Source organism: Prosthecobacter vanneervenii (genome assembly GCF_014203095.1).
Classification (GTDB): domain Bacteria; phylum Verrucomicrobiota; class Verrucomicrobiia; order Verrucomicrobiales; family Verrucomicrobiaceae; genus Prosthecobacter; species Prosthecobacter vanneervenii.
In genome coordinates this window covers 115,343-346,028 of sequence record NZ_JACHIG010000003.1, presented here as the reverse complement: position 1 = coordinate 346,028, position 230,686 = coordinate 115,343, and the positions used below count along the sequence as shown (strand labels likewise).

The following is a 230,686-nucleotide window of genomic DNA, read 5'->3' as shown; positions in this document are numbered from 1 at the left end:
AGCAGTTCGTCCAGTTGCTCGGACAGCAGCGCCTTATGGATCGGCAGGTAGCCAAAGCTGCGTGCCTTGTCCGCCTGTAGATCATCGATGATGGCTTGGACCAGATTCTGCACATCCGGGCGCTGAAGCCTGCTCAGAACAGCTCGGCGTTGATCGGTTGTAAGCGGCACCTGATCGCGAATGAGGGCGGCCAGTTCTCTCTCGTCCAGAGAGCCAAGGCTGCGATCATGCTGCATGGCATCACGCAGGAATATCTCACGTTGGATCCTGGCCTGATCCAGTTCTGTGGGCAGATCAGGTTTGGGGTCACGCATCTGCTGTCGGTGATCATGGCGAATGTGCAGACGCTCAACCAGGTACTTCAGCGTGGCCTGTGGGTCACGCTCATAATTCAAAATCGCTTCACGGTTAAGGATGATGCGCCGGGACTCGTTCTCATCGGGCATGCGCTCCCTCCACTGGCTGAGAAGCTGCTCTAGCTTCGCAGTATCTCGGGTGTTTTGATAATGCAGTGCATGAAAAAAGTAATACTCCTGCGAGCCCGGCACCAGCTCACCGAGGGCTTTTTCTCGATCGGTAGCAAGGGCAAAGCGTTCGATGAATCCGATTTCATTTTCTGCCAGCAAGGAAGCCGGCAGCAGGAGGGCGAAAGCGAGTGTTTTCATGGTTGGATACCAGTTTCAGTGGATGATGCGGCCAGCATCACGCTTGAGGCCAGCTTTTATTGTAAAGACTCCGTCAATTGAGAAGACAAAGCGGGAAGGGGAGGGGGCAAAAAACCGTTTGAAAGCCGGGGCTCGGGAACTAATGTCACTTCCCCCCTCACTTCCCAGATTCCCATGGCAGACGCTGCAAACAAATACGCCCAGAACGTTCCCGGTCCTTACTATGTTGATGACCAGTGCATTGACTGTGACCTGTGCCGCGAAACGGCTCCTGCCAACTTCAAGCGCGACGACGATGGCGGTCATTCCTACCTCTTCAAGCAGCCTGAGTCTGATGAAGAGCGCGCTCTTTGCGAAGAGGCTCTGACCGGCTGCCCTGTTGAGGCTATCGGCCGTGACGGCGAGTAATCTTAGGCCGTTACTTCTTCGCTAGCCCCCGGCTTGAGATTTCTTATGGAAGCTTGAGCCATCGCTGGGCTACGACCTGTTCCAGTTTTACGCATTGATTTGACTGCGCACTTGGCGGGAAAGACAGCTTCATAAGATAGCCTTTGAAGCCCGTTGGCCCTGTGGTGGCTAGGTCAGATTCTAGCCATCGGGACAGTTTGGTTCCACGCTCGCAGTAGGCATAGATGGAGCTATCTCCGCTCTCCGATATCAGCTTGATGCAAATGTAACGCTTGGCGTCGGAGAATTCAAAATTGTAATAGTCAAAAAGCCTCACGTAGGCACGCATGGTCACAGGCTTGGACGGTCGCTGAGAGCGGAATTCGTGGAAAGAGAGTTCGCCGTAGCCTGTCAGGCTTTCCCAGTCGATCAGGAACTTCCCATCCGGGCCATGCAGCATGGCAATTTCTAAAGATCCGGTCGGACGGCTGCTGCCATAGCTGAAATACAGAATTTCCGTCCCGTCGATCTCATAGCGTGCTTTGCCCAGCAGGTTGCCTGGCACCGGGTCTTTGCCTCCCTGCACCTCATAGTAGTCCTTCATCATGGCGGCGACCTTGTCTGAATTGGCTACCAGGGAGACGCGATCTTTCCATGACGGGGTTTTCCAGTAAGTTTCCAGCAGTTCCAGGGCTCGAGTGAATTCTTCGCTCGATTCCTTCAAAGGTAGTTCCTTAATGACTGAGTTTGCGGGATGCGCAGAAGTCGGCTGGGGGGATGAAGGGGATTGGCTGCTGGTGATGGCTGCCGGTGATCCAGGGCTCTCAGCGCTACCTGTCATAATTTTGAGCGGTGTGGCGGCGCTAAGATCAGCATGCGGCGGCTCGACGTTGATCCCTAGATTTTCCAGATCCTGAACGCGTTTTTCAGCCTTCTTGGCCAGTTCTATCAGTGTTGTCCTGCTAACCAAGCTGTCAAAATACCATTTCCAACCCACATAGAGAGTCAGCGATAGGATGACGCACAGCGTGATGCTTACACCCATGAAGGCGCGATGAGAGCCGATGGAACCTGAGGGCATGGAATGAAGATCAATTCAGAGGAATCTGCCTTCACCATGGCCGGGAAACGTGCCACACTCAAGCACTTGGTTGCTGCATCTGACTCCCCGCCTAATGTTTAGGGTCCATGAGTTACCCCGAAAAAGCCCGCCGAGTCATCCAGCTGGAAATTGAAGAGCTCCAGCGGCTGCACGCGCGTATCGACGAGACCTTTGCCCAGGCCATTGAGCGGCTGCTTTCAACTGTCCGCCAAAAAGGCAAGGTGATCGTCTGCGGTGTTGGCAAAAGCGGCAGCATCGGGCACAAACTGGCCGCCACGCTCAACAGCACCGGAGCCACTACGGTCCTGCTCAATGTGGGTGACGCCCTGCACGGCGACCTCGGGGTCGTGGATCCGGGGGATCTGGCCGTCATGCTCAGCTACAGCGGGGAGACCTCAGAGCTGCTGGACCTCCTGCCTCACCTCAAGCGCTTCGGCATTCCGATCATCGCCATCACCGGCGGTGCTCAGTCCACCTTGGCTAAAAATGCAGACGTGGTGCTGGATGTGCACGTCACCCAGGAGGCCTGCCCGCTAAACCTGGCCCCCACCTCCAGCACCACCACCATGCTGGTGCTGTGCGATGCCCTGGCCATGGCCCTGCTCGAGGCGCGAGGCTTCCAGTCCGAGGACTTTGCCCGCCTGCATCCCGGTGGCTCGCTGGGGCGTGCGCTGCTCACACGTGTCAGCGATGTCATGCGCAGTGGCGATCAACTCGCCGTTATCCAGCCGGAAACGGCTGTGCGGGAGGCCCTCCAGGCCATGACGCGCGCCCGCAGCGGCGCTGCCATCGTGGCGAATTCTGACGGCGGCTTGGCTGGGGTTTTTACGCATGGAGACTTTGTTCGCGCCTTCCAGAAAAACAACGCCATTGCAGACCTGCCTGTGCGTGAGTTCATGACCCCGCGCCCGGTCAGTATTCAGGCAGACCGGCTCGCCGCCGAGGTGCTGGCCACGCTCGAAAAAAACCGTGTGGACGACATCGTCGTGGTGGATGAGTCCGGCAAACCCGTTGGCATGGTGGACACCCAGGACCTCACCCGCCTGCGGCTGGTGTGAGGGGCAGGGTTTAAAAATCGGTCACTTCCCGGTAGTGGCGCACCCGGTAGCCGCGCTTGCGCAGCAGCTCGATCAGGCCGCTGTCAGAGGTGAAGTGCCCCGTGCCTACCAGTACCATCACTTTCTCTCCGTTTTTGAGCATCTGTTCCAGATGGTCCATCCAGGCCAGATTGCGGGAGATGAGAAAGATGTCCATCAGGTCCGGATACTTCTCCGCCTCACGGAAGAGCATTTGTTTCAGATCATCCAGCTGGCCGTATTTCCATGCCCGGATCATCTTTTCATATTCTTCTTCCACTGAGCTGACCTCTCCCAGCGTTTGCTCCAGCAGTTCGCGCTGCTGCTTTTCATCCAGGGCGGCAAAGAGCTGGATCTGAAACTCCACGGTTTCCAGCCCTTCGGCCGGTTTGCCGTCTTTGCGGGCGCGTTCTTCAAAGTAGCTGTCCACCCCCTTGTCAGACTTTGCCCCCAGGGCCGCGTATTCGATGGAGGTGATCATCAGCGCCAGAAACCACGGGCGGAAGCGGTTCAGGGTGGCGGTGTCCATGCTGTGCTTGGCGGCCCATTTTTTCACGGCGTCCCAGGTTTCCTTGCTCACATTGCCTTCCAGCGTGGTGTTGGCAGGATAGAGACCCAGTTGGGACATGCGGCTGGTCAGCTCCGCGCTGGAGGCTGCGCCAGGGGGCAGTTCCAGCACCAGCTTGTTGGAGTACATGTAGGCCGCTTCGTAGCCAGGTGCCAGAGGGTAGTCCTTCTCCCGCAGGATGTGGATCGTTCCGCACAGATAGAGGCGGCCGCCACTGGGCCCGTCCACCACCCACACGCTGCCGTCGCCGCCGCCATCGGCTACAAACGCCGCCGCATCCTTCTTCGCAGCTGTCGCAGGCTTGGGCTCCTCTCGTTTGCACGCAGCCACACTGACGCAGAGCGCGAGGGCAAGGAGGAAACGGGTAAACGGCATTGCGCCGACTCAAACACTCTGCGGCAGCGCGATGCAACCGGGATGTGCTTTAATCCCGCTTGGCGGACTTCGGGCTCAATGCCGCGCCTCTTTCAGGTATGCATCAAGCGCACGGGCCAGCTGAGCGCCCACGACCATGTAATTTTCCGCCGTGCTGTGCGGCGTGTTCCAGGCGGTTTCCAGCGTGATGGAGATGGTTCCTTCTCCACCATGCGCCCGCGCCCAGCCGCTGCTCATGCGTGCACGCTCCTCTTCTGTCTTTACATAGGTGGCATAGCGGTACTTCGGCTCCACTTTCAGCGGTCCGGAGATGTGGGCTGCCGCCAGGTCCATCCAGCGCTGATAGTTTTCCCGTTGCAGGCCGGTCATCCGTTCAAAGCCGAACGGCCCAAAGAAAAAGGGCGCACGGTCGCCAGCGCTGGGATTGTGCAGATCCATGAAAACATCCAGCCCATGTGCGGCTTGGATCTGCGCGATGCGCTTCTGCGCCGCTGCCACTTCGGGATGATATGGCGCCTCCGACCAGTCCCGGTTGTGATCCTGGGGCAGCGACTCCTTCCCTCCGGCTCCTAAAGTCACGTTATCCACGTCCATGATAGGAATGAAATGCACGCAGCAGCGCTTGCGAAAGTCTTGCGCCTCCGCGCTCGCGATCCATTCCACAAAACCGCGCCCCACCCATGCGCCACCTGCCTCCCAGGCGTGCTGACGTGCATTGACCCACACCTGGCGTGGCGCGTCGGCCTTGCCGATGCGGATGCCATTGACCGGTCGGCCATCGCGTGTTTTCGCCAGTTCAAACCGCTCTGCCTCATCTCCCAGCTTTTCCTTTACTTCGGCAAGCACGGTCTCCGCAGTGCTCGGCACAAACGGCGGTCCCCATGCCAGCCACAGGCTCGGCCCTTCTGCCTGCACTTGATACACGGCCACTTTGTCTGCGCTGCGCTCTGCTTTAGCCGTCTGCTTCCAGGTCTTGCCGTCATGGCTCAGCACCGCCTGATCCGGCTGGCACCACGCAGCCGCAAGCACCGTTTCCGGACGGTAGGGCTTGGTCTGTGCCTGTACCTCCAGATTGATCTTTTGTCCTGCCGAGGTGCCGTCCAGCCGCAAAAACCACCAGCAAGGCCAGCCGCGCCCTCCACGCAGCGCGGGCATGATGCGCAGCCTGCCTGCCGCTTGATCCAGCACCACCACCTCCGCATTGCCGCCCTCAAAGTCAGTGACCACTCGCAGCTCTGCATGGATGAAGGTGCTGCTTAGAAGCAGGAGAAAAAAGCTTTTAATCATGGGCTCAGACTACGTTATCTACATCCCCACCTGCGCATGAATTCTTTGAATCATCTCCTCCTGGCACTGCTCGTCGCCACTGCCTGTCTGCACGCCGCCGAACCCATCGAGCTCAAGCTCTGGCCCGAAGGCGCACCCGGCCAGATGCTGCCTCATTCCAAGGCCACGGAGGATTTCATCCGCACCAAGGCGGGCAAAAGCACCATCACCGACATTCACAATCCCACCATCACTGTCTATCGTCCGGAAAAGCCCAATGGCACCAGCGTTATCGTCGCCCCCGGCGGCGGCTTCGTCTTCCTCTCCGCCATCCACGAGGGCTCCCAGGTCTGTGAATGGCTCAACAGCATCGGCGTCACCGGCATCCTGCTCAAATACCGCACGCCCACCCGCGACGAGGCCGCACCGCACGAAAAGCCCGTGGCCGATGCCGCCAAGGCCATCACGCTTGTCCGCGAGCACGCCAAGGAGTGGAGCCTGGACCCCAAGCGCGTCGGTCTGCTCGGCTTCAGCGCGGGGGGAAATCTGCTCGCCCACATCGCCTGCGACCGCGCCACCAAGACCGAGCTGCCGGACTTCGGCATCATGATCTACGGCGGCGGTTTCTTGGACTCCAAAGATCCCACCAAACTCAAGGAAGGCTTCACCGTGCCCAAGGATGCTCCCCCCATGTTCCTCGCATGCGCTCACGACGACGGCCAGAACCCCATCGCCGCCACCGTGCTTTATCTCGAATACAAAAAGCTCGGCATCCCCTGCGAACTCCACCTCTTCACCAAAGGCGGCCATGGCTTCGGCATGCGCGACAACAAGCAGCCCATCAACGCATGGCCTATGCGCTGCGCGGAGTGGATGAGCGCCGTGGGATGGGTGCCCAAGCAACCTTGATCCTTGCAAGACTCCCCGATTGTCGGCTTACTCATTCCCATGAAGCCGCTTTTTTTGTCTCTGCTGGTCACTTCATCTCTCGCTGCTGCGGATCTCCCCTCAGTGGTGAAACAGGAACTGCCCTCGCTCGTCTCTCTCTACAAAGAGCTGCACGGCAACCCGGAACTCTCGCTGCACGAAACTGAAACATCCGCGCGCATTGCCAAAGAACTGTGCGCTGCCGGGCTGGAGGTCACCGAAAACTTCGGCGGCCACGGCGTCGTCGGCGTTTTGAAAAATGGTGTAGGCCCTGTGATCCTGGTGCGCACAGATCTCGATGCCCTGCCCGTGAAGGAGCAGACCGGTGCACCCTACGCCAGCACCAAGGTGGTGAAAGATGACCTCGGCCGCGAGGTGAATGTCATGCACGCCTGCGGCCACGATGTGCACATGACGAGCTTCGTCGGCACGGCTCGTGCCTTGGCTGCACTCAAGGACCAGTGGCACGGCACTCTGGTCATGATCGGCCAGCCTGCCGAGGAGCGCGTGCTTGGTGCGCGCTTCATGCTGCGGGACGGGCTGTTCTCCAAGTTCCCCAAGCCCGACAAGGCCATTGCCCTGCATTGCGCGTCGGACATGGCGCACGGCACCATCGGCATTGTGGAGGGCTTTGCGCTGGCGAACGTGGACTCCGTGGAGATCGTGGTCAAAGGCGTGGGGGGCCACGGCTCTATGCCCCATCTTTGCAAAGACCCCATCGTGCTCTCCTCGCAGATCGTACTGGCCTTGCAGACCATCGTCAGCCGTGAGGTCAAGCCGGGCGATCCCGCTGTGGTCACCGTGGGCAGCATCCACGGCGGCACCAAGAGCAACATCATCTCCGATGAAGTGCGCTTGCAGCTCACTCTGCGCAGCTATCGAAAAGAGACGCGCACGCACCTCGTGGATTCCATCAAACGCATCGTCAAAGCCCAGGCCGAGGCGGCTGGCATGCCCGCAGACAAAATGCCGGAGGTGCTCCTTTCCGACGACAGCGCCACTGCACTCTACAACCAGCCCGAGCTCTGCCAGGAGGTGCGCGGCTACATCGGCGCCGCCATAGGTGCTGACAATGTGCTCACTCGCGAGCCCGTCATGGGAGCCGAGGATTTCTCCGAATACGGTATGACGAAAGACAAGGTGCCCCTGTGCATGTTCTGGCTCGGCACTCAGCCCCCTGCACTGGTCGCTGCCGCCAAAGCCAAGGGCACCACACTGCCGTCTCTGCATTCGCCTTACTTCAAGCCCGTCCCCGAGCCCAGCATCGAGACCGGTGTCTCGGCCATGACCTCCGCTGTCATCGGCTTGATGAAAAAGTGAGGCAGTCTATTTGCGGCTGAGCTTGTAGAAAAGCCAGCCGCCCATGCCAAGAAAGATCACATTCGGCAGCCACATGATCAGGTGCGGCATCGCTGCCGGTTTGTCATTCAGCGTGTCCGCCAGAATGATGAAAACGATATAAACCGTGGCCGTGATCAGGCTCAGGGCAAAGCCCGACGAAGTTTCACGTCGCTGCGCCGTCACTCCCAGTGGGATGCCCACCAGTGCAAAGGTAAAGCAGGCCAGTGAGAAGCTGTAGCGCTTGTTCAGCTCGGTCAGGGAGAGGGAGCGTGTCACTGGCGTCAGCGCTTCTCCCGTCACGGTATCCTTCCAGCTCCGCACTTCTTCATGCAGTGCGCTGGTGGTTTTCATGCTGGCATTCACTCGCACGGCGTCCTTCTGCATTTCAGACAGCGGCAGCGTCAGCCACGGCTGCTGAAAGGCCACCGGGTTCACCTGGCCCTCCGCTGGAGTGCTCTCCGCTGTCATTCCTTCCATCTCCAGCTGCAGGTCCACCGATCCGGGAACCGTGTGCAGCGTGGCCTTCTTGGCGTGGATGTAGGTGCCGGCGTGGGAGTCCTTCAGCATGATGATATGCATGTCTGAAAGCGTTTTGTCCTGGCGCTTGCTGGTGTAGATGCGGTAGCCGGGCACGCGCTCCAGCACCTGTCCTTCTTGGAAGAGGGTTTCCGGGTTCTTCACCGCCACCTGGTAAAACAGCCGCTTCATGCGGTCCTTGGCCGCCGGTGCCAGGCTCACATTCACCCAAAGGCACACACCGCTCAGAAACACCGCCAGCACAAAGACGGAGGCGCAGATACGCGGCATCGACATCCCCGTCATGCGCAGAGACACCAGCTCATTGTCTGCCGAGAGTCGTCCAAAAACGAGCAGGATCCCCGTCAGGAAAGCCCAGGGGATGGTGAAGATGAGTGAAAACGGAATCACCAGCATCACAAACTCCGCGATCACTGAGATAGGCAGCTCCGTGTTTCCCAGCAGCTGATCCAGCTTCTTGTACACATTTCCCAGAACCATCACACCGCTGAGCAGCGCCACTCCGATCAGCGTGGCTGATGCGATCTGGCGGCCAAGGTAGCGGTCAAAAATGCGTGGAAACATTGGGTGGGAGGAAATGCTAGCGAGCCTTAATCATCAGGCAAGTAGCACGCCATGCCGGTCATGAAAGAACGCGCCGCTGCTCCACCTGGATCGAAGCTTTTAGAGGGAGGCTTTTTTCACCTTGCCAAAGTCGGTGCCTAGGAAGCGCTTGGCCAGGTTCTCAGCCTGCTCGGAGTGGTCCGTCAGGTAGATGTCCAGCTGGGGTTTGCCCTTGGTTGTTCGCAGCATGCCATTTTGCTCCAGGCTGGCCTTCACATGGGCGGCACAGGTGCTGGCGGAGTCCACCAGCCGTACCTTCTGCCCCAGCATGCGCTTCAGCAAAGGCACCAGCAGCGGGTAGTGGGTGCAGCCCAGCACCAAGGTGTCGATCCCCTTGTCCAGCATCGGTTTCAAATACTCGCGCAGCACGGACTTCAGCGCCGGGTGGTCGGTCCAGCCCTCCTCCACAAACGGCACCAGCAGCGGCGTGGCACGCGCCTCGATCAGGATATCCGGCCGCCGCATGGCGATCTCATGCTGGTACGCATGGCTGCGGATCGTCCCTGCCGTGCCGATGATGCCCACGCGCTCGCAGCTCGGGTCCGCCAGCGTGGCCTCTACCCCAGGGCCCAGCACTCCGATCACCGGCACGCGAAAAGTGGCCTGCAGCACCGGCAGTGCATGCGCCGTGGCCGTGTTGCACGCCACAACCACCGCCTTCACACCATGCGAGACGAGGAACTGCGTGTCCTCCATCGAGAAGCGCCGGATCGTGTCCGGAGATTTCGAGCCATACGGCACCCGCGCCGTGTCACCGAGATACACGATCGACTCATTCGGCAGCAGATCCCTCAGCGCCCTCACCACCGTCAGCCCGCCAACTCCGGAGTCAAAAACACCGAGGGGGCTGCTGGCTGTGACGGGCGTGCTCATGGCTGCTTAACTTTTCCTCGTGATCTCCACAATGATCGCCTTCTGCGCGTGCAGGCGGTTTTCAGCCTGTTCAAAGATCACATCTGCGTGCGCCTCCATGACTTCGTCCGTGATCTCCTTGCCGCGGTAGGCAGGCAGGCAGTGCATCACGATGGCTCCCTGATTGGCGTGCTTGAGCAGTTCGCTGTTGATCTGCCAGGGCTTCAGGGTCTCGATGCGGTCCGCGCTCTCCGCTTCCTTGCCCATGCTGACCCACACGTCGGTGTACACCACGTCGCAGCCGCGCACAGCTTCGGCAGGATCATCCACAATCCGGATGGTCCCGCTCGGGACACGCTGCATAAAACTCTCCTGCGGCTGGAAGGCCTTGGGGGCGCCGATCACCAGCTCAAAGCCCAGATGCACCGAGGCCCAGATCCACGAGCGCGCCATGTTGCAGTCGCCATCGCCCAGGAAGCAGAGGCGTTTGCCCTGCCAGCCGCCGAGGCGTTCCTTGATCGTCTGCAGGTCGGCGATCACCTGGCAGGGATGCTCGTCATCCGTCAGCGCATTGATGGTGGGGATGCCGCTGTATTGCGCAAAGTCCACCACGTCCTGCTGCGCAAACGTGCGGATCACCGCGCCATGAATCATGCGGCCCATCACTCGCGCGGTGTCCTTGATCGGCTCGCCACGGCCCAGCTGGATGTCGGCGCTGGAGAGAAACATCACCGAGCCGCCCAGCTCGCGGATGCCCACCTCAAAGCTCACGCGGGTGCGGGTGGAAGATTTGCTGAAAATCAGCGCCCACTGCTGGCCGGTCAGCACCTGCGGGGAGGCTTTGCGGTCCTTTTTCAGCTCGCAGCCCAGATCGACGATCTTTTCGATCTGTTCACGGGACAGTTCTTCGATGGAAAGCAGGTGGTTCATGACGTGGCAGTTTTCTATGCGAGCTGGTCGAGCACGCTCTTAAAGAGGGTCAGCCCTTCGTTTGCTTGGGCTTCAGTGATGTTTAGCGGTGAGAGCCAGCGCACCACATTGGGGCCGGCGGGAGTCACCATCATCCCAGCATCCAGCAGTTGCTGGGCCAGGAAGATGGACGGCAGCTTGCCGCCAGATTTGGCGGAGAGAGCCTCGGCATTCAGTTCAAAGCCGATGAAAAGGCCAAGCTGTCGCACCTCCTTGATCAGCACATGGTTCCAGCCACAGGCTGCAGCTGCGATGGCGGCGCCACGGGCCTTTGCATTCGCGCAGAGGTTTTCGTCCAGAATCGTCCGCAGCGTGGCGATGCCCACGGCACACGCCAGCGGAGAGCCGCCGTACGTCGTGCCATGCGTTCCGGGCCCAAGCGTCTTGCTCAGATCCCGCCGGTCATTGACCCAGAAAGAGCCCAGTGGGAAACCGCTGCCGATCGCCTTGGCCCAGCTGATGCCGTCTGGCTGGATCTCATCTCCAGGAATGATGCTGCGCCATCCGGCCATCTCACCAGCACGGCCAAAGCCGCACTGCACTTCATCCAGCAGCAGCAGGAGGTCTTTCTCACGGCACAGTTTCTGCGCCGCGCGCAGAAAGGCGGGAGTCACGGCGTTCACACCACTCTCTCCCTGGATCGGCTCCATCAGAATGGCCACCGTCTTGTCCGTGATGGCCGCCTCCAGCGCGGCGACGTCATTGAAGGGCACATACACAAATCCAGGCGGCAGCGGGCCAAAGCCCCCGTGAATCTTCTCCTGCGCCGTGGCCGTCATCGCTCCAAACGTGCGTCCATGAAACGACCCTGTAAAGGTGATGATCTCATACCGCCCGCCGGTCTGCTGGCCGTATTTCCGCGCCAGCTTCAGCAGGCCCTCATTGGCCTCCGCACCGCTGTTGCAGAAAAAGCACTTTCCTGGGATGCCCACGCACTCCTCCACGAGGATGCGCGCCAGCTCCGCCTGCTTGTCGATGCAGTACCAGTTCGACACATGGATCAGCGTGTTCGCCTGCTCCGTCAGGGCCTTCACCACTGGCGGTGGGCAGTGCCCCAGCGGGCACACGGCCACGCCTCCGGCAAAATCCAGATACTTCTTCCCATCACGATCCCACACATACGGGCCTTCACCACGCACAGGCCAGACGTTGTAACGACCGTAGTTTGGCAGGAGATACTCCTGCATCAGTTGATCACTCGTGCTCATCTCAGGATTACAAATGGATTTCAGTACCGATCCCGCCGTCGGTGAAGATTTCGAGAATCAGCGCATGCGGCAGGCGTCCGTCGATGAGATGCACCTTGCCCACGCCGCCGCGCAGGGAGTCCAGAGACGAGTCCACTTTGGGAATCATGCCACCGCTGATGATGCCTTCCGCTTTCAGTTTGGCGATCGAGGCCTCGTCCAGGCTGGGAATCAGCGTGGCGTCATCTTTCGGGTCGCGCATCACACCGCGCACATCACTCAGAAAGATCAGCTTCGTGGCCTTCAGGCGCTTGGCCAGTGCACAGGCGGCCAGGTCGGCGTTTACATTCAGCGTCTTGCCGGAGGCCAGCTCACGAGCCACAGGGGACACCACAGGCACAAACTCACCCGCCACAGCCGCCTGGATCAGGCCCAGCTTGCAGTCGTTCACCTCGCCCACCCAGCCGAGATCTCCCTTCATCTTTTCGCCCAGAAACACTTCCGTCCCAGGAATGCCCACAGCCTTGCCGCCAAAGGCATTGATCTTGTTCACGATCTCCGGGTTGATCACACGTGCCAGCGTCTCTTCGACGATCTTGATCGTCTCGTCGTCGGTGACGCGCATGCCGTTGATAAACTTGGCCTGCAGTCCGGATTCGGTCATCGCCTTGGAGATTGCCTTGCCGCCGCCATGCACGATCACGGGATTGATGCCCACGGCTTCGAGGAAAACGACATCGCGCAGAAAGGAGTCCACCTGCACGGGGTCTTCCATCGCACTGCCACCCACCTTGATCAGAAACGTGCAGCCTCGGAAGCTCTGCATGTAAGGCAGGGCTTCCAGGAGTACGGCGGATTTGGAGGTCTGGTTCTCGGGGGCGGACATGGGTGAAAATTTGGGGAAGACGCAAAGGAGCGGATTTGATCGTCCCGTCAAGCACCGCACGCGTGGCATTTTTCCTTTTTACAGGCCGCATTTTCACTTGCAGCTCATGCCGGAGCGGATGGCCGGGTATTGAAAAAATGCCGATGAAGCCAGGGTGTACTTCATAGAATACGAAAGTATCACACCGCGTGATTTCAGGCTCATGAGGGTGGCACGACGCATGCTATTCCAGAAAGCACCCCCCTGTCACATCACTCTTCATTCACGCACACCATAGGCAGTCCGCTGGCTGCGGGGATTGAAGAGCATCAGTTAAAAAAGCCCTCACCCTGATGAATATCACCGCCTTGGTGCGATGCAGCTGCATCGTGCTCGTGCTTCTCCATGCCTCTGTGCTACGCGCTCAGCTCAGCTGGGATCTCTCATCCTCCGCCGGCATTCAGGTGACCGGCGACGCCACCTGGGACACCACCACGACCAATTGGAACAACGGCACCAGCAACGTCGCGTGGAACAACGCCGCCAACGCCACCACCATAGCCGTGTTTGGAGTGCCCAGCAGTCCCACAGCCACCACGGGTGGCACGATCACCGTTTCTGGAACCATCAATCTGGGAGGCATGAAGTTTTTGCCCTTTTCCGGTTTGCCTTCCCCCTTCTCATTCACCTTCTCGGGCAGCGGCACACTGGCCTTTGCCAACGATGCTGTGATCGAACTGGGAGACTCGGTTTCCTCAGGCAGTACGGGCAATCAGTTTGTAAATCTCAGCACTGCCGTCACCGGCAACAACATTACCATCCAGCGTGCCACAGGCGCCTCCAGCGGCAGCTTCCAGTATCTCCGCTTCAGCGGCACCAATACCGGCCTCACCGGAATACTCACCATCAAGGCCACCTCCACCACTCTCGGAAATTTTATTCTCACCAGCAGTGCCGCCGCCCAGTCCGCGCTCAGCAGGGTCGTCATTGAGTCTGGCAGTGTTTACGCCATCAATGGCACCTCCAGCAATTACGCCGTGCCCATCACACTCGGAGGCACAGGGCAGGGAAATGGTGCCATTCGCATCGATGCCAGCAGCATCACCATCAGCGGGGCTATGACACTGACCAGCACGGCGCTGCTCAACAGCAACTCCGGCGTCACAGGCACGATTGTCAGTGGTGCCATCGGCGAGACCGGTGGTTCTCAGGGGCTTCAACGTTCAGCGGTGCTCAGCTCGTCCACCATGACTTTCACTGGCGCCAGCAACTTCACTGGCACCACCACCCTCGGCCGCAGCGGCGGCGTGGGCGCTGTCACCATTCTGGACTTCACCGCTTCCGGTGCTCCCACGACGGACATCTTCTACAACGGTGTCACGGCCGGCGGGCTTAGCTTTGTAGGCAGCAGCAACGCAGCCACCTTCCTGAACATCACCGGCAAGTCAGCCACCGCCAATTCGCAGCGCTTTGGTGCTGTCACCACGTCAGCGGGGACTTTGGGCGTGGTCACGCTGACTTCCGGTGCCGGTGGCAGCATGGATTTGAGCCTTGGCACGATCACTCGTAGCGGCACAGGTTTGCTCGCCTTCATCGCTCCGTCATCAGGTTCCATCACCACCACCAGCACGGGCTTTCTTGGCCCTTGGGTCACTTATAAAGACGCCACCGGCATCACCTCTTGGGCCCAGGTGGTGGGTGGTGCCATGGTTGGCGGTTACACGGGCGATCTCACCTACAGCACTGGCAAGGCTCTCTCAGCAGTCAGTGGCTATGTCGCCACGAAAAATCTCACGGTTTCAAATGCTTCGGGCGGCAGCGTGACTCTCACTGGCGCTACCACCGACATCAGCACCATCAGCATGGCAGACCCATGGCTGGCACGCACGATCACCCTTGGTTCCAATATCTTGCGCCTCGGTGCCACGGGCGGCATCCAGCTGGCGGCGGGCGCGCAAAACCTCACCATCTCCGGCGGCACGCTGACTGCAGGAGGTGCCAGCAACACAGCAGGGCAGGTTATCCTCACGAACAACTCCACCTCCTCCGTGCTGCAGGTGGATGCCAACATCCTGGCCAACGGCTCTGGCGCGACCACGTTGATCGTCAACGGCGTGAGCGGTTCCAAAACCGTTCTCACGGGTGCCAACGTGCTGGGCGGCGGCGCGCTTATCGCATCAGGAGCGCTCGAGCTCCGCAGCTCAGGCGCTCTCGGCACCACGGGCACGGTTTCGGTCCTGGATGGCGCGGCGCTTCAGCTCTCGGGCGGCATCACCCTGGCACGCACTCTCAGTGTCGGTGGCACAGGCGTGGCTTCTGATGGCGTGATCCGCAACCTCAGTGGCAACAACACGATCAGCGGTATTGTGACGACTACACAGCCGGTGCTGATCCAGTCAGATGCCGGCACGCTCACGTTCTTCAACACCAACGCCACCACCAATTCCATTTCCGTGGGCAGTGGGTTCGCCCTCACCTTCGCTGGTTCGGGAGACATCGTGGTCAACAGCCGCATTAACTCCACCACTCAGACCATCACCAAGTCAGGCACAGGCAGGCTGACTTTGGGCGGGGACAATTCCGTCATCACAGGCACGATCGCGGTGACTGCGGGCATTCTGCGCGTCACCAATGTCAATGCTCTCGGAACCACGGCGGGAAGCACCACCATCACCGCAGGTGCTTCCCTTGAGCTGGCCTACGCCTCCGACACCGTCCTCGCGGAGCCGATCACTTTTGACGGCGCGGGCTACAACAGCACTGGCGCTATCCGCAATGTGTCTGGAAACAACACACTGTCCGGCATCCTCAGCATCGGCACCACGGCACTCACCACCATCATCGCAGATTCCGGCACCACGCTCACCATATCCGGCACCCTGCGCTCCGGAGCCACAGCCGCTGGCACACGCACAGTTACGCTCGGCGGGGCAGGCACGATCAACATCACCGGCGCCATCACCAATGGCACTACCCCTGCTACCTACATGACGGGCATCGCCAAAGCCGACAGCGGCACGGTGAATCTCCGCGTGGCCAGCACCTTCGCTCCGGCCACTACCAGTGCCACCACGCTGGCGACGATTCTCGCCACCATACGCGGAGGTGTCTTGAACTTCGATTTTGCCAATGCCGCGGCCACCTCCAATCTCATCGTCAGCAGCAACAATCTCTCGCTCAACGGCGGCACTCTTCAGCTCACAGGAAAAGATGGAACGACCAATCTCCAGGAGGTCATCTCCACCACCCTCACCGCAGGACGCAGCCCCATCGTGGTCACTTCTGGTGTGGGCGGCACGATGAATCTGGCACTCGGCACCATCCTGCGCGCCTCCAGCTCAGGCAGTGCCACCAATATCACGCTGCCCACCAGCGGCAGCGTCACCACCACCACGCTGAATACCAACGGCATTTTGAATGGCGGCCTCGTGGTGGGAGGCACTAGCTGGGCCACCTCCGCTGCCACCCAGACCACCTCAGTGGCTTGGGTTAATTCCAGTGATACCATTTCCATTGGCAATCTGGCCAACGGCACTCAGGTGGCCTTCACGGGCACCGCTCCAGGTGGTCTCACGGCGGGAGTGACATACTACGTGGTGAATTCTACCGCCAGCTCCTTCCAGGTTTCCCTTAGCGACGGCGGCTCCGCCTTGGCTCTCAGCAATGACGGCACGGCTGGCACGATGAATACCGCCGGAGCCATCACAGGCCTTGCCTCCTACTCATCTACCTTCACCGCCAATTCGAATGTGGACTTGGCAGCTGGCGCCACCACCCAGGGGGCGGTCACCATCAACTCCCTTCGTTTTAATGCCACCTCCGGCAGCACCCTCACACTGACGGGAAACATCACCAACTCCAGCGGTGGCCTGCTCGTCACCTCCGGGGTCTCGGGGAATGTGTTGATCCAGAGCGACAGCAGCACGGCGCGCACCATCACCAATTCCTCCAACGATTTTAACATCTACAATTACGGCTCCGGAAATCTCACACTCGCATCCACCATCACAGTCACCGGCACGGCCTTCACCACCGCAGGCCCGGGCCTCATCACCTTCGCTGGCATTGCCAGCAGCAGTGCCACGCAGGTGCGTGTCACGGAGGGCACTCTGAGCATCCAAGGGACCAATCGCTTCACCGGCGCCACAGATCCCACCTTCACCATCGGTTCGGTGGGAGTCGCGGCCAAGCTCATCTTTGGCAACGGGGCCAGCACAGGCGCTGAAAGCTTCACCGTCATCAATGTTCTTGGCACCACCAGCTCCCTCGTGGGCGGCGGTTCTGCGCTCTACACCATCAGCATGCAAAACACCGGCACGAACGACTGGCGCAATCTCATGATCGGCGGCGCTGGCACCAATGAGAACAACCTGTCATTGGAGGCATTCTCAGCCGGCACCATTCAGCTGGGCTCCGCCAACACGTATGCCGGGCGCAACAATATCGGCCGCTCCACCTTTGAGGTCAGTGTGCTGGCCAATGCCGGCACCGCCAGCTCCTTGGGTACGGGCTCCCTGGTGCCCACCATCGACATGAATGACACCAATTCTGTCAACGCCACAGTCTCCACGCTGCGCTATGTGGGCACCGCAGATGCGGTCACAGACCGCGCCATCCGCATGTACACCGATGGCCAGACCATGCCGTCCCTGACCGGTGTGGTGGAAAACAACGGCACAGGCTCAGTGAAGTTTACCTCCGCTTTCACCGCAGCAGGAAACACCACGCTGGCACGCACCTTCCGCCTTTCCGGAACAAACACGGGGGCCAATGAGATCGTGAGCATGACGGACGGCCCCAGCAGCGTCGTCACGCTGGACAAGGCCGGAGCCGGTCGCTGGACGTTGACTGGCAATAGCACTTATACCGGCGGCACGACGGTGTCCGCAGGCACGCTTCAGCTCGGCAATGGTGGCACGGCCGGCATGGTGGGCAGTGGAGATGTGGCCATCTCCTCCGGTGCCACGCTGGTTACTAATCGCAGCGACAGCTTTACCATCAGCAACAACATCACCGGAGCGGGCTCGCTCGGCATAAGCAATACCCCAGGCGGCTCCACCACGCTCGCCTCCAGTTCCAATACCTACAGCGGCGGCACCACCGTGAGCTCGGGCACGCTGGTGTTTACCAATGTGTCTGGTTCAGCCACAGGCAGCGGCACTGTGACGGTGGCTGCCTCTGCCACGCTGGCGGGCACCGGCAGCATCGCTCCTGCTGCGGGAAATCCCGTTTTGGTGCAGGGCACTTTGAGCATCGGGCTGGTTTCCGGAAATGCGGCAGACGTGGCCATCACGACCTCAGGCGCTGGCACCTTGCTCATGGACACCACCAGCGTATTGCTGATGGATCTCGTCAGCGGCGCTGGCTCGGGTGTGCTCAATGACTCCACAGCGGCGGACATGCTGATCATCGGCGGCACGATGACGCTCAATACGGGAAGCACTCTGCGTGTTCAGAATCTCAATAGCCTCTCAGGCTGGACCGCCGGGGACGCCTGGAAACTCATCGACTGGAATACCCTCTCCGGCTCTGCTGTCGGCACCTTCACCACTCTCGATCTGCCCACGCTCGGCGCCGGGCTGCAGTGGGACACCAGCGCGCTTTATTCCACGGGCGTGGTCAGCGTTGTCGTTGCGGTTCCGGAGCCTGGCCGCCTGTGGCTCCTGCCTCTTGGGGCATGGGCCATCATGATGCGGCGCAGGCGCTAGCTGGCGGCTTTTTTACGCAAAGCCCTTTTGGCGCTTCGCGTGAATGGCGGCGGAATACTCCGCGCTGTTAAAGTCCACGTATTCCTCGGACAGGTCGCTGGTGTAAACGGTGTAGCCGCTCGTGCCGAGATTAAGATCAATCGTGACGGTAAATTTCGGCTCCTGCACGATCTTCTCCATCTCCGCCACTGGTGTCTTGGTCGCCAGGCCGCCCTTGCAGGCCTGCAGCCCGCCAAAGTAGATGTCGATCAGCTCTTCACGGATCCGTGCGCCGGAGTAACCGACTGCGTGAATGATTCGGCCCCAGTTCGGGTCGCAGCCGTGGAAGGAGCACTTCACCAGCAGGGACTTGGCCACCGTCTCGGCCACTTTGCGGGCATCGGCCAGCGTCCGTGCATTGCGCACGCGGATCTCGACAAATTTGGTCACGCGCTCGCCGTCGCAGACGATCATCTTGGCCAGTTCCAGCATCACCTTGTGCAGCGCGCAGCGGAAGAGCTCGGCTTCCGGCGAGTTCTTTTTGATCGTGGGGGCGTCGGCCTGGCCGTTGCTCATCACGATCACGGTGTCGTTCGTGCTCGTGTCTCCGTCGATGGTGATGCAGTTGAAGCTCTTCTCCACTGCATAGCGCATGGAGCGGTGCAGTTCATCCTTGCCGATCTTGGCGTCGGTCGTGATGAAGCACAGCATCGTCGCCATGTTTGGGCAGATCATCCCCGCACCCTTGGCGATTCCGCCAATGCGGAAGCTGCCTTTGCCGCACGGCACATCCACCGCAAAGGTCTTTGGCCGTGTGTCGCTCGTCATGATGGCGCGCATCGCATCCTCAGAGCCTTCGGGGTTCAGCTTCGCCACGGCATCCGGCACTTTCACGATGACTCGCTCAATCGGCATGGGCATGCCAATGATCCCGGTGGAGCACACGAGCACCTGGCGCATCTTCACGCCCAGTTCCTCCGCCACGGCCTTGGTCATCGCCTTCGCATCCTGGATGCCCTGCACGCCGGTGCAGGCGTTGGCATTGCCGCTGTTGGCGATGATGGCGCGGGTGTCGCTCTCCTTGATATGCTGCTGGCTCACGCGCACGCAGGCGGCGCGCACCTTGTTCGTGGTAAAGACCGCATCCGTCGTGGTGGGGCCGTCAGAAACGATGAGCGCCAGATCCAGTCGGGTGGCCTCCGGGTTCTTGATGCCGCAGGTCACAGCGCTCGCGCGGAAGCCTTTCGCGGCGGTCACACCGCCTTCGATGACTTTGAATGGTACGCGGCACTCGCGCTCTTCGGTGGGTTTGGCAGCCATATCAGATGTTCAGCAGGCCTGCGGTGGCCTCGAAACCGCAGATGAGGTTCATGTTTTGCACGGCCTGGCCGGAGGCGCCTTTGCCGATGTTGTCTTCCGTGCTCATCAGGATGAGCTGTCCCGCGCGGGCATCGTAGGACCAGCCGATGTCCACGAAGTTGGTGCCGGTGACGTTTTTGGTGTCGGGAGACTGATTCACTCCGAGCAAACGAACGAAGGGGGCCTTGTCATAGGCCGAATGTAGCGCCGCGCTGATTTGCTCCAGGGTTACCCCAGTTTTCAGCTGGGCAAAGGTGGTGGTGCAGATGCCGGAATGCGTGGGCATCAGGTGCGGCACAAAGGAGAGTTTCACCTCGCGGCCGGCCGCCAGGGCCAGCTCCTGCCCGATCTCGCTCAGGTGGCGGTGCACCGGCACGCTGTAGCTGCGCACGCTGTTCTGCACTTCACAGAAGAGCAGGGGGATGCTCTCCTTCCGGCCCGCACCGCTGGCTCCGCTCATGCTGGCCACAGCCAGGGGCGTGTCAGCAAGCAGTCCGGCTTTGAGCAGCGGGATCAGCGGCAGCAGAATGCTCGTGGGGTAGCAGCCGGGGCAGGCGATCAGCCGCGCGGTCTTGATCTGCTCCGCACGCACTTCCGGCAGGGCATACACAGCTTCATCCAGCAGCTCAGGCGCTGGATGCGCATGACCATAAAATTCTTCATACAGCGCCGGGCTCCGCAGGCGGAAGTCCGCGCTGAGGTCGATCACCTTCAGCCCCAGCTCCAGCAGCGGCTTGGCATACTCGGCCGCCACGCCATGTGGCACTGCCAGAAAGGCGATTTCGGCTCCGGCGGCTTTCAGCGCGGCGGCATCCGGGGCGGTGAAGGTCAGGGAATCCGCCACACCCACGCCACGGAAGCGCGGAAACTCTTTGGACAGGGCTTTGCCTGCCAGCGAGCGTGAGGTCACTGCCACCAGCTCCACATTCGGGTGTCTCAGCAGCAGACGCAGGAGCTCTGCTCCTGAATAACCACTGGCTCCAACGACGGCGACTTTGACGGGTGCGGACATAATACGGGGGGCGGAGTATGAGGGGTCAGAAGGTCCGTGCAACCCTGAAAAAGAGCATTTCTCGACCCGCTCAGAGCATGCATCGTGCCGCTTGTCAGCGGGCTTCGCCTCGCGCACTGTCAGTTCCCCTCATGAGCGATCATCCGCCAGAATTTCCAGAGATAGAAAAAGAAAAACCCAAAACACCCGGAAGTCCGGAGGAGATCACGCGTAAGCTGGAGGACTTCATCAAAAACACCCTCGGCGGCCAGGTTCTCTTTACTCGCGTCGAAGGCCCGGGCGCGCGCGCCATGCCCCACAATGAGGAAAAGCCCGTGGAGGAAGCCAGGCCTGACAACGCCAAAGCCTTCGAGTTCACCTTCCGTCCTGCAGACATCAAGGCGCACCTCGACCGCTTCGTCATCCGGCAGGACGAGGCCAAAAAGGTGCTCGCCACCGCCGTCTGTGACCACTACCATCACGCCCGCATGCTGCGTGATGACCGGGCTGCGGAGTCCGGTGGCCCCCGGCTCGAATTCTCCAAGCAGAACGTCATCATTATCGGTCCCACCGGCGTCGGAAAGACCTACCTCGTTAAACACATCGCCGATCTCATCGGCGTGCCGTTCGTGAAGGCGGACGCCACCAAGTTCAGCGAAACCGGCTACGTCGGTGCAGATGTGGATGACCTCGTGCGCGATCTCGTGGCCAAGGCCAATGGCGACATCGAGCTTGCCGAGCACGGCATTATTTACCTCGACGAAATCGACAAGCTCAGCAGCGGTCCCGAGCGCCTCGGGCGCGATGTCAGCGGACGCGGTGTGCAGACCGCCCTGCTCAAGCTCATGGAGGAGACCGAGGTCTCACTCTACGCCCCCAATGACATTCGCAGCCAGATGCAGATGATGTTCGACACCCGCAAAGGCCGCACCGGCCGCGAGGTCGTAAACACACGCAACATCCTCTTCATTGTCAGCGGTGCTTTCAGCGGACTGGAGAAGATCATCGAAAAGCGCACCAACCGCAAATCCATCGGCTTCATCTCGGCGGATGCCAAAGCCTCCACCGCCGAGCACCTCTTCCGCGAGGCGCGCACCAGGGACTTCATCGACTACGGTTTCGAGGCCGAGTTCATCGGCCGCCTTCCCGTGCGCGTGGTCTGCGATCCCCTCAGCGCGGACGACATGTTCCAGATCATGAAAAACTCCGAAGGCAGCCTCATCCGCCAGTATGAGCGCGAGTTCGCCGCCTACGGGGTCAAGGCCGTCTTCAAAGATGATGCCCTGCGCGAGATCGCCAGCCGGGCGGAAGATGAAAAAACCGGCGCACGTGGCCTTGTCACCGCCTGGGAGCGTGTCCTCCGGGACTTTAAATTTGAAATGCCCAGCCTCGGACTTCCAGAGCTGGTCGTGGACGGCGCGCTTGTGAAGGAGCCTGAGCAGACGCTCATCCGCTGTCGTGCCGAGTCCGCCAGCCAGCTCCGCGAACTGGGCGCCGCTCATGCCGACGAGGTCCGCGCTTTTGCCGAGCGCTTCCAGCGCGAGCATGGCTTGACCCTCGATTTTGAAAGCGATGCCATCTCCGCCCTCGCTGCCCGCGCTCAGCGCGAAGGCATGCACGTGGAGGCCCTCTGCACCAGGCTCTTCAAAGACTATCCCTTCGGTCTCAAGCTCGTCACCCGAAACACCGGTGAGACGCGTTTTACCATCACCCCGGATGCCGTGGCCAGCCCTGACAGGTATGTGAGCGATCTCGTCGTGAATGCCTGCCGTCCTCAATCCCAGCGGCCCTTCCCTCCCACCATCGACATCACACCCGACTCAGCCCCGACCCATGACTCGTAATCACGCCACCGCCATGTTCATCGGTGTGCTCGTCTGCATCCCGATGCTGGCCTTGTACAAGCTTGGCTATTTCAATAGCACCGCTGACTGGTTTGCCGCTCTCTATGCCCGCGGCTTCATTCTTCCCGCCGGCGGTCTCAAAAAAGCCCTTCTGCTGCAGTATGGCTACTACACGGTCATGGCCTTCATCAGCGCCTGGGTTTGCATCGAGATGCCTTCGCAATGGCGCCGCTATGCATTCCTTCTCGGCGGCACCTTCCTCACCGTCACCTTCGCGTGCATCATGGCCATGTCCGGCATCCTCTTTGAGCCTGTGTCCGGCTCGGTGGCTCTTTGGCTGGCTGGCATTGCAGGCATCGCCGTCGGCGGTTCGGTCAATGCCTATCGCAGCCATGTCATGCGCGACTACTTTGTAGGCCGCCTGTCCTCGCACCTCTTTGAGCAACTCGTGGACTTGAACAATCCCGCCAAGATGACGGAACGCCGCGAGATCACGGTGCTTACCTGTCGCATGCTGAATCACGCGGAGCTCTCCACCGGCATCGAGGCTCCGCAGTTTGAAGTGCTGGCCACACACTTTCAGCGCAGCATCACGGAGTTTCTCGTCTCGCGCGGCGCTTATCTCGACGACTGCGACGCCCGTCAGGTGCGCGTGTTTTTCGGCTTTCCGCTCACAGACGAGCACCACGCTCTGCATGCCCTCCAGGTGGCTGCGGCGTTGCGGCTGCATCTTGCTGTGCTGGCGGTTGAAATCGAGCAGCGCTTCGGCAAGAAAGCGCAGATCGGCGTGGCCTTCAGCTCCGGCCCCGCCGTTTGCGGCCTGTTCGGCATCAATCACTTCGAAAGCTTCAGCGCTGTCGGGGAGGTGATCGACTTCGCCTCTCAGCTTTGCCTGCTGAATGCCGACTACGGCAGCCGTGTCCTGTTGAGCGCTAAAACCTACGCCTTGGTGAAAGACAGCGCCGAGGTTCGCCCCATGGATATGGTCAGCACCTCCGGCTCCGCCACTCAGATGAGCGAGGTGTATGAACTCCTCGGCGAGAAGGGCTCCCTCTCCGAAGCAGAAGCACGCGCTCGCGATGCCTTCTGGCAGGGCGTGGTGCAGTACCGCAAAGGAGAGCTCAAGCCAGCTCAGGAAAGCTTCGCCAGCGCCGCCATTGAGGGGCGCGAGGATCTGCCGCTCAAACACTTCACTGAACGCGTCGCTCAGGCCCTGAAGGACAAGCCCTCCTCTGGCAAGGAAACTCCCAAACACGCGCGCAAACTCGCCGCGACCTGACACCCACCACCGTGCGCATCGACTACCCACCCGCGATTCAGCGCCTCGTGGCCCAGCTCAAAGCACTGCCTGGCCTCGGCCCACGTAGTGCGGAGCGCCTCATGCTCTGGCTGCTGCAGATGCGGGACGAGCGCATCACTGCGTTGTCGAACACCCTTCTCGATGCCCGTGAACGCATCGTCGCCTGTGCCGACTGTGGTTTCTTCATCGAGAGCGACTCCACCTGCCAGCTCTGTCACGACCCACGCCGCCAGCAGCGCCAGCTCTGCGTGGTGGAGCAGGCGGCGGATGTGCTGCGCATGGAGCGCTCCGGTGCATTCCAAGGGCTCTACCATGTCCTGGGCGGCCGTCTCTCACCGCTCGATAACGTGACTCCGGAAGATCTGCGCATGGAGGCTCTGGTAAACCGCGTGCGCGATCTGCATACAGAGGAGGTCATCCTCGCGCTCGGTTCCGATGTCGAAGGCGAGGCCACCGCCAGCTACATCGCCGATCTGCTGCGCCCTGCCGGCATCGCCATCACCCGCCTAGCCCAAGGCATGCCTGCCGGCGGCGGCTTGGACCACGTGGATGAGCTGACTCTGTATCAGGCTCTGCATGGACGTAGGAAGATGGGTTAGTATAAAAAAGATTGGGTTTGAAAAATCCTTCGCTGGACTTTTCAGCGTCATTTTTAACAATCATGCGTTATGAGCCAATATCATATCGCACGCAATGGTCAGCAGCTTGGGGTTTACGCAGAGCAGGATGTTCAGTCAGGTCTCGCTTCAGGCAGCATTCTGCCGACGGATCTTCTCTGGGCAGAGGGAATGGCTGACTGGCAGCCGGTGGGTGGCCGCTTCGGAAGTTCCGCGCAGGTCACGGCATCACAGCCTGCGTTCAATCCCTATGCGGCTCCGCAGTCCAATGTAATTTCCTCCGCCATGTCTCCCGTCAGGGAGCTGGCCTCTCTCGGGCAGCGTCTCGGCGCTGCGCTGCTGGATTTTTTGGTGGGAGGGGTTGTGGTAGGGGTGCCGTACGCCATTGCCATGGCCAGCATGGGAATGGCTGAGGGCAGCCATCAGGAAGGACTGACGACTGGGGCCAAGATCGGCTTTGCTGTGGCCGGCATCGGTTTTCTGGCGCTGATCATTTACAATCTGGTGCTCCTCAGCACGAAAGGGCAGACCATCGGAAAAAAATGGCTGGGCATCCGCATCGTCACTCACCCTGACTGCCAGAAGGCAGGTTTCGTCAAAGCGGTGCTTCTCCGAGGCTTCGTGAACGGCATCATCGGCGCCATCCCTCTGCTCGGCGCGCTTTATTCGCTCATCGACATCTGCTGCATCTTCCGCGCAGACCGCCGCTGCATTCATGACATGATCGCCGGCACTCAGGTCATCAAGTGTTAGTTCACGCCAGCCCCAGCGCCGCTACCTCATCCTCATCCAGGCCGAGGTAGTGGCCCAGCTCATGGAGGAAAGTGATTCGCACTTCATGTCGATAGACTGCGAGATCCCCACCGCATTCGTCCCACAGGTTGTCCAGGAAAAGCAGGATGCGCGGCATTTCATCCGGTGATTCCGGCAGGGGATCACAGCGCGCATTCCCTTCAAATAGGCCGAGAAGATCAGGATCCAGATCCTCATCGGTATCCATCAGGGAATCCATCTCCACAAACTCGATGCGGCAGTCTGCGGCCTCGTTGCGGATGTCTGCAGGCAGTGATTGCAGCGCGTCTTTGACCACTCGCGTGGCGATGTTCAGAAGTCGGGGGAAGCGCATGGGGATTACTTGCCCGCCTTTTTCACCGGAGCGGCCGCCTGTCCTTTTTTCTGCAGCGTCTCGATCTCCTTCTGCTGTTCTTCAGCCTGCTTTTGCAGCTGCTGCACACGATCCCACAGTTTCTTCAAATCAGCAGGGCTTTCCAGGCTGGCGCGGATGTCCTGCACCGATTTGGCTGCGGCCTCGCGCAGGGGATCAATGGAGTCATCATCGCCTCCACGGGTCAGTGGTTCCAGCACCGCGAGCGCCTTCGGATCGCGCAGCGTGCCCAGGGCCTTCGCCGCGCCGACTCGCCAGGAGCTGCGCGGGTCGCTGAGCTTTGAGCTCAGGAAGACGCGCACGTCATCGCGCTTCGGGTTCGTGGGCCTTCGTGCTAGAAAAGCAATGGCGTCAAAAGCGCTCCCCACGTCCCAGCCACGCAGGTCGTTCAGAGTTTGCAGCTTCGCCAGCACGTCAGCCACGGCGGATTCATCATCCTGGGCACGCAGTGCGCGGATGGCGGCGAGCTCCAGGGTATGATGGTAGCTGCTGCCATGCAGCTCTTTGCGGAGAGCTTCGCCCACGAGTTTGTCCGCAGGCTGTGCGCCCCAGGAAGTGATAATGCTGGCCAGGATGTCCGGGTTTTTTTCGCTCTGCGCCATCTTCCACAGGGCGCTCTGAGATTCCGGCGTGTTCAGTGCAGCCAGCGCCTGTGCCACGGCTTTGCGTGCGCGCGCATCGGTCTGGTTGCTGCTGCCGGCGATGAGCGCCGTGCGTGCTTCCGGCACGGAGATTTTCGCCAGGGCTCTGGCCGCTTCCGCCCGCACTGCATGGAAGGCATCCTCGCGCAGCGCCTTCCCGAGTTTGTCGATATTTCTCTCATCCAGCATGCCTATGGCCAGCAGCCGCCCAATGACATCTGATTGCAGCATCCGGTCCAGCAGCGGCCCCGGCGGACTGAAGCTGATTTTTGCCAGCACGGTGTAGTCCGGATCAATGCGCACCAGCTCCGGCTGGGAGGGCAGGGGAAAGTAAAAATCCTCCACCTCCTTGCTCACATCTGCCTTGAAGCGCAGCAGCTCTTTCTGCCCTGCCACCGCAAATCCCACCGGCAGCGGCACCCTGAAAAGCCGCACCTGCTCGCTCAGCTTCTGCGTCTGCCTCACGGTGATCTTCGCCAGCTTGGTTCCAGCATCCCATGAGTAGTCAACCTTCAGCTCCGGCACGCCCCCGTGGAACAGCCACTGGTCAAAGAACTGGTCAAACGACAGTCCGCTGACTTCCTCCACAACATCCTGCAGGTCCTCCGTGCGCACGATGCTGCTGCGATGCCGCTCCAGATATTTTGTGATGCACTTCCGGTAAAGGTCTGGTCCAAGCTGGCTGCGCAGCATGTGCAGCACCCACGCGCCTTTCGGGTACGCGCGCGAGTCAAACTGCTGCATCGGGTCGTCATAGTCACGCCACACGATGGGCCGCGTATCGTTTGCTTGGAACACCTGCTGCGCCTCTTTCCAGAGCGCGTACTTCATCGCGTCAGCACCCAGCTTCTGCTCCTCGTAGAGGATCGTGTAGTAGCTGGCAAATCCCTCGTTCAGCCACAGGTGCGCCCAGTCTCGGCAGGTCACCAGATCGCCAAACCACTGATGCGCCGTCTCATGCGCATCCAGTTCATGCAGGCTGCGCAGTTGCTCGGTGTCTGAGTTGAAGAGCAGGTCCGCTGCTTCAAAGGTGCAGCTCGTGTTTTCCATCCCGCCGGCAATGAAGTCCAGGCAGTACACCTGGTAGTATTTGTCCCACGCAAATGGCACGCCGGTCTCCTTCTGGTAAAACTCAATGATCTTGCGCGTGTCCGTAAAGGCGTTGGCCGCCTGGTCCTTGTAGGAGGGCGGCACCAGCAGCGCCAGCGGCAGCGTCCCCGCCTTGTCCTCCAGCTTGTAGAAATAGCCCGCTGCCAGGGCGATCAGGTAGTTCACATGCGGCTTGTCTTGCAGCCAGTGAAACACCACACGTCCTTCTCCTTCTCCTTCATCCTTCTCGCTCTGCAGCGTGCCGTTGGAGATGACCTGCATGCCTTTCGGCACATGACAGATCACTTCGCTGGTAAAGCGCTCGTTGGGGTAGTCATGGCTGGGGAACCAGAAGCGGTGCTCTTCGGCCTCTCCCTGGCTCCACACCTGCGTGTCCTCTTTCTTGTAGCCCATCTCCGGCGTGCGGAAGTACAAGCCATGATTCGGCATCGCATCGTAGGTGATGCTCACGCTCGCTTCCGCATCCGGCGCGATCGGCTTGGCAAACGTCAGGATCAGCTTGTTCTCCGTGATCTGATGCTCCGCCACCTGAGCTCCCGTCGCGGTGATCGCGTGCACATTCAGGTCCACCGCATCCAGCTCCAGCTTCTCCAGCGGCAGCGCGATCGGTTTGAAGCGCAGCGTCGCTGTGCCGGACACCGTGCGTTTGGCAAAATTCGGCGTCACATCCAGTTTCACATGCAGGATGTCAGCTCTTCGGTCCCTGGCATACTTTCTTCCCGGGATGAGCTTCAGCGGCTGTGGCATCAGCTGCTTGTTGCAGTGCAGGCACTCAGTTGAATCGGCGGCGGCTCCGAGGGTCAGCAATCCGAGGGCAAGAAGGAAACGATGGATGCGCATGATGCTGCGACCATCCCGAACACCCCCGCAGGAGGCAAGCACAATCCGGAAGGAGCGCGCTCCCGCCGCCGTATAAAGCGGGTCATGCTCACCTTTTCCGACCACAGCCTGGGTTCCTCGCGCCTGCAGCGGCGCGATTTCCTGCGCATCGGCGGGCTGGGGCTCGGCGGCATGGCGCTCGGAGATCTCATGGCGCTCAAGTCTCTGGCGGCTTCGAAAAAATCTCTCCTCAAGGACAAATCTGTCATCTTCCTCTTCATGCACGGCGGGCCGTCTCAGTTCGAGACTTTTGACCCCAAGATGGATGCACCCTCCGAGATTCGCAGCGTCACGGGCGAGATCAAAACCTCTCTGCCCGGCGTGACATTCGGCAGCACCTTTCAGCGCCTGGCCAAACTGGCGGATAAATTCAGCATCGTCCGCTCCTTCGTCACCGGCGATGCCATTCACGATATCAAGACCATCGTCGGCAAGGACACGCTCAAGGCAAACTTGGGCTCTCTCTACTCACGCATGGCTGGGCCTCTCCGCCAGGGCAGCGCCATGCCGACCAATGTGGCGCTCTTTCCCCAGGCTGTTGCACCTGCAGCCAGGCCCGTCATCAAAACATTCGGCGACTTCACTTCCAGCGGAGAGCTTGGCTCCACCTACCAGCCCTTTGTTCCCGGTGCGGGCAGTGGCGCTCAGGCAGACATGACACTGAGCATGCCGCAGAGCCGCTTGGACGACCGCCGCGCGCTTCTGACCTCTCTGGACCAATGGAAACGCACCATGGACGCCAGCCACGCCCTGGGCGGCATGTCAGAGTTTCAGTCACTTGCCTTTGATGTCCTCCGGCGTGGTGTTTCAGACGCCTTTGATCTTTCCAGGGAAGACCCGCGCCTCATTGCTCGCTATGACACCGCTCCTCTTTTGCCAAAAGATCGCATCAGCACCGAATGGAACAATCGCGACCATTACGCCGACAACGCCGCCTCTCTCGGCAAGTTGCTCCTCTTAGCCCGGCGCCTTTGCGAGCGCGGCTGCGGCTTTGTCACCGTCACCACCAGCTTTGTCTGGGACATGCATGCGGATAATAACAATGCACCCTGCCGCACCGGCATGGACTATGTCGGCCGTCCGTTTGATCACGCTGTCTCCGCCTTGATCGAAGACATCGAGTCTCGTGGTCTGAGGGACAAGATCATGCTCGTTTGCTGCGGCGAGATGGGCCGCTCTCCCAAGATCAATGTCAAAGGCGGTCGCGACCATTGGGGTGGCCTCGCCCCGCTCATGATCTATGGCGGCGGCCTCAAAATGGGCCAGGTCATCGGCCAGAGCTCACGTAACGGTGGCGAGCCCGCCTCCCAGCCCGTCACCATCCCTGACCTCATCAGCACGATCATGCACACACTTGTGGATGTCGGCGAAGCACGCGTCACCGATGGCCTTCCTCAGGGGCTTCTTAATGTCCTCTCACGTGGCGAACCGATTCGTGGTCTGGTTTGATTCTGTCTCATGCGCTCCCTTCTCTCGTTTTTCCTTCTCCTCTCCGCACTTGAAGCTGCCGAGCCCGTCACTCGCACGTTCTATGTCTCCGGCATGGAGTGCGGCAGCTGCGTTTACATGGTGCAGCAGTCCATCACGGAGACAAAAGGTGTGACAGATGTCAATGTGGCTCAAATCCTCGACAGCTACGCCAATGTGACCTTTGACCCCGCTGTCGTCACCGAGCAGCAGATCGCACAGGCCGTGCGCGAGGCCTATCCTCTGCATGGCACGCCATACCTCGCCACGCTCAAGCTGAGCGTCACCGATTACTCGAAAAACGAAGCCAAGGTGGAGAGCCTCTTCGCAGAATGGAAAAAATGCCTGAAGCTGGAGGTGGTGGACAGGGCCAGTGGCTCCCTCGTGGTTCATTTCCTGCCGATCGAGCTCGACAAGAAAAAGCCCAGCCCGCAGGGCTGGAGTGTCGCTCAATGGATGCAGGCCGCACAAAAGCACGGCCTCAAGTTCAAACTGGAGCAGGAAGGGTAGGAGAGATCATTTCGCCTTGTTCTTCTTCTTGGCCTTTTTGCCTGCGCCTTTCTCCTTTTTGCTTTCCTGGGCGGTAGCCGGCACTTCCTCCTTCGGCAGCACGGCCCCCAGACGGGCCTTGATGTCGCTCATGCCCACCTCACCCGCCAGATTGGTCCACTCATAAGGATCCTTGTCATGGTCGTACAGTTCTTCTGTTCCATCCGCATAGCGGATGTAGCGCCAGCGCGCATCGCGCACCGCATGGTTCCCCTTGCCATGGGTGCACACGGCCACGCCTTCCCACTTTGCAGTCGGGTCTTTCAGCAGAGGCATCAGGCTCGCTCCTTTCACATGTTCAGGCACCGGCAGGCCGGTCAATTGGCACAGTGTGGGATACAGGTTGGTGTAGTCGATTGGCGCGCTGCAGGTGCTTCCCGGCTTGGTCACACCAGGGGCCACGATCGCCATGGACGTGCGTGTGGTCTCTTCCCACAGCGCAAACTTCCGCCAGTGCTGCTTCTCGCCCAGATTCCAGCCGTGGTCCGTCCACCACACGATGATGGTCTTGTCCTTGCGCGGGCTCTGATCCAGCCCGTCCAGCAGTCGGCCCACCTGGTCATCCAGAAATGAGATCGTGGCCAGATAAGCCTGCACCGCCTTCTTCCACTGGTCTCCTTTGATCACCGCAGCATGGTCGCCTTCCGGGCCAGCCATCTTCACGCCTGCCTTGGGGATGTCTTTGAGGTCGTCGTCCTTCGTCACCGGCAGCTTGATCTCCGCCAGCGGAAAGCGGTCATAGTACTCCTTCGGCACATACCATGGCAGGTGCGGTTTGATATATCCCAGCGCAAGGAAGAGCGGCTTGTCCGTCGGCGCTGTTTTCAGATGGTTGATCGCCCAGTCGGTGGCCTTGTAGTCGCCCATCTCGGCCGTTTTGGCATTCACCGGGCCCCAGTCAAAATGACCGCGGTCGAGACCGTTCAGGTTTTCCTCATGCTCTTGGATGGATGGAAAAAGCCCCGCCCATTCCGTCCAGGTGTCGGTGCGGCCCTCGCTGCCATAGCCGTGGTAGATCTTCCCGCCGCCCAGTGTGTTGTAGCCGTTCGCCAGAAAGTGCCGGTTGATCGTGTTCACATCCTTCAGCACCCCCTGCGCAGGATCGCCGTTGGTGTAGATCCCTGTCTGCCACGGCCTCAGCCCGCTCATCAGCGCCGCACGCGAGGGATTGCACGCAGGCGCGGCGCAGTGCGAGTTGGTAAACGCCGTTCCTCGCGCCACCAGCCGGTCAATGTTCGGTGTCTTCGTCTGTGGGTGCCCGCCGAGGTAGCTCGTCCAGTCGTTCAGATCATCCACCGCGATGAACAGCACATCGGGCTTGGACTGAGCAAGCGAAGCCGCATTCAGCAGCAGGACAACCAGGGCGGTAAGACAGATCTTCATGGCCCGCCTTGAACGTGGCCATGCTCCCCGTCTTGCACCAAAGCTCCGCTCAGTCCTCGTCTTTTTCCAGCCGGTACAGCGAGCCTTCTTGAGAAAGCAGCACTGGCTCCCCGTCCACATCCACCGTCACCAGCGTGGGGTTAAATTTGTGCTCGGGCTCTTTACGGTGCACCACATGGCGCTTCACAGCTTGGCCGCTGGTGGGATCCATCCCCAAGGCCCAGACGGTGCCATAGCCCCAGTCAGCAAACACAAACTCACCATAGAGCTGCGGCAGCTTCTGCCCGCGGTACAGCAGCCCGCCCACGATGCAGATGCCTTCGCCACGCATTCTTGTGTAGGCATGTACAGGGTCGGTCGTGTTCGTTTCAGGCAGGAAACTGTGAGTGTGAAAGCTGCTCTTCGTCGGCCCGTCCCGTTCACTCCATCCGTAGTTGGCGCCGCTTTCCACGCGGTTGATCTCCTCCCACAGGTCCTGCCCCACATCCGCGCACCAGAGCTGCCCGGTCCTTGCATCAAAGGAAAGCCCCCACGGATTCCGGAATCCGAGCGCATAGATCTCCTGCCTCACCGTCTGCACCTGGGTAAAGGGGTTGTCCGCTGGAATGGCATACGGCAGCGCTCCACTGCGCCCGTCCACATCGATCCGCAGGATCTTTCCATGCAGCCCCCACGGGTTCTGCGCCTGTCGATAAGGATCGTTCCGCAGTCCTCCATCCCCCAGCGCGATGTAGAGACATCCATCCGGCCCAAACAGGATGTGGCCGCCCCAGTGGTCTGCCAGCGGCTGCGGGATCTCCAGCAGCACGCGCTCCGTGTGCGGCAGCGCGTCTGGCGTGGAATCCTTGGCGTTGGAGGCTCTCATCTCACTGATAACCGTCCGGCGCGGATTGTTCTGCGAATAGCTCAGGTAGAAAAGCCGGTTTTCAGCGAAGCGCGGATGAAAGGCGATGCCATGCACCCCTTCTTCAAAGAGCACCACCCCCTTCATCTTTTCCCGAAAGTCGAGAAACGGTCGCCACTGCCCGCTGCCGTCCAGCCGCACCGCGCAAAATTCCCCGCGCTGCATCGCGATCACCTGCTCCCCGCTTGCATCCGGCACGGAGGCCAGCGCCACCGGCGAGTCAAATTCACGATCAAACGCCAGCTTCCTCAGCAGGATGCCACCCAGCGGCTCCTCAGGGATCTGCGGCGGGGGGATTTCCGGCTGCTCGGGCACCGGCAGCGTGCTGCCTATTTCTGGAATGGCCGCATAAATCGACGGTTGGGCCAGCAGGGCCGCCAGCGTCAGCACGGGCAGCCAGAAAAGTGCGGTGGGGGGAGTTTTCATGGGGGTTAAGGGTGCCAGCTGCATGGAGCATGCCATCCTGACAGCCCGGCTGCCTGGTCTGCTCGAAACAGATTCGTTGAGTGACTAAAATAAATGCTCAGATGGCTTGGGGTTCGACTTTTTGTCCTTTGATCGCAATCACCCAATGCTAGGAAGATCTTAAAGCGACACCATTAAGTATTAATCGCAATTAAGTGAGGGGCTGCCCTTGAGGCGCGAGCCACTGCCAGCGGTTCGTTTGAACGCAAGAAGCTAAATTACGTGTTGAAAGTCAGTCCAGACACCTCTCACAGAAACTTTTTCCACGTCTTGCACTCCTCACGCCACATGGCAAAGATAGGCGCTCCTTAACGATGAGCGACCCAATCAGTCATGAGTGCGGAATAGCGGTGGTGCGGCTGAAAAAGCCGCTGGGCTACTTCTATCAAAAATACGGCAACGCCCTCTACGGCTTCGATGCCCTCCAGGCCATCATGACAAAGCAGCGCAACCGTGGTCAGGACGGCATGGGCATCGGCTGCTGCAAGCTCGACATGCCCCCCGGCCTCCCCTACATGTTCCGCATGCGCAGCACCGAGAGCGTCGAGCGCATCGGCCAGGTCTTTGATGACGAGCGCAAGGAGTTCAAGCGCATCGCCCGCCGCATCGACAAGCAGCGCAAGGACGAGCGCGACCAGGAAGGCAAGGAATTCGTCTCTTTCGAGGACGATCCGGAGGCCATTAAACGCGAATTCGAGATGGCCGGGGAGATCTACATCGGCCACCTCCGCTACGGTACCAGTGGCGACTTCGGCAAAGGCGCCCTCCATCCCTACATGCGCCGCACCACCTGGCCCACGCGAACACTGATGGTGATGGGCAATTTCAACCTCACCAACACCCGCGAACTCAATGAGATCATGATGAAGCGCGGGCAGCACCCCGTCTTCGGTACAGACACTCAGAGCGTTCTTGAAGAGATCGGCTTCCAGCTCGATGAGGCCCACACCCAGCTCTACCATGAGCTGCGCGACTCCGGCATCCCCGGTGTGGACATCCCCCACCACATCAGCGAGCGCCTCGATGTGACTTCCGTGGTCAAGGAATCTGCCAAGCGTTGGGACGGCGGCTACAGCATCGTCGGCGTCATCGGCAATGGCGACCTCTTCGCCATGCGCGATCCCAGTGGCATCCGCCCCTGCCACTACTACGAGAACGACGAAATCTTTGCCATCGCTTCCGAGCGCGTTGCCCTCATGTCCGTCTTTGGCGTCTCCGAGGAGGACATCCATGAGCTCCCTCCGGCCCACGTGGCTGTGATCAAGGCGGCTGGTGGCATGACCATTGAAAAATTCACTGAGCCGCGCGACTTCAAGCCCTGCTCCTTTGAGTGCATCTACTTCTCCCGTGGCAACGACTCCGCCATCTACCATCAGCGCAAGGCGCTCGGAGAGCAGCTCGTTCCGCAGGTGGTCAAAGCCATCGACAATGACTTTGAGCACACCGTGCTCAGCTTCATCCCCAACACCGCCGAGACCGCCTACTTCGGCTTCCTCGATGGCCTGCGCAAAAGTCGCCGCGTCGTCGTCAAGGAGGCGCTCATGGACATGCTCAAGCGTGGCGAATTCGACGAGGCCAAGCTCGACGACCTCGTTCTGCGCAACTGGCCGCGCGGAGAAAAAATCGCGCTCAAGGATATCAAGATGCGCACCTTCATCGCCCAGGAAACGGGACGCGATGCGCTCGTCTCCGGCAGCTACGACATCACCTACGGCGTCGTCACGTCCAAGGACAATCTCGTCGTCATCGACGACTCCATCGTCCGCGGCACCACGCTCAAAAAGAGCCTCCTGCGCATCCTCGCCCGCACCAATCCCAAGCGCATCATCGTCTGCTCCACCGCTCCGCAGATTCGCTACCCCGATTGCTACGGCATCGACATGGCCGAGCTCGGCAAATTCATCGCCTTCCAGGCCGCTGTCTCACTCCTGCGGGAGCGAGGCATGGCGCACATTGTTCGCGAGACCTACCTCGCCTGTAAGGAGGAGCTTCGCAAACCCAAGGAGGAGATGCGCAATGCCGTGAAGGCCATCTACGCGCCCTTCACCGACGAGGAAATCTCCGCCCGCATCGCCCAGATGATCAGCCCCGAGGATACTCCGTGGCATGGTACCGTCGAGGTCATCTACCAGACCATCCCGGACCTCCACTCCGCCCTCGGCGCCGAATACGGCGACTGGTACTTCACCGGCGACTACCCCACTCCTGGCGGCTTCTCCGTGGTCAACCAGTCCTTCATCCTCTACTTCGAGGCCAAAGACGGCCGCGCCCACGAGGCACTGCTGTAATCGAGGTTGTCACTCCACTCACATCCCGCGTCAGCGTCCCCGGACTGCGGTGCTTCAGCACCGCTTCCTCCTCGCCCTGCAGAGACAAAAACCAGAAGGGAAAGTTTTCTCCCCCCTCACGCCACCCCAAACGCGCACACCTCGTTCTTGTTCGCGCACAGCCGCGTCAGGTGAAACTCCGCGCACAGCGCCGGAGCCTCGCGCTTCAGAATGTCCAGCAGCGCGTACTCATCCTGTCCCTTGAACTTGATCGTCACCACAAACTGCCGCATCCGCTTCTCCCTCAGCCACTCCAGCAGCAGGTCGATGCTCCTCTGAGGTGCGGCGATCACGTCACACACCAGCCAGTCCACGGTCTGCGGCGGCTTGTACTTGAAGGCATCAGCCGTTTCAAATTGCAGCCTCGGATTTCGCATCAGATCCTCACGCAACTCCGACCGGTCGATCGCGATCACACGCGCTCCACGCTGGATGCCCACATAGCTCCAGCTCCCCGGAGACGCACCCAGGTCCACGCACGTCTGCCCGCGCTCGATCCTACGCCCCAGCCGCTGCTCAGACTCCACCAGCTTCGTAAAGGCGCGCGATGGCGCGCTCTTGTCATCCGCCAGCGGCACCTCGCCACGTGGAAAGCTTGAGATCAAACAGCGCAGCGCATGCGCTCGCGGTGCCGCCACGGCAGAAATCCATCCCGCCTCTGGCCCGGTCAAAAGGCACTGCACCAGCGATGTCTGCGCATCAAACACTTCATCCGTATCAATCATGGCGCGCAGCAGATGCCGCCGCTTCTTCTTCAGCCGTTCCACCAGCGCTGCGCGGATCAGCTCACAGCGGTGCAGCCCTGCCTTGCCCTCCCCATACTGCGGCCACAGGTGCAGCCGCCACGGCTGGTCATCGGGAAACACGCCCGCCACTGCATCAATGATCCGGTCCGCCCATCCGTTGATCGAGGCCGCAGTCACCTCGCTCGCATCCGGCAGCGTCTGCCGTGCAAATGCCAGCAGCAGTCCTTCCAGCGGCAGCTCAGCCGCAAGACCCAGCCCCGCCATCTCATGCTGCACCGCATCCGGCGCGGCGCGGCGCAGCTCGTCCGCTAGAAAGGGGACCGTATCAGGATCAGAGAGAAAAAGATGCACGCCAGTCGGTGTTGGTCACGGTTTGGCAGGTGCGGACTTCGCCGGCGCATTCTCCTTGAAGGGAGACACCACGCCAAGCGTGGACGGCAGAAAGTCATCCGTGCGGAAGCACGAGGCAGGCAGTCCTTCTGCATTCATGAGATTGGCACCCTCCGGCCAGCTCGCCCACGCGTAGCGCACACCCACCGGCTGCGGCACGCTCTCACTCCATACCACGACCTCATTGCCTTCGATCTTGGCCTTGGCCCACACCCATTTCTGATCCGCTCCGCTGATCTGAAAGCTCTTCGGCTCCCCGCCATCGCGGGTCTTCAGGCCCGAGCCCGTGTGCGTAAACTGCACGCGCACTTTGTCTCCCTGCACCACGGAGGAAAGGTAAAGCGGACCGCAGTATTCCGCGCCCGACTTGCCATAGTCCTTCGCCAGTGCCCACAGCGCCAGGCGGCGTCCCACCTCTTGTTTGTTCTTCGGATGAATGTCATTTTGCTCGCCGATGTCGTTGATGATGGCGATCCCGCACTTGTCCAGCGTCTGCGCCGTCAGCGTTTGCGCCTCCTGCAGTTCCGCCCAGGTGTCCGGCACCCCAGGGTCCGTGGCTACAGGCTTGCCGTTTCCAAAATTCGCCAGCTGCACGATGTAGAAGGAGAAGGCGTCCACCCATTGCTTGCGCCAGTCATTGATCATTGTTGGCAGCAGCTCTTGATACTGGAAGGCGCGCTTCTGATTCGACTCTCCCTGGTACCAGATCGCACCCTTCACCGCGTAGGGGATCAGCGGAGCCACCATGCCATTGAAGAGCACGCTGGGGCGGTGCTGGGTCTTGTTCGGATCATCCGGCGGGCGCGGGGCAGGGGGGCGCGGCTTCTTTTTGTCCGCTGGCAGCTTGGCATTTTCGGCATCGATCTTCTGCACCAGCGTCTGCCACTCAGCTTTGCGTTGATCAAAAGCTGCCTGCTCCTTCGGCCCGTCCCACTTCGCAGCGGCATCCTTCCAGTCCGCCAGCATCTCGGCCGCACACGGGCGTTCTTGCAGTGCCTCACCGCTGGTCCAGGCTTCGATGCGTGTGCCACCCCACGAGGTGTTGATCAGCCCCACCGGCACCTTCAGCACCTGGTGCAGATGACGGCCAAAGAAATACCCCACGGCGGAAAATTCTCCCACATTTGTACTGTTGGCCTCTTTCCACGCTCCCTTGCAGTCGCTCTCCGGCGTCAGGCTCGGCCGCCGCTCTACATTAAACATGCGGATCTGCGGAAAATTTGCCGCGGCGATCTCCTCCTGCGCCTTGCCAGCCTGCTGCACCGTCCACTGCATGTTCGACTGCCCGGAGCAGATCCACACCTCGCCCACCAGCACGTTCTTGACTGTCACCGTATTTTTCCCCGCCACCACCAGGTCGGCGGGCTGGGCGTTCGCATTCATCGGATTCAGCGTGATCGACCACTTGCCTGACGGATCCGTGAGAGAGCTGTGCGTCTGGTCACCAAAGGACACTTTCACATCCTCGCCCACATCAGCAGTACCCCAGATGCGCACCAGCTGGGTCTGTTGCAGCACCATGCCATCCGAAAAAAGGGCAGGCAGTTTTACTTCGGCCTGCAGGCTGGTCGCGAGCAGGAGAAGACAGAGCGTGGCGTGTTTCATGGCAGGAAGGGTCGTGTGGATCAGGAGGACGGGCAAGTAAGCCAAATGTCAGAGCAGGGTGCTGTCATCGGTGCGCTCCAGGCGCCCGATCTTCTTCTTAATCGTCTCCAGCAGCACCGTCATTTCATGCACGCTGCGCAGGCATTCCTTCTGCGTCTCCTCATCCGCCAGTCCTGGCACGGCGGGATGAATTTTCATGAACTGCAGCGCGATGTTTTTGCAGGCTTCACGGATCTGGGCGATGGCGGCGGGTCTCTCCATCCGCCCAGCGTAGAGCGCCCGCACGCCTGCGCAAGATGCGGATCATTTCTCATCCCGCCCGCGGATGCGCAGGGAGTCCTTCAGGCTCACAAAGTCCGAGAGCAGAAAGATCACTGTGAAGAAGGCCAGCACCACCTCCATCATCGTCACCAGCTTGGCCGGGATCGTCTGCGGCGTCACATCCCCAAAGCCGAAGAAGGAAAAATTCAGCACGCTGAAAAAGAAAAACTCAAACAGCTGCTCCCCCTGGCTCCACGCCGCATTGATCGCGCTGAAGCTCTCCGCCTCCGCCGTCTCCAGGCACCAGAAATCCAGCGCATAAGAGAGCGTGATCTGCGCCATGTTCACCCCCATCAGTCCCAGCACCCGGTGGTAGGGCACGTTGTCCTGCACCGCCAGCAGGATCTGCTGCAGGTTTTCCACAAAGAAAAACACCGTCTTGGCCAGCGCCACCGCCACTACAGCCAGGCAGAATGCGTGGCCCGTCAGCCAATGCGCACCCCACAGCATTTGCAGCCCCAACGCCACCAGCAGGATCACCACCACCTCACCTCCCTGGCGGATGACTTGCAATGCGATTCCTGGTTCCTGTTTCATCCCGCAAATTTGACGCTTTCTGGGTCGCCTCGTCGAGCGTATTCTCACCCGTCATTCGCTATCTGGCTCTCGCTGCATTATCTCCGCTCATGAATCTCGTCTCCTCCGCCATCCGCTACTCCACCTACCTTCTCGCCATCGCGGGCGTGATCGCCATGGGGATCGTGCTGCAGACCATCCGCAGCCAGGAGACCGCCATGCCCCCGCCTCCCGTCGTGCCGCCCATGAAGCAGACTGCCGATGACATCGCCGCCACCGGCATCCTGGAGGCCAAGGACGAAAACGTCGCCATCGGAGTGCCCATCCCCGGTCTGGTGGAGGCCGTCAAAGTGGCCGTCAATCAGACCGTCAAGGAAGGCGATCCCCTCCTCATCCTCGATGATCGCGAGCTCCGAGCCTCCCTTCTCAAGCAGCAGGCCGCCATCGCCATCGCAGAGGCCAATCTCGTCGTCGCCCGTGCCCAGCTCGCCAAAGTCCAGGACATGCTCGACCGCATGAAGTCCGTCACCGACATGCGCGCCATCAGCCAGGATGATCTCCGCAACCGCACCAACGACGTCCTCGTCGCCAAGGCCCAGCTCCAGGCCGCCGAGGCCCAGCTGGCCTCTGCCAAGGCCGAGGTCCAGCAGACCGAGTTGCTCATCGAGCGCCTCACCGTCAAGGCCCCCCGTGCCGGCACCATCCTCCAGGTCAACATCCGCGCCGGCGAATACGCCTCCCCCTCCAACAAACAGCCCGTCCTCGTCCTCGGAGAGATCTCCACCCTTCATGTCCGCGCAGACGTCGACGAGCAAAACGCCATGGAGGTCGCCCCCGGCAAAGACGCCACCTTCTCCCTCAAGAGCGACTCCACCCGCAAGTTCAAAGCCCAGTTCGTCCGCATTGAGCCCTACGTCATCCCCAAAGTCTCCCTCACCGGCGCCAGCACCGAGCGCGTGGACACCCGCGTCCTCCAGGTCATCTACAAGCTCGAAAAACCCAAAGACCAGGCCCTTTACGTCGGCCAGCAGGTGGATATCTTCATCCCTCGGGGGAAGTGAGGGGCATCAGAAGCGGACTGGGCAGGGCCTTCAAGAGACTCGTTGAGTCCTCCCAAATCCCACGCAACAATGCATCCCCCCCTCGATTCGCATGCACTACCTCTCCACCCGCGGCCAGACGAAGCCGCACACTTTCTCTGAAGCCGTTGAAGCTGGTCTAGCTCCCGATGGCGGCCTCTTCCTGCCTGAAAAGCTTCCCTCCATCGCCGACAAGCTGCCTGCGTGGTCAAAGCTCACCTACCCCCAGCTCGCGGCCGAGTTCTTCACCCTCTTCGCTCCCGAGATCAGCACCGAGGAGTGGCACCAGCTCACCGCCGAGGCCTATCGCCGCTTTGATTCGCCGGACGTCGCCCCGCTGAAAAAGATCACCGACAAGACCTACATCCTCGAGCTCTTCCACGGCCCCACCCTCGCCTTCAAAGACTTCGCCCTGCAGCTTCTCGGCCTGCTCTACAAGCGCCAGGTCGCGCACAGCGGCAAGCGCCTCTCCGTGCTCGGTGCCACTTCGGGGGATACCGGCTCCGCCGCCATCCACGGCTGCCTCGGTCGCGAGGGCATCACCATCTTCATTCTCTATCCAAACGGCCGCGTCGCTCCCCTGCAGGAGCGTCAGATGGCCTGCACCGGCGCCGAGAATGTCTTCGCCATCCCCGTGCCCGGCACCTTCGACGACGCCCAGCGCGTGGTGAAGGACGCCTTTGGCGACACCGCCTTCGCAAACTCGGTCAATCTCTCTGCCGTCAATTCCATCAACATCGCCCGCGTGCTCGCACAGTGCGTTTACTACATCTGGGCCTGCCTCAGACTGCCCGAAGAAGCTCGCGCTACAGCCGAGTATGTCGTGCCCACTGGCAATTTTGGCAACGTCCTCGCCGGATGGCTTGCACAGCAGATGGGCATGCCCGCTGGCAGCTTCCGCGTGGCCACCAATCAAAACGACATCCTGCATCGCTTCTTCTCCAATGGCGAATACCGCCAGACCGACGTGCACCCCAGCCACGCCCCCAGCATGGACATCCAGGCCGCGTCCAATTTCGAGCGCTTCCTCTACTACATCCTCGGCCAGGACTCCGCTCGCGTGCGCGAGGTCATGTCCCAGATCAAATCTGGTGCCCCCTTCAGCATCCAGCTCCCGCAGACCTCCCTCCGCTCCACTCGCATGGACGACGAGCAGATCGTCCGCGTCATTGCTCAGATGTGGAAGGACTGGCACTACGTGCTCGATCCCCACACCGCCTGCGCCTTCACCGACATGGCTCAGGATCGCGTCAGCGTCGTCCTCGCCACCGCCAGCCCGGCCAAGTTCCCGGACGTCGTGCAGCAGGCCACCGGTACCGAGCCCACTCACCCCACCCTTGAGGCCCTGAAGTCAAAGCCCCTCAAGACTTGGCCCATGGCCGCGGACGTCGCGACAGTCCAGGACTTCATCCGGCAACAAACAAGTCACTGAAGCAGGGCTTGACCTGAAGGGCGGCGGACGAGTTTAATCGCATCACCTCGATTTCATGAATCCGCTGTCCTTTCTTCTCGATCTCCCCCATGCGGTGGATTTTTCGCCCTATCTCACCAAGGGCGTTGATGTCGGCAATGGCATCAAGCTCATGGTCGGCTACCAGTACACCTACCCGCTCCTGATCGGCGGGCCGCTGCTGCTTATCGCAGCATGGGTCTTGGTAAAAACCATGTACGCACGCACCAAATTCTTCGCCATGGAGTTCGGCAATGCTGGATTCTTCGGCCGCATCAAGGTCATCGCCCCTAGCCTTGCCCTCGGCGGCTTCCTTCTGGTGCTTGGCGCGGCTCTTGGCTGGTTGGGCTGGCAGTCTCAGGGCTACTCAGTCACACTCACCGCTCAGGGCGTGCATCAGGTGTCGCGCAGCGGCTCCGCGCTTTATGCCTGGGCAGACGCCACCAGCGCCTCAAAGCGCATCAAATCCACCGAGTTCTGGGTGGTTTTTGCCCAGGGCAGCCTCAAATGCCGCGTCGAATTCCAGCAGCGCTACATCGGCGAAAAGCTTCAAGATAAAGCCATCGCCATCACCGAAAACGCCCTCGCCTATTCCCAGGCGCAGCGCGTCGATTAGAGATCAGCTCACGAAGAAGGGGGATTTCGTTCCACCCAGCGCTCTGGAGGAGGGGGATCGTCCCGATCCCTCACGCATCCACATCGCCCAGCGTTTTCAACAAGGTATTCAGACCAGGTCTGAAACCCGCACTACTTCAGCGCCTTCACCAGCACCTTCGAGTTCCGCCCGCTCTTGTCATACTTCTCACGCCGGCTCAGCGGCAGTGCATCAGGTCCGGACACGGTGTAGCCCATCTTTTCCTCAAAGAAGCGGAACGCCTGGGTGCTCAGCGCAAAGAGCACCTCGCACCCTCTCTGCCGCGCCTGCTCCTCGGCAAAGGCCACCAGCTTGCGCCCGTGATTCTTGTTCTTGTGTGACCGCCGCACAAACAGGCACGCCAGCTCCGCGATCTTTCGGCCATCCTCCTCGTAGGTATGCACCGCCACAGAGCCGACCGGATTGCCGTCGAGCTCAAACACAAAGAAGTCTTTGATCCGGGACTGGATCTCATCGCGGCTTCTCGGCACCAGCGCCGCATCGTCCACGCTCTGCTGCATCATCGAGAGCAGCGCAGGCACATCCGAGGCACGTGCCTTCCGGATCTGTTGGTAGTCGTCGGCATGGATCATCGTGCCCACGCCTTCATTGGAGAAGAGTTCCGCCAGCAGCGCCTCGTCCTGCGTGCCATCCACGATGTGCACACGCGGCACGCCTTCCTGGCAGGCCAGGGCGGCATACTTCAGCTTCGAGAGCATGCTCACGTCATGCCTTGCCTCCTTGCGCTTGTGGATCTCACGGGCCTCCGCCACAGAGAGCTGCTCCAGCCGCGTGCCATCCGTCGCCGTGATGCCGGACTCCGCCACAAAGATCACCTTCGCCGCCTTCAGCGCTATCGCCACTTCCACCGCCACCGCGTCGGAGTTCAGCCGCAGCGTGGCACCGCGTCCGTCATAGCCCAGCGGCGGCACGATTGGGATGATGTCCGCCTTCAGCAGCGCACGCAGAGACTCCTCATCCACGCGCTCAATGCGGCCCGTGTACTCCAGGTCGATGCCGTCGATCACTCCCGCAGGATGCACCGCCAGCGCATTGGAAATCGCCACCGGCATTTCCAGCGCGGTCAGGTCGGCCATCAGGTCGCTGCACTGCCGCATCACGGCTTCTTTGGCTATTTCCAGTCCGGCGGCATCCGTGCGGCCCATGCCGTCGTCATTGCTCAGGGGCACGCCCCGTTTCTCCGCCAGCGTCCGGATCTGCGCCCGTGCACCAAACACCAGCACCACCTCGATGTTCAGGGACTGCAGCACCGCCACGTCCTGCAGCAGGCTCGCAAATCCCGGCTGCGTCATCAGCGCACCGTCAAAGGCGATCACGAAGACACGCTGCCTGAACTGCGGCACATAGCGCAGGATGCCGCGCAGGTCTTCGAAACGCTGGAGGGGTTTGGCGGGGTCGTTGTTGGTATTCACTGCCTGGCCGTCAAGATAGCACAACACCGGCGATTTCGTCCCAAAGTTTGTCAATCTCCTTCGGTCCGTGAGAGGGCTTCCCGGCTTTCGCAAACCAGTAGTCCGCATTCCATTGGTCCCCTTCGATCACATGCAGCAGCGCATGAATCCACGAGCCCATCTTCGTATGAATGTCCTGCGCGATGTTGTGCGCGGCATCCCAGTTACCCTGCTTGGCATGCCACAGCGCCAGCGCCTCCGGCGAAATCGCCTCCGCTGCAGCCTGCGTGGTGGTCTTGAGTTCGGCAGCGGTCATTTCAGTCGTCCTCAGGCAACGGTTTGCCCTTGGTTTCAGGTGCAAATGGCAGGATGAAAATGCCCAGCAGGAAGATCACGCACATCGTCATGGCTGCGTAGCGCAGAGGCAGCGCAGGGTCCTGGGCAGCAAATTTGCCATAGACTCCCGAAGTCAGCGTCGCGGAGAAGAAGCTGCCACCAGCAGCGGCAAAGCGGCCCAGGTTGTAGCAGAAGCTCGTGCCCGTGCTGCGCAGCTTGCTCGGGAAGAGCTCAGGCAGGTAGATGGCAAAACCGGCAAACACGCTCAGCTGCGCCGTGCCCATCAGGAACATCATCCAGCGGGCGGAGATCGGATCGCTCATCTTCCAGTAAACCAGGAAGGTCGCGGTCAGCGCGGCGCTGAATCCCAGGAAGAAGGCCAGTCGGCGCCCCAGCTTGGCCACGTTCGTGAAAAGCGTCATCCCCACCGCCGCACCCATCATGTTCCAGAGATACGCCACGGAGATCGCGTTGTTCACTTCCGCCGCGATCTTGTCAGGGGCCGTTCCCGCCTTTTCAAAGTACTGCTTAAAGGCCACCTTCTGCAGGTCCACCGCATACTCGCCGATGGCCCAGAGTCCCACCACGCCCGTGCTCGCGATCACCGCGCCCACGAGCAGGTTCTTGCGCCACCGCGCGCTGGCCAGCAGGCTCGCATATGGGGCCAGAATGCTGCCCTTGGGCAGTTGATTCGTGTCCTTCAGGTGCTGCCAGGAGGCAGGCTCTTTCAGGTAGCCGCGGGTGAAGATGATCATCAGCGCAGGTGCCGCTCCGATCAGGAACATCCAGCGCCAGCCGGACCCGGCGGTGATGGTGTGGCTCGCTTCCAGGGAGTCGATGCCGATCTTGGCAAAGCCGGCCGTGATGTTGCCGATCGTGGACAGGATTTGCAGCAGCCCCAGGCACTGCGTGCGTGCACCATTGGGCACCGTTTCAGCGATCAAGGCCACCGCCAGGCCAAAAACACCACCCACGCCGATCCCCGTCAGGAAGCGGAAGATGGTGAAGTCGAGCTTGGTCTTGCTGAAGTAGCTCAGGCCGGTGAAGGCGGAGTAGATCAGAATCGTCAGCGTCAGCATCCGGGCGCGTCCATACTTGTCTCCCAGCGCTCCAAAGATCAGTCCCCCCACACCCCAGCCGATCAGAAAGCAGGCCGTGACCACCTTGCCAAAGGCCTGCAGATCAGGATTCGTCGGCGGCAGCTTCATCAGCTCCACCAGCGCGGGAACACGGGCCAGTGAGAACAGGCGCTGGTCCAGGCAGTCAAAGAACCATGCGGCTGAGGCCACAATCAGGACAAACCAGTGGTAGCCGGTCAGCTGCTTGTACCAGGGAGCGGTGGAATCGGGAATGGACGGGGTGCTCATGAAGCGCGGATGTTGAATGACGTGCGGCGGGATGACAATCCCGAATTCACACGATTCATGCCGCCGCAGGGAGTCAGATTCTTTCACGGATCTCGGCTTCAGTGGCTGAACTTTCAGCCTTTTAAATTCCGGGTTGCTTCAACATGCGCGTTGAATTTTGAGCTTCGGCCCACTACAAAGTCTCATGCGCAGATACGTCGCACTTCTCCTTCCACTGGCCCTCGCTTGCATCGTCGTTGCCTGCGCCACATATGACGGCTCGCGCGTCGCGCGCTGGGAGTCGCGATTCGCCCCCGTGCCTCATGGCGTGCTGACTCCAGACCAGCTGCTCGCCGAGACACACGTCAAGCTCGACATCATCCCCGCTGGCACCGTGGGCCGCCGCTACTACCGGCCCATGAAGCCGCGCTACATCACCATCCACAGTACTCAAAACTACACCGGCAATGCCTACCAGCACGCCCTCGCGCTCAAGCGTGGCGCGCTCCGCGCCCCCAAGCGCAAAGGTGGCAACCGCATCGGCTTCCTCACCTGGCACTTCACCGTCCAGGACGATGTAGCCATCCAGCACCTCCCCTGCCGTGAGCAGGGAGAGCACGCTGACTTCGACGGCGTCGGAAACAACTACAGCATCGGCATCGAGATGTGCGAACACAACGGCAACGACATCGCTCTCACCATCGACCGCACCGCCCGCCTCGCCGCTTACCTCATGCGCGCCTACGACATCCCCCTCAGCAATGTCGTCCCGCATTACCACTGGCCGCGCTATGGCGTTTCTCCGCTGCACAAAGACTGCCCGCATTTCCTGCTCGAGCGCGGCAGGCCCGGGCAGACCTGGCGCTGGTTCCAGGGCCGCGTGCAGTTCCACTACAACCGCATGCTGGCAGGTCCTGCCACCCCCTTGGGCTGACCTGCCATGAAAGCCGCCCTGCTCCAGCTTGTGCTCCTTCTCGCGGGCCTTTCCGCCTCTCGGGTGCAGAGCTCGGAGCCATGGCCTGAGAAGTCCGTTCCCAGCAAAAGCACGCAGGTCGCCATCCTTGAGGACAAGCGCATCAACGAAAGCTCCGGGCTCGCTCTCGGCATTCGCGATCCCTCGGTCTTCTGGACCATGAACGACTCCGGCGGAGAGCCCTGTGTCTTCGCCATCGACCGCAGCGGAAAAACCCGCGCCAAAGTGCGTGTGCGCGATGCCGCCAACTTTGACTGGGAGGACATCGCCTCCGGCCAGGACTCGGACGGCACCCCCACGCTCTTCATCGGCGACATTGGCGACAACTTCTTCATCCGCTCCACCATCCAGGTCTATCAGATCCCCGAGCCCGCCATCCGCGCTCCCGGCCAGTCCGTCGAAGAAACCGAGACCGCAGAGCCGGTCATCTGGCGTGCCAATTATCCCGACGGCCATCAGAACGCCGAAAGCCTCCTCGTCCACCCACAGACCCGCCGCCTCTACGTCCTCACCAAGAGCGACGACGGCAAATGCGCCCTCTACGCCTTCCCGCAGCCACTGCAGCCCAAGGTCAGCATGACCTTGGAAAAGGTCGTCGACCTGACCTTCCCTCAGCTCATCCGCGCAGGAAAGCGCCCGCATGACAACTGCATGACCACCGCCGCCTGCTTTTCTCCAGATGGTACCCGCATGGTCGTCGCCACCTACAGCAGCCTCTACGAATGGCAGCTCCCCAAGGGCAAGCCGCTCTCTGAGGCCCTGTCGCAGCCCCCCATCCGTATCGAGCCCGACATGCTCCGCCAGCTCGAAGGCGTCTGCTACGACACCGACAGCCGCACCCTCTGGCTGACCAGCGAGCATCTGCCCACACCGCTGCTCCGCGTCACACGTTGAGTTCGGGTCACTTCACCCACTCAAAGAACCCCATGGCCTCCAGCTCGCCATGCAGCTTGTCTTTCTGTGCAGGTGTCAGCGTGTTGTTCGGCAGTCGTGCAGGTCCCACATCTACGCCCAGCATGCTCATCACCGCCTTGGCCGCACCCATGTAGCCATAGCTCGCCAGCGCACTGATGATCTGCACCCCGCGGAACTGCTCCACCCGCGCCGCTGCAAAATCATTCTGCGCAAACGCCGCCAGCAGCCGCGAGTAAATCGGCGCCGCAAAGTTGAATCCGCTTCCCACCGCTCCCTTCGCGCCCATCGCCAGCGCACCCAGCATGTGCTCATCGCAGCCAAACGGCACATCCCACGCTCCACCATCAGCTCGCAGGCAGTACTGGTACGCCATCAGGTCCGGGTTCGTAAATTTCACTCCCGCCAGGTTCGGAATGCGCTCACGCGCCTGACGCAGAAATTCGGGCACCGGCAGGTTCACTCCCGTCATCGAAGGAATGTCATAGTAGTAGAAAGGCGTTTCCGGCGCCGCCGCCGCGATCTGCCCCATCGTCTCCACCAGCATCTCCACATTCTTCGGTTTGAAATACATCGGTGTCAGCGCCGCGATCGCCGCCGCCCCCAGTTCCTCCGCCTGCTCCGCCAGGGTCTTCGCATCCGCGACACAGTTCGCTCCCACATGCACCACCACCCGCATCTCGCTGCCCTTCGTCACCGCCATCCAGCATTTCGCCAGCAGCAGCCTTTCCTCCAGCGTCAGCGAATGGCTCTCTCCCGTGCTGCCGCCGATGAACACAAGGTTCACCCCCTTGCTCTGTAGAAAAGCAGCCTGCTTCTCCACCACATCAAGATTGAGTGCACCATCGGGATGAAAGGGCGTGTGCGTGGCCGTCACGAGACCGTGCAGGCGTTGGGGGGCGGGCAGGTTCAGCATAATGCACCAAACCTGCGGGCTGCCAGATTCTCTGCAACATGAATCCGGGTGGTGAGTTTGTTTGTCCATGCGCACCTTCAGCCTGTTCCTTCTCCTGTTCACCGCAGCACTTCATGCCGACGACTGGCCCCAGTGGCTCGGCCCTCAGCGGGACTCCGTCTGGCGCGAATCCGGCATCATCGACACCTTTCCAGCCGGCGGCCCTCCCGTCCTCTGGCGCGCAAAAATCGGCGGCGGCTACACCGGCCCGGCCGTGGCCGATGGCAAAGTCTATCTCATGGACCGCCAGGTCGCGGACAAAGCCAGCGTCCCCGGCAATGCCTTCGCCCGCGGCCTCATTCCCGGCACCGAGCGCGTCCTCTGCCTCGATGCCAAATCAGGTTCCGTCATCTGGGAGCATCGCTACGACTGCACCTACACCATGAGCTACTCCACCGGTCCGCGCTGCACCCCGCTCGTCAGCGGCGGCAAAGTGTGGACCCTTGGCGCGGAGGGGAACCTCCTCTGCCTCGATGCCGCCACCGGCAAAGTCCTCTGGTCGCACGACTTCAAATCCGAATACGGCGCCAAGACTCCCATGTGGGGCTTCTCCGGTCATCCGCTGCTCGACGGCCAGCGTTTGCTCTGCCTCTGCGGCGGACCCGGCAGCGTCGCCGTTGCCTTCGACAAAGACACCGGCAAGGAGCTCTGGCGCGCCCTCGACGCACGCGAGCCCGGCTACGGCTCACCCATCATCATCGAGGCCGGCGGCACCAGGCAGCTCATCCTCTGGCATCCGCAGGCCGTGAACTCCCTCGATCCCGCTACCGGCAAAGTCTTCTGGTCCCATCCCTGGGAGGTGCGCTTCGGCCTCACCGTTCCGACCCCACGCCTCGCTGGCGATCTCCTCTTCTTCACCTCCTTCTACACCAGCTCCAAATGCTTCAAGCTCGACGCCTCCAAGCCCGAGGCCACGCTGCTGTGGGAAGGCAAAAGCTTCAGCGAAAAAAACACCGACACCCTCCACAGCCTCATCAGCACCCCCTTCATTCAGGACGGCCACATCTACGGCGTCTGCAGCTACGGCCAGCTCCGCTGCCTCAAGCTCGAAACTGGAGAGCGCCTCTGGGAGAGCATGGCTGCCACCACCGGCGGCCCGCTCGTCCGCTGGGCCAATGCCTTCATCATCAAAAACGCCGACCGCTTCTTCCTCGCCAATGAACAGGGCGACCTCATCATCGCAAAGCTCTCCCCCAAAGGTTACGAGGAGATCGGTCGCGCCCATCTCCTCAAACCCACCACCACCGATCCCCGCCGCCCCGTCGTCTGGTCCCACCCCGCTTTCGCAAACAAGTGCGTCTTCATGCGCAACGACGAAGAAATCATCTGCGCCTCCCTGGCGAAGTGATCAGCTGCCGATTGGCTAATCACCCACAGCCTCCGCAAAGGGCGCCAGCATAGTGGTCCGCACAGTCCTCTGTGCGGCTCGCGCCATCCATCGCCCGCTCTCCTCCCAATCCCTCCGCGCAACCCATCGAAACAGGCCATTCGCACATGCAGTTCACCCTCCCACCTCACATCCCCTTCGGTGCCCACATCTACCTTTTGCCAGTCAATGCATATTCATACGCAATGACGCAGAGATTGTATGTGCGGCGTTGGCCAAGTGATGTTTGATTCGCTCGCATGCCTCAATTTGTACATCTCGCCGATGATCGTGAAATCAGCATGATCAAAAAGGGTAGAATCAAAGCTGCCGAGATTTTTGGCAGGAGCAAAAAAGCCGTATTCGCCACACCCGTGCTTCAGAATTATTATCAGTCGCATCAATGGCTTCGTGAGCTGAAACGCAGGGGTATCCGAACCATATCCGCTGTGCAATTCCGTGTGGATGACGACATGCCGGTATCCGTTGGGCGCTATAACGAAGAACACATCGAAACGACTGCTGGGGAGTCAGTGCGTATATTCATGGAGCACACCACGGGACTTGGGCTCGAAGTCATTTTTTCAGCTTCTATTCCCGCGAAAAACATCACGCGGATATACACGCCTGACCAGGTGACTGGCTGGCGTTATTATCCTGAGTCACATTCCGACGGAAGGAAGCCCTGTGGCTGCCCCTATTGCCAGAAGGGGCAGATCAAAAACCGCAAATTGAGAGAGGCCTATGAGGCTGATTTGCGAGACTGTTAGACCTCACAGTCCCTTCGGCATCCACACCTCCATCTTCGCCACCTCCGCCTTCGCCGCTGAACTCACCGGAATCCCCCATGCCTCAAAAAACGGCCCCAGGTTCTTGTTCGCGATCTTCGAGTAGCGCACCAGAAACTGGTCACGCCTTTCATCGTCCCCCTTCGGCGCAGGGCCAAACTTCGGATCGTCAAAGCTGTACAAATACTTGCGCCAGCTCTCCCACCCAAACTCCTGCACCAGCTGAATGTAGGTCGTCAGCGCCGTGAAGGGATCGCTCTTCCACACCTGCCATTTGTTCGAGGCCTTCTTGATCTTCTGGATATGCTCCTTGCGCGCCTCTTCGGAGATGGCCCCATGCCCGATCAGCCAGTCCTTTTTCAAAACCGCCTCATAGCAGTACATCCCGATGACGTTGTTCGTCACTTCGCCCGTGCCATCAAAGGTGAAATCCCCACGCTGATGATTGTGGCCGATCTCATGGTAAAAGCCCCAGCCCGGAAACTTCAGCTTGCCAAAGGTCGTCATCTCCGGTGCGGCGCTCGTCGGGATCATGATCGGGTACCCGCTGTGCATGTAGCCCGCGCTGATCTGCACATCCGCCACGATTCTCTCAGGCCGCTTGCGTTCGGCAGTCTGGTTCGTGATGTCATCCTGCGCCTCCACCACCTTCTTCCAGAACTCCATCAGCTGCGTCGGGTTGTTGATCGCACGCGCCACCTCCGTGGGGCAGCTCAGGATCAGCTTGTCACACGCCAGTTCCGCCCACGGGGCAGGGCGCTTCTTGATCTCGTTCCACTTCGCATCGTCATCCTGACCCAGCACAAACAGCGGCGCGGGCACCGCGTTTTGGATCGCTGCCGTGAAAGGCTCGTCATCCTTCGCCCGTCCCGGCACCTCGATGTAGATCAGCCCGCCAAACGCGCTCGCCGTCTTCGTCGTCGCCGTGGCCAGCGGCACGCTGCGCGTGATGTCCGGCGCACGCTCCCACTTGTCCAGATGGTAAAGCGTGTCGCTGTGGCAGCCGATCCTCACCGCATATCCTTTGTCCGCCAGCTTCTCCGGCAGCGTCACCGTGATCGTCTCTCCCGCCGCCGCATACAGTCCGGTGCTGGTCCAGCCCGGGATGCTTGGTGTCACCTTCACCTCGCTGGACACACGCGGTGAATCCGCAGGCACCTTGCCTGGAAAGGCCACATGCGCAGGATGCGCCGCCACGCCTTCACCCGAGGCCAGCCTCAGCACCCGCGTCTCCATTCCCAGCCGCAGCCTCTGCGCAGCATGCTTCTCGGCAGTCAGCGGAGCCTGTGCTGTGGGTATCGCAGCATCAGCACCCGCGTTGCCCAGCGCCGCCAGCACAGCCGTCTTGAGATTGCTGCGGTCTGGCGGTTGCGCTGCCATGGCGATCTGGATCGCATTCGTGCCCTGCTTCATCTGTTCCGCCGTCAGTGCCGGTCCGCCATCGCGCTGCTTCTTGATCGCCGCGATCGCTTCAGACGCATTCATCATCGCCGGCAGTTCCGTGCGCGCTTCAAAGCCCCGCAGCTGGTCAAAGGCGCTCATGTCCGTGATCGCGATCCCCGCAGGCATCAGCGCCTGATTCAGTCCATGGGACACCGCCAGGTCTTTCCCGCCGCTCGTCTGCCCAAAGGCCCACCCCGTCATCCCGCCGATGAACCCACCTCCTCCCTTCACATACTCCGCCACCGCCGCGCCCTCTTCATCGCTGATCACGCTCTGCATGTTCACGATCACCACATCGTAGTCGTTGAGGCTTTTTTTATCCACGGTGTTGAACGTCTCCGCCTTGATGCCGTTCAGCTTGTTCACTCCTTTGACGCCCACGCGTGGCTTCTCCTTGTTGCCCGCCCACTTCACGCAGTTCTCCACCAGCTTCGCATGATCCCCGCCCTCATTGCCTGCGAGGTAGCTGTTGTGGCCAAAGAGAATGATGCGCCCCTTGCCATACCCTGCCGCCGCCGCCACAGCGATCTCCACTCCCTCCTTGTCCGGAGCCGCCAAAATCGGAAACGCCATGTTCCCCCAGATTCCAATCGGCCCCGGCGCTCCCGCCTTTGGCACCGATTTGACTCCCTCCAGGATTTTACCGCGCTCGGCATTCACGAGCGCCGGAGGCATCTGAGCATGGAGAACCCCGGCAAATGCCAGGAGGACAAGAAGAGTGGCTGATTTCATGGTTGGATTGGAAAAAAGTAAATGGGTTGAGAAAGCGGTTACCGGTAAATCACCACCAGAAACACCAGCGCATCTCCCTTGCCGGTGTTCACGATCGCATGCGGCACATCCGCGCGGTAGGTCCCGGAGTCCCCCTTCGCCAGCTCCTCGCTGTTCACGTCAGACTCGATCCGCACACTGCCCTCCTCCACAGTCAGAAACTCACGCGTGCCCTCAAAGTGTGGCTGGCTGCGCAGCGTCCCACCTGGCCTTAGCGTCAGCTCATAAAACTCCACATCCTTCTCCAGGTTGATCGGCGAGAGCGTGCGGATCTCGCACTGCTTGTCGCTGCGGTACACCTGCGCCCGGTCATTCGCCCGGATCACCTGGATCTTCGACGCACTGGCCTCCGCGCTCTCGATCAGTTCCTGCAGTGTCAGCCCAAACGCCCGCGCGATCCGAAAGGTCACCGTCAGCGTCGGGTTCGCCTTCTCCCGCTCGATCTCGCTCAGCATGGATCGGCTCACCCCGCTCGCCGTCGCCAGCTCCTCCAGCGACCACCCACGGTCCCCCCGCAGTTTCTTCACGCGCTTCCCCAGATTCTCATTGATGGCCTCAGGGCTGGATTCGATGGGGGAGGGGGCTTTAGGTTTGGCGGGCATGCGTGCCGGTATAACGGATAACCGTCTTATAAGTTAGAAATAAAGTCACATGCTCAAATCATGATGCGTTCATATGATGGTTGACCCGTCCATCTCTGGCGCTAGTTTCTACCATGCCTTCACGTCCCAATGTCCGCCCCGAACTCGAAGCCGCCATGCGCCAGAGAATCCTGGTCATCGATGGTGCCATGGGCACGACCATCCGCGGCTACGGGCTCAAGGAAGCCGACGCCCGCGGCACCCGCTTCCTCTCCAACGAAAAAGACCTCCTCAATAACGGCGATATCCTCAGCATCACCCGCCCGGACATCATCGAGGACATCCACCGCCGCTTCCTGGAAGCCGGTGCCGACATCATCGAGACAAACACCTTCAGCGGCACCAGCATCGCCCAGGCCGAGTTCTTCAAAGAGGTGCCGGAAGGGAAGCGCAAAGACCCCGAGTTCTTCCAGTCCGTGCTGGAGGACAAGTTCCTCAACGACCTCGCTTGGGAGATCAATTTCGAGTCCGCCAAGCAGTGCCGCAAATGGGCCGACATCGTCGGCGAAAAAACCGGTCGCAAACGCTACGTCGCCGGTGCCATCGGTCCGCTCACCGTCTCCCTCTCCCAGTTCCCGGATCTTGCCGACCTCAGCTTCCGCTACGTCACCTTCGATCAGGTAAAGCAGGCCTACAAACACCAGATCCGCGCCCTCATCGCCGGTGGCGTGGACACCCTTCTCGTCGAGACCATTTTCGACTCCCTCAATGCCAAGACCGCACTCGTCGCCATCCGCGAGGTCTTTGAGGAGGACAAAGTCGAGCTCCCCGTCCAGATCAGCGCCGCCGTCGGCCCGGGCGGCGAGACCATGATCTCCGGTCAGGTCACCGAGGCCTACCTCAATGCCATGCGGCATGTGAAGCCGCTCTCCATCGGCCTCAATTGCTCCCTCGGCCCCGACAAGATGCGTCCTTTCTTGGAGGAGCTGTCCACCAAGGCCGACTGCTTCGTCTCCGCCTATCCAAATGCCGGCATGCCCAATCCGCTGGCACCCACCGGCTTCGATCTCCTTCCGCCGGACATGGCCAATTTCGCCAAGGACTTCGGCGGCAGCGGCTTCGTCAATATCATGGGCGGCTGCTGCGGCAATACTCCCGAACACATCGCCGCCATCGCCAAGGCTCTCGAAGGCCTGCCGCCGCGTCAGGTGCCGCAGGACCCGCACACCATGCGCCTCAGCGGCTCCCAGCCCTTCGTGCTCAAGGGGCCTTCACCGGAAGAGCGCCCGCCCTACCTCATGATCGGCGAGCGCACCAACGTCGCTGGTTCTCCCAAGTTCGCCAAGCTCATCAAGGAGGGCAAGCTCGAGGAGGCCGTCGCCATCGCCCGCCAGCAGGTCGAGAGCGGTGCCAATGTCATCGACGTCTGCATGGACGAAGGCCTCATCGATGGCGTCGCCATGATGACCAAGTTCCTCATCCTGCTCCAGACCGAGCCCGAGGTGAACAAAGTCCCCATCATGGTGGACTCCTCCAAGTGGGAGATCATCGAGGCCGGTTTGAAGTGCCTGCAGGGCAAAGGCATCGTCAACTCCATCTCCCTCAAGGAGGGCGAGGAAAAGTTCAAGGAATACGCCCGCAAGATCAAACAATACGGCGCCGCCACCGTCGTCATGGCCTTCGATGAGCAGGGCCAGGCCGCTACTTACGACGACAAGATCCGCATCTGCGAGCGCGCCTACCGCATCCTCGTCGATGAAGTCGGCTTCCCGCCCGAAGACATCATCTTCGACCCCAACATCCTCACCGTCGCCACCGGCATCGAGGAGCATAACAACTACGCCCTCGACTTCATCAACGCCACGCGCTGGATCAAGCACCACCTTCCCCATGCCAAGGTCAGCGGCGGCGTCAGCAATGTCAGCTTCAGCTTCCGTGGCAACAACAAGGTCCGCGAGGCCATGCACAGCGTCTTCCTCTACCACGCCATCAAGGCGGGCATGGACATGGGCATCGTCAATGCCGGCATGCTTGAGGTCTATGAGGAGATCCCCCAGGAGATGCTCGTCAAGGTGGAGGACGTCATCCTCAATCGCCGCCCCGATGCCACGGAAATTCTTGTCGATTACGCCGAGCAGTTCAAAGGCCAGGCCGGCGGTGCCAAGAAGGCAGAGATAGACCTCAGTTGGCGCGAGGCCGGCGTGGAAAAGCGCCTGGAGCACGCCCTGCTCAAAGGCATCACCGACTTCATCAATGAAGACACCGCCGAGGCTCTTGCCAAGCTCGGCAAGCCCCTCTCCGTCATCGAAGGCCCTCTCATGGATGGCATGAGCGTCGTTGGCGACCTCTTCGGCGCGGGCAAAATGTTCCTGCCGCAGGTCGTCAAAAGCGCCCGCGTCATGAAGCAGAGCGTGGCCTACTTGCAGCCCTACATGGAGGCTGAAAAAGCCGCCAACCCCGGCCAGCGCAGCGCTGGCAAGGTCGTCCTAGCCACCGTGAAGGGAGACGTGCACGACATCGGCAAAAACATCGTCGGCATCGTGCTCGCCTGCAATGGCTTCGAAGTCACCGACATGGGCGTCATGGTCCCTTGCGACAAGATCCTCGAAAAAGCCCTCGAACTCGGCGCAGACGTCATCGGCCTCAGCGGCCTCATCACTCCCTCGCTCGATGAAATGGTCCACGTCGCCAGCGAGATGGAGCGCCGCGGCTTCAAGCAGCCTCTGCTCATCGGCGGTGCCACCACCAGCGCTGCTCACACCGCCATCAAGATCGCTCCCAAATACAGCGGTAGCATCGTTCACGTGCTGGATGCCTCCCGCAGCGTGCCCGTCACCACCGCGCTTCTCAGCGCCGATCAGCGCGAAGGCTTCGTGAAGAGCAACGAGGAGCGCCACGCCAAACTCCGCGAGGAATACGGTCGCAAAAAAGACCGCGCCCTCCTCAGCCTTGCCGAGGCACGCGAAAAGAGCACTCAGTTTGACTGGGCCGCTCAGGAGATCGCCACGCCCTCGTTCCTCGGCACCAAAACCTACGAAGGCCCCGAGCTCGTCGCCACCCTGCGCGAGTTCATCGACTGGTCCCCCTTCTTCCACTCCTGGGAGCTTCGCGGCCGCTGGCTCGCCGCCGAGCAGCGTTTCTCCTCATCGCAGGAAGACCCCGAGATGAAGTCCAAGGCCGAAGCCGAGGCCCTCAAGCTCTACAAAGAAGCCAACGACCTTCTCGACCGCATCATCGCCGAAAAGCGCTTCACCCCGCGCGGCATCATCGGCTTCTTCCCCGCCAACAGCACCGGCGACGACATCGAGGTTTACACCGACGAATCACGCGCCGCCGTGCAGACTACCTTCCACACCCTGCGTCAGCAGGTCGTCAAAAAGGACACGCCCAACTACGCCCTGAGCGACTACATCGCTCCGAAAGGCAGCGGCCGTGCCGACTACATCGGCGGCTTCGCCGTCGGCATCCACGGTGCCGACGACTTCGCGCACGAGTTTGAAAAGGCGCACGACCCCTACAGCGCCATCGTCGTCAAGGCCGTCGCAGACCGCCTCGCCGAAGCCTTCGCCGAATACCTCCACAAGCAGGCTCGTCTGGCCTGGGGCTATGAAAAGGAAGGGGACTTCGCCAACGAGGACCTGATCAAGGAGCGCTATCGCGGCATCCGCCCCGCACCTGGTTATCCCTCCCAGCCCGACCATACCGAGAAACCCATCCTCTTCAGCCTGCTCGATGCCACCGCCAGGACCGGCGTCGAGCTCACCGAAAGCATGGCCATGCATCCCGGCAGCGCCGTCAGCGGCCTCTACTTCAGCCACCCCGAGGCCCACTACTTCGGCATCAGCGTCCTGGGCAAAGACCAGGTCGAAGACTACGCCGCCCGCAAAGGCATGACCCTCGAAGAAGCCGAAAAATGGCTCGGCCCCTGGCTCGGCTACTAAGCATCTGAGTACGATGGGCACTCCTGCCCGTCGATCAGCGCATGCATCCTCCCAGGACGCTCGCGCGAGCGCCAGCATAGTGGTCCGCACAGTCCCCCTGTGCGGCTCGGGCCACCCATCACCCCCTTTCTCCCAGCTCCTCCGCGCACTGCCCTCTGGAGGAGAGGGATCGTCCCGATCCCTCACGCCCCCGCATCGCCCAGCACTCCCGCGTATCCTCCCCCTCACTGAAACCAGCTCCGAATCCTGTCAAACAACCCGCGCCCCTGTCCAGGCGGCGGCCCCCTTCGCTGCGGCGCATGGTATCCCTGATGCTCCGCACAAAAATTCTGCGGCACCAGGTCATACGGCAGCGCGTCCTCATACGCCGTTCCAGCCTGCGCGCAGCCATCCGTCGCCAGTTGGCTGCTCACGCGGCACAAAGACACCCGTGACAGCGGCAGAGACACCTTCGGCACCTCCGTCTTGTACCCCAGCGCCACCGCCTTCTTCATCACATCCGCCCAGATCGGCAGCGCCAGCGTGCCGCCATAGCCGCCCTCCACAATCGTCTGCGGCTTGTCCAGCCCCACCCAGATCCCGCAGCTCACGCGGTCCGTATAGCCTGCAAACCACGCGTCCTTGTAATCATTCGTGGTCCCCGTCTTGCCACCGCCCGGTTCTTTAAATCCATACTCATTGCGCAGAGACGACGCCGTCCCTCGGTCCAGCACCTGCGCCAGAATGTTGCGCATCAGAAACGCCACGCTCGGCGTCATCACCTCAGACTCCAGCACCGGCGTCTGATAAATAATGTTCCCCGTTTTATCGATAATGCGGTCGATCAGAAACGGCCGCCGCCGCAGCCCCTGATTCGGAAACACGCTGATCGCGCTCGTCAGCTGACGCGGATTCCCGCCAATGTTGCCGATGAAAATCTGCGGCGTCCTTTCCGAAGGCTTCGCAAAGCCCGCGTTAGTCAGCAGGTCGATCACCCGGTCCACTCCCGCATAGTTCCCCAGTCGCAGCGTCATCGTGTTGCGGCTCTTCACGATCCCATCCGTCAGTGTCGTCGGCCCGAGAAACTTGCCATCCGAGTTCTGCGGATTCCATCCTGGCGATGCCCCGTCGATCTCCCCCGGCTGGATCGGCGCATCATTGATCAGCGTCCCCGGCATGAAGCCGGAAGCGATCGCCGCCGCATAGACAAACGGCTTTACCGTTGATCCGATCTGCCTCTCCCCCATCGTGGCGCGGTTGTACTTGCTGTGCCGGTAGTCTCGCCCGCCCACCAGCGCCAGGATCCCGCCCGTGGTGTTGTCCTGCACCATCAGCGCCGCCTGCAGGTACGGCGTCGAGGCCACCTCCTGGGTGCCGTCCCACGTCTTGTCAAAATCCGCCTTCTTCGGGTGCGCATAGCCTCCCTGCTTCTCCACCGCTGCCAGTCGTTTCTCCACCGCGTCATCAGCCGCGTCCTGCAGCTCCTTGTTGATCGTCGTGTACACCTGCAGCCCGCCATCCTCGATCTCCTGCTGCTCCAGGATCAGGTCCAGGTCCCGCCGCACCGCATCCAGCGCATAGCCGCCCTGGCTCTGAAACAAAGGCTGCGCATGCAGCGCGATGTCCGCATACTTCGCCGCGATCTCCTCCTCCGGCGTGATCATCTTCAGCTCCAGCATCCGCTTCAAAACCGTGTCCCGCTCCTTCAGCGCTCCCTCATAGTTTCGGAAAGGCGAAAACCGTGCCGGACTGCGGATGATCCCCGCGATCATCGCCGCCTCGCTCAGGTTCAGCTGGCTTGCATGCTTGCCAAAGTACACCTGGCTCGCCCGCTGCACCCCGTAGATGCCCGGCCCGTAAAAGATGCGGTTCACGTAGTGCTCGATGATCTGATCCTTCGTGCACGCCTTCTCGATCCGCCGCGCCAGCATGATCTCCACCAGCTTGCGGTTCAGGCTGCGGTCATCCAGATCCGGGAAGCTGTTGCGCGCCAGCTGCATCGTCAGCGTGCTCGCCCCCTGCACCACGCGCAGCTCCTTCAAATTCCGCAGCGTTGCGCGCAGAACCCCCAGATAGTCCACCCCGCCATGCTTGTAAAAGCGCGCATCCTCCCGCGCCAGCAGCGCCTTCACAAACCACGGCGAAACCTCGCTCAGCGGCACGATGATCCGGTTCTCCCCGTGCATTCTCCCCAGCACCACGCCCTTCACATCCATCACGATCGTGCGCTCCGGCATGTCTCCCAGCTTCGTCAGGTCATACGCCTTCGCCCGCTCGCTGTAATACGCCACAAGCACCGCCGCCCCCAGCGTGCACACCAGGGACCCCCCCAGGGCAAAAATGATGCAAAACCGCTTCAACGACTGCCAGCGCGACAGCGAGGATTTCGTCGGCTTGCGTTCTTCAGAGGTCTTTTTTTTCATGGGCGCGTCGTATCGGGTCGTTGTTTTCGACCAAAGATCAAGCCTCAGACGATGAACTCGCCGTGAACTTCAATTTCACATTTGAGCACACGCGTCCCTCATTCTGAAGACCTCACGCGCACCAAATCATAGAACTCCCTCAGCTGAGATGCTTCTCTGTCGGGCTGCTGCCCCCCTCAAGAAATCGCCGCATACGCCGCCGCATTCGGGCTCTGCCTGGGCGGTCCGCCAATCCCCGCCAGCAGACTCGTGGTCGGCGGCGTTGGCGGGCATTCTCCCTCCGGCGGCGGCAGGATCTCCAGATTCGCATTCCGTTCCTGCCACGCGTGGCTCAGCTTGTGCACCAGCGTGTCGATCTGCGTGATCTCATCCGCATGCACCTGCAAAATCGGGATTCCGAGCGTGGAAAAAAGGTCGTGCACCAGATGCCGGTCACGCGCCTTACGTTCCTTCTTGCCGGGGCTGTCGTCCTCAAATTCTATCGCCACCATCGGCAGCCAGTCCCCCTTGCGATAAACCATGAAGTCGATATGCCGCTGGCAGATCTTCACAAATCCAGCCACCGTCTCGTGGTGAAGCACCTCATAAAGACGTGGCTTGCACTGAATGTGGCAGCGCTGGGCGGTGATGTTTTCTAGGCAGGAGCAAAAAAGGGCTTCGGCGGCGGAGAGAAGAGGGTAGGGGGCTACAGTGGCTTCAGAGGGGGAAAGTGGGGCTATTGCAGGCGCGGACTGCATATTTACGGTTATCTATGGAAATTATGACTGGATCAATCCATGATTAGTAAGAACGATGTAAGAAAGTGTGTTTTCTGCATTCTGAGTCCTTCTTTATATGTTCAATTGAACAATTAAAATCTCAGGCGAAACTACAGGCCTGCCCATGCCTGCCCCTGTTTCCAGCTCTGACCACTCCCCCTGCGTTGACTGGCTGTTCCTCGACCTCAACAGCTACTTCGCCAGCGTCGAGCAGCAGCTCAACCCCGCCCTCCGCGGCAAGCCCGTCGCCGTCGTCCCCGTGGACTCAGACGCCACCTGCGCCATCGCCGCCAGCCACGAGGCCAAAAAATACGGCATCAAGACCGGCACCAATATCGGCGAGGCCCGCCGCCGCTGCCCGGACCTCATCACCGTCATGGCAGAGCACGACATGTACGTCGAGTTCCATCACAGGATCATCGAGGAGGTGGAGCGCCACTTTCCCGTTCACGTCATCTGCTCCATCGATGAAATGGCCTGCAAGCTCGATGCCCCCCGCCGCCCTCTCGAAGCCGCCACCGCCCTCGCAAAACGCATCAAGCAAGGCCTGCGCGACCGCATGGGCGAATGCATCACCTGCTCCATCGGCCTCGCCCCCAATCGCTTCCTCGCCAAGATCGCCAGCGACCTCCAAAAGCCCGACGGCCTCGTCGCCCTCCTCCAGGAGGAGCTGCCGGGCCGCCTTCTCGACCTTGAGCTGAGCGATCTCTGCGGCATCGGCCGCCGCATGGAGCCACGCCTCCACGCCTGCGGCATCCGCACCGTGGCAGACCTCTGGGCCGCAGACCGTGAGACCCTCCATCGCGCCTGGGGCGGTGTTGTGGGAGACCGCTTCTGGCACGGCCTCCACGGCGGCCCCACGGAGGAGGATGCCCCGCCCATCCGCCGCACCATCGGCCACAGCCACGTCCTCGCTCCAGAGCTGCGCACCCCGCCTGCTGCAGGCACGGTGGCTCGTCGCCTGTTGCTCAAGGCCGCCAGCCGCCTCCGCCGCATGCACTACCGCGCCGGCCACATGCACCTCAGCGTACGCGTCGAGCAGGGGCCCCGCTGCGAGGCCCAGGCCAAGTTCGAGCCCGTGGCTGATAGCATCCTCCTCTCCCGCGTGCTGGCAGATCTCTGGCTCCGCGTCATGCGCCAGGCTCGCTGGCAGCGCGTCAAAAAAGTCTCCGTCACCCTCTTCGATCTCGTGGCCGACTCCTCACCCCGGCAGCTCGAGCTCTTCGCCTCCGCAGACGAGCTTGCCGCCAAGGAGCAGCGCGAAAACCTCAGCCACGTCCTGGATCAGATCAATCAAAAGCACGGCCGCGACTCCGTCGTCATCGGCTTCACCCCAGATACCGTCCGCACCTTCTCCGGCACCAAAATCGCCTTCACCCGCATCCCGGACCGGGAAGAGTTCAAAGAGTAGGATCTCGCAGGCACAAAAAAGCCGTGGCAGCATTCACGCTCCCACGGCTTCAAATCAGTCGCGGCCCTTCCTACTTCGCGGAAAACAGGTCGCGGCAGCTCCGGCGGCGGGTGATGATCAGCGTGCCCAGCCCCGCCGTCAGGATCAGGAAGGCCGAACCCGGCTCCGGAACCATGGCGCAGTCGCCGCCGTTCACAGCCACAAAATAATACGGATTGCTAGGCACCACCATCGGGCAGCCGTTGGCGTTGTGCGTGTCTGCTCCCAGCGTAAAGCCCGAGATAAAGGTGTTGCCGCCTACCAAGGCATCCAGATTCAGCCTCCACAGGTCCGTCTGCGCGATCGGGTCATGGCTTGTCAGTAGTTGCACCGCATGGCCGACAATGATGTCGGCCGTGGAAAAATTCCCCAGCAGCGAGCCGCCGTTCCCATAGATGGAGATCGTCGGGGCCACTCTGTCTGGTGCCGCGTCGGTGGAAAACTCATTCAGGCCAAAGCCCCCCACGGTGGCAGACAGCCCTCGGCTGTACACCAAATGATCAAACGTGATGTTCAGCCCTGTGGACGCAGTCTGGATCCCCGGCGCGCAGCTCGCATCATACAGGCCGATGCCAAAATCCGTCAGTGAGCCATAGCTGTTCGTGTAGCGGACTCCAAAGCCCCCCTGAAAGCCCAGATTCACATTCGGGTTCGCGCCCACGGAGGTGCCTCCGTCCAGAGTCAGGGGAGTCAGATTCTGCAGTGCCGTGATGGAGTAGTTCTCTCCAGTCGGGGTGTAGGGCTGGCCCAGCTCGATCGGCGTCGCCGCAGAGAGGCTGGTCATGGCCAGCAGCACGGCGGCTGCCGCAGCGGGCAAGGGCAGGCGCTGGGGCTTGTGAGCAGGAGATGAGGTTTTCATGGTTGCAAGCGTTAGCAATTCCGCCACCCGCAATCGATTCAGGAAATCCAAAAGAGTGGCTTGAGATATACTATAATTGAAAAAATTCTCTGTAAAGCGAATCAGCTATGAAAATTTCAATTAAATTGACCTAAATACTCCAGTGTCTGAATAACATATTACCATTATTGCATTTCAATTACAATAATTTACTCAGTTATGACATCTCTGACGCTCGTCTGACATTTTGCCTGACGCCCCCATTCCCTCACTCCGGGGGAGGTTGTGCGGCAGTCCTGCCTGGCCGCCATTTTTCTGAACTCTTCCCCCCGAGTGGAAACACTTGGTCAGCCCCTTTGTCCCCCCGTTCAGGGGCCCTTTACCCCATCCCCTGAGGGCTCAAAACCGCCACGTCACCGACACGCGGACCATCCGTGGCTCGATCGGGTGCACATGCACATCATTCACCGGAGCCGCATCCGTTTTCAGCTGGGAGGCATAATAGTACGCCACATCGTAGTCGCTGCGGTTCAGCAGGTTCAGGCAATCCAGCGCGATCTCCATGTTTTTGCGCCGGTAGCCGATGCGCCCGTTCACCTGGATGGACTCTCGCGAGTACACATCCAGCACCTGATCCAGCGGCCTCGGTGCCATGTAGCGCACTCGCAGGGAACCAAAGAACCCCTGCGCTCCCCCCAGCGTCACCCCGGCATTCAGCGTGTAGGGGATGGAGTTCGGTACATTTTGGTGGGACGGATCTTGGGTGAGCAGATAGGCCCGCGTACAGGTCGCCTCCACATCCACCATCGTCCAGTCATTGGGGCGCCAGTAGCTCGCCAGCTCTACGCCAAATCGCTGCGAGGACGGCCCCGGGCTGGAGGAGCCCGTGTCCCCCTCATAGATCAGTTCCGATCCACTGTGCAGCGTCCAGAAAGACAGTGTGTTCACTAGCTTGGGGATCGATTCATTGCGGATGCCCACCTCCGCCCCGTACGTGCGCACCAGAGGCGTGGCACGCTGAGACGCCAGCCCCGTCGCCGGGTCTATCCCTGCCACCACGCCGCGCGTGTCGTTGCTGTGAAAGCCGGTGCCCGCATTCAGGTAAAACTCCGTCTTCGCCCATGGCCCAAACACCACATTCAGCTTGGGGCTGAGGATTCCGCTGACGATCGAGCCTGTATTCCCCGCGATGTTGCTGTTCGTCACATCAAACTGCACCACATCCCCGCGCAGTCCCGGGATCACCCGCAGCCATTTAGTCGGCTTCAGTTCCGCCTCGGCATACAGTCCCCACGTGTCCTGGATGATGTCGTTCTGGCTCACCGTGTTCCACCGCTGCCGCTGCGTTGTGTTGTACAGCCCCAGCCCGTTGATGAAATCCGTGCGCATCTGCGCTCCCAGCGTCACGCGCTGCTCCTGCCCCCAGGCATTCCAGCGCCAGTCATTGGAGACTTGCCCGCCCACAAACCACCGCCGGTCCTTCTGCTCAAACTGGTCCCCCTCCACCGGGTGGTCCATGAAGTAGGTAAAGTTCGAAAACAGGTCCAGGTCATAGTAACCCGCGTACAGGTTTGTCTTCGTCGTCGTGTGGTCCCCTTCATGCACCCAGTCAAAGGACAGGCTGTGCCGCTGGGAGTTGCCGCCATCCGTCGGATCGATGTTGCCGTACCGGTCCAGCAGGCTGCCCATCAGTCTCGATGGCACCTGGTCCGTCGAATCCCATTTCCCCCGGTACCCCATCAGCGTCACGTTCACCTTGTCCGTCGCATCCTCCCAGTGCCACCGCACAAAGCCGTTGAGGCGCGTGGCCGCCGCAGGCAGCGACCACGGTCCGTCATAGTATTGATGCTCCAGCGCCACCGTCAGCTGGCCAGCTCCAGCCTGGATCGTGTCCGCCACCAGCGTCCGCTCGTAGCGGTACTGCCCCAGCGTCGTGCTCAGGATCCCCTGCGGCAGCGAGTCCACCAGGTTAAACCGCGCCGCCCCTGTCGAGCTCAGGTCTCCATGCTGGGCAAAATAGGTGCCCTTCCAGTAGTCCAGCTGCCCCACCAGTTCAGGGATGAGAAAGTTCATGTCTGCATACCCCTGCCCGTGCGCGTGGTTGCGCAGGTTCACCTGCATCCCGTCCACAAAGATCGAGAAGTCGTTCCCGTGGTCCAGGTTCGTCCCTCGCAGGTAGTACTGGTTCGCCTTGCCGTCTCCGCTGTGCTGCGTCGCAATGAAGCCCGGGATGCTCTCCAGCAGCTCCCCTCGTCTCGAAAACGGCCGCGCCAGCAGCTCCTTCGCACTCGTCTGTCCCTTCGAGGCCGAGCTCGCTATCCCGATCAGGCTCTCCGCCTTCCCCTCGATCACGATCTCCGGCATCTCCATCACCTGCTCCTCGGCCTGCGCCGCTTTCACCACCGTCTGGGCATGCCCCGGCTCCGGCATCAAGGCAAGGCTGAGACAGAGGATGGCAAAACGGAAAACAGGCATGAAATGGCAGTGGTCGGCGTTTCTAGGACGACTCCCCGACCCCCTGCCCACAAAAAGCCCGCACTTTTTGCTCTTTGCCGCAGACTGACTATCGTATCTCCCACACATGTCCGCCAAACAGACCCGCATCCTCCTTGCCGATGACCACGCCGTCGTCCGCAACGGCTTCCGCATGATCCTCGCCGCTCAGTGGGACATGGAGGTCGTCGGAGAAGCCTCCAATGGCCGCGAGGCTGTGGACAAGGCCATCGACCTCCAGCCAGACGTCGTCGTCCTCGACGTCACCATGCCCGAGCTCAACGGCATCGAAGCCGCTCGCCAGATCTCCAAGGCCGTCCCCAAGGCTCGCATCCTCGCCCTCTCCATGCAAAAGGACTCCGTTTACGTGCGCGAAATGCTCCGCGCCGGCGCCAATGGCTACCTGCTTAAGGACAGCAATGAGAGCGACCTCCTCGCCGCTGTGCGCGCCGTCGCCAATGGCAAAGGCTTCCTCAGCCCCGAGGTCAGCGACGCCGTGCTGGACGACTACCGCAAGCACGTCACCAATCCCATCGACCTCCTCTCCCCCCGCGAGCGCGAAGTCCTCCAGATGATCTCCGAGAGCAAGACCAACAAGGAGATCGCCTCCGTCCTCAATCTCAGCGTTTACACGGTCGAGGCTCACCGCGGCCGCATCATGGAAAAGCTCAACCTCCACTCCATCGGCGAGCTCGTCCGCTTCTCCATCCGCAACGGTCTCATCGACTGAGCATCGCAGGGCTGCCTGGCCTGGTGCCTCTCATGAATTGAGCCCTGCATCCTCCCCATATGTCCTTCACCTTCCTGCGGATCACTGAGCGCTACGTCCTGCGTGTCCTGGCGCTCGGCTTCCTGCTGGTCATGGTCCTTCTCGGCACCGCCGGTCTCGTCGCCGTTCGCCAGAGCCAGGGCATTCGTCGCGGCGTCGAGCAGCTTGCTCGCGATCAGTTTCTCATCGCCCGTCTGCGCCAGGACGTCCAGTCCGAGGAAAACACCATGACCGCCGTGCTCCATCAGTTCACGCAGATCAATCAGAAGCGCGATGATCTCGTCAGGCTTTTGGCGGAACTCGATGAGAGCGACCGCCAGGTCTCCCGCCTCAGCGGCGAAGCCCGCTCTCTCGCAGACGCCGAGCTATGGGCCGACCTCGACAAGCGCGTCAAATCCTTCTCCCGCGAGTCCCACCGCCTCCTCGAAAGCAACGAGCCCGTGCCTCGGGACAAGATGGAGATCCTCTTCCGGCATCACGCACGCGTTGTGGAGCTCGTGGACAAGCTCATCAAAATCAGCTCCGACCACCTCGCCAAAACCGAGCACCTGCTGGAGCAGCAGTCCCAGGAGTTGAGCGATGATTCCACCCTCCTCCTCGGCTCCAGCACCATCCTCGCCGCCATCTGCGCCATGCTCACCATCGCCTTCGCCCGCAAAAGCATTCAGCGCATCCGCTGGCAGTCCGAGGAGCTCAGCCGCGTCTCCTGGCACATGCTCCAGACCCAGGAGCAGGCCGCCCGCCGCTTCTCCCATGAGCTGCACGATGAGCTCGGCCAGTCCCTCGCCGCCGTGCGCGCCAATCTCACCAAAGGCTCCACCCAAGACCTCCCCTCCCTGCGCGCCGACTGCCTCCATCTCGTGGACGAATCCATCGCCAACGTGCGCGAGCTCTCCCAGCTCCTCCGCCCTGTCATTCTCGACGACTTCGGCCTCGATGCCGGTCTCCGCTGGCTCGCGGAAAAATTCGGTCAGCGCACCCGCTTGAAAGTGGACTACGACTCCGACTTCACCGGCCGCCTTCCAGATGAGACCGAGACCCACCTCTTCCGCATCGCCCAGGAGGCTTTCACCAACATCGCCCGCCATGCCGAGGCCACCCAAGTGAAAATATCCCTGACGTGGCGGGATCAGAGCATCTGCCTCACCATCGAGGACAATGGCAAAGGCCTGCCCAATCACAGCGGAGACATCATTCACAGCCCGAGTCTTGGCATGGTGGGCATGCGCGCACGGGCGCGCCAGTCCGGCGGTGAACTGACGGCCACCAGTGTGTTGCCTCAGGGACTTCGCATCGAGGTGGTGATTCCTCTCCAGACACCCGCTGTCTGACCATGAGGCCGGGGCCGGCTCGCTCCGTTGCTTGCCACCCAGGACGCTTGGTCAATCGGTCTGACGGCGGTACCGTGCTGCCTGCGGATGGGGGGAAACTGGAACGTGGTTTTCGAGTCCGGCAATGATGAGTTCGCGGTTTTCGATCTTCCAGTCCTGCACCATTTCCTCGAGTTTCTTGATGACCGTATGATCGACCAGATCGGTGCCTGAGAGATCGACTTTCACCTTGGCATGCTCATTGAGTGAGAAGAGATGGTTGCGGAGGCCCAGCCAGTTGCTGAAAATGGCTGTTTTTTTCACGTGGATGATGGGGTGGTCCCCATCTTCCATGATCTCGGCATGTGGAATGAAGAGGTTGCCGAAGGACGTGCCGTTGATGACATGCTGCAAAAGTTTGACAACGATGCCCATTGCAATGCCAATCAGTAGATCGGTGGCGAGGGTTGCAATCAAAGTAACCACGAAAACGATCAGCTGGCCTTTGCCCACCTTCCACATGTGATGGAACTCTTTTGGAGATGCGAGATTATAGCCGGTGAAGACAAGCATGCCTGCCAGCGCGGCAAGCGGAATGTGGTTCAGCAGCCAGGGCACACTGGCCACTAGAATGAGCAGGAAGGTGCCATGCCAGAAGTTGGCCCAGCGGGTGCGGGCGCCGTTGTTCCGGTTGGCGGAGGAGCGGACGATTTCTGAAATCATCGGCAGGCCGCCGATGAAGGAAACCAAAGTGTTCGCGATGCCTACGGCGAGCAGATCGCGGTTCAAATTCGTGCGGCGCTGCCAGGGATCAAGCAGATCGACGGCCTTGGCGCTCAGCAGTGACTCCAGGCTTCCGATGAGGCAGAACATGACGATCCATTTGATGCTTGCACCGGATGTGATGGCGGAAAAATCCGGGAATTTGATGCCATCAAGAATGTTGAGCGGCAGGTTGACCAGCTTGTCCGGACCCACTTCAAAGGCGTGGCTTTGGAACTGGTAGATGTGCTTGTGGCCTATGTCGAAATAGAACGAAAGCGGAACGGCGATCAGGAGGACAATCAGTGGTCCCGGCACGGTTTGAACAAATTTGTTTTTGATCAGCATTCGCCCGAACAAAATCACCAGGGCTGTGCCACCGATCAGGGCAATCACAGGGTTCATGTGCATGAGGCTGTTTGGGATTTCTGCCAGCAATTCCAACGGCTCTTTCGCGTGGACGGCAACTCCCAATGCAATGTGAATCTGCTTCGAAATGATGATGATGCCGATGGCCGCCAGCATGCCATGCACCGCCGCCACAGGGAAAAATTCACCCAGAGTTCCAAGCTTGAAAGAGCCAAAGATGATTTGAAGACACCCCGCAACCACGCCGACCGCTAGCATCTTTTCATAGCCAAGCTCGCTGACCGCTCCCAGCACAATCGCTATCATGCCAGCCGCTGGCCCTTTGATGGTCAGCTCAGAGTTGCTCAGGAAGGGGGTCAGCATGCCGCCGATCACGGCTGTAAAAATTCCCGCGATGGCCGGGCAGCCGCTGGCTTTGGCAATTCCAAGGCACAGTGGAAGAGCAATTAAGAAGACCAGAAAGCCAGAGAGGATGTCTTTGCCGAAATAAGCTTTGAAGCCGGCGAAGTTGCCGGCTGGCACGGGGCCTTCGGGTTTTGAAGCGGTGGCGGGTGTGGACATGCGGTCGTTTGAATGACGGAAGGAAATGGATGCAGTGCGTGATGGGGAAAATCTGTTCTATCAAAAGCTCTGGCCTTGCAACGCACGTGCTCTGGCGGGAGATAGGCCTGTGTGGTGTGTGTCGGGGGCGCAGCCACAATAACGAGCCTGACCTTCGCGACACCGTTTTGCAACTTCTTACTACTCAAGGCTTCCCGAAACTCGCCGAATGCTTCTGCTCGCTGTTCCCGGCACGCGGAGGCCCCTGGAGTGAAGATCAGCCTCGAACACCTTGATTAAAGCATCTGGCTCAGCATTGAGAATAATGGCAAAGGTCTGCCCAACCACACCGGAGAAATCATTGACAGCCCCAGCCTCGGGAGAGTGGGCATGCGTGCACGCGCACGCCAACCGGGTGGCTGGCTGACCGCCAACAGTCATGCCATGATCTGTTGAAAAAACGTCTGTCTTCTCTAGTCCCAAACGCTCCTCATGGCACCAGCCCCAAAGGGGCTGCGTATTTAAGCCCAGGGTCAGCCGAGCCTCGGCGAGGCGACCCTGGGTTATGCCCGCCCGCCCGGGAAGCAAACCCATCGCCTTCTTTGCACACCGCGCCCTCCAGCAGCGTTTCCCCGCTATTCCGCCTCGATTTCAACAGGATCAGCGTTGGGCAGGTGTGCAGGTCACGGACGCAACGGCATGGAGAAACCAGGCGCTGAGTGAGTGGAAACGTCAGGCATTAGCGCCCCCACGCTCCGGCGCGGAATACCCCTTGATCAAGGGATGGCGCTTCAACCCCGTCTGCTCTTATATATAGGCTTTTGATCTGCAATGAGCACCCGCACCCATGCCAGCATCTGTGGCTGTCACGACTCCAGGCAGGAGACTCAGCCGGCAGAGGGGCGGCTTGAGCACCTCCGCCGGGTGGTGGATCATGCGGCTCACTTCCTGCCCATTCAGGGCCCCCTGGGGGTGTTCATTCATTACAACACCCTCCTCTCGCTCCAGCACCGCAAATTTGAAGAGGCGGTCATCGAGGGCGGAAACCTCTTCAAAGCCGAGCCCTTTCTCTCCGAGGAAACCTATCAGACAGATCGCGCCAGAGGCCGCATCCTCGACGAAGACATCGACGCCGTCCTCTCACGCGAGCCCGATGCCGAGATTCTCCCCGGCAGGCTCACTCGGCGGCAGCTCCGCCGCTTCATGCTCACCCCCGGCGTGCGCCGCGTCAATGGCATCAATATCTCCTGGCAGATGGAGGAGGGTGGCTGGCTGGACGCCTTCCGTGCCGATCTTCCCCCGGCTTCCGCCTCCGCGCTGCACGGGGATTCCCCCCAGGCGCTCTGGTCGGCATGCCTCGCACGGGTCACTCCCCAGCCTGCTCCACCTCCTGCGCCGCCAAAACGTCCGCGAGATGTCGTGCTCTCACAGCAGGGCATCGACTTGGACGCGCTCATTCACCCGCCGCTCATCCGCCTCACCGCCGCCTATCTCGATCAAGGCATCGCCTACTGGCCCATGCCGCATCGCGACAAAGGCCTGCTCCGCGCCGCGCGCTTGATCATGCCTCAGGCCTTTGCCATCTTCCCGGCTCATCTCAGTGGCGTGCACGCCGAGTTTCTGCGCCAGGAAGCGGCCGGTATGGACGCAGATGCCGTCGTGCTGGAGGCCCTCACCCGGCTCGATGTGCCCTTCTCACAGTGGCAGGACTTCGTCACCGAGGAGCTCCTCGCTCTGCGTGGTTGGGCGGCCATGATCCGCATGCTCGAGCAGGATCCCTCGCTGGCTCCGCATGATCGCGTGCGCTGCTCCGTCATGGAGTTTCTCGCGCTCCGCCTCACCTACACCATCGCGGCTCTCACCCACGTCGCCGGAGACACCGCCGCATGGCGTTCCACCCTCGTTCCGGTGCCGCGCTTTGATCCTCTGACCCATACGGCTCGTGTGTTTGATGTGGCCCAGCTCCTCGGCATCAGCAGTCGTGACTTGGCGGCTCTAAGCGAGGACGAAATGTCCCGTCTCACTCAGGAGATCCTCGCCTGCCATGAGATCGAGCGTCGGCGATTGCTTCACCTCGCCTATGAGCGTCGCCACGAGCGCCGCGTGCTCATTCCGCTCGCCAGGCATCGCAACATGCCCTGCGTCTTTCCGCACAGCAGTCGGCTCGTCGCCCAGGTCATCTTCTGCATGGACGACCGTGAAGAGTCCATGCGTCGCGCACTGGAGGAGGTGGATCCCGGCATCGAGACCGTCGGCGTCGCCGGTTTCTTCGGCGTGGCCATCCATTATGCGGGCATCGATGACCCATGCGGCGTCTCTTACTGCCCCGTGGTCATTGACCCCGCGCATTCTGTCCGCGAGGTCCCCGTGCAGGACCAGGCTCATGTGCACAGGCAGCGCCAGGGCCTGCGTCGTGCCTGGGCTGGCGTGGTGCGTCATGGCTTCATCTCCTCGCGCACCCTTGTGCGCGGCTGGGTCAGCACGGCTTGCCTCGGCTTCCTCAGCCTCTTCCCGCTGGCGCTGCGCGTGCTCACCCCGCTCTCCTACGGTCGTTTCATCAAATGGCTCAACCGCGCCTTCCTCCCGGAGCCCCGGACAGAGTTCGCCTTCATGAGCGACGACGTTGCCTCGCGCGCCACCACCACAGGCCTCATGACCGGCATCACCGTGAAGCAGCAGGCAGACTGTGTGTATGCGGTGCTCGGGCCCGCAGGGCTTCACAAAGGACACGCCAGACTGGTCGTCATTCTCGGCCATGGCTCTACCAGCCTCAACAACCCCTACGAGTCCGCCTACTGCTGTCAGGCCTGCGGCGGCCACAGCGGCGCGCCCAATGCACGCCTCTTTGCCATCATGGCCAACCGCCCCGCCGTTCGTGAGGCCCTGCGCGCCAGAGGCGTCGTCATTCCCGAGGATACCTGGTTTCTGGGTGGTTATCACGACACCTGCAGCGAGGACATCCACTTCTTCGACCTCGATCTTCTGCCAGAGACCCATCACGGCGATCTCGTGCGCGTCCATCAGTCGCTGGACAAGGCGCGCACGCTCAATGCCCATGAACGCTCCCGCCGTTTCGAGGCTGCCGGCCATGCCATCTCTCCAGACTCCAGCCTTCGCCATGTCCAGGAGCGCGCGGAGCACATCGGCGAGCCCCGCCCTGAGTACGGCCACTGCACCAATGCCGTGGCCTTCGTCGGCCGCCGGGAGATCACCAAAGGCCTCTTCATGGACCGCCGGTCCTTCCTGGTCTCCTATGACGCCACCAAAGACCCCGGCGATGAAGGGCTCGCGCATGCGGTCGGTGCGGCCCTCCCTGTCTGCTGCAGCATCAATCTCGATTACTACTTCTCCACGGTGGACAATGATGTTTACGGCAGCGGCACCAAGCTCCCTCACAATATCAACGGCCTCCTCGGCGTGATGAACGGTTATCAGAGCGATCTCCGCACAGGCCTGCCCGCGCAGGCCGTCGAGATTCACGAGCCGGTGCGCATGCTCTTCATCGTTGAAACCACGCCAAAGCGTCTCATGAAAGTCATCCGCGCTTCTCATGAGCTCAACGAAATCGTCAGCAACCAGTGGATCCGACTCGCCACCATGGACCCGGATGACGGTCACGTGGAAGTCTGTCGCGACGGTGTCTTCAAGAAGCTCGAAGGAGATGATGAACCTCTTCCCGTGGCTTCCAGCTCACAGGCCTGGTATCGCGGTAAACGGGATCATCTCCCCTTGGCTCGCATCGACCCCCGCGCTGCGTAATTCTCTTTGTAACATCCAGTCCTTGTTCATGCCTGTTCAAACCCTGATCCCGCTTCTCATCGCCACGCCCGGTGCGCTCTTTCTCGGGCTGAGCCTTGTCTGGCTGCTGGGCGGCGCTGTCACAGAGCGCGCCATGGCATGGATCACCAGGATGGCTTACTCGCTTCTCGTCCTCCTGGCGTTCATCATCGGCTGGCGCATGAGTGCCCAGGGGTTCCATCCCGTGCGTGTGTTGCTGGGAGATTGGTTCACCGTGGGGCACTACGGCTATCCCCTCTCACTGCTGGTGGACGGGCTGTCCCTGCCGCTCGTCGGCTTGACCGTGGTGCTGGTCAGCATTGTCGCCTACTTCTCTGTGCGCTACCTGCATCGGGATCCGGGTTTCCTCCGCTTCTTCCTGCTGCTGCACCTCTTCACCTTTGGCGCCCTCCTCGTCTTCACCGCCGACTCGCTGGATCTCCTCATCGTCGGCTGGGAAACAATAGCCATAACCTCGGTGCTCCTCGTCGGCTTCTTCCAGTATCGGCCTGAGCCGGTGCGCAATGCCCTCTGGGTCTTTGCCTCCTATCGTGTAGCGGACTTGTTCATGCTGCTCGCCATCTTTCTGGCCCATCACTGGTTCGGCACCACCTCATGGAAGGGCCTGCTCGGCGCAGAGGGAGCCCCCGGCATCCATGGCGCGGTCGTCGCCGTGCTGCTGGTGATCGCCGCCGCCGGGAAATCTTCCCAAGGTCCTTTCTGGGGCTGGCTGCCTCGTGCCATGGAGGGTCCCACCCCTTCCAGCGCCGTTTTCTATGGGGCTATCTCCATCCACACCGGTGCTTATCTGCTGCTGCGTATCGAGCCGCTCATTCGCCATTCATGGATCGCCACCGGCCTCATCATCATCACCGGTCTGGCCACCGCCTTCCTCGGCACCCTCGTCCATCGCACCTGTGCCGATGCCAAGACCTCCCTTGCCTATGCAGCCCAGACTCAGATCGGCCTCATCTTTGTCGAGATCGGCCTCGGCTGGTCCACCTTCGCTCTCATCCATCTCGTCAGCCACGCCATGCTGCGCACATTGCAGTTCCTGCGCACGCCCTCCATGCTTCGCGACTACCATCGCGTGCACGCCGCTGCTGGCGGCAGGTTCAGCCCCACCGGCAGCCACTATGAATCCCTGCTGCCTCAATCTGTGCAGGTCTGGCTCTACCGTCTGGCTCTTGGGCGCGGTTTCTATGATGCCGTCGTCGAGCGCTGGATCGTCGCCCCTGTTCAGGCTGTCGCACACTGGCTCGCCCTTTTCGAACCCAAAGCTTCTGCGAAGAAGTCGTCAGATCACTGATCAAATTCATGCCCTACCTTTCACTGCCATACCTCACCGTCGCCCTGGCTTTATTGCTCGGTGGCGTGCTGGCATCCTGGAAGGCATCCCATCCACGCCGCGTCGCAGCGGTGGCCGCAGCACTCGCTTTCATAGCCTTCCTGGCTGCCGCGTGTGAGTCACGCGCCGCAGGGCAGGGGAGTCTGTACGACCCTTGGCTGCCCTTCTTCCAGGCCGATGGCCTCAATGCCGTCCCCATGGCCTTCTACGCCGCCCTGACCCTCGCCGTCATGGTGCTCGCTCCCAGGCGTGACGCGGCCGGGCAGGCCCCCGCTGGCATGCTGCTCATCTCCCTCTCCGTGCAGACCGCCTACGCCGCCGCCTCCTGGGTTCCCATGGTCGCTGGCTGGTGGCTTTCTTGCCTGCCATTTGCATTAGGCATGTTCGGCAGTCAGCGGGAGACCCGCCTCACCATCGGCATTCGTCTCGCCAGTTGCATCGCCCTGACCGCCGCTGTGCTGCTTTTGAGCGCCTCATCGACCACCGGTTTTGCGAAATATGGTACACTTTGGAGCCTTTTTTTCATCATCGCAGTGGTCTGTCGCAAGGGTCTTTTCCCCCTCCATGCAGGCGTGGTCCATGCCTTCGAGCACGGCCCCCTCCTGCCCAAGGCCCTCCTTTTCAATGGCCACCTCGGGGTCGTGCTCGTCGCCCGCGCGCAGCTCGCCTCGCCTCCAGAAACCGCACATCATGCGTTTGAATTCCTCAGCATGGCGGCCGTTGCCACCGTAGGCATCGCCAGTCTGCGTGCCTTCGCGGAAAGCAAGCCCCGTCGTCTCCTTGCGTTCCTGTGCATCAGTCAGGCCAGCTTCATGCTTGCAGGCATCACCAGCACCAATATCGAAGGTGTCACCGGTGCGCTCACACACTGGCTGTTGGTGGCTGCTGCCTCCACAGGCCTCATTTGCATCGTTCGTGCGCTGGAAGTGCGGGTAAGTTCCACTGAAGACCCTCTCATGCATCTGGGCCTTGCCGCCAAAGCGCCCCGTCTTGCCACCTTTTTCCTCATTTGCGGCCTCGCTCTCGTCGGTCTTCCCGGCACGCTGGGTTATTGCGCCGAGGAGCTCATCTTCCATGGCATGCTGCAAAGCCACCTCAGCGCCGGCATCGTGCTCCTCGTTGCCACGGTCTTCAATGCCATCAACCTCCTGCGTCTCTACAACACTCTGTTCCTTGGCGTGCTGCCAAAACACGTCATCAACATCCCCGACGCCCTGCCTCGCGAACGCTGGCCGCTGACCGCCTGCATCCTCTTTCTGGTCTTGGGTGGCCTCATGCCACGCGTGGTCATCGGCTGGCGCTCAGATGCTGCAAACAGCATTGAAAAAGCACTTTCTGCCGCTGGCGGCAGCGGTCATCACTGAGATTCCTCATTCCACCATTGCAGCAGCATCTGCCGTGCTCGGTAGATGCGCCCTTCAGTGCCGCGGATGGAACAGTTCAGCACCTTGGCGCATTCCTCATGGCTCAGTCCTTCCATGGCGCTCAGCATCAGGGCCGTGCGCAGTTTTTCCGGCAGCAGCGCCAGCCCGCGCTCCAGTTTCTGCATCTCGCTCTGCCATTCCGCATTCGCATCCGGAGACCCCTGCGGGCATGGCAGCGGCTGTTCCAGATCATGAATCGTCGTCGTGTTCTCACGCTGCCGTGAAGAACGCGATTTGGCGCGGTCACGGCAGAGATTGAGCGCGATTTGGTAGAGCCATGTGGAAAGTCGCGCACGTCCTTCAAATTCCGGCAGCGCCTGCCACGCACGCACAAACGCATCCTGGCACACCTCGCGCGCATCTTCTACACAGCGCAGCCAGCGGCAGCAGAAACCGAACAGCCGTTCCTCATGCTGCCTCACAATCCACTCAAACGCCGCCATGTCACCAGCCTGCGCGGCACGCAGGTGCTGCTGCTCCGCCGCTTCTTCAGCGGAGCTTTCGGCAGCCTGCGGCATCAGCAGCGCTTCAATGGCGGGTGAGGCTGTCATGAGTCCATTCCAGCAGTTTGTTCGCCTGCGCTGGACGCAGGTAGCGCTTCATCTCAAAAAAATGCTCCAGAGTGGCACGTTGCAGCGCCCCCTGCGCTTCGTTCAGCCGCTCCAGCGCGGCATCCATCGCCGCCGGAGTCATCTTCGGGTCACGAATGGTCTTCGCCAGTTCCAGATCTGCCAGACGAATCTCCTCCTGAAGTTTGATTCGCGTTTTTTCAAACGCCTCCTCCAGAGGTTCCAGTTTGCCATGCTGTTCCGGCGTGATGCTCAGATGCTCATGCATCCACGCGTGCAGATCCGGCTTCACATGATCATGGGCATGGCCTTCTCCATGGCGGTGCAGCGTCCAGTCAGTGACCACCCAGGCCGTGCCTCCGGCCAGAATGGCAGAGCATAGAGTGGAAAGAAGCAGCCATTTCAGCCGGGAGTTCATCGTGTCAGCCCCTCCTGGAAGATCTCCATGGCCGGCGGGGTGGTGTGCGTGGTGTCTTTGGAGGCCAGGCTCCAGCCCACCATGCCGGCAATCGCCACGGCGGACACGACTGCCAGGATCAGCAGCCATTGCACAAACGAGCGCCAGCGCTTGGCCCTTCCGTCATCCACCCGCACCCGGGCCATGATCGTCTCCAGGGCGCGTGGCCCCGCAGCAGGCGTGGCGGCGGCATGTTTCAGCATGCGGTTGAGGTCGGTTTCGTTCATGGCGGTGTCTATTTATGCACAAAGATTCCCTTTTTTTGAATGTTTTTCTCAAGCGCTGGGTCTAATTGCATAACAACCCTCACAGGTCATGAACACCCAGCTCCAGCTTCCCTTCAGGGGATGGAGCCGTGCCGAAGAAAGCTCCAAGCACGGCTCAGGGGGAGGTAAAACACCTCGCATTGGCCTGGTTCTCTCCAGCGGTGGCGCCCGCGGGCTGGCACACGCCGGAGTCATCCAGGTTCTGGAAGAAGAAGGCATCCCCATCGCCGCCATCGCAGGATGCAGCATGGGATCGTATGTGGGCGCACTTTGGGCCGCTGGCCTCAATGGCAGGCAGCTTGAGGAACGCGCCCGCGAGATCAAAGACCGCGCCACTTTGAGGTCGCTGATGGATTACATCATCCCACCCTCCGAAGGCCTGATCCGTGGCGACAAGCTGCGCAGGCATCTGGAGCGTGATCTGGGAGACAAAACCTTCTCTGACTTGGACCGCCCGTTCATCGTCATTGCCACCGACCTCGACCGCCTGTCGCCGCATGTCTTTGACTCCGGCGTCGTTTCGCATGCCGTGCACGCCAGTTCCGCTATTCCCGCCATTTGCGCTCCGGTGAAGCTGAATGGCCGGCGCTACACGGACGGCGGTGCCTCCGAGCCTCTGCCCGTGACGCTGCTGAAGAAGCGTTTCCAGCTGGATGCCGTCATCGCCGTGAATGTCATGCCTCCTCCAGGTGAAGACGAGGCCAGATCGGAACAGGCGCTCATGGTGGACGATAAATCCACCTTTCATGTCCTTTCCCGCGTCTTCCATACCTTCTGGCACAAGGTGAACCTGCTGGCCTATGGCAACGTGCTGGACACCTTCCGCCGCGCATTGATGGCCGCGCAGCTGCACCTCATCGCCAAGGAGGAAGCTGCCGCCGATGTGGTCATCCATCCGCGTTTTGCCGCCTCGACGTGGCACGACTTTGAACATTTCGAGCAATACCTGAAAGCCGGGCGTGGCGCCGCAACCGCCGCCCTCCCGGCCATCCGGGAGCTGCTTCAGAACACCCCAACCAACCTCAACCTGGAGACAATTAGCCATGAAATTGCTCCGTCACATACCCGAATGGAGTACCTCGCCGCATGAAGCCTGGAGAGACTGGCAGCTTCAGCAGCTGCGCAGCTACCTAAGCCGCAGGGTCATCCCCTTCAGCGCGCATTACCGCCGCCTGTTTGCCGAGCACGGCATTCACCCGCTGGACATCAAGTCCTTCGAAGACTGGGACCACGTGCCTTTCACCTCCAAGAAGGATCTTGCCACTCCGCGCGACTTTGTGCTCGTTCCTGACGAGTCGAAGCTGCGCCTGGAGCCGGGCATGATCGGCACCGCTCTAATGCACGGCCGCGCTGCGGCCAGGGAAAAGGCCGAGGCGGAATTCCGCCCCATCCTGCTCACCAGCACCACGGGCCGCTCGTCGGACCCCGTACCCTTCCTCTATACCAAGCACGATCTGCACAATCTCGACATCAGTGGCATCCGGCTGATGCTCGCAGGCCGTTCTCAGAAAGAGTATCGGCACATCAACCTCTTTCCCTATGCGCCGCATCTCGCCTTCTGGCTGGCACATCATGCCGGGCTGGGCTTTGGCACCTTCATGCTGAGCACTGGCGGCGGCAAGACGCTCGGCACAGAGGGAAACATCAACCTCATTGAGAAGATCCAGCCGGACATCATCATCGGCATGCCCACGTTCATTTACCATGTGCTGCGCGAAGCGTACGAAACGGGCAGGCAGTGGCCCAGCCTGAAGCTTCTCGTGCTGGGCGGTGAAAAAGTGGCCGATGGCCTGCGCGCGCGGCTGCTGGATCTGGCCGGTCTGCTCGGCAGTCCCAACACGCATGTGATGGCAACCTATGGCTTCACAGAGGCTAAAATGGCTTTTCCGGAATGCGTGGGCCAGACGCATGAGTCCAGCGGCTACCACCTCAGCCCTGACCTGGGCTTGGTGGAACTGATCGATCCCGCCACCGGCCAGCTCGTGCCGGATGGCCAGCCGGGCGAGATCGTATTCACGCCCCTGGATGCACGTGGTACCGTGGTGCTGCGCTACCGCACCGGCGACATCGCTGAAGGCGGCCTGACCTGGGAAAAATGCCCGCTCTGCGGCCGCACCTGCCCGCGTCTGCTGGGGCCCATCTCACGGGTCAGCGAGGTGCGCGAGCTGCACATGGACAAGCTCAAGGGCACGCTGGTGAACTTCAATCTGCTGGAGCATCTGCTCGATGACCAGAAAGGCATCGCCGCCTGGCAGATCGAGCTGCGCAAACGCCACGATGACCCGCTGGAAATGGACGAGGTGCATCTGCACCTCACGGCGGAACCGGGCGTGCGTGAATCCGAACTCGAGCTCGCCGTTTCCCGTCGCTTCCATGAAGCCACGGAGATTACCCCGAACGGGCTGCATTTTCACTCCCTTGCCGAACTCCGGGAACAGCTCGGAGTGGGCCGCCTCCTGAAGGAGGAAAAACTCGTCGATCACCGCCCCAAAGCCAAACCCGCCACAGCCACTGTGGCACTCAGCTCCTAACGCCATGAAAACTCCCTCTCTTGTCATTGTGGACGCCGTGCGCACGCCCTTCTCCCGCACCGGCACGGATCTCGCGCATCTCGATGCGGTCGAGCTCGGCCGTCACGCCGTCTCATCCTTGCTCACCCGCACCGGCATCGACCCCATGCTGGTGGATGAAACCATCATCGGCTGCGTCGGCCAGCCGCCCGAGGCCATGAACATCGCCCGCGTGATCGCGCTGCGCGCAGGGCTTCCTGAGGCAAAGCCGGCCATGACGGTGCATCGCAACTGCGCCTCCGGCCTGGAGGCCATCACTCTGGCACATGCCAAGATGTGCGCGGGTCAGGGCGAGGTCTTTGTGGTGGGTGGCACGGAGAGCATGAGCAACATGCCCTTCTATTTTTCCCGTCCTGCCGTGGAAAAGTTCACCGCGCTCAATCGTGCGCGGGATTTCACCGGACGTGCCAAAGCTGCGCTGCATTTCCGCCCGGCGGACTTTGCGCCCGTCATCGGGCTGAAGGTGGGCCTGACAGATCCGGTTTCCAGCCTGAACATGGGCCAGACCGCCGAGGTGCTGGCGCGTGAGTTTGCCATCTCGCGCGAGATGCAGGACGCCTTTGCCATGCGCAGTCATCTCTGCGCCACTCGTGCCAATCATCTGCTGAGCCAGGAGATCGCACCGGTGCTGGGCAAGCATGTGGTGGAGGCTGACAACGGCATCCGCTCAGACTCCAGCCTGGAAAAGCTGGCCAAACTGAAACCACTCTTCGACACCGTGACCGGCAGCGTCACGGCGGGGAATTCCAGCCAGATCACTGACGGCGCCGTGGCTCTGCTGGTGGCGACTGAGGAGGCCGCCGCTGCACACAACTGGAAACCGCTGGGCCGTCTCGTCAGCTATGCCGCCACCGGCTGTGATCCTGCGCGCATGGGGCTGGGCCCGGTGCGGGCGCTGGATGTGGCACTGCATCGCAGCGGATGGAAGCTGGATGACGCAGATGTCTTTGAAATCAACGAAGCCTTTGCCGCCCAGGTGCTGGCTGTCATGAAATGCATGGCAGATCCAGTCTGCGCCCGTCGTGCCGGGCTGGAGGCTCCGCTCGGCGAGGTTGACCCAGCGAAGATCAATGCCTGCGGCGGTGCCATCGCCCTGGGGCATCCGGTCGGGGCCACGGGTGCGCGCCTCGTGCAGACCGCCCTCAACCAGCTGCATGCCAATGATGCCAAACGTGCCGTCGTAAGCCTGTGCGTGGGCGGTGGCCAGGGCATGGCCGCCTGCCTCGAAGCCTTGTGAATTTATGTCAGTGAAATCTCATCCAACCAAGAGCCATGAAAACTCTCCTTCTCAACCGCCCCGCAGTCATCCACGATCCCCCCCATGTGCTGGAGGACATCATCCACGGCCACCCCGTAACACCGAAGCATTTCCGGCTGGAAGTGGATCATGACGGCATCGCCTGGATCACCTTCGATTCTCCCAAATCTTCCGCCAACGTGTGGAACGAGGAGACGCTGAGAGAATTTAATCACGTTCTGGAAAACATCGAGCACGACACGCGCGCCAAAGCGCTGGTGCTCCGCAGCGCCAAGGAGCGCATCTTCATCGCCGGTGCAGACATCAAGGCCATCCGCAGCCTGCCGCATGCGCGGGTGAATGACCTCATCTGGCTCGGGCAGGCCGTGTTTGACCGGCTGGCCCGGCTGAAGATTCCGAAGGTAGCCGCGATCCACGGGGCCTGCATGGGCGGCGGCTTTGAAGTCACCCTCTGCTGCGACTGGCGCATCGCCAGCGATCACGACAGCACCAAGATCGGTCTGCCAGAAACACAGCTCGGCATCCTGCCTGCATGGGGTGGATCTACGAGGCTCTCGCGCCTTGTCGGGCTGCGCAAGGCGCTGGACCTCATCACCACCGGCAAGCTGCTGAATGCTGGGGCTGCCAAAAAAGCCGGCCTTGTCAGCCATGTGGTGCCCATGGAGCGAATGGAGGTGCTGGCACGTCGTCTGGTGCGCGGCAAGCGCCCGGCCAGCAGGTTCCATTTTGAAAACTTCTTGGCGCCGGTCATTGGCCGAATGGCAAGGCGCAAGGTGCTCCAGAAGACCCGTGGTCTTTACCCCTCGGTGACCAAGGCCGTCGAGGTCGTCTGCCATGCCGTGCGTGGTGAGATCGAAAACGGTCTGCTGCTGGAGCGAAATGCCGTGGATGAGCTGCTCAGGAGCCCTGATGCCGCACGGTTGATCGATCTTTTCTTCAAGCGCGAAGAAGCCGGCAAACGTCCTGTTTCTGACGGGACGGTGCTGCCCATTCTCGATGCCACCGTCATCGGTGCGGGAGTGATGGGTTCCGGCATCGCGCACACACTCGCTTCGCGTGGCGTCCGTGTTCTCATGACGGACGTCTCCAACGACAGCCTCGCGCGTGGACTGGAACGGATTCATGGCCTCGTTTCAGACGCCACGCGCCGCAGGCTGGTGACTCAGGTGCAAGGTCGTGACACGCTGGACCGCATCAGCGCCACGCACGTCAAGGTGCCGCTTTGCAGGCATCACCTCATCATCGAGGCGGCCACGGAAAACATGGAGCTGAAGAAGAAGATCTTTGCCGATCTGGCAATGCGTGTCCCTGTTGACACGATTTTGGCCACAAACACCAGCGCGCTGTCGATTGCGGAACTGGCGCGCAGCGTGCCGCATCCGGAGCGTGTGATCGGCCTGCACTTCTTCAATCCGGTGCATCGCATGCCGCTGGTGGAAATCATCACACTGCCGGAAACTTCCGCAGACGTGCTGGCCACGGCGGTCAGCTTTGTGCAGAAGATCGGCAAGACGCCGGTGGTCGTGAAAGACAGCCCTGGCTTCTTGGTGAACCGCATTTTGGTGCCCTACCTGATGGAGGCCGTGAGGCTGCATCAGAACGGTGTGCCGGTGAAGGACATCGACGACGCGATGCTGGAATTTGGCATGCCGATGGGGCCGATGCGTCTGCTGGACGAAATTGGTCTCGATGTGGCGGCGCATGTAGCGAGGACGCTCGCGACGGCCTTCCCTGACCGTTTTCCGAACAGCGATGCGCTCGACAAAATGGTCAGCGCCGGACACCTCGGCAGGAAAAGTGGTGAAGGCTTCTACAAGTATGAGAACGGCAAGGAAATCACGCCTGCAAGGCACGCGGACCTGCCGAAGCATGAAAGCATCCAGACCAAGCTGGCGCTGCTGATCAGCCAGGAGGCGATGCGCTGCCTGAAGGAGGGCATCGCCCGCAGTGCTGACGACATCGATCTGGCCATGGTGCTGGGCACTGGCTACCCGCCCTTCCGCGGCGGCCCCGTCACTTTCGCCCGGGATACGGGCATCATTGATTATTGATCAACCTCAACTGGAGAACTAAAGCCATGAAAACGACTCTGGAAGACAACAAACCCGAAGCCAGGACTCTCATCGACACCTCACGCATGAATGCGGGGCAGCGAGCCGCACTCGAAATGGCGGAAGCCGCACGAGATGAACGCCGCAACACCGGAATCGCCGCGGGGATCTTCTTTGGCGAGCCGGACTTCAAGCAGATGCTGCCCTTCCCGCAGCAGAGCATGGAAGATCATGATCAAGGAGACGCTTTCCTGCACCGGCTGGAAGCCGTTCTGGACAAATATGCCGATCCTGACGAAATCGACGCCACCGGCGAAGTCCCGGAAGAACTGCTGAACGAGCTGGCAAAGATCGGCGCTTTTGGCATCAAGATTCCCACACGCTACGGCGGGCTGGGGCTCTCGCAGACGAACTACTCACGCGCCGCCATGCTGCTGGGCAGCCGCTGTGGAAACCTGGCTGCGCTGCTCTCTGCGCACCAGTCCATCGGTGCGCCGCAGCCGCTCATCCTGTTTGGCACGGAAGAGCAAAAGGCGAAATACCTGCCACGCTGCGCCGGTGGTGAGATCAGCGCCTTTGCGCTGACGGAAAACGACGTGGGTTCCGACCCCGCGCGCATGAAGACCGAGGCCCGGCTGGATGAAGATGGAGAGCATTATATCCTGAACGGCGAGAAGCTCTGGTGCACAAACGGCACCAAGGCCGGGCTGATCGTAGTGATGGCCAAGACGCCGACGGCGGAAAAGCCGCATGCGACCACCGCCTTCATCGTCGAGACCAGCTGGCCGGGTGTTGAGATCATGCACCGCTGTCGTTTCATGGGCCTGAAGGCGCTGTACAATGGTGTCATTCATTTCGACAACGTGCGCGTTCCTGCAGCCAATGTGCTGGGTGGTGTGGGACGCGGCCTGAAGGTAGCGCTGACCACTCTGAACACGGGCCGTATCACCCTGCCTGCCGCCTGCACCGGACTGGCGCAGCGCTGCCTGGACATCAGCAAACGCTGGGCCCGCTCGCGTGAGCAGTGGGGCCAGCCGATCGGCCGCCATGCCGCCGTGGCTGACAAGCTCAGCCGCATGGCCGCAGACACCTTCGCGATGGAAAGCGTCGTGCGCTATGTCTCGGCGCTGGTGGACCGCGACAAGCATGCTGACGTGCGGCTTGAAGCTGCGATCGGCAAGCTCTGGGGCAGCGAGAAGTCCTGGCGCATCATGGACGACACGATGCAGATGCGCGGCGGGCGTGGCTTTGAAACGGCGGCCTCCCTGAAGGCGCGCGGTGAAACGCCTGAGCCTGTGGAGCGCCTTTTCCGCGATTCGCGCATCAACACGATCTTTGAGGGCAGCAGCGAGATCATGCGGCTTTTCATTGCCCGTGAGGCATTGGAGCCCCATCTGCGTCTTGGGGCTGATGCGGTAAACAGCACCCTGCCGTGGAAGGTGCGCGCAAAAGCCGCCCTGCGTGCGGCACGTTTTTATGCCACGTGGTATCCGCTGAAGTGGCTGCCGTTTGGGGCAGGGGATGTGAAAGAGCTGCTGCATCCGTCTCTGCAGTTTGAGCTGGATGCGATAGCCCGGCAGAGCCGCAGGCTGGCGCGCCGCCTGTTCCTGGCCATGGCGCTAAACGGACCCAAGCTGGAGAAACGCCAGGTGGTGCTGGGACACTTTGTGGACATCGGCGCCGAACTCTTTGTCTGGGGCTGCACACTGGCCCATGCCCAGAGCCGTGTGAACGACTCCAGCATGCCCGATGATGAGATCGACAAGCTGGTCCGGCTGGTGCGCTTCTTTGGCAGGATGGCGCGCGAGCGTATTTCCAGCAGTTATAGACATCTCAGTGAAAACATGGATGCCGAAAGCTGGCGGATCGCCCAGGAGGTGTGAACGCTTGATTTTAGGCTGGCCTGAAGCGTGCTGATGGAGTTACAACGTGGCTGGTTCCAACAACCGGCCACGTTCAAAATCCATCACCACCACGCAGCCATGCTCAAAGAATTCAAAGCATTCATCCTTAAAGGCAACGTTGTCGATCTTTCCACCGGTGTCATCATCGGCGCCGCCTTCAGCAGCATTGTGTCCGCTTTTACCAAAGGCATCATCGAGCCTCTGCTCAAAGCAGTTGGCGGCAATCCGAATGTATCCCTGGGCATCAAGATCGGTGAGTTCACGAACGAGAAAGGCGAGAAGCTGGCCAACATGCTGGACATCGGCATGGTAATCAATGCGGTCATCGGCTTCCTGATCACTGCTGCGGTCATCTTCTTCGTCATCGTCAAACCTGTGAATGCGCTGCTGGCCAGGCTGAAAACGGAAGAAGCCGTGGCTCCGCCGCCTGCTCCTGCCGAAGATGTGCTGCTGCTGCGCGAAATCCGCGATCTGCTCAAAAAGTAAGCATCAGGGCGACTCTGGCTCCTCGGTTCGTTCGACGAAGCGCATGGCGTGGTCGATGAATCGAAGGAGCACGTCGTCTGTGGGGCCGTTTCGGTTTTTGGCCAGGATGAGCATGGCCTCGCCTTTTTTCTTTTCCTCGGCCTCGGGGTCTTCGACCTCCATTTTACCGCCGGCGTAGTCCGAGCGGGTGAGGAGGCCCACCATGTCGGCGTCCTGCTCGATGGAGCCGGACTCACGGAGGTCGGAGAGGACGGGGCGCTGGCCTTTACGGGACTCCACCGCACGGTTGAGCTGGGCCAGAACGATGATGGGGATGTTCAGCTCTTTGGCGAGACCCTTGATGCCGGCGGAGATTTCCGCGATTTCGATCTGACGGTTGTCCTTGGCGCGGCGGCTCTTGGAGGTGACGAGCTGGAGATAGTCGATCATGACCATCTTGATGCCGTACTGCTTTTTGAGCCGGCGGGCCTTGGCGCGCATTTCCATGATGTCCAGGCCGGGGGTCTCATCGATGAAGATCTGCGCCTTCTGCAGATCGCGTGTGGCCTTGGCCAGCGCGTCCTGCTGGGCGCGGGAGAGCAGGCCGCGGGAGAGGTCCTGCATGCTAAGGCGTGCACGGGAGACGAGAAGACGGCGAACCAGCATGGTGGCGCTCATTTCCAGGCTGAACACGACGCAGGGAGTATTGCACTCCACGGCGATGTGCTCGACGATGTTCATGGCGAAGGAGGTCTTACCCATCGAAGGACGGGCGGCGATGACGAACATTTCACCGCCCTGCAGGCCGGAGGTCATGACATCGAGCTTGCTGTAGCCGGTGGAGAGACCGCGCAGCTGGCCGGGGTGCTCCAGCATGTACTGGATGCTGTCGATGGCATCCATGACGTGGGCGGAGAGGGATTTGATGCCTTCTTTTGCGCCGACAGACTCGCGCACGGCGAGGATGCGCTGCTCTGCGTGGTCGATGAGCGTGTCGATGTTTTCATCCATCTGCTCTTTTCCATGCTCGTAGGCATGGTGGATGTTCAGCGAGCTGGCGTGGATGAGCTCCCGCAGGATGTGCTTCTCCAGTACAATCTGCTTGTAGTAGGGGAAGTGGGAGGGGATGGGGACGAAGGCGAAGAGCTCTGAAATGGCTGCAGCGCCACCTACTTTATCGAGCAGGTTTTGCTCCCGCAGGGCGTGGGTGAGGGTGACCGGATCGACGGGGAGATTCCGGTCATAAAACTCCAGCAGCTTCTCGTAGATGGTGCGGTTGGCGTCGTGGTAGAAGGCCAGAGAGGGCAGGTTGACGCGGCAGTCGCTGAGGCGCTCCATGGGATCCTGCAGCAGGCAGGAAAGCACGCCTTTTTCCGCTTCATCACTGAAAGGAAGAGCGCGGTTAAAAGAAGCCAGAAGCTCCTCGGCGGTGGGGATTTCGTTGCGCTTTTTAAATTTGTCGCGGCCAGGTGCAGAGGCTGCTCCGTCTTTTGACGGAGCGGCTGCGGTTGCGGGGGAAGTGGGGTTTTCGGCCATGAAAGGGCCCTCAGGATGGCAGGGCGGAAGAATCGCGTCAACGCCGCACGCTTTGAACTTTGTGTGTAAGTTTTTGAAAGGGGCGAAATTAAACTTTGAGCAAGTGCTTGATTTGCACGGGGTTTTTTCAGATGAGTAAAAAGCACCCGATCATCCGGGACAAAACGCCCCTATCACAAACAACCACTATGTTACTCACAGCACTTAAACTGAAACTTGCGGCACTGGTCGCAGTGGCCGGCATCGACACGGCTGAAATGCCCGGAGCATCCAAAGAATTCGTTGATATCCTGACGTCTCTCGAAGCCGAGCAGAAGAAGGTCCAGCAGAATCCCGGAGCTGGAAACACGGACGTGAACAAGTCCTTCAATGACGCTGTGGCCAAGATCCGCGAACTGGCCCAGAAGGAAGACAAGGACGCCATCTACGCCCTGGCTCACTGGGGAGTGCTGAGCGGCGCCAACATCAATGAAGTGGCCGCCCTCTACCGCAAAGCCGCCGACAAGGGCCAGGTGCTGGCCAAGTCCGAGCTGGCCCAGGTGCTGATGCAGGCTGGCGCGCAGAATCCTGACGCCGTCAAGGAAGCGATCAAGCTGATCAAGGAAGCTGAAGGCGCTGACAACAAGGTGGCCCGCCGCATGCTGGCCCAGCTGCACCTGCAGGGTGTGACCGAAGGTGAAAAGGGCCAGGTGGTGGTGGAGCGCAGCCCCGCGAAGGCGAAGGAACTGCTGGAAAAGGGCAACAAAGCCGGTGACGGCGAAGCCACCCTCGGTCTGGCCCAGATGTACGCCGCCGGAGTGGAAGGCGTGCCCGCTGATCAGTCCAAGGCTCTCGAATACCTCATCGAAGCAGGCAAGCAGGGCAGCGCAGTGGCTCTGAGCACCTACGGCACCCGTCTTCTGAACGGCGATCCTGACACCAAGGAAAGCCCGAAGCTGGTGAAGAAGGACGTGGCAGCCGCGCTCAAGCTCTTCAACGAAGCTGCTGAAAAGGGTCTTGCCGCTGCAAACCGCATCCTTGGCCAGATCTATGAAAACGGCGTGGGCCAGGACGGCGCTGATGTGAAGCAGGACGTGGTCAAGGCTTTTGACTACTATACCAAGGCTGCCAATGGCAACGACGCCCAGGCTCTCTTCCGCCTCGGCAACGCCTTCGAAACCGGCATCATCAAAGACCCCAAGGGCAAGCGTGACGACAAGGACAACATCCTCGTCCAGCCGAACCCCAAGAGCGCCCTCGACCTCTACCGCCTGGCCGCCCAGAACAACCTGGCTGAAGCCTTCTACAACGTCGGCGTGTATTATGAAACCGGCACTGTGGTGGACAAGGATCCGACCAAGGCATTTGCCTTCCTGATGAAAGCCTCCACCGCTGGCATCGTGCAGGCCATGAACCGCCTGGCAGGTCTCTATGCCAACGGCACTGGTGTGACCCAGGACGTGGTGGCCGCCGCCGGCTGGTACCAGCGTGCAGCTGACATGGGCTTTGCCCCTGCCCAGATCGCTCTCGGCATCCTCTATGAGCAGGGTGCAGGCGTGCGCCAGAACCGCACTGTGGCCGCCGGCCTCTATTCTGATGCCGCCCAGCAGGGTGTGGCTCTTGCCATGCTGCGTCTGGCCAACCTGTATGCCGTGGGCGTCGTTCCCGGCACTCCTGAGCTTCCCCGCGCCTGGGCTTATGCCAAGCAGGCTGACGATCTGGCTCAGAAGAGCGGCAGCAAGGCTGACATCGACATCACCACCAACGTGCTGAAGCAGCTCGAAGGCAAGATGAAGGCTGAAGAAGTCACCGAAGCCAAGAAGATCTACGACAAGCTTCCGAAGCCCCAGGCTGGCGCTGCTGCCGCCGCACCTGCCTCCGAGCCTGCTGCGACCAAGAGCGGCGACGCCAAGAAAAAGAAATAATCCTCTTGTCAAAGCAGAGGTCTTTGCTAGTCTCCGGCTCCCCAAAACCAAGGGGAGCCGGTTTTTTTTAACCCGGGGCATTAGCTCAGTTGGTAGAGCGCCTGCATGGCATGCAGGAGGTCAGCGGTTCGAACCCGCTATGCTCCACCAAATCTTATCAAAGATTGGTGGTGAGCAATGCGATGCGGATAATTGCGTCAATTGCTTTGCAGGTCGTAACGCAGCAACAAGCGCGGCTTGCTGCCAGAAGCTGCCAACTTTTATTTACGGGCTGCCGTGTGGCCGAGGGAGGCCGCCCAGCGGGGATGGCAAGAAAGAAAATGAGCGCAGATTGCAGTTAGACACCTGGATTTTTCCGCTCAATATCCTTGCCGTTTCATCGGGGTTTGTTAACAAATCGACCCATAGCAGGCATTTCATATGAAGTTTAACATCAGCAAAGAATCCTTTCTGGACGCCATCAATCAGGTCCAGCACGTGGTCAGCTCGCGCACCACGCTCGCCATTCTCTCCAATGTTCTGCTCAAGGCCAAGGATGGTGTGCTCGAACTCACCACCACTGACCTCGACGTGGGTGTGACATGCTCTGTGCCCGCAGAGGTGGAAGAGCCCGGTGCCACCACGCTGCCGGCGCGCCGTCTGGCCACCATTGTCCGTGAGCTTCCTGCCCAGGAAGTCGAGGTCAAGGTGGACGAGAAAAACGTGGCCTCCATCCGCAGCGGTCCGAGCTATTTCAAGGTGCTGGGACTTACCAGCGAGGAGTTCCCGGCGCTGCCGCGCTTTGATGAAGCGCGTGAGTTCCGCATCGAGCAGCAGGTGCTGCGCGACTGCCTGCGCAAGACCAGCTATGCCATCTCCACGGATGAAACACGCTATGTGCTGAACGGCATTTTATTCTCCTTCAAGGACAACGCCCTGACGATGGTGGCCACGGACGGACGCCGTCTGGCCATGGTGGAGCAGGAGCTGGAGTTCCCACAGAGCCAGGAGATCGACATCATTGTGCCGACCAAGGCTGTGAACGAACTTTCCCGACTGCTGGGCGATTCCGGCGAGGTTTCCCTCCGCGTCACCGGTTCGCAGATCGGCTTTGATCTGGGCGAGAGCCTGCTGGTGAGCAAGCTGATCGACGGCAACTATCCGAACTATCGTCAGGTGATTCCAGGGGAGTCCAAGGAGCGCATTCCGCTGGAGCGTGAGGCCTTCCTGCGGGCCATTTCCCGCGTGTCCCTGCTGGTCACAGAAAAGTCGAACTCGATCAAATTCATTTTCAGCCCTGGCAGCGTGGAAATCGTGGCCACATCCCCGGATGTGGGCGAGGCGCGCGAAACAGTAGCCATCAACTACAAGGGGGCGTCCATCACCATCGCCTTCAACCCCGAGTTTGCGATGGCACCGCTGCGCAATCTGAGCGCCGATGAAGTGCATCTGCACCTGATTGATGAAATCAGCCCAGGAGTGCTGCGCAGCGGCACGAATTTCCTGTATGTGCTGATGCCCATGCGCGTGAACGCCTGATCTCCCCTTTTCCATCCAAATCCGCCATGAAAAAACTCCTTCAGGCATTTCTTCTGACCGCGTCGGCAGCCAGTTTCACCGCCTGCACGGACCCCGCTCCGCCGATCCCTGGCGGAGGGCGTGGACGTTCCTTGGATGTTCCCCCAAGGTACGGTGTGTCTGAGGAGCAAAACCAGTATCTGGACCAGAACGGTCTGACCGACCCGAACGCAGCTGCCGTTCAGCCTCCCAATCCCAATGCACCTGTCACGGGAGATAATGTGACTCCGCCGCCAGCGACGAACAATCCAGGGGCGCCTGCTCCGATCACTGTGACGCCGCCAGGGACGACACCTGCGACTCCTTCGGCACCACAGCCGCCAGCTGCTCCCGCCGAGATTCCTTATGCCACCCGTATCGATGGCAAACCGGGATTTGTGAAGAGCCCGTTTGATCCCAACGGACAGGCGATTGATGTGCGTGATTTCCAGTCCGGTCAGAAAGCGCGCTGCCCCTACACGGGCAAAATCTTCCGGGTGCCCTGATTTTTGTCTGCCCAAGGGCTGCCCTCCGACTGCCCATTTCATCAGCCTGGTCCTGCCGGGCTGATGTATTCATGACTCAAGAGCCCGCGCTTTTACTCCACCGTGTCTGTTGAACGATCTATTGCTATTTTCAGTCCCGGCCTGCTAGGCGGTTCGCTGGTCAAAACCATCCAGCAACGCATGCCGGGTGTGGAAGTGCGAGTGTGGGCCAGGCGCGACGAAGCCGTGGAGGAGGTGAAAAATCTGTTTCCCAATGTGGTGGCCAGTACGGACCTGGCAGCCGTCATCCAAGGGGCCTCGCTGGCGCTTTTATGCATGCCTATCCAATACATGCCGGGTATTGCCAGGCAGATGGTGGCCTGCGATCTCGCGGATGACCTGATTGTCACCGATGTCGGCAGTGTGAAGGGGCAGGTCGTCGCAGAGCTGGAGCCGATTTTCCAGCCATCCAAGGCGGGCTTTCTGGGCAGCCACCCGATGGCGGGCTCACAGCATACCGGGCTGGCTCATTCCCGAGGGGATCTTTTTCATCAGGCCGCGTGCATTCTGACCCCCACCGGGCAGACCAAGACCGGGCATCTTGGCAGGCTGCGCACCTTTTGGCAGAAACTTGGCTGCCGTATCCAGGAAATGACGCCCCAGCAGCACGACCACTGCGTTGCACGCATTTCCCACCTGCCGCATTGCATGGCAGTGCTGACGACGCTGGCGGCCCTGAAGCAGGACAAACGGGTACTGGATAGCTCCGCTGGAGGGTTCCGGGACACCACGCGCGTAGCGGGGGGGGATCCCGACATGTGGGCGGGCATTCTCATGCAAAACCGCGCAGAGGTTGTTTCCTCCCTGCAAGATGCCGCTTCTGTCCTGCTAGAGCTTGTTGAAATGCTCCAGACCATGGACGAAGAAGCTCTCCGCCGTTTTCTCGCCCAGGCCAAAGCCCTGCGCGATCTCCTTCCGGCGGTCTGAAGATCATGGCCAGCCTCAAGTCGAAGAAACTCAAAAGCATTCCCGCCGAAATCACCGTCCCCGGTGACAAAAGCATTTCCCACCGTTCTGCGATGTTTGCCGGACTCGCGAAGGGCACCACCGTCATCGACGGCTTCCTTCCCAGCGAGGACTGCCTGTGCACCGTGCATGCCATGGTGGCGCTCGGTGCCACGATGGAGCCTTTGGAAGAGGTGGAAGGCGTGGGCCTCGTGAAACTGGCCATCACTGGCAACGGCATGAAGCTGAAGGCCCCGGAAAAGCCTGTGGACTGCGGCAATTCTGGCACGACCATCCGCCTTATCTCAGGCATACTTGCCGGGCAGGATTTCAAAACGGAGCTGTTTGGAGATGCCTCGCTCTCGAAGCGCCCGATGAAGCGTGTCGCTGATCCACTTTCGCAGATGGGTGCAAAGATCTCCGGCCAGGGGGAGAAAATCTGCGCGCCTCTCACCATCGAGGGCGGTCCGCTCAAATCCATCTACTACAAGCTGCCTGTGGCCAGTGCCCAGGTGAAAAGCGCCATCCTACTGGCCGGTCTGCAAGCCCCTGGCAAGACGACTGTGGTGGAACCAGTGGCCACGAGAAACCATACGGAGCGCCTTTTTACTCATTTCGGCATCAAATGGCTGCGTGAGGATGACTGCGTCAGCGTTTACGGAGGCCAGGAGCCTAAGGCCAATGATATCGTGGTGCCCGGAGACATCTCCAGTGCTGCTTTCTGGATGGTGGCCGCTGCGGCGACGCCGGGAGCGCAGATCACCATCAAAAATGTGGGGCTGAACCCCACGCGCACAGGCATCATCACCGTGCTGCTGCGCATGGGTGCCTTGGTCACCAGTTCTGAAACGCATACCGAAGGTGAGCCCCGTGGAAACATCACGGTGCGTGGGGGGGATCTCAATGCCACTGTGATTGGCGGGGCTGAGATCCCGAACGTGATCGATGAACTGCCGATTCTCGCCGTGGCGGCTGCGCTGGCCCGCGGCAAGACACTGATCAGGGATGCCTCGGAGCTGCGCGTCAAGGAGACGGACCGCATCGCGGCCGTGGTCTCCAACCTGCGCCTCATGGGTGTCACTGTGACCGAGCATCCAGACGGCATGGAAATCGAAGGCGGAGCCAAGCTGCAAGGAGCCACGCTGCCGTGCTATGGGGACCATCGCATCGCCATGGCCTTCCTGGTGGCAGGTCTCTTTGCGGAAGGAACCACGACGCTGGAGGGCACGGAGTGCATTTCGACTTCCTATCCTGGTTTTGAGCGTCATCTGGACCTCTTTTTGAATGGTGATGCCGGTGCGCGACCGATTCCGGTGATGTCCACCGTCCCCCAGCCGCTGGTGGATAAAATGAATCGTGACAAAGCATGAGTGCAGCGCATTCAGTGATCACGATTGACGGCCCTGCAGCGTCAGGGAAGAGCAGCATCGCACGTCTTGTGGCGCAGCGACTGGGGCGCACGTATGTCAACACCGGCAACATGTACCGTGCCGTAACGTGGGCCGTGCTCCAGGCGGGTGTGGACCCGCAGGATGCCGATGCCGTGCGCGCCTTTGCCACAGGGATGGTTCTCGAATCTCCTGTGGTGGATGGCAAAACCCAGGTCTGTATTTCCGGACGCACGCCTACTGACGCCGATCTCAACAGCGACCCGGTCAACCGTGCGGTTTCGTTTGTGGCCAGAGTGGATGAGGTGCGCAACCGGCTGGTGGCGGATCAACGTGCTCTGGCAGCCACAGGGCCGCTGGTCATGGAAGGGCGAGACATCGGGTCCGTGGTGTTTCCGGACAGTCCAAACAAAATCTACATTGATGCCAGTGAAGAGGTGCGTGCCAGCAGGCGTGGAGCCCAGGGACACGCAGACCAGATAGCCGAGAGGGACCGGATCGACAAACAGCGCAAGAACAGCCCGCTTGTGATTCCGGCCGGCGCCACTGTCATCGACAACTCACACATCACCCTTGATCAAGCGGTCGAGCAGGTGATCGCAGCACTCCATCTGGCATAATCCCGAACGGAAAATGAACCTCTCCTACTTGCTCGGTCGGATCGTCTTCAGCGAACTCGCTCGTGGATTGTTTGACTATCGAGTGGTGGGTGCGGAGAAGCTGAAGTTCACCGGTCCTGCCATCATTGCCTGCAATCATGTCAGTTTTCTGGACCCACCCTTTGTGAACATTGCGTTTGATGAAGTGGTGCACTCGTTTGCGCGGAAGACGCTTTTTGACAACCCGATTGCGGGCATGATCCTGCGCAGCTGGGAAGTGCAGGGGGTGGACCGAGACAAGCCGGATGCGGCCTCTCTCAAGGCCACGATTCGCCTGCTGCGTGACGGCAAAAAAGTGCTGATGTTTCCGGAGGGAACTCGAAGCCATGATGGGGAGACACAATCCGCCGAGGCGGGTGTGGGACTCTTCATTGCCAAAAGCAAGGCTCCTGTGCTGCCGGTGCGGCTCTTTGGCACCTACGAAGCCTATCCACGTGGTGCCAAGACACTCAGGCCCGCCAAGATCACGCTTGTGGTGGGAGACCTATGGCAGCCTGATCTGAAAAACTATTCCGACAGCGGCAGAGAGCTCTATCAGTCCCTCGCAGATGAAGTCATGCGACGCATCATGGAGCTCAGTGTGTGAGAAGAACGCCGCCAGACATCAAGCAGGCTGGCATTGACGGGCTGCTGATGCCGACCATAAGGAATGATTCACTGCAATGCAGGTGATCGTCTGCGTTTTCGAGAATTTCCCGCAGATTTTGTTACAGAAGTATCTTCTTCCGTTTAATCTTGTTCGTGTAATGGAATAGCCTTTGCTTCAATATTTCAAAATTATCCCACGACTTCTTCGCAATGTCTCAGCTTCGATCTTTGATCGTGAAATCCATACTTCCGGTCAAATCGCAACCATCAACCACTAACAGCACAGGTCTTGGGTGTGAAGAATTCAGCCCTGCTGGTGGTCCATGGCTGGTGAAGCAGACGTTCATGCGTGCGGAGACGGTGTGGCTTTCCTCTTTGCTGGGAGCGTATTTTCCTTCGCTGCCCAGGGTGTTGGACATTTTGAATGAGGGGACGCAGACCAATGTCATGCTGGGTACGGCACCGGGAGAATCGGTGAAGCAGTACTGCAGCCGAGTGGGGCCGCTGCCAATCGGCATCGCCTGCATCATGGTATGGCGTCTGGCAGCGGAGCTGGAGGCGCTGGAGTCCTTTCTGCCCGAAGCCGTTTCATTTGTGGACCCGCTGAACTGCAAGGTGGGCCTCTGGCAGCAGGATTTTCTCCAGCTGTTTGTGGACCGCTTTGAGGCTCGTCCGATAGGGAGTGCCGAAATGGCATCCAGGGTGATGCACGTTTGTGCGATGCTGATCAAGGGCCACCCTACTGAGCCGATCAGTGCTGCCGTGGCAGCCAAGGTGCCGTCCTCTCTGCTGACACACCTGCGTGAGTGGCAGATCGCGGGCAGCACGATGCTGACCCTGGGGCAGATCAAGGGGCTGATGCTAATGGCCACGGCTGCGGTGACGCGCGGGCTGCGCGGCTCGAACATGATGGCGCAGCTTTTTGCCAACGAGCGCTGGCACCCGCTGCTGCCGTCCCAGCGCTCCTCACCCAAGGTTTATGGCCGGGCTGAGGGATCGCGGATGCCCGTGATTTCTGTGCGTCTTTCACGCCTGCTGGCACACCGGAACCGGCTGACCGAGATCGAGGTGCTGATGCTGCACAACCGCCTGAGAGAGCAGGCTGCGGCGGTGCCGGTGCTTGGGCTGGCCTTGGACCCGGAGCACATTCTGCTGCGTCTGCCCGGCCTGAGGGAAAGCGCGAATGACTCCAAGATGCTGGACATCCGGCTGGACAGCCTGCCTGAGTTTACCGTGGCCCTGGAGTCTGCCAGCGACTGCCTGACGCTGGGGCGCTCTCCGGTGGTCATCCGTGAGGCTTCTGAGCCTGGAAAGCCCTTTTCCGACCTGCGCGGAGATGTGGATGAGCAGCTGAGCCGCCTCTGGCAGACCCTGCAGGACGGCACCTTCAGCCTGTCTGGCTACAACATGGAAGCGGTGGTGAACCGGGAGCTGCCTGGACAGTTTTTCTGCTATCTGGGGGCTTCATTCCAGCGCGCCAGCCGTGTGGCTGCGCCGAAGCCTGCCTCCGAAAGTCCCAAGCCAGCCAGCCCTGACGAGGCTGCTGCGCCAGCCAAGCCCATGACGGCTGTCATTCGTGAGGTGCCGCGTGCAGAGGCCTCAGAAAGCAAACAAGAGTCCGCGCTTTTTCCATTGAACCAACCGACCGATAAGCTACCGCAACACCCTATGAAGATGATCCTTATCACCGCTGGCAGCGGAGGCACCGGCAAGAGCACGATTGCCCGCCTGATCTACGAGCTTGCCAATTTTGAAACGCGGGATGACGTAGCGATGTTTGACTGCGATGCCCTGGGCAATCGCGATTTTCAGAAAATCTCCCCCAAGAGGATTGAGTCCATGCCCATCGATAATGTGGACTCCATGCGTCGAATCGTGGAGACGGCCATGGACGGCAAGCTGGTGCTGGCTGACCTGCCTGCCAGCTGCCAGGACATCCTGAGCCGTGACCTGAACCCTGAGATCATCCAGAGCCTGCGCGAGGATGACGGACTGCACTGGCTGCCGATCCACCCTGTGACGGCCAAAGCCGCCACGCTGCCTGCCATCAAGCAGTGGCGCACCTCCATTTTTGGCGAGGCTCCTTCTATTGTGGTCGTGAGCCTCAAAGACGGCCCGGTGTCCACCGATCTGCTGGACGAGATCATCCGCCCGCAAGACCTGGTGCTGCGCATGCCGGTTCTTGATCAGAGCCTGGCGGCCGCTCTGGATGCCTCGAACGCCACTTGGACGGACATTCTGGAAGGTCGGGTGCAGGACAGCCACCGCATGTTTGGCAACCCGCTGGTGAAGCGTCAGCTGCGCTTTAAGCGCAAGGAGTGCGAGGATGCGCTCTTCCCGCTGCTGCGCCGTATCATCAAAGATCCGAGCACTGCCAGCTAATCGGTGGGACCCCTTTGAGCTACATTGCGATCAGCCCGGTCTCAAGCCGGGCTTTTCTTTTGCCTACTCATCCCGGCACTTCACGTCCTGCAGGTGCAGGTCCAGCGCCGTGCCGGACATCTGGATTTCCACCAGGGCCAGCACGAGGGAGGCCAGCATGAGCAGCAGGCTGATGCCAAAAGTGATCTGGCCGCCTGGCTGATGGCTGAAGAAAAGCAACGTCATGCTGACCACGCAGAAAATCATGCTCAGCACGCCCATGGACTGCATGTGCTTGATGATACGGATACGCTTCCGCAAGCTCTGAATCTGTGCCAGGAGCATGGGCTCCTGAGTGGCCTGCCAGTTGGCGTGCAGGCCACGGACGACACTGGCCAATCCGAGAAAGCGGTTGGTGTGTGCCAGGAGCAGAAGCGAGATGGCCGGGAAGAGAAGGGATGGAGTGGAAAGGGGAAGTTCTGGCAGTGTCATAGCTTGCCCCTTTCGGAGGTTAGATTACCCGGTCATTTCCGCCGTCCACCGGGATCTGGGCGCCGGTGACTTTGGCGAAGAGGGGGGAGGCCATGGCGGAGACCATGTTGCCGATGTCCTTGGATTTGATCTCCACCTTCATGAGGTTCTTGGTCTTGTATTCCTCGACGGTCATGCCGTAGCGGCTGGCGCTCTTGAGCAGGGCCTCGGGGGTCCAGAGCTTGGTGTCGAAGACGGCATCCGGGTGGACGATGTTGACGCGGATCTTGTGCGGAGCGAGCTCCAGCGCAGCCACGCGGCAGAGCTGGGTGAGGGCGGCCTTGGAGCAGGAGTAGGCGCTGGCGCCGGGGCCAGGGGCTTTGAAGTTGCGGCTGCCGACGAAGATGATGCTAGCGTCGATACCCTGCTTCACATAGGGGATGACCTTGTTCATCAGCTTCTGATGGCTGGTGAGGTTGATCATGATCGTGCGGTCCCAGTCGCCCTGAGCCATGGTGTCGAGCGGGTCGTTTTTGGGGAAGATGCCCGCATTGCTGACGACGATGTCGATGCCACCGTACTCACGCACGGCGAAGTCGATGGCGTCCTGCACGGGCTGATCTTCGGTGAGGTTTACCACGATGCCCACGGCACCGATCTTCTTCATGATTTCAGGGATCTCCTTATCGATATCCAGACCGACGACCTGAGCGCCCTGCTCGGCGAGGGATTCGGCGATGGCGAAGCCGATGCCGGCGGCGCAGCCGGTGACGAGGGCGACCTTGCCCTGATGCACTTTGCGGGCGGGGCCTTTGCGCAGCTTGGCCTGCTCCAGGTCCCAGTATTCGATCTCGAAGATGTCTTTTTCAGGCAGGGGTTCCCAGCCGCCAACGGATTCGCCTAGTTGCACGGTGGCAGCGGTGGACTCGGCAATGTCGGCCACGATTTTGGCGTCCTTCAGGGTATCGCCAAAGCTGACGATGCCCTGACCGGGCCAGATGGCGAAACGCGGGGCCGGATCGAGCATGGTCTGGCCGCTGGCGTGACGGTTGAAATAGGCCGCGTATTCATCCGCGTAGCTCTGCACGCTGGCATCGAGATCTTCGCCGATGAAGGCGGGGGCGCGCTTGGTGCGGATGCTGTGGTCGGGGGTCAGGGGGCCGCGGGTGCCAAAGGTGGCAACGTTGGCCAGATTGGCATAGCCAACGGCCTCGGGGGAGGCGTTGAGACGTGCGATCTGCGGGAAGCCGCGGCGCTTGGAGACAGCCTGGCGTAGTTTGGCGAGGGCCATGAGGTCCGTCGTGGAAGCTGCGGTGGCGGGTTTGGCTCCTTTTTTGGCCAGGTAGTCTTCCGCCATGGTGACCATCTCGATGTGCAGCTCGTAGCTCTTGCGGGCATCGTCATCGAAGGTGAAGAGGCCGTGCTTAAGCAGGACCATGCCCTGGATGCCTTCTTTGCGCAGGTCACGGCCAGCGATGAGCTCGGCAACGGTCTTGGCCAAGATGAATCCAGGCATCACGTAGGGGACGATGATGACGCGGCTGCCGTAGATCTCCTTCACGCGGGCTTCGCCGTCTGCATTGCAGGTGAGGGCGGAGATGGCGTTGGCGTGACTGTGATCGACGAACTTGAAGGGCAGGATGGCATGCAGGATGGCCTCAATGCTGGCTGTGGGCGCATTGGGATTGGTCATGGCCGCGCGCTGCTGCAACACCATGTCCTCGTCGCTCATGGTGGCGAGCTTGGACATCTTGATGAGGGCGTCCATGCGCACAGGGGAGAAGCCGGCTCGCTCGATGGTGGCCAGATCCCAGCCGCTGCCTTTGACGTAGCAAAGCTCGACGTCATCGCCGAAATAGTCCTTTTCCGTGACCTTGACCGAGGTGTTGCCACCGCCGTGGAGGACTAGGGCGGGGTTCCGGCCGAGCAGGCGTGAGGTGTAGACGCGTTGTCCGAGCAGATCGGTTCCGAAAGTGGCGGCTTCTTGGTCGTTCCAGAGGGATTGCATGTTGGGAAAAGGGGAGTCCAGACTTGGGGGCTGGAAGAGGGGATGTCAAGGGGGCAGGGGTCAAGAAGTCGCCATGTAGAGCAGCCATAGGCAGCCTACCCATGACATGGCTAATGATCAGGATGATTTGATCGTCAGATTTCGACTAGCCATTTCGGCCAGCGTCCACTCGTACTCGCGAACGAGCTGATCCACGACATCTCCGCTGCGCATCTCCTGCGGCAGGACTTCCCAGGTGTAGGTCTCCATCTCGATATGCTGGCACTTGGTGGGGTTTTGAGCCAGCCAGTCCATGGCTCCGATCAAGTGATCTCGTGTGCTGTCAAAACCACCGCCGGGCTGGGCATGGATGGGGATGTGGAAATGCACGCGCCATTCCTCGCCCAGACTGCCGGGGCTGGTGGCGGCAAACTGCAGAGCGTCTGGCAGATCTTTGAAGCGGCGCAGGGGCTCTTCCTTGCCATAGCTGGCGATGACCTGATGGAAGTACACCGGCTCGTCAAAGGCGTGCAGCTTGGCCACGTTTTCGGGGGTGGGCTTGAGCTTGAGCGCGGAGCTGAAGTGCAGCTTGCTGAGGCGGATGCCGTTTTCGGTGATGCGCTTGAGGGCGGTCTGCGCGTCTTCAAACTCGATGGCCAGGTGGCAGGTGTCGTAGTTCAGACCCACGAATTTGAGGAAGTCCCGGTCCTGCGGATTGCGGTCGAAATAGAGGCCGAAAAACTTCAGCGTTTCGCCGCTGGTCTCAAACAAGCCGAGGGGCTCGGGCTCCAGTCCGAGGTGGAGGTCGTGTCCGCTTTTTGAGGCTACTTTCTCGATGTGTTCGCGGCATTGGCGAAGATTGGAAAAGATGGCCTGCAACTCATCGCCGCCCACATTGAAAGTCTTGTGGGAGCCGGGCAGGGTGCTGACGCTGCCGCTGACGCCGGGGGGGAGCAGTTGCGCCAGGATATCAAAAAGGAGATTGGTGTATTCGAGCCGCTCCGGAGTGCTCCAGTCCGGCTTGAAGACGTGCTCCTTGACGCGGGTGCCGTGGAAGGAGCCGTAGGGGAAGCCATTGATGGTGAAAACGTAGCAGCCATTGGCTTCCAGCCAGGCTTTGAACTCGTCAATTTTTCCCGGTGCACTGAGCTCCTGGGCGGCCTGATGGCTGAGGCGCAGGCCGATGCCGTAGGGCTTGCCGCCGCTGACGCGATCCTTCACACGCAGGGTGTAGTTTTTGAGGCCGTTCCAAGTCTCCTCCCACGTTTCGCCGCGGTGGATGTTGGTGCAGTAGCCGAGATGGATGCCGTGGTTGAGGAGCATGGTGCTAGGTGCTCAGAACGAAGCCCCGCGTCAAATGAATCGTCAGGCAAGTTGGCCCGCCGAATGAGCACAAAAAAGCGGGCGTCCTGTCCAGACGCCCGCTGCGGTTAGATAAGTTTGAGTGTCAGCTAATCAGGGAAGCACCTTGACGGCGATTTCCTTGTAGTAGGTGGTGCTCTTGGGGTCGTGGCCCTGGATGGCAAAGGTGCCCTCGCTCAGCTTGCGGCCGGGCATGTTTTTCAGCTCCTTGGCGGGGTCCCAGCCTTCGGGCTCGATGAACTCGACGGTGGTGACGCCATTGACGGAAAGGGTGATTTTCTTGCCTTCCACCTTGATGATGTAGTCAAACCATTCGTCGTCCTTGCTGGGGGCGAGGGGGACCTTGATGTGTTTGCCACCTTCGGGTTCCTTCTGGCCTTCCAGAAGGGCGAGGATGTTGATGACACCGTAGAGGCTACCGGTTTTTTTGGGGTCGGTGTGGGTGCTGTTCACCTGGCACTCATAGCCTTTGTCCGGCCAGCCCTTGTCCTGATACTGGGTGTGGAAGTAAACGCCGCTGTTGGAGCCGGGGGTGGTCTTAACCTTGAGTTTGAGCTCGAAATTCTTGAACTTGGCGTCTCCGTTTGGGCCGACGTAGAAAAGATGGGCGCGACCGCCGCTGACTTTGAGTTCGCCGTTTTCCACGGTGAAGACGCCGGGGACTTCCTCATTGGACTTCCAGCCGGAAAGGTCTTTGCCATTGAAGAGCGTCGTCCAGCCATCTTCGGCCTGAGCGGAGGTGAATGCGATGGCCGCGAGTGCGGCAAGCGTGAGTTGTTTGAGCATAGGAATGCGAGTTACGTCGGGTTGGTTGTGTGTCTAACGAATGAAATGTCCCTGGTTTTCGGGGACAAAACAGAAGGGGGTGATCCTAGCTTGCCTTTTTGGCCTTTTTGGCGGCAGGTGGAGTGCTAAGCTGAGAATCGACGGCTGCCTTCTTCACCGCGGGTGCGCTGAGATGACTCTGCAGAGCCTCGGTATTGACACCGAGGAACTTGGCAGTGCGGTCTGCGTCTTCGCCAAAATGGCGGTAGGCCAGGCGTGAGAGCTCGCGCTCCACCCAGGGGAGCAGCTCGATATCCGGCGTTTTTTCCGCCACACTGACGAGCATGCTGAGGGCATCGCGCATGCGGGTGACGGTGCTGGAGGGGTCCATGTGGCGGGCACCCTTGCTGCCGAGGGGGATGTCGGAGGGGAGCAGCACGTCCGAATTGCACAGGGCGCAGGCGCGCTGGATGGTGTTTTCGAGTTCGCGGACGTTGCCGGGCCAGTCGTAGGCGTCGAGCATGTCGAGCGCATCGTCGGTGAAGCGCATCTGCGGGCCGCGACGGCGGGAGGAAAGGCGGTGGAGGAAGAACTCGGCCAGGAGGCGCACGTCTTCGCGGCGCTCGCGAAGCGGCGGGATGTGGATGCGCACCACATTGAGGCGGTAGAAGAGGTCCTCGCGGAAATTGCCCTTGGCGACTTCCTCTTCGAGATTTTTGTTGGTGGCAGCGAGCACGCGGACGTCGGTTTTGAGCGTCTGATTGCTGCCGACACGGGAGTACTGGCCTTCCTGAAGAACGCGCAGGAGCTTGCTCTGCACGGCGAGGGGCATGTCGCCGATTTCGTCCAGGAAAAGGGTGCCGCCATCGCACTGCTCGAAACGTCCGACGCGCTGATTTACAGCGCCGGTGAAGGAGCCTTTTTCATGGCCAAAGATTTCACTCTCAAGAAGATTGTCAGGGATGGCCGTGATGTTGATGGCCACGAACTCCTTCTGAGCACGGGGGCTGAACTTGTGGATGGCCCCAGCGACGAGCTCTTTGCCGCAGCCGCTTTCGCCCGTGATCATCACTGGCGCATCGGAGCGGGAAACGCGGCCGATGAGCTTGAACACCTCCTGCATGGGGGGCGAGCGGCCAATGATGGTCTCCTGGATGGACTCAGTGGGCACCTCGGCGTTTTGTGCGCGGGTGACCTTGCGAGCCTCAATGGAGGAAAGGGCGCTTTCGACGACGGTACGCAGTTCGTATGGCAGGCGCTCCTTCGCCAGCACGTCGTAGGCGCCGAGACGCATGGCTTCGATGACGTGGCTGGTGGTGGCGGTGCCGCTGAAGAGGATTACCATCGACTGCGGATCGGTCTGGCGCAGACGTTTGAGAAGCTCGATGCCATTGGAACCGTTGAGGCGGACCTCTGAGAGGAGGAGGTCCGCCCGCTTTTTGACGTAGGATGCCAGGGCGTCTTCTCCCCGCTCGAAAGTGCTGATGGAAACGCCCGGTGCTTTCAGATGGGCCGCAGCCCAAGCAAGAAAGTCGGTGTCAGGATCCACGATGATCAGGTGGGTGTCCGGGTTGTCTGGCATTCGGGCGGGATGGTTGGTTGGTTGGCGTTATCGCAGCAATTGGGGGACAGGTCAACAATCGTCATACACCACCGAACCGGCGGTGACGCTGGTGGAAGGCTCGGATGGCGGTTTTCAGGTCCTCTTTTGAGAAGTCCGGCCAGAGTTTTTCCGTGATGTAGAACTCAGTGTAGCTGACCTGCCAGAGGAGGAAATTGGACAACCGCATTTCACCCGAGGTTCGGATGAGCAGGTCAGGATCCGGATAGTAGCGCGTGTAGAGGTGCTTGCTGAAGACCTCGGCGTCGATCATGGCCTTGTCCAGGTGGCCGCTCTCGACGCTGCGGAGCAGGCTTTTGACGCCGTCCACAATCTCCTCCCGCCCGCCGTAGCTGAGAGCCAGGATGAGGGTGAGGCCGGTGTTTTGGGAGGTGGTCTCGATGCAGCGGTGCAGTTCGTCCTGGCAGGACTGAGGCAGGTCGTGCAGGCGGCCGATGGCCTGAAGGCGGACGTTTTGCTTCATCATCAGCTCCAGTTCGCCGCGCAGAAAGATTTCCAGCAGTTTCATGAGCGCCTCGACCTCGCGCTTGGGCCGCTTCCAGTTTTCGGAGGAAAAGGCGTAAAGGGTGAGGAATTCGACGCCGATTTCGCTGCAGCATTCCACGACGCGGCGCACGGTTTCAGCCCCCATGCGATGGCCCTCAGTGCGCGGGAGGCCGCGCTCCTTCGCCCAGCGGCCATTGCCGTCCATAATCATGGCGATATGGCGGGGGACGGGCTTCAAATCATCGTTAGGGCGACTCATGCGAATGGAAAATTTACCGCATGACGCTGTCTGCGCCAGAGATTCTGTGATCGTACCGCAGATGTGGCGGAATGCAGCAATCTGCTCGCGCAAGTCACCCCGCATGAGTTAAGTTTTTTGCGCACGATGAATTCCGGCACCACAACAAGTCTGATCTGTCCTGCCTGCGGGCAGGCATTTCTCTCCATGCAGCAAAGCATGGAGGGGCCGGTGCAGTGCCCGCACTGTGCGCATCATGCGCCACGGAATTATTTTGGCACGTACGCGCAGGTGGCTGCCGTGGCACAGGTGAAGAGACGGACAGCGCAGCCGTACCAGCTTCAGCCCGAATATCAGCCGCCGCCTGAGGCGCAGCCGTTTCCGCCAGATTCTAGCGTCCATGGCCCCCCGGGCGCGTGGCAGGCACAGGTGCCACCAGCAAGCATAGCGCGCCAGATGCTGCAGCCTTCGCAGGCGCTGCAGCCGGTGGGCGCGCCGCCCCCGGCTCTGGAAGAGTTTGCACCGCCAGCGCATCTGCGCTCTTCGTCCTGGCGAAACGCCTTGATCATGCTGGCCTTCACTGCGGTGTGTGGCATAACCTTATGGTTTTGGTGGGACAGAGTGAATGCTCCTGCGGAGCAGCCTGGGGGCATTTCGGCGGCCAAAGCTGAGGTGCCGAGTCTGCCGGTCCCTGTGCAGCCGCAGGTGGCGCGTGCCCAGTTTCCTCCGCCGGACACCGCTGCGATTGCCGCCGATGCAAAGGCTCTGGTGACGGAGCTGTTTGCCGCAGACTCGGCCGTGCGTCGTGCTGCGTGCATTCACGAGGCCGAAAAGTTTGGTGCTGAAATTGAAGCACTCTTTGGTGGGGGCGGGGCGCAAAAAACGGAATTGAGACTGCTCGCGCGCATCAACGGAATGCCGCTGCTGCTGCCCAGCGGCCAGCCAGTTCCCCTATTCCGCCTGGTGACCTCCACCTGTGCCAATGGCGCTCTGATCCGCCTCGAAGCGGGTGCGGATGGCAAGCGCCGCATTTTCTGGCCGCTGCTGTATGAAACGCACATGGCCAAACTGGAGGCCTTTTCAAGGCAGGCGGCGGATGAGCCGGGTTGGTTTCATGTGGGCATACGGCCCAGTCATGGGCTGGACATTCCAGCGGAGCTGCGGCCCAAGTACCTCACGTTTGATGTGCAGGTCGCGGCGGGCGGCGAACCCCATTTTGTGGCCTGTGTCGAGCGCGAGACTCCGCTGGGGCGGTTCCTGGATCGTGAAACGGACTGGGGCAGGGCGTATCTGACGCGTCTGCTGATGCGCAAACTGGACATTCAGGCTGATGCCCCAAGCTTTCTGGTGATCGACTGCGAGGGAGCTCCCGAACGCTGAAGAGGCACGGGTTTTTGACCCGTGCCTCCATGAAGTTTACCATTACGACTGCTGCTGCTTACGGCTGGTGCGGCTGATCACTGGCGCCTGAGTTTTTCTCGTCCTCACGGGCGAGCTCTTCCAGAGTCTTTTCGCGGGCCGGACTGTCTGACGGATTTTCATCCTCCTCCGGCATCTTGGAGCTTTGGTCTTCCCCGAGGTATTCGGAGTCAGCGTGCTCGACTTCAGGCGGTGGCGCGGAAGGCTTGGCGGATGGGGACTGGTAATCGTCCTTTTCATCCTCGTCATCGTCTGCCGTGGACCACGGATTGTAGTTTTCGTTGTCCCAGTCGTCGTTGGAGGATTGCTCCAGTTCCTTCGCGTCCTTGTCGATTTCGGCGTAGTACTCCGGATAGGCGGCGCGGTCTTTCTTCTCCATGAAGTAGGCCAGCCAGATGCAGGTCTCGTAGAGCACATACAGCGGGCCCGCCAGCACCAGCATGGTGAAGGGATCCGGCGTGGGTGTCACGATCGCGGCAAAGATGGCGATGGCCACGATGGCGTAGGAGCGCGTGGTGCTCATCAGGCGGTAATTCAGGAAGTCCAGCTTGACCAGCACCATGACGATGACCGGCAGCTCAAAGGCCACGCCGAAGAGGAGGATGAAGCGTGTGGCGAACTTGACGTAGCCATCGAGCCGCCAGCCGTTGCTCATGCCCAGGCTTTCATTGAAGGTGTAGAAGAACTCCAGCGCCTTGGGCAGCACCACATAGAAGGCAAAGCTGGAGCCTAGCAAAAAAAGACCAGCACCAATGCCGATGGCAGGAAAAAGGGCCTTTTTCTCCGACTGCTTCAGCCCCGGCAGGATGAACTGCAGCAGAAAGAACAGCAGCAGCGGGAAGGCGAAAATGACCGCTGCGATCAGGGCCAGATTCATCACCATGAGGAAGCCTTCCTGAGGGGTGAGGATCTGCAGCATGTTTTTGAGATCCTGCTCCGTCTTGATGACGCCAGTGGCCCAGAGCGGGTGCTTGATGATGGCGAAAAGCTGCTCGTAGAAGCAGAAGGTGATGATGGTGGTGACGAGGAGTGTCATCGCCATGCGCACGATCATGGTGCGCAGATCCTCGAGGTGATCGAGGAAGGGCTTTTCCTCATCGTTTTCGCCGCCCAGATTCAGGGCGACTTTTTCGCGAACTTTGAAGACTTTTTGGAGAATGCCGGACCACATGGGAGTTGGATGGGGTGAGGGGATTGCGGGTGCATAGGACTACGGCAGTCCTTGGGCCGCGATCCGTGCGTAGAGTGCCAGCGTCAAGGCGTTGGTGATCGCATTGGCAGCAATCATCCCACGCAGTTCTCCCGCGCTGACAAACCGCACGTCGCTGATGTGCTCGCTTCCATCCGGTTCCGGACGGCTGACGACACACACGGGCTTCGCCGTAAAGAGATAAACGATTTCATCGGTGAAACCTTGCGAAGGAAAAAACCAGCCGAGGGACTGCAGTGTGCCCAGGTCGGGATGGAGAGCGCAGCCGCACTCCTCACGCAGTTCATTCTGAATGGTGTGGATGATGGACTCGCGTGTCACTTCGCTGTCGATCTGGCCGGCGGGAAATTCCCAGAGGGTCTGCATCACGGGCAGGCGCTCCTGATGTACCATGACCAAGCGGCCGTCCTCCAGAACAGGGGCAATGGCTACGGCGGCTTTGCGCTTCACGACCATCCAGGGGACTTCGGTCTGGCGGTTGGGGGTCTTGAAAAACGCCTTTTCGACTCCGACGTGGCGGTTGTCGAAAAGCACCTCGCTGCGGGTCTTGTGCCAGCCGGCTTCGGCACCGGGCTTGTAGATTTCAAATTCCGGGATCTGCATGCCGTTACTCGGTGGTGAGGGCTTTGCGCCAGCGGGCCAGCTGCGATTTTACATTCTGTGGCGATGGTGCGCCGATGCCCTTGCGTGCCGTCATGGCGGTTTCCAGGTTCAGGCAGGCGGTCACATCGGCGGCAAAGGCCGGTGAGAAGCGCTGGAATTCCTCCAGGGACATTTCGCCAAAGGCGCGCTGCTGCTCGATAGAGTAGGCCACGAGCTTGCCGATGACTTCATGGGCCTGTCGGAAGGGGACACCGTGGTTGACGAGGTAGTCGGCCAGGTCCGTGGCCAGCAGCATGGGGTCGCTGGCTGCGGCGGTCGTTTTGGCGGCGTTGACATCCATGCCGGTGATCATCTCGGTGAAGACTTCCAGCGCTAGAGAGATGGTGTCGATGGAGTCAAAAAGCGGCTCCTTGTCCTCCTGCAGGTCGCGATTGTAGGTCATGGGTAGGCCCTTGATCAGGGTGAGGATGCTCATGAGGTTGCCGATGAGGCGCGCAGATTTGCCACGGGTGAGCTCGGCCACATCCGGGTTCTTTTTCTGCGGCATCAGGGAGGAGCCTGTGGTGTGGGCATCGCTCAGAGTCACGAAGCCAAATTCGGCGCTGGCCCAGAGGATGACGTCCTCGCTCAGGCGAGAGAGATGCACGCCCAGCATGGAGATGGAGAAGAGCAGTTCTGCGACGAAATCGCGGTCGCTAACGGCGTCCATGGAGTTCTGAGTCACGGAATCGAAGCCGAGGTGCTGGGCCACAAACTCGCGGTCCAGAATGATCGTGCTGCCGGCCAGAGCGCCGGAGCCTAGAGGCATGACATTGAGCCTTTTGCGACAGTCTGCCAGGCGGTCTGAGTCTCGATTGAGCATCTCCACATAGGCGAGCAGATGGTGGGCAAAGAGCACCGGCTGCCCGCGCTGAAGGTGGGTGTAGCCGGGCATGACGGTTTCGCCGCCACGCTCGGCGCATTCGACGAGGGCTGCCTGCATGGCGGAGACGAGGCTGCGGATACGGTCGATCTCGGCGCGGCAGTAGAGGCGCACATCCGTGGCCACCTGGTCATTGCGGCTGCGGGCGGTGTGGAGCTTGGCACCGGCGGGGCCGATGCGCTTGGTCAGCTCGGATTCGATGTTCATGTGGACATCTTCCAGCGACTCCTTGAACTCAAAATTTCCGGCTTCGATCTCCTGGCGGATGGCCAGCAGGCCGGTTTCGATCTGCTGCTGCTCATCGGCCGTCAGGATGCCCGCTTTAACCAAGCCCTTGGAATGAGCGATGGATCCGGCGATGTCATGGGCATAGAGGCGCCAGTCGAAGGACACTGATTCTCCATAGCGCTGAACGAGAGCGCTGGTTTCCTGAGCAAAACGGCCTTTCCACATAGATTTTTTTAGAGGGCGCGCAGACTAGCGGCTTTCAGACCCCGTGCAACCACCACAGCAAAGAGGAGAGCCCTGCCCGGCAGGTCGGGAAAGGCGCAAAATCTGCGCAAAGTCCGCATTTGCCAGGTCTTCAGTTCTTGTTAATCTCGTATCAAAATCTGCGACAGAGTCTCAATTGCAGAACCGTTTCCCATTCATGCACGCCACCACCCTTGCTGACTTACCCGTTGGCTCAGACGCCATCGTCAAGGAAATGCCTACTGGGCGCTCCTGCCTCACACGACTGCGCGAGATGGGCATCGTGCCAGGCACCCGAGTGCGGGTGACCCGCCGTGCGCCGCTGGGCGAGCCGATTGAAATCTGCGTTCGCGGCTCCCACCTTTCCATGCGCAACCATGAGGCGGCTTTCATCGCCATCGCTCCCGCCGCCGCATGAGCCAGGCCAAGTCTGAACCACCTCTGATCGCCATCGTGGGAAACCCGAACTCCGGGAAAACCACGCTTTTCAACCTGCTGACCGGGCTGAAGCAAAAAGTGGCCAACTACCCTGGCGTGACCGTCGAAAGAAAGATCGGCGAGTGCTACAGCCAGCACGGCAAAAAGCTGCGCCTGATCGACCTGCCGGGCGCTTATAGCCTGAACGCCCGCTCCCCAGACGAGGCGGTGCTGCGTGACGTGCTGCTGGGCCGCCGGGAGGACACTCCGAGGCCTGACCGCGTGGTGTGTGTGGTGGACTCCGCCAATCTGGAGCGCAATCTCTACCTCGTGAGCCAGGTGCTGGAGCTCGGACTGCCGACGATTCTGGTGCTCAACATGATGGATGTGGCCGCACAGCGGGAGTGGCGCATCGATGCCGCCAAATTGTCCGAACTGCTCGGCGTGGTGGTGGTGCAGACCCAGGCGGTGTCCGGCAAGGGGCTGATCGAGCTCAAGCTGGCTCTGAGTCGCGAAGACCTGTCCCTGCCAAAGTGGCAAAGCGCCAGCCTGCCAGATGGCGTGCGTGCGGCGCTGGAGCAGAGCCGTGGGCCGCTGTGCCAGACCGGAGCCATTCATAGCCGTGCCTCGTTGCTGGAACCGCTTTACCTGCTCTCTGATCAGGACCCGACGCATTATGGCATCGCCGATACCCAGATTCGAAGGATTCAAGAACTGCGTAGCCAGATGGAGAGCAGCTTTCCGGGCTGGGAAGACGAGCTGGTGGCCGAGCGCTACCGCAGCATCGAGCAGCTTTGCGCCCAGGTGCTGAAGAGACCAGATCAGGAGATCGAGACGATCACCACGAAAATCGACCGTGTTTTGCTGCATCCAGTGCTCGGGTTCGTGAATTTGATGCTCGTGCTGGGGCTGCTTTTCTTTCTCATTTTCAAGGTGGCCGAGGGGCCGATGGGGTGGATCGAGGCCGGATTTGGTTGGCTGGGGACCTACGTGGAAGGGCTGATGTCCGCCGGTGATCTGCGGGATCTCATTGTCAACGGAGTCGTGCCCGGAGTGGGCGGCGTGGTCATCTTCCTGCCGCAGATTTTGATTCTGTTTTTCTTCATCGGAATCATGGAAGACACGGGCTACATGTCGCGCCTAGCCTTCATCATGGACTGGGCCATGAGCAAGGTGGGGCTCAACGGCAAATCCTTCCTGCCCTTCCTCAGCTCCTATGCCTGTGCGATTCCTGGAGTCATGGCGGCGCGTACCATCGACAGTCCCAAGGACCGGCTGATTACCATCCTCATCGCGCCGCTGGCATCGTGCTCGGCGCGTCTGCCAGTTTACTCGCTGCTCATTGGGGTGCTTTTCCCAGTGGGCAAGGTGGGGGCTCTGACGCAGGCGGGAATCATGCTGGGGCTGTATGCTCTTGGCACTCTCGGGGCCTTCTTCTTTGCGTGGGTGTTCAACAAGTGTGTCATGAAAGGAGTGGCCAGCCCCATGATTCTGGAGATGCCCTCCTACAAGATGCCTGCGCTGAAATCCATCCTGCTGCAGGTATGGCAGCGGGCGCGCATGTTCCTGGTGCGTGCCGGCACGATCATCATGGGCATTTCCATTTTGATCTGGGCGGCCTCCACCTATCCGAAAAGCGCCAGCGAGGACAAGGCGCTGCAGCTGGAAAACAGCTTTGCAGGCCGGGCTGGCAAGCTGATCGAGCCCGCCATCGCGCCGCTTGGCTACGACTGGAAGATCGGCATCGGGCTCATCGGCAGCTTTGCCGCACGCGAGGTGTTCAATTCCACCATGGGCGTGGTTTATGCCGTGGAAAGTGAGGATGATGACAACCTGGCCCCGCTGCGCGACAAGCTGGCCGCTGAGCGCCGGCCCGATGGCAGGGCGGTTTACACACCGCTCGTGTGCATCAGCCTGCTGGTGTTTTATGTCTTTGCCATGCAGTGCGTCAGCACCATCGCCATCGTGAAAAGGGAAACCGGCAGCTGGAAATGGGCTCTTTTTCTGCTCGGATACATGACCGGAACGGCGTATGTACTGAGTCTGCTGATCTTCCAGATCGGGACCGCACTAGGCTACTAAACGCATCCATATCATGAACCAGGACTGGCAATCTATCGCCGCGATCGCTGTCGTTCTTGTCACGGCCGTGCTTTTCATCGCGCGCTCCGCCAAACGCCGGAAAAAGCCGGGATGCGGCGGGAGTTGCGGCTGCGGAAAATGAGGCGCAATGTGGCGCACAGCCATGTTAGAAATAGACCTTTGCACGTTTGATCCCGGTGTGGCCGCCAGTTCGCCTGCGGCTTTTGCTGCTGCGGTGGCGGATTGTGTGGAAGCCTCTTGGGATACCGGGGCGGATCTGGTGCTGCTGCCGGAGTTTACCTGGGTGGGGCTGGAGCCGCTGGTGGAGCCGCAGACGCTCAAGCGTGTGTCCGATGTCTTTTGGGGTGAGGTGCTGCCTGCGCTCAAATCTCTGCTGATGCGCCCGGGCAAGGCGGTGGTGCTTGGCACGGTGCCCTTCTGGGACGAGGAACGGAAGGAACTGCGTAACAGGGCCCCGATTCTAGTGGAAGACCGCCTGCTGCATCAGGACAAGCTGCATCTGACTCCTTGGGAGTCGGATTTCGCTCCTGGGACAGAGCTGCGCTTGTGGGAGTTTGCGGGATTGCGTTTTGCTGTGGTGATCTGCCTGGACATCGAGATCCCGGAGATCAGCGTCAAGCTGCGTGGTGCAGGAGTGGATGTGGTGCTGGTGCCGAGCGCTACAGAAACGGTGCTGGGAGTGGAGCGGGTGGACCGCTGTGCCTCAGCTCGTGCCGTCGAGCTGGGCTGCGTGGTGGGGGTGTGCCATCTCACAGGCAGGGCAGAGGCCGGCCTCATCGATGAAAATGTGGGACGCACCGCCGTGTACCGGCCCTCGCAGGCTTCATTCCGCGATGCACCGCGCTGGGAGGAGAGCGAGATCTACGAAAACGGCATTCACAAGCAGCGGTTGGTGCTTGATCCTAGGCAGCTCCAGATCATGCGGCGTATGCCACAGGAGACCAATCCGTCCATGCTCAAAACTCTGCCGACTTTCTCGCTGGTGGATGTGGGAGCTTAAGCCTTGGCCTTGGTCTTGTGGGATGAGCGGCCAGCCACTTTGGTGTCCGCCTTGGACTTGGATGACTTGGCCTTAGAGGCAGGCTTTGTGGAGTCCGTTTCCGTCTTCGCTTTAGAGCGGGCTTCATTTTCTTCGGCACGCTTCTTTTCAGCATCACTCGCCATGACGCGTCCCACCTCAAGTGGTTGGGAGGAGGTGGTGGAAGGAGCGTTTAGGGAAGGAGAACCATCGTCGGCGATCAATTCAGAGGACACCGGCTTTTCCTTCTCGCCTGGAGGGAGTGAACCTTTGGTGATGACGACCTTGGCTCCTACGTTCACCGTATCGAAAAGGTCTACCACATCTTTCATGCCCATGCGCACGCAGCCGTAGCTGGCGGGCTTGCCAAGGCGGTTTTCCTCGGTGGTGCCGTGGATGTAGATGTAGCGGTTAAAAGCGTTGCGATTGGTCTCCTCCATGCCGCGCAACCAGAGGATGCGCGAGACGATCGGGTCACGGCCTGGGGCATTTGGCTTGAGGACTTCGCCATTCCAGCGGCGGCTTTTCAGAACTGCGCCTGCGGGGAGGCCTTTGCCGATTTTGGCGATGATCTCGTGCTCGCCCAGCGGGGTGCGGTTGCTGCCTTGTTGGTCACCGAGTCCGAATTTGGAAGTCGAGATGACATACTGCTTCGTCAGCTTGCCATGGTCGTAGATGCCGAGCTTTTGGTCTTTGACGCTGACGACGACATCTCCCTTGGGAGGGACGGAGGTGCACTGGCTGAGAATTCCTGCCAGTAGCAATGCCCCTGCAGCCTTGATCAGGCAGCTGTAGGATTTACTAGAACTCTGGCTAAAAAGCAGCATGGGCCAGAAGAATGATATAAGCTAAGATGTTCGCAACTCTGAATTAATAATAGAGATCAACGCCAATCTCCACGCATCTATTTCGCAAGACGCGTGCCATTTGGACGATTGATGCTTGTCCGACGAGGCAAAATGCCACTCTTTTTCCCATCTTCAACCCCCACAAACATGGACGAAGCCCCCCTTATTATCCGCCCTTATCAGGATCAAGACCTGCAGCAACTGCGCCAGATCACCGTGGCATCCTTTGGCAGCGTGGCTCTGGAGCAGATGCTGGAGCACAAATTTGGGCTCTGGAACAGCCGGGACTGGAAAGTCCGCAAAGCCAGCCATATCGACGATGACGTGGGCCTCTGCCCGGAAGGGTGCTTTGTGGCCGAGCGTGGGGGAGAGATCCTGGGCTACATCACCACCCGGCTGGACCGGGTCAATGAGCGGGGGCGGATTCCCAACATCGCCGTGGTGGAAAGTGCGCGCGGGCTGGGTCTGGGGCGGCGGCTGATCCAGCATGCGCTGGACTACATGAGGGAGGAGGGCATGAAGATAGCCCAGATCGAGACCATGGCCTCCAATGCCATCGGGCAGCACCTGTACCCGAGCTGTGGCTTTGAGGAGGTGGCCCGCCAGGTGCACTATGCGATGAAACTCTGACCACCCGCCTAGGCTGTCTGCGGGTTTGCATTGTCCCCCAAACTGGCCGATAGACTGCCTTTTACCTCCCAAAAAGATTGTGACCACCCCACGCAGAACCGAACACGCCCCGAAGAAACCCTCCCTTTTCAGCCGCATCAAGGAAGGCCTGAAACGCGTCATTGGCCGGGGTAAGAAGAAGGATGCTCCCGCGAGTGCCAAGGGGCACTCCCATGCCAAAGATCACCATCCCGCCACCATTCACGCGCACAAGCGCCCACATGACGACAAGCCCCGGGAGCACTCACCGCGCCCGCCGCGTGAAGGACGTCCGCCGCGCGACCGTGGGGAACGCCCTGAGCGTGATGGACGCCGCAGCTCCTCTCGTGGCCGGGATGACAAGCGCCCTGCGCGTGGTCCCCGCGAGGACAAGCCTGTGCGTGAAAATCACGCGCCAGTGCCCCCACCGCCCGCTCCGCCTGTGCCCGAAGGCCCCTATCCAGAGGCATTTGAGGTGCTGGGTCTATCTCCGGCCGTGCTGGCCGCCATCCGCGAATCGGGGTATGAAAAACCCACGACCATTCAGGAGAAATCCATCCCGATTATTCTCACCGGCAAGGATCTGGTGGGAGCTTCCCAGACCGGAACTGGCAAGACCGCTGCCTTTGCCCTGCCCACGCTCACTCGAATGGGTGCGCCAGGCAAGTTCCGCGTACTCGTGCTGGAACCCGTGCGCGAGCTGGCCGCCCAGGTGGTGGAGCAGTTTGAAAAATACGGCAAGCACACCGGCCTGCGAGTGCTCCTCGTCCATGGTGGCGTAGGCTACGAAAAGCAGCGCAAGGGACTCCAGCAGGGAGTGGACATCGTCGTGGCCACTCCAGGACGTCTGCTCGACTTTATGCAGGAAGGTGTGGCCGATCTACGCGATGTGGAGGTGCTGATCCTCGACGAGGTGGATCGCATGCTGGACATGGGCTTCCTGCCTGATGTGCGCCGTATCGTGGAAAAGACGCCGACGGCCCGCCAGACGCTGTTTTTCTCCGCCACGATGCCTCCGCAGATCAAGAACCTGGCGGATTTTGCCCTCAAGGATCCGGAGAGTGTGGAAGTGGGCATTCGTGCCTCCACCGCGGAAACCGTGAGCCACTACATGTACCCCGTGGCCAGCGACCAGCGCATGGAGCTGCTGATCGCCATCCTGAAGCAGACCCATTTCGAGAGCGTGATGATCTTCACCCGCACCAAGGTGCAGGCGGACCAGATCTATGGCGAACTGAAGCAGCTGGGAGAATACAAGGTGGCGGTGATGCACTCAGACATCGGGCAGCGTGACCGCGAGCGCGCCCTGCAGGGCTTCCGAAGCGGTGAGTTTGAAATCATCGTCGCAACTGACCTGGCAGCACGTGGTCTGGATGTCAGCAGCGTGACCCACGTGATCAACTACATGGTGCCAGAGCATTCCGAGGACTATGTGCACCGTATTGGACGCACCGGCCGTGCGCAGAAGGAAGGGGATGCCTTTACGCTCTTCGCCGCCGACGAGCTTATGAATGTGGCCTCCATCGAGCGTCTCATCAGTCAGAAGATCGAGCGTCGGAAGCTCGAAGGCTTCAACTACAAATACACCACCGCTCTAGACGACGAAGACCGCGCCCGCGCGATCCTCACCGGCCGGAAAAAGAAGAAGCGGCGGTAAAGCGCATCAGGGCCCAGGCCTTGAGGCGGTCATAGTGCAAAGCCGGCGGGGAGGACTCCCGCCGGTGAAACAACAGTGAGGAAAGCAGCTGCTGGATGCTGCCCCGCACTCCGAGCCATGCCACGCGAAGCTGATATCTGCGCGCAAACAGGAACACGAGGCGTGCAAAGTCATACGTGCGGTCATGGCCGCTGCGTTCGTAGCCGAAGCGCAGCTTAAGACGCCTGCAGACATGCCCGCGGCGCAGCTGCTCAATGGCCCAGCCGTAGTCTTCCGCTGTGATTAATGTTTCATCAAACGGCACGGACTCCCAGGCGCTGCGGCGGATCATGCCCATGCTGTTGCTGTAGATGGAGCCGAACTTGAGACCCTTGGCACGTAGTTCATCCCATGTGATGGAGTCGCTGTAAAAGGGATCGTCGTCCCACTTGGCGCTGATGCAGGCGACGCGAGGGTCAGCGAAAGCTTCGAGCATGCGCTCGACGGCATTGTCCTCATCCAGCGTGGTGTGTGAGCTGAGCACGAGGACGAGATCTGTGTGGATGTTTTTCAGCCCATAGTTAAGCACACGTGCATGATGATAAGGCTCCGTCCATGAAATGACCCTGCCTCCTGCCTGCTCGATCAATGCCGCCGAGCCATCAGTGCCGCCCGTGTCCACGCCGAGGATGAAGAGAGGCTGGACGGTCTGAGCGTGGAGCCGCTGCAAAACTCGGGGCAGTGTGGCGGCGGAATTTTTGAAGCGGATGAGAACACCGATGGTAGGACGGCTCATAGAGTGCTTAGCGGAGATGGTGGATTGAGCCAAGCCTGCCAGTCCAGCTGACCGGCCCGAACCGGCTGCAGCAGAACCAGAAGCGGCTCTTCAGTCGAGGTACCATAAGTCAGTCTGCGCATGGAGAACGGTAAGAAATACCTTATAGCTGAGGAATGCCTCACTGCAGGCGTGGGTCACCACCATACACTTTCCAGCTCCGTGTTGCAGGCTCAAAAGTCCCACAGTTGAGGGGGGTGAAAGAGCCTGTGGTGGAACCACATTTCCTGTGTTGAAAGACCTGATCAAAATCATCTTTGCGCTCCTGCTATATGGAGGGCTGGCACCGCTGCTTGGAGTGGTGCTGGCATCTCGACGTACCTGGCAGCGGGGACTCTTCGGGCTGATGATTTTCATGCCGACGCTGCAACCTGGAAGATTCACGCTGATGATCGACAGCATTGAAAAATACCGGGGGCATGCCAAGGGCTATGAAATCTCCCTGATCGAAGTGTTCGCGATCGCATTGATCATCGCTGTGGCGCGAAGTCCGCGTGATCCTTTGGTACCTGTGAGAAAAGGGCTGCCTCCTGGCTCGTGCCTTTATGCCATGTGGGCGGTGGCTGGGCTGATGTCTGTTTTTAATGCCTGGGACGCCTCGCTGGCTTTCATGGCTTTTTCCAGATTTGGCAAAGCCACGCTGATCTTTGTGGCCGCCGCCATGTATCTGCGGGATGAAAAGGATCTGCGTGCGGCACTTACAGGACTGGCGCTCAGTCTGGTGGTGCAGGGTTGGATCTGCATGAAGATGCGCTACCTGGAGGGCTATTTTCAGATCAAGGGGTGGTTTGAGCATCAGAATCCCATGTCCATGTGGGCCTACATGACAGCGTGCGTGGTATTTGCCGCCGCCTTGCACAAGGAGGTGAAAGGACGCCTGCTCTGGCTGTGCCTGGCGGCTTTTGGTGCAGCGGGGCTGTGCGTGCTGCTGTCTGTGTCCCGTGCGGCACTGGCAGCCTATGCGGCAGGCGCGGGTATCGTGCTGGGCATGGCGTGGCTGCGTGGTCCCGGGCTGCGAACAGCTCTGTTTTCCGTGATGGGAATGATCGGGGCTGTGCTGGTGATGATGTTTGCCATGGACTCGCTCAACTCACGCCTCAAGGAGGTCAAAGAGAGCAAGGAGAAGAACGCCGAGGACCTGCGTCCGGTGCTGAACCGCCAGTGCAAGGCCATGCTCAATGACTACCCGCTGCTGGGCATTGGCTGGAACAATTACGGCATCGCCAACAGCCGTCCGCGTGGAGCAAAATACAGTGCTGTGCTGGAGGAGTGGGATGAGAGCCGCGGCTTTGCCATCGTGGATGAGCTTTACTGGGCAAACCCTCTGACGGAGAGCTTGTACTGGCTGCTTCTGGCTGAGAACGGCTGGACGGGCTGGACACTCTTTCTGCTATTTGAAGCAGCCACGCTGTGGTGCGCTTTTCGAGCGTGGCGCTACTATGATCAAAGCCTGATGGGATATGTGGCCTTTGGCATTCTGGTGGCGCTCTCCATCTGCTATCTGCATGGCACGGTGGAACGCATCCTGACGCAAACAAAGAATCTCTCTCACTGGCTCATGCTTGCCGGCATGGTGTCCGGGATGGAGATGAACCGGCGGGCGGCAGTCCGAGTTCGCAAACAACCGCGTGCGAGGTGATCAGAAAGCGAGCACGGGGCCCTGCTGATTTTTGACGTATTTAAGCACCGCCTCTGTGCGAGACCTCACCTTGAGCTTTTGGTAGATCGTCTTGAGATAGTCCCGGACGGTTTCATAGCTGATGCCCATCTCATAGGCGGCTTCCTTGGCGCTGAGGCCTTTGACGAACAGACTCAGGAGTTCATTCTCACGATGGGTGATGCCGGGAATACGCGGGGGCTGGGCGGACAGCTTGGTTTGGAAGGCCGAGATGACGACACGAGAGATGGTGGGGCTCAGCGGGCTGCCACCTACTGCGGCCGTGCGAACCGCCTCCAGCAGATGATCAAGAGGAGCAGTCTTCAAGACGTAACCGCAGGCTCCTGCCTTGAGCGCGGCGAACACCTGCTGCGGAGTGTCATCCCCAGTGAGCATGACAAAGGCGGTCGCGGGCATATGAGACTCGACCATGTGCAGGAAGTCGATGCCTGTCTTTCCTGGAAGCTTGAGATCAAGAAGCACGACGTCCGGTCGTGTCTCCATGATAGTAGCCAATGCTTGTTCAGCATTGTTAAATACATTCACCAGATCAAAGCCCTTCTGAGGAACCAGCACTTTTTTTAACAACGCCTGAAACAAGGGGTCATCTTCGACGCAAGCGACACGAATGAAAGGGCGTGAGGTATTCATGACTGAGAGAGGATCAAAAGACACACGGAAAGTGTGGTACTTCTGAAAGTTCCGAATGAATCAACGAAACCGCAAGCTGAGGTGACGCCAAACGGGCTTTTAGCTCAAGAATGAATCGAGGTTTAGTATTCTCTAAGCGTGATTCAAAGCCAATCCTGATGATTGCTTATGTTGAACTGTCGGCGCAGCGCCACCGAGACGTCGTCTCAACCGCAGGAAGGGGCGTTCGACCCCATGATGAATGATCCATGAAGAGGCCAGGCTAAGTGCAAAGGCCGCCATGCCGCGGAGCATCATCAGCTGAAGATGGCTGAGATGCATGGAGTCTGGCAGGCATTCTTCCATCAAAGCCAGCAGCAGTGAATGCGTGAGATAGAATGCATACGAGAACACACCCAGCCTGCTGACCCAGCTCCAGTTTAAAAACCGCAGGAGCGGGCTGTCATGGAAGCGAATAACGCAGATGAACACAGGCATGAGAGCCAGCCCCTGGACCGTGTAGCGCCAAGTCTCACGGAAGGGGACGCTGCGGATGAGGAAGGAAGCCAGCAGCAGGGCCACGCATGCCGGCAGCAAAACAAAGAGCCAGTGACTGCGGCGGATACGTGTGCTGTCGAGCGCCGGGTTTCCCCACACCGCCAGCGCACAGCCAAAGAGCAGGCCATCGAGACGGGTATCGGTGCCATGGCAGGTGCGGGGGTGGTGCGCTGAGCCTGAGTGAAGGTCGATGGCAGAAAACTGATGCACGAGCAGCATTCGCCAGACGAGCACTGCGGCGCAGAGTGTCAGCAGCAGGGCAAACTGGTGGCTCCGATCTGGAAGGACACGCCGCATACCGAGATAGAAAAAAGGAAAGACAAGGTAGAAGTGCTCCTCCACTGCCAGGGACCACAGCACCTCTGTGCCAGGCGGCTGGAAACCGCCATGAATCTCCCAGTAGTTAGCGGCGAAAAGAGCCTGGGCCGTGAAGGCCTGAATGTGAGATCCTCCGGGCAAGACTCCTGATGCACAGAGCAATGCTATGAGGAAGAGCACGAGATAAAAGGGCGGCAGGATGCGCAGAGTGCGCCGGAGAAAAAACTGACGAAGATTGACGCCCCCCGTGCGCTCGCATTCCATCCGCAGCAGCGTGGTGATAAGGTAGCCGCTGAGAAAGAAGAAAATGGTCACCCCAAACAAACCAGGCACTACATGAGACAGGCCGGCATGACTGAGAAAGACGATAAGGATGGCCACAGATCGTAGACCATCCAAAGAAGGGATGTGAAATGAAACCGGACCAGTTGCTTTAGAATCCATGACCAGGAACAAGTAGAGATTCGGGAATGGTGTCGACGGCTTGAACGACGGAGTCCTGGGTGTGAACAAAGCCCATGGGAGTGCCCCAGTCTGGCTTGGTGCTGCGAAGGCCCAGCACCCAGCGGTAAACTTCGAGGATCTGCGTGGCCTTGGCCTCCCAGGTGTAGTATTTGCGCACGTGAGCCTGGGCCAGTTCACCGGCACTTTTCAGCTGGGCTGGATCATTCTTCAGCTCTGTGAGCAGCTGACGAATACGGCTCACGATGTCTTCGCGTGTAGTCATCGGAAGGACGTAGCCTGTTCCAGGAGGCACGAGTTCCGGAGGGCCTCCGTGATCCAGCACCACGGCCGGGATTCCGAGCGCCATGGCTTCGAGCACCACACCGCCTCCAAATTCACGGATGCTGGGGAAGACGAAGAGATCGCTCTTGCGAAGACGAGAACCAAGCTGGGCATGAGGCACCCAGCCGTCCATGCTGACTCCAGCAGCGATGCCCTCGTCGGCCACCATTTTCTGCAGGCGTTCGCGCTCAGGTCCGTCGCCGATGATATCCAGGTGCAGGCTGCCGCTGCGAACCAGCGGTGCAGCTGCGGTTAGAAGCATGTCCACGCCTTTTAGTGCGACCAGCCTGCCTACAAATGAGATACGCAGCGGGCGGGACGTTTCACTGTGCGTGGTTTTCGGATTCAGCGGGAATTTTTCGAGATCTACCGCATTCTCGGGCATAAAAACCACGCGTTGCATCAACTGCGAGGGAATCTCGCGCAGAGTAGTGCGGGATGCGGCGAGGATAGCGCTGGCCGATTCCCGGGTTTTGCTCAAGCCACGAGAGAAACGGTGCAGTGTGCGCAGTCGGCCTGCACCATCCCGCTCTTGCTTGCGCAGATCGTCGAAGCCCTTGGGCCACGGGACCCCGCCGTTCAAGGGACCCAGAACAAACGGCACCCCTATCTTTTTCAACCGGGGGGCGATCCAGCTGGCGGTGGTGGGAGAGAGTGGAAGCACACGGTGCACGAGATCAAACTCTCCTGCCTCCAAGCGCGAGCGGAAGGCATGCCAGAGCTTACGCTCAAAGAAAGGATAAACGAGATTGGAGAACAAGGCATAGAGGCTCCAGCTAAAGCTGCCTTTGCGACTGAGTTTACTGGCAAGACTCCACGAAAGGTGCTGCAGACGTCGGTTATTGATGGCGGTAAAGTCGCGTCCCTCCACCATGCCTGCCTTGAGGAAGTCGTCTCGGTTACGCCATTCAGTGACGATGTGAGCATCCGTCACCTTGGAAATGGCCTGGGCGCAGGACCAGCCGACCAAGGCCGCGCTGGTAAGAGCTGGGTTTGCCGCTTCGACAATAATGAGCGGGCGTATGCGGGATGAGGGCTTGTGCGTCATTGGTTTGAACTGCTTCCGGTGCCGCCGATGTTTACATTCACACCGATCGGGGTGGCATGTGCCGAGCCTGCGGCGTTGCCTTCGTTGGCTGCCACCAAACGGGTGAAAGTGTTGACAGCGTCATGCAGGAATCCGCCGGGAGACATGCTGCCGGCACCTGGTATGTAAACGATGTCGCCGGGTTCAAGGCGTACATTGGTGGACCTGCCCTGAATGATGTCGCTGGCATTGACGGTGGCGATCTTAGGCTCAGTCAAGGAGCCGCGAACGATCGTCACATGAGCCAGATCTGCATCGAGGCGTATGCCGAGGCCACGACCGAGCGCGGTGATCAGATTCATCTCGTTCATGAAGCCAACGGGTCTTGGCTCGGTGACTGCGCCCAGAACATAAATCTCATTCGTGAGGGCGGATGGGAGGTATATGAAATCATCTGGCTCCAGATAGATGTTTTGACTCAGGTCGCCTTCGCGGATGAGTTTTTGAAAATCCACCGGCAGCGTCTTGCCACCACGGATCAAGAAACTATGGCTGAGGTCCGCCAGCTCTTCAGTGGTGCCAGTGAAACGGGAGGTGAAGAGACCGCCTGCCTGGGTGACGGCATCAAGAACTCTCAGCGGGCGGTTCAGTGGATAGATTCCGGGAGCATTTACTCGTCCAAGCACCCAGACGCGCTGGCTGCTCACCTCGCGCAATGTGAGGCTCACCTGGGGCTGCTTGTAGTAGCGAGCCAGCAGCTTCTCCATCTCTTCCCGCAGCTGAGTAGTGGTTTTGCCTTTTACATCAATGCCTGGCAGCAGATCAAAATAGACTTTGCTGTCCGGGGTGACGAAGGTGTCTGTTCTAGTGCCCGTTTCCCCTAGGATTTCGATTTCCAATTTGTCGCCTGGCCCCAGGGCGAAAGGTCTGGGCGAAGGTTTGAGCCACTCAGGCTTGATGGGCTCCTGGCGCTTTGTCTGGGTGAAAGCAGCAGTGGTGGTGGAGGCATCATTGCGAGCATCAAATTTTTTCTGCTCCTTCATCAAGGCGCAGGAACTGAGAATGAGCACGCAGCAGGTGGCCAATACAGTGGCTTTCATGCCAAAAATTTCCCTGCTCTGGACTACAGTCTCAACCCCCGCAGCTGTGGGGAAGCTGTGGAGGCTACTTTGTCTGATCGAGGTATTTGAGAACAGCCTCAGTGCGTGAGCGCACATGCAGCTTGGCATAGACAGCCTTGAGGTAGTCACGCACGGTGGAGTAGCTGAGGCTCAGCTGGTCGGCCACTTCCTTGGGCACCATGCCCTTGGCCAGGAGATCCAGGATCTCGCTTTCACGCGGAGTCAGGCCTGGCATGCGTTTGCGCTCTGTTTTGGCTGGAGCTTGAAACGACTGAATGAGCATGCGCGCTATTTCCTGGCTCAGCGGAGCACCGCCCGCATAAGCCTGGCGGATTCCCGCGACGATCTCCGCAGGCTTGGCGCTTTTCAAAAGGTAGCCGCTGGCTCCGGCTCGCAAGGCGGCAAAGACCTTTTGCGGATCATCATGAATGGTGAGCACTAAAAATGCCGTGGCTGGCATGCGTGGGGACAGATGGCGGATCAAGTCCATGCCGCACATGTGGGGTAGCTCAAGGTCCACGACCACCACATCAGGGCGGGTATCTAAAAGGGGCTTGGCAGCAGCCTCGGCGCTTTCCCAAGCGCCGGAGAATTCAAGCTGTGATCCCGGCTTAGAGACAAGCTTTTGCAAAAAAAGACGCAAGGTCGGGTCGTCCTCGATGATGGCCACATGCAAAGCTCTAATCTCAGAAGGTGGCGTGGATTTGGGCCCCAAAGTCGCGATCATAGGACAACATCAGGTTAAAGATTGGAGTGGCAATGGGAGGAAGCTTTATCAGCGGATCTGAGGGAGCAAAGGCTGCTGGATGTAGGGCCCTATGTTGGCCCTGGTCCAGCTTGACACCGCCCCCTGAAGGAAGGCATTGATCGCTATGTGGAGCAGCTCCTCTGCGCGCGCCCATGGCTTGTCGGCCACATAGACAATGTCTTTCGGCTCCAGACGGAAGCCTTTGGCGCGCGCGGTGAGTACATCATCCATGTCCACGATGAAACGTTCCGGCTTCTCAAAGGAGCCGCGAACCACCAGAACACGTTTGCTGTAGGCTTTTGCGGTAAAGCCTCCGGCCTGCGCGATGGCACTGTGGACGGAGGTGTGGGCCAGCAGACCCTGGGTGCCCTGCATTTTTACATCCCCGAGCACATAGATTTCATTGGAATTTGCGGATGGGAAATAGAGGTAGTCGCCAGGCTCTACGCGCACGTTTTGAGACATGTCGCCGTGCAGAAATAAGGCCTCAAGATTGACCGGGAGCCGAGACTGCCCCCGCATGACGAAACTGCGGCCTAGGTCAGCGAGCTCGACGGTGTTTTGCTGAAACAAACCTGTCTCCAATCCGCCTGCTTCTGAAACCACCTCAAGAATGGTCAAAGGGCGGTCCAGATTGATGGCACCTTTTTTGACGACCTTTCCAAGCACGTAAACTTTGCGGCTCTGAAATGTGGAGGGCGTGACCACCACACGCGCATTACGATAGTAGCGTCTGAGCTCAAGATTCAGCTTTTCGCGCAATTGATCGATGGTGAGTCCTGCGGCCTCAATATCATGAGCCTGAAGATAAGTCAGCCTGCCATCCGGACCCACGGCTATGTCCTTTCGTTCATGGCCTTCGAATCCGGGCATGTTGATGTTTATGGCATCGCCGGGACCCAGCGGAAGGCTGGTTTGTGCCTGGGCGGGGATGCTGCCGCCAAGCAAGAGCGCGAGGATGGCAAAGCGGGCCAGCAAGGCAGGACGCAGTTCCGGCGCCCGGTCCAGCAATGCGGCGACCAGCCTGCAACCGGCATCACGATACATGAGCAGAGTGTCCTGGATCTTTTGCACCAGGCTTCCACCACTGGAGCCTGCCCAGATGAGGTTCGGCAGTTGTTCGGCAATGAGCAGCGTCTCTGGGCGCTCGACGGAAGGCAGTTCGATAAGGATTACGGTGCCGGGCAGCTGACGCCAGTGCGCAAGAGCGGCCTGCCAGTGCATTCTGTGTTCAGGGGTCCACTGCCATTCCTCATCCATGCCGATTAGGTACGGGCGGTCAGAAACATCGTGTGAGATGCGTGCGGGGCGTTCCGGGTTCTCAACTGCGCTGCTGAGCGCCAGGGCATCTTCAGTCAGTTTGCTGGTGATGCATATGCAGCTGAGACCTCGGCGCACTGCTGCTTTGGCAAGCAGGTGGATGAAGTGTTCGGCGGCATCGTCTTCTGCACTGTGAAGGACGCCGCAGACTATGCCTCCCCCATTTGCTGGCGTGTGGAGCACGGGCTGCAGCTTGGTCCAGGTGCGGAAAGCCCATTCATCCGCACTTTCTGTGGTGCGGGATGCAGGCAGAGCACCGAGAACGGGGGCGCCGGTGGCGCGTTTCAAATCTCCGCTGCTGAGCATGCGGCCGTCTGAGAGAGAGGAGGCAATCACAAGCAGAGCTGTCAAAACGACGCCAGCTCCAAATCCGCCAGCTCCCACCATGGCGAGTTTTTGCGTGGGCTTGACGGCGCTAACATCCTGTACGCGTGCCATGGAAAACAGCCTGAAGTAGCCCTGTGAATTTTCCTCGTAGAGAGCGGCTTCGCGCTGTCTCCCTGACAACAGCGCGCGGGAGGTTTCGAGTGTCTGCTTGCGGGATTTGATCTGGGCGTACTCCATGGCCTGGCGTGGCAGCTTCGCCAGACGCTCATTAATGCCCTCGCGCACCTGAAGCAGCTTCTGCAACTGCTCTCCCATGACCTGTTTCTCTGCGCGCAGACGCACCAGATCCAGGTAAAGGCTCTCAGCCACATTGCTTTCACCGGGCTTTGGTGGTGCATCGGTGCGGAGGCCGGAATTTTTCATCTGCTGCTCCAAGGCATTGAGTTTCTCCACTGCCTCAATGACGGAAGGATGCTCGTCTGTGTAGCGCACCCTGAGTTCAGCGAGCTCTTTTTTCGCGCTGTCCACACGTGCGGCGTTTGTGTCCACCTTGCCGAGTTCGCGCTCTATTCCTTGAATGCGAAGATCAAGAGTATCGTGATCGAGCTTAAGAGTCTCATACTTAAGGGTGAAATTACCCAGTTCTCCCAGCCAGGCGTCCATCTGTTTGTCGGCATCCAGCAATTGAGACTGACGACCATAGGCCAGGAGCTCCTCGTTGACTTTCAGGAGATCGGCGTCTGTGCGTTCAATCTGCTTCTGCAAAAATGTCTTCATTGCGGAGGCGTCTCCGCGCTGAAGATCACGGGACAGCAGGAGCACTGTTTCCGTGTAGGCTTTCAGCATTTCCATCACAGCCTCGGCGCTGACGTTTGATGTCATGCTGATGTTTAGAATGTCAGTATTGCGCTCTGCGGAAACAATCAGGCCTGAGCGGATGGCGCTTTCTTCAAAGCGATGTCCCAGCTGATTGCTGGTAGTGGCGATGGTGGAGCCGGAGTACATCAGAGACATCAGCGTGGGGATGGTGAGGTCGCTGGGTTTGAAAGACTCTCCTGAATCCGACTGCCGAAATGCAGACGCGAGCTGTTGTTTGATGATCTGGGATTTAGCTGTGTAAAGGGTTTCAAAACGCAGCAGTCCCAAGGCTAACATCCCTCCTGCACATGCGATGCCAAAGGCTAGCATGAGCCACCATCGGCGGACCAGCGCATCAATGATCCTTAAAGGGTCAAATGGCAGCTTGATGGCGGGCTGTGGAGACTCAGCCTCTGCTGCCAAAGGCACTGAAGAAGCGGAAAATGCGGGTGACTCGGCCCGCACAAAGGCATCCGGCTGCCGTGGAGCTGGGCTGGTGATGCCGCGCTTGCGATTGATGGCCGAAAGGCTGAAGGACGTTGTAGGCGTCGCATTCATGTGGCGCTGGCAAGCACGGCGGCGCTGCTGATCAGGTTGTCCTGACGGTACAAATCACATGCCACGTCGTGCAAAATTTGTGCAGTGATGCGTTCATCCCCTGACGCCCAGGCATGTTCCATGCAGAGTTTCGCAGTGCGATTGATTTCGCGCGGAATGCCCCGCGAGAAATGATGCAGGTGGATGAGCGCATCTTCATCGAAGAGAGAGCCATCTGAATGCCCTGCCGCCTTCAAACGGTGAGTGACATAGTTTGCCGTGGCTTCCTGGGCCAGAGGAAGCAGGTGAAACCGGAGGCCGATCCGCTGTTGAATCGCCTGATTGTTGTTCACTAGCCGACGCAGCGGAGGCTGGCCTATGAGAAGCAGGGTCAACAAAGGCCTGCCTTCTCCATTGAAGTTTGTCAGCCATCCAAGCTGACGCAGAGTGTCTTCCGGCAGATCCTGGGCCTCGTCGAGGAGAACAATCACGTGTCTGCCACGTGATGCGGCACTTTCACAAAGTTTTTTCAGGTGCTCGCAGCGGCCGAATTTGCTTTCCGGCATATGCGTGGCCTCAGGGTCAAGCTGCCAGAGGATATACTGCAGCAGCTCATCGAAGCTGAATCCCGAATTTGTGCAGCTGACGACAATGTATGCGCATGGGTCCAGGCTTTGGGCCAGGATGGCAGTGGTGATCGTCTTTCCGCAGCCGATCTCACCTGTGAGCATGCCCAGGTTCATGGTTTTTTCGGAGGCCAGATAAATCAGCCTGTCCAATGCCTCCTGATGCTGGGGGCTTCGGTAATAGAAACGCGTGTCCCACGTGGCCTCAAAAGGTTTCACGTCTAGCTGCCAGTGCTGAAGGAAGTTCGACATTTTGTATGAAGAAATGTCCGCTTCATTATACGACGTCTCAACCCCCCCAACTGCGGGAACCTGTGAAGGGCTTTTCATAAACTTCCATGACGCGTTTGGCGTTTTCGTCCCAGTTGAAACGCCTTGCATTGAGAAGACCGGCCTGAATCAGAGACTCCCGCTTTTCATGATGGATGGCGACATCCTGAAGCGCGTCGGCCATTTGAGCTTGATCTTCCGGATTGATGATACGTGCAGCTGATCCTACAACCTCTGCCAGCGATCCCCGATTGGAGCAGATGACCGGGCAACCGCATGCCATGGCTTCGATCGGAGGCAGGCCAAAACCCTCAAACAAAGAGGGGTACACCATGACCGATGCAGCTCGGTACAAGTCTGGAAGCACGGCATCTTCTACAAAGCCCAGGAAGCGGATGTCTTTGCTGAAGGGCGACTGCCGGGCGGCAGAATGGATGTGTTCTGCACCGTGCCAGTCGCTGCCTGCCAAAACCAGCTGCCAGGGGGAGCCTGTATTTGTTTTGAACTGGTTGAAGGACTCAATCAGCCGTATGTGATTTTTGGCCGGGTGCTCAATCCGGGACACATAGAGGAAAAATGGCTCCATGAGCTGCCAGCGCGACTCAACGAGAGTGCGGGCCGCGACTGGGTCGCCTAAGTTGAAACGACTGTGGTCGATGCCATTGAGAATGACATTTTGGTTTTGCACTGGGACGCCGAAGAAGCGCTCGACATCTCTGGCTGTGCTGGAACTCACCGCGATGATCCCATTCTGTCTCCGGGCAAGAAGCTTGACCACTATGCGTCCGTAAAGCATTCGGGCCAGATCGTACTTCTTTTTGACATGAAAGGGGGCCAGATCGTGGATGGTGGAGATGAGATTGCAGTGCGCAGAACATACCATGCGCCGATAGCTCGGCACATGCAGCACATCGATCTGCTGCTCATCGAGCCATCGGGGTAGCACGCGCTGGTGCCACCATATGTTGCGCACTGGGGAGCGCCACCGCTCATCTACAGGAATGATCTCCATGCGCCCTCGTGCAAAATCAAAAAGCGGCAGGTCCTGAGCCAGTGCCAGGATGTGAAATTTGACCACATCTGTATAGGGCATGAGAGCGCGAGTCAGAGCCAGGACATACTGGGCCACGCCAGTTTTACCACGCTGAATAACACTGGTGGATATTGCAATTTTCATGAGGCGAGGAGGTGTTCCATATGTTCATGGCGCAGTGATTCGTGCACCACGGGGCTGGCATTGGTGAAACGAAGATTGATGTGACGGCTACTGGCGTGATCCTTGATGCGAGCCATCAGGCCAAGGCCGCCGCTGTCCATCACCTGCACACCTTGAAGGTCAATGACGACAGGGTTGCGCGAGTCCGCGGCATTTTGCATGACTCCCAAGGCTCCGCGCCAGAGTCCATCCGCACCGCTGGTTGTCACAGCACCACTCCAGTCAAGATGGAGCGGCTCAACTTTTGGAATAGAATGAGTGACCATCAGGCTGGAACTGATAATCTTCTCCAGAGCTTCTTCCCGACTGCTTGCCTGATGGAAGAGGGAGCTGAGGCGTGTCATCTGCAGAAGCTTGAGCACCGCAGGGGAAACAGCGGCCAGCATCAATGGCTTGCCAGACTGGCGGCAGCGCTTTTGCACACGCATCAGCAGCCCGAGTCCGGTGCTGTCGATAAATTGTGTCTCTGCACAGTTAATCACCACACCTTCCTCCGGTCCCTCAAGGATGCTCATCCAGCTTTGCTCAATGGAACGCACTTCCGCTGCGTCCAGGCGAGATGGGGAGCGAATTTCCGCAATACTGGATGTTGGTGCTGGCGGTGCTGTGACCGGAACAGCTGCAGGGATTTCATGCGTGCTTGTGGTGACGCTTTTCTGCCTGCCGCTCCGTGTCAGCCACCATTGCTTGACGATTGCCAAGCCAAACACAACGAAGTCGGTGGCATATCGTTTAAACAGACGGCGTGGTTCCTGAAGCAGGCGATAGAGCCATTCCAGCCCGATCATTTGCATCCAGCGCGGTGCGCGTTTCATATGGCCGGCGAGGAAGTCGATCGTGGCTCCCACTCCAATAGTGACAGGTGCACCGGCCTGCAGGTAGTTCATGGCGATCCATTTTTCCTGCTTTGGGCAGCCGAAGGAGACAAAGAGCAGATCCGGATTTGTGCTGCGAATCTGAGCACAGATTGACGCATGATCCATTTCCAGCAGCGGTTTGAAAGGAGGGGACAGCATGCCGGCGATCCGCAGATCTGGATGCTTTTCACGCACTTTTCTCACTGCCATTTCAGCCACTTCCTTCTGCCCGCCAAGAAAAAAGACACTCCAGTTTCGCTCTTGTGCCATCTCAAGAAGTTTCGGGACGAGATCAGAGCCCGCCACGCGTTCTGGCAGCGGATTGCCCAGCCATCGGGAGGCCCAGACGAGTGGCATGCCATCGCAGACAACGAGATGAGCATCTAGGAGAATGCGCCGCAGGTCCTCATCACAGAGAGCCAGTGCGGTGAAGTCAACATTTGCGGTAGCGATGTAATGCGGCTTTCGCGATGCGATCATGCCTGCAATGACTTCCAAAGTCTGACCTGTGGTCACATTGTCGAATGGGACCCCGAGAATGGAGAGCGAAGGTCCGCTGCGCGGATTGGATGCGGCATTAGTTGTGTTCATGCAGTTGCTTCGATGGCTGAAAATGCTTGGAATAGTAGCTGCTGAGCTGCCTGCCGAGACCAGGCCAGCCAAAACGTGCCTTGCAGGTCTGCATGCCGCGTGTTTCGATTTTCTGACGCAGAACTTCGTCGTGCAGCATGCGCTCGATGTAGTGCGCAAACATATCCGCCGTGTCTGCCAGTAGAATATCCATGCCATGCACCAGCTGGAGCCCTTGTGCACCAATGGTGGTGCTGATCACTGGAGTGCCCATGGCCATGCTTTCGGGGATTTTCAGCCTGGTACCGCCGCCAATCCTAAGCGGCACTATCTGCGCCCAGGCGCGTCGGTACCAAGGCCTCACATCAGGCACTCCGCCTGTGACGGTGACATCTTGAAGGCTGCCATAAGAGAGCACTTCATCAGTCGGGGATTTTCCAACAATCAAAACCTGCAAATCTGGCACCAGGCTTTTGGCACGGGGATGAATTTCCTCGAAGTACCAGCGCAAGGCGTCCACATTTGGCATGTAGTCCATGGCGCCGCAGTAAATGAGCGTGGGTGACGAATCACGGGGCACATCTGTCCCGTCAGGGCTGAAGTAGTCGAGATCAACGCCATTGGTGACTACCTGCACGGGCATTTTAATGCTCACTTCCGAGCGAATGAATTCTTCATCATCTGGACCGCAGACGACTTGCACGGCGCTGCGTTGGGCGACCTTGTGTTCAAAGCGCCGCAACTTCCATTCCTGTTCGCGGTAAAGCAGTGAAGACTTCAGCCCTTTAGGCATGCGGGCATGTTGTTCCTGCTGAAACTGAAGATCCACTCTGCTGCGATCGACGCTCAAAGGTATCTCAAGGTGATCATCGAGAAAGTACTGGGCCATGACAATGTCACACACATGCACGAGATCGTACTCATTGTGATCCAGCATATCGCTGATGGTGTCCGCAAGCTGAGGCAGGCACCAGTGGCGAATGGTCGTGGGAAGTGAGTTCAGAAGGCGGTTTGGAAAGAGCCTCGGCCATGGGGGGTGCTCAAAGGGCACGAAGACCACCTTGCGGCAAAATTTTTCGAAAACACAGCGGTGTTCCACCCGCTCACCCTTTTCAGACAGCGCGATCAGATCGATGGTGTGATCTCTGGCCAGTGCACACAGCAGGTGAAACACACGCTGATAAGTGCCGCGGTCAACCGGGTAGGGGATGTAAGGGTAAACGACGAGGATGTTCATGTGCGTGGTGAACAGCTGGTACAAAAACCGCAAACCGCTTTCAAATCATCGCCCGCAACTGAGGGTATCCGCTCGGCTAATTGTAACAGCCCCAGAGAGTTGCATAGCGTCTGACCGCCTGGGGCTCAGCCACGCATCCGGTCCAAAGCATCCGCACCAGTTCATTGAGCAAATGCTCCCGTGGATAGCGGGTGAGACCTGAGGGGAGGCCACGAGTGCGGAGATGGATGAGCACATTTTTCCAAAGCGGGACCTCAGGGCACTTGTTGGCGGTGCAGCTGACGTAGTCTGCTGCCTGGGCAAGTCTGATGTTCAAACGTTTGCTTTCCAGCTGCAGAAATATTTCACTGGCCATCTGGGATAGCTCCGTGTGTTCGAGTGACAGCTCGGCACGGGATTTTGTTGTCCGCTGCGGATGGAGCTTGAATGCCATGCCTGCTGCGTGGTGGGCCAGCAGAGCTGGGCTGGCGCCAGTCGTTTCTTTCAGCCTATGATGACGCTCTCTGCAGCTCCAATGGTAACGACCATTCATAGTCAGAAAGACATCCCCGAGGGCCAGCTGGGCTTTGGCCAGATTGCGGCCTACAAAATCAGCATCATCTGAGTCGAAGCTGTCCTGGGACAGACGCTCGCTGGCAAACAACAGGCCGGAACAGCGGTTGAAAAGAAGTCGTGTGGCCTCGTGAAGTGGAATGTCTGAAGCGTTCTGGTGATGTTCGCAGCCAGCAAACAAACTTTCGTCTCCGACGAGCCAGCGGTGACCCATGACCAGATCGTAGTAAAACATGCTGACCGGGCTCCTGCGCAGCTTTTGGAGGGATAGAATCTTGAACTCCACTTCAAGGCCTGCTTCCGGAGACAGGGATTCTCCCAGCGCATGCAGCGATGCTTTGTAGCGGCGGTCGTTGATGAAAGTGCTGCCACGCACGAAAACGAAAAATTCAAGGTCGTTATAGGGCCTGTCATGTCCGCCTTCGTGCAGGACACCGCCCTCTCCCCGCCCATAACCACCCGCGAGCGCCAAGCCTTCGAGCCGGGAAGACGGTATGATGTTTTCAACGCCCGCACGCACGAGAGAGCATATTTTCGCCAGATGCTTTTCAAGCTCGGCGCTTCCATCGAGGGTGAACCGCGTGCTCATGATGGAATGGAGTCACAAAGGTATTTCTCCACTTGGTCCACGATAGGATTCATGGCAAAGCGCTTATGCACTTCCGTGTGGCCGTTTCTGGCTATATATGTGCGAAGGTGGTCTTCGCTTTGCAGCTGTAAAATGCGCTCCGAAAGCTCGGTGGCGGCTCCTGCTTCATAGGTCAGGGCATTTTCGCCGTGACGAAAAAGTTCGCGGCTGCCACCTGTCATAGTGCCGATGACAGGCAGGCCGCAGGCCATGGCTTCAAGCGGGGTGAGAGCAAAGGGCTCCTCCCACTCTGACGTGAACAGCAGCGCATCATGTGCACGATAGACATCGGGCATTTCTGGAGGTGTGGCACTGTGCCATGTTACTGGCAGCGAATTGCCGGAGGCAAAATTTTTGAGCATGGTCACATAGGCTTCATCTCCCCGGCCGTACACATGCAACTCGCCGCCAAAAGAGGGGCGGATCAAAAGCAGCGCCCGCAAGGCTGTGAGAATGCCTTTGTCTTCTGCCAGCCGTCCCACCCACAGCCAGTTTTTTGGCGCACGGGTGACAGGCTCACCTTTGAATTGACTGGTGTCCACCGGGCAGTGAATGACGCCGCCATGCATGACATCATATCCTTGCTGAGCAGTCAGTTCACGCAGACGTGCGCTGGTGAAATAAAGTCTTTGAAAGCGGATGTCGGAAACAGGGCCGGTGGGGGCCAGGGGATCGCAGCGTCTCCGCACGCCTGCAAGAGTCCAGAGCAGGCGCAGCATGCGTGAGCCTGGAGAGCCGTGGCGGCGGTTCCACCAGTCCAGCCACACATCACCTTTGAGGCTGCGCAGGATCCAGTGGTCGCTGACATCATAGACGGCGGGAACACCGCTGCGTTGCAATGTGAGGCAGAGCGATTTTGAAAGGCCTCCCATGCACCAGACATGCACTACATCAGGCTTGTGAAATGCCATGGCATTTCGAAGAGTTTCATTGTTGTGAAGCTCGAGTTTCTTCAAGGCCGGCAATCCCAGCCAGGGATGGCCGTAGTAACCATGGATGCGAAGAGTTCTTTCAATCCATGGCTCTGCAGTGGTCTCTCCGCTTTTCAGCCCATGATTTGACGTCAGCACCTGGACATCATGTCCCCGTGCGCGGAGTGCTTCGCTGATGGCGGCGCATCTCAATTCATAGCCGCCGACATAGTGGGGCGGGTAGAGGTTGGTGAGAACAAGGATTTTCATGCGGACATCTTCTGCTGCTCCTTCCAGCCTTGCTGAAACCCTGCAAGCCTGGCGCTGCGCTGCTGCCAGCGTATGCGCATGGCGTGCATCACCTCATGAAGACGTTTATGCTTGAGGCACCATGAGAGGTCATGCCGTACGTCTTTGATCCAGCCTAGCAGAACCGTTCGCGGCCAGTTGAAGGAATCTGGTTTCTGGCCCCATGCCTTCCCGATGGCACGGGCATCACCGTAGGAGCGTTTCCAGCTTTGCTGAGGAGTGTAATTATGGCTGTGCATGACCACAGATTCCTCCACATAGCTGACCTGATATCCCTGGGCGCGGCACCACCGTGTGTATTCGTCATCCTCGGCATATTGCAGATCTTCGCGGAAACCCCGCAGTGACCATACATCTTTGCGCAGCCCGCTGCTGACCATGCTGAAGAAATGGTCCCAATTTGCGGACTCACGCTCAGGGCCGAAGCAACGGTCATAATCACAAGCAAAGACTGCCTGGCAGTCAGGGCGGGGAATCTGCCTGCCAAAACAGGCGGCCACGCGTTCGTCTGCCAGCGTCTCCGCCAAAGGTCTTAGCCAACGGGCGTTTTGAGGCGTGGCGTCGGCATTGAGGAAAATCACACGCTCTGAGCGGGAAAGCCGCATGCCGTGGTTCATCACACGGCTGGGATTGTATTCCTCTGGTGTGATTTGAATGAAATGAGCAGGGCTGGCTTCACGAATTAAATCCTGAGAGCCGTCTGTGGAACCGCTGTCTATGACGATGAGCTCACGGTTTTGCCAGTCCTGTGCTGCCAGGGCTGGGAGAGTTTCGCGGAGCGCCCAGGCTTCGTTATAGGAGCGCATGACGATGCTGATGAGAGGATCGCTCATGACAGTTTGGCCGCCAGATGCGGCTGCTGGGAAGATGAACTTTGAGTCGAACCTTTCATCCTTTTGGCTTCGATCAGTTCAGCATAAACCTTGGCTACGCGACCTGCGATGGACGTAACATCAAAATCCTTGCGCACACGTTCAAGTGCCTTGGCACATAAATGGAGGTGCACTTCATTGTTCATCATGAGTGTGTCGATTCCGGAATGGAAATCGGCAGTGTGGTCCAAATCATAAAGAAGGCCCGTGCGCCCGTGCTCGATGAGAGAGACCGCTCCAGATGTGCGGGAGGAAAGCACCGGAGTGCCTGCGGCCCATGCTTCCAGAATCACGATGCCAAATGGCTCTGCCGTCGAGGACAGCACAAACAGGCGAGCATACTGAATGAGGCCGATCAACTCGGGACTGCCTGAGGGAAGACCGCCTGTGAGCAGCACATCATTTGCAAGTCCCAGTCTGCTGATTTCACGGCGAAGTTCGTCGACAACACTCTGAGTGGTGCCTGCGCCTATCAGCACCAGCATCGCCCGCGGATGGCGGCGCTTGATGGCGGGCATCTGGCGCACCAGCCAGGGAAGATTCTTTGCCGGATCCAGCCGGGCGACTTTGACGATCAAATCACGACCGGCGATTTGTGGGAAAGCCTGAAGTGCCGCAGCACGGTGCTCGACGGCGTACTGAGCAGCGGGGACTGAGTGAGGCTGAACGATAATGCGCTGATGTGGATATTTTTCCTGCAGGAGTGCGGCTTCCTTGGGATTACAGGTAAAAATGGCATCTGTCTTTCCGAGTGCATGACGGCTGCGCACGAGAGCACCAAGTGTTTTGCCCCATTCAAATCCGCCTTTTAGCGGGGCTGTGAGCTTAGCGTTTACTTCTTCGGGAATGTCCAGCGCGCCGCCATGCAGGGTGATCGCGTGGGGAACACCACGTGATCTGGCCGCCATAAGGCTGATTCCCGCAATGCGGTTTAAGGCATGAGAGTGCATGACATCAGCACCGGAGGACCGCAGTTGCCAGAAAAGCTCAAAAGAAAACAGATTTCCACCCCATGAAACCAAGGCTTCCCGCTGGGCAGCAGAAATGCCAGCCACGGGAACAAAAGCTTTATAGCGCTGAACACGGGCTCCTGCGTCACTAAGTGGATCAGAGGAGCTGCTGGTGGCACAGTGCGGAGCGTGCACCATCGAGCTAATGCCGTGGTGTTGCAGGCCCTGGACGAGTCGCTGGACGGCTGTTTCAGTTCCACCCCAGTGAGCTGGATCGTACTTGCGAAGTATATGTGAGGCTAGCATAGCGGATTAAGCGGCCTGAAGAGCAGGCGGGTTCTTCTTGAACAGACGGGGCAGCCGGGCGCGCAAAGTCTGACGCTCTTCAGCAGTCAAGGACTTGAACCATAGGCAAATCATCGCTGTGATCCCACCAGCTCCGCCCATCAAAAGAATGCGCAGCCAGGCGTTTTCGATCTGAAGTTGCGGATAAAACGCGGGGAGCGCCAGCACAACCGTGGCAGGGAGACATGAGATCCAGGCCGGCAGCACCGCTTCACGAAACAACTGCCAGGGGTGCAGCTCCACGTCCCTGGCCACCCAAGGCCACAGCAGCAGCCATCCGAACAAAACAGTGGGGAGCAGTGAGCCCACAGCCACACTGACTACATTTTTGAAAATGAGCGCCAGTGAAACACTCAAGACAAGATTAACAACGGCCTCGCCAACGCCCAGCCACATGAGACGTCTTTCATGGCCTGTCATCATGTAAATCCGTTTGCTGACACTGTGGGTTAGTGTGGAGGTGTAATACCAGAGCAACAGCACCTGCGCCACCTGCCAGGTTTCGGCAGCGATTTGAGAATCTCCCGTCAGCACCTTCAGCAGAGGCTCCAGTTCAAAAGCACATAACACATACAAAGGCGTGGAGATGATGGCGCTCCATCGGGTGCCACGCTGGAGCAGATCACGCAGCGCAGAGTGGTCTCCTGTGGCATGAAGATGAGCAGCGGCCGGAGAAAGTGCCTCCTGCATCTGTTTGGTAAACTGCGCAAAGACCTCGGCCACCTTGGCTCCAGCCTGGTAAACAGCGACGGCTCCGACGGAAAGGGTGGCACCCAGCACGAGCTGGTCTGTTTTGCCCAGAACGATATTCGTTGCCGTGCTGATATAGGCGAAAATGGAAAAGCCCATGGTCTCACGCATGATGGACTTTGAAAACAGTCCCGGGCGCAGCTTTACCTCAGGCATATGACGTAGTGCAAAAAATGCTGAGACCAGATCCGGGGCCAGCGCGAAGAACAGAGCTGTGAGCATGATGCTTAGCAGACTCCAACCTGCATGCACGGCCCACGCGATGACCACAAGCCTCATCAGCATGGACAAAGTGATGATGGTGTTGGCGGTGCTGATGCGCTGCTGCCCACGCAAAATTTCGGGAAAGATGCCCAGCGGAAAAGCCAGCCCTATGGCAGCAAAAAAAGCGATCAGCACGATGCGAAATTCTGCGTGATTGGCTGCGGAGACACCAAAGGCAGTCACAATTCTGTCTGCTCCAACTGCAACCACCACAGCCATCACCGCAGCCACCGCCAGATAGAAAAACAAAATGGTGCTTAAAACCTGGCTCAGCTTGTTCCAATCACGCGAAACGGAGAGTTCAGCCACACGCTTCTGCGCAGCAAAGCCGAAGCCAAAATCCAACAGGATGCCGTAACCAAAAACGCTCCAGAGCAGGGACCAGAAACCGAAAGACTCTTTAGGCAGGGCTTGGTATAAAAGCCGGAATGTCACCAGGCCGACAATGATCCCGATAAAGGTGCGGAGATAGTTCGAGAGAGCGTTGCTCCAGATGGTTTTTTTGACGGAGTCGTATGTCATCGCGATTGCAGAAACCTCGCGGTGAGTGGATTAATCAACAATCCCCGCAGCTGCGGGGTTGTGAATTCAGCGCACGAAAAGCCAGGTGTTTTCCTCCACGGTCTCGGTGCGGAATCCCAGATTGTGAAACTTCTCAACGAGGTCGTTCACCGCTGCTTCCCCGACCATGCTTGGATGCAGTTCAATGATCATTCGGGTGACGGTAGAAGGGAGCTGACTGAAGTCGAGGTGCGTTTCGGCACCTTCAATATCGCAGATCAAGACCGTAGGCTTTTCGGGCAGCAGGGCTGAAAGCGAATGAAGGCTCCGAGAGGGGACCTGGATCTTTTTTCCGCCTTCTTGCCTAGAGACAATCGAGTTTTCCCAAAACTCGCCACCTACATCCAATGAAATCTCACCATCCGCGGCTGCAGCCGCAGCGTGCACAACTTCGGGCGTCATGGAGTTAAGCCGGTAGTTGCGTTGTAAAATTTCGATGGTGGCGGGATTAGCCTCCACTGTTAGATGGTGTCTGACACCAATCACTTTGCGGCAAAACAAACCGATGAAACCGATGGCACCGCCCAGCTCAAGAACTACGTCATTTGAATTCAGGCAACGTCTGGCCAGCCTGCACTCCTGAAACTCATAGCGGCCTTCGAGAATGTTGTTCTTCATGATCGAGGACAACATGCTGATGTCCAGCTCCACACCATGGAGAGTGGCGCGAGTCTTGGCCGGCAGAGTGAATTTGAAATACCAGCGAAGGCGGAAATTTTGCCACAGCGAGGTCAAAGAGGGAAATGTGAGTGTCATAGTGGAAACAGAGGTTTCAGGCGGCCAGTGCATGCACTGAACTGGAGGCGGACTTGGTGGTCTCCGTTCTTTCCATGGCCTTTTCCATCAGGCGGTGAATGTGCGGTATGTGGGTGATGTCCTCTGGAATGGCGGCTGTGTTGCTAAACAGTGTGGCGTAGCTCTGAGGATCATAAGGATGGTAACCGTGCATGGCGCGGATAGGACGCTCTCCCATGTGGCTGGGGACGATCAACACGCCCTCTCTGACCAGAAAGATGATTTCGCCAAAACGTCCGTCTTCAAAATAGGCCCGGAATTTCCGAAGCTCATCCTCAGGCATGATACGGCCTTCGGGAACACCTTGAAGAACATGGGTGATTTTTTCACGTGCTTCGTCATTAAAAAACCAGAAACGTGCCATTGTGCTGTCATACACCACATTGTAGTCCTTTCCTATCCGGAGGCCCAAAGCGTCGATCTGGCTGCGAAGATCCAGATGCTGATCGCAGTTTGCCATACCATGATCGCTGAAGACGAAGAGATTGACTTCGCGATAATGCTTCTTGGCGGCAGTCATCGTCTCCGATATCCATTTTTCATACTCCGTCAGCTTGATATCAATCTCTGGCGACAAATTGCCTACGCGGTGCAGCAAGCCATCCAGGCCTGCCCAGTATTGGAATGCGAAATCAATTCGCTCATCCTCGATGTCGGCAAGCAACCTGTCACGGTTGACGGGTTCACTCAGCGAGGGATCAGTCACGAAGTAGGGCACCCCTTTTTGCACAAGGAGATCAAATACATTCGGGCCGCGGTTCATGCCACGTGGCTGCAGAGGACTTTTCTTTTCAGTGAAATCGAAAAGGTGGATGTGATGGAAGGGGATGTTATAGAGGTCAAAGTAGCCTTTAAAGCCCAGGGCCCATTTGACCACTTTCGTCAGGTGGCGCCGCACGATACGGCGGCTGGTCAGTGCTTTCGGCAGCCAGCGCAGCCATCGGAGCCTGCGGAATGGTGAATTCTCGGGATCATGGATGAAGTAGCACCAGTTGTGGTGTTCGTCTGGCCAACGCCCGCTGAGGATGCTTGGCACACAGGTGCTGCTGTAGCCAAAAACGCTTTCCAGCCTCCGGCGATGCGGAGCTATTGTTCCCAGAAACTTGGGGCGCTCCTTGATGATCTCCCACCCACAGGCGTCGATCATGATGAAAAGGTCCAGTCGTTGTTTCATGATGATGCAAGTTGAGGTTCCACAGAGACGGAGGCCGTGATCAGCTTTTCCACCTCACGACGAAGCAGTGCCGGGCTGAATGGCTTTGAGACAAACATGGTCGCAGTTTCAAAACCCTGATACTGGCCTACAGCAAGCTGGCCACGGGAGCTTAAAATAATGACTGGTATGTGGCTTGTCTCAGGGTCAGACTTCAGCTGCTGCAGCGCGGTTTTGCCGTCCATGACGGGCATGATGTGATCAAGGAGTATCACACAAGGGCGTCTGCTGCGTGCCAGTTGAACTGCTTCCTGTCCGTCAGCTGCGAGAAGCACTGGGTGCCCGAGGGGCTTGATGCTCAACTCAGCTACTTTCCTCATGTGCGGTTCGTCATCAACGACCAGTATGGGGCTATCTTTTTGCATGGGACAGGGAGTTGTGTGCCGCAGAGGGGTGAGAATGAGAGACTCGAGTGATGATTAGAAAAGTGGCGTCATCTTGCTGATGTGAGGCATCGACGGCACTGCGGTGGAGGCGATGGAGGCTGTCTCTTGCATCGACTGCTCCGGTGCTGCCTGCAGCCGTCTTGAGGAGCCATTCGTGTAGTACATCACGGCTTAAAATGCCCCCGCCTGAGACCACATCGCTCAAGCCGTCCGTGTGCAGCAGCACATGGGAGTGCAAAGAAAAGCTGGTCGAAAAGTCCTGATAGCTGGCGTCGGCAGTCACCCCCAGAGGAGGGCCGTCTGCGGAGACCTCTTGAACCTGCCTGCCATTGCTCATAAGCAGTGGAGCGTGCCCGGCTCCGCAGACCTGGAGCCACTGCCCATCAGCTGTCACATGCACCAGCTGCGCTGTGATAAACATGTCCGCCCGGTCCAGTTCAGAGAACATGGCCTGGTTAAGGCGGTTCATCAGGGCGGAGGGTTTTGACGCCAGATCAAGGTGCGAGTGCAGCAGGCTATGAAACGCGGTGGCAAACAAGGCCGCAGGCACTCCTTTGCCCATGACATCGGCCACCACAAAAAGCATGCTGCCATCGGCCAGGAGGATGGCATCGAGGTAATCGCCGCCTACCTCCCCCACCGTGGCAAGATGAGCGGCACAATGAACAAACGGGCTTTGGGGGAGTTCGGTCGGCAGCAGTGAGCGTTGAATCTCCGCTGCGATCTGCAGCTCTCTTTTCATGAGACGTGCTTGATTCGCTTCATCACGCCGATGAAGACCGTGGAGCAATGCACCGAGAAAATCGCCAAGACTTCTCACCACATTCAATTCACGCGCTGAAGGCTCCCAGTGCGGCTGGAAGACGCCGACGGTCAGCACTCCGGCGAGGTCGCCGCCACTTTCCAGCGGGTGCGTCAATCCGCTGATGTGCTTGCCCGCCTTAAGCAGCGGGTCTGCAGGCATAAAGTCTGTGCCACAGTCAAACCACTGGTCTTGTCGTGTTTTGGCGGCCCTGCTTTCAATATAGTCTGCACTGCGCAGATCGAGATGTGCTTCCCAGTTCAATGGGGAGGGTGCGCTGCCAAGCAGCGGCATAAGAAGGCCATCACTGGATGCCATTCGTAAGATGAGAAAATCTGCTCCTGCCAGCTCACGCAGCTCCTCCAGCCAGCGAGTTGCCAGAGCCACAGGCTCCACGTCATTGCCTGCATCAGCGATGAGCCGGAAAATATTGGCCAGAGTTTCGTAACACGAGGCCACTTCCGCCGTCATGAGATCAAGCGTCTCTTCGGTGTTCTCTTTGGCTGGCAGCGGAGTTTTAAGCTTGGATTTTAGGAGGAGCACGTTTTGCCCCTGGCCTCGAAGATAGGATGCCTGATCGGTGAGCGAACTGATGATGAAAAGCCCGCGGCCATGATCGGACTCATCGTCTTCTGGCAGCTCGACATGCTCCGGCCAGTCAAAGCCGCAAGTATGGTCAGTGATGCGGATCTCGACTTCATCAAGAGCGAGAGTTGCTTCAATACGCACGGAGTGTCCTGCCTGCTCCGGTGTTGCGTACAAGACAGCATTATTCGCAGCTTCCGCCAGCACCAGCTCCCATTGCTGGCATTCCTCTGCACTGACTTTCTCATTGGCCAGCCACAGGATCACAGCACGGACGGCTTCACGGGCATCGTCCAGCGTTGCTGGAAAATCAAGCCGGAAGCCGTTGAACTGCTGCTGTGGATGCGACATGCGGTTTCAATCGTGAATAATTTCAAAAACACGGTGAAGTCGTGTCAGCTCAATCAGCTGGCAAACGGCTGTTGATGGATTCAGAAGTTTGAGGCTGACTCCCCTGCTACGAAGATTCTTGTTCAAGGTGAGCAGCACACCCAGGCCAGAGCTGTCGATGAACCGAGTTTTCGAAAGGTCAATGCAGACTTCTTCATGTTCAGCTTTGATTTCATGGTCAAGCCGGTCGCGCCACTGGCGTGCGGTGGCGGCGCATAGTTCAGCAGGGGCGGTGAGATGGGCGGTGGGTGTGAGCGTCATGGCTGTGCGCAGGTTTGAGTATGGTTATTGGGTGTGATCTCATGCTCCTTGCGGAGCACGGGAATGGCAAAACGCGGCAGGCAATGCAACAAAATGCGCAAGTTCAGTCTCAGGCAGCGATGAATGGCGTAGCAGGCGCTGTGAGCGGTATCGTTGTCATGAGGCATTCCATCCTCCATGATGTCTGCATAGGAAAAGACACCAGCCGGGGCATCGAACCACATGCGTTCAAACTCATTGGTCAAAACGGATGCGCGTGCAGGTGAAAGCGGTCGATTGCCTACCAGATGCATGTCTCCCTTCCAGACAGACCAGAGCTCCGGCCACCGTGAGAATAGCCCGGGGCCAGAGGTTAACGAATAGATGCGCGTGCTTGGGCTGTAACGGTCCTGTCTTGCAGGGGGCGGCAGAACTACCTGGTGATTCTCAAAGACAGCCTGCCACTTGACGAGCAGTGACCATAGCGCGCACAAAAGTGCCAGTGGTGAAGTCAGCAACATCAGCACAAGTCCAGCGATGCGGACCATCCAGTTGCTACGCACACCTCCAAAGGGTTTGTGTGTGAGGTTGGTGAGCAGGAAATCGTCCGTGATCTCCAGAAACGATCCGTGTCGCCAGTTCTCAATACCACCTCCCCAGGCAAATGAGTTTTGCACGCTCGTCAGCGCTCCAACATAGGTGTTGGGCCCCACCCAGCTATCACCAACGATGGCGCCACGATCGATGTAAGCTGCTTCTTCAATGACTGAGCCGGCCAGGATTTGGGCGTTGTCTCCGATGATGACCTGAGGCCCAATCCAAACTGGCCCTTCGATTTTGGCTGTAGCTGACACACGGGCGCGTGTGCTCACATGAACCTTGGGCGCGACCTCCCTCATGGTCAGGTGCGACTCGGCTGGAGTGACGAGCAGTCGGTGGTGCAGGATGTCGTGCAGTGCTGCCGAGCTCTCCCAAAGCTGCTTGTGCGGCATGTCAGGAAGAGTGTCCAGAGTGATGATGTTAGGCACTCTGCCGGCTGAATCCTTGCCGGTGAACCGCTGGCGAGTTTCCTCGATGCTGGGTTCGCGTTTAACGGAAAGGACTGTTACGGAGAGGCCCCATTTCCCGCCTTGGTCCACAGCATGGCGGATTTCATGCGGGCGGTCTGCAGCCAAGATAGTGGCGTGTTTGACTCCCGCAGCTGCTAGGTGCTCAAGCCAGAGATCTAAAAGAGATCTTCCCAGCACGGGCAGCAGTGCCAGCGGGCGGATGCGTCGGGCAAATCCGGCGCTTTCACGGTGATCAGGGCAGATGATAAAAACGTCCATGGTTACATGCCTTTCCCTAGAACGATGGCCGGTATTGTTTTGAGCAGAATCCAAAGGTCACGCAGAAATGAATGACTTTCGATATAACGCACATCCAGTGAGACCTGCTCTCCGAAGTCGATGCTGTTGCGATCTCCGATTTCCCAGAAGCGTCCTTCGCGCTCGCCCACCTGCCAAAGGCAGGTGATGCCTGGTTTTGCATGAAGGCGTCTGCGATCCGTGTTGGAGTAGAGCGCCGCTTCTCGCGGAAGACAGGGGCGAGGTCCTACGATTGACATATCCCCACGCAGCACATTAAAAAATTGTGGAAGCTCGTCGATGGATGCCTTGCGGATGAAACGACCTATGGCAGTGATGCGAGGATCATTCTTCATCTTGAAAGTGATGCCTTGGGATTTCTCATTTTGCGCCAGAAGCGCACTAAGCTTGGCTTCTGCATCCACGCACATGGAACGGAATTTCAGCATTTCGAAATCCCTGCCGTTGAAGCCAATACGCCGCTGTTTGAAAAATACCGGACCGCCATCTCTGCGGATCAGCAGTGCGATGACGATCATCAGCGGTGCCGCCAGGATGAGGGCAATGATACTGATGACAATGTCAAAAAGGCGCTTCACAGCATGGGTGCCGTTCACGACAGCCAGCCAGAGGCACCGTTTCAGACGCATAGCGAAGCGCATTCTAAGGCGTCCCAAACGGCTCTGCGCCTTAAGGATTCGCCGCACTTCAGGAGGCTCTGGAACAGTCACTCGTTTCATCACGCAGAAACTTTAATGGTGGACTTCAAGCTGTAACCCCCCTCAAGTGGGGGAATCTGCCTTGCGCAATTTTGTTCAGCTTCTGCGATCGCTCGTCCAAACATCTCCTCAAGACCGGCGATGTACGAGGGGAAATCATAACGGGTGCTTACCAGCCTGAGGCCGTTCTCGCCCAATTTTCTGGCCTGCTCTTTGTTTTGCAGGAGGCTGTCAAGAGATGAGGCGAATGCGTCCCGGTTCATCCAGGGCACGAGATGACCATTGAAGCCGTCTTTGAGCCAGTCTTTGATGCCGCCTGCGTCAAATGCCACCACAGGAAGCGCATAGCGCATCACTTCGAGACCTATGGTGGCGATCGGCTCAGGCCAGACGCTGCTGAGGGCGACGACGCTGCATTCCCTGTAGTAAGCCTTCAGCTCCTCCTGCGGAATGAAGCCCTTGAATTGCACCTTGTGCTGCAGGCCCAGTTTGCGGCAAAGCTCTTCACAGTATGCCTTGTGGTTTCCGTCTCCAAGAATGATGCACTCAAATTTTGACTTCACCCGAGCCAGTGATTCGAGCAGCACGTCCACCCCTTTGCCTCGAATGATCTGTCCGGCATAGAGAATCAGATTGCGGTCACTGAAGCTGCTCCTTAGATCAGGATCACCCATGCGTGGCACAGGAGCGTGAATTTCAATTTTGCCGGCGTCGAAGCTATTTCGAAGCAGTTCATCGCGCATGTATTGTGTGACGACAATCATGCGGTGAAAGCGGCGGTTTAGCGCTATCTCCTTCTTCTTGGACCGGTAGCTAACCCATTTGAGAGGGAACGCACCACCGCTGTTTTTGACGAGGCAGGCACCGCAGCCATAGACACAGTATAGAGATGCGGCCCGTGTGCAGATTTTGCGCGAGAAGTAGTGATACTTGTAGCTGCGCATGCAGTAGATGTCGTGATCGTGCACCATCCGTATCAGTGGCACACCACTTTCCACCAAAGTCTGGATCACCTCGAGATTGGCCATTTTGTGGACATAAACCGCGTCCGGTCGAAAGCTTTGCAGCGCTGCATAGGTCTGTGCTGCTGCATCTTCCGTGATCGGGTAGCGTTCCCTGAAAGCTTGCTTCCAACCATCTTCATTTTTGCCGGTTCCCGGGCCGTGCAGGATGCCGATATAATGTCCTCGTGCCCCCAGTTCCTGTGCAGTGATGAAGGCGTTTGCCTCAGCTCCCGCTAGGGCGCCAAATCGTTCGTGTACATAGAGGATTTTCATGAGGATAGTGTCATGGTTCGTAGTTGGTTCAGCTCCTGTCGCAGGGAGGGTTCCGCGCTGGCAAATCCGCGCCTGATCTGCTCCACAAGTGCGGGCTGATCCGTGCGGCTGTTGGCTTCCGCCAGACCTTCAAGGTGGCGGCAGAGAGCATGAATATGCGTGAGACCGAAGAGAGAACTGCTGCCCTTCAGTGAATGGGCTGTGCGGCGCAATGAGGGCTGATCATGCCCAGCGGCCAGCTTTTCCAGTTCGCTAATGCGTTCCGGTGTGTCTTTGAGCCAGCTTTCAATCAGCTCCGCCGTGTCTTCGGCGCTGAGTTCATCTGCCAGCATCTTCACCGCATCCCGGGCCGTAGTTGCCTCTTCTTCAGACCAGATGCCTGGGGCGGGAGCCTCGCTTTTAGCCGGTTCCAGCACGCGTATTTGCTCTAGTGCCTCGATGAGCGCTTTAGTCCGCAGTGGCTTGGAGACGTAGTCGTCCATGCCTGCGTCCAGGCAGCGCTGCTTTTCTCCATTCATCACATTGGCGGTCATGGCGATGATGCGGCTGCGTGCACGGGGCCAATGAGCGCTGGCTTCCATTTCACGGATCGCCTTTGTGGCCTCGTAACCATCCATGAGCGGCATATGGCAGTCCATCAGGATGGCATCATAAGCATTTGCAGCGAATTGATTGACGGCCTGCTCTCCGTCACGCGCTACATCCGCTGTGAAACCAAATTTCTCCAGCATCATGATGGCCATCCGCAGGTTGACTTCATTGTCTTCCACAACAAGCAGCCTGGGCTTGCGTGAATCTGAGAGCGGCAGCGCCTTGATTTCAGCTTGTGTGTCATGCTCTGCCTTTTGTTCCTCTTCTGTGACCTCCCGCACGGGGAGTCTGAACCAAAAGCGGGAGCCTGATTCGGGGGCGCTTTCCACACCTATGGCGCCGCCCATCAGCTCCACCAGACGTTTGCAGATGGCCAGTCCAAGACCGGTGCCGCCGAAGCGGCGCGTGGTTGAGCTGTCCACCTGCGAGAAGGCTTGAAAGAGTTTGCGCTGCTGTTCTTCGTCCATGCCAATGCCACTGTCCGAAACGGAGACTTCGAACATGCGGACCTCATTTTCTACCGGAGGAAGCAGGCCGGCTTTGATGCTGATGTTTCCTTGATCAGTAAATTTGATACCATTTCCCACAAGGTTCATCAAAATCTGCCTCAAGCGTCCCGGGTCGCCTCTGAGTGCAGATGGTATCTGAGGATCGATCTCAATTTTCAAATCCAGGCCGCGCGAAAGGGCCTTGTGTTGGAGCAAGGCAGCCACACCATCGATGATAGAGTCGAGGTGATAAGTTTCATCCACGAGATCCAGTCTTCGAGCCTCGATTTTTGAGAAATCGAGCACGTCTTCGATGATGGTCATGAGCGCCTCGCCACTCTGCCTCACGGCCTCCACCATCTCGTGCTGTTTGTCATCCAGCCGAGTGTCCAGAAGGAGGGAGGACATGCCTATGATGCCGTTCATCGGCGTGCGAATTTCGTGGCTCATGGTGGCCAGGAACTCGCTTTTGGCACGATTGGCACTTTCAGCCGCCTCTTTGGCGCTGACAAGGTTTCGCTCCACGCATTTCCGCACAATAAACTGCCCGAGCTGATTTCCTATTCCGGCAAAAGCCTCCAGCAGTGATTCTTCGGGCGCCGAGGTGTCGCAGCTGAAGAGCTCCAAAACGCCCAAGATATCTCCCTGAGCAACAATGGGAAAGCCGATAGCACCATGCAACTGGCACTTCTGCGCCATGGCCGACCGGGGGCATTCTGCTTGATTCGCCACATCACGTATCCACTGAGGCTGTCCGCTTTTGAGCACTATTCCTGGGAGTCCACAGCCAGGTTTGAAAGCCATGGTGCGGCAGAGTTCCACAAATTCATCGATGTTTCTCAGAGGCGAATACCAGATCTCAGCCAGGTGTAATGATTCATGAGTAGCGTCCAGCATCCAGAGGCCGCCAGCGATCCACCCGAGCTGGTTGCAGATCAGCTGGATCACGTTTGATGCTGCATCACGCACCGATTCGGCTTCGGCCAGGGTGCGACTGGTGGAATACTGCAGCGCACGACGCTGGTCATCCCGCCGTCTCTGAGTGATGTCGCTTTCAATCGACATAAAATTGACTACTTCACCCGTTTCGTTGCGAATGGGCTGGATCTCAATCGAGGACCAGTATTTTCTGCCGCTTCGATGATAGTTCAGCATCTCCACACGAAAACCGCGCTGCTGCTGAAGGCATTGGTTCATGAAGCTCTCGGAGCCCGGGTCTGCTTCAGGGCAGCGCAAAAAATCACCCGGCTGTTTTCCGCGAACTTCCTCCAAATGCCAGCCCGTCATGCGTGTGAAACCTTCATTGACCCATTCGATTCCACCTGCCGCATCCGTTACAATCACCGCATTGTCAGTTCTCGCTGCCACAAGTGCCAGTTTGCGTGACTGCTCTTCCTGCTCCCGCAGCTGAATGCGCTGATTGGTGAGCTGAGCAGCCAGACGCTGAAGATCCATGGTCACTTTTCTCTGCATTTGCAGCACCTGCAGCAAATCCAGCGTTTGGTCGTGGATGGCAAAATCGTTCGGTGTCAGGCCCATCAAGTGGGCTTGGTCCGGCTCTGTCAGCCAGGGGGATGCCAGCATGAGTCCACGCCTGGGGTGGTCGAGCATCAGCACCTGTCCGCGCAGGAGCACTCCGTTTCTAAGGTCTTCCAGCAGAAAAAGTCGCTCTACATTAGCACGTGCATGAGCATTACTGAAGTCGCCTTCTGGACTCTGTGCGCGGAAGACATCCTGCAGTCTTGCCCCTGGCTTCGCGCGCGGGCAGATTTTAGCCAGCGAGGTTCCACATTCTGTGATGATGTCGTTTTCATCCCAGGCAAAATAGAATGGAAACACGCGCACAAAATCCCGCATGCTGACGTGCCCGGCGTCCAGGCTCATATTGGAGCTTTGCCCGTTCATGCTGAGAGAGATGTCCAGCGCAATTCCGCTATCTCAGGGCAGTCCCAGCAGACGGGATTGGGGGTCAGACAGACCACGGATGGGGCAAGATGAGACCTGTGGGACTGAAACCCGGGCTCGGTTTCCATCCCAGCAAAATCTTCCGCGCGGGTGTCTGCGGCCTTGCGGAAGGCCGCACAGGCTTCGGAGGCTGTTTCAAGAATGCAGTACATACGGGATGCAAAGATTATGGCTAAAAGATCGCAGCAGGCGGCGAAGCGTCATTCCCCGCAGATGCGGGGAGCTACGGCTGCGCGCAGAGCGGCTTTATCATTCGCAGAGTTGCTGCGCCTCTCGCACGCACCTGATTAGCTTTGCTGGCCAAGCTGCCGCTATATGACGTGCATTTGCCTTCGATCCCCTGGGTTTCGAAGGGGCGGTGGGAACCCGGTTTTGCCTAGGAAAGATGGCTGCCAAGGCTTGCTCTCACCCCGAAGCGCTGGATAGTCTTTTCCGAATGATTGCCCGCACCTACTCAGCCACCCTGCTCGGCGTTGATGCCGTCGAGGTGGAGATTGAATCATACGACGGGGGAGGAACTCCCAAGATGTTTATCGTCGGACTTCCGGATGCTTCAGTGAAGGAAAGCCGGGAACGGGTTGCGGCTGCGATCTCCTCATGTGGATTCATGATGAATGACGGTGTGACCACGGTGAACCTGGCGCCGGCAGACCTCAAAAAAGAAGGCACAGGGTTTGATCTGCCGATTGCGATCTCCCTCATCGCTCACCGGGCCAGAATCCCCATGGGAATTCTGGCCGAAACGGCCATGATCGGAGAACTGGCCCTCAATGGTGAACTTCGACCGGTGCGCGGCCTGCTGGCGGTGGCTCTGGAAGCGCGGAAAAAGGGTCGCAAACGCCTGCTGGTCCCTAAACGTGCCGCTGTGGAAGCCAGCGTTGTGGCTGGAATCGACATTGTAGGCGTTTCAAACTTGCGTGAGGCGGTGGAGTATCTCAAAGAGGATCTGGAAATCGCGCCAGAGCCATGTCGAGCGGCGGAATTGTTTGGAGCCGTCTCTCACTACGACATTGATTTTAATGATGTTAAGGGCCAGTCCGACGCGGCGAGAGCCATCGAGATCGCCGTCAGCGGCGGGCACGGTCTGCTTATGATCGGTCCACCAGGTACGGGAAAATCGATGATCGCCAAGCGTATTCCCACGATCATGCCCAGCATGAGCGAGGAGGAGGCTATCGAGATCACGAAAATTCATAGTGCTGCGGGATTGCTCTCAGAGGCGAGCGCCTTTGTAGCCACACGGCCTTTTCGTTCTCCTCATCACACAATTAGCGACGCAGGCCTGCTCGGAGGGGGGACCAATCCCGGGCCGGGGGAAGTCTCTCTGGCTCACAATGGCGTGTTGTTTCTGGATGAGCTGCCCGAATTCCGCCGCAGCACTTTGGAAGTCATGCGTCAGCCTCTCGAAGACGGCAAGGTCACCATCTCACGCGCCGCAGGCAGCGTTACTTTTCCTGCCAAATTCATGCTCGTGGCGGCCATGAATCCATGTCCGTGCGGCTACTACGGAGATTTGAAGCGGGAGTGCCGCTGCGGCTCTGTGGTGATTCAGAGGTACCGCCAGCGCATCAGCGGTCCCTTGTTGGATCGTATCGATCTCCATGTGGAAGTGCCTTTGGTGGATTACAGGGCACTGGCTTCCGGCGAGGGAGGTGAGGCATCTCAAAAAATCCGCAAAAGGGTGGAAACTGCGCGTGCCTTGCAGCAGGAGCGCTATGCCAGGCAAGCCGGTGTCCATGCCAACAGCAGCATGACACCACGGCTCATCAAAAAGCACTGTGAGCTGGATGCTGAGGGCTCGGGCTGTCTTGAGCATGCCATGAGCGAGATGAACTTCAGCGCACGCGCGCATGACCGTATTCTCAAAGTGGCGCGCACTCTGGCTGATCTGGCCGGGAACGATAAAATAACGGCGGATAATGTGCTCGAAGCCATCAGTTATCGAACGTTGGATCGAAGGCTGTGGGCGTAAAAGCTGCCACTCATGGGTCTATCCTTTGGTGCAAGACAACGCCAGTTCGTGACAAAGCACCGCAAGAAGCCTGCTCGCATCTCATGTAATTGGGATTTGAACCCCTCAGCCTCTCCAGCCCATTATGATTCGCTCTCTCCTCGCTCTCGCAGTTTTCAGCCTGCTGCCACTGGCGGCTTCTGCGCATTCCCTCTGGATCGAGGAGCTTCCTGATCAAGCTGGTCTTGGCGTGCGATTCGCGGAATGGGGAGACGAATACGAGACTTCTCCCGGCCATCTCGATTCCTTTGTGCAGGTTTCTGGCTGGACGATGGACGACAAGAGGCAGTCTCAGGTTTTTGACGTGGTCAAAAAGAAGGATCACTTCTTTCTGGGCAAGGTAGATGGATCCAGGCCTGTCTTTGCGCAGGCCCAGTTTACTGTACGCAAACTACATGAGGACAAGCCCGCGCGTGCCCCCATCTTTTACTGCCGCTGGCAGCCTGATGGCACCGGTGCTGGCACCCCTGCGATGACGATGGACATCGTCCCCACCGGCAAGCCTGGCGAGGCGCGGGTTTACTTCCGTGGCAAGCCCCTCGGCGGCGTGGAACTGCTGTTCTTTTCCCCCAAAGTCAGCGAGCAGAAACTCCATGCCGATGCCGAGGGCTATGTGCGTGCGCCGGACATCTCCAAACCAGGCCAGTACCTCCTTGCAATCGCCCGTTATTCGGAGGAACTCCCAGGCTTTTTCAATGGAGTCGCCTATGGAATGACCAGCCACAGCGCCTCGCTGTATTGGACAGTGAAATAGGGGGGGGCTATTGGCTGCTGCCCAGACGGCGCACCCATTGAGAAGGTGGAACGCCCTTTTCCTCGGCAAAGGCCCGGCTGAAGTGTGAGAAGCTCTGGTAGCCCACCTCCAGAGCTGCTTCAGAGACGTTGCATTTGCCACTGGCAATGAGGGACGCCGCATGCTCGATCCGGATGCGGCGCAGCCATTGCGAGAGCGTGACACCTTCTATCTGTGTGAAGGTGCGGCTCAGGTAGCTCGGATTGCAGCCGACGGCTGCGGCCAGTTCATCCAGGGAAGGGGGGGCATCAATCTGCGAGAGCACCTGGTCTTTCACACGCTGCACCCGGTCCTTGGCCACCCGCAGCGTGCGGCTCACGGCAGTGACTTTCTCGGGGGCGGTGTCGTGGCGGAAGATGGAATGAATGAAGAACTCCGTGAGACGGGCGGATTCCAGCAGATGCCTGGCCTGAGAGCATAGGTGCGGTGGCATGGCTCCTCGTGCCCAGCCCTCATCCGCATCTGTCAGCGGCACGAGCAACAGGCTGCGAGTGGAGCTGGAGATCAGTGGCTGAAAGGCTTCACCTGCCTGTGAGGTTACGCCGCTCAGGGTCTGCTGCAGCCAGGCATCTGGAAAGACGAGTGTGAGGCATTCATGTCTGCTGCGGCTGGCCAGACGGCGGGCGATCGGCAGTTCATCGGGATGGGCACGCAACCAGCAGATGGTTCGTGGTGAAATGATTGTGATGTCCCCGTTCGACCATCGAAGTTCGGCCTCACCCCGAAAATTGAGATGCGCCACCAGTGCTTCTGCTGTCGTGGCACCCGGCCAGTCTGCCTCGAGACGCTCAGGGGCAGTGACCCAGGTGCAGTAGGGAGGTTCTGGAACGGTAGGTGGCATTTATTGGTAATGCAACTCAATCTCAATATATCTCTGGATTTGTGAGCTGTCAGGCTAGTTTTTGCTGATGTCTGCTTTGAGTGCGAGCTTCGCAGCCAGCTCAGGACTTTTTAGCTGCAGGAGCTGGCTCTTCAGGCAGAGCTGCAGACCCTATTGGCGGCACGGAGATGACTTCTGGCGCAGCTTTGACGCCGTCACCGCTTTCGCCGCCGATGGCGATGAGCTTGCCAGCGCCTCCGCTCAGCAGTCGATGGAAGTACCGTGGGTGGGCAAGTTTGGCCACTGCCACCCAGGAATCTCCCCGTAGTTCGAGCAGCCGTCCAGTGACGCCACTGGCAAATAACCGACCCTCATGCGCCACGGCGGCAAATCCAAAACCACCGATTTTTCCTGCTGGCAGTGACGGGCCTTCACTCCATTGGCCAGTTTTCGTGTCGAGCACCGAGACGGCGCTGGTGGTCTCATTTTCGTCCGTCATGCCGCCTATGGCATAGATCTTGGTCCCAAGGGCCTGGACAGCGAGAGCGCGGCGTTTAAAAGGCTGTGGATGGCTTTCCCAAGTCGCCTCAGGCTTGGTCAGATCCAGCGTCAGATACGTGTCATGCCACACGGAGTCCGAATCCCCTTCCATCCGCCAGCCACCGATGACGTAAAGCACATTGCTGCACACAATGCTGTCATGGCTGGAGCGCCGTTGCGGGAGTTTGGGCAGGGGCACCCAGTGTTTGCTTTCGGTGTCATAGCGCGCCGCAGTTTCGCTCGACCACAGGTCCTGCTTCTCCCCCTTCGCATTCCGCGCCGCCATGCCGCCGATGCGGATCACACCATCTTTGGCTGCCACCAGGGATGCTCCTTGCGCAGGTTCGTCTTTTGCCAATGCCTCCCATTGGGGAGCGCCAGGTTTCCAGCGAAACAGATCTCCATGCACTTCATCGCGGTTGTATTTGTGGCGCCTGCCGCTGTGACCACCGTAGAAATACAAAGACCCATCTGGCATGCCTGCGGCACCAAAGCTTGCGACAGGCAGAGGCAGCTCCGGAGGCGGTTCGTTCTTCGCCAGCGCAGAGGTGAAGGCAAGCAGCAGGGGGATAAGTGAGAGGGCTTTCATGCAGGCATCTGCGATACAGCGGCTACGCCTCGCTGCTTGCGTTGGATTGTAAAAGACTGGCGTTGATATGACATGCACACAGTAGAATCAAAACAGGAAACAAATGGACAAAAACAGCTCCAAGCCGCTTTTTGCTCACGTCCGGCTTGTGAGAGGGGGCTAGAGATGGTGCAATTTTGGCCAACATTCATGAAAACGATGCTATTCGTCTTTTTCCTGCTGGCAGGAGTTCTATCGGCCCAAACCAAGCAGGATGTTCAGCAGGCCATCACCCGGGGACTCGGTTTTCTTAAATCGCGTCAGGACGCCCAAAGCGGGCATTGGGTGATGACGGAAGACCCGGCGCTGAGTGCACTGGTGCTGTCTGCTTTGATCCAAAATCCTGCTGGCGCAGGTGCGTCCGAAGAGTTGCAGAAGGGCTATACGTTCCTCCTCAAGAATGTCCAGCCGGACGGCGGTATCTACACCAAGGCGCGGGCCAACTACAACACCGCCATCTGCCTCATGGCCTTGGTGCTGCGTGCCCGTCCGGAGGATGAGGAGGTCATCCGTCGTGCTAGCCGCTATGTGGCGCATCAGCAGAATGACGCTGACACCCTCGGCAAGGCAGACAATCCTTTTGACGGTGGCATAGGCTACGGCGGAGGGCAGGGAGGAGCACATGCTGACCTATCCAATACCTCCTTCGCACTGGAGGCCTTGTATTACTCAAAAAAGCTTTTTCAAGACACCAGTAAGCCAATAGAAAAACAGGACGACCTCAACTGGGATGCCGCCATCCAGTTCGTCTCACGCTGCCAGAACCGTAAAGAATCCAATGACCAGCCTTGGGCAGGCGCTGACAAAAATAACACAGGGGCTTTTGGCTACACTCCAGTGCGCAGGCTCCACGTGCTGGCAAAAAAGACGGAGGTCCCATTCCAATGCGTTACTATGGCAGCATCAGCTACGCAGGCATGCTCAGCTTCATTTACGCCGGCCTTACGCCGGAAGACCCGCGAATGAAAGCAGCGCTCGAATGGCTCGGAAACAATTACACAGTGGATGAAAACCCCGGCATGGGCGCGGAGGGGCTGTTTTACTATTACCACACCATGGCCAAGGCTCTGGCCACTGCGGGTATCGACCAGCTGAAAACAAAATCAGGTGCTGTAAATTGGACGGCGGAGCTCTCACATAAACTCATCATTCTGCAGAACAGTGACGGCTCCTGGGCCAACACCGTCTCCGGCCGCTGGATGGAAAGCGATCCTGTGCTCGTCACCGCCTACACGGTGCTGGCGCTGGAGCAGGTGTATCGGGCCATGAAGTGAAGCTACGTCTTCAGTTTACGCCGCCGCGTTAAAGTCATGTCAAACCCGCAGGCGTTTTGCGCCAGCTTGCGAATTCATGGTGGTGAGTTGATCCAGCGCGTCATTGAACGCAAACGAGCGCCATTCCTGGTCATTCCAGCCAAAGCGCGGCGGACTTCCGCTGAGCTAGGGCGGAGGTCTCATGAAATCACCTCCTGCGTTATTGCACACACTCTCGCTGTTCATGCTTACCTGCGGCCTGCCTTCGACGGCCCAGGAACAAGCCCGGCCCACAAAAGACATCCAAAAATCGGCGAAAAAAGAAGCCGAAATACAAAATGCCGCGGGAGGTCCAGTGCTGCCGGAAATCGTGGTTGTTGCGTCGCGCAGTGCCCAGCCAGGTGCCGATGTTCCTGCCTCGACCACGGTGCTCAATCAGGACGCCAGCGTCTTTTCACTGGCCACCGGCATGCGTGATTATGCACGTTACGAGCCTGGCGTGAGCGTGCCCTACGGCGTGGGTGGCTCGGGACCGGCCGCCAATTCGCGCCCCGGCACCTCTAGCATCAACATCCGTGGACTGGATGGCAATCGAGTGCTCATGACGATGGATGGCATTCGTCAGCCCGATCAGTTCACTTTCGGCGGCGCCTATAACATCGGACGAGACTACATAGATGTGGATTCTCTCAAGCAGGTGGAGGTTCTCAAAAACGCCGCCTCCTCCCTCTACGGCAGCGACGCGCTTGCCGGCGTGGTTTCTTTCACCACCATCGACCCCGAGGATCTGCTCGCGCAATCTCCCTCCGGCAGAAACTCCGTGGCACGTTTGACCACGCGCTACGACAGCACGGATGACAGCTGGGGACACACCCTCAGCATGGCGCAGCATGCTGGCAATGTGGACTTTCTCCTCCATTGCACACGGCGTGATGGACACGAGGTGGATAATCGCGGCTCCATTGAGCCGGATCATGCCAATTACAACGTGAACAACTGGCTCTCCAAGGTGGTGTGGAGGCCTTCAGCGCGAGATCGTTTTGAACTGACGGGCGAATATCTGGAGCGATCCAGCGACAACGATCTCCTCAGCGCACGCCGCGTGGTTGTGGCCGCCCCTGGCGTGAACTACAATGTAAAATCCTTGTTGCTCAACGACGATCTGCACCGCATGCGCTTCAGCCTTGAACACAAATATGATGCTGCAGGGCTCGGCTGGATTTTCGATCATCTGACATGGAGTGCCTATTACCAGGTTGCCGAAACACCCGAGCATCAGGTCGAGGATCGTGACCGAATTACCCCCTCCTATCAGGATCGTCTGCGAATACGCGACTATAGGTGCCGTCAGGATCACATTGGGGCAAACTTCGACTTCACGAAGGCATTCAAAACGGGAGATCTGAATCACACGCTGGCCTACGGCTCCCAAATGGTCACATCTTTCTCCAGTCGTGTTCGTGATGCCACGGAGTACAACTTAACAACTGGCACTCAGACAAAAATCATCACTCCAGACACCTATCCTCTGAAGGACATGCCAGATACGCGCACCTCGCGCGTGGGTCTTTACATCCAGGATGAAATCAGCTGGGGCCAAAACCAGCGCCATCATCTGACACCGGGAGTGCGCGCTGAATACTACCATGTGGAGACGAATTCAGATCCGCTCTATCTGAGCGCCAGCGCCGGTCGGACTGCACAAGATTTTAACCAGTTCGCCATTGCCCCCAAACTTGCCTACCTTTTCAAAATCGATGAGGAGCACAGCGCCTACTTCCAGTATGCGAACGGCTTCCGCAACCCAAGCGGTGAAGAGCTGAACGCGACTATCACAAACACAGCGTTTGGCTACCAGACCGTGCCGAATCCAAATCTGAAGAAGGAAGCCAGCAACAGCTTCGAAATCGGAGTTCGCCGCAAAGGAAAGTCCTCTTCATGGAACCTGGCTGGCTATTACAACCACTACGAAAACTTCATCAACAGCTTCATGCAGGTTGGGGGAACTGGCGCTCCTGGCGATCCCATCATCTATCAGAGCACCAACCTTTCTTCGGCGGAAATCTATGGTCTCGAGTTTAAAGGTGACTCGACGCTCGGCTTCATTCATGAGTCGCTGGGAAACTTCGGCATCTTCACCAACGCCGCTTGCAGCCAGGGCTGGGACGGGCAGAACAAGCAGCCACTTGCCAGCGTTGACCCCTTCAAGCTCGTCACCGGTCTGCGTTATCGCCGGGAGACCTGGCAGATGGAGCTGATCTCGACCTACTATGGCCGCAAAGGCTCCACCTTCTCCTCCCCCGGCGGTATCAACCAGTTCAAAACGCCGAGCGCCCTCACGCTCGACTTAGTTGCCCGCTGGCAGCTTTCCAAAAATATCACTCTCTCTGCCGGCATCTACAACCTCACCAACCAGAAGTACTGGCTGTATCAAAATGTGCGTGGCGTGGATGCAGCAAATCCGCAGCTCGACCGCTACACCCAGCCTGGCATCAATGGGCGGGTGGCATTGACGGTGGTTTTCTAACGCCATCCTTGGGGCCGGTATGCGGATCGTGTGCCGGGGCGTTCAGACAGGCGGGCGGAGCGAGTGGTGTCGCTTCGTCCGCTTCTTTTGTGTGCGCTTTTCAGTTGGCCTTGATGCTTCAGATAGAGAAAGAAGGGGGTGAAGATCAGGTTTGCACTTCCGTATTTTGCATCCATGATCCCGTGTCTGATGAACCTCAAACCTGCCAGCCGAATTGCGATTCGTGCCGTTGTAAAAACGGTACGCGCCCTTTGGCATGCCTAACACCACGGTTTGAGGAACCCGCGCAGAAAGCGCTCATCATCACGAGACAGAAAAATCAGACATGATGCCAGAGGTCGCCCTCAAACCGGCACCTCCATGAGCACCCCTCACATTAAACTCCAGCTCGATCCAAGGCGCGGCGCAAAGGCCATGCTGCTCTCTCTCGCCTGCTTTTCCGGCAATGCCCTGCTGCTGAAGGATCTGGCCTCGCATCGCAATGTGGATCCATGGATGTCGATGACGTTTCGCGCCGCTATCGGCCTGGCCTTGACCATCATTCTCTTTGCACCCGCAGGCACCTTGAACCTGCGCCGTTCATTTCAGAGCTGGCTGCTGGCATCGCGTGGCGTGCTTGGCGCTCTGGGCACGGCAGCCTACTACACCACCATCGGGCCGCTGGGTGCTGGCAAGGCCACGCTCATTGGCAACACCTGGACCATCTTTGCCGCCATCATGGCCGCCTTCGTTCTGCATGAGCGGCTGGGGGTGGTGAAGCTCTTTGGCATCTTGCTGGCGCTTTCCGGCTTGAGCCTGCTGACGGGGCTGGCTCCGGGCACCATCGCTCACTTTGGCCATCACGAGATGGTCGCTCTCATCGGTGCGGTGCTTGCCGCCACTGTGGTGGTGGTCATCCGCCAGCTCACGCGCACAGAGACAAGCGCCACGATTTTTTCATCCCAGTGCATCTACGCCCTGCTTCTCTCCCTGCCGCTGGCCATGGCACATTTTGATACACTGAGCCTGATGGATGTGCTGCTGCTGACTACGGCAGCTCTGTGCGCCAGCTTTGGCCAGCTGGCGATGACGGAAGGCTTCCGCTTCCTTTCCGTGGCCGCTGGAGGCGCTTTCCAGATGACAGTACCGCTGGTCATCTCGCTTTCCAGCATCGCCCTTTTTGCCGAGCCGTTTACCATGGCCCAGGCGATGGGTGGTGTGCTGGTTCTTTGGGGCAGCTATCACACCGTGGTCGGCGGCTTCAGCCGGAAACCCGCAGGCGCCTGAACTAGAATGCGAATCCTACCGTGATGTGAAGGAAGCCGCTCTGCTCGCCGGTCCGTTTGTTTGGGTTGTGCCCGTAGTCGATGCGGATCGGACCAAACGGCAGCTTGTAGCGCAGGCCGGCACCGATGGCCTCGCGAAAGTCCGATGAGTAAGAGAGAGCCGATGAGTTGTTGCCCTGTCCAAGGCTGCCGATGTCACCAAAGAAGGCCAGCTCGAGATTCGGAATGATCTCATAGGAAAACTCGGCGCTGGCAAACAGCGCCGAGGTCCCTCCCAGCGGTGTGCCTCCCGGGGTCACCGGGCCCAGCCTGCGCATGCCAAAGGAGCGTACACTGTAGGGGCCTCCGTTGAACACACGGCTGTCGATGGGTATCTTGTCCGCGGTGGCACCCTGGATGGTGTTCAGCTCAGCCCCGGTGGCGAAGCGGAACTTTTTGGTGATCGGAATATACCACCCGCCTCGGAGGTCTGAACGTATAAAGCTAAGGCCTGAGCCCAAGGTGTCTGTGGAGCTTTCGATTCGGCCGGACACATACCACCCCTTTCTGGTCAGCACTGGACTGTCGCGGCGGTCGTACATCACGCTCGCGCCCAGATTCATTAGCGAATAGTTCGTCGGGCCGGTCTGGCTTCGTGTCAGCACATCGGAGGTCACGGTATTTGCCGTTGTGCTGATGAAAACGGAATAACTCAGCGAGTGGTTTACCCGGCGTGCCACGTCCAGGCTCAGAGTGGTGCCGAGACGGTTGTACTCAAAGCGGTTGAACTGCTCCAGCGCCCAGCGTGTTGTGGCCGAGTGCTGAGTGTTAAACACCGCCGGATTCGTGTGACTCACAAAGCCCACCGGCCCAGCCATGCTGTAGCTAAGTTCTGCCGCCAGCGTGTTGCCTGAGTCACGCCAGTTTGTGTTTTTATAGGTCACGCCCATCTGCGCGCCAAGGAAAGTGTCAAAGCCGGGCTCAAAACCGATGGTGACTGGTTTCGATTCCTCGCCAGTGATGCGCAGATTGCCTGCTGCCAGGCTGCCATTGTCTGGCAGCACCTTGGTGTCCAGCAGGGAGAACATGCCGGTGTCCAGCGCACGCTTGAAAAAGAAGTCCGCCTCCTCGGCCTCGTACAGCTGGCCTTTGAGCGGTTTAAACTTGGCCAGCAATACGCGCTTGGCCCCACGGCTGAAAGCCTCATGTGCTGTGATGCTGGTGATGCGCACCCGCTCCCCGGCCTGTACACGAAACACCACATCCACCGTGCCCCCGCCTTTTCCCAGTTTGTAGTCGGCGGTGGTGGAAGCATGCAGCCAGCCATGCTCGGCGCAGATGGAGTCCAGCCGCTGCTGGATCTGCTGCACGCGGGCTTCATTGAATGGCGTGCCTCGTGCCTCGGTCATCTCCGCCTGCATCCGTTTGTCCAGTTCCGGAGGCGATCCCGTGATGGAGGCCTGGCCGAAGATGAACTTGGGCCCTGGCTTGACTTCCAGTGACAGATCCCGCCGCATGTCCGGGCCCGCCGTCGGTGCAGGCAGCAGCACTGTCTCTGCATTCAGAAAGCCCTCGGCGCGCAGGCGCCTCTGCACCAGCCCAGCTCCCTGCTGCAGGTCCGCCTCCACCCACTGGGGCAGCTTTTTGTCCACGTCTTCGCGCTCCAGCGTGGGCTTGAGCAGGTATTTTTTCAGCTCGTCTTCAGGCAGAGGCAGCTCGCCTTTCAGCGTCACTGTGCCCACGCGTACGGCGTGGCCCGGCTTCACCGTCAGCTCGATTCCATCCTTGGCCATCTTCCAGGCCACCTCCGCTTCGGGCCATCCCTCGCGGATGAAATGCTGGCGCACAAAAAACGCCAGGTCATCCGCCAGCGGTGCACCCGCCGGGCCTGTGCCGTTGAGGGTCAGCTGGTCCATCAGCATGGCGCGTAGCGGGTCCCACTGCGCCTCCTCCACTCCCTGCACATGAACGGTGGTCTGGCCAAAATGAACCTCATGCGCCTGTGCCGCCGCCAGCAGGCAGGTGCATGCCAGCAGGCAGCAGAGCCGGCGGTGTTTTTTCAGCAGATGGGTGGCGGTCAGTTTCATCGTTGCGTGTCTTCATCCACCGCTCTCGCGGCCTTGCCAAAGCGCAGCACATAACCGAGCAGCCCCTTCATACGGCCTGACTGCGAGAAGCGGCCGATGAACCGGAACTTGGGCGTGATCTCATACATGGCCTGCATGCTGTCGCCCGCACGGTCTGCGCCCGAGGGGTTGAAGGTGGTATGCAGGCGCGGCGGCTCGGAGCTCACGGTTTTCTTCTTGTGGAAAATTTTCCGGTAGGTCTCTGCGATCACGAGGAAGGCCGCACGTGTCATGGCTTCGCTGGCCATCTGCGCGTTGTCGCCTCCCAGCGTCATGCCCGTGCCCAGCAGCGTCACGATGTCCGCTTCGGACAGCGGCGGAGTGCTGGTGAACCTCGTCTTGGGATTGGCCGTGTCTCCATAGACGTAGAGGGTGATGTCGTTGCTGTCGATGCGCGACTCGCCGCGCACATCCAGCTTCGGCGTGAAGGGCTGTTCCGGATTCATCGTCACCACACCTTTGGTGATCTTCAGCAGGCTGAAAGGCAGCTTCAGAACCATGCGATCCACGTTGGCAAATCCCGTCAGCTTTGGCGCTGCTCCGGTGCCGCCGAGGGCGATGTCCGCCGAGATCGCTCCGTTCACCAGATTGCCGGCTATCACCACGGGATCGCGCGTCTTCACCTTCAGATCAAAGGTCCAGTCCTTGAGCATGGGTGGGAGGGTCAGCTTTTGATCCACCCTGGAGGTGGATGGTGGTGGTGGTGGCAGCTTTTCGCCCTGCTGGATCATGCCAGTCACGTTCGGCAGCAGATTCACTTCTTGGAAAATTCGGCCGCGCACCGCCTCCACAGTGCCGCTGACACGGGCCGCCTTGAGACTGCCCACGCAGGAGATGTCTGCATTCGCACGCACGCTGGAGGTGGGATTGCGCATTACCAGCGCCTCACGGGCCTCCACCTTCAGGTCAAAGCGAGGGTCCTGTGTGTTCGCCGCGTCCAGCATGCCGGCCAGCTTCACCTTGCCTCCTGCCAGCATGACGGAGATGTCATCCAGCGTGGCTTTGCGGTCATGGGTGTGCAGTTTCACGCGCAGGTCATGCACGCTGGGCATGTCCGCGCTGACAAAGTCGATTTCAGGCGCGTTCAGATCGAGCGCGGAATCGATCAGCGGAGCTTTCACTGTGCCGCCCACGCTTGCGTGCAGTTTCAGCTTGGCGGGGATGGCCTTGATCATGTCGGGTGCAAACTCGCGCACAAAATTCAGATCGCTCTCCGGCAGATCCAGCGTGGCCTGCAAAGGCAGATTTGAAGTGCTGTCTGGCTGTTTCATCAGCTTGGTCAGCACCACTGGTACAGTGGCCTTTAATGTCAGCGGCTGCAGCGGTGCCTGCACCACCTTCACATCGAGCGCCAGCTGATCCGCTTTCAACGTGGTCAGCACATCGACGGCGGCCGGTTGAAATGACTTGGGAAGTCCCGGGGCTTTCAAATCCTTCAGCCCCACTTTCACAGAGGCATCCATCGTATCCAGCCTGCCGCCCACCTTCACATCCACGTTCAGCAGTCCGGGTGGCACGCTCTTTATGCCTGCCGCCGCCGCGATTTCATGGATGGGCAGCTCCTTCGCATTCAGCATCACATTCACGGGGCGGCCATCAGCTACGTCGGTCTTCATCACATCAAATGGAGCCTGCGCATGGCAGCTCATCAGCTGGCGGTCCTTCTGCCAGAAGCTCAGCTCGCTGAGGTTGGCGTCCTTGTCTGTCACCGCACCTTTGGCCAGCAATTTCCACGGGCCCAGCACCGCCTGCAGTGTCTCGATCTGGGCTGTGGTGCCGGCAAAGGTGGTCTTGAGATTCACATCCGCAGCCTCCGGCATGCCGGCTGCCTTGACCTTTTCCGCCTGCATCTCGACGCGGCCCTCACCACGCCACGGGCTGGCGTCACCGCCGACATTCAGTTTCACCGCAAGTCCGCCCGATTCCATCGCCGGTGCTTTGAAGGATGTGAGCAGCGTGTTCAGGCTGGTGAGCTGGGGAAGCGAGACGTCTCCATTGAGTTCAAAGCTCCAGGGGGCCTTCAGCTTCGCTCTGCCAGTCAGCTCAATGTGATTCTTCTCATCCACCACGATGCGGCATGGCTGGATCACGGCCTCGCCTTGGGCGGCATTCATTTTCATTTCGATCAAGGGCAGGGGAACATCGCCGTAGCGTCCGTCCCTCACACTCAGATCGATGTTGGCGCTCAGCTTCATCAGATCATTTACCTTGAGGGTCGCCTTGCCTGAGGTGGCGATCTTTGCCGAGACCGGTTTATCCTGCGGTGGCAGGCCCACGGTTTGCATAAGCGCGACCGGATCGTCGATCTGGATCTGCCAGTCTGCATTCACGGGCATGGCGTCATCCATGGTCATCGTCGCGTTCACGTCCACTCGGTTCCCGGTACCCAGCATCAGTGCAGGCACGCTCACCTTCGCTTCTTTGCCGTCCATGCTCACCACCACGCCTAGCTTCGGCAGCTTGTAGGTCTCAAAGCCCAGCTCTGATCCGTTCACCTGTGCCGCCACCTTGGTGGGAGTGGCGCCTATACCGCTGGCATCCGCTGTCAGTTCGATCAAACCACGTGCGGGTGGCGGCTTCGCCAGCATCTGGGTCACATCGGCGATTTTCACCTTCGCCTTGGCCGTCCATGGGGACTTCATCGCATCAGCCGCCAGCTTCGCCTCTAGCTCCGCCGTCACTTCATTCACGCCGCGCAGCACCTTCAGCTCCTGCACTCGGGCCACACCATCCTTGACCGTCAGCGTCGTCGTGACCGAGTCCAGCATGGCACCTGCCGCTCGCACATCGGGAATGCTGACCTTGCCATCCACCGCCAGCGTCATTGGCTTCAGTGGATCTCCCTCGGCATGCAAATCTACGCTCACCGGGCCAAAGGAGATTCCCTCTGGCAGCTTCAGTGCCTGCAGCTCGCTCGATGCCAGTCCGCTCACTTTCACATCCGCCTTGGTCTGCATCGCGCCGCCGAAAATGCCACGCGCCATGGCCTCGATGGCCACGGCTGCCTTGCCCATGGAGGCGTCCAGTTTCACATTTGCAGCGTCTTTTTTCCACTCGCTCAGATTCACGGCCAGCGATTTGAGTCTGGCTCCATAGGGCAGATCCAGTCCCGAAATGGCCAGCGTGCGCTCCCCCCACTGCACCTGCGCTTTGACATTGGCCACCCGTACATCACCGGGCTGTACCTTGAACTCCGCCAGTTCAAAAATCCCCGGCATGCCTGCTCCGATGCGCAGGGTCAGGCCTTTGACCGTGATCTTGCTGCCATCTGCCAGTGTCACTTCGGCATTGATGTTCTGGATGTCGATGACCTTGGGCCATACCAGAGGCGGTGGTTTGTTAGACTTGGGCGTTGGTGGCGGCTCTGGCTTGGCCTCAGTCTTGGGCAGTTTACGCAGGTCCAGCACCACATCGGCGTCTTTCAGCACCACCCGCCTGACGATGTCGATGCTGCCCGTCTGCGCCAGAGTCCATGTGTCGTAAGCCGCGGAGATTTCGCCGATTTGCGCTCGTTCCACCAGCGAGCCGCTGGCCACTATGTCTTTGAAGTCTAGATCCTCCAGTATCGAGCCGCCCACCTGCCACTTGAGCTTGATCCCCGCCATCTCGGCCCCCTTGGTGCCTCCATAGCGGATGCCCCAGCGCAGCAGCGGCGCATGGAAGATCACAGCCAGCACCACCAGAGCGATGCCGGCCAGCAGCAGTCGCTTGATCCATCTCCACCAGGGGCGGGGCTTTCGGGGGGCGTCAGAGGGCACGCTCATTGGATGCCCCAGATTGCAGCAAGTTCAATGCTAGCTGAGAAATCCTTTTGCCCCGCGCCTCACTTATTTGGCCAGGTCCTCCGCAGTCCAGGGCGTGGCGCGTTCCTGAATGGCTGCGCGGATGGTTTTCACCTGCTCGGGCGTGATAGCGGGGGACTTGTTGTCAAAATTGGCCCGCACGTAGCTCAGAACATCTGCCACCTGCTGGTCATTCAGGCCCATGGGTGGCATGGGCAGGGGGGCCACCTGCTTGAAATCCTGCCCGTTCACGCGGATCGGGCCGCTGAGTCCGTGGGTCAGCATTTTGATCAGGCGGTCAGGGGCGCCAGCCACCCAGTCGCTGCCTGCGATGGACGGATACACACCCGGCAGCCCCTTGCCCTCGGGCTGGTGGCAGTTCAGGCAGAGCGCATCATACACCAGTTTGCCCGGATGATCGACGGCAGTCGCCGCGCTGGCGATCTGCTTCACATATTCGGCGTGCTTGGCATTGCCGCCAAAGGAGAGCTTGGCCAAGACCGGTACAAACTGAGGCTTGAGGCTCTTCACCACCTGCTTCAGTGCATAGTTGAGGAATTTGTCCATGGGCTGGTCGAGTGCCTGCACCGCCACCTCCACCGTCTCGGGCTGGGCCACATGGGCGCAGGCCACCACGGCCTCCAGGCGCACACGTGGATGTTCGTCCCGCACGGCCTGGCTCAGCAGATCCAGCGATCTTGCGGACCGTGCGCCGCAGGCACGCACACGGGCGTCCTTGGCCTTGAGCAGGCGCTTCACCAGCTCCGCATTGGGCGACTCGTGGGATTCATACACACCACAGACTTCCATCAGCAGGTGCTCGTCCTCGTTTTTGGAGATGAACTCATCCGCCGCTTTCAGGACGGCAGCCGTCGGGGCGTCAAACAGCAGGCGCTTGGCTTGGTAGCGTGTCCAGCGTTCGGGGGACTTCAGCTGCTCCAGCAGCTCTGCGGGCTTCATGCCGGCCAGCTTGGGCTGCTTCACAGGCGCGTGGCCTTTGGCGGTGATACGCCAGATGCGTCCATGTTTGCGGTCGCGGCGTGGGTCGGCGTAGCTGGCCTGGTAGTGGCCGATCACAGGATTAAACCAGTCACACAGATACATCGCGCCATCAGGGCCCACGCTCACATCCACCGGGCGGAATGAGGCATCGCTGGATTTCACCAGCTTGGGCAGTTGCATGCTCTTGAAACCGGAGCCGTCATCCGAGAGGCGATGCAGCTCCACCACATTGCCAAAGTAGCCGCCGATCAGCGCACAGCCCTGGATTTCGTCCGGCAGCGCCTTGGTGCCGATGAATTCCAGGCTGTTGGTCTTGGGGCTGGTGTCAAACAGCGCGCCCGTGGGATGATACTCATCCGGATCAGGCAGGGACACCAGGCCGGGCACGCTGTAGTACCCCACCGGGCGGTCGCCGCTTTTGTGGAAGATCTGCAGGTAATCATCAAAGGCCACTCCCCAGCAGTTGTGTCCAGCTTTGCCGCCATTGAAATAGGCGTCCATTTTCTGGGTGCGAGGGTTCAGCTTCCACACGCCTGCTTTTTCCAGTCGTGCCAGCCCCCAGGCTGTTTCCACGCGGGAGAAGGCATGCAGGCCCTGCGTGAACCACAGAGCGCCATCGGGGCCGTGGCAGATGGAGTTCGCCAACTGGTGCGTGTCGCCAATGCCAAAGCCGGAGAAGAGCACAGTCTTTTTGTCTGCCTTGCCGTCGCCGTTCGTGTCCTTGAGATGGATAATCTGGTCAAAGTCACACACATAGACGCCGCCAGCGCCCGGCTCTACACCCTGCACCATCGTCAGGCCTTCGGCAAAGCGTGTGGACTTGTCCGCCTTGCCATCGCCATTGGTGTCCTCCAGCACGAGAATGAAGTCAGAGGGCTTGATGCCAGGCACAGTCTGAGGGTAGGTGGGAGAGCAGGCCACATACAGGCGGCCACGCTCGTCCCAGGAAAACTGCGTCGGCTTGGCCACGCCTTCAGTTTCCGAGGCAAAAAGATTCATCTCATACCCCTCTGCCACGGTGAATGTGGCCATCTGCTCCTCGGCGGTGAGCACCTTCTCCGTCACTACATTCGTCGCCGGTTTCGGCTCGTCCTTCACTTTGTCGCCCTTGGCCAGGGAGTGAATGCGCGCGTCCAGCTTGGCCACCAGCGGCTTGCGGGCTTCAAAGCTCTCCCTCAGCGAAGGAGCATCTTGTGCAGGTTTGCCAAACATCTGCGTCACACGGTCGCCATAGACAAAGGACCAGTTGGCCGGGCGCCAGCAGTCGAACCACAGGCGGTTCTTTTCCACGATCGCCGATTTCAGCCCGGCGAGTTCATCGGCATCGCTGGATGATGCACCGAGTTGTCGCGCGATCTCGTGAGCCACCACACGCAGGCCCCAGGCATTCAGATGCAGCCCGTCGTCAGTGATGCGTGCCTTCGCGGCAGGTATGGACAGTGGTGTAAAGAGATCCACAAAAACAGCGCCCCGTTGCTTGGCGATCTCGCGCACCGCCTCGGCATAGGCCTTCACATCCTCATTTCGCTTTGTCAGATCCGGCGCATGCGACGCCTCCGGCTTTTCAAACGGCATGGGAGACACCAGCACCAGGCGCGGCGTCTGGGCGGAAAACTGGTCCAGCAGCCGATGGTAGGCCGCCTTGAATTCCGACAGCCTCTTCACCCCGTCAAACGACTCCGTCTGGCCAAACTGCGCAATCACAATGCCCGCTCCAGCGGAGTCCAGCTGCGCTTTCCAGTCGCCAAAGTTCAGATCCCGCCACTGCTCATAGACCGTGTCACCCTCCCAGGCCATCGAGCGAAAACGCGGCTGCTTACTGGAATACGACGAGCTGAAAATCGCCTCAAACTCTCCCACCTTCTGCTCGCGCACCAGGTTCTCCTGACCCACCATCACGATCACCTCGTCCTTCTCCAGGGTAAATTTGCCATCCTTGAACGGGCCATGCTTGGCCACCGTCGCGCCAGGATTCCCAAAGCGGTTGAGCACATCTTTCTCTTCGGGCACCAGCGCATCCGGCAGCGCCTCAATCGTGATGTTGCGGAACGAGATCTGGGCCTTGCACTTGCCATGAATCTGCAGCGCGATCAGTCCCTTCAGGTCAATCCCTGGCTCACGCTCGGTGTAGTCCACCGTGCGCACCTTGTTCACAAACAACTGCACGCGCTGCTCCTCGGCGCGTATCTCATACGTATTCCACTCACCCGGCTTCTCCGCTTTCTCGATCAGCTCTTTGGCAGGCTGCATCAGCATCTTCTTCCGCCGGGATTCGTCGTACAGGCAGCCTGAGTAACCCGCCCCGATGTCCGCCTGGTAGCCGCTCATCTCATTGGGGGGCTGCGGGATTCGCACGCTGCGGAACTGCACGCCACCGTTCACAAAACCCTCGGTCCCTTCCAGCTTGTATTCCAGCCGCAGGATGAAATTCCGGTACACCTTCTTCGCGGTCAGAAACTCATTCTGCGGATTCCCCTCCAGCGAGCCGCCCACGATCACCCCGTCTTGCACCCGCCAGACCTTGGTCTTTTCTCCATCCCAGCCGTTGAGTGTCTTGCCATCAAACAGGGACACAGGCTCCGCAGAGGCGGAGGCCAGCAGTGAAACAAACGCAAGCAGGGGGAGGTGGCGCATAGTCGGAAAAAGTTCGGGCCGGATCAAACGCGGATTCGAGCCGGATGCATGCGCAAAGTTTAAACCCTTCTCTTACTTTTTGATCAATACCTCTTCACTATCCACCCAGCACGCAAGGTAGGGCCACTCCGCTCCTTTCATCCATAACGCCACCAGAAACGGACCGTCGAATGAGAACACTCTCGGCAGGAATGGTAGCGTTTCAACTTTTGGCGCTTCCAACGAAGCCACCCCGCCTCCACTAGATGAAAGAAAATCCGGCACGATTTTAAAAACAGCCTGTGTCATGGCCCCTTGCTCATCCAGACGGAAGCTCAGCAACTGCTGGGCCTCACGAATCTTCCAGTAGGTGATGCCGAGCCCGCCAAGCTGATGCAAATACTCTTTGCCAATCAGTTCTCCATAATCGCAGGAGAGGGTCGTTTTAAGTTTGGGCATCCAAAACCTGTCCACCGCACTGAGCTGGTTGTGGTATCGCCACCACTTGTCATTTTGTTTGATGGCCTGGTCGGCTGGCAGGGGGGATTTGAGGGCCTGACGCACACGTTGAATCCCGTCTTCAAGGCATGTCAGTCCGGGGATCTTGGCCAGTGTGAGAAAGCAGGGTGTGGATTTGGCCTCTACGAAAAAGGGTAGCCTGAGAATTACAGATCCCTTGAAATCATCGGCGATGATTTCAAGCGCATCACCCAGATTTGCCGCATGCGGTCCTTCACTTCCAAATCCTTGCACCGGTGTTCCTTGGCCGTTGGAAAAAGAGAAGACGCTCTTTTTCAGGGCAAACCCGACGGGGAAACGCGGCGAATGAGAGATGCAGCTCACAAAAATGGCGGAACCTAGACGAACCGTGTTCGCATCCACTCTCCCAGGCGGGAGGTACGGGCCGATCATCGCCGCCGCATTGGCTCCCACCTTCTTCCTGAGCGTCTCGCGGATTTCAGCCCGCCGGGCTTCGGAATCCTCACCGCCATAGACGACAGTGCCGTCCGGCAGTGTTTTTGCAGCGTCCCATTGGAAATTGTTAAGCACATCAGCAAGGTGCGTCGGCGGCTCAAGATCGATGACTTTCACCTTGTGGAATTCTCTCATTTTGTCCCACGCGGCCTGTCCGCAAGGACTCCACAGCAGGCTCAGGCCCTTTTGAATTTTCTCACCCGGATCCAATGTCGCAGTGACCTGGGTTTGCAAAAACGCCTCGGGTGTTTGACCATTAGTGCAAAGCTGTGACAAGACGGCTAGGAGCGTTGCGAGCAGGAGGGGCCTACTTGTGTGAGCTCGTGGTCGCAGCGTCATTCTTTGATCATGCGCTAAAAGAGGTGCTCTTTTCAAGCTTGAATCATGTACCTGTTGTTCAGTTGACTATAATCATCCGTTGCCTTCGTATTCACATCATCATGCGCCTGCTCGCCTTCCTTTGCCTTTTGTCCACCGCCGTCTTTGCCCAGACTGAAGCGGATTTCATGACAAACACCCGCCAGCTCACCTTTGAAGGCAAACGATCCGGCGAGGGCTACTTCTCCGCCGATGGCAAAAAGATGATCTTCCAGTCCGAGCGCGAGGAAGGGAACCCCTTCTACCAGATCTACCTCATGGATCTCGAAACCGGCGACCAGGAGCGCATCTCCCCTGGCATGGGTAAGACCACCTGCGCCTGGATTCACCCTGACGGCAAGCGTGTCCTCTTCGCCTCCACCCACACCGATCCCGACTCCAAAAAGCTCCAAGCCGCTGAGTATGAGGAGCGCAAGAACGCCAAAGTCCGCCGCTATTCCTGGGACTACGACGAGCACTATGACATCTGGGAATACACGCTGGCGGACAAGTCCCTTAAAAACCTCACCCACACCCGCGGCTACGATGCCGAGGGGGATTACTCACCGGACGGCAAAAAAATCGTCTTCGCCAGCAACCGCCAGGCCTACGAAACCCAGCTCAGCAAGGAGGACGAAGAGCGCCTCAAGATCGACAAACAGTATTTCATGGAGATCTACACCATGGATGCCGATGGCTCCAATGTGAAGCGTCTCACCACCGCCCCCGGTTACGACGGCGGCCCCTTTTTCAGCGCCGATGGCAAGCGCATCTGCTGGCGTCGCTTCACTCCGAAGGGCGATGTGGCCGAGGTCTGGACCATGAATGCCGACGGCAGTGATCAGAAAGCCATCACCAAGCTCGGCGCCATGAGCTGGGCCCCCTATTTCCATCCCAGCGGCGAATACCTCATCTTCACCACCAACCTCAACGGCTTCGCCAATTTCGAACTCTACATCGTCGATGCCGCAGGCAAGCACGCCCCCGTCCGCGTCACCACCACCGACGGCTTCGATGGCCTCCCTGTTTTCACGCCCGATGGCAAAAAACTCTCCTGGACCAGCGGCCGCGGGGCAGGGGGAGCCTCCCAGATTTACATCGCCGACTGGGACCACGACCACGCCCTCACCGCCTTGGGCCTCAAGACCGACCCTCAGGCAGTGGTCTCCAAATCTCCCGAGCCCGATTTCTCCGCCACGGCCGCTGAAATCCGTCCCGAGGACATGAAGCAGCAGGTCACCTACCTCGCCTGCGATGCCCTTGGCGGCCGACTCACAGGCACTGAAGGCGAAAAGCTCGCCACCCAGTATGTGGCCGATGTCTTCCAGAAAATCGGCCTCGCCCCCATGGGCGATGACGACACCTACTACGACAACTTCGACTTCACCGCCGGCGTCGCCCTTGGCGAAGGCAATGCCTTAAAGCTCAACAGTGAGGATTTGAAGGTTGATGTGGACTGGAAACCTCTCTCCTTCTCCCAAAACGGCGAGGTCAAAGCCGCCGGTATCGTCTTCGCCGGTTACGGCATCGAGACTCCCGACGACGCCACCGGCAGCGATGGCAAGAAGCTCGAAACCTACAGCAGCTACGCCCACCTTGACGTAAAAGACAAATGGGTCCTCGTCTTCCGCTACCTGCCCGAAGGCATCAGCCAGGAGCGCCGCAACGAGCTCAGCCGCTACGGCAGCCTGCGCTACAAAGCCCTCACCGCACGGCAGAAAGGCGCTCGCGGCCTCATCGTCGTCAGCGGCCCAAACTCCAAAGTCGTGCAGCAGCTCGCGCCTCTCACCTTTGACGCCTCCCTCGCCACCAGCGGCATCGCCGCCATCAGCATCACCGATGCCGTCGGCGACAAGCTGCTCTCTGGCGCAGGCAAGACACTGAAGGAACTGCAGGACAAGCTCGACACGGGCGACCTCCTCGGCGGCATCAACTGCAAGGGCGCTCTGGCCGCCAATATCGTCATCCAGCAGGAAAAGAAAAAAGGCCGCAATGTGCTCGGCGTCCTGCCTTATGGAGACAAGCCAGATCCCCACGTCGCGCCGCTCATCGTCTGCGCGCATGTGGACCACCTCGGCAGCGGCGGCGGTTCCAACTCCCGCGCCAAGGGCGATGAGGTGAACAAGATCCACCACGGTGCCGACGACAATGCCTCCGGCACCTCCGCCGTCATGGAAATCGCCCAGTGGCTCGCCGACCTAAAGAAACAGGGCAAGCTCAAGCTGAAGCGCGACATCATCTTCGCCGCCTGGAGCGGCGAGGAGCTCGGCCTCCTCGGTAGCAATCACTTTGTCGAGGTCTATGCCAAGATGATCAAGGGAGACCCCAATGCCAAGCTCACCGGCATGTTTGCCGCCTGCCTGAACATGGACATGATCGGTCGCTTCCAGAAGTCCGTGGTCATGCAGGGCCTCGGCAGCAGCTCCCTGTGGGCCAAGGAGATCGAAAAGCGCAACGCCCCCATCGGCTTGCCCATCACCACTCAGAACGACGCCCACCTCCCCACCGACAGCACCTCCTTCTACCTGCGTGGAATCCCCACGCTCAATGCCTTCACCGGCTCCCACGAAGACTACCACATGCCCAGCGACACCGCGGACAAGATCGACTACGGCCACGCCGCCCAGATCGCCAAGCTCATGGGCCTTATCGCCCGGGGCATCGCCACGGCGGATGCAGCCCCTGATTACATCGCCATGGAGGCCCCAAAGAACCAGGGCGTTCGCACCGGCCTCCGCGCCTACCTCGGCACCATCCCGGACTACGCGCAGGTAGACATCAAAGGAGTCAAGCTCAGCGGCGTCTCTCCCATCGGCCCCGCAGCCAAGGCTGGGGTCAAAGCCGGAGACATCATCATCAAGCTCGGTGGCAAAGACATCGCCAACATTTACGACTACACCTACGTCATGGGAGATCTCAAGATCGGCAAGGAAACCACCATCTCCGTCCAGCGCGAAGGCAAGGAAGTCGAAATGAAGATCACCCCTGGGTCGCGGGATTGATCCCTACCTGAACATGAACTCCTTCGTGTTCAGCAGCGCCCAGGCAATGTCCCTGTTCGTCGCTTCACTGCGCTGAATCGCCGCCTGTTCTCTTTCGGTCGGCTTTCTTCCCAGCAGTTCCAGAAACATCTTCTCCGCTTCGCCGGCCTTCGCCGTCGCTTGATCAATGAGCCTGTCATTCATCATGAATCGCACCAGTTCATGGGAGAGCGGCGTACGGCTTTCATCCGTGTACTCACGGATGCCACGCCCCAGCATCCGCAGCGGGTGCCCTGGGGCTGGCACTTGCGGCACCCCGCGATCATCTTCAGCCGTCAATGTTTTCCAGATCACTTCGGAAGGCAGACGTCGAATCTGCGGCGCCGGTGCCAGATAGCATTCTCTCCAGTTCCAGTTGAAGTCGATGCCGGAACGCTTGTACGCCTCCGTGCGTGCCAGTATGCGCTGAAATTCTGCCAGTCGTCCACTGCACCTGAGGAACTCCTCCGTGAGCAGCTTGGTCGCCTGGGTGAAATCGCTGGAGGAATTGAGCTGCATTCCCAGCCACGAGGCTGCTCCGCGCGGTGATCCATCAAAGCAGCTTCGGTGATAATGATAAGGCATGTTTTCTCCATGAAAGCCATGCCACGGCGGTGCATCATCCACTCCGCCGACTGTTACGTCCACCTCCTGTCCGGGCATGCCAAACAGCCCGCTCCACACCCGCAGAGACGCCACCATCGCGTAGCGCTCGCTCGGCTCCTCCTCCGTCATCCATTTGACCACCTGCACCAGTTTGTCTTGATCACTTCGTAGGTCCCTCCACCACCCCAGTCGCAGCGTGCCGGGTGGGACCACATCTCCTGGCTTGCCATCAGGGTACAGGTAACGCAGCGGCAGCCTCATCTCCTTCTGCCCGGTGAAGCACGCTGCAAAGGCATAGAACTCGTGCTGCGTCGTCCCGGTGAACGGATGGTCATGGCACATCGCGCAGTACAGGTCCACACCTAGCACCGTATACGCTGCCTCCGCGCATGTGCGCCTCGGGTTGCTCCCCCCACTTTCAGCCACATGCCAGCCGCCGATCATGTGTGCCACAATCTCCGCATACGGTCGGTCTTCCACTGCTGCCTGTCTCAGCCACGCGATGGTTTTGTATTCATGGTCCTTTACCCGAAACGCCTCCGCCAGCATTCGAAAACGTACCTCCGCTGCGCCCGGTTCACGCGTTAGCGCATCCGTCAGCCTCGCGTGTTTGTCCGTCGATCTGTCAGCCATAAAGGCTCGCACCTCTTCCACTCGCGGCAGCCTTCCTGCCAGATCAATGCACGCCCGTCTCAGAAACGACGCGTCATCCGCCATCTCCGGCAGCATCGGCGTGGCGGATGAATAAGAACTCTTCAACCGCTTTTCAAACATGAGCATGTAATCATGCATCAGTGCCGCATCCAACTGGTCGGCCGCGTGCTGGATCCTGTCTTGTTTGCCTGGAAACGAATCAGCCTGGCTGCCTGCTTTCTCAGGCACGCAGGAAACCAGCAGGGTGCAGATGGCAAGGCAGCTTTTCATGCTGGCTGCAACGGCTGGTCCCCCAAGTTCTTAGAACCTGCCTTTCGTGCAGGCTTGCGCAGACCACGGGGCGCGCTAAGAAACAACCCCCATGAAAATCCTCGTCACAGGCAAAGGCGGACGCGAACACGCCCTCATCACCGCGCTCAGCGAATCCCCGCAGAAGCACGAACTCTTTGCGCACCCTGGCAGCGACGCCATCGCCACTCTCGCCACCCGCGTGGAAGCCGCCAGCCTGCCCGAGCTGATCACCTGGATGAAGAACAACAGCATCGACCTCTGCATGGCTGGTGAAGAGGCTCTTCTCGTCAAAGACAGTGGTCTTTCCAATCTCTGCGCCGAGGCCGGCATCCCCTGCTGGGGCCCCCGCAAGGAAATCGCCCAGCTCGAAGCCTCCAAGACCTACGCCAAAAAATTCCTCAAGCGCCACGGCATCCCCACCGCCGACTTCACCATCTGCACCAATGTCGCCGAGGCCAAGGCAGCGCTGACTGAGTTGCCCATAGTGCTCAAGTTCGATGGCCTCGCCGCCGGCAAAGGCGTTGCGGTTTGCACCGCCAAAGACGAGGCCGAAGCCTTCGTCGATGATGTCATGGAAAAGCGCTGCTTCGGCCCCGGCGATCTCCTCGTCGAGAAATGCCTCACCGGCCCCGAGATCTCCGTCTTCGCCTCCGTTTGCGACGACAAATATCAGATCCTCATGCCCGCGCGCGACTACAAGCGCATTCGCGATAACGATCAGGGCCCCAACACTGGCGGCATGGGCGCCGTCGCCTCTTTGGAACTCGCAGCCCCCGACCTCATGCAGCGCATTGAGCGCGAGATCGTCCAGCCCACCGTGCAGGGCATCCTGAAAGACGGCCTCACCTACCGCGGCTTCCTCTACTTCGGCCTCATGCTCACCCCCACCGGCCCTCAGGTCATCGAGTACAATTGCCGCTTTGGTGACCCCGAAGCCGAGGCAGTCCTCCCCATGGTGCGCGGAGACTTCGCCACCTACGCCTTCGAAGCCGCCAAAGGAAACCTGCAGCCCGATCTCATTAGCTTCGAACCCGGCTGGAGCATCTGCCTCATCAGCGCCAGCGCCGGTTACCCCGCCTCATCCCATAGTGGCGATGTCATCTCAGGCTTGGAATCCGTCAGTGGCGCTCGTGTGTATCACTGCGGCACCAAAAAGAATGCCATGGGGCAGTTCGAAACCAACGGCGGTCGTGTTCTCGCGATCGTCGCACAGGGAGCGACTCGCGTCGAAGCCCGGGAGAAAGCCTATGCTCAGAGCGCCAAGGTCACTTTTGATGGCTTGCAACGGCGCTCCGATATTGGGAAAATGCACTTTGAATGAATTCAGGAAAATCTGCCCGTTCTTTGGTCTGCTGGCTGACCCTGTGTTTGCTGGCCACCCAAGGGCGGGCGGACTTTCCACCACTCGCGCTCAAAGCAGTCAGCCAGCAGCAGATCGTTTCGCCCACTGACATCGCCAATGCAGGTGATGGATCTGGGCGGTTGTTTGTCTGTGACCAGTCAGGCATTGTTTACATCATTCGCGATGGCATGCTGCTGCCGCAGCCTTTCTTGGATGCTCGCTCCAAGCTCGTGCCACGAGCCCCCACCACTTACCTCTTCCCGTTGAGCTCCAGCTACGAGGAGCGTGGACTGCTCAGCATCGCTTTTCATCCGAACTACAATCAGCGGGACGGCCTCGGTCAGCCAAAACCGGGCTTCGGCAAATTCTACATCTTTTACAGCGCCCCCTCCCCCAATGTGGCCAGCGGCAGCAGCCCGGTGAACTGCCGCAGCACGATCTCCGAATTCAGCGTCTCCACGACAGATCCCAATACGGCAGACATCAACTCCGAGCGCGTAGTGCTGTCCTATGACAAGCCGCAGGCAAATCACAACGGCGGTCAGCTGCGTTTTGGTCCGGATGGTCTTCTCTACATCAGTGCCGGCGATGGCGGTGGCCAGCATGACAATCAAGATGGTCACGCCGGAGGCAGCGGCACGAGTTCTCCCGGGCCTTCAGGTGGCCTGGGCAATGCGCAAGACAAGACGCGCCTGCTGGGCAAAATTTTGCGCATCGATCCCCTCGGCAGCAGTGGCCCCGGCGGACAGTACGGCATTCCTGCGACCAACCCCTTCGTAGGCGCAGGCGGCGGTGTGCGAGAGGAGATCTACGCCTTCGGCCTGCGCAATCCCTGGCGCTTTTCCTTTGATGACGGCCCTGGCGGTAACGGCACCATGTTCGAGGCCGATGTAGGGCAGGACAAAGTGGAGGAGGTGAACATCATCACCTCTGGCGGCAACTATGGCTGGCGCGTTATGGAGGGAACCCTGACTCACGACGGCACGGCGCCAAACAGCGGCCTGCCTTTGATCTCCCCCATCGCACAGTATGCCCACATAGGCGTCACCACAGGCACTCCGGCATTGCCCCAGATCGGTGCCTCGATCATCGGCGGTTTTGTATACCGTGGCTCGGCTATCCCTGCGCTGCAGGGCAGGTACGTGTTTGGCGACTACAGTCAGTCGATCGCCTCGGCCAATGGTACCCTGCTTGGTATTGAAGAAACATCGCCAGGCTCAGGCACTTGGAATTTCAGCAAACTCGTCATTGCTGGCGGCAACCCGCTCACGACTCGTGTTTATGCATTCGGACGCGATGAGGCAGGAGAAATCTATGTAGCCACCAAGGTCTCTCGCGGTCCCTTTGAGCTCGATGCCAATGGCAAGCCGACCGGAGCCATATACAAAATCGTTCAGGCCCAGGTTTCCACCGCAACGCTGACGCCGGCGCATGATAACTCGATCTACTCTGACTTTGTGAACAACAGCAATGCTCTGGGAGATCTCTATTCTGGCAACAACGCCAACTCGGCACCGCGTCGCGCACTGTTCTCATTTGATGTTACCTCCGGGCTGCCCGGTGGCGCTCAGGTCACCTCGGCTTCGCTGACGCTCAATCTGAAAAACGCAGCGAGTAATCTCAACCACCCCATGGCAACAATGGCGCTCTATTCACTCAAAGCAGGCTGGGGGGAGGGAACCTCCCTGGCTAGCGGTGGCGGTGGTTCTGGAACAGCAGCGACGACTGGGGATGCAACATGGATCGCAAGCCTCTACGATGCCACCAGCCCTATCCGCTGGGTCACACCTGGCGGTGTTTTCAGTTCCACCTCCTCCGCCACCAACACTGTCGGCACGGCTCTGGGATCTTATGTCTGGAGCTCGCAGCAGATGGGCGCAGATGTGCAAGGCTGGCTCACCACTCCAGCCAGCAACTTTGGCTGGATCTTGGTTGGGGACGAAAGCGCCAGCGCCACCGCTCGCGTCTTCACCAGTCGCGAAGGCAGTGCCTCTCTGCAGCCAAAGCTGGTCGTCAGCTATAATCCGGTGGCTCCTCCTCTGAGTCGGCGCGACTCCTGGCTCAGGCAGTACTATCCGACGCCCGGCACCTATGTGGACGACAATGCAGATCCGGACAATGATGGTGTGGCCAATCTGGTGGAATACGCCTTTGCCTTCTCCCCACTTAGTGCCAACAGCGCGAGTGCGGGGCTGCAGGCAGGAGTGAGCGCTGCCGCTGGAAATACCACGTTCACTCTGGTCTTCCGCCGCGACCCCCGTGCCACAGACCTTACCTATCAAATGCAGACCAGCGATGATTTGGTGACATGGAGCACCATCACACAAAGCTCGGCTGGGGGCGCTCCTTCCGGCACTGGCTTCGTCACTGAGACCGATGCCCCTGGAGAATCTCCTGTGAAAAACGTCACTGCTGCCGAAACCCTGAGCGTCAACCCACGACGCTTCGCCAGACTTCGGATCATCCGCGTGGCCCAATGACCTTGATTCTGCATTGATAGCAAGTGGGCACGCACTACCTTATTCTATTGCAATGATGCCGCCTGCCACATGAATGCCTTGATAACACGTTTTGCCATCCCGAGCCTGCTGATGCTCGTGCTGCATGCCGTGCCGGCGTTCTGCGCTACTTTTGTCACCACGGCGGTGTCAGACACCTCCATTTACCAAAATCATCCCGACTACAATCTGGGTGGCACCACACTTGTTTCAGGCACCAATCAGCAGTTTTCCAATTCACGGGCGCTTTTCAGTTTTGATCTCAGCGGCATTCCGGCAGATGCCATCGTCACCTCCGTGCAGGTGGCGCTTTACGTCACACGTCGTCCAGATCCTGATCAGCACGGTGGCCCGGTGAATTCTGACTTCAGCCTCTACCGCGTCCTGCAAAACTGGACTGAAGGCTCTGGTGGCGCTGTGACAGGCTCTCCGGCAGCCACTGGAGACACTACATGGGGAGAACTGCATTTCAATACGACGGGTGCCAATTGGGCCACACCAGGAGGGCAGATTGGTGCGGACTTTGCCAGTGCTCCCAGTGCTACAACCTCTGTTGGAGACGTCGGGCTTTATCTTTGGGGGTCATCTCCAGACTTGGTCAGTGATGTGCAGTCATGGCTGAATTCTCCGTCGTCCAATTATGGCTTTGCGCTCATCAGCGAGAGTGAAAACGTGGCTGGTACCGCCCGGCGTTTTGCCTCCAGTGAGCAGCCTGGAGGCAGTATTCCCGCCCCAACCTTGACGGTGACGTTTCAGTCTGCACCTGAGCCGGGTAAACTACTCTTCATCCTTATCGGGTGCGTGGCGGCATGCGCATGTCGTCGCAAAGATCGCGCGGTGTTTAACGGGTGAAAACATCGTCGCTCGTCCACATGCGCCGGTCGGAGCCTGCGGAGCGGATCTCCATGCTGGTGCGGGAGAGTTGATGAAAAAAGTAGGGTGTTCCCCAGCGGTCCACCAGTTCGCCGTTCCCATTCAGGGGCATGTCCGGAGGCAGAATCTTGGCCTGCTTGATGTTGTCACCTGAGAGTGCCTGCACAATCTCGGCATTGGAGCCGATCGGGTTGTCTCCCGCAATCGTACGGTAATCTCGCAGCACGCGCGTGATTCGTTGGACATCCGATGCCGCCTCGTTTTCGAGCCCGGTGTCTACCTGCTGGGGGGCGACTGCGGGCTGTGGCTGTGGATTGGTCACCACGGGCGCAGGCGTTATCGTTGCAGGCTTGCTATCAGGTCTCTTGCTGAAGTGCATCAGCAGCCAGCAGGCAGTGGCCACCAGCAGCAGCAATCCGGAGATCCAAAGCACTTTTGGGCGTCTCATCATGTGTGCAGGTTGCTCGTCCGGTTCCGACTCAGATGAAGCCAAGGTTGGAGGAGGAGAAGCGGCCTAGGTTGGGGAAAATGGTGTTGATGTTTGAGGAGTCCACCCCAAACCAGGATGCCAGCGTGGCGGAGTATTGATCCACAGAGGTGGTGGGAATCCAGCGCCCGATGCCAGTGTCATCCGGACCGTTCACCGCCAGGGTGGGAAACTTGCCATACGTGGCCCCACCTTTGACCGCCCCGCCAATGACAAGGTGGTGTCCGCCCCAGCCGTGATCGCTGCCCGATCCATTGGTGGGGAAGGTGCGGGCAAAGTCGCTCGCAGTAAAAGCAGTGACAGAATTCACCAGGCTCGATCCGGCGCCACGGAGAGTATCAATATCCTGAAGTGAGAGAATGAGCGCATTCAGAGTCTTGCTCAGCTCCGCCAGCAGGTTGGCCTGGCCACCGATGATGACGTTGGCGTTGTTCGTGGTGCTCTGGCCGGCATTGTTGGTTTGGTTGGTGTGCGTGTCATAGCCTCCCACCTGGATGAAGAAAACCTGCCGCTTCATGCCCAGACCTCCACTGGCCACGGACTTGCTCCCCAGTTCGATGAGGCGCACCACCATTTTCATCTGTGACATGAGGGAGGAGGTGAAGGTGGAACCGCCGTTCGGAGTGGTGATCGACGTTGGGAAACGGCTGAACCAGGTGGGGGTTCCCTGAGCCGTGAGCGCCGTGCTTAGAATGTTGGCCTCGGCGATGGCGTGGTCCAGCACGCCTGCATAAGCTTTGGTCTGCAGATCGGCGGAGAGCTTGTCAGCATTCAGGATGGACTGCATGGCACTCTGCCTGTTGCCACTGACGCTGCTCAGCTGCACTGCGCCGCTGGTGGTGATGGCATATTGCGGCGCATAATTCTGCGTTCCCACTTCAAAAATGTTGGAGCCGGCCACTGTCACTGCCATGGAAACCTGTCCCCCTGAGTTCACGTCCGGAGGAGAAGAGAACAAGTCCGCCAGTCTTCCGGCCCATCCGCTGACAGACGGCTGGTCAGGCAGCGAGGTCTGCCACTGAGTTTGCTGATCGCTGTGGGAGAAAAGTTGCGGCGGTTTGGGCACTGATTTGCCGGAGTATTGCGCTTTGGTCAGTGGAAAGCTCAGCGTGCCTAGATTGAACACGGGTGCCACGATGCCGTTGTTAAAGTGGGTGGCCAGTTCCGCCATGGCTGGATGGAATCCATAAGTGCGGCCGTCGCTGGCTGGATATCCGTTTGTGCCGTTTCGTGAGTTGAGCGCCAGCGCTGTCGCTCCGCTTCCATCCGTGTTGGGGATGGCCAGCGGTGCGCCACGTCCGGCGCTGTAGTTGGCCCAGTCGGCAGCCTGCGTCGGAATGATCAGGTTGTTCGAGTCATTCCCGCCATTCAGGAAGACGCAGATGAGCGCCTTGTAGTCGGAGAATGAACCGGCCGCCATGGCTGAACCCATGAGCTTGAGATCGCGGAGCGAATTTCCAAGAGCGCCGAGGCCAATGGCTGCCGGAATGTAGCGCTGCAGGAATCTGCGACGCGGAATGAATGGGGCGTGAAGTGGCTTGTTCATACGGAGTTACTTCTGGATCGCGTATTCGGCGGATGTGACGATGAGATGAATGATCGCGCGCACACGATCACGCATCTGCGTCGTGGTTGGGCTGCCTGTGGTGTAGGGGAAGTTGGTGGTGTTGGCCACATAGTTGATGATGGCCGTGCGTGCCGTTGAGTTCAGTGCTCCTCCGATCAGTCGTGTGGCCAGGGTGTCCACCAGCGTGGGAATGGCGGCGTCACTCGTCTGTCCCGCCGTCATATAGGGGCTGATATCCATCGGGATGGAGCCGCCGCCACTACGGAAGCTCTGGAAACCGTAGGTGTTGCCGCCGCTCAGGAATCCACCCGTTACCGTGTTGGTCAGATTCATTGTATTGGAGTCGTTCGTCAGTTGGAATTCCGGCACCGTCATGCCTGCGCTGGCCATGGCTCCCGGGTAATGATAGTCAGGATAGAAGAAGTTGAAGACAGTTGTGGAGGCCAGCGGGGTTTGCGTCAGGTCATTCTGACTGTAGCCCATGTTCCACGTGCCCAGCTGCACGGTGCAGTTTCCTGAGCGCGTCCACTGGGCGATGGACAACGGATAGACGGCCTGGCCCGAAGTGCTCTGAGAGCCATTCGTCACCGCCGGCGTTGTGGTCACAGTGAACTGGTTGGGACGTGGCACGCTGGCAACGGTGTACACCTGGCTTGGTGCGGCTGTGGGGCTGTTGGCCACCAGAATGTCGATCCACACAGAATCGCCGACATTGAGATTATGATTGCCGTTGGTCTGAAGACTGATGGTCGAGACGTTGCTGGCTGTGGTGATGTTGTAGCCGCCAGTAAACCGCGGGATGTAGGCCGTGCCACTGCTCGTCGCTGGCGGGCTCCCCGGCAGAGTGATGGTGAAATTGCTGGATGTCGCCGAGGTGATTGTGTAAACACCGTCGTAGCCCGCTCCTGCCAGGCTGCCGTTGAAAAATTTCACATATAGCTGATGTCCGGCAATATAGCCTGAGGCGGTGATGGTAACGGTGTTGGTTACCCCATTATAGTTCGGCGTGCTGATGCCGGTGGTGTTGACGGTGAAATTGTTCGGCAGGAAGGCGTTCCCGGAAGGATTGCCGCTGACACTGTTGGCCCCAATGTTGACTGTGAAACTGGTCGTTGTGGCGGTAACCACCGAATAAGTGCGCACAGTATTGTAGGGAGAAGTGGTGCCAAGAGTGCCTGAGGTGAACTGCATCGTTACTGTATCTCCCGCCTGGAAGCCTGGAGAGTTGATCGTGACCACCCCGCTGGAGCTCACAGTGCTGTAGCTCGGCGTTGTATTGGCCACTGTGTACCCGCCCACGCTGGGCAGATTCGTGGTGGATGCCCCGCCATCCACAAAGGTGTCGAGCAAAATGGTGTCTCCGTTGGTCAGCTTGTGTGCTGTAGGCGTGGTGATCAGGATCTGCTGGTAGCCGAGCTGGCGGTAGGTGGATCCGGCAAACCCAGTGGCCGGGAAAGTACGCGCAGGTCCGGTCAGGCGCAGCAGCGGCTCGCGCTGTTTGCCAAAGCCCACGTTAGCTGCCGCCGTGGTGCTCCGCGCTTCATAGTCCAGCAGGATGGCCCGGATGACTTCCTTCATGTCTCCACGCACACCAGTTGCCACGCCGTCCACGTTGCGCTCGCCATTGAACGCACGCACCACTCGATGAACGTATTCTGGTTTCGGATTGCTGGTGACGAGCCGCTGGATGAGCTGGCGGCAGATGTAAGGGCCAATCGCTGAGTTGTTGATGATGCTGTCCAGTGCCGACTCCAGGTCACGCAGGCCGTTCAGATCATAGGAATTGGTGATCGAGGTGGATACAAGGTTTCCGGCTCCTAGCACTGGGTCCGTGGACTGGATCGTGATCGGGTTGGGATTAGGATCGCGGGAGTAGTCGTTCACAAACGAGACGGTCACAGGCGGGATCACCACATTGTCGAGCAGGATCTTTTTACCCGGCTCATGATGCGAAGGCACGAGCACCATCGGATCAAGGTAGTTGCTGCTGGGGTAAAAGTTGGTCGGCAGCCTGCCTCCGCTCATGGCCTGTCCCCAGGTCCATCCTGTAAACACACGCGCCATGCCGGTGATCACGGACTGGTCATAGGTGGGCACCGCATTGCCGCTCGAGTCCAGGATGAGAGAGCCATCTGGCCACAGGCGGTACAGGCCGATGGAAAAGAGCTGCATGATTTCACGCGCATAGTTCTCATTGGGATGAATGCCTGTGGAGTCGTTTCCAATGTCGTTTTGGAGCATGTCCAGGTACAGCCCCATGGCCGGCGTCAGCGTCACTTGCTTTAAAATATCCCGGTAGTTGCCAAAGCAGGAGTCCACAAGGTTGTCATAGTAATCGGCCAGGATGCGTCCGTTGTTGTTCAGCGGCCCTACATCTGACACCACCAGAATCTCGCTGAGCGCAAAGGCGACTCGCTGACGCAGCTGATCTGATGCTGTGACCGAGTTTTTCCACCACGAGTTGAAAAACAGCGAGCTCGGGTAGGGATTCTGAGGGTCGTTGCTCAGATTAGCCAGGATGTAGGGCACATTGCGCGTGGCGGTCAGGCCAAACTGATTTTCAATCCAGTTCCGGTAGCCGTTGGCCTCCACATAAGTGATGTCACTCGGGCTGGGCCCAAAGGTGGCTTGGGTCAGAAAGCGCACGGCACCTGCGTCAGTGGCATGGTCATCAGTCCATGACGGGTAGCTGGGCAGCGCCGGTGCTGTCTGGGAGCCTGGCACAAGCCCGAAGGTGCCCGTGAGTTCGCCCCCAGTATTGTTCACGGTGGCAATGCTCACAAACACGGTGCCGTTGGCCAGCGCAGTGAGATCAGAGGCCTGCATGTTCCAGGTGTATCCGCCGTCCGAGGTGCGTTGCGTGGGATAGTTGCGGTCCTGGGCGTCGAAATCAAACAGCACTACGGGTGGGTTTCCTCCAGTCTGAGCTGCATAGATTTTGCGCGAGGTGCTTCCTGAGGTCAGACCAGCATAGTTCACATGCACCACCCCTGTGGAGCCGCTGACTCGGATAAATGCTCCACCACTGCCCGTGATGCCAGAGAGGCCGGCGGCCCCCTGCAGGTTGGTAATGTAGAGTGTGCCCGGTGTGGTGGTGGTCGGAGGATTATCCCATGGCGAAAGCACATAGCCTGGCATTACCCCGCCGGTGGTGGCTGCTGCTGGTCCGCTGCCATTGGCGATCGCTGCGGAGTTTCCTGTCGGGTCCAGATACCAGCCTACGGAGAGGTTGTTGGATGCGCCGCTGGCGCCGGTGTTGTGCAGCACCTCGATGTAATAGGGCTGCCCTGCAATCAGCGACAGCCAGCCGGATTTCTGACTCGTGGCTGTATTCCAAGTCCTGGTGGAGGTGCCGGTAGGCCCTGTCACATAGGCTCGGCGCACTTTGTTCACCGGCTCTTCATCATTGGAGATCCACAATTCGGCTACATTCGCGGCGGAGAGCCAGAAGTAGTAGTTACCGGTCACAGTCGGGGTGAAATATCCGCGCAGCCTTTCTCCTGTGTTCGCACCATAGCTCGTCGTGTTATCTTCGGCGCTCGTGATGGTGTTTGTCGTGGTTGCAGCAGTGCTCCATGGCACGTCATTCAGAGAGGCTCCGGCGACCCCGGTGGTCCAGAGCTCACGCGTAAACTGGCCGCCGCTGTCCTCCACCTGCACGGTGATCACCGCGCTGGTGCTGCCAGCTCCGTTTGAGGCGGTGACCGTAAACTGATAAATGCCCGCTTGCGTTGGGGTGCCGCTAAGCACGCCATTGCTAAGAGTCAGCCAAGACGGCAGGCCGCTTGCGGTAAAGCTTCCTGCGCCGTTGCTCGCGGTGAGTGTCAGGTTGAAGGGGGAACCGGAGTTAAGCATCGTCACCAGATTGGTCGGGCTGGTGATCGCTGGCGGCCCGGCTGGCGGATCACCAGCGCGCGGTGTCTGTCCGGTCATCGTTGGGAAAAGGCGGGCGGTAGGAATGGCCTGCTTGGACTGGCTCGGGCTGTACCATGAGAGCGTTGCCCCGGCTGCGCTTGTGAACTCGCATGTCTCCAGCTTGATGTCATAAAGAACTCCTGCTTGAAGGGGGATGGTAACGTAACGGTCTGCCCCTGTGTAAACGGACCAGTCAACCGGCAGGTTGCTGCTGTCGATGGAGCAACTTCCTGTGCCCGAGGCTGGCAGGCTCGTGCCGGTCAAAGCCACGGTAAAGTTGGTGCCCGCTGTTACCGCAGTTACCGTGTAAGGCAGGGAGATGTTGTAGCTCGTGCTAAGATTACCGCTTGTGAATTTCAGCGGAATGACATCCCCCACGTTGATGGCGGCGCTGGTGTACGGCAGCACAATAGTGCCGTTGGTCGATGAATTCTGCGTATAGGTATAAGTGACACTTGGGCTGTCGTTTGTCAGGCGCCTGAGCGTCATTGGTTGGCCGCTGATCCACAGCTTGGCCGTGTCATCAGCATTCACCACGATTGTGTAGGTCTCGCTGTACTGTGGTAGTATCTGGCCTGTCCAGCGGCAGCAGAAGTAGTTGTGGAAAATAAGCGGATCAGGAGAGCCCGCTCCCCAGTCGCCGTTGTTGCCGTTTGTAATGGCGCTGTCCGTCTGTGTTCCAGCCGCAGGCGCGGTGAAAGTGGTGTTGGCATAGTAGCTGGCAGCCCAGCCCGCCGTGCTGGCGGTGTTGTTGGTATAAATGTTGGTGCTTGGAATGTTGGCAAAGGTCCCACCATTGATCTGCCACTGAAATTTACACTTCGCATTGCCGGTGGTTTCCACAAACTCCACCCGGATATGGTAGCGGTTTGCGGGCGCTGCGGGTATGGACAGGGAGAACGATCCGCTTTGTTTGAAGGTTCCTGTTGCCGCAGTGTCCCAGCCATTTTCCAGGATCTGAGTCAGTCCGCTGCCAGTGTCCAGAAGCACACGCGCTTTGTCATCTGCATCCAGCTGAAACACATACGTTCCGGCGGTCGAAGGTGCCAGGTAGCCGTCCCACGCCACGGAGTAATTATCCTGCGCTACCAGGTTGGTGCCGTTTGGCGAGCCGTAGAGCCAGCTGAACGCAACTGTCGGATCCAGCCGTGTCACCACTGGAGGGTTCAGCACGCATGCGGTGCTGCTGCCTTGGGAATTTGGGACCGCCGCTCCGGTAATAGACACTGTGATCGTCTGCCCGGATGTGGCCGTGATAGTCTTGATGCCGTCATAGGTTCCTCCGCTGAGGGCACCAGCGGTGAAGGTCAGGTTGACGCGGTTGTTGGGTGAGGTTGTCGAAAATCCAGTCGTGCCGGTATAGGTGATGACAGCCGTTCCGGTCGTGCTTGTCAGCTTGGTGAAGGTGTAGCTCGCCGTGTTGCCGCCAAAATTCACATTGCTGCTGTAAGTGGAGCTGGCTCCGACGAAATAGTTTCCAGTAAGCCCCGTGCCGGTGGGATTGCCGGAAGGATTGATGGTCACCCCGGCGCTGATGGAGAGCGAGCTGAGGGTGTAATTTCCCGAAGCTCCGGCAGACCCTGGGGGGCCTGCGGTCAGTGTCATCGCGCAGCTAGTCAGGCGGTTGGCGTTGTACACTGGCGTGATTTTGATGTCCACGGAGTTGACTCCGGCTGGGAAAGTCACGGTAGAGGGAACTGTGGCATAATCCACCCCTTCAACGGCTGAGCCCGATTTGCTAAGGGGCACCGTGATCGGCGCCAGAAGATTGTAGCCTGAGCGGGTAATGGTGATGATGCCTACGTCTCCTGCCGGTGTGGTCGCATCTGAGGGCTGCGTGGTGGACGAGTCGGTGGCTTTAAGGCTGACCACATTTTGCGTCAGCAGGCTTGTGGCCAGCGTCGTGTGGTCATAGCTGGATTGAGATCCGATAGGCGCACCAGCCGAGTAGCCCAGCAGATTTTTGGCCCAGTCACCCACCTGATCCCCTGAAGAGTCGACATCCTGCACCAGCACGCGGTAGAAGGTGCTCGTCCCGGAGGCTGGAGCAGTCAGCGTCTGCGTTGCGCCATTGCCAATCACCTGCACATTCGGCGTGATCGCAGACCAGTTGGTGCTCGCCAGCGTGTTTGAAGACTGCAGCACGTAGAGCTTTCCCGTTTGAGTAGGGATCGTCATGCTGACCGTTGTCGGGTTTGGCATCGTCATCGAGCTGATCTTGAGAATGGATCCTGCTTGAAAGGGATTGGTGCCCGCAGTGATTTCGGCGCTGTTGCTCATGCCGTCGCCGTCATCGTCTTTTGCCAGCCAGGCGGAATCATTGATCTGCGCGTCAGTGACTCCATACAGAGATTTCCAGACGGCCTTGGTAATGTTCATGTCCGGGGCTCCCCAGGACAGCTTTCGGGTTCCGTGGAAAAGGCCTGCGATCAAGATTAGGGCAAGCCATTGACCACGACGAATGTGACGAGGAGCAAGGAACGACATGGTTGTAAAAAGGTATGGTTCTCAGTGGCCATGGCACGTAGTCCCGACGGACTGCGGAGGTTGGTGCTACAGCTTGGTGAAGCCTTCTTCTAAAAATGAGATCAAAAATGCCGTCGAAAGTCGAGACTATATTTTGCGGCAACTTTTCATCACCTGAGACAGCTCTGGAAGTTATCGGATTCGATAAGTATTTTTGTTATCGTAAGCTATTTCTGTGCTGAGGGACTCTCCGGAATGTACCCGGCATTTTTGGGACGGACGAGTCCGTTTGTGTCTGTATGGCTTGCGGGATGAGGCCGCCTGCTCGATTAAAAGAATAGGTCAATCGCCGACCTATCTCGTGAACAGTGAAGTGGTTATCTCAAGTCGGCGCCAGCACTGCGGCGCACCTCAGGCCTTGTTCACATCTTGGCCAGTCTCGCATCACTTTCCAGGTGTCCCGCCCAGCCAAAGTGGCAGCGAAACTCAAAACAGTCTTTCATCTGCTCAAACGGTCCTGACCACTCAGCTTTGTTGGAGGTCACCACGATGTCTGAAGGGGCAAACCCCGTGATCGGTAGGCGCTCGATGACAAAGGCGTCGTTCAGCAGTCGCGTCTTCTTCCAGTTAAAGCCCATGAGCTGGGCGCTGACGCAATCCACCGCTACGGGATGTGTTCCCGCCAGGATCACCCCGCTCGGCACGGGATCGCATGACATGGGACCGTCGCCGTCGCCGCCGATGATGCCGTCCACAATGGTCAGATAGCGCAGAGGTTTGTCTCTTTTGACTCCTCGTCCATCAAAATAGAAAAAGCATTTGTGCAGATCCAGGATCATCCGCCACGCCGTGTTGTTGCCATGCCAGTTGCCGGACCGCACGACATGCTTGGTGTCGCCAAACACCAGACGGCCCAGCTTCTTGAGTGGCACAAATAGCTTGGAAAGGAAATGTCTGCCAAACAGGACTTTCTTCGCGTTGCGCATCAGGGTTCCCTCCAATGCACGCTTCGTGCTGGATTCGGCAAATTGGTCCCCACCTTCTGCAGGAGTGCCTTCCGTGTGGCGCGGCAGCCAGTTGGTTCTCGGTGTGGTGCCCACCAGGTTTTTCAGTGCCACCGTCAGCCCCACTTTCTTGTGGGTCTTGAGCTTCGGCACATTGATCAGCACATCCGCATTCATCGGAGTTCGGCAGATGCGGTACTCGTGATTTGGGTCGGTGTGCTGCCGGTTCGTTGTGGCAAAATCATACGAGGCGCCATACAGCCTCCCCAGGCCCGGATGGCCTACAAACTCGCTGTCCTCATCCAGATGAATGTCCACCGCACCGCAGGGATCGCTGGGCAGTTCTCTTTTGGCGATCGTGACGCCATCATCAATCGTCCATTCCTCGCAGCGCATGTCAAAGAGCAGAAATGCCACTCCGGGAAACTCCACTGTGAGATCGGTGATCAAGGCGTCCAGCTTATGCAGTCGTCGTATGGCATCAAAGGAGGAGTCACTCTGCGGTGCATCACACAGCGTTACTGAGCCGCGCCCTTGCAGTTTGCGCGCAGCCCAGCGGGCCACTTCTCGAACGACTGCTGGATGGGTGATGATGGTGAGCCAGCCGCCTTCATCCTCCGGTTTGCTGGCGTTGTGTTCCTTGACCCAGTTTGGCTTGATGACCACCCTGTCCCCGGGAGTGATAAAGTCTGCGGAAAGCTCCAGCGCAGCGATGGCGGCCTCAATCTGCCGGCGGAGTGCATCGGTATCGTCGTAGCAGGCTTTGCCGCTAAAAACGGAAACCTTCGGAGCACCAAACGCTGAGGGGGAGAGTGTGTTCACTGGAATGGGTTATTTAAGTGCGGCAGGTTCTTTTTGCAACGCCGCCTGCGCCGTTGCAGCATCGGGTATGAAGCTCTCTTCGCCTGTCACGCGTTTGATCCTGCTGCTCGTCCTTGCAGTCATGATCGCACGAGTGATCTGGCCTCGTCTAAAACAGGCAGGCGCTTCGTGTCCCCTCGATCCTGCATTTGTAAGACTCACTCCTCTGGAGGTTTCGGTTCTTCCTCTTGCGACTCGATTTGACCTGCCCATGGGGTCTGCTCATGGCGCGCTCACCTACAATGCACAGCCGTTTCGTATCCAGCGTCATCTCGGAGATGACCTGAACGGCATCGGTGGAGAAAATTCAGATTTGGGCGACGCCGTTTATGCGGCCGGTGCCGGCAGGGTGGTGTATGCGGGCTGCCCGGGGCCGGGATGGGGAAAAATGATCATCGTTGCACATCGTTTGCCGGAAGGGGATGAGCTGGGGCCTTTAGTTCAGACAATTTATGCGCATCTGGACTCATTTCGCGTGTCTGTTGGCCGGGAAGTTTACCGAGGACAGCAGATCGGCACGGTGGGCGCAGCTGAGGGGGCTTACTTGGCGCATCTGCATTTTGAGGTTCGTCGTGGTCCCTATGTGAACCCTGGCCAGGGATATGCAGATGCCCCTCTCAACCGCGTCTCTCCCGAAAAGTTCGTCCAATGGCATCAAGGTGTTACGGATGTATTAATAAACACACCTCCTGAAAAACCATAATATTCACGAAAAGATAATTTGAAGTCTGCAGCTTTGCCCCCGTCATTCTTTCAGTCACTCACAGTTCATGCGTTTCACCTTTGCAATCAGCCTCCTCGTTGCATTCCTGGCTTCTTTGCCAGGGCAGGCGCAGCCAGTGAAACTGACGACGTCTGAAATCAATTGCGAGTCTCTTTGCGGAGAGCTGTTCAATGCCATCCGTGCAGACCCGGACAAGCTCGTGATGCGCCTGGAGGAGGCTCTCGTGATCCACGAATCCTGCGCGGGAGAAATCGTCACGGCGGCCATCGATGCCGTGAATGCTGAACCTGGCAGGGTGCGTAAAATTGTCGAGACAGCCATGGAGCTGGCACCAGCCCGCTCGGCGGTCATCACGGCTGCTGTTAAGCACTATTCCGCCCCGGTGGTCGTATCTGCAGCCGAGGAGCCGGTCGAGGTGCGTCGGGCCGTTGTGCCTGACGTGGAGCCTCCCAAGCCCAGGTCTGGGGAGGTGGTCAAACGTGCGGAACTGCCCCTGCAGACCCGCAGCATCCCGATTGTTGAAGTCCGTCGCGCCGAACCCGCCGCCCCTGTGGCCAGCAGGGTTTTGGTCATGGAGCCTGAGCTGCCTAATGTGCCCAAAGCTCAGGCGGCAAAGTGACTCATCTGATTCAGTCGGCTCCTGCCTTCTGCATCACTTCGCTGGGATCTCATTCAGCGTGTAATAACCTACCTGGTGCAGCAGCGGTAGTTTCTCGGCGCTTCGCACGCCATCGAGATGCAGCTCATGGATGTGCCCTTTGGTCAGTGGTTCGACCGTCAGGCGCACGGATTTTCCGTCTGGTGCCACCTTTGCAGCGGTGATCTTGGGCAGGATTTCGTCGATCTCATCACCGCCATACTGCTCACGATACGCATAGGTGAACTCACGCATGCGGTAGCTCTTCACGTCACCGGCAGTGGCTGCATCCACGGGATGCGTAAACGTGACCTCAAAGCCATCCGGCTTTGCATGCATTTCATGTATTTCAAAAGGCGTCTTGCCGGTCCACTCACATTTCTCAAAGCAGAAGGGCTTTCCTCCGCGCGCTCCCCAGCCGCGGTCGCTGCCGCCCACAAAGACACGTCCCTCCTCGTCCATTCTCCCGCCGATCAGGCCGCTGGTAAAACCGCTGCGGAAGGGGATCACCACGCCTTGTTTGATGCCGTTGATGGTTTCAAGATACACACGGCTGAGGTTGCTGTGGCTCTGGTCGGCTATGAAAAGCTGCTTGCTGAAAGGGCCAAATTTGCCTGCGCTCAGATCACAGATGATGGCACTGGCGGAGTTGCCTATTTTGCCATGCACCAGGTAAACAGCGGGCGGCAGCAGTTGCTTGATGCGCGTGCGCTCTATCACCATGCGGTCAGGGTCTCCGCCTTGGCGGTCTTCCTTGCGGCTGCGCTCTCCTTGAAAAGCTTCAGGGATCGGATCGATCGGGCGCGGCCCCATGTTGGGAGCCAGATCATACCAGAGGTTGCCGCCGGGGTGGCCTTGGAAAGAGCCGGGCACCAGATGCTGTAGCGTGCATGAGCCATGCCACGGCCCCTGATTGTCGCAGTAGTACACCTCGCCATCCGCATCAAATCCGATGCCGCCCGGGCTGCGAATGCCGGAGCACGTGGGCACCATCGTGCCGTCAGGCTTGATCCGCAGCGCCCATCCGCGAAATGGCACCGCGCTGCTGAAGGATCCCGTCAGGCACAGCGTCACCCAAAGATCGCCTGCTTTGTCAAAACGGCTGCCAATCGCATACTCGTGGTAGTCGCCGGACACCCCCCAGCTGTCATTCACATTTTCAAACACATCAGCTCGGCCGTCGTGATCGGTGTCCTTCAGGCGTGTGATCTCATAGCGCGTGGTTGCATAAAGGTTTTTGTCCTTGGGATTGTACGCGATTCCCAGCACCTCATGCAGCCCGGAGGCATAGAGCTGGTAGCTCACCTGAGAGGGATCACTGCTGCCAGCCCCGCTTACGATCCAGATTTCACCACGGCGGGTCCCCATCGCCAGCTTGCCGTCTGGCATGAGATCGATCGAACCCACCTCCATGGCCGTTTCCTTCGGCGTGGTAAAGGTGGTGATTTTGTAATAGTCGGCCTCGACCGGGTCAGCGGCCAGCAGGGGGGAGCAGAGCAGGGAAAGAATGAAAAGACGTTTCATGGCAGTGCAGTACGTGGCTGTGGCTTTACTGGGCCCACTGGTAGGTGATGGTCATCGTGCCGGTTTGCGCGGGAATAACGAGATTCTGACCGGCGATTTGTGCGCCTGCGGCGGAAATACGATATCCGGGCATGCCTTTGCTGAAAAAGCCCCCGTCTTTGTTTTCAAACGCCCCGTTGCCGATGCGATACCAGGCATGCGCAGGCAGTTTGCCAGCGACCTTGACTGTGCGGATCAGCTTGGCCTTGCCGTCAGGTTTGTTGCCATCTCCCTCCGTGCTGAAAGACTCCTCCACTTCCACCCCCTGCCAGGTGTAGCGGAAAGTGGGTCTGCGCTTGGCATCCAGAGAATAGCCACCCCAGTGAAAACCCTCATAGCGTTTGGTCTTGTCCCACTTGGGCCATTCGGCCTCTGGCTTTTCAGTCACAAAAAAAGCCGGTGTAGCTTCGCCCGTGGGCTGGAGCACGTCATAGCCCAGCGGTTTCTCGTGGCCGCCCCCACGCGAGTTCCAGTGGCGGGCGGCATCCATGAAGGCTCCGCGCCAGATCAGCGCCAGATTCATGCTCTCCGCGCTCCAGGCAATGTTCACTCCACCAGGATAGCCGACGCCGATCCCTCGGTTGCCTGCGCCTTGGATGAAGTTGCGGTAGATCACTGCCTCATCCTTCACTAGGAGTGGTATGGGCTCATACTCTTTCTGATTTTTAGCTCCGCCCTTCCATCTCGGGTGCAGCCACTTGGACAGCGGCGTGATCTGAGTGTCGGCACCTTTCCACGCGGCATACAGCTCGACTTGGCTGCGTGCCTGGAAGTATTCCAGACGAAATTCGTGTTCTCCTTTTTCGAGCGTGACGCCTTGCTCCTTGATGTCGCCCGAAGGGTGAATGCCATCGTAGGACACGATCTCCTTGCCATCGATCAGGATGCGCGATCCGTCATCACTTGAGAGGTAGAAGCGGTAGGAGCCCTTCCTTGGTGCGGTCAGCTTGCCCGTGAAGACCACGCCAAACTCGTTCTTGTAGTCGTCCAGTTTCACCTGCAGCAAATTATCCTCGATGACGCCCTCGCGGTGCGGCGTCAGTTTGGAAAAGTCGGGCAGCTCTTTCCAGTTGCCCAGATAAAGGGCAAATTTCAGGTCATGCAGCCGGTCCCCCATCGGGGCCACTTTCAGCACTCCGCTCATCGTCAGCGCATGTCCGGGAAAGGTGCATACATACGGGTAGCTTCCGGGCTTCTGAGGCGCCGAAAAGCTGATCACCTCCTTTTCATGCGGGTTGAGCATTTTTGAGTGTGCCCAGATGCGCGGATCATCCGGCAGCCAGTTGCGTTTCAGGGCCTCCTCGGGTTTCTCCATCTGCTTCAGCGCCATGGCGGCGGTGTCGGTCCCCGGCTGGCAGAAGACGAGGTTGTGCGGCAGATCATCGCCATTTTCAAACGTGACCTTCACCGGCTGTCCGGGCTCTGCCAGCAGTTCGGTCACGTCGTACTTCATCTGCGCTGTCATCGTTTTGATGGAAAAAGCGGCGGGTTCCACGGCCCGGGCGCAGGCGGAGGCAAGAAACAGGGCGATAAGCAGGCGGGACATAAGGAGTGCGCGGTTAAACGAAGGAGGCGGAGAGTGCCTTGCGAAAAGGCGGCGTCAACGCCGCGAGTTTTATTTCATGCGTACTTTGGGCTTGGCTCAGGCTGCGAAATTTGATTATCTCTGCGCCATGCAAACTTGGTATCTGCTCAAAGCGTCAGACAAGGAAATTTATGAGGCCAAAGACCTCGAAACCCTGCGCGGCTGGGCTGCCGATGCCAAAATCTCGCCGTTGGACAAAATCTCCAGCGACAACCGCATGAGCTGGCAGCGTGCCCCCATGATTGCCGAGCTGCAGATGGATCTCCTGGTCCAAATGCCGGACAATTATCTCTACGGCCCTACCAATGTGGCCACGATCCAGGAATTCCTCGCTACCGGGGAGATCGATGAAAACGTGACCATCATCAACTGCCTCGACAACACCGAGGCCCGTCTGGCGGATCTTTCCTGGTTCCAGGCCAGTCCGCACCATGTACGCAGCGCCGCCACCACTTTCATCGGCACCGGCAGGGATGAAAAAATCGGGGGCGGAGATGCCATGCAGCAGTCGCGTATCTCCACCTTGGAAAAGCAGGTCATGGAGCTGCAGAAGGTGGTGGATGAATGGCAGCAGGCTTTCAGCAGTCTGCGCCAGCAGTACATTGAAGCCACGGGCCGCGAACCCCTTTGAGTCTCTCCGCTCAGCTTTTGTCGCTGCTTTCGCTCAGTCCTGGCAGGCACTTGGCTTTGTCGGCAAAGCGGTCAAAACGGTTGGAGAGAATCAGAAGCGTCGGAGCCCAGAGTCCGACGAAGATGCCAAAGCGCTCCGCGTGTGCCTGCTCTTCCGGAGAGTCTCCGTTGACGAACCACCAGATCCAGATGGAAAGCACGATCGAGAGCATGCCTGCCTGAAAACAGATGGTGCTGAGAGTGCGGCAGATGGAGGAATTCATATTTTAGTAAAGTTTGGCATGAACCCAGGTCTTTCGGCAAGAAATCAGTTTTCTCGTCGCAATCTCTGGGGAGTGCTGCGCATCAGCAGGCGCATGGTCTGTGGACTTGAGAGACAGCCGGGCTGGGGCATAATATTATAAATGAGACTTTCCGACGCCACCCGCTCTGCGACCGCTCCGGTGACGCCCCGGCAGCCGCGTGTGGCTCCACACCGGCCGCAGGGAAAGCCGCAGACTGCTCCTCCGGCTTTGGAGCCGCCTTGGCATGTCATCCTCTTGGACGACGACTGCCATACATTCGAATACGTCATCGAAATGCTCTTTGTCATCTTCGGGCATTCCAAAGAGCTCGGAAAGCGCATGGCTGACGAGGTGAATGAAAAGGGGCGTGCGATCGTGGCCACCGTCCACAAGGAGCTGGCAGAGCTCAGGCAGGAGCAGATCCAGGAATATGGCCCCGATCCCCGCATCCCTGCATGCAAGGTATCCATGCGTGCTACAATCGAGTGCGCTGACTGACCAGGTCGCTTCAGCGGCTCTTTCGTGGCTCTGGAATACCGCTTAGGATGAGAATGGAAAGTGCAGACATCACCGCCGCCAGACTGGCCACCAGGTGGAAAGATCCTGTCCAAGAATAGATAAGCCCGCCTAGGCTCGTCGCCAGCATCAGAGACCACACATTGCAAAAACCGAGCACCGCCTGCAGCGTGGATCGCCTCTCGGGTGTGCAGAGTTCCGCTGTGAGAGTCAGGTCTCCCACCCGGTCTAGGAACAGACCAAACCCCAGCACAAAATAGGCGGCCATAAAACCTCCAAAGGTATGTGTGGTGCCGGCCCATAGACACAACCCCATGCAGACGATGCGGGAAAGGATCAGCAGCACTCGCCCGCCCATATGATAGCCCAGCCACGCGGCCAGCAGGCTGCCCAGAATGGTGCCGATGTTTTGGAAAGAAACAAAGCTCCCCTCATCCGCCTCGGGTCTGCCCGTGGTATGCAGCGCGTGCAGCGTCAGAAACGAGACGACGATCAGATATCCTGTGCCGGTAAACCGTGCCGCTATCAGTTTGAGAAGATGTGGCTGGCCCTTCAGCAGACCCGGCAGGCTGCGCAGGTAGCTCCAGTAGCTGCCTTCATGGGGGTGGTAATGATGCGCGGCCGGCAGTTCACGCATAAAAGACTGCGCTATCCATGACAGCAGCAGAAACACAAAAGTGGTCAGATGCAGCACTGCATAGCCCCGCTGCCCCGGGGTGTGCGTTAGCACTTGCTGGATCACTCCTCCCGCCACCATGCCAATGCATGCTTGTGTGATGTAGCGGGCCGCCCAGCCGGCCGCTCTCACACGTTCCGGCACCATGCGGGTGACCATTTCCATCCACGCCACCACACCCACGCCGCCAACCAAGCCAGAAAAAACCGGCGTCAGCACCACCACAGGCAGCAGCCACGGCCCCGCATCCTGCCAGAACCACAGCAGCAGTCCAGTAATGAGATAGGGCAGGCGTTGCAGGATGCCAAAGCCCATGACCCAGGGTTTGAATTTCGTGAGACGCTCCACCAGCGGGGACACAAACAAACCTGCCAGGGCAAATGCCGCAGGAATGATCACCGGCATGATGGCAATGACGGCCGAGGCACCTCCTAGCTGCTCCACCATCTTTGGCATCACTGTCTCCGGTTGGAGAAACGCCACTCCGCCCATGTACAGGCCTCCTTCCAGGCAGTGGCAGATGAAATTCCGCCGCACGACATGCGGATGATGCTGGTGTGGTGAAGCGGCGGCGTCAGTGGGCATCGCGGGAGGCCTCTCATCGTGGCGTATCCTCACGCAAAGGAAAGTGATTCATCCTTTTACCCTGTTGTGGCTTTTTCCCCACTCTTAAAAAAACCCTTGCAGCGGTCTTGCGCTGGCTGGCCCCAGCTGTTTCAATTTCCGTAATCCCAAACCCATTACCTGCCATGACACTCAACCCCAAACTCACCAAGCTGCTCAATGAGCAGATCAATAACGAAATGTCCTCCAGCTATGTGTACCTCGCCATGGCGGCGTGGTTTGAGCAAACCCCCTACTCCGGCTTTGCCAAGTGGATGTTTACCCAGAGCCGCGAGGAGACCATGCACGCGCTGAAATTCTACCAGTATCTAGTGGACCGGGATGCCAAAGTTGAATTGCAGCCCATTGCCAAGCCCAAGATGGACTTCAAATCTCCGCTGGATGTCTTCCAGCACAGCCTCAAGCAGGAGCAGCGTGTCACCCAGCAGATCAATGACCTCTTCGAAGTCGCCGAGCAGGTCAAAGACCACGCCTCAAAGAACCTCCTGCTCTGGTTCCTCAATGAACAAATGGAGGAGGAGAAGACTGTCGGAGACATGCTCAACCGTCTCAAGCTCGCTGGCAATGACACTGCCAGCCTGCTCGTTCTGGATCGCGAGGCCGGCAGCCGCCCAAGCGCTGGTGGTGCTCCGGATGTGACACCCGGTGCTTGATGCGGGTGTCTACGGCACGAGCCTCTGATCCCAGGGCCACAAAGGGGTGTAGGTGGCAGATTCCACCCAGCCTCGCACAGACTGCGGGCTGCTGGGGATCTCCACATAGCTCCAGGCTCCACGCTTCTCCAGCAGCCGGATCTGGCTGCCGGGGGGCAGGGAGATGACATTGCCTGAAGTGACGGTTGCAGCCGTGTAGGCATTCACCTCGCGCGCGGTCACGACCATGATGTCCTTCACACGTTCACTCGGTGCAGGCCGGATGGCGGCAAGACCGGCTGCTGGAGCGGCAATAAGCAGTCCAAGCACGGTGAAAATCAGCACCAGCACTCCATGACTGGTCTTCCGCGTGGGAGACAGGATCCAGCTTATAAGGGCCAGAACAACAAGCCACGCGCAGGCGGACGCGATGATGATCCAGGTGTTTTGACTCAGCAGCAGGCTGATGAAAGTCAGCACCGAGTTTTCTCCAAAGCGGAAGAAACGCAGCTTTTCATCCAGATGCAGTAGGTTTTGCAGCAGCTCAGGGTTCAAGGGCTCCAGAAGCTGCGCTCGTTGGTACCAGAGTGCTGCTCTGCCCAGATCTTCCTGCCGATAGCGCGCATGGCCTATGATGGTGAAAACCTCGGCGCTCAGGGCGGGCGGATTCTGTTTGGTGAGGGATTCCGCAAGGTATTGAGCCTGGGTGTATTTGCCCTTCTCCAGAGCTTCGCGGGCCTGCTGGTACACCGCGTCCGGGGAGGCGTCTGCCGCAACTGCGTTGAGGGATAGAGTGGCAAGCGCCATGATGATGAGAGAGGCGCGCTTTAGCAGCGGAGACAAAAGAGACAGAATGCGGCTGCGTTCTGCACTGCCAAGCTGCACTTCAGATGACGGGGCTGCGGTAAAGCTCAGAGTCTCATACTGCTGAACGATCTGGCGCAGTGCTTCATCTTTGACCTCGCCCGGCTGGCTGCGGTGGATGAAATGAGCCGCACGGTGCAGGAATTCACGGTCGGAAATCTCACGCTCTTCCAAGCCTCGCCATAGCAGTTGCAGCTCTCCGCGCTGTCCTTTCGTCGATTGCGCGCTCCGACGGCGCATCCAGGTCACCAAGGATGCCAATAGGATGATGGCGGCTGGGATGGATTGAATGGCCCAGAAGCGTGTGCTGCCGGTCAGAGCCGCGTTGGCATTCACCGCAGGGCTAAGCCAGCGTGACTTGGCCGGTACACTCATGAGGATGTCGCTGATCTGTGGCTTGGGCTGCAGCACCGCCGGCGGTTTGGGGGCTGTAGCGGGGCCTCCATCCGCTGCTGCGTTCGTTGTGGCCGCCACCGCGCCAGGCTTGATACGCAAGGCGATCGGCGACGTGCGCGCCGAGATGTATTTTTTCTGCGTCGGACTGAAGTAGCTGAGCTCAAAAGGTGGCAGTTCCGCATGCACTTTCTCAGGCACAAACACCATGGAGTAGCCGATCCGGCGCTGGGCTGAGGGCGCCAGATTCGGGTCGATCGGGCCGTCCACGTTGTAACGTCTCGGCGGGTAGGCTTTCCAGCCGTCAGGTGGCGTCAGGCTAGGCGGATTCAGCGCGTCAAAGTTGCCAGCCCCATCAATCGTGATGTCCACCGCCAGCGGATCACCGACACTTAGCTCGTTCGGCGTGGCGGTGGCGCTGATGCTGAAGTCTCCTACGGCGCCGCTGTAGTTGGCAGGCTTCCCATCTGTGGGCAGCGGCAGCACCTTGATTTTGACATCCTGGCTCTTGACCACCTGCTTGCGTGTTTCAGCACCCCCCATGATGAGGCCAAAGGGCAGGCCGCCGCGCATCTGCCGCTGCGCGCTTTCATCATAGACCTCGAAAAGCAACTCGCATGAGGCCGGTCCCACTTTGAAGTCTCCTGCATGCAGGGCGGAAAGGGTGCTCCGGTAGGTGACCACCATGTAGTCGATGTCGTTGACCCGCTGCATCGTCTGATCCGCCTGCTGGGGGAAGCGGGCCACGGCAAAGTCATTCTTGGCCACTTCGATCAGCCCCACCCGCCTAAGCATCACTCGATTGCGGGGCACAAAAAGACTCGCGGTGATCGGCACCACCTCGCCCTGGTACACCTCGGTTTTACCCACCTCGATTTGAAGCAGCGGCACGCTGGTGTCCTCACCTGCCGCAGGTCCTGCAGTGGGCGACTCGCTGACAATCAGGCGCACTTCATTGGTCTTGAGGATCTCTCCGTTCACCTGAATTTCCTGCGGCGGGATGACAAATTCTCCGGGCTCATTCGCCGCCACTCCCCAGGAGAGCTGGGTGGAGATGATCTGCTGCGCACCGCGGATCTCGATGTTTTGCGCAGTCGAGACGGCGGAGGTCATGCCGATCTGCACCGGCAGGCGCAGCTGTGGCACGCTTTGCACCGTGCCGTTTTGAACGGTGACGACATAGTTCACCACTTGGCCGGTCTGCGCATGGTCGGGCTGCAGATAGGCGCGCACTGTTGCCGCTGCAGCTTGGGAAGTGATGAAAGGCAGAAGCAGCAGCACAGTCAGGCGGCTGGAATGACGAATGCATCTCCAGAGGCTGGGTTTCACGATGCCGGCCTTGAGAGCGGAGCGTTCGGATGCTGGCGGAAGATGTGGGCTGTGAATCATTCAGTCGTGGGATTTCGTTCGTCACTGCCGGCTTGTGCGGCTTACCAGTCTTTTTTGTTCGCGGGAGGAGTGTGGTAGCGGTTGGTCAGCGGAGCGGTGATTTCATCCATGTACTGCCGGATGATGCCCTCGGCTTCACCGGGGGTGAAGCCGGTGCGCGGATTGCGTTGGTTGTCCGTGGCCTTTTTGTCTTTTGGGTTTTTCTGTTCACCCTCTTCACCGCCAGGCTTCTGGCCGTCCTTGCCCTGCTGAACTTCTTTTTCTTCCTGGTTGCCACCTGCGGCCTGCAGACGTCCTTCGGGCAGTTCTTTGGCATCCTTGCCGCCAATGCCGTCGTCAGCTTCCTTCTTTTCACCTTTGCCATCTTTGGGCTCCTTGGGCTGGTTTTGGCCGTTGGGGTCGCTTCCTTGATCGCCGGACTCTCCCTCGTCTCCTTCATCCCCTTCCTGGCCCTGGCCTTTTTCGCCTTTTTGCCCCTTCTGGCCTTTTTTGCCCTTCTGGCCCTGCTGTTGTTCTTCCATCTGCTTCATCACCTGCTTCAGCTGGGCCAGCATCTTGCTGACATGGTCACGGTTCTCCTTCAGCTCCTTGTTTCCAGGGTCTATTTCCAGAGCGGCATCGAGATGCCGCAGGGCATCGGTCCAGCGCTGGACGGTGATCTTCGGCTGCTGCTGCAGGCCGCGTACGCCTTGGTCATAAAGGCTGTGTCCCAGGCCGCGGTGGGCACGTGCACGCAGGGACTTGTCTTCTGTATGCAGCACCTCGCTGAAGTTTTTGACGCTGCCGTCGTAGTTTGTCAGATCGTGCTCCGTCGTAGCCAGCCCATACAGCAGCTCTTCGCGGTCATGCGGGGAAAAGTCCTCTCGCTCCAGCAGCCTGTTGTAGAGTTCCCGGGCCCTTTTCAGATCGCCTTTTTCCAGTGCCAGCTTGGCCTCCTCGGGGCTGGGTCCGCTGGACTGGAAAAAATAAGCCAGCAGATCGGATGGTCCTGCTGCCTCCACAGAAGATGGAGACGTCAATGCGACGATCGCCATGCCCAGCACGACCGGACGTGCGGCAGGGCGGGGTAGAGCGCTGATGATCCAGGCTAGCATAAGCAGGAATATACCAAGTCCCAGGGGCCAGGCAAAGCGCTCAATCGGCCTCGAAGTCTGCCGGTTCGCGGACTGCTGCTCGGTCAGGCGGTCCAGCACCGGCTGAATCGAGTGGCGGCTCAGCGGCTGTGTGTCCAGTTTGAGGTAGCGTCCACCGGTGGATGTGGCCAGCTGCTGCAGCACTCCGCTTTGCAGCTGGGAGCGCACCACATTTCCTGCCTCATCCCGGATGTAGTCGCCATCCACTTCGGGGTTTGGGATCAGCGTGCCGTTCTCAGTGCCGACCCCCACAGTCACAACGATGACGCCCGCCGCCGTGAGCCGCTGGATGTAGGGGACGAGGTTCGCGTCGGCATCTCCACCGTCGCTGAAAATGACGAGTGCATAGTTGCTCTTCGGCAGGGTTTTGACTGCTCGCAGCGTCACATCCAGCAGGTCGGCCAGATTGCTGCCACCCCATTCAATGATGGTATGGTCAAAAGCTAGCAGGCTCTCGATAATGGCGTCATGGTCCGTTGTCAGCGGTGCCTGAAGGTAGGCTCGGCCGGCAAAGGCCAGCAGGCCAATGCGCTCTCCTCCCAGCTCCATGACCAGGTCATGCGCTGCCAGCCGCGCCCGCGTGAGCCGGTCTGGCGGCACATCACGCGCCAGCATCGAGCGTGAGGTGTCGATCGCGATGAAGACATTGCGCCCTTTGTCTGGGATCTCCAGCTTCTCATCCCCCCAGCGCGGCTGCGCCACGGCCAGGATCAGGCACGCCATGGCCAGAATATAAAGCACATAAACCAGCCAAGAGCGCCAGCGAGAGCGGCCCACGACGAGTGCCGGACGGAGGCGCTCTGCGGTGAAAAGCCGCTCCGCCTTGGAGCCGTGCGCATCCACCAGCAGCTTCAGCCCCACGAGCGCAGGCACGATCAGCAGAAACCACAGCAGATGTTGATGGGCAAAGGACATGACGATCAGGTGGCGACTGGTTCCGGGGCCGAGTGCAGCACGGTCAGAGACAGCAGCAGCGCCAGAAACAAGGCGGTGGCGCATACCGCCAGCGGCCAGGGAAACAGCTCTTCAGTCTCGACGATTTTATGGTGTTCAATCTTGGTTTTTTCGAGTTTGTCGATCGTGGCAAACACATCGCTCAGGGAGCTCAGGTTCTGCGCCATGTAAAACTGCCCGCTGCCGATGGCGGCCACCTCTTTGAGCGTGCCTTCATCAAACAACTGCTGCCCCACTGGTGTAAATGTGCCGCGCTTAGGGTCGGGAATGCTATGGATGCCCGGTGTGCCGATCGCTATCGTGTAGATCTTGATGCCCAGTGTGGCTGCCAGCTTGGCTGCGTCCTGCGGGCTCAGACGGCCGGAGTTGTTGGCGCCGTCTGTCAGCAGCACAATCACCTTGCTGGGTGTTTTCTCGCGTCGCATGCGGTTGGCCGCTGACGCGATGCCGGAGCCGATCGCGGTGCCGTCCCCCACGCGCTGGGTTTGCACACGGTCCAGGTTATTGATCAGCCAGTCCCGGTCCATCGTCAGCGGGCAGGGCAGGTAGGTTTCCCCTGCAAAGGCCACGATCCCGATCTTGTCGCTGCGGCGGCCTTTGATGAAGTCAGCCATCACGCGCTTCGCGGCGGTCAGTCGGTTCACCGGCTGTCCACCGATGTAGAAATCCTCGATCAGCATCGAGAGAGACACGTCCACCGTCAGCATGATGGAGATGCCTTCCGCCTTTTCTTCATCGTAGGACAGAACCTTCTGCGGTCGTGACAGTGCCAGAATGCCAAACGTCAGGCTGATCAAAATGAGCCCGACGACAAAGCCGCCGACCCGGCTTCGAGCAGGTGTGCCCAGGTCTTTGAGCAGCGCGGCAGTGGGAAATTGGATCGCGGCCCGTTTTCCACGTGCTCCGCGCAGCATTCCCAGCAGCGGCACCAGGGGCAGCAGCACCAGCCACAGGGGGTGCAGGATTTGAAATCCAGATAGGCCGGGGATCATCATAGCTTCTCCTCCTGCAAACGTGCGAGAGCTTGGTCGATCAGCATTAAAGACTCCTCTTCAGTGCGCGGCGCGGGCATGAAGGACATGTCGTCACACAAGCGTGCAACAGGCTCAAATCGTTCAATCCATAGTCCCTGCGCACGTGTCAGCGGCAAGCCGGGCTGGCGCTCTGCTTTGGCATCGAAAATCTCACGTGTGGTACGGGCTGGTGCCGGGACGGAGTAGCGCTCCTGCAGGTATCTGCGCAGGATCTGTGAGATCCGGTGGCTCATTTCCGCCGGTGGCACGGTTTGCGTTCGGGTCCGGAGATCGCTCAAGGCACGAAAGGCGGAGGTCCAGGGCTGGCGCAGCGGCGGGGCTGGCGTCTGCTTTGGCCTCACCAGCAGCCATACCACCAGCGCAATCAGCATTGCCAGAACCAGCACCGCCAGCCAGGGCAACCACCACGGCGGAGGAAGACTCACTCCATCGGGCGCAGGCAGCTCCGGGTGCGGCAGCGGCGGTGGGCCTGAAAATTGAGCCAGGAAAAAAGATGCGGAGAGGGAGGCGATGTTCATCCGCGTTTCCTCCTTCGACGAGAACGAAAGTATGCCTTGAGCGCAGGCACGTAGTCTTCGTCAGTCCTCACCGTGATGCGCTCCACCCCGCAGCGGCGCAGCAGGTGCACCAGGGCGTTCTGCCGTTCATTCACCCGCTGCTCATACAGTTCACGAACACCCGGGTTCGACGTGTTGACCAAAAACTGCTCTCCCGTTTCAGGGTCTTCCAGGCAGACTCTCCCGGCGTTCGGCAGGGTAATCTCTCGGGGGTCCAGAATTTGTGCCGCCACTACGTCGTGTTTGGCGGCGACTGCGCGCAGGCTTTTCTCCCAGGAGCTGTCTGCTGTGATGAAGTCGGACACCAGGATGATCAGCGCCCGGTGGGCAATTCTTTCCAGAGCCAGATCCAACGCCACCTTGATGTCGGTGCCCCGCTTTTCAGGCTCGTTGTTCAGGATGTCACGCAGGATGCGCATGGCATGCGGCCCGCCTTTGCGTGCGGGGAGGTAATGCTCCACCCCTTCGGAGAAAAGCGTTAAACCTACCTTGTCCTGGTTCTGGATGGCGCTGAAGGCAAACACCGCCGCGATCTCTGCGGCGCGCTCGCGCTTCGTGTCCTCCTGGCTGCCATAGTCGCCGGAGCTGCTTACATCCACGCACAGCATCACCGTCAGCTCACGTTCCTCCACGTACTTGCGCACAAACGGGTCGTTCATGCGCGCCGTCACGTTCCAGTCGATGAAGCGCACATCGTCCCCCGGCTGGTACTCACGGAAATCATCAAACTCAATGCCCTGCCCTTTGAAGCGGGAGTGGTATTGCCCGCCCAGCATCTCCTTGACCATGCCGCGCGTCAGCAGCTCGATCCGTCTCACGCGCTTGAGGATGCGCGTGAGCCTGGCGTCGTTGTCGTTCTGCGCTGTTTCCCGGTTCACAGTGTGGGCGGTTTTAAGGAACCGGCAGCTTGTCCAGAAGGGTTTTGATCACGTCGTCCGTGGTCACCCCTTCGGCTTCGGCTTCATAGGAGAGCAGGATTCGGTGTCTCAGGATGTCCGGTGCCAGGTCCTTGATGTCCTGCGGGATCACGTAGTTCCGGCCATTCAGGAAAGCCAGCGCCTTGGCGGCCAGTGCCAGATTGATCGTGCCACGCGGGGATGCCCCGCAGCGGATCAGCAGCTTCAGGTGCGGGGCCAGTGTTTCAGGATGACGCGTCGCATGGATCAGGGCCACGATGTAGTCCCGGATTTTTTCGTCCATGAAAAGCGCGTTCACCACCACACGGCTAGCGCTGATGGCGGACACATCCGCCACCTGGCTCACATCCAGTTTCGGAGCCGAGGTGGCCATCGCATCCAGCACCTGGCGTTCTTCGATCGGGGTGGGGTAAGTTACTCTGACTTTCAAAAGGAATCGGTCCAGCTGCGCCTCAGGCAGCGTGTAGGTTCCTTCTTGATCGATCGGGTTCTGCGTTGCCAGCACCATGAAGGGATCCGGCAGCTTATGCGTGTTTTCACCGATCGTGACCTGCCGCTCCTGCATGGCCTCCAGCAGCGCACTCTGCACCTTGGCCGGGGCACGGTTGATTTCGTCTGCCAGCACCAGGTTGGCAAAGATGGGGCCCAGGCGGGGGGTGAAGGTGCCATCTTTCGGGTGATAAACCATCGTTCCGATGACGTCTGCAGGCAGCAGGTCAGGGGTAAACTGAATGCGCTGAAACTTCGCCTTCAATGTCCCTGAGAGCGTGCGCACCGCCAGTGTTTTCGCGATCCCTGGCACCCCCTCCAGCAGCACGTGGCCGTTGGTCAGCAGAGCCACCAGCAGCCTGTCCACCAGGGCGGTCTGGCCGACGAGCACACGGGCTATTTCAGTGCGAAGCGGAGCCACCCAGAAGGAGGCTTTGGAGATGGCTTCCTGGTCAGGAACGGCGGGAGGTGCGGCAGGTGGAGGCATGTGAATAAACAGTACTGGTCAACTGGAGAATTCTCCACGTCAACCCTCAAGGATCAATGTTATAACGCCTCTCGGGACGTTTTATGTTAGTGGAATTGCAGGATGTTCTGGCTTTCATGCCATTAATGACCCTCCAAGACCTCCGCGAACAAGTTTGTGAAGCCAACCGTGCCCTTGAGCCCAGCGGCCTCGTACGCCTCACCTGGGGAAATGTCAGCGGCATCGACCGCGCCTCCGGCCTCTGGGCCATCAAGCCCAGCGGGGTGGATTACCTGGAACTCACCCCCGAGGACATGGTCGTTCTCGATCTCGAAGGCCGGGTGGTGGAGGGAAAATTGCGCCCCTCCTCAGACACCAAGACCCACCTGGTGCTCTACCGCGAGTTTCCGGAGATCGGCGGCATCACCCACACCCACAGCCTGCATGCCACCATGTTTTCACAGGCCGGACGTGAGCTCCCTTGCTACGGCACCACGCACGCAGATCACTTTCACGGCACGGTTCCCATCGTGCGCGCCCTCACTCCTGCCGAGGTTGCTGAGGATTACGAGCACTTCACCGGCGTCGCCATCGTGGAGCGCCTGCGCGAGCTCCAGCTCTCCCCTCTAGAGATGCCCGCGGTCCTCCAGCTTCACCACGCGCCGTTTACCTTTGGGAAAAATGCCATGGATTCCCTCAAAAACAGCATCGCCCTTGAAATGTGCGCCAACATGGCCTTGGGCGCTTCTGCCTTAAACCCTGCCATAGGCCAGATACCTGCACACATCTTGGAAAAGCATTATTTGCGCAAACACGGTCCGGGCGCGTATTACGGGCAGAAGTAATACCCCCGCCGACCCATGAAGTCCCCTTGTTCACTCGCTACCCTGGCTGTGTCCTGTTTCATGTTGCTCTCCTCAGGGCTTTTGTCTGCCTGTTCCAGTGAGAGACGCGACCGTTTGTGGCAGACCTTGGACCCAGCGGGCTACAAGCACGCGCATAGCGAAAGCTTCAATGGGGACAGGGCTTTGCGCAGCCCCGTTGCCGACTCTCTTCCTGGTACTGAAGACATGGCTATTAGAATGCAGTAAGAAAGTTGGAATCCAAAATTCAACGCGTCTAAGCGGTTCGTTCCTGTGAAATAAGGCATGGCTTAGTTGGGGTGGTTTGAAGTGATCCCTTATCTTTTAGGGTGTCTGCACCCAGCCAGCCCAATTCATCTCATTCAACGCCAGCATCTCACGAAGTGCGTGGCTCGGAATATGACGCCCCCCAAAAAACAGGAAAAAGCACTTCGCTTTTCGCTCTGATCTGGTTGTCAGCGGTGCTCACCGGCACGCTCTTGATGGCCCAGTATTCGCAGACGGCTGGAGACGCGGGTGCCGCGCCTGCGCGCTGGCCGGATACCGTGGCAATGCCTGGAGATTCGGCACTGCCTCGGCTGGTCTTGTTTCTGCATCCGCGTTGCTCTTGCTCACGCGCCACTTTGGGGGAGATGGAGCGTCTGATGGCTGCTTGCAGCGGCAGGGTCTCGGCTCACATTTGGTTCATTCAGCCCGAGGGGTTCGATGCCGATTGGGTTAAAACGGATCTCTGGCATGCCGCCGCCGCCATTCCTGGCGTCGAAGTTCACATGGATGATCAGGGGAGGACAGCTCGTCTTTTCAGTGCCAGGACCTCTGGGCAGGCTCTGCTTTACGACGCCGAAGGCAGGCTGTGTTTCCAAGGCGGGATCACCCCTGCCCGCGGTCATGCAGGAGATAATCCTGGGAGCGATGCCATTGCGGCGCTCGTGAAGCACCGCTCACTCAGCTTTGCCAGCACGCCGGTGTTTGGCTGCGCCCTCAGTCGCGAAAAGAAAACCAAGGAATGCACCACATGTCAGCCATAGCCGCCAACACACTGCCTGTAGGCAACGAAGCTAAAGAGGCAGCCTCGCTCCCTCGTGCTGTCGAAGCAAAGGAACGTTCGCATAAAGGGACTGCGCAGCCAGATGCCGACATTCACCTTTTGACGCTGCCCCCAACGGTTTTGCAACAGCGCGAGGCGGCTTTGTTTCATGCTGCAGAGTTTGATCTCCATCGCCATACAGACCAGCTCTTCTCCAGGCTCATGATCGTGCAGTGGCTGGCGGGTATTGCCGCCGCTTTGTGGATTTCTCCCCGCACTTGGATTGGTGACTCCAGCCAGGTGCATGTGCACGTATGGGCCGCCTTGTTGCTGGGTGGAGCTATCACGGCCTTCCCGGTGTGGCTTGCTCACAAGCAGCCCGGGCTGGCACTGACTCGTCATGTCATCGCGGCCGCACAGATGCTTACCTCGGCGCTGCTCATCCATCTCACCGGGGGACGTATCGAGACACATTTCCATGTCTTTGGCTCTCTGGCATTCATCGCTTTTTACCGTGACTGGAAAGTGCTCATGACCGCCACCGTCGTCGTGGCGGGCGATCATCTGATCCGCGGGCTCTTCTGGCCGCAGTCCGTTTTTGGTGTGCTGACGGCCAGTTCATGGCGCTGGGTCGAGCACGCAGCATGGGTGCTGTTTGAAGACGTCATTCTCTTCGTTGCCATTCTCAGGATGAGGCAGGAGATGCATGAGATAGCACTTCGCCGTGCCACTCTGGAAGGCAGCAACATGGAAATTGAGCGTCAGGTCGTGGAGCGCACTGCAGAGCTGAACAGCACGCAGGCCGAGCTTCTGGAGACCTCTCGACTGGCTGGCATGGCTGAGGTCGCTACCAGTGTTCTGCACAATGTGGGCAATGTCCTCAACAGCGTCGGGGTTTCCGCGGAACTCGCTGCCGGCAAGGTCAGGGAGTTTAGAATCGGAAGCCTGAAAAATGCAGCCGAACTGCTGCAGCAGCACCAGGCGGACCTGCCTGCCTTCCTTGCCACCGATCCCCGTGGCAAGATGCTGCCTGAATATCTTCTCAAGCTGGCCACGCACCTCGCGGAGCCTCAGCAGGCCATCCTCAAGGAAATGGAAACGCTTCAGAAAAACATCGATCATATCAAGGAGATCGTGGCCATGCAGCAGCGCTACGCGCGGGGCACAGGTGTGGTGGAGATTTTGTCAGTGGCGGACCTCATCGAGGACAGCATCCGCATCAATGCCGCCAGCTTCAGCCGCCATGAGGTCAATGTGATCAGGGAAATAGCTCCCGTGCCGCCGCTTAAAACAGACCGCCACAAGGTCATGCAGATCCTGGTCAATCTCCTCAGCAACGCCAAGCATGCACTCGATCACAAGAGCGATGGCGACCGCCGCATGACCGTCAAAGCGTCTCTCAATCAGGAAGGCATGCTGGAAATCTGCGTCCTTGATAACGGCGTCGGCATTGCCTCGGAAAACCTCCAGAGAATCTTTTCTCACGGCTTTACCACCAAGAAGCAGGGACATGGCTTCGGCCTTCACAGCGGTGCGCTGGCGGCCAGGGAGCTCGGAGGAACATTGAGCGCTCACAGCGACGGCGTTGGCCTGGGGGCTGCCTTCACCCTGACACTGCCGCTGGAACATTGATTAATCATGATAACGACTAGCACGAGAGACGCCAGCAGGCGCATTTTGGTCATTGATGACAACAGGTCCATTCACGATGACTTTCGTAAAATCCTGGCCCCGGCAGACATTGCAGGTGACGATCTGGATGCGGTTGAGGCTGCACTATTTGGCACCACCCGGCAGGTCCAGACTTTCGTCGTCGATGCCGCTAGCCAGGGAGAAGAAGGGCTTCAGATGGTCAAGCAGGCAATGGCCGAAGGACAGCCCTACGCCATGGCATTTGTGGATGTGCGCATGCCTCCAGGCTGGGACGGCATCGAAACCACACGGCAGATCTGGCAGGTCTGTCCGGATATGCAGATTGTCATCTGCACCGCCTACGCAGATTGCTCCTGGAATGAAGTGCGGGAGCAGATCATGCCGGGAGACCGCATGCTCATTTTGAAGAAGCCGTTCGACATCATCGAGGTGCTCCAGCTGGCCATCTCGCTGACTGAAAAGTCGCGCCTCCTCCAGGAATCCAAGCGGCACATGCTGGAACTGGAGCAGCGTGTCAGGCAGCGCACCCATGAGCTGCAGATCTCTCAGCAGATGGCTTTTGAAAAAGCATCGCTTCTCGACCTCTCGCGGGACGCCATCATGGTCTGCGGACTCGATAACAGAGTCACTTACTGGAATAAAAGCGCCGAACTCCTTTACGGCTGGACTGCGGCAGAAGCAGTCGGACATCTGCGCACAGAGCTCAAGGAGGTGAATTCGGACTTGTTTCAACAGGCCTGCGAAAAAGTCCTCCAGACTGGAGAATGGGATGGGGAGCTTCAACAGGTGACCAAGGATGGTCGCAAGCTTGTGGTGGAGGCTCGCTGGACTCTTCTTCGAGACACAACTGGCCAGCCTCGTAGCATTCTGGTCATCAACACAGACATTACCGAACGAAAAAAGGTGGAGGGACAGCTGCTGCGTGCCCAACGCATGGAGAGCCTTGGCACGCTGGCTGGTGGCATCGCCCATGATCTCAACAACGCCCTGACACCTATCATGATGTCCATCGAGCTTCTGAAGCTCCATGAGCAGGACCCTGTGCGCATGGGTGTGCTGGCTACTATTGAAAATAGCGCCCGGCGCGGCGCTGAAATGGTGCGGCAGGTGCTGTCTTTCTCGCGTGGTGTCGAGGGGCAGCGGGTGGAAGTCCAGGCCGGGCATCTGCTCAAAGGCGTGGAAAAAATCGCCAGTGAAACCTTTGATAAGAACATCCGGGTCAGCACTCAGATACCAGCAGACCTCTGGGTGGTTCAGGGGGACCCCACGCAGATTCATCAAATGCTTCTCAATCTCTGTGTGAACGCACGTGATGCCATGCCTTCGGGCGGTTTTATCAACATTCGGGCCAGCAATCTCCAATTGGACGCCCAGTGTGCTTCCATGATCGCTGGAGCCAAGCCGGGTCCGTTTCTGCTCGTCGAGATTGAGGATACCGGCACAGGCATGCCTCCGGAAGTGGTGGATCGTATTTTCGAACCCTTCTTTACCACGAAAGAGCAGGGTAGGGGGACAGGGCTCGGGCTGTCCTCCGCGCTCGCCATCATCAAAAGCCATCAGGGTTTTATCCGTGTATCCAGCGAGCCCGACAAAGGATCAAAGTTCCAGGTTTATCTCCCCGCGCAGATGGAGATGACGGCGGCGGCTGGCCAGCAGCCTGCGGATCAGCCAGTCATGACTCGCGGCCACGGCGAGTTGGTGCTGCTCATTGATGATGAAGACGCCGTGCGGAAGATCACCGGTCAGACTTTGGAGTCTTTCGGTTATCGGGTTCTTCCCGCAGCAGACGGAGTGGAGGCTTCCACCTTGTATGCTGAGTACAAGGACCAGATCTCGGTGGTGCTTACCGATATGATGATGCCTGTCATGGATGGCCCGGCTACGATCCAGGTGCTCATGCGTATGAATCCACAGGTGCGTATCATCGCGGCCAGCGGCTTGAGTGTGAAGGACATGGTGGCCAAGGCCACCAGTGCCGGCGTGAAGCACTTCATCCCCAAACCTTACACTGCCGAGACTTTGCTCCAGAAGCTGAATTCTGTGCTTTGCTCGCAGGTCACGGCTGCTTTCTAAAAACATGAATTTCGCTTACCAGGCAGCCAAACCACCTGTTCATCCTCCATGTGCGCAAAATCAATGCAGCGTGTGATGGCAGACTCGCGTATGTTATATCATTCGCCGTCGGCTGGATTCCCGGCTATGCAATCCTTTGTAAAACCGATAAAAAGCCGGGCTGATTTGGTGCTTGGCCGATTTCAGACCCTTTTTGCCAAAGGTCTGTTAGTCCTGTTGTGGCTCTCGCTCTTTGGACATGTTTCCGCGCCGGCCGCTCTTCCCCCGAGCAAAATCAGCATCGTCGTGGATGACAACTTCCCCCCGTATGCCTTCAGGACTGAAGAGGGGGCGCTTCAGGGAATCATCATCGATCAGTGGAGGGTTTGGGAAAAGAGGACGGGCGTCACCGCTGAAATTCATGGAATGGACATGAATGAAGCAGTGCGCCGGATGAAAGCTGGCGAGTTTGATGTCATTGACTCCATCGTCAAAACGAGCGAGCGCGCGGCTTTTCTGGATTTTGGCAGGCCATACGTCACCATTGAAACCCCCATTTTCTTCCGGTCTTCGATTTCTGGGGTGAAGGATATTCCTTCGCTGCGTGGGTTCCCTGTGGCTGCCCGGCTGGGAGACACTGTCGTCAAGCTTCTTCAGGAGAACAACATCACTCCAATGATGTTGTATAACAACCACGAGGCGCTCATCACCGCCGCCTACGAAAACAAGGTCAATGTGTTCGTCGTGGACAAGACCCCGGCGCAGTATTTTCTCCAAAAAATGGGCATTAGCTCCGAGTTTAGAATGACGGATGCGGTAAGCCTTGGTGAGTTTCATCGCGCGGTCCATCGTGGGCGGCCCGAGCTTCTGAAGCTGGTTGAAAAGGGATTTGATGACGTGGGAGCCAGAGAACTGGCGGCAATCGAAAAAAAATGGTTTGGCCAGACGTTGGATCAGCACCCCTACCTGCGCAGTCTTGGCTATGCGGCTCTGGCCTTTGTCTCTCTCGTGACTCTGCTTCTCAGCTGGAACTGGATCCTCGCAGGACAGGTAAGGATCCGCACAAAGGCGTTGCAGGAGCGCGAGGAGCAGCTGCGCCTCAGTGTCAAGCACAGCCCTGCGGCAATTGCCATGCTGGACCGCGATATGAAGTATCTCGTGGTCAGTCTGCGATGGATGGAAGACTACCGCCTTGGCACGGAGCCAATCATTGGCCGCAGTCATTACGATGTGTTTCCTGAGATCCCGCCGCATTGGGTGGAAATTCACCACCGTTGTTTGGCCGGAGCCGTGGAAAAGTGTGACGATGAAAAGTTTGTTCGCTTGGATGGTAGCACCGACTGGATACGCTGGGAGATCAGGCCCTGGCATCTGGCGGACGGCGCGATCGGCGGCATCATCATTTTTTCCGAAGACATCACCAGGCGTAAACAGGCTGAAATGACGCTGCGAGCCAGCGAGGCTAAATTTCGCACCCTGATAGAGTCTGCCTCAGACGGCATCTTGGTGACAGACACCTCAGGCGCACTTCTGGAGGTGAATGCGGCGGCATGCCAGCTGCTGGGCTTCCCACGTGAAGAACTCCTGAGGATGGGATTCGTTGGTGTCGTGGCCCATGGCGAAACGCAGCGCATTCTCCACGAGGTTTCTCGGCTTTCCGAGGGCGAGGTCATGCGCAGCGAGTGGACCTGCCGCCGAAAAGACGGATCCCACTTCCTCGCTGAGGTCAGCGCCACAGTTCTTCCAAACGGCCATCTCCAGTGCATCATGCGTGACATCACGCAGCGAAAATTAGCCGAGGAAAAGATTCGCGAGCAGGCTTCTCTCCTGGACAAGGCACAGGACGCCATCATCGTCTGCGCCCCGGAGAATTTTGGCATCTTGTACTGGAACCGCAGTGCCGAACGGCTCTATGGCTGGAAGATGAATGAAGCGCTGAATCATTCACAGCGTGAGTTGCTCAACCGTGACTCCGCGCAGTTCTTGATCGTCGTAAAAGCGCTGGAAGAGCATGGGGAGTGGGCTGGCGAACTCATCCAGCATGATAAAAGCGGCCGCGCTGTGGTGGTGGAGTCCCGGTGGACCCTCATCAGAGACACAAATGGCCGCCCCAAATCCATTCTCTCAATTAATACGGATATTACTGAGCGCAAACAGCTTGAGCAGCAGTTCCTGCGTGCGCAGCGCATGGAGAGTATCGGCACTTTGGCGGGCGGCATTGCGCATGACCTGAATAATGTGCTGGCTCCTATTGTGATGTCCATCGAACTGCTCAAACTTCAGGAGAAAAGCCAGCAGAAGCAGGGCATTCTGGAAACCATCGAAAGCAGTGCCCAACGCGGCGCAGACCTCGTAAAGCAGGTGCTTTCTTTTGCCAGGGGCGTCGAAGGGCGGCAGCTCGCGGTGCAGGTGGGGCACCTCATCAAGGAAATTGAAAAAATAGCGGATGAGACTTTCCTCAAAACCATCTCCGTCCGCAGCGACATTGCATCGGGCCTTTGGCTTGTTCAGGGAGATCCCACGCAAATTCATCAGGTGCTGCTTAATCTCTGCGTCAATGCGCGCGATGCCATGCCCGGCGGTGGCTCTCTGCTGATCTCTGCCCAGAATAGCATGATGGATGAGCAGTGCGCCGCCATGACTCCAGGCGCATGCCCCGGACCATACATTCACATCATGGTGGAGGACAATGGCTCCGGAATGCCTCCAGAGGTCATGGAGCGCATTTTCGAACCTTTTTACACCACCAAGGATATCGGCAAGGGCACAGGGCTTGGCCTGTCGTCTGTCCTGGCCATTGTCAAAAGCCATCATGGCTTCATGCGCGTCGAAAGCGAGGTCGGCAAGGGCACCAGATTCCACGTTTATCTGCCCGCCCATATGTCGGCACCTGTGAGTGAAGCTCAGACTGCTCATGCAGAACTGCCTCGCGGCAGCGGAGAACTCATCCTCGTGGTGGATGATGAGGCGGCTGTTCAGCAGATCACCAAGCAGACTTTGGAAACCTTTGGCTACCGGGTTCTGCTTGCCGCAAATGGGGCCGAGGCTGTGACTATATATTCATCTCGGCGGGACGAAATCGCCATGGTGCTTACAGACATGATGATGCCCGTCATGGATGGCCCCGCTACGATCCAGGTGCTCATGCGCATGAACCCGCAGATTTGCATCGTAGCCGCCAGTGGCATGAACGCAGAAGGCATGGAGGAAAAAGCGGCATCCGCCGGTGTGAAAAACTTCCTGCCCAAGCCCTACACGGCTGAAACTTTGCTCAAGACTATAGATGAAATTTTACATGCCGCTGGCAGGTGCTAAGCATTTATTTTGATCGCGGCCTAAACGGCTGGAAAAGACAAAGCCTCTCAGTATCAAAGCGTTAGAAGGTTGGATTCAGGTGCGTAAACTGCTCAATCAAATGAACGCAAGTTGCACTCCATGAAATAGCCGACACATGGCAGAGATCATTACTCATGTTGCTATGCTGGATACTCCTTGCACACACCGGCGGACCGCGCAGAACGGTTCTAAGATGTCACGTGAGTGGATTCGCTGCGCCTCAGGCTTCTCCGTTTGTTTGACCGCCATGGTTCTGCTTAGTGGGGCTTTCCGCTCTACGGCTCTGGGTCAGCAGCCTTCGTCACGGCAAAAAATCACCATCGCTTCAGACGATAACTATCCCCCGTACATTTTTCGTGATGCTGCAGGAAATTTGCAGGGAATCACCGTGGATCTGTGGCGGGCATGGGAAAAGAAGACTGGCATTCAGGCCGAGATTCACGGCATGGACTGGGGAATGGCCCAGGAGCGGATGAAAGCCGGTGAATTCGATGTGCTGGACACTGTTTTTTCGACGCCAGATCGTGCTGCCTGGCTGGATTTCTCAAAGCCATACGCCACGATCAAAGTCCCCATCTTTTTTCGCACGACCATCTCGGGCATTAATGATCTGGCCTCCCTGAAAGGCTTCCCCGTCGCTGCCAAGAAGGGAGATGCAGATGTTCAGCTGCTTCAAAAAGCAGGGATCGCTCCTCTGCAGTTGTACAACAATTACGAGGCTGTCATCACCGCCGCCCAGGAGCGCAAGGTGAATGTCTTTGTCGCCGATGCCCCTCCCGTGCTTTACTTCCTGCACAAATATGGGCTGGAGTCCGATTTTAGGATGTCTCAGCCCATCAGCCAGGGGCAGTTCCACCGTGCGGTTCGCAAGGGAAACATAGCGCTCCTCCAGCTGGTCGAAAAAGGTTTTGCGGAGCTGCAAAAAACCGAGATATCTCGTATCGAGCGCCACTGGTTTGGCCAGACTCTGGTCAGCAGCAGGCAGCTTCGCCGTCTCGGCTATTGGGCCATGATCGCGGGCGCTCTCGTTGTTTTGCTCATCGGCTGGAGCTGGGTCCTGCGCGGCCAGGTCCAAAAGCGCACTCATGCTTTGAGGGTGAGTGAGGAGCAGTTGCGTCTGTATGCGGAACACAGCCCTGCAGCCATCGCCATGCTGGATTGTGATCTGCGGTATCTTGTCGTCAGTCGCCGCTGGATTCAGGACTACCGCTTGGGCGAGGAGTCTGTGGTGGGGCGCAGGCATTACAATGTTTTCCCTGAAGTCCCCCCGCATTGGAAGACCATTCATCAGCGCTGCCTGTCTGGAGAGGTCATGAAATGTGACGAAGAGGCATTCACTCGGAGTGATGGCAGAATAGACTGGATCCGCTGGGAGATTCAACCTTGGCGCCAGGCGGATGGCTCCATCGGTGGTCTCATCTTTTTCACAGAGGACATTACTGCACGCAAACTGGCTCAGGAGCTTCTGCGCGAGGGGGAGACCCGCCTCATTCAGGCTTTTCGAAGCACGCCTGTGGCGCTGATCATTGCACGCATGCGCGATCAGCTGCTCGTGGAGGTCAATGAGGCATTTGCCGCACTGCTGGGATGGGCGCGCGATGAGGCCCTCGGCCACACGCTGGTTGAATTGTCCGTTCTTGATGACGTTGCCGCCTCGGCTCTAAGTCTGGCCTCGGAGAAAAGTCGCTCTGTGCGTGACATGGAACTCGTTTTGCGCAATCGCCATGGGGGGGGGGCTCAAGTCATGGCGAGCCTGGAGACGATTGAATTTCAGGGCGAGCCCCATGCCGTCATCACATTTGTGGACATCACTGAGCGCAAACGCACGGAGGCCGAACTGGCCAAGGTCAGCGCAGATCTTGGCCGTGCTCAGAGCATCAGTCACATTGGCAGTTGGGAGTATTGGACCTCTGATGGTAGTATTAAATGGTCTGACGAGCTCTATCGGATCTTTGGCCTGCCGCCGCAGTCAGTGGTCCTCAGTTATGAAAAGCTGCTGGCCATGGTTCATCCGGATGATCGTGCAGGGCATGACGCCTACCTCGCTCAGTTGATGAATGCTCGCCCCGGCGTGGTCATCGCACCCTTTGAGTATCGCGCTCTTCGCGCTGACGGCCAGATCGCTCATGTGATGGTCAAAGTGGAGATACAATACGACGAAAAAGACAGGTCAGTACGCTGTTTTGGCACCGTCCAGGATATCACGGAGCGCAAGCGTGCCGACGAAGCTTTGAGAGAAAGCGAGGCCACCTTTGCCGCTGCATTTGAAAACGCTCCCATCGGCAAGGCTATCGTCGCCCCTGACGGCCGCTTCCTGCGAGTAAATCGTGGTCTCTGCGAGATCGTCGGCTACGCTGACTCAGAGCTCCTTGCCTTGTCATTCCAGGACATCACGCATCAGGATGATCTCGATCTTGACGTGGCCAATGTTCAAAAAATGCCCCGGCACGAGATCCAGAGCTACCAGATGGAAAAGCGCTATATCCACAAAAGTGGTGCGGTGGTATGGGTGCACTTGAGTGTTGCCATGGTGGATGATGAGGAGGGCGTTCCGGGCTTCTTCGTTTCCCAGATCCAGGACATCTCTGAACGCAAGAGGGCGGAGCTGCGCATTCAGCAGCTCAATCGTCTTTATGCCGTCCTCAGCGGCATCAATGAGACCATTGTTCGGGAGAAAAGCGCCGAGACCCTGCTCACGGCTTCATGCACGATCGCCGTCGAAAAAGGCTTCTTTGGCATGGCCTGGATCGGACTGGTCGATGCTGAGACTGGCCGGTTGCAGATAGCTGCCCACTTCGGTGCTTCTGACGAAATCCTCCACCGGCTTGAGTCCATGATCAGCTCATCGGACGCTTCTTGTCCTGCCTGTGCTTTTACGCAGCATGCTCTGCAGGTGGGCGAAACCTCGATCTGCAACGACATTGCGCATGATGAGTTGACCATCAGCTGGCGAAAGGATGCTCTGCGTCACAACTATCTTTCCATGGCCGCGCTGCCGCTGAAGATTGGAGACAAAATCGTCGGTGTCTTCAATCTCTATGCCTCCACCGCCGAGTTCTTTGACGCGGATGAAATGTCCCTGCTCAACGACCTTGCGGCAGATATTGGCTTTGCCCTTGGAGTCAGTCGACGGGAGGCGGAGCTGCGGGAGGCGGACAAACGTTTCATCAGGCAGCGCAAGACTCTCATTGAGCTCACCCGCCATCTCGGCAGAGAGGCGGAAGACGCCCTCCTGCTCTTGCGCAAAATCGCCGAGGGGGCTGCTCTCACATTGAGTGTTTCACGGGTGAGCATCTGGCGCTATAACGGTGACCGCTCCTCCCTTCGCTGTGTCGATCTCTTTGAGTGGGAGGAGGGGCGTCATTCCTCCGGAGATGAGCTTTCCTCCAAAGACTATCCGGCATACTTCAGTGCGCTGGCGGACACCGAGATGATCATTGCCGACGACGTCCTCACGGACCCGAGCACACGCTGCTTTGCTGACGGCTATCTCACTCCCCATGGTATTCGCTCCATGCTTGATGTGCCGATTGTGGTCGGTGGTGTTCGCACCGGCGTGCTGTGCATGGAGCACGTTCGCACGCCGCGGGAATGGACTGCGGATGAAAAAACCTTCGCGCTGGCGATGTCAAATCTCGTCTCCCTCGCTCTGGAAAGCGTTGAACGCAGGCAGGCTGAGACGTCCTTGCGTGAAAGTGAAAAACGTTTTCGCCAGTTTGCGGAAACGATTGAGGAGGTCTTCTGGATGACTGACCCCGAGGGTGGCGAAATGATCTACGTCAGCCCGGCTTATGAAACCATCTGGCACCGCACTTGCGCCAGTCTCTATGCCGATCCCCATAGCTGGCAGGAGGCGGTTCACCCAGATGATCGCGAGCGAGTTGCCCGCGCCGCTTCTCTTAAGCGCACCCGTGGCGAATACGATGAGCGCTTCCGCATCCTGCGTCCGGACGGCAGCCTCCGCTGGATCCATGATCGTGCATTTCCTGTGCGCGACTCCCATGGAAACGTACTGCGCATCGTCGGAACGGCAGAAGACATCACAGAGAGCAAGCAGGTGGAGGCACAGCTTCTGCGTTCCCAGCGCATGGAGAGCATCGGCACTCTTGCTGGCGGCATCGCGCACGATCTGAACAACGTGCTCACTCCAATCATGATGTCGATTGAGATCCTGAAATTGCAGGAGACCAATGCAAAACGTCTGGAGATTCTCTCCTCCATCGAAGGCAGCGCCAGGCGCGGCGCCGACATGGTGCAGCAGGTGTTGTCATTCGCCCGTGGCGTGGAGGGCCGCCAGATCGAGGTGAAAGTGGCGCGCCTTCTCAGGGAAATTGAGAAAATCGCAAACGAGACCTTCCTCAAAAATATCCAGGTGCAGAGCCGCATTCCGCAGGATCTCTGGGCCGTTCAGGGAGATCCTACCCAGTTGCATCAGGTCCTGCTCAATCTCTGCGTCAATGCCCGTGATGCCATGCCCGGCGGCGGTTGGCTCAGGCTGTCCGCCAGCAATATCATGCTCGATGATCAGGTCCGGCTCTCAGACACCGAGGCCAGGCTCGGTCCGCACGTTATGATCGAGGTTGAAGACAGCGGGGCAGGCATGTCCCCCGATGTGCTTGAGCGCATTTTTGAGCCCTTCTTCACCACCAAGGAACTCGGAAAAGGCACTGGCCTGGGGCTTTCCACCTCACTGGCTATCATCAAAGGGCACCAGGGCTTTTTGCGCGTGCAGAGCCAGGTCGGTAAAGGCACCAAATTCCAGATTTACCTTCCCGCAAACAACGATGCAGCCGCCCATGACGCTGCCCCTGCTGAGGTGGAAATACCACAAGGAAATGGCGAGCTCGTTCTGGTCGTTGACGACGAGGATTCCGTCCGTGAGATCCTGCTGCAGACTTTGGAGGCGTTTGGTTACCGCGTTCTCCAGGCTGCAGACGGCGTCGAGGCATCCACCATCTTCAATGTGCATCAGGCAGAGATAGCCGTGGTGCTTACAGACATGATGATGCCTGTCATGGATGGCCTGGCCACCATTCAGGTGCTCAAGCGTGTGAACCCTGCAGTGCGCATCATCGCGGCTAGCGGCCTGGGCAGTAAGGAAATGCTGGCAAAAGCCGCCGAATTGGGCGTGAAGGAGTTTATCCCCAAGCCCTACTCTGGCGAAACCCTGCTCAAAACCCTTGCTCGGGTGCTGAAGTCCTAGCCGGCTTACTTCTGCTTGGCTTCATATCCCGGCAGAGGCTTGCCGTCCTCGCCCAGCTTGCCGCAGGCCCACAGCAGCCCGCGCGCCACCAGGTCGAGATAAACTGGGGCCTGCATGGTTTCATTCCCGTGGCCCAGCGTGGTGCCAAAGACCTTGGCCTTGCCATACTCGTTCACCCAGATCACATTGTGGTCTTTCTTGGTGTCCTCACCGTAGGCCTTCGCCAGCGGGACAAAGTGCTCCCACAGCTTTTCGTTCTTGTAGAGCTCATCCTTGGCGTCCAGCCACTCTGCGGGGAATCCCTTCATCACCGGGTGCTCGGCCGCGATGTTCTTCACCAGCAGGTCACGGTTCTTCTCGTGGCTCATCGAGGTCTGGCCCAGGCATTTGCGCCATTCATCCGTCTTGGCGGCACGGTAGCTGTGCGTGGAGCAGTGCAGCATCACTGCCGGCACTCCATTGTAGTGCGCCTTGGCGATCCTCTCCACAAACGCCACATCCTCCACCGCTCCAAAGCATTCGTTGTGCAGGATCACATCATACCCGTCTGCCCAGTTTTCCTTCTCATAGATTGAGATCTTGTGCGTCTTGTCCTTCTTTCCCTCTGGCCCTTCCTCATGCACGATCGTAAATTCCACATTCGCCCGTGCGCTCAGCCCCTCGCTCAGAATCAGCTTCTGGTTTTCATAGTCATGGCAGCACCCGCCGGTGATCATGAGCACCTTGATCGGCTTCGCCGGTTCATTGGTGGCCGCGACAGCAAACAGGCAGGCGAGGGAAAGCAAGGAAACGAGCAGGGGACGCATGTGGGTGGGATGGGTTGTGGGCGGGCAGTATGCGTGAAAAACCAGCCCTGTCTTGCATGATTCTTCTCCTGCTTTCGGGACTCTCATCGGCGCAGAATTTGAGTGGAGCCCCTCCAAATCGTCGGCATAGGATGCCTCTTCATGAAAATCGTTCTCCTCGACGCCCACACCGCCAATCCTGGCGACCTCTCCTGGCAACCCCTTGAAGCCATCGCCGCTTGCGACGTGCACCCACGCACCCCCTTGGATCAAACCGTTGCCCGCTGTGCCGGCGCCGAGATCGTCATCACCAACAAAGCCCCGCTCACTCGCGAAATCATCGCCGCTTTGCCAGAGCTCAAATACATCGGCGTCACCGCCACCGGCTTCAATATCGTCGATGTCGCCGCCGCAAAAGAACGTGGCATTGTCGTCACCAATGTGCCTGGCTACAGCACGCCCGCTGTCGCGCAGCACGTCATCGCGCTCTTGTTGGAAATGACCAACCACGTCGGCCATGCGGCACAGAGCGTCGCAGACGGCGGCTGGGTGAAATGCCCCGATTTTGCTTACTGGGATCACCCCATCATCGAACTCTCTGGCCGCACCCTTGGCATCATCGGCTATGGCGAAATCGGTAGCGCCGTTGCGCGCATCGCCGTCGCCTTCGGCATGAAAGTCCTCGCCTCCAAGCGTACTTGGAAAGAGCCTCCCCCTGCGGGTGTCACTCCTGCGGAAATCGACGACATCTTCCGCCAGTCCGATGTTATCACCCTCCACTGCCCGCTCACAGACGCCACCAAGCACCTCGTCGGCGAACGCACACTCGGCCTCATGAAGCCCACCGCCATGATCATTAATACCGGTCGTGGTCCCCTCGTCGATGAGCCCGCGCTGGCAAAAGCCCTCAACGAAGGCCGCATCGCTGGAGCCGGACTCGATGTCCTTTCGGTCGAGCCCGCCAAGGCCGACAATCCGCTCCTCACCGCCAAAAACTGCCTCATCACCCCCCACGTCGCCTGGGCCAGCCGCGAATCACGCTCCCGCCTCATCGACATCACCGCCGCCAACCTGAAATCTTTCCTGGCAGGCAGTCCTGTGAATGTAGTGAACGGCTGAACCTGTCTCTGCGCGCTCTTCAATAAAAACGCACCGTCGACGTTATGTCGGCCGGTGCGTTTTTGTTAATCGTGAAACGACTTGGCTTACAGCGCAGCAATCACCGCCTCGCCGATCTCCTTCGTGTTCACCTTCCGCGTGCCAGGGGCGCCGCTGAAGATGTCTCCGGTGCGCAGACCGTCGTCGATCACCTTCTTCACCGCAGACTCAATGCTCGCAGCTTCCTTCTCCAGACCCAGCGCAAAGCGCAGCAGCAGGGCGGAGGACAGGATCTGCGCGATGGGGTTGGCAATGCCCATGCCGGCAATGTCCGGAGCCGTGCCACCGGAAGGCTCGAAGAGGCCAAAGTAAAGGCCGTCGCCCTTCGGCTTGCCCAGGCTGGCGCTGGCTAGCATGCCCAGAGAGCCCGCGATCATCGCCATCTCATCACTGAGGATGTCGCCAAAAAGGTTCTCGGTCACCAGCACGTCAAAGCTGCGTGGGGCTTTGATCAGCTGCATCGCGGCGTTGTCCACATAGAGGTGGGCCAGCGTCACATCCGGGTATTCCTTGGCCACTTCCACCATCGTCTCGCGCCACAGCACGGAGTTGGTCAGCACATTCGCCTTGTCCACGCTGGTCACGTGCTTGCGGCGCAGCTGCGCGGCCTTGAACGCCACGTGCGCGATCCGCACGATCTCGCTTTTCTTATAAACCATCGTGTCGATCACCTCGATGTCGCCATCTGGCAGCGTCGTACGGCTCTTCGGCTGGCCAAAGTACATGCCACCGGTCAGTTCACGCACACACAGCACGTCAAAGCCGCCTTCCACAAGATCCGGGCGGATCGGGGAGGAGGAGGTCAGGGCAGGGTAGCAGATGCCGGGACGCAGGTTGGCAAAGAGGCCAAAATGCTTGCGCAGGGGCAGCAGCGCTCCGCGCTCAGGCTGCTCGTTCGGGGGCAGCTTTTCCCACTTCGGGCCACCCACGGAGCCAAACAGGATGGCGTCGCTGGCCTCACAGGCGGCCACGGTTTCGGCAGGCAGGGCCTTGCCCACGGCGTCGATCGCTGCACCACCCACGAGCTGATGGTTGTAGGTAAACTCTATGCCAGAGCGGGCGGCGACGGCGTCGAGAACTTTGAGCGCCTCGGCCATGACTTCAGGGCCGATGCCATCTCCGGGGAGGACTGCGAGGGTGTACTTGCGTGACATAATGATGTGGAAGGGGCGCTCTCAGTGCATGCGAATCCCCTCGCTGGCAAGTGGCCGAAAAACACCCCTGGCTGAATTGTGGAAATTCGAGCACTGGCTTGCCCCATCTCCCTTCACTGGCCGTTCCCAACAAAAACACTGTCAATAAGGCCTGGGATTGTTAATAACTCCTAAGTTTCCCCAGCCAAAACTCGACTAAACTTCTCCTTGCCAAAAGGAGGCTTTATGGTTCCTTCGCAGCCCCACATCCCAAAATCACACACCGCCTGACAAGTTGTCCGGTCATTTTTAAAGAACCATGAGCGAAGCCACCACCATCGATTCCACCTCCTTCAAGATCCACGAAAAAGACACCGGCAGCGCCGACGTCCAGGTGGCTCTCCTGACGAAGCGGATCAACGAACTCACGCAGCACCTTGCCAAGCATGAGAAGGATCACTCCACACGTCGCGGCCTCCTCCAGATGGTTGCACGTCGTCGCAAGCTGCTTGACTACCTCAAGCTGACTGCCAACGAGCGCTACCAGAAGCTGCTCAAGAGCCTCAGCCTCCGCCGCTAATCGGAATTTCATGAGGGTGATGCCGCAAGCATCACCCTTTTTCCGTTTTCAGGCTTTCCACATGCATGTCGGCATGACCGATGATCATTGTGCATGTTTGTGCATCTGAAGCACACCGCCCAGCAGGCTGAAGCCTGTACTTTGCCTTTCACCCAAACCAAACACACAACACAAGCCAACCTATGGCCATCCATACACAGAAAATCCAGCTCGGTGCTGGAACCCTCGAAATCGAAACCGGCAAGTTTGCCAAGCTCGCTGACGGTGCCGTCACCGTCCGTCTCGGCGACACCATCGTCCTCGTTACCGCTGTCTCCGCCACCAAGGTCAAAGACGGCCAGGACTTCTTCCCCCTCTCCGTTGAGTACAAGGAAAAGGCCTCCGCAGCAGGCCGTTTCCCCGGCGGTTACTTCAAGCGCGAAGGCCGCCCCACGGAAAAGGAAATCCTCACCTGCCGTATGACGGACCGCCCTCTGCGTCCGCTCTTCCCGAAAGGCTACTACTACGACACCCAGGTCGTCGCCATCCTGCTCAGCGCTGACGGTGAGAACGATCCGGACATCTGCGCCATGAACGGCGCTTCCGCCGCTCTTTGCGTGTCCGACATTCCCTTCGCGGGCCCCGTCGGTGCCGTCCGTATCGGCCGCATCAATGGCGAGTTCGTCATCAATCCCACTCAGAGCCAGCGTCTTGATAGCGACCTCGACCTCGTTTACGTCGGCAACAAGACCGACGTCATCATGATCGAAGGCGCCGCCAACGAGCTCCCTGAAGCCGAGTTCGTCAAAGCCCTCCACTTCGCCCAGAACGAAGTCACCAAGATCGTCGCCGCCCAGGAAGAGCTCACCAAGCTCGCCGGCAAGACCAAGCGCGAAGTCCCCCTCATGCTGGTGAAGGACGAGCTCCTCGAAATCGCCTACGCCGTCGCTGGCGACCGCATCGAAAGCGCTCTCTACACCCCCTCCAAAGTCGCCCGTGGCAAAGCCGTCGGCGCTCTCAAGGATGAAGTGGAAGCCGCCATCAAGGCCAAGTTCCCTGAAGCCACCGGCTTCGAAATCAGCCAGGCCTTCGACTACCTCCAGAAGAAAGCCTTCCGCATCTCCATCCTCGACAAGAAGAACCGTTGCGACGGCCGTGGTATCGACCAGCTCCGTCCGCTTTCCGGCGAAGCCTCCGTGCTTCCCCGCACTCACGGCTCCGCCAGCTTCACCCGTGGCGAAACGATGGCTCTTTCCATCGCCACCCTCGCCCCGGCAGACGAAGCCCAGGAAATGGACACCTACGCTGGTGGCCCGGACACCAAGCGCTTCATCCTTCACTACAACTTCCCTCCGTTCTCCGTCGGTGAGACCGGCCGCTTCGGTGGTCAGAACCGTCGCGAAATCGGCCACGGCGCCCTCGCAGAGCGCTCCATCGAGCCGGTCATCCCGCCGAAGGAAACCTTCCCCTACGCCATCCGCGTCAGCAGTGAAGTCATGGAGTCCAATGGCTCCACCTCCATGGCCTCCGTGTGCTCCGGCGTCATGGCCCTCCTCGATGCAGGCGTGCCGATCAAGCGCCCTGTCGGTGGCATCAGCGTCGGCCTCGTCACCGAGTTCGAAGGCGACAACATGAAGCGCTATCTCACCATGCTCGACATCATCGGCAGCGAAGACCACTTCGGCGACATGGACTTCAAGCTTTGCGGCACCTCCGAAGGCGTCACCGGCTACCAGCTTGACCTCAAGCTCCCCGGCATCCCTCTGAGCATCCTCGAAGAAGCCATCGTCAAGGCCAAGGAAGGCCGCACCCAGGTGCTCTCCGCCATGGCCCAGGCCATCGCTGAAGTGAAGCCCCTCAGCCCCTATGCCCCGCGCATCGAGATCATCAAGATCAACCCCGACAAGATCGGCGAGCTCATCGGCCCTGGCGGCAAGAACATCAAGGCCATCCAGGCCGAGTCCGGCGCTGAGATCAGCATCGAGGACGACGGCACCGTTTACGTCTATGCCAGCCGCAAGGAAGGCATCGAGCGCGCGGTCGAAATGATCAGCGGCACCTCCCAGGAAATCGAAGTCGGCAAGACCTACACCGGTCGCGTCGTTAGCACCACCAACTTCGGTGCCTTCATGAACCTCGGCGGCAAGAAGGACGGCCTCATCCACATCAGCGAACTTGCCGACTTCCGCGTCAACAAGACCGAAGACGTCGTCAAGACCGGCGATGTCGTCACCGCCAAGTGCATTGGCATCGACGACAAAGGCCGCATCAAGATGAGCCGCAAGGCCGCTATGAAGGAAAAGGACGCCGCCGCCAAGGCCGAAGCCGAAGGCGCTGCAACCCCTGCTGCTTAAGCTTCAACGCTTCCAGATCTCAAATCACCCCACGAAGAGGCCGCTGCAAAGCGGCCTCTTTTTTTGTAGTCAGGCATTGCGATCTGGCTCAGCATGCCGGGGAATCAAACAATCCCATGAAACTCCTGTTCAAAGTTTTTGCCGCAGCTGTTCTGTTGGCGCTCGGTTACTGGCTGTACGGCACTGCATTCCAAAAGTATCAGATCCGCAGCAAAGTGTTTGCGGCGCGTGAAATGATCGTAACTGGGAAGTTTGACGAAAGGAGCTTGTATAAATATACCGATGAAATAGCGAACAGTATTGGACATGCCATCACACCATCGGTGCGCAAGGATTTGGAAAATTACGCAGAATCATTCGCCCGATCTGGCGATCCCGAACTCTTCGCCGCAGGAGTGCTGCTGGACCGGCCCTACTGGAAGTGGGCAAATGGCATTGGTTTGAAATACACACTGCCCGCCTGCATGGCGCTGCTTGAGAACCTCGACCGCTATCCGCCTGAATCACGGACGGCGTTGGAAGGCATCATCTGTCACATCCTTCCCAAAGCCTCAAAGCAGTCGTTTGGCATGACCGAAGAAAAATTCACGCAGGATCCAGAGCAGCGCAAAGTGGCCATCGTGCAGTGGAAGGAATGGTACAAGCAGAACAAAGACCGTGTTTTGGCCAAAGATGAAAAGCACATGCAGGCCGTCGAAGAGGAGTTGCTCGAAATGAAACGCGAAATGCTGCGCGTTAAGACCGCTTCGGACGACTTTGACATCGAGATAAAGCCCAAGGCAGACAAATAACCATTCGCTTACGACCTGTCTGCATCGTCTGTTGAGTACACGCACCTGTGCTCGGCGTCGAATTCTGGCTTGCCTGCCGCGCATTACTGTCTGCCGCAGCCGCTGCCGGATTGCTGCTCATCCCAGTGGCAGACACCAGCACCTCCCGATTGCGAAAATGGAGCAATCTTGCAATCGCGCGCCGCGTTCGTGGCATGATGATGAGGCCGTCATGAACAACATCACCCTGCCATCCACGCACAACAAGTTTGTCGGCTACCTCCTCTGGATCTTTGGCTTCACGGGGGCGCACCGTTTCTACTTTGGCAAGCCCAAGACCGGCATCCTCTGGTTCCTCACCGGCGGCCTCTTCCTCGTCGGCTGGATCGTGGACTTGTTCCTCATTCCAGGCATGGACCGCGAGGCCGACCGCCGCTTTGTGCCCGGTCATCTCGAATACTCCCTCGCCTGGATCTTCCTCACTTTCCTCGGCGTCTTTGGTGTGCACCGCTTCTACATGGGCAAATGGGGCACCGGCCTCCTCTACCTCTTCACCGGCGGCGGCCTCCTCATCGGCATCATTTACGACTTCTGCACCCTCAACACTCAGATCAGCAATCTCAATGCGGCTGGGCGTCAGGCTTCCGCCGCTTGATCAAGTCTGATCGTTGCCTGCTGGGATTAAGCGTAGGAGTTGCATGAGGGGATTCGTTCAGGTTAAATTCCGTTTTTCTGCTTATCCCAGCCATGACCTCACGTCGCTCCTTCATCACACAGTCTGCCCTCGCATTCACGGCCTTGTCCGCCAGCCGCGTGCTCGGCGCCAATGAAACCATCCGCATCGCCTCCATCGGCCTCGGCGGCCAGGGGCTTGGAAACGCAGGACGCATGGCCAAAGTCCCCGGCGTGGAGATCGCCTACCTCTGCGATCCCGACACCGCCGCTCTCGACAAAGCCAAAAAGACCTTCCCCAATGCCAAGACCACCCAGGACCTTCGCAAGGTCATGGAAGACAAAAGCATCGACGCTGTCGTCGTCTCCACCGGCAATCACTGGCACGTGCTCGCCTCCATCTGGGCCATGCAGGCAGGCAAAGATGTTTACGTGGAAAAGCCCGTCTCCCACAACATCTGGGAAGGCCGCAAGCTCGTTGAGGCCGCACGTAAGTACAACCGCATCGTCCAGGGCGGTACCCAGCAGCGCAGCGATCCCCTGCAGGATGAGATCAAAGCCTTCCTCGATGCTGGCACCATGGGAAAAATCAAATACGTGCGCTGCAATCACTACAGCATGCGCTCCTCCATCGGCAAACGCACAGAGCCTCTCACCCCGCCTCCCACCGTCAACTACGACATCTGGCTTGGCCCGGCCCAGGATGAGCCCATCTACCGCGAGAAATTCCACTACGACTGGCACTGGAACTGGAACACCGGCAATGGCGAGATGGGCAACTGGGGCCCCCATATTCTCGATGACCTCCGCAACGTCGTCTTCCGCGACAAAGTCGCCCTGCCCAAGCGCGTCATCGCTGGCGGCGGACGTTTCGGCTGGAATGACGCCGGCGAGACGCCCAACACCCACTTCGCCTACATGGACACCGGAGACATCCCGGTGATCGTCGATTTCCACAACCTGCCCCGCCAGAAGGGCATCAAAGCGCCAGACGTTTACCTGCGCCGTCGCACAGGCGCTTTCCTCATCATCGAGTGCGAGGGCGGCTACTATACCGGCAGCCGCGGCGGTGGCACCGCCTTCGATTCCGAAGGCAAAAAGCTCCACACCTTCAAAGGCGACGGTGGCAAAACCCACGCCGCCAATTTCATCGACGCCATCCGCAGCCGTAAATCCGCAGACCTCAAAGGCGAGGTGGAAAAAATCCACTTCTCCAGCGCCTGGTGCCATCTGGCTAATACCTCCTTCCGCCTCGGTCAGAAGTACAACCGCGAGCAGGCCGAGGCCGCCGTCAAAGGCTTCCAGCCCTGGAACGACGTCATTGCCGACTTCCACGCCCACCTCGTCAAAAACGAGCTCGATGCCTCCACACTCGACATCAAGATGGGCCCCATGCTGGAGCTCGATGTCGCCAAAGAAACCTTCATCGGCGACACCGCCACTCCCGAAGCCCTCGCGCTGCTCACCCGCAAATACCGCCAGGGCTACGAGGTGCCGCAGCAGGTGTAATCCGCAGCCCGGTGCCAGGTGGGGCGGGCTGTTCTCAGCCCGCCATTCTCGGCCCCTTGATTCATGCAATGTCTCGTTAAAGGTAGGGGTATAAAATTTTAAATGATTTTATAGCCTGGCGGGATCGTGTGGATCTCGCAGCCGAAGGCTGGCGCATAGTGGTCCGCACAGTCCTCTGTGCGGTGCGCGCTTCCCAAGGCCTTCTTCTTTCCTGAATCCTTCGCGCACCGATTCAACACACCGCGTGTCTTGATCCGTCATCAGGGAGATCATCTTGATCTCAGTCTGGGAGAAGGTTATACCCGCACTCAGCTGAAAATGGGTCTTATGGGGTGAAGCCACCATCCCATGCGGCCTGCCGCCGCTCTGGCGGAGAGGGATCGTCCCGATCCCTTACGCTCCCATATCGTCCAACGTTCCCGCGCCTCCACAAAGCCAAGCCTCCCTCAACGCCCAACGCTATCGCACATCCGTGAATACGCTTCAGGTGGGGGGATCAAGATGATCCCCCTCCGTCGTTGCGGCGAAGCCTCCGGCGGAGAGGGATCGTCCCGATCCCTCACGCACACGCAATGCCCAGCGTTCCCGCGCCTCCACAAAGCCAAGCCTCCCGCAACGCCCGACGCTATCGCACATCCGTGAATACGCTTCAGGTGGGGGGATCAAGATGATCCCCCTCCGTCGTTGCGGCGAAGCCTCTGGCGGAGAGGGATCGTCCCGATCCCTTACGCTCCCATATCGTCCAACGTTCCCGCGCCTCCACAAAGCCAAGCCTCCCGCATCATCCAGCGCCCGCGCACATCCGCTAGCCCCAGCAGGTGGAGCCCATGACTCTCTCGCTGGTAACCATCGCTTGATCAGAAACGGCTGCGGCATCGCGCCAAAAAAGAGCGCCAGGATTACTCCAGGCACTCTCGTTTATGTCTCCGCTCTGGCGCTCCTCATTTAGGCAGCCCAGGAGCTGCTGGAGGCGCAGGCGTCGGACTCAGCGCCTCCTTGGCCTTGCGTGCTGCTTCCTCCACCGCCTTCGCTGCTTCTGCAGCTTTCTTCTCAGCAGCCTGCTTCAGCACAGCCGCTTCCTTTTCAGCCGCAGCTTTCATCTCTGCCGCCTTCTTTTCCGCAGCCTCCTTGGCAGCCTCCAGTTCCTTGGCTGCCGCTTCCGTGTTGGATTTGACAGCCTCTTTCACAGCCTCCGCAGCTTTCGTCCGGTCTTCGGCGGCTTTGGTGGTTTCCGGAGTCTTCTTGCAGGCGGCTAGGCCGCTCGCGAGCAGTCCCATCAGGATGAGTGGTTTGATTTTCATACGTTAAAAACGTTCGCATGCCCGCCACGACTCACAAGCCACATTCCTGACAATCAGGCCTCCTTCACTGCCGCATTCGTGTCATAGTTTGGCCTGCAGTTCTTGCAGCGCAGCAGCCGTGGCAGGGTAGGCCCCATGCTCCGTCACCAGCGCGGTCACCAGCGCGGCCGGTGTCACATCAAAGCCGTCATTCCGTGCCTGAGTGCCCTCAGGTGTTATCAGCACTTCCTCCCGATTTCCCTGATCAGTCAGCCCTGGCATATGCGTCACCTCCCGGCTGCTGCGTTGCTCGATGGGGATGTCCCGCACGCCGTCGGCGATCGTCCAGTCGATCGTGCTCACCGGTGTGGCCACATAAAACGGCACATCATGCGCTTTCGCCGCCAGCGCCTTCAGGTAGGTGCCGATCTTGTTCGCCACATCGCCATGCGCCGTCACCCGGTCCGTGCCCACGATCACCACATCCACCAGCCCGCGTTGCAGCAGGTGCCCGGCGTTGTTATCCACGATCAGTGTGTATGGAACGCCATGCTCCTTCAGCTCAAAGGCCGTCAGGGAGGCCCCCTGGCCGCGCGGCCGCGTTTCACTCACCCACACATGCACCTTCAGGCCCGCATCATGCGCCTGATAGATGGGCGAGATCGCCGTGCCCCAGTCCACTGTCGCCAGCCACCCGGCGTTGCAGTGCGTCATCACATTCAGCGGCGCATCTGGATCGCTCTTCCTGGCCTGAATCTCACGAAACAGCTCCAGCGCATGTCTGCCGATGGCGTGGTTCGTCTTCACATCCTCCTCGCAGATCGCCAGCGCCTCCTCCCAAGCGGCCTCGGCACGCTTCTCCGGGCTCAGCGGTTCCACCGTACGCTTCATCCGGTCCAGCGCCCAGCGCAGATTCACCGCTGTGGGCCGGGTGGCATGCAGCACATCATACGCCTGGTGCAGTCCCGCATCGCTTGCATCGGCCCGCAGGCCAAAAAACATCCCATACGCCGCCGTGGCCCCGATCAGCGGCGCACCGCGCACACGCATCACCTTGATCGCTTCCGCCGCATCTTCCAGCGTGCTCAGCTCCCGCCACTCCACGTGGTGCGGCAGCAGTGTCTGGTCAATGATCTGCGCGGTTTGCTTGGAATGATCCGCTTCAATCGAGCGTCGGAGCTGGCCGTGAATTTTCATGCGAGGGCGATTTCAGAAAGGCTGGTGATGGCTGGATGATCGTTGGGCGGTGCTGGCTTGTTGCCGGGGCGTACGGCCAGTGCGGTCAGCATGCCCGCATTTCTCGCCGCATTCAATTCCTCCACCACATCACTCACAAAAAGAATGCGCTCAGGTGTCAGCCCGCAGTCTGCCGCGATGGTGGTGTAGCTGGTGCTCTCTTTTTTGAACCCCGTGGTCGTGTCGTAGTAGCCGGACAAGTGCACAGTCAGGTCGCCGCTCTGCGTATGCGCAAAAAAGAGCCTCTGTGCATGCACGCTGCCTGAGGAATAAATGCGTATGCCCAGCTCCATGCGCCGCCATTCCAGCAGTGCCGTCGGCACATCGTCAAAAAGGCTGCTGCACAGCTCCCCGTTTTTAAAGCCTTCTTCCCAGATCAGGCCCTGCAGTTGCTTGAGTCCGCTCACTTTGGCATCCGCATCCATCAGCCGATGCACGGCCGCCTCAGTCTCGGCAGGTGTGGCAAAAGCCGTTACACCCGCGTCTTGCGCCAGTTGCACAATGACAGCCGCGCCCCAGTGCGCGGCCAGATAAGCTCCCGCTCGCTCTCGCGCATACGGAAACATCACCTCATGCACAAACGCCAGCGGCGACACCGTGCCCTCGATGTCCAGCAGGATCATCCTGCCCGAAAACGTGATCATGCGGCGATGGAGACTGCGTGCTCAATCTGAATGCCCTTGGCGGCGATGTAGTTCGGCCCAAAACACAGCGGCTGGTAGCCGCTCGCGATGGCATCACCGGTGTACAGCGGCGTCCATCCAGCTTTCTCTTTGAAGAGACGGATCGCACGGATCGTCCGGTCGGCGCAGAGGTCAAACCAGTGCTTCGTCCCGGCCGGCACATTGATCAGATCTCCCTCCTCCACCTCGATGGAAAAGACCGCATCCCCGTTCTCCGGATGGATGTAAAAAATGCCGCGCCCTTTCACGATAAAGCGCACCTCATCCTCCGCATGGCGGTGCTCCTGGTTAAACTTGTTCAGCATCTCCTGCAGATTCGGCACATCAGGCGTCACGTTCACCACATCGGCGGTGATGTAGCCTCCCCTCTGCTTCAGCGCCTCCACCTCCGGGGCGTAGGCGGCCAGGATTTCCTCCTGCGTCGCATCACGGTCTATCCGCCCCTCCACTGCCCAGCGGTCATAGTGGATGCCATAGGGCAGCAAAAAACGGCGGATGCTGTCCGCGTCATCAATGACACGGTCTGCGGAAGGAATACGGATGTGGGCCATGAGGACCTCAGTGCCGTTCAGAATGACCCAAAGAGCAACCGCTTCTGCGTGACGACTTCGAAAAGAAACTCCAGCACCTCCACCTGCCGCCGTGCCGCCGCAATGTTCTCCCCCCAGGTGTAAAGACCATGACCTGCCATCAGAAACCCATGGCGTAGTGGATTAGATCGGTCGCCCAGCCGTTGGTTGATCTCTGCCGCTAGAGAGGCAATGTCCTGCGTGTTCGGGTAGATCTCGATCCACGCCTCCGCCTCATGCGTCTGGATGCCGGATAGGCCCTTGAGCATCTCATACCCAGTAATGCGTAGCCCGCCATGCCTGACAAAATACTCGCTCAGCACGGTGGCAGGCACCGAGTGGGTGTGCAGCACAGCGCCTGCTCCATGCTTGGCCAGCTCCGTGTGCAGCAAAGCCTCGGCGGAGGGCTTGAGCGGTCCCGGACTCAAAAGCTGCGCTTGTTCGTCCACTATGACGAACTGCTCTGGTAGTAGCTGACCTTTGTCAAAACCACTTCCCGTCATGAGCAGCTTCAGCGGATCGCGCTCCAGCACAACGCTGTAGTTGCTGCTCGTGCCCAGCGACCAGCCCCGATGATGAAAGTCCCTGCCGCACTGGATAAGCTCACGTGTCAGGAGGTTTACCTTTTGTCTTGTCAGGGGGGAG

General features: G+C 59.2%; 173 protein-coding genes and 1 tRNA gene (2 of these 174 cut by a window edge). 77 read left to right on the top strand and 97 right to left on the bottom strand.

The features are described from left to right. Positions 1–113 carry the 5' portion of a hypothetical protein gene (locus HNQ65_RS09330; RefSeq protein ID WP_221306095.1) on the bottom strand. The gene continues 6,157 nt to the left of window position 1, outside the view, so only the first 113 of its 6,270 coding nucleotides appear in the window; the start codon lies at positions 111–113; the stop codon falls past the left edge of the window. Between HNQ65_RS09330 and HNQ65_RS26550 the strand changes: the two genes are divergently transcribed. From HNQ65_RS26550 to HNQ65_RS09325, 3 genes are all read left to right on the top strand, one after another. Beyond that, entirely contained in the window at positions 96–479 is a 384-nt protein-coding gene (locus HNQ65_RS26550) for a hypothetical protein (RefSeq protein WP_221306094.1), read from the top strand. The two genes, HNQ65_RS09330 and HNQ65_RS26550, sit on opposite strands and share 18 nt — an antisense overlap. A gap of 36 nt (positions 480–515) precedes the next feature. After that, complete coding sequence (locus tag HNQ65_RS26545; protein ID WP_221306093.1) at positions 516–746, top strand: hypothetical protein; 231 nt, start codon at positions 516–518, stop codon at positions 744–746. A gap of 93 nt (positions 747–839) precedes the next feature. Then, positions 840–1,073 (top strand): ferredoxin, encoded by a 234-nt coding sequence (locus HNQ65_RS09325; RefSeq protein WP_184339254.1) that lies wholly within the window; start codon positions 840–842, stop codon positions 1,071–1,073. Between the two features lie 43 nt (positions 1,074–1,116). Here HNQ65_RS09325 and HNQ65_RS09320 read toward each other — a convergent pair whose 3' ends face one another. Further along, positions 1,117–2,133, bottom strand: coding sequence for a hypothetical protein (locus tag HNQ65_RS09320; RefSeq protein WP_184339253.1), 1,017 nt, complete (start codon positions 2,131–2,133; stop codon positions 1,117–1,119). A gap of 107 nt (positions 2,134–2,240) precedes the next feature. On the opposite strand from HNQ65_RS09320, the gene HNQ65_RS09315 reads away from it, so the two are divergent. Continuing rightward, a complete protein-coding gene (locus HNQ65_RS09315) occupies positions 2,241–3,212 on the top strand; it encodes a KpsF/GutQ family sugar-phosphate isomerase (protein ID WP_184339252.1) in 972 nt (323 codons plus the stop codon). Positions 3,213–3,222: 10 nt separating this feature from the next. Here the strand turns inward: HNQ65_RS09315 and HNQ65_RS09310 are convergent, their stop codons facing one another. Together HNQ65_RS09310 and HNQ65_RS09305 are read right to left on the bottom strand one after the other, a co-directional pair. Then, positions 3,223–4,173 carry a TraB/GumN family protein gene (locus HNQ65_RS09310; RefSeq protein ID WP_184339251.1) on the bottom strand — a complete coding sequence of 317 codons (951 nt, stop codon included), beginning with the start codon at positions 4,171–4,173 and terminating at the stop codon, positions 3,223–3,225. A gap of 75 nt (positions 4,174–4,248) precedes the next feature. Further along, on the bottom strand, positions 4,249–5,460 hold the full coding sequence (locus HNQ65_RS09305) for a M14-type cytosolic carboxypeptidase (RefSeq protein ID WP_184339250.1): 1,212 nt from the start codon (positions 5,458–5,460) through the stop codon (positions 4,249–4,251). Positions 5,461–5,496: 36 nt separating this feature from the next. On the opposite strand from HNQ65_RS09305, the gene HNQ65_RS09300 reads away from it, so the two are divergent. Both HNQ65_RS09300 and HNQ65_RS09295 read left to right on the top strand, forming a co-directional pair. Then, complete coding sequence (locus HNQ65_RS09300; protein ID WP_184339249.1) at positions 5,497–6,348, top strand: alpha/beta hydrolase; 852 nt, start codon at positions 5,497–5,499, stop codon at positions 6,346–6,348. A gap of 39 nt (positions 6,349–6,387) precedes the next feature. Beyond that, a complete protein-coding gene (locus HNQ65_RS09295) occupies positions 6,388–7,686 on the top strand; it encodes an amidohydrolase (protein ID WP_184339248.1) in 1,299 nt (432 codons plus the stop codon). A 6-nt stretch (positions 7,687–7,692) separates the two neighbouring features. Here the strand turns inward: HNQ65_RS09295 and HNQ65_RS09290 are convergent, their stop codons facing one another. From HNQ65_RS09290 to argB, 5 genes are all read right to left on the bottom strand, one after another. Then, complete coding sequence (locus HNQ65_RS09290; protein WP_184339247.1) at positions 7,693–8,808, bottom strand: LptF/LptG family permease; 1,116 nt, start codon at positions 8,806–8,808, stop codon at positions 7,693–7,695. A 99-nt stretch (positions 8,809–8,907) separates the two neighbouring features. Then, positions 8,908–9,720 (bottom strand): glutamate racemase, encoded by an 813-nt coding sequence (murI, locus tag HNQ65_RS09285; protein ID WP_184339246.1) that lies wholly within the window; start codon positions 9,718–9,720, stop codon positions 8,908–8,910. Positions 9,721–9,726: 6 nt separating this feature from the next. Further along, positions 9,727–10,629, bottom strand: a complete 903-nt coding sequence (argF, locus tag HNQ65_RS09280; protein ID WP_184339245.1) for an ornithine carbamoyltransferase — start codon at positions 10,627–10,629, stop codon at positions 9,727–9,729. Between the two features lie 14 nt (positions 10,630–10,643). Beyond that, on the bottom strand, positions 10,644–11,876 hold the full coding sequence (locus HNQ65_RS09275; RefSeq protein ID WP_184339244.1) for an aspartate aminotransferase family protein: 1,233 nt from the start codon (positions 11,874–11,876) through the stop codon (positions 10,644–10,646). A 7-nt stretch (positions 11,877–11,883) separates the two neighbouring features. Continuing rightward, positions 11,884–12,741, bottom strand: a complete 858-nt coding sequence (gene argB / locus HNQ65_RS09270) for an acetylglutamate kinase (RefSeq protein WP_184339243.1) — start codon at positions 12,739–12,741, stop codon at positions 11,884–11,886. Between the two features lie 332 nt (positions 12,742–13,073). On the opposite strand from argB, the gene HNQ65_RS09265 reads away from it, so the two are divergent. Continuing rightward, positions 13,074–18,428 carry a beta strand repeat-containing protein gene (locus HNQ65_RS09265; RefSeq protein ID WP_184339242.1) on the top strand — a complete coding sequence of 1,785 codons (5,355 nt, stop codon included), beginning with the start codon at positions 13,074–13,076 and terminating at the stop codon, positions 18,426–18,428. Between the two features lie 12 nt (positions 18,429–18,440). Here HNQ65_RS09265 and argJ read toward each other — a convergent pair whose 3' ends face one another. Both argJ and argC read right to left on the bottom strand, forming a co-directional pair. After that, positions 18,441–19,727: a bifunctional glutamate N-acetyltransferase/amino-acid acetyltransferase ArgJ gene (gene argJ / locus HNQ65_RS09260; RefSeq protein ID WP_184339241.1), complete on the bottom strand. Its 1,287-nt coding sequence runs from the start codon at positions 19,725–19,727 to the stop codon at positions 18,441–18,443. Position 19,728: 1 nt separating this feature from the next. After that, a complete protein-coding gene (gene argC, locus HNQ65_RS09255; RefSeq protein ID WP_184339240.1) occupies positions 19,729–20,778 on the bottom strand; it encodes an N-acetyl-gamma-glutamyl-phosphate reductase in 1,050 nt (349 codons plus the stop codon). Between the two features lie 131 nt (positions 20,779–20,909). Between argC and HNQ65_RS09250 the strand changes: the two genes are divergently transcribed. The 4 genes from HNQ65_RS09250 (at position 20,910) to HNQ65_RS09235 (ending at position 25,271) form a co-directional block, all read left to right on the top strand. After that, on the top strand, positions 20,910–22,601 hold the full coding sequence (locus tag HNQ65_RS09250) for an AAA family ATPase (protein ID WP_184339239.1): 1,692 nt from the start codon (positions 20,910–20,912) through the stop codon (positions 22,599–22,601). Continuing rightward, the gene (locus tag HNQ65_RS09245) at positions 22,591–23,880 is read left to right on the top strand and encodes an adenylate/guanylate cyclase domain-containing protein (protein ID WP_184339238.1); all 1,290 of its coding nucleotides are present in this window, start codon (positions 22,591–22,593) and stop codon (positions 23,878–23,880) included. Before HNQ65_RS09250 ends, HNQ65_RS09245 begins: the two co-directional genes overlap by 11 nt. A gap of 11 nt (positions 23,881–23,891) precedes the next feature. After that, positions 23,892–24,500 carry a recombination mediator RecR gene (gene recR / locus HNQ65_RS09240; RefSeq protein WP_184339237.1) on the top strand — a complete coding sequence of 203 codons (609 nt, stop codon included), beginning with the start codon at positions 23,892–23,894 and terminating at the stop codon, positions 24,498–24,500. 69 nt (positions 24,501–24,569) lie between these two features. Further along, positions 24,570–25,271, top strand: a complete 702-nt coding sequence (locus HNQ65_RS09235; RefSeq protein WP_184339236.1) for an RDD family protein — start codon at positions 24,570–24,572, stop codon at positions 25,269–25,271. A gap of 1 nt (position 25,272) precedes the next feature. Here the strand turns inward: HNQ65_RS09235 and HNQ65_RS09230 are convergent, their stop codons facing one another. Further along, positions 25,273–25,644 carry a metallopeptidase family protein gene (locus HNQ65_RS09230; protein WP_184339235.1) on the bottom strand — a complete coding sequence of 124 codons (372 nt, stop codon included), beginning with the start codon at positions 25,642–25,644 and terminating at the stop codon, positions 25,273–25,275. A gap of 5 nt (positions 25,645–25,649) precedes the next feature. Further along, complete coding sequence (locus HNQ65_RS09225) at positions 25,650–28,274, bottom strand: M1 family aminopeptidase (protein WP_184339234.1); 2,625 nt, start codon at positions 28,272–28,274, stop codon at positions 25,650–25,652. An 84-nt stretch (positions 28,275–28,358) separates the two neighbouring features. Between HNQ65_RS09225 and HNQ65_RS09220 the strand changes: the two genes are divergently transcribed. After that, on the top strand, positions 28,359–29,762 hold the full coding sequence (locus tag HNQ65_RS09220) for a DUF1501 domain-containing protein (RefSeq protein ID WP_184339233.1): 1,404 nt from the start codon (positions 28,359–28,361) through the stop codon (positions 29,760–29,762). Positions 29,763–29,771: 9 nt separating this feature from the next. Next, positions 29,772–30,290 carry a heavy-metal-associated domain-containing protein gene (locus tag HNQ65_RS09215; RefSeq protein WP_184339232.1) on the top strand — a complete coding sequence of 173 codons (519 nt, stop codon included), beginning with the start codon at positions 29,772–29,774 and terminating at the stop codon, positions 30,288–30,290. Positions 30,291–30,296: 6 nt separating this feature from the next. On the opposite strand, the gene HNQ65_RS09210 is transcribed toward HNQ65_RS09215, so the two are convergent. After that, the gene (locus HNQ65_RS09210) at positions 30,297–31,712 is read right to left on the bottom strand and encodes a sulfatase (RefSeq protein WP_184339231.1); all 1,416 of its coding nucleotides are present in this window, start codon (positions 31,710–31,712) and stop codon (positions 30,297–30,299) included. 49 nt (positions 31,713–31,761) lie between these two features. After that, entirely contained in the window at positions 31,762–33,042 is a 1,281-nt protein-coding gene (locus tag HNQ65_RS09205) for a PQQ-dependent sugar dehydrogenase (RefSeq protein WP_184339230.1), read from the bottom strand. Between the two features lie 353 nt (positions 33,043–33,395). Between HNQ65_RS09205 and HNQ65_RS09200 the strand changes: the two genes are divergently transcribed. Then, positions 33,396–35,369, top strand: coding sequence for an amidophosphoribosyltransferase (locus tag HNQ65_RS09200; protein WP_184339229.1), 1,974 nt, complete (start codon positions 33,396–33,398; stop codon positions 35,367–35,369). Positions 35,370–35,485: 116 nt separating this feature from the next. Here HNQ65_RS09200 and HNQ65_RS26950 read toward each other — a convergent pair whose 3' ends face one another. Genes HNQ65_RS26950 through HNQ65_RS09180 form a run of 4 tightly spaced genes read right to left on the bottom strand, consistent with a single transcriptional unit; the run spans position 35,486 to position 39,007 of the window. Next, positions 35,486–36,505, bottom strand: a complete 1,020-nt coding sequence (locus HNQ65_RS26950) for an SAM-dependent methyltransferase (protein ID WP_184339228.1) — start codon at positions 36,503–36,505, stop codon at positions 35,486–35,488. A gap of 15 nt (positions 36,506–36,520) precedes the next feature. Further along, positions 36,521–38,149 (bottom strand): sialate O-acetylesterase, encoded by a 1,629-nt coding sequence (locus HNQ65_RS09190; protein ID WP_184339227.1) that lies wholly within the window; start codon positions 38,147–38,149, stop codon positions 36,521–36,523. 48 nt (positions 38,150–38,197) lie between these two features. After that, positions 38,198–38,410, bottom strand: coding sequence for a hypothetical protein (locus tag HNQ65_RS09185; RefSeq protein WP_184339226.1), 213 nt, complete (start codon positions 38,408–38,410; stop codon positions 38,198–38,200). A 42-nt stretch (positions 38,411–38,452) separates the two neighbouring features. After that, positions 38,453–39,007 carry a two pore domain potassium channel family protein gene (locus HNQ65_RS09180; protein WP_184339225.1) on the bottom strand — a complete coding sequence of 185 codons (555 nt, stop codon included), beginning with the start codon at positions 39,005–39,007 and terminating at the stop codon, positions 38,453–38,455. An 89-nt stretch (positions 39,008–39,096) separates the two neighbouring features. Between HNQ65_RS09180 and HNQ65_RS09175 the strand changes: the two genes are divergently transcribed. The 3 genes from HNQ65_RS09175 (at position 39,097) to HNQ65_RS09165 (ending at position 42,131) form a co-directional block, all read left to right on the top strand. After that, on the top strand, positions 39,097–40,047 hold the full coding sequence (locus HNQ65_RS09175; protein WP_184339224.1) for an efflux RND transporter periplasmic adaptor subunit: 951 nt from the start codon (positions 39,097–39,099) through the stop codon (positions 40,045–40,047). 91 nt (positions 40,048–40,138) lie between these two features. Continuing rightward, complete coding sequence (gene thrC / locus HNQ65_RS09170) at positions 40,139–41,497, top strand: threonine synthase (protein WP_184339223.1); 1,359 nt, start codon at positions 40,139–40,141, stop codon at positions 41,495–41,497. A 55-nt stretch (positions 41,498–41,552) separates the two neighbouring features. Next, positions 41,553–42,131 (top strand): hypothetical protein, encoded by a 579-nt coding sequence (locus HNQ65_RS09165; RefSeq protein WP_184339222.1) that lies wholly within the window; start codon positions 41,553–41,555, stop codon positions 42,129–42,131. A 131-nt stretch (positions 42,132–42,262) separates the two neighbouring features. On the opposite strand, the gene argA is transcribed toward HNQ65_RS09165, so the two are convergent. The 3 genes from argA to HNQ65_RS09150 are packed head-to-tail and all read right to left on the bottom strand — an operon-like array spanning position 42,263 to position 45,264. Next, complete coding sequence (gene argA, locus HNQ65_RS09160; RefSeq protein ID WP_184339221.1) at positions 42,263–43,609, bottom strand: amino-acid N-acetyltransferase; 1,347 nt, start codon at positions 43,607–43,609, stop codon at positions 42,263–42,265. Then, entirely contained in the window at positions 43,593–43,877 is a 285-nt protein-coding gene (locus HNQ65_RS09155) for a hypothetical protein (protein ID WP_184339220.1), read from the bottom strand. Before HNQ65_RS09155 ends, argA begins: the two co-directional genes overlap by 17 nt. A 1-nt stretch (position 43,878) precedes the next feature. Continuing rightward, positions 43,879–45,264, bottom strand: coding sequence for an MFS transporter (locus HNQ65_RS09150; RefSeq protein ID WP_221306092.1), 1,386 nt, complete (start codon positions 45,262–45,264; stop codon positions 43,879–43,881). Between the two features lie 184 nt (positions 45,265–45,448). On the opposite strand from HNQ65_RS09150, the gene HNQ65_RS09145 reads away from it, so the two are divergent. Then, positions 45,449–46,177, top strand: coding sequence for a peptidoglycan recognition protein family protein (locus HNQ65_RS09145; RefSeq protein ID WP_184339219.1), 729 nt, complete (start codon positions 45,449–45,451; stop codon positions 46,175–46,177). A gap of 6 nt (positions 46,178–46,183) precedes the next feature. Continuing rightward, positions 46,184–47,110, top strand: a complete 927-nt coding sequence (locus tag HNQ65_RS09140; protein ID WP_184339218.1) for a hypothetical protein — start codon at positions 46,184–46,186, stop codon at positions 47,108–47,110. Between the two features lie 7 nt (positions 47,111–47,117). Here HNQ65_RS09140 and HNQ65_RS09135 read toward each other — a convergent pair whose 3' ends face one another. Further along, entirely contained in the window at positions 47,118–48,044 is a 927-nt protein-coding gene (locus tag HNQ65_RS09135) for a dihydrodipicolinate synthase family protein (RefSeq protein WP_184339217.1), read from the bottom strand. A 67-nt stretch (positions 48,045–48,111) separates the two neighbouring features. Here HNQ65_RS09135 and HNQ65_RS09130 point away from each other — a divergent pair, with 67 nt between their 5' ends. Both HNQ65_RS09130 and HNQ65_RS09125 read left to right on the top strand, forming a co-directional pair. Then, a complete protein-coding gene (locus tag HNQ65_RS09130; RefSeq protein ID WP_184339216.1) occupies positions 48,112–49,431 on the top strand; it encodes a PQQ-binding-like beta-propeller repeat protein in 1,320 nt (439 codons plus the stop codon). A 278-nt stretch (positions 49,432–49,709) separates the two neighbouring features. Further along, complete coding sequence (locus tag HNQ65_RS09125) at positions 49,710–50,219, top strand: hypothetical protein (protein WP_184339215.1); 510 nt, start codon at positions 49,710–49,712, stop codon at positions 50,217–50,219. Between the two features lie 3 nt (positions 50,220–50,222). Here HNQ65_RS09125 and HNQ65_RS09120 read toward each other — a convergent pair whose 3' ends face one another. Beyond that, the gene (locus tag HNQ65_RS09120) at positions 50,223–52,412 is read right to left on the bottom strand and encodes a M60 family metallopeptidase (RefSeq protein ID WP_184339214.1); all 2,190 of its coding nucleotides are present in this window, start codon (positions 52,410–52,412) and stop codon (positions 50,223–50,225) included. Positions 52,413–52,450: 38 nt separating this feature from the next. Then, positions 52,451–53,053 carry a helix-turn-helix domain-containing protein gene (locus HNQ65_RS09115; protein ID WP_184339213.1) on the bottom strand — a complete coding sequence of 201 codons (603 nt, stop codon included), beginning with the start codon at positions 53,051–53,053 and terminating at the stop codon, positions 52,451–52,453. Positions 53,054–53,166: 113 nt separating this feature from the next. Here HNQ65_RS09115 and metH point away from each other — a divergent pair, with 113 nt between their 5' ends. Beyond that, entirely contained in the window at positions 53,167–56,973 is a 3,807-nt protein-coding gene (gene metH / locus HNQ65_RS09110) for a methionine synthase (RefSeq protein WP_184339212.1), read from the top strand. Positions 56,974–57,197: 224 nt separating this feature from the next. On the opposite strand, the gene HNQ65_RS09105 is transcribed toward metH, so the two are convergent. Then, on the bottom strand, positions 57,198–59,375 hold the full coding sequence (locus HNQ65_RS09105; protein WP_184339211.1) for a transglycosylase domain-containing protein: 2,178 nt from the start codon (positions 59,373–59,375) through the stop codon (positions 57,198–57,200). Positions 59,376–59,551: 176 nt separating this feature from the next. Beyond that, a complete protein-coding gene (locus tag HNQ65_RS09100) occupies positions 59,552–60,112 on the bottom strand; it encodes a DUF2726 domain-containing protein (RefSeq protein ID WP_184339210.1) in 561 nt (186 codons plus the stop codon). A gap of 145 nt (positions 60,113–60,257) precedes the next feature. On the opposite strand from HNQ65_RS09100, the gene HNQ65_RS09095 reads away from it, so the two are divergent. Then, the gene (locus HNQ65_RS09095; RefSeq protein ID WP_184339209.1) at positions 60,258–61,544 is read left to right on the top strand and encodes a Y-family DNA polymerase; all 1,287 of its coding nucleotides are present in this window, start codon (positions 60,258–60,260) and stop codon (positions 61,542–61,544) included. Positions 61,545–61,614: 70 nt separating this feature from the next. On the opposite strand, the gene HNQ65_RS09090 is transcribed toward HNQ65_RS09095, so the two are convergent. Next, on the bottom strand, positions 61,615–62,442 hold the full coding sequence (locus HNQ65_RS09090) for a PEP-CTERM sorting domain-containing protein (protein ID WP_184339208.1): 828 nt from the start codon (positions 62,440–62,442) through the stop codon (positions 61,615–61,617). A 378-nt stretch (positions 62,443–62,820) separates the two neighbouring features. Then, positions 62,821–64,896, bottom strand: a complete 2,076-nt coding sequence (locus tag HNQ65_RS09085) for a TonB-dependent receptor (RefSeq protein ID WP_184339207.1) — start codon at positions 64,894–64,896, stop codon at positions 62,821–62,823. 106 nt (positions 64,897–65,002) lie between these two features. Between HNQ65_RS09085 and HNQ65_RS09080 the strand changes: the two genes are divergently transcribed. Together HNQ65_RS09080 and HNQ65_RS09075 are read left to right on the top strand one after the other, a co-directional pair. Continuing rightward, positions 65,003–65,644 carry a response regulator gene (locus HNQ65_RS09080; RefSeq protein ID WP_184339206.1) on the top strand — a complete coding sequence of 214 codons (642 nt, stop codon included), beginning with the start codon at positions 65,003–65,005 and terminating at the stop codon, positions 65,642–65,644. Positions 65,645–65,703: 59 nt separating this feature from the next. Beyond that, positions 65,704–67,014: a sensor histidine kinase gene (locus HNQ65_RS09075; protein WP_184339205.1), complete on the top strand. Its 1,311-nt coding sequence runs from the start codon at positions 65,704–65,706 to the stop codon at positions 67,012–67,014. Positions 67,015–67,065: 51 nt separating this feature from the next. Here the strand turns inward: HNQ65_RS09075 and HNQ65_RS09070 are convergent, their stop codons facing one another. After that, positions 67,066–68,685 (bottom strand): SulP family inorganic anion transporter, encoded by a 1,620-nt coding sequence (locus HNQ65_RS09070; protein WP_184339204.1) that lies wholly within the window; start codon positions 68,683–68,685, stop codon positions 67,066–67,068. A gap of 810 nt (positions 68,686–69,495) precedes the next feature. Between HNQ65_RS09070 and HNQ65_RS09065 the strand changes: the two genes are divergently transcribed. The 3 genes from HNQ65_RS09065 to HNQ65_RS09055 are packed head-to-tail and all read left to right on the top strand — an operon-like array spanning position 69,496 to position 75,153. Continuing rightward, positions 69,496–72,423 (top strand): DUF2309 domain-containing protein, encoded by a 2,928-nt coding sequence (locus HNQ65_RS09065; RefSeq protein WP_184339203.1) that lies wholly within the window; start codon positions 69,496–69,498, stop codon positions 72,421–72,423. A gap of 28 nt (positions 72,424–72,451) precedes the next feature. Next, positions 72,452–73,750 (top strand): proton-conducting transporter transmembrane domain-containing protein, encoded by a 1,299-nt coding sequence (locus HNQ65_RS09060; protein WP_184339202.1) that lies wholly within the window; start codon positions 72,452–72,454, stop codon positions 73,748–73,750. An 8-nt stretch (positions 73,751–73,758) separates the two neighbouring features. Beyond that, positions 73,759–75,153, top strand: coding sequence for a proton-conducting transporter transmembrane domain-containing protein (locus tag HNQ65_RS09055; RefSeq protein ID WP_184339201.1), 1,395 nt, complete (start codon positions 73,759–73,761; stop codon positions 75,151–75,153). Here the strand turns inward: HNQ65_RS09055 and HNQ65_RS09050 are convergent. Genes HNQ65_RS09050 through HNQ65_RS09040 form a run of 3 tightly spaced genes read right to left on the bottom strand, consistent with a single transcriptional unit; the run spans position 75,147 to position 76,466 of the window. Next, positions 75,147–75,764, bottom strand: a complete 618-nt coding sequence (locus HNQ65_RS09050) for an RNA polymerase sigma factor (RefSeq protein ID WP_184339200.1) — start codon at positions 75,762–75,764, stop codon at positions 75,147–75,149. The two genes, HNQ65_RS09055 and HNQ65_RS09050, sit on opposite strands and share 7 nt — an antisense overlap. Continuing rightward, positions 75,742–76,200, bottom strand: a complete 459-nt coding sequence (locus HNQ65_RS09045; RefSeq protein WP_184339199.1) for a periplasmic heavy metal sensor — start codon at positions 76,198–76,200, stop codon at positions 75,742–75,744. The genes HNQ65_RS09050 and HNQ65_RS09045 overlap by 23 nt, the downstream gene beginning before the upstream one ends. Continuing rightward, entirely contained in the window at positions 76,197–76,466 is a 270-nt protein-coding gene (locus HNQ65_RS09040) for a hypothetical protein (RefSeq protein ID WP_184339198.1), read from the bottom strand. Before HNQ65_RS09040 ends, HNQ65_RS09045 begins: the two co-directional genes overlap by 4 nt. 88 nt (positions 76,467–76,554) lie before the next feature. Between HNQ65_RS09040 and HNQ65_RS09035 the strand changes: the two genes are divergently transcribed. From HNQ65_RS09035 to mscL, 6 genes are all read left to right on the top strand, one after another. After that, on the top strand, positions 76,555–77,595 hold the full coding sequence (locus HNQ65_RS09035; protein WP_184339197.1) for a patatin-like phospholipase family protein: 1,041 nt from the start codon (positions 76,555–76,557) through the stop codon (positions 77,593–77,595). Then, complete coding sequence (locus HNQ65_RS09030; protein ID WP_184339196.1) at positions 77,549–79,036, top strand: phenylacetate--CoA ligase family protein; 1,488 nt, start codon at positions 77,549–77,551, stop codon at positions 79,034–79,036. The genes HNQ65_RS09035 and HNQ65_RS09030 overlap by 47 nt, the downstream gene beginning before the upstream one ends. A gap of 4 nt (positions 79,037–79,040) precedes the next feature. Further along, complete coding sequence (locus HNQ65_RS09025) at positions 79,041–80,312, top strand: thiolase family protein (protein WP_184339195.1); 1,272 nt, start codon at positions 79,041–79,043, stop codon at positions 80,310–80,312. Between the two features lie 35 nt (positions 80,313–80,347). Then, positions 80,348–82,384 carry a 3-hydroxyacyl-CoA dehydrogenase NAD-binding domain-containing protein gene (locus tag HNQ65_RS09020; RefSeq protein WP_184339194.1) on the top strand — a complete coding sequence of 679 codons (2,037 nt, stop codon included), beginning with the start codon at positions 80,348–80,350 and terminating at the stop codon, positions 82,382–82,384. Between the two features lie 26 nt (positions 82,385–82,410). Then, entirely contained in the window at positions 82,411–84,267 is a 1,857-nt protein-coding gene (locus HNQ65_RS09015; RefSeq protein ID WP_184339193.1) for an acyl-CoA dehydrogenase family protein, read from the top strand. A gap of 99 nt (positions 84,268–84,366) precedes the next feature. Then, positions 84,367–84,774, top strand: a complete 408-nt coding sequence (gene mscL, locus HNQ65_RS09010; RefSeq protein ID WP_184339192.1) for a large conductance mechanosensitive channel protein MscL — start codon at positions 84,367–84,369, stop codon at positions 84,772–84,774. Positions 84,775–84,777: 3 nt separating this feature from the next. Here mscL and dnaB read toward each other — a convergent pair whose 3' ends face one another. After that, entirely contained in the window at positions 84,778–86,289 is a 1,512-nt protein-coding gene (gene dnaB, locus HNQ65_RS09005) for a replicative DNA helicase (RefSeq protein WP_184339191.1), read from the bottom strand. A gap of 188 nt (positions 86,290–86,477) precedes the next feature. On the opposite strand from dnaB, the gene HNQ65_RS09000 reads away from it, so the two are divergent. The 9 genes from HNQ65_RS09000 (at position 86,478) to HNQ65_RS08960 (ending at position 96,236) form a co-directional block, all read left to right on the top strand. Next, entirely contained in the window at positions 86,478–88,193 is a 1,716-nt protein-coding gene (locus HNQ65_RS09000; protein WP_184339190.1) for a tetratricopeptide repeat protein, read from the top strand. Between the two features lie 74 nt (positions 88,194–88,267). Further along, positions 88,268–88,343, top strand: a tRNA-Ala gene (locus HNQ65_RS08995). Positions 88,344–88,613: 270 nt separating this feature from the next. After that, a complete protein-coding gene (gene dnaN, locus HNQ65_RS08990; protein WP_184339189.1) occupies positions 88,614–89,711 on the top strand; it encodes a DNA polymerase III subunit beta in 1,098 nt (365 codons plus the stop codon). A gap of 26 nt (positions 89,712–89,737) precedes the next feature. Beyond that, positions 89,738–90,235, top strand: a complete 498-nt coding sequence (locus tag HNQ65_RS08985; protein WP_184339188.1) for a hypothetical protein — start codon at positions 89,738–89,740, stop codon at positions 90,233–90,235. Between the two features lie 102 nt (positions 90,236–90,337). Continuing rightward, entirely contained in the window at positions 90,338–91,201 is an 864-nt protein-coding gene (locus HNQ65_RS08980; RefSeq protein WP_184339187.1) for a prephenate dehydrogenase/arogenate dehydrogenase family protein, read from the top strand. A gap of 5 nt (positions 91,202–91,206) precedes the next feature. Beyond that, positions 91,207–92,589, top strand: a complete 1,383-nt coding sequence (aroA, locus tag HNQ65_RS08975; RefSeq protein WP_184339186.1) for a 3-phosphoshikimate 1-carboxyvinyltransferase — start codon at positions 91,207–91,209, stop codon at positions 92,587–92,589. Further along, positions 92,586–93,227, top strand: coding sequence for a (d)CMP kinase (gene cmk / locus HNQ65_RS08970; RefSeq protein ID WP_184339185.1), 642 nt, complete (start codon positions 92,586–92,588; stop codon positions 93,225–93,227). The genes aroA and cmk overlap by 4 nt, the downstream gene beginning before the upstream one ends. 13 nt (positions 93,228–93,240) lie before the next feature. Beyond that, complete coding sequence (locus tag HNQ65_RS08965; RefSeq protein WP_184339184.1) at positions 93,241–93,852, top strand: lysophospholipid acyltransferase family protein; 612 nt, start codon at positions 93,241–93,243, stop codon at positions 93,850–93,852. 236 nt (positions 93,853–94,088) lie between these two features. Beyond that, positions 94,089–96,236, top strand: a complete 2,148-nt coding sequence (locus HNQ65_RS08960; RefSeq protein ID WP_184339183.1) for a hypothetical protein — start codon at positions 94,089–94,091, stop codon at positions 96,234–96,236. 63 nt (positions 96,237–96,299) lie between these two features. On the opposite strand, the gene HNQ65_RS08955 is transcribed toward HNQ65_RS08960, so the two are convergent. From HNQ65_RS08955 to HNQ65_RS08930, 6 genes are all read right to left on the bottom strand, one after another. Continuing rightward, entirely contained in the window at positions 96,300–96,707 is a 408-nt protein-coding gene (locus HNQ65_RS08955) for a DUF2721 domain-containing protein (RefSeq protein WP_184339182.1), read from the bottom strand. A 19-nt stretch (positions 96,708–96,726) separates the two neighbouring features. After that, complete coding sequence (locus tag HNQ65_RS08950; RefSeq protein WP_184339181.1) at positions 96,727–98,694, bottom strand: bifunctional aldolase/short-chain dehydrogenase; 1,968 nt, start codon at positions 98,692–98,694, stop codon at positions 96,727–96,729. Positions 98,695–98,811: 117 nt separating this feature from the next. Beyond that, complete coding sequence (gene eboE / locus HNQ65_RS08945; protein WP_184339180.1) at positions 98,812–99,996, bottom strand: metabolite traffic protein EboE; 1,185 nt, start codon at positions 99,994–99,996, stop codon at positions 98,812–98,814. 132 nt (positions 99,997–100,128) lie between these two features. Next, positions 100,129–100,821, bottom strand: a complete 693-nt coding sequence (locus tag HNQ65_RS08940) for a 3-keto-disaccharide hydrolase (protein WP_184339179.1) — start codon at positions 100,819–100,821, stop codon at positions 100,129–100,131. Positions 100,822–100,906: 85 nt separating this feature from the next. Next, positions 100,907–102,382 carry a sigma-54-dependent transcriptional regulator gene (locus tag HNQ65_RS08935; protein WP_184339178.1) on the bottom strand — a complete coding sequence of 492 codons (1,476 nt, stop codon included), beginning with the start codon at positions 102,380–102,382 and terminating at the stop codon, positions 100,907–100,909. A 61-nt stretch (positions 102,383–102,443) separates the two neighbouring features. Then, on the bottom strand, positions 102,444–103,166 hold the full coding sequence (locus tag HNQ65_RS08930) for an isoprenyl transferase (protein ID WP_184339177.1): 723 nt from the start codon (positions 103,164–103,166) through the stop codon (positions 102,444–102,446). A 126-nt stretch (positions 103,167–103,292) separates the two neighbouring features. Between HNQ65_RS08930 and HNQ65_RS08925 the strand changes: the two genes are divergently transcribed. After that, the gene (locus tag HNQ65_RS08925; RefSeq protein ID WP_184339176.1) at positions 103,293–104,525 is read left to right on the top strand and encodes a hypothetical protein; all 1,233 of its coding nucleotides are present in this window, start codon (positions 103,293–103,295) and stop codon (positions 104,523–104,525) included. A 58-nt stretch (positions 104,526–104,583) separates the two neighbouring features. Here the strand turns inward: HNQ65_RS08925 and tatC are convergent, their stop codons facing one another. Genes tatC through argH form a run of 3 tightly spaced genes read right to left on the bottom strand, consistent with a single transcriptional unit; the run spans position 104,584 to position 107,752 of the window. Beyond that, the gene (tatC, locus tag HNQ65_RS08920) at positions 104,584–105,735 is read right to left on the bottom strand and encodes a twin-arginine translocase subunit TatC (RefSeq protein WP_184339175.1); all 1,152 of its coding nucleotides are present in this window, start codon (positions 105,733–105,735) and stop codon (positions 104,584–104,586) included. A gap of 39 nt (positions 105,736–105,774) precedes the next feature. Further along, the gene (locus HNQ65_RS08915; RefSeq protein WP_184339174.1) at positions 105,775–106,377 is read right to left on the bottom strand and encodes an NUDIX hydrolase; all 603 of its coding nucleotides are present in this window, start codon (positions 106,375–106,377) and stop codon (positions 105,775–105,777) included. 4 nt (positions 106,378–106,381) lie between these two features. Then, the gene (gene argH, locus HNQ65_RS08910; protein ID WP_184339173.1) at positions 106,382–107,752 is read right to left on the bottom strand and encodes an argininosuccinate lyase; all 1,371 of its coding nucleotides are present in this window, start codon (positions 107,750–107,752) and stop codon (positions 106,382–106,384) included. Between the two features lie 196 nt (positions 107,753–107,948). On the opposite strand from argH, the gene HNQ65_RS08905 reads away from it, so the two are divergent. Genes HNQ65_RS08905 through HNQ65_RS08890 form a run of 4 tightly spaced genes read left to right on the top strand, consistent with a single transcriptional unit; the run spans position 107,949 to position 111,290 of the window. Next, on the top strand, positions 107,949–108,188 hold the full coding sequence (locus HNQ65_RS08905) for a FeoA family protein (protein WP_184339172.1): 240 nt from the start codon (positions 107,949–107,951) through the stop codon (positions 108,186–108,188). Continuing rightward, the gene (feoB, locus tag HNQ65_RS08900) at positions 108,185–110,269 is read left to right on the top strand and encodes a ferrous iron transport protein B (protein ID WP_184339171.1); all 2,085 of its coding nucleotides are present in this window, start codon (positions 108,185–108,187) and stop codon (positions 110,267–110,269) included. Before HNQ65_RS08905 ends, feoB begins: the two co-directional genes overlap by 4 nt. 13 nt (positions 110,270–110,282) lie before the next feature. After that, the gene (locus HNQ65_RS08895; RefSeq protein ID WP_184339170.1) at positions 110,283–110,411 is read left to right on the top strand and encodes a FeoB-associated Cys-rich membrane protein; all 129 of its coding nucleotides are present in this window, start codon (positions 110,283–110,285) and stop codon (positions 110,409–110,411) included. Positions 110,412–110,432: 21 nt separating this feature from the next. Next, entirely contained in the window at positions 110,433–111,290 is an 858-nt protein-coding gene (locus tag HNQ65_RS08890; RefSeq protein ID WP_184339169.1) for a nitrilase-related carbon-nitrogen hydrolase, read from the top strand. Here the strand turns inward: HNQ65_RS08890 and HNQ65_RS08885 are convergent. Further along, complete coding sequence (locus HNQ65_RS08885) at positions 111,287–112,135, bottom strand: L,D-transpeptidase (protein ID WP_184339168.1); 849 nt, start codon at positions 112,133–112,135, stop codon at positions 111,287–111,289. The two genes, HNQ65_RS08890 and HNQ65_RS08885, sit on opposite strands and share 4 nt — an antisense overlap. 168 nt (positions 112,136–112,303) lie before the next feature. Between HNQ65_RS08885 and HNQ65_RS08880 the strand changes: the two genes are divergently transcribed. Together HNQ65_RS08880 and HNQ65_RS08875 are read left to right on the top strand one after the other, a co-directional pair. Further along, positions 112,304–112,786, top strand: coding sequence for a GNAT family N-acetyltransferase (locus HNQ65_RS08880; RefSeq protein ID WP_184339167.1), 483 nt, complete (start codon positions 112,304–112,306; stop codon positions 112,784–112,786). Positions 112,787–112,865: 79 nt separating this feature from the next. Continuing rightward, positions 112,866–114,461, top strand: a complete 1,596-nt coding sequence (locus HNQ65_RS08875) for a DEAD/DEAH box helicase (protein WP_343076554.1) — start codon at positions 112,866–112,868, stop codon at positions 114,459–114,461. Here the strand turns inward: HNQ65_RS08875 and HNQ65_RS08870 are convergent. Beyond that, positions 114,430–115,236 carry a glycosyltransferase family 2 protein gene (locus HNQ65_RS08870; RefSeq protein WP_221306090.1) on the bottom strand — a complete coding sequence of 269 codons (807 nt, stop codon included), beginning with the start codon at positions 115,234–115,236 and terminating at the stop codon, positions 114,430–114,432. The two genes, HNQ65_RS08875 and HNQ65_RS08870, sit on opposite strands and share 32 nt — an antisense overlap. Positions 115,237–115,507: 271 nt before the next feature. Between HNQ65_RS08870 and HNQ65_RS08865 the strand changes: the two genes are divergently transcribed. Next, positions 115,508–116,914: an O-antigen ligase family protein gene (locus HNQ65_RS08865; RefSeq protein ID WP_184339166.1), complete on the top strand. Its 1,407-nt coding sequence runs from the start codon at positions 115,508–115,510 to the stop codon at positions 116,912–116,914. On the opposite strand, the gene HNQ65_RS08860 is transcribed toward HNQ65_RS08865, so the two are convergent. The 24 genes from HNQ65_RS08860 to HNQ65_RS08745 all read right to left on the bottom strand — a co-directional run bounded on the left by HNQ65_RS08860 (position 116,915) and on the right by HNQ65_RS08745 (position 146,796). Next, positions 116,915–117,583: a response regulator gene (locus HNQ65_RS08860; protein WP_184339165.1), complete on the bottom strand. Its 669-nt coding sequence runs from the start codon at positions 117,581–117,583 to the stop codon at positions 116,915–116,917. It lies immediately after the preceding gene. 132 nt (positions 117,584–117,715) lie between these two features. After that, positions 117,716–118,882: an acyltransferase family protein gene (locus HNQ65_RS08855; protein WP_246437978.1), complete on the bottom strand. Its 1,167-nt coding sequence runs from the start codon at positions 118,880–118,882 to the stop codon at positions 117,716–117,718. Continuing rightward, the gene (locus HNQ65_RS08850) at positions 118,872–120,272 is read right to left on the bottom strand and encodes a glycosyltransferase family 4 protein (protein ID WP_184339163.1); all 1,401 of its coding nucleotides are present in this window, start codon (positions 120,270–120,272) and stop codon (positions 118,872–118,874) included. Before HNQ65_RS08850 ends, HNQ65_RS08855 begins: the two co-directional genes overlap by 11 nt. Further along, the gene (locus HNQ65_RS08845) at positions 120,269–121,351 is read right to left on the bottom strand and encodes a polysaccharide biosynthesis/export family protein (RefSeq protein ID WP_184339162.1); all 1,083 of its coding nucleotides are present in this window, start codon (positions 121,349–121,351) and stop codon (positions 120,269–120,271) included. Before HNQ65_RS08845 ends, HNQ65_RS08850 begins: the two co-directional genes overlap by 4 nt. A gap of 64 nt (positions 121,352–121,415) precedes the next feature. Continuing rightward, positions 121,416–122,099, bottom strand: a complete 684-nt coding sequence (locus tag HNQ65_RS08840; RefSeq protein ID WP_184339161.1) for a response regulator — start codon at positions 122,097–122,099, stop codon at positions 121,416–121,418. Positions 122,100–122,147: 48 nt separating this feature from the next. Continuing rightward, a complete protein-coding gene (locus HNQ65_RS08835) occupies positions 122,148–125,183 on the bottom strand; it encodes an SLBB domain-containing protein (protein WP_184339160.1) in 3,036 nt (1,011 codons plus the stop codon). Continuing rightward, entirely contained in the window at positions 125,180–126,118 is a 939-nt protein-coding gene (locus HNQ65_RS08830) for an ExeA family protein (RefSeq protein WP_184339159.1), read from the bottom strand. Before HNQ65_RS08830 ends, HNQ65_RS08835 begins: the two co-directional genes overlap by 4 nt. Then, entirely contained in the window at positions 126,078–127,235 is a 1,158-nt protein-coding gene (locus tag HNQ65_RS08825; RefSeq protein WP_184339158.1) for a glycosyltransferase family 4 protein, read from the bottom strand. The genes HNQ65_RS08830 and HNQ65_RS08825 overlap by 41 nt, the downstream gene beginning before the upstream one ends. Further along, a complete protein-coding gene (locus tag HNQ65_RS08820) occupies positions 127,232–128,722 on the bottom strand; it encodes a WecB/TagA/CpsF family glycosyltransferase (RefSeq protein ID WP_184339157.1) in 1,491 nt (496 codons plus the stop codon). The genes HNQ65_RS08825 and HNQ65_RS08820 overlap by 4 nt, the downstream gene beginning before the upstream one ends. Then, entirely contained in the window at positions 128,709–129,938 is a 1,230-nt protein-coding gene (locus tag HNQ65_RS08815) for a glycosyltransferase (RefSeq protein ID WP_184339156.1), read from the bottom strand. Before HNQ65_RS08815 ends, HNQ65_RS08820 begins: the two co-directional genes overlap by 14 nt. A gap of 76 nt (positions 129,939–130,014) precedes the next feature. Beyond that, complete coding sequence (locus HNQ65_RS08810) at positions 130,015–131,010, bottom strand: hypothetical protein (RefSeq protein WP_184339155.1); 996 nt, start codon at positions 131,008–131,010, stop codon at positions 130,015–130,017. A gap of 65 nt (positions 131,011–131,075) precedes the next feature. Next, on the bottom strand, positions 131,076–132,299 hold the full coding sequence (locus HNQ65_RS08805; protein ID WP_184339154.1) for a glycosyltransferase family 4 protein: 1,224 nt from the start codon (positions 132,297–132,299) through the stop codon (positions 131,076–131,078). Further along, complete coding sequence (locus HNQ65_RS08800) at positions 132,296–133,171, bottom strand: glycosyltransferase family 2 protein (protein WP_184339153.1); 876 nt, start codon at positions 133,169–133,171, stop codon at positions 132,296–132,298. The genes HNQ65_RS08805 and HNQ65_RS08800 overlap by 4 nt, the downstream gene beginning before the upstream one ends. Further along, entirely contained in the window at positions 133,168–134,466 is a 1,299-nt protein-coding gene (locus tag HNQ65_RS08795; RefSeq protein WP_184339152.1) for a glycosyltransferase family 4 protein, read from the bottom strand. Before HNQ65_RS08795 ends, HNQ65_RS08800 begins: the two co-directional genes overlap by 4 nt. A 6-nt stretch (positions 134,467–134,472) precedes the next feature. Further along, complete coding sequence (locus HNQ65_RS08790; protein ID WP_184339151.1) at positions 134,473–136,041, bottom strand: lipopolysaccharide biosynthesis protein; 1,569 nt, start codon at positions 136,039–136,041, stop codon at positions 134,473–134,475. A 66-nt stretch (positions 136,042–136,107) separates the two neighbouring features. Beyond that, positions 136,108–136,836 carry an FkbM family methyltransferase gene (locus HNQ65_RS08785; protein ID WP_184339150.1) on the bottom strand — a complete coding sequence of 243 codons (729 nt, stop codon included), beginning with the start codon at positions 136,834–136,836 and terminating at the stop codon, positions 136,108–136,110. Positions 136,837–136,852: 16 nt separating this feature from the next. Next, complete coding sequence (locus HNQ65_RS08780) at positions 136,853–138,022, bottom strand: alkaline phosphatase family protein (RefSeq protein WP_246438018.1); 1,170 nt, start codon at positions 138,020–138,022, stop codon at positions 136,853–136,855. A 23-nt stretch (positions 138,023–138,045) separates the two neighbouring features. Continuing rightward, positions 138,046–138,453: a response regulator gene (locus HNQ65_RS08775; RefSeq protein ID WP_184339148.1), complete on the bottom strand. Its 408-nt coding sequence runs from the start codon at positions 138,451–138,453 to the stop codon at positions 138,046–138,048. Then, complete coding sequence (locus tag HNQ65_RS08770; protein WP_184339147.1) at positions 138,440–140,212, bottom strand: SpoIIE family protein phosphatase; 1,773 nt, start codon at positions 140,210–140,212, stop codon at positions 138,440–138,442. The genes HNQ65_RS08775 and HNQ65_RS08770 overlap by 14 nt, the downstream gene beginning before the upstream one ends. Before the next feature lie 6 nt (positions 140,213–140,218). Further along, positions 140,219–140,512 carry an STAS domain-containing protein gene (locus HNQ65_RS08765; RefSeq protein ID WP_184339146.1) on the bottom strand — a complete coding sequence of 98 codons (294 nt, stop codon included), beginning with the start codon at positions 140,510–140,512 and terminating at the stop codon, positions 140,219–140,221. Next, a complete protein-coding gene (locus HNQ65_RS08760) occupies positions 140,509–141,873 on the bottom strand; it encodes a sugar transferase (RefSeq protein WP_184339145.1) in 1,365 nt (454 codons plus the stop codon). Before HNQ65_RS08760 ends, HNQ65_RS08765 begins: the two co-directional genes overlap by 4 nt. After that, positions 141,822–142,577, bottom strand: a complete 756-nt coding sequence (locus HNQ65_RS08755) for a sugar transferase (protein ID WP_184339144.1) — start codon at positions 142,575–142,577, stop codon at positions 141,822–141,824. The genes HNQ65_RS08760 and HNQ65_RS08755 overlap by 52 nt, the downstream gene beginning before the upstream one ends. After that, entirely contained in the window at positions 142,577–143,833 is a 1,257-nt protein-coding gene (locus tag HNQ65_RS08750) for a glycosyltransferase family 4 protein (protein ID WP_184339143.1), read from the bottom strand. The genes HNQ65_RS08755 and HNQ65_RS08750 overlap by 1 nt, the downstream gene beginning before the upstream one ends. Then, positions 143,830–146,796: an ATP-binding protein gene (locus tag HNQ65_RS08745; protein ID WP_221306089.1), complete on the bottom strand. Its 2,967-nt coding sequence runs from the start codon at positions 146,794–146,796 to the stop codon at positions 143,830–143,832. Before HNQ65_RS08745 ends, HNQ65_RS08750 begins: the two co-directional genes overlap by 4 nt. A 517-nt stretch (positions 146,797–147,313) precedes the next feature. On the opposite strand from HNQ65_RS08745, the gene HNQ65_RS08740 reads away from it, so the two are divergent. Beyond that, positions 147,314–148,849 carry a YifB family Mg chelatase-like AAA ATPase gene (locus HNQ65_RS08740; protein ID WP_184339141.1) on the top strand — a complete coding sequence of 512 codons (1,536 nt, stop codon included), beginning with the start codon at positions 147,314–147,316 and terminating at the stop codon, positions 148,847–148,849. A gap of 124 nt (positions 148,850–148,973) precedes the next feature. Then, complete coding sequence (locus HNQ65_RS08735) at positions 148,974–149,642, top strand: hypothetical protein (RefSeq protein WP_184339140.1); 669 nt, start codon at positions 148,974–148,976, stop codon at positions 149,640–149,642. Positions 149,643–149,649: 7 nt separating this feature from the next. Here the strand turns inward: HNQ65_RS08735 and HNQ65_RS08730 are convergent, their stop codons facing one another. After that, positions 149,650–150,522 carry a helix-turn-helix domain-containing protein gene (locus HNQ65_RS08730; RefSeq protein ID WP_184339139.1) on the bottom strand — a complete coding sequence of 291 codons (873 nt, stop codon included), beginning with the start codon at positions 150,520–150,522 and terminating at the stop codon, positions 149,650–149,652. A 100-nt stretch (positions 150,523–150,622) separates the two neighbouring features. Further along, positions 150,623–151,630, bottom strand: coding sequence for a Kelch repeat-containing protein (locus HNQ65_RS08725; protein WP_184339138.1), 1,008 nt, complete (start codon positions 151,628–151,630; stop codon positions 150,623–150,625). A 189-nt stretch (positions 151,631–151,819) separates the two neighbouring features. On the opposite strand from HNQ65_RS08725, the gene HNQ65_RS08720 reads away from it, so the two are divergent. From HNQ65_RS08720 to HNQ65_RS08705, 4 genes are all read left to right on the top strand, one after another. Continuing rightward, a complete protein-coding gene (locus HNQ65_RS08720) occupies positions 151,820–152,635 on the top strand; it encodes a prenyltransferase/squalene oxidase repeat-containing protein (RefSeq protein ID WP_221306088.1) in 816 nt (271 codons plus the stop codon). Then, on the top strand, positions 152,632–152,943 hold the full coding sequence (locus tag HNQ65_RS08715; protein WP_184339136.1) for a hypothetical protein: 312 nt from the start codon (positions 152,632–152,634) through the stop codon (positions 152,941–152,943). The genes HNQ65_RS08720 and HNQ65_RS08715 overlap by 4 nt, the downstream gene beginning before the upstream one ends. Positions 152,944–153,124: 181 nt before the next feature. Next, on the top strand, positions 153,125–155,449 hold the full coding sequence (locus HNQ65_RS08710) for a TonB-dependent hemoglobin/transferrin/lactoferrin family receptor (protein ID WP_184339135.1): 2,325 nt from the start codon (positions 153,125–153,127) through the stop codon (positions 155,447–155,449). Between the two features lie 360 nt (positions 155,450–155,809). Beyond that, positions 155,810–156,715, top strand: coding sequence for a DMT family transporter (locus tag HNQ65_RS08705; protein ID WP_184339134.1), 906 nt, complete (start codon positions 155,810–155,812; stop codon positions 156,713–156,715). A 1-nt stretch (position 156,716) separates the two neighbouring features. On the opposite strand, the gene HNQ65_RS08700 is transcribed toward HNQ65_RS08705, so the two are convergent. From HNQ65_RS08700 to HNQ65_RS08685, 4 genes are all read right to left on the bottom strand, one after another. Continuing rightward, entirely contained in the window at positions 156,717–158,780 is a 2,064-nt protein-coding gene (locus HNQ65_RS08700; protein ID WP_184339133.1) for a BamA/OMP85 family outer membrane protein, read from the bottom strand. After that, a complete protein-coding gene (locus HNQ65_RS08695) occupies positions 158,777–162,583 on the bottom strand; it encodes a translocation/assembly module TamB domain-containing protein (protein WP_221306087.1) in 3,807 nt (1,268 codons plus the stop codon). Before HNQ65_RS08695 ends, HNQ65_RS08700 begins: the two co-directional genes overlap by 4 nt. 63 nt (positions 162,584–162,646) lie before the next feature. After that, on the bottom strand, positions 162,647–166,237 hold the full coding sequence (locus HNQ65_RS08690) for a PVC-type heme-binding CxxCH protein (RefSeq protein WP_184339131.1): 3,591 nt from the start codon (positions 166,235–166,237) through the stop codon (positions 162,647–162,649). A 72-nt stretch (positions 166,238–166,309) separates the two neighbouring features. After that, entirely contained in the window at positions 166,310–167,467 is a 1,158-nt protein-coding gene (locus HNQ65_RS08685; protein WP_184339130.1) for a hypothetical protein, read from the bottom strand. Between the two features lie 164 nt (positions 167,468–167,631). On the opposite strand from HNQ65_RS08685, the gene HNQ65_RS08680 reads away from it, so the two are divergent. Then, entirely contained in the window at positions 167,632–170,550 is a 2,919-nt protein-coding gene (locus tag HNQ65_RS08680; protein WP_184339129.1) for a M28 family peptidase, read from the top strand. A 3-nt stretch (positions 170,551–170,553) separates the two neighbouring features. Here the strand turns inward: HNQ65_RS08680 and HNQ65_RS08675 are convergent, their stop codons facing one another. Next, positions 170,554–172,098 carry a DUF1549 domain-containing protein gene (locus HNQ65_RS08675; protein WP_184339128.1) on the bottom strand — a complete coding sequence of 515 codons (1,545 nt, stop codon included), beginning with the start codon at positions 172,096–172,098 and terminating at the stop codon, positions 170,554–170,556. A gap of 91 nt (positions 172,099–172,189) precedes the next feature. Between HNQ65_RS08675 and purD the strand changes: the two genes are divergently transcribed. The 3 genes from purD to HNQ65_RS08660 all read left to right on the top strand — a co-directional run bounded on the left by purD (position 172,190) and on the right by HNQ65_RS08660 (position 176,811). After that, a complete protein-coding gene (purD, locus tag HNQ65_RS08670; RefSeq protein WP_184339127.1) occupies positions 172,190–173,440 on the top strand; it encodes a phosphoribosylamine--glycine ligase in 1,251 nt (416 codons plus the stop codon). Then, positions 173,437–175,941, top strand: coding sequence for a PQQ-dependent sugar dehydrogenase (locus tag HNQ65_RS08665; RefSeq protein ID WP_184339126.1), 2,505 nt, complete (start codon positions 173,437–173,439; stop codon positions 175,939–175,941). The genes purD and HNQ65_RS08665 overlap by 4 nt, the downstream gene beginning before the upstream one ends. Before the next feature lie 69 nt (positions 175,942–176,010). Beyond that, complete coding sequence (locus tag HNQ65_RS08660) at positions 176,011–176,811, top strand: DNRLRE domain-containing protein (protein ID WP_184339125.1); 801 nt, start codon at positions 176,011–176,013, stop codon at positions 176,809–176,811. Here the strand turns inward: HNQ65_RS08660 and HNQ65_RS08655 are convergent. From HNQ65_RS08655 to HNQ65_RS26645, 4 genes are all read right to left on the bottom strand, one after another. Then, positions 176,801–177,283, bottom strand: a complete 483-nt coding sequence (locus HNQ65_RS08655) for a type II secretion system protein GspG (protein ID WP_184339124.1) — start codon at positions 177,281–177,283, stop codon at positions 176,801–176,803. The genes HNQ65_RS08660 and HNQ65_RS08655 overlap by 11 nt on opposite strands. 28 nt (positions 177,284–177,311) lie before the next feature. Next, entirely contained in the window at positions 177,312–178,865 is a 1,554-nt protein-coding gene (locus tag HNQ65_RS08650) for a DUF1501 domain-containing protein (RefSeq protein WP_184339123.1), read from the bottom strand. A gap of 6 nt (positions 178,866–178,871) precedes the next feature. After that, positions 178,872–185,180, bottom strand: coding sequence for a DUF1800 family protein (locus HNQ65_RS08645; protein ID WP_184339122.1), 6,309 nt, complete (start codon positions 185,178–185,180; stop codon positions 178,872–178,874). Between the two features lie 509 nt (positions 185,181–185,689). Next, positions 185,690–187,093: a DUF362 domain-containing protein gene (locus HNQ65_RS26645; protein WP_184339121.1), complete on the bottom strand. Its 1,404-nt coding sequence runs from the start codon at positions 187,091–187,093 to the stop codon at positions 185,690–185,692. A 67-nt stretch (positions 187,094–187,160) separates the two neighbouring features. On the opposite strand from HNQ65_RS26645, the gene HNQ65_RS08635 reads away from it, so the two are divergent. Continuing rightward, entirely contained in the window at positions 187,161–187,835 is a 675-nt protein-coding gene (locus HNQ65_RS08635) for a M23 family metallopeptidase (protein ID WP_184339120.1), read from the top strand. A gap of 67 nt (positions 187,836–187,902) precedes the next feature. Further along, positions 187,903–188,475 carry a hypothetical protein gene (locus HNQ65_RS08630; protein WP_184339119.1) on the top strand — a complete coding sequence of 191 codons (573 nt, stop codon included), beginning with the start codon at positions 187,903–187,905 and terminating at the stop codon, positions 188,473–188,475. 33 nt (positions 188,476–188,508) lie between these two features. Here the strand turns inward: HNQ65_RS08630 and HNQ65_RS08625 are convergent, their stop codons facing one another. Both HNQ65_RS08625 and HNQ65_RS08620 read right to left on the bottom strand, forming a co-directional pair. Further along, positions 188,509–190,017, bottom strand: a complete 1,509-nt coding sequence (locus tag HNQ65_RS08625; protein ID WP_184339118.1) for a hypothetical protein — start codon at positions 190,015–190,017, stop codon at positions 188,509–188,511. 25 nt (positions 190,018–190,042) lie between these two features. Then, entirely contained in the window at positions 190,043–191,602 is a 1,560-nt protein-coding gene (locus tag HNQ65_RS08620) for a PA14 domain-containing protein (protein WP_184339117.1), read from the bottom strand. Positions 191,603–191,678: 76 nt separating this feature from the next. Here HNQ65_RS08620 and HNQ65_RS08615 point away from each other — a divergent pair, with 76 nt between their 5' ends. Continuing rightward, positions 191,679–192,272 (top strand): hypothetical protein, encoded by a 594-nt coding sequence (locus tag HNQ65_RS08615; protein WP_184339116.1) that lies wholly within the window; start codon positions 191,679–191,681, stop codon positions 192,270–192,272. Between the two features lie 10 nt (positions 192,273–192,282). Here the strand turns inward: HNQ65_RS08615 and HNQ65_RS08610 are convergent, their stop codons facing one another. Continuing rightward, positions 192,283–192,534, bottom strand: a complete 252-nt coding sequence (locus HNQ65_RS08610) for a hypothetical protein (RefSeq protein ID WP_184339115.1) — start codon at positions 192,532–192,534, stop codon at positions 192,283–192,285. A 141-nt stretch (positions 192,535–192,675) separates the two neighbouring features. On the opposite strand from HNQ65_RS08610, the gene HNQ65_RS08605 reads away from it, so the two are divergent. After that, positions 192,676–193,053 (top strand): ATP-dependent Clp protease adaptor ClpS, encoded by a 378-nt coding sequence (locus HNQ65_RS08605; protein WP_184339114.1) that lies wholly within the window; start codon positions 192,676–192,678, stop codon positions 193,051–193,053. Between the two features lie 10 nt (positions 193,054–193,063). On the opposite strand, the gene HNQ65_RS08600 is transcribed toward HNQ65_RS08605, so the two are convergent. Then, on the bottom strand, positions 193,064–194,332 hold the full coding sequence (locus tag HNQ65_RS08600; protein ID WP_184339113.1) for an MFS transporter: 1,269 nt from the start codon (positions 194,330–194,332) through the stop codon (positions 193,064–193,066). 164 nt (positions 194,333–194,496) lie between these two features. On the opposite strand from HNQ65_RS08600, the gene HNQ65_RS08595 reads away from it, so the two are divergent. Continuing rightward, a complete protein-coding gene (locus HNQ65_RS08595) occupies positions 194,497–195,024 on the top strand; it encodes a ferritin (protein ID WP_184339112.1) in 528 nt (175 codons plus the stop codon). A gap of 9 nt (positions 195,025–195,033) precedes the next feature. Here HNQ65_RS08595 and HNQ65_RS08590 read toward each other — a convergent pair whose 3' ends face one another. From HNQ65_RS08590 to HNQ65_RS08565, 6 genes are read right to left on the bottom strand one after another with little or no spacing between them, the layout of a single operon-like run. Beyond that, positions 195,034–197,649 (bottom strand): BatD family protein, encoded by a 2,616-nt coding sequence (locus HNQ65_RS08590; protein WP_184339111.1) that lies wholly within the window; start codon positions 197,647–197,649, stop codon positions 195,034–195,036. Between the two features lie 41 nt (positions 197,650–197,690). Then, on the bottom strand, positions 197,691–199,697 hold the full coding sequence (locus tag HNQ65_RS08585) for a VWA domain-containing protein (protein WP_184339110.1): 2,007 nt from the start codon (positions 199,695–199,697) through the stop codon (positions 197,691–197,693). A 5-nt stretch (positions 199,698–199,702) separates the two neighbouring features. Next, positions 199,703–200,731: a VWA domain-containing protein gene (locus HNQ65_RS08580; protein ID WP_184339109.1), complete on the bottom strand. Its 1,029-nt coding sequence runs from the start codon at positions 200,729–200,731 to the stop codon at positions 199,703–199,705. Further along, positions 200,728–201,288 carry a DUF4381 family protein gene (locus HNQ65_RS08575; RefSeq protein WP_184339108.1) on the bottom strand — a complete coding sequence of 187 codons (561 nt, stop codon included), beginning with the start codon at positions 201,286–201,288 and terminating at the stop codon, positions 200,728–200,730. The genes HNQ65_RS08580 and HNQ65_RS08575 overlap by 4 nt, the downstream gene beginning before the upstream one ends. Continuing rightward, a complete protein-coding gene (locus tag HNQ65_RS08570; RefSeq protein ID WP_343076553.1) occupies positions 201,285–202,205 on the bottom strand; it encodes a DUF58 domain-containing protein in 921 nt (306 codons plus the stop codon). Before HNQ65_RS08570 ends, HNQ65_RS08575 begins: the two co-directional genes overlap by 4 nt. Positions 202,206–202,218: 13 nt before the next feature. Then, on the bottom strand, positions 202,219–203,220 hold the full coding sequence (locus tag HNQ65_RS08565; RefSeq protein ID WP_184339107.1) for an AAA family ATPase: 1,002 nt from the start codon (positions 203,218–203,220) through the stop codon (positions 202,219–202,221). 125 nt (positions 203,221–203,345) lie between these two features. Between HNQ65_RS08565 and araD the strand changes: the two genes are divergently transcribed. The 5 genes from araD to HNQ65_RS08540 all read left to right on the top strand — a co-directional run bounded on the left by araD (position 203,346) and on the right by HNQ65_RS08540 (position 217,333). Beyond that, on the top strand, positions 203,346–204,044 hold the full coding sequence (gene araD, locus HNQ65_RS08560; RefSeq protein ID WP_184339106.1) for an L-ribulose-5-phosphate 4-epimerase AraD: 699 nt from the start codon (positions 203,346–203,348) through the stop codon (positions 204,042–204,044). Positions 204,045–205,077: 1,033 nt separating this feature from the next. Then, on the top strand, positions 205,078–206,721 hold the full coding sequence (locus HNQ65_RS08555) for a sensor histidine kinase (protein ID WP_184339105.1): 1,644 nt from the start codon (positions 205,078–205,080) through the stop codon (positions 206,719–206,721). A gap of 6 nt (positions 206,722–206,727) precedes the next feature. Then, a complete protein-coding gene (locus HNQ65_RS08550) occupies positions 206,728–208,815 on the top strand; it encodes a hybrid sensor histidine kinase/response regulator (protein WP_184339104.1) in 2,088 nt (695 codons plus the stop codon). 63 nt (positions 208,816–208,878) lie between these two features. After that, positions 208,879–212,109 carry a PAS domain S-box protein gene (locus tag HNQ65_RS08545; RefSeq protein WP_184339103.1) on the top strand — a complete coding sequence of 1,077 codons (3,231 nt, stop codon included), beginning with the start codon at positions 208,879–208,881 and terminating at the stop codon, positions 212,107–212,109. Between the two features lie 268 nt (positions 212,110–212,377). After that, positions 212,378–217,333, top strand: coding sequence for a PAS domain S-box protein (locus HNQ65_RS08540; protein ID WP_184339102.1), 4,956 nt, complete (start codon positions 212,378–212,380; stop codon positions 217,331–217,333). 5 nt (positions 217,334–217,338) lie between these two features. Here the strand turns inward: HNQ65_RS08540 and HNQ65_RS08535 are convergent, their stop codons facing one another. After that, positions 217,339–218,139, bottom strand: coding sequence for a ThuA domain-containing protein (locus tag HNQ65_RS08535; RefSeq protein WP_184339101.1), 801 nt, complete (start codon positions 218,137–218,139; stop codon positions 217,339–217,341). 141 nt (positions 218,140–218,280) lie between these two features. On the opposite strand from HNQ65_RS08535, the gene HNQ65_RS08530 reads away from it, so the two are divergent. Further along, positions 218,281–219,237: a D-2-hydroxyacid dehydrogenase gene (locus tag HNQ65_RS08530; protein WP_184339100.1), complete on the top strand. Its 957-nt coding sequence runs from the start codon at positions 218,281–218,283 to the stop codon at positions 219,235–219,237. Between the two features lie 86 nt (positions 219,238–219,323). Here HNQ65_RS08530 and leuB read toward each other — a convergent pair whose 3' ends face one another. Next, positions 219,324–220,430, bottom strand: coding sequence for a 3-isopropylmalate dehydrogenase (gene leuB, locus HNQ65_RS08525; RefSeq protein WP_184339099.1), 1,107 nt, complete (start codon positions 220,428–220,430; stop codon positions 219,324–219,326). Positions 220,431–220,728: 298 nt separating this feature from the next. Between leuB and rpsO the strand changes: the two genes are divergently transcribed. The 5 genes from rpsO to HNQ65_RS08500 all read left to right on the top strand — a co-directional run bounded on the left by rpsO (position 220,729) and on the right by HNQ65_RS08500 (position 226,273). Beyond that, positions 220,729–220,989, top strand: a complete 261-nt coding sequence (rpsO, locus tag HNQ65_RS08520; RefSeq protein ID WP_184339098.1) for a 30S ribosomal protein S15 — start codon at positions 220,729–220,731, stop codon at positions 220,987–220,989. A gap of 182 nt (positions 220,990–221,171) precedes the next feature. Next, entirely contained in the window at positions 221,172–223,322 is a 2,151-nt protein-coding gene (locus HNQ65_RS08515; protein ID WP_184339097.1) for a polyribonucleotide nucleotidyltransferase, read from the top strand. A 116-nt stretch (positions 223,323–223,438) separates the two neighbouring features. After that, the gene (locus HNQ65_RS08510; protein WP_184339096.1) at positions 223,439–224,113 is read left to right on the top strand and encodes a hypothetical protein; all 675 of its coding nucleotides are present in this window, start codon (positions 223,439–223,441) and stop codon (positions 224,111–224,113) included. 211 nt (positions 224,114–224,324) lie between these two features. After that, on the top strand, positions 224,325–224,747 hold the full coding sequence (locus tag HNQ65_RS08505) for an NINE protein (RefSeq protein WP_184339095.1): 423 nt from the start codon (positions 224,325–224,327) through the stop codon (positions 224,745–224,747). A 92-nt stretch (positions 224,748–224,839) separates the two neighbouring features. Then, positions 224,840–226,273, top strand: coding sequence for a Gfo/Idh/MocA family protein (locus HNQ65_RS08500; RefSeq protein WP_184339094.1), 1,434 nt, complete (start codon positions 224,840–224,842; stop codon positions 226,271–226,273). Positions 226,274–227,214: 941 nt separating this feature from the next. Here HNQ65_RS08500 and HNQ65_RS08495 read toward each other — a convergent pair. The 5 genes from HNQ65_RS08495 to mtnB all read right to left on the bottom strand — a co-directional run. After that, complete coding sequence (locus HNQ65_RS08495) at positions 227,215–227,574, bottom strand: hypothetical protein (RefSeq protein ID WP_184339093.1); 360 nt, start codon at positions 227,572–227,574, stop codon at positions 227,215–227,217. Positions 227,575–227,655: 81 nt separating this feature from the next. Beyond that, entirely contained in the window at positions 227,656–228,750 is a 1,095-nt protein-coding gene (mtnA, locus tag HNQ65_RS08490) for an S-methyl-5-thioribose-1-phosphate isomerase (protein ID WP_184339092.1), read from the bottom strand. After that, a complete protein-coding gene (gene mtnC / locus HNQ65_RS08485) occupies positions 228,747–229,433 on the bottom strand; it encodes an acireductone synthase (RefSeq protein ID WP_184339091.1) in 687 nt (228 codons plus the stop codon). The genes mtnA and mtnC overlap by 4 nt, the downstream gene beginning before the upstream one ends. Further along, positions 229,430–230,023 carry a 1,2-dihydroxy-3-keto-5-methylthiopentene dioxygenase gene (locus HNQ65_RS08480; protein ID WP_184339090.1) on the bottom strand — a complete coding sequence of 198 codons (594 nt, stop codon included), beginning with the start codon at positions 230,021–230,023 and terminating at the stop codon, positions 229,430–229,432. Before HNQ65_RS08480 ends, mtnC begins: the two co-directional genes overlap by 4 nt. 17 nt (positions 230,024–230,040) lie before the next feature. Next, on the bottom strand, positions 230,041–230,686 hold the 3' portion of the coding sequence (mtnB, locus tag HNQ65_RS08475) for a methylthioribulose 1-phosphate dehydratase (protein ID WP_184339089.1). The gene runs 17 nt beyond the window's last position; only the last 646 of its 663 coding nucleotides appear in the window; its start codon lies off the right edge, out of view; it ends in the stop codon at positions 230,041–230,043.

Excerpts from the sequence above, each read along its gene's own strand:
- HNQ65_RS08630 (WP_184339119.1), top strand. The coding sequence starts at position 187,903 with ATGCGTTTCACCTTTGCAATCAGCCTCCTCGTTGCATTCCTGGCTTCT.
- aroA (WP_184339186.1), top strand. The coding sequence starts at position 91,207 with ATGGCCAGCCTCAAGTCGAAGAAACTCAAAAGCATTCCCGCCGAAATC.
- HNQ65_RS09305 (WP_184339250.1), bottom strand. The coding sequence starts at position 5,460 with ATGATTAAAAGCTTTTTTCTCCTGCTTCTAAGCAGCACCTTCATCCAT.
- HNQ65_RS08895 (WP_184339170.1), top strand. The coding sequence starts at position 110,283 with ATGAACCAGGACTGGCAATCTATCGCCGCGATCGCTGTCGTTCTTGTC.
- HNQ65_RS08585 (WP_184339110.1), bottom strand. The coding sequence starts at position 199,697 with ATGTCCTTTGCCCATCAACATCTGCTGTGGTTTCTGCTGATCGTGCCT.
- HNQ65_RS08850 (WP_184339163.1), bottom strand. The coding sequence starts at position 120,272 with ATGACGCACAAGCCCTCATCCCGCATACGCCCGCTCATTATTGTCGAA.
- argJ (WP_184339241.1), bottom strand. The coding sequence starts at position 19,727 with ATGGCTGCCAAACCCACCGAAGAGCGCGAGTGCCGCGTACCATTCAAA.
- HNQ65_RS08885 (WP_184339168.1), bottom strand. The coding sequence starts at position 112,135 with ATGCTGCTTTTTAGCCAGAGTTCTAGTAAATCCTACAGCTGCCTGATC.
- HNQ65_RS08905 (WP_184339172.1), top strand. The coding sequence starts at position 107,949 with ATGCACGCCACCACCCTTGCTGACTTACCCGTTGGCTCAGACGCCATC.
- HNQ65_RS09290 (WP_184339247.1), bottom strand. The coding sequence starts at position 8,808 with ATGTTTCCACGCATTTTTGACCGCTACCTTGGCCGCCAGATCGCATCA.
- HNQ65_RS09220 (WP_184339233.1), top strand. The coding sequence starts at position 28,359 with ATGCTCACCTTTTCCGACCACAGCCTGGGTTCCTCGCGCCTGCAGCGG.
- cmk (WP_184339185.1), top strand. The coding sequence starts at position 92,586 with ATGAGTGCAGCGCATTCAGTGATCACGATTGACGGCCCTGCAGCGTCA.
- purD (WP_184339127.1), top strand. The coding sequence starts at position 172,190 with ATGAAAATCCTCGTCACAGGCAAAGGCGGACGCGAACACGCCCTCATC.
- HNQ65_RS08825 (WP_184339158.1), bottom strand. The coding sequence starts at position 127,235 with ATGAAAATTGCAATATCCACCAGTGTTATTCAGCGTGGTAAAACTGGC.
- HNQ65_RS09250 (WP_184339239.1), top strand. The coding sequence starts at position 20,910 with ATGAGCGATCATCCGCCAGAATTTCCAGAGATAGAAAAAGAAAAACCC.
- HNQ65_RS08915 (WP_184339174.1), bottom strand. The coding sequence starts at position 106,377 with ATGCAGATCCCGGAATTTGAAATCTACAAGCCCGGTGCCGAAGCCGGC.
- HNQ65_RS08700 (WP_184339133.1), bottom strand. The coding sequence starts at position 158,780 with ATGAAACTGACCGCCACCCATCTGCTGAAAAAACACCGCCGGCTCTGC.
- HNQ65_RS08745 (WP_221306089.1), bottom strand. The coding sequence starts at position 146,796 with ATGAGCCTGGACGCCGGGCACGTCAGCATGCGGGATTTTGTGCGCGTG.
- HNQ65_RS09035 (WP_184339197.1), top strand. The coding sequence starts at position 76,555 with ATGAACACCCAGCTCCAGCTTCCCTTCAGGGGATGGAGCCGTGCCGAA.
- HNQ65_RS08595 (WP_184339112.1), top strand. The coding sequence starts at position 194,497 with ATGACACTCAACCCCAAACTCACCAAGCTGCTCAATGAGCAGATCAAT.
- HNQ65_RS08785 (WP_184339150.1), bottom strand. The coding sequence starts at position 136,836 with ATGACACTCACATTTCCCTCTTTGACCTCGCTGTGGCAAAATTTCCGC.
- HNQ65_RS09135 (WP_184339217.1), bottom strand. The coding sequence starts at position 48,044 with ATGCTGAACCTGCCCGCCCCCCAACGCCTGCACGGTCTCGTGACGGCC.
- HNQ65_RS08820 (WP_184339157.1), bottom strand. The coding sequence starts at position 128,722 with ATGAACACAACTAATGCCGCATCCAATCCGCGCAGCGGACCTTCGCTC.
- HNQ65_RS08555 (WP_184339105.1), top strand. The coding sequence starts at position 205,078 with ATGTCAGCCATAGCCGCCAACACACTGCCTGTAGGCAACGAAGCTAAA.
- HNQ65_RS08835 (WP_184339160.1), bottom strand. The coding sequence starts at position 125,183 with ATGAATGCGACGCCTACAACGTCCTTCAGCCTTTCGGCCATCAATCGC.
- HNQ65_RS09265 (WP_184339242.1), top strand. The coding sequence starts at position 13,074 with ATGAATATCACCGCCTTGGTGCGATGCAGCTGCATCGTGCTCGTGCTT.
- HNQ65_RS09300 (WP_184339249.1), top strand. The coding sequence starts at position 5,497 with ATGAATTCTTTGAATCATCTCCTCCTGGCACTGCTCGTCGCCACTGCC.
- argB (WP_184339243.1), bottom strand. The coding sequence starts at position 12,741 with ATGTCCGCCCCCGAGAACCAGACCTCCAAATCCGCCGTACTCCTGGAA.
- HNQ65_RS09315 (WP_184339252.1), top strand. The coding sequence starts at position 2,241 with ATGAGTTACCCCGAAAAAGCCCGCCGAGTCATCCAGCTGGAAATTGAA.
- HNQ65_RS08510 (WP_184339096.1), top strand. The coding sequence starts at position 223,439 with ATGAAACTCCTGTTCAAAGTTTTTGCCGCAGCTGTTCTGTTGGCGCTC.
- metH (WP_184339212.1), top strand. The coding sequence starts at position 53,167 with ATGCCTTCACGTCCCAATGTCCGCCCCGAACTCGAAGCCGCCATGCGC.
- HNQ65_RS08635 (WP_184339120.1), top strand. The coding sequence starts at position 187,161 with ATGAAGCTCTCTTCGCCTGTCACGCGTTTGATCCTGCTGCTCGTCCTT.
- HNQ65_RS08940 (WP_184339179.1), bottom strand. The coding sequence starts at position 100,821 with ATGCTCAAACAACTCACGCTTGCCGCACTCGCGGCCATCGCATTCACC.
- HNQ65_RS08795 (WP_184339152.1), bottom strand. The coding sequence starts at position 134,466 with ATGCTAGCCTCACATATACTTCGCAAGTACGATCCAGCTCACTGGGGT.
- HNQ65_RS09295 (WP_184339248.1), top strand. The coding sequence starts at position 6,388 with ATGAAGCCGCTTTTTTTGTCTCTGCTGGTCACTTCATCTCTCGCTGCT.
- HNQ65_RS08565 (WP_184339107.1), bottom strand. The coding sequence starts at position 203,220 with ATGCCTCCACCTGCCGCACCTCCCGCCGTTCCTGACCAGGAAGCCATC.
- HNQ65_RS08620 (WP_184339117.1), bottom strand. The coding sequence starts at position 191,602 with ATGTCCCGCCTGCTTATCGCCCTGTTTCTTGCCTCCGCCTGCGCCCGG.
- HNQ65_RS09050 (WP_184339200.1), bottom strand. The coding sequence starts at position 75,764 with ATGACAGCCTCACCCGCCATTGAAGCGCTGCTGATGCCGCAGGCTGCC.
- HNQ65_RS09070 (WP_184339204.1), bottom strand. The coding sequence starts at position 68,685 with ATGTCCACACCCGCCACCGCTTCAAAACCCGAAGGCCCCGTGCCAGCC.
- HNQ65_RS08790 (WP_184339151.1), bottom strand. The coding sequence starts at position 136,041 with ATGACATACGACTCCGTCAAAAAAACCATCTGGAGCAACGCTCTCTCG.
- HNQ65_RS08515 (WP_184339097.1), top strand. The coding sequence starts at position 221,172 with ATGGCCATCCATACACAGAAAATCCAGCTCGGTGCTGGAACCCTCGAA.
- HNQ65_RS08625 (WP_184339118.1), bottom strand. The coding sequence starts at position 190,017 with ATGAAACGTCTTTTCATTCTTTCCCTGCTCTGCTCCCCCCTGCTGGCC.
- HNQ65_RS09185 (WP_184339226.1), bottom strand. The coding sequence starts at position 38,410 with ATGGAGAGACCCGCCGCCATCGCCCAGATCCGTGAAGCCTGCAAAAAC.
- HNQ65_RS08815 (WP_184339156.1), bottom strand. The coding sequence starts at position 129,938 with ATGAACATCCTCGTCGTTTACCCTTACATCCCCTACCCGGTTGACCGC.
- argC (WP_184339240.1), bottom strand. The coding sequence starts at position 20,778 with ATGTCCGCACCCGTCAAAGTCGCCGTCGTTGGAGCCAGTGGTTATTCA.
- HNQ65_RS09140 (WP_184339218.1), top strand. The coding sequence starts at position 46,184 with ATGAAAGCCGCCCTGCTCCAGCTTGTGCTCCTTCTCGCGGGCCTTTCC.
- araD (WP_184339106.1), top strand. The coding sequence starts at position 203,346 with ATGACCCTCCAAGACCTCCGCGAACAAGTTTGTGAAGCCAACCGTGCC.
- HNQ65_RS08705 (WP_184339134.1), top strand. The coding sequence starts at position 155,810 with ATGAGCACCCCTCACATTAAACTCCAGCTCGATCCAAGGCGCGGCGCA.
- HNQ65_RS08965 (WP_184339184.1), top strand. The coding sequence starts at position 93,241 with ATGAACCTCTCCTACTTGCTCGGTCGGATCGTCTTCAGCGAACTCGCT.
- HNQ65_RS09200 (WP_184339229.1), top strand. The coding sequence starts at position 33,396 with ATGAGCGACCCAATCAGTCATGAGTGCGGAATAGCGGTGGTGCGGCTG.
- HNQ65_RS09205 (WP_184339230.1), bottom strand. The coding sequence starts at position 33,042 with ATGAAAACTCCCCCCACCGCACTTTTCTGGCTGCCCGTGCTGACGCTG.
- HNQ65_RS09100 (WP_184339210.1), bottom strand. The coding sequence starts at position 60,112 with ATGCAGTCCGCGCCTGCAATAGCCCCACTTTCCCCCTCTGAAGCCACT.
- HNQ65_RS08730 (WP_184339139.1), bottom strand. The coding sequence starts at position 150,522 with ATGCCACCTACCGTTCCAGAACCTCCCTACTGCACCTGGGTCACTGCC.
- HNQ65_RS08505 (WP_184339095.1), top strand. The coding sequence starts at position 224,325 with ATGAACAACATCACCCTGCCATCCACGCACAACAAGTTTGTCGGCTAC.
- HNQ65_RS08715 (WP_184339136.1), top strand. The coding sequence starts at position 152,632 with ATGAAAGCAGCGCTCGAATGGCTCGGAAACAATTACACAGTGGATGAA.
- HNQ65_RS08655 (WP_184339124.1), bottom strand. The coding sequence starts at position 177,283 with ATGATGAGACGCCCAAAAGTGCTTTGGATCTCCGGATTGCTGCTGCTG.
- HNQ65_RS08830 (WP_184339159.1), bottom strand. The coding sequence starts at position 126,118 with ATGAAAAGCCCTTCACAGGTTCCCGCAGTTGGGGGGGTTGAGACGTCG.
- HNQ65_RS09215 (WP_184339232.1), top strand. The coding sequence starts at position 29,772 with ATGCGCTCCCTTCTCTCGTTTTTCCTTCTCCTCTCCGCACTTGAAGCT.
- HNQ65_RS08545 (WP_184339103.1), top strand. The coding sequence starts at position 208,879 with ATGCAGCGTGTGATGGCAGACTCGCGTATGTTATATCATTCGCCGTCG.
- HNQ65_RS08500 (WP_184339094.1), top strand. The coding sequence starts at position 224,840 with ATGACCTCACGTCGCTCCTTCATCACACAGTCTGCCCTCGCATTCACG.
- HNQ65_RS09030 (WP_184339196.1), top strand. The coding sequence starts at position 77,549 with ATGAAATTGCTCCGTCACATACCCGAATGGAGTACCTCGCCGCATGAA.
- HNQ65_RS09095 (WP_184339209.1), top strand. The coding sequence starts at position 60,258 with ATGCCTGCCCCTGTTTCCAGCTCTGACCACTCCCCCTGCGTTGACTGG.
- HNQ65_RS08950 (WP_184339181.1), bottom strand. The coding sequence starts at position 98,694 with ATGCAATCCCTCTGGAACGACCAAGAAGCCGCCACTTTCGGAACCGAT.
- mscL (WP_184339192.1), top strand. The coding sequence starts at position 84,367 with ATGCTCAAAGAATTCAAAGCATTCATCCTTAAAGGCAACGTTGTCGAT.
- HNQ65_RS09090 (WP_184339208.1), bottom strand. The coding sequence starts at position 62,442 with ATGAAAACCTCATCTCCTGCTCACAAGCCCCAGCGCCTGCCCTTGCCC.
- HNQ65_RS09025 (WP_184339195.1), top strand. The coding sequence starts at position 79,041 with ATGAAAACTCCCTCTCTTGTCATTGTGGACGCCGTGCGCACGCCCTTC.
- HNQ65_RS09115 (WP_184339213.1), bottom strand. The coding sequence starts at position 53,053 with ATGCCCGCCAAACCTAAAGCCCCCTCCCCCATCGAATCCAGCCCTGAG.
- HNQ65_RS09000 (WP_184339190.1), top strand. The coding sequence starts at position 86,478 with ATGTTACTCACAGCACTTAAACTGAAACTTGCGGCACTGGTCGCAGTG.
- HNQ65_RS09150 (WP_221306092.1), bottom strand. The coding sequence starts at position 45,264 with ATGAGCACCCCGTCCATTCCCGATTCCACCGCTCCCTGGTACAAGCAG.
- HNQ65_RS08935 (WP_184339178.1), bottom strand. The coding sequence starts at position 102,382 with ATGCCAGACAACCCGGACACCCACCTGATCATCGTGGATCCTGACACC.
- HNQ65_RS08800 (WP_184339153.1), bottom strand. The coding sequence starts at position 133,171 with ATGAGCGATCCTCTCATCAGCATCGTCATGCGCTCCTATAACGAAGCC.
- HNQ65_RS09075 (WP_184339205.1), top strand. The coding sequence starts at position 65,704 with ATGTCCTTCACCTTCCTGCGGATCACTGAGCGCTACGTCCTGCGTGTC.
- HNQ65_RS08840 (WP_184339161.1), bottom strand. The coding sequence starts at position 122,099 with ATGATCGCGACTTTGGGGCCCAAATCCACGCCACCTTCTGAGATTAGA.
- thrC (WP_184339223.1), top strand. The coding sequence starts at position 40,139 with ATGCACTACCTCTCCACCCGCGGCCAGACGAAGCCGCACACTTTCTCT.
- HNQ65_RS08615 (WP_184339116.1), top strand. The coding sequence starts at position 191,679 with ATGCGTACTTTGGGCTTGGCTCAGGCTGCGAAATTTGATTATCTCTGC.
- HNQ65_RS08735 (WP_184339140.1), top strand. The coding sequence starts at position 148,974 with ATGATTCGCTCTCTCCTCGCTCTCGCAGTTTTCAGCCTGCTGCCACTG.
- HNQ65_RS08610 (WP_184339115.1), bottom strand. The coding sequence starts at position 192,534 with ATGAATTCCTCCATCTGCCGCACTCTCAGCACCATCTGTTTTCAGGCA.
- HNQ65_RS09020 (WP_184339194.1), top strand. The coding sequence starts at position 80,348 with ATGAAAACTCTCCTTCTCAACCGCCCCGCAGTCATCCACGATCCCCCC.
- HNQ65_RS09125 (WP_184339215.1), top strand. The coding sequence starts at position 49,710 with ATGCCTCAATTTGTACATCTCGCCGATGATCGTGAAATCAGCATGATC.
- HNQ65_RS09310 (WP_184339251.1), bottom strand. The coding sequence starts at position 4,173 with ATGCCGTTTACCCGTTTCCTCCTTGCCCTCGCGCTCTGCGTCAGTGTG.
- HNQ65_RS08845 (WP_184339162.1), bottom strand. The coding sequence starts at position 121,351 with ATGAAAGCCACTGTATTGGCCACCTGCTGCGTGCTCATTCTCAGTTCC.
- HNQ65_RS09085 (WP_184339207.1), bottom strand. The coding sequence starts at position 64,896 with ATGCCTGTTTTCCGTTTTGCCATCCTCTGTCTCAGCCTTGCCTTGATG.
- HNQ65_RS08880 (WP_184339167.1), top strand. The coding sequence starts at position 112,304 with ATGGACGAAGCCCCCCTTATTATCCGCCCTTATCAGGATCAAGACCTG.
- mtnA (WP_184339092.1), bottom strand. The coding sequence starts at position 228,750 with ATGAAAATTCACGGCCAGCTCCGACGCTCGATTGAAGCGGATCATTCC.
- argH (WP_184339173.1), bottom strand. The coding sequence starts at position 107,752 with ATGTGGAAAGGCCGTTTTGCTCAGGAAACCAGCGCTCTCGTTCAGCGC.
- HNQ65_RS08480 (WP_184339090.1), bottom strand. The coding sequence starts at position 230,023 with ATGGCCCACATCCGTATTCCTTCCGCAGACCGTGTCATTGATGACGCG.
- HNQ65_RS08580 (WP_184339109.1), bottom strand. The coding sequence starts at position 200,731 with ATGATGATCCCCGGCCTATCTGGATTTCAAATCCTGCACCCCCTGTGG.
- HNQ65_RS08740 (WP_184339141.1), top strand. The coding sequence starts at position 147,314 with ATGATTGCCCGCACCTACTCAGCCACCCTGCTCGGCGTTGATGCCGTC.
- tatC (WP_184339175.1), bottom strand. The coding sequence starts at position 105,735 with ATGTGGTCCGGCATTCTCCAAAAAGTCTTCAAAGTTCGCGAAAAAGTC.
- leuB (WP_184339099.1), bottom strand. The coding sequence starts at position 220,430 with ATGTCACGCAAGTACACCCTCGCAGTCCTCCCCGGAGATGGCATCGGC.
- HNQ65_RS08725 (WP_184339138.1), bottom strand. The coding sequence starts at position 151,630 with ATGAAAGCCCTCTCACTTATCCCCCTGCTGCTTGCCTTCACCTCTGCG.
- HNQ65_RS08780 (WP_246438018.1), bottom strand. The coding sequence starts at position 138,022 with ATGATCGACGCCTGTGGGTGGGAGATCATCAAGGAGCGCCCCAAGTTT.
- HNQ65_RS09225 (WP_184339234.1), bottom strand. The coding sequence starts at position 28,274 with ATGCGCATCCATCGTTTCCTTCTTGCCCTCGGATTGCTGACCCTCGGA.
- HNQ65_RS08550 (WP_184339104.1), top strand. The coding sequence starts at position 206,728 with ATGATAACGACTAGCACGAGAGACGCCAGCAGGCGCATTTTGGTCATT.
- HNQ65_RS08855 (WP_246437978.1), bottom strand. The coding sequence starts at position 118,882 with ATGGATTCTAAAGCAACTGGTCCGGTTTCATTTCACATCCCTTCTTTG.
- HNQ65_RS08720 (WP_221306088.1), top strand. The coding sequence starts at position 151,820 with ATGAAAACGATGCTATTCGTCTTTTTCCTGCTGGCAGGAGTTCTATCG.
- HNQ65_RS08650 (WP_184339123.1), bottom strand. The coding sequence starts at position 178,865 with ATGAACAAGCCACTTCACGCCCCATTCATTCCGCGTCGCAGATTCCTG.
- HNQ65_RS08535 (WP_184339101.1), bottom strand. The coding sequence starts at position 218,139 with ATGCGTCCCCTGCTCGTTTCCTTGCTTTCCCTCGCCTGCCTGTTTGCT.
- HNQ65_RS09230 (WP_184339235.1), bottom strand. The coding sequence starts at position 25,644 with ATGCGCTTCCCCCGACTTCTGAACATCGCCACGCGAGTGGTCAAAGAC.
- HNQ65_RS09065 (WP_184339203.1), top strand. The coding sequence starts at position 69,496 with ATGAGCACCCGCACCCATGCCAGCATCTGTGGCTGTCACGACTCCAGG.
- HNQ65_RS08645 (WP_184339122.1), bottom strand. The coding sequence starts at position 185,180 with ATGAACATTACCAAGGCCGTCTGGAAATCTCTGTATGGAGTCACTGAC.
- HNQ65_RS08890 (WP_184339169.1), top strand. The coding sequence starts at position 110,433 with ATGTTAGAAATAGACCTTTGCACGTTTGATCCCGGTGTGGCCGCCAGT.
- HNQ65_RS08710 (WP_184339135.1), top strand. The coding sequence starts at position 153,125 with ATGAAATCACCTCCTGCGTTATTGCACACACTCTCGCTGTTCATGCTT.
- HNQ65_RS09165 (WP_184339222.1), top strand. The coding sequence starts at position 41,553 with ATGAATCCGCTGTCCTTTCTTCTCGATCTCCCCCATGCGGTGGATTTT.
- HNQ65_RS26545 (WP_221306093.1), top strand. The coding sequence starts at position 516 with ATGAAAAAAGTAATACTCCTGCGAGCCCGGCACCAGCTCACCGAGGGC.
- HNQ65_RS08750 (WP_184339143.1), bottom strand. The coding sequence starts at position 143,833 with ATGAAAATCCTCTATGTACACGAACGATTTGGCGCCCTAGCGGGAGCT.
- rpsO (WP_184339098.1), top strand. The coding sequence starts at position 220,729 with ATGAGCGAAGCCACCACCATCGATTCCACCTCCTTCAAGATCCACGAA.
- HNQ65_RS08695 (WP_221306087.1), bottom strand. The coding sequence starts at position 162,583 with ATGAGCGTGCCCTCTGACGCCCCCCGAAAGCCCCGCCCCTGGTGGAGA.
- HNQ65_RS09060 (WP_184339202.1), top strand. The coding sequence starts at position 72,452 with ATGCCTGTTCAAACCCTGATCCCGCTTCTCATCGCCACGCCCGGTGCG.
- HNQ65_RS09015 (WP_184339193.1), top strand. The coding sequence starts at position 82,411 with ATGAAAACGACTCTGGAAGACAACAAACCCGAAGCCAGGACTCTCATC.
- dnaB (WP_184339191.1), bottom strand. The coding sequence starts at position 86,289 with ATGGCCGAAAACCCCACTTCCCCCGCAACCGCAGCCGCTCCGTCAAAA.
- HNQ65_RS08575 (WP_184339108.1), bottom strand. The coding sequence starts at position 201,288 with ATGAACATCGCCTCCCTCTCCGCATCTTTTTTCCTGGCTCAATTTTCA.
- HNQ65_RS09045 (WP_184339199.1), bottom strand. The coding sequence starts at position 76,200 with ATGAACTCCCGGCTGAAATGGCTGCTTCTTTCCACTCTATGCTCTGCC.
- HNQ65_RS08530 (WP_184339100.1), top strand. The coding sequence starts at position 218,281 with ATGAAAATCGTTCTCCTCGACGCCCACACCGCCAATCCTGGCGACCTC.
- HNQ65_RS08590 (WP_184339111.1), bottom strand. The coding sequence starts at position 197,649 with ATGATTCACAGCCCACATCTTCCGCCAGCATCCGAACGCTCCGCTCTC.
- HNQ65_RS09320 (WP_184339253.1), bottom strand. The coding sequence starts at position 2,133 with ATGCCCTCAGGTTCCATCGGCTCTCATCGCGCCTTCATGGGTGTAAGC.
- HNQ65_RS08955 (WP_184339182.1), bottom strand. The coding sequence starts at position 96,707 with ATGACACTGCCAGAACTTCCCCTTTCCACTCCATCCCTTCTCTTCCCG.
- HNQ65_RS08985 (WP_184339188.1), top strand. The coding sequence starts at position 89,738 with ATGAAAAAACTCCTTCAGGCATTTCTTCTGACCGCGTCGGCAGCCAGT.
- HNQ65_RS09055 (WP_184339201.1), top strand. The coding sequence starts at position 73,759 with ATGCCCTACCTTTCACTGCCATACCTCACCGTCGCCCTGGCTTTATTG.
- HNQ65_RS09105 (WP_184339211.1), bottom strand. The coding sequence starts at position 59,375 with ATGAAAAAAAAGACCTCTGAAGAACGCAAGCCGACGAAATCCTCGCTG.
- HNQ65_RS08665 (WP_184339126.1), top strand. The coding sequence starts at position 173,437 with ATGAATTCAGGAAAATCTGCCCGTTCTTTGGTCTGCTGGCTGACCCTG.
- HNQ65_RS09235 (WP_184339236.1), top strand. The coding sequence starts at position 24,570 with ATGAGCCAATATCATATCGCACGCAATGGTCAGCAGCTTGGGGTTTAC.
- HNQ65_RS09210 (WP_184339231.1), bottom strand. The coding sequence starts at position 31,712 with ATGAAGATCTGTCTTACCGCCCTGGTTGTCCTGCTGCTGAATGCGGCT.
- HNQ65_RS08870 (WP_221306090.1), bottom strand. The coding sequence starts at position 115,236 with ATGAGCCGTCCTACCATCGGTGTTCTCATCCGCTTCAAAAATTCCGCC.
- murI (WP_184339246.1), bottom strand. The coding sequence starts at position 9,720 with ATGAGCACGCCCGTCACAGCCAGCAGCCCCCTCGGTGTTTTTGACTCC.
- HNQ65_RS09040 (WP_184339198.1), bottom strand. The coding sequence starts at position 76,466 with ATGAACGAAACCGACCTCAACCGCATGCTGAAACATGCCGCCGCCACG.
- HNQ65_RS09190 (WP_184339227.1), bottom strand. The coding sequence starts at position 38,149 with ATGAAACACGCCACGCTCTGTCTTCTCCTGCTCGCGACCAGCCTGCAG.
- HNQ65_RS09145 (WP_184339219.1), top strand. The coding sequence starts at position 45,449 with ATGCGCAGATACGTCGCACTTCTCCTTCCACTGGCCCTCGCTTGCATC.
- HNQ65_RS08680 (WP_184339129.1), top strand. The coding sequence starts at position 167,632 with ATGCGCCTGCTCGCCTTCCTTTGCCTTTTGTCCACCGCCGTCTTTGCC.
- HNQ65_RS08755 (WP_184339144.1), bottom strand. The coding sequence starts at position 142,577 with ATGAAACGAGTGACTGTTCCAGAGCCTCCTGAAGTGCGGCGAATCCTT.
- HNQ65_RS09275 (WP_184339244.1), bottom strand. The coding sequence starts at position 11,876 with ATGAGCACGAGTGATCAACTGATGCAGGAGTATCTCCTGCCAAACTAC.
- HNQ65_RS08605 (WP_184339114.1), top strand. The coding sequence starts at position 192,676 with ATGAGACTTTCCGACGCCACCCGCTCTGCGACCGCTCCGGTGACGCCC.
- HNQ65_RS08540 (WP_184339102.1), top strand. The coding sequence starts at position 212,378 with ATGGTTCTGCTTAGTGGGGCTTTCCGCTCTACGGCTCTGGGTCAGCAG.
- HNQ65_RS09175 (WP_184339224.1), top strand. The coding sequence starts at position 39,097 with ATGAATCTCGTCTCCTCCGCCATCCGCTACTCCACCTACCTTCTCGCC.
- HNQ65_RS08930 (WP_184339177.1), bottom strand. The coding sequence starts at position 103,166 with ATGAGTCGCCCTAACGATGATTTGAAGCCCGTCCCCCGCCATATCGCC.
- HNQ65_RS08770 (WP_184339147.1), bottom strand. The coding sequence starts at position 140,212 with ATGTCGCATCCACAGCAGCAGTTCAACGGCTTCCGGCTTGATTTTCCA.
- eboE (WP_184339180.1), bottom strand. The coding sequence starts at position 99,996 with ATGCTCCTCAACCACGGCATCCATCTCGGCTACTGCACCAACATCCAC.
- HNQ65_RS08765 (WP_184339146.1), bottom strand. The coding sequence starts at position 140,512 with ATGACGCTCACACCCACCGCCCATCTCACCGCCCCTGCTGAACTATGC.
- HNQ65_RS09080 (WP_184339206.1), top strand. The coding sequence starts at position 65,003 with ATGTCCGCCAAACAGACCCGCATCCTCCTTGCCGATGACCACGCCGTC.
- HNQ65_RS08495 (WP_184339093.1), bottom strand. The coding sequence starts at position 227,574 with ATGAAAATCAAACCACTCATCCTGATGGGACTGCTCGCGAGCGGCCTA.
- HNQ65_RS08690 (WP_184339131.1), bottom strand. The coding sequence starts at position 166,237 with ATGCGCCACCTCCCCCTGCTTGCGTTTGTTTCACTGCTGGCCTCCGCC.
- HNQ65_RS08660 (WP_184339125.1), top strand. The coding sequence starts at position 176,011 with ATGAATGCCTTGATAACACGTTTTGCCATCCCGAGCCTGCTGATGCTC.
- HNQ65_RS08860 (WP_184339165.1), bottom strand. The coding sequence starts at position 117,583 with ATGAATACCTCACGCCCTTTCATTCGTGTCGCTTGCGTCGAAGATGAC.
- HNQ65_RS08675 (WP_184339128.1), bottom strand. The coding sequence starts at position 172,098 with ATGAAAAGCTGCCTTGCCATCTGCACCCTGCTGGTTTCCTGCGTGCCT.
- HNQ65_RS08775 (WP_184339148.1), bottom strand. The coding sequence starts at position 138,453 with ATGCAAAAAGATAGCCCCATACTGGTCGTTGATGACGAACCGCACATG.
- HNQ65_RS09155 (WP_184339220.1), bottom strand. The coding sequence starts at position 43,877 with ATGACCGCTGCCGAACTCAAGACCACCACGCAGGCTGCAGCGGAGGCG.
- dnaN (WP_184339189.1), top strand. The coding sequence starts at position 88,614 with ATGAAGTTTAACATCAGCAAAGAATCCTTTCTGGACGCCATCAATCAG.
- HNQ65_RS09120 (WP_184339214.1), bottom strand. The coding sequence starts at position 52,412 with ATGAAATCAGCCACTCTTCTTGTCCTCCTGGCATTTGCCGGGGTTCTC.
- HNQ65_RS08925 (WP_184339176.1), top strand. The coding sequence starts at position 103,293 with ATGAATTCCGGCACCACAACAAGTCTGATCTGTCCTGCCTGCGGGCAG.
- mtnC (WP_184339091.1), bottom strand. The coding sequence starts at position 229,433 with ATGATCACGTTTTCGGGCAGGATGATCCTGCTGGACATCGAGGGCACG.
- feoB (WP_184339171.1), top strand. The coding sequence starts at position 108,185 with ATGAGCCAGGCCAAGTCTGAACCACCTCTGATCGCCATCGTGGGAAAC.
- argF (WP_184339245.1), bottom strand. The coding sequence starts at position 10,629 with ATGAACCACCTGCTTTCCATCGAAGAACTGTCCCGTGAACAGATCGAA.
- HNQ65_RS08805 (WP_184339154.1), bottom strand. The coding sequence starts at position 132,299 with ATGAAAATCCTTGTTCTCACCAACCTCTACCCGCCCCACTATGTCGGC.
- HNQ65_RS09180 (WP_184339225.1), bottom strand. The coding sequence starts at position 39,007 with ATGAAACAGGAACCAGGAATCGCATTGCAAGTCATCCGCCAGGGAGGT.
- HNQ65_RS09245 (WP_184339238.1), top strand. The coding sequence starts at position 22,591 with ATGACTCGTAATCACGCCACCGCCATGTTCATCGGTGTGCTCGTCTGC.
- HNQ65_RS09325 (WP_184339254.1), top strand. The coding sequence starts at position 840 with ATGGCAGACGCTGCAAACAAATACGCCCAGAACGTTCCCGGTCCTTAC.
- HNQ65_RS09130 (WP_184339216.1), top strand. The coding sequence starts at position 48,112 with ATGCGCACCTTCAGCCTGTTCCTTCTCCTGTTCACCGCAGCACTTCAT.
- HNQ65_RS08600 (WP_184339113.1), bottom strand. The coding sequence starts at position 194,332 with ATGCCCACTGACGCCGCCGCTTCACCACACCAGCATCATCCGCATGTC.